The following is a 223,286-nucleotide window of genomic DNA, read 5'->3' as shown; positions in this document are numbered from 1 at the left end:
TGCAGCCCATGCGGCTGAAAAAATGGGGCGGTTATTATTCATTGTTATTTCCCTATATTAGACCCCCGGCCGTAACCGGGGGGCATACAAATTAAGCTTCGCGGTTTTCCTTGATGTTCCAACCTGCGCTGCTTTCGGCGCCTTTGCCGCCTTTGTCGCTCTGCTCCCAGTATTGCTGTTTCACTTTCGCCGCCTGGAAGGAGTATGTGACGCCCACGGTGTCTTCGCCGCCTGCGCCGGTGTACTGCACTGCAGTGACCAGCACGTCGTCCAGGGTGATTTTAACGTACTCAACCTGAGTACCGCCCGCCTTGCAGACAGACAACTCAACCTTGGTCAGGTGCTTACCGCTGGAGCAGTGCTTCAGCAGCGCCGGGGTTGACTTGTCGACCAGCGCGTTAACGTGCAGATCGTTGAAGCACACTTTGCCAGCGCCACCGCCGCCGCCAACGCCCATATTGCCCGGTTGAGAAGCGCCCCAGGAGAAAGAAGTAATGTCGGTCCAGCCTTTGTGATTCGAATCTTTAGATTCGCCGCTGGCACCTTCAACTTTCAGGAACATATCAATAGCCATAGTTTCTTCACTCTTTATTAAGGGTTAACAGTAGTATTAACGTTACGTTGAAAAACTCAGGTAATAGCAGCAGGAATTGCAAGTGTGGTAATGCATTACCAATTTATATCCTTGTGCCATGCACCTTATTAAATACCGAAAACTATCGGTACGGGTTACCGAGCCACTATTAAGTGCTAATGGCTCAATGCTTAATTATTTCGCGTTATCTTGGTCCATGTGCGTTCTGGATTGCCTGCTATGAGCAAGCATGCAGTTAAACCAAACCTCATGCTTTTACTGGTCAGCTGATGGAACACTAGCTTAATTCCCAAAACCAGACTTCTTTGCAGTTAAAATAGCAATGGGAATGGCAGGTCAATAGCGAGTTTTCTGGTTCAATAAGATCAATGTGTCCGCCATCATAGTTGGTTATTTTATTGAAGAACACGACGCCTTTTTTATTGCCGATACCCTTCTCTGCATCTGGAGCTTTAAAGAAAATTTTGGCTTTGCCAAAACTACTGGAGCGATGCAACTGATCGGCCAGCAGTTTGGCTCCAGGTTCAATAGTTTTACCCTTATAGGCGCCTTTTTTGATTGGCAGGCGGCCTTTGAAGCTGATGCCGGCTTTCAACAGCGCCAGGCTCATGCGGACGGCACAGGTATTGGCATAACCAGGGTTTTGCTTTAGAAGCGTATCAAGCTCATAACCAATCTCGGCGTAAACGGCTTCTGCTGCCAAATATCCCGGGCTAGAGTAATCAGAGGAGTAATGGCTGCTTTTTAGCTGACGATATAATGGTTTCATGCTTTGCCTCCTTTGCACGGGAAGCGAGTCGCCAGAGCCTCTTCAATCAGGGAGGCTGCCCTTTCGTGCAGGCGCGCAGCGGGAAGTTTATTAAAGAATTCGAACACAAACTCCTGCAGAGTGACGGTTTGTAGCTGGCTGTATTGGCACCAGCTTTTTCCTTCCGTCGCGTCCAGCACGCCCAGCAAATAAATCCGCGCTTTCTCTTTTTCCTGTTTATCTGCACTGCGATAGAAACGGAAAAAGTCGCTGCCTGGCAGATTGACATCATCGGACGTCAAATGCTGTCTCGTTGTCTGCTCTGCGAAAGCTGGCGGCGCGGCGGAGAGCGAGCAGACGACCGCCAACAGCGATGCCAGATAAAACCGTTTTGTCTTCATCTTTCTTTCCCTGTGATGAGGTTAATGTATCAGCCAGGCCGCACTATCGCGGCCTGACTTCAGCCCATCAGGACGCGTCGTTTTGCTTCAGCGAAGGCAGCTTCGACACCAGGCGCAGGGAGACGGTCAGGCCTTCCAGCTGGTAGTGCGGGCGCAGGAAGAACTTGGCGCTGTAATAGCCCGGGTTGTCTTCGATCTCTTCCACCTGCACTTCCGCCGCGGCCAGCGGTTTGCGCGACTTGGTTTCCTGCGAGGAGTTGGCCGGATCGCCGTCCACGTAGTTCATGATCCAGTCGTTCAGCCAGCGTTCCATGTCGTCGCGCTCGCGGAAGGAGCCAATTTTGTCGCGCACGATGCACTTCAGGTAATGCGCGAAGCGGCAGCAGGCGAACAGGTACGGCAGGCGCGCGGAAAGCTGGGCATTGGCGGAGGCGTCGGCATCGTAGTATTCCGCCGGCTTCTGCAGCGACTGCGCGCCGATAAAGGCGGCGAAGTCGGAGTTTTTGCGGTGCACCAGCGGCATAAAGCCGTTTTTGGCCAGCTCGGCTTCGCGGCGATCGCTGATGGCGATCTCAGTCGGGCACTTCATGTCCACGCCGCCGTCGTCGCTCGGGAAGGTGTGGCACGGCAGGTTTTCCACCGCGCCGCCGGATTCCACCCCGCGAATGGCGGTGCACCAGCCGAACTCTTTGAACGAACGGTTGATGTTGGCGGCCATGGCGTAGGCGGCGTTGGTCCAGGTGTAGTTGCCGTGGGTCGCGCCGTCGGTGTCTTCTTCGAAGTCAAACTCGTCCACCGGGTTGGTGCGGATGCCGTACGGCAGGCGCGCCAGGAAGCGCGGCATCACCAGACCCAGGTAGCGCGCGTCTTCCGACTCGCGCAGGCTGCGCCAGGCGGCGTACTCGGTGTTCTGGAAAATCTTGGTCAGATCGCGCGGGTTGGAGAGCTCCTGCCAGGACTCCATCTGCATCACGCTTGGCGCGGTGCCGGCGATGAACGGGCAGTGCGAGGCGGCGCCGATCTTGGCCATTTCGCCCAGCAGCTCCACGTCCTGCGGGCTGTGATCGAAGTAGTAGTCGCCCACCAGGCAGCCGAACGGTTCGCCGCCGAACTGGCCATACTCTTCTTCGTAGACTTTCTTGAAGATCGGGCTCTGGTCCCAGCCCACGCCTTTATAACGCTTCAGCGTGCGGCCCAGCTCCTGCTTGGAAATGCTCATAAAGCGGATCTTCAGCATCTCGTCGGTTTCGGAGTTGTTGACCAGATAATGCAGGCCGTGCCAGGCGCCTTCCAGCTTCTGGAAGTCGTCGTGGTGAATGATCTGGTTGATCTGCTGCGACAGCTTTTCGTCAATTTCCGCAATCAGCGCCTGGATGGTGCGGTAGGCGTCGGAAGAAACGGTGACGGTGTTTTCCAGCGCCTGCTGCGCCAGGGTTTTCACCGCGTTCTCGACCGCTTCTTTGGCCTGATCGGTCTTCGGCCGGAACTCTTTGTTCAGCAGCGCGCTGAATTCATCGCTGGAAAAAGTCTCGGTGGTCTGCAACGCATTTTGTTGCTGAGGCGAGTTGCTCATCGATTAATCCTCACGCTCGTTGTTTTCGTCGTTAACCGCCGGCTTCGGCGCGTCGGTCAGGGATTGCAGCAGCGCCGGGTTTTGCAGGATCTTGGAGATCAGCTCTTCGGCGCCGTTCTTGCCGTCCATGTAGGACAGCAGGTTGGAAAGCTGGGTGCGGGCGTCCAGCAGATTGTCCAGCGCGTCGACCTTGCGGGCGATGGCGGCGGGGGAGAAGTCTTCCATGCTTTCGAAGGTCAGATCGATGTTCAGCTTGCCTTCGCCGGTCAGGGTGTTGTCGACCTGATAAGCGACGCGCGGCTTCAGCGATTTCATGCGCTCGTCGAAGTTGTCGACGTCGATCTCCATGAACTTGCGCTCTTCCACGCTGGCTTGCGGATCGACCGCTTTCCCCACCAGATCCGCCATCACGCCCATCACGAACGGCAGCTGGATTTTGCGCTCTGCGCCATAAATTTCGACATCGTATTCAATCTGTACGCGCGGCGCGCGGTTGCGGGCGATGAATTTCTGCCCGCTGCGGGATTTCGAGTTTGACATGATTTACTCCATCTAATGGCGATTGGGAACGCGCCTCGTCCGGCTGGGAGAGTCAGGTTCTGATTCGGGTCTGCGCAGGGGCAGACGGTATCGGATGCGTCAAGAGAACAAAGGTCGGCGGCTAGCTGTTCTCCTCGTTGTCGGGGCGACCGAGAATGGTCTCCAGTTGGTTAAGCCCATCGGGCGCCAAATCGCGGACGATTTGCATAAAGTCCAGCGTAATCAACCGCTGGACCCGATCGATCATCAGCGGCGCCGGGTGGCTCGGCTCATGAAGACGAAAATAGTTTTTCACCTTGTCCAGCATCAGCTGGGCGTCGTCGCGCGACTGGATCTGCGCGCTGCGCCAGTTGAGCGGGGCGGTGGCGCTCTGCACGGCGGCGGGTGGCTGCACGGCGGCGGCTTCCGGCAAGGCGTCGGGTTCGGCGGCGGCCGGGGCCTCGCTCTGGCCGGCGAGCGCCACCAGAGAAAAGACCTTGGTCAGCGCGCTCATTTCCGGCAGCGCGCTTTCCCCCAGATGGCGGGTCACTTCGCTGCGTATGGCGGACAGGGTGTTGGCGATGCGCGCCACCAGGGCGCCTTCGGGGCGATCCTGCTGCGCCAGCTCATCCTGCAGCCGTGCGCGGCCGCCGGGAAAGTTGGGGCACTCCTGCTTGCTGCCGTCGAGCAGGGCGCCGGCATCGCGCAGCGAGATTTCACCGGCGGCGCTTTTCAGCAGCGGCGCGGCGCGCACGCTGGCGGCCAGCGCGGCCTTGTCGCCAAGGTCGGCCAGCGCGTTGATACGAAACAGTGGGTCGGCCTCGCCGTCGAACTCCAGCGGCGGCTGCAGGGCGTCCCAGTAACGGGCCATCGACTGGTGGATCAGCGTCAGCCCGTCGGCGTAGCCCGGCAACCCGCGCAGCTGGGTCCAGGCGCGGGTGAGATACAACATGACGCGCAGGTCTTTGGTGCGCGTCAGCAGCGAGGTCGCGAGGCGTTCGACCTGCACCCAATCCGGCGCTTCTTCCGGGATGATGGTGCTGCCGAACTGTTGTTCGGCCTTGCCGGTGGCGGCTTGTTCCATCGCCAGAAAGTCGGCGTCGTATTCCAGGTTGTCGCCGCAGGGATTGTCCGCGTCGACCGGGGTCAGCAGGGTATCGGTGTCGATAGCCATAAAATTTCCTTCAACGAGCGATGTTAATCAAACATTTGCGGGTACTGGCCGCCGCGGCCGGGGCGCGCCCAGCCGTTGGGCTCGAACAGCAGTGAAAACAGCTGCACGGTGAGGTTGCCGCTGTGCACGTGGGTGTAGAGCGGGTGTCCGTCGGCCTGATTGGTCCACCAGAAACTGGTGTACTGCGCCGGGTCGAAACAGTCGGCGGCCTGTTGCCAGCCGAGGCCCGGCACGTCCGGATGCTGGAAACCGATAATCGACAATATCTCGGAATCCGCTTCCGCCGGCGGGCTGGGCAGCGCCGGAATAGCCTGCAACGTACGGTCGATCTGCTCGGCGGAGAAACCGTTGCGCACGCCGTTCAGCAGGGTATAACCGAGCTGTTGGTACCAGCTCGCCGCCATGTTCAGCTGTTGCGGCCGCCAATCCTGTTGGCTGAACAGGCGCAGCGCGCAGATCGGGTAGCGTCGCCCGACGCGATCGCGCGCCGGCAACAGGCAACCCATCTGCACGTACGGGCTGCCGAGCGTGGCGGGGATCACGAAGTTCCACACCGGTGCGTTGCTGAACGGGTGGCCGTTCGGCCCCTGCGCATCGCGCTGCAAATTCACCAGCCCGTTATGGAACCAGTGGGCCCAGTTGTTGACCACCGGATCGGGCAGGCGGCGTTGCAGGAAGTCGCCGGCGGAAGGGAGTTTGCCGTACCAGCCGATGCTCGTGGGGGCGCTTGAATCAGTGCTCATGGTCATGTCCTTTCGGGGCTACGGGCACGAGAAGGCCGGCAGTTGGAACGGATTGCGAATGCTGTTGGGCGTGAACTCCAGCGTGACGCGGTGGCCGTCAAGATTGAAGGTCGCCTGGCGGCCGAGGCCGCCGGTGCCCGAAGACTGCGCCATATCCACCAGGCGGTTCAGCGCCCACGGCCCGCTGGTCACCAGGCTGGCGGTGGTGCCGTTGGCCAGCGCCAGCTGCAGATGCACCTGGTTGGTATTGCGGGTGCCCGGCCAGCTGACCACCAGCGGTACCTGCGGGCCGTGGCTGTATTTGAACAACTGCCCGTCGATATCCAGCGTCAGGTTGAGGATGTCGTTATCCATCCGCACCGGCCGCACGGTCACGCGGTACGAGGGCGTCGCGGTACCGTTGGCGAAGAAGGCGTCGCGGATGCGCTGCGCCTGCTGGAACGAACGCAGGATGCCTTCGCCGCCGGGCAGCGTCTTGCCGTCCACGCCGGGGGTAAAGCGCCAGTTGGCGCGGGTGGTGTCGACCTTGCCCTGCAGGTTGTCGCGGAAGAAGCTGTCCATCAGCCCGCTGTTCGGCGCGAACATGCGCGCCAGATCGTCCGGCGTCACTTCCTGGCGCGCCCGTGCCACCAGCGGATAACGGCCGGCGATCGCCTGGCGGCAGAAACTGCCGACCTCGAAGCTGATGCGCTTTTTCACGTTCTCCATCTCTTTGCGCTGGGTGTCGCTGCTGGCGCCGATCGCCAGCGACAGCAGCATCTGTTTGAACGGCACCGGCAAGCGGCCGGATTCGGCCTGCAGACGCGGGATGATGTCGCTCGGTGGCGCCGACATGCCGCTGTTGGCCGCGCCCTGAACCGCCGTCAGATAGCTGTACAGCTCATCGACCTGCTTGAGCACGCTGTCGAAAGGGATCGCCTTATTGCCTTCGCCCTGGCTTTGCGCCAGCTCCAGCAGCGGCGCGAAATGCGCCATCACCAGCTGTTCCGGCTGGGCGGATACGTCGCCGTCGGCGTTGGCCGGCCGGTTGGTGAACAGCGCTTCCAGCGTGCGATTGGCGTTTTGATTCAGTCTGTCTTCGGTTTTGGCCAGCAACGAGCGGGAGTCGGCGTCGCTTTTCTCGTCGCGCAGGGTGACGTTTTTGCTGACGTTGACCAGCAGGTTACGCATCGGCGACGGGTTGCCGGACAACAGGCGCGCGCTGCTGATGCGCTGGGTCAGGTTGCCGATGTTGGCCAGCTGGATATCCCCCAGCAGCTCATCCCAGGCGCTGATGAAGTCCTGCATGTACAGCTGGCGGATGGTTTTGGTCAAATCAGCGCTCTTCTGCTCCGGCGTCTGGCTGTTCAACACCCAGACGTCTTCCTTGCGCAGGGTGTCGGTCACCGGATCGATGTTGTCGTTGAACGCTTTCCAATACCCCTGCGAGGTAAACAGGCCCGGCACGCCGTCGGTCACCGGTTTGCCGCTTTTGCGGCTGAACGCCAGCTCGGTCTGCGGGCCGGCCAAATCGACCAGGCTGACCGGCTTGATGTCGGTCTGCTTCAGCAGCAGGCGCTTGAGGCGGCCGTAGACGCGCTGCGACAGCGGCGCCCGGTTGATGGCGGCCTGCGCCTGCGCCACCAGCGGGTCGTCTTTGGCGTAAGGCGAGGCCTGGATCTGCGCATCCAGCAGCTGGCCCAAATGCCATTCGATCTGCTGCAGCTGTTTCTGGGTGCTGCCCTGCGGCAGGTTGCGCTGCAGGTTGAGCATCACCCAGGCGCGCAGGAATTTGCCGTCGTACTGCTTCGGCAGATACAGCATCTGGTAGGCTTTCAGTGCTTCGTAGCTGAAGTCCGCATCGCCGTGGTTGTCGTTGCGCAGCGTGGTGGCGATCTGTTGCGCCACCTGCGGCAGCAGCAGCTCTTTCAGCGCTTTTTGGTACAGCGCATTGCCGGCGTCGCTCACCTGATCGCCGCGGAACAGCCCCATGCGGTAGGTGAACGGCGGATCGTCCAGCGAAAAGTTTTGGCTGTCCGGCAGGTGCAGCAGGCTGTTGAGGAACGGCAGCAGCGAGAACATGTCGCCGTTGCCCAACTGCGTCAGGTTTTGCCCCTGGCGCTCGACGCCGGGCACCTTGGCGGCCACTTCTGCCAGATAGGCCTTGTTGTTGCCGTAGCTGGTGAACCAGAGCATCGCCAGCACCGCCAGGATCACCGCCAGCGCGATGTAACCCGCCCAGTGCAGGGCGCGGTTGCGGTATTCCCACCAGCGGTTGCTGCCCGCCAGCCCGGATTCCTGGAAGACCACCGATTCCAGCGTCTCTTTCAGGAAGAAGCTTTGGCCCTTGGCCGCCGGGATTGGCGCTTCCTGGCCCACGCTGTCCCAGGCCGCGTTGGCCTGCGCCCCTGAGTTTGCCGTCGGCAGCTGCAGATAGCGGTTCAGCTCGCCCATCACCCGGTCGAACGGCAGGCCTTCCTGGGTGCCGCTGGTGAAATAGATGCCGCGCGGGGTAAAGCGGGTTTCAAAACTGGAGGTGGCGAACACCTGCTCCAGGTATTGGCCGAGCAGCGGGCGCAGCGCGGCGAACTCCTGCGGGAACAGGTAGCTTTCGGCGCGCTGGCGCGCGTCGTGCTCCATCAGCAGCGTATCAGGCAGCGCCGCGTCCAGCCGCTGTTGCAGCAGGGCGTATTGCTGTTCGAAAGCGGCGTTCAGGTTGAAGTCCGGCAGCCGCGAGCGCTCGTAAGGGAAGGTGAACCCCCAGATCTGGTCGCGCTGTGCTTTGTCGAAGCTGCCGAAGTAGGCCATAAAGCCGTTGAGCAGGTCGGTTTTGGTGACCAGCACATAGACCGGGAAGTGAATGCCCAGCTGTTCGTGCAGTTCGATCAGGCGTTTGCGCAGCGCGCTGGCCTGGGCGGCGCGCGCTTCGGCGCTGTCGCTCAGCAGATCGGCGACGCTGATGGTCACCATCACGCCGTTGATCGGCTGACGGGTGCGGTATTTTTTCAGCAGCGCGACGAAGCTTTGCCACTCGCCGGCGTCTTCTTCGCGCTGGCTTTCCTGCGTGGTGTAGCGGCCGGCGGTGTCGAGCAGCACGGCGTCGTTGGTAAACCACCAGTCGCAGTTGCGGGTGCCGCCCACGCCGCGCAGCGCGGATTTGCCGAAGCGATCCGCCAGCGGGAAGTGCAGGCCGGAGTTGACCAGCGCGGTGGTCTTGCCGGCGCCGGGCGCGCCGATGATCACATACCACGGCAGCTGGTACAGGTACTGGCGGCTAAAGCGGGTCATCCAGCGGTGTTTGCCGTCGCCCTGGCCCGGTGTGAAGCGCGCCTTTTTCAGCAGCTGCGCCGCTTCGTCGAAGCGCTGCGCCAACTGATCGTCTTGTTTGACCTCGGGCTTGCCGTCTTCCGCCGGCACCGCTTCGGCGGCGAGCAGGTTGCTCAGCAGGCGGCTGTTGAACCAGGCGCTGTAGAGGCGCGGGATCAGGCGGCACAGGAACCAGATCAGGTAGATAACGCCGATGGCGATCTGGCGGTTGAGTTCCGGCTCCAGCGGGCGATAGTCGCCGATGGCCACCAGCGGGCCGATCATCCAGATGATGAACGCCAGCGCGGTAATGCCGACAAAGCCCCACAGCAGGCGGCTGGTGATGATGGAGAATAACGTACTGAGCATTACTTTCCGGTTCCTTGCGGCAAGCCGTTGATTTCCGCCTGGGTATTTTCCGGGGCGACCAACAGCGTAATTTCTACCCGGCGGTTCAACGCGCGGTTCACTTTGTTATCGTTCGGCGCGACGGGGTTGCTTTCGCCGCGGCCCTCAGCCTTGACCCGCTGCGGGTTGGCGAGGTGCTTTTGCAACCGGGCGCTGACCGCTTCGGCGCGCGCCAGCGACAGCTCCCAGTTGGAGGCGAAACGGGCGCTGCGGATCGGCACGTTGTCGCTGTAGCCGGTGACCAGGATTTTGCCGCTGACGCCGTTCATGGCGGCGGCGATGCGGTCGATAACCGGAATATAGTTGGCGCGCACCGTGGTGGCGGCGGAGTCGAACAGCCCGTCGCCTTTGAGGATCACCACGCTTTGCTGCGCTTCGTCGCGCACCACCACCAGCCCTTCGGCGATCTCTTTGCGCAGGAAGCTCTTCAGGCTCAGCGTCGGCGGTGCGGCCGGCGCCGGGTTACCGATCGCCACCTGCGGCAGATTGGTTTGGTAAATCGCCGCCAGCACCGGGCTGGTGTTGTCGCCCAGCCGCCAGTTGAGGACGATGAACAGCAGCGAAGCCAGGAAGCCGGTCAGCGCCACGCAGGCCCACAGCGGCACCAGCGGGCGCCACAGTTTCTGCTGTACCGGCAGATCCAGCGCATGGGGCGACAGCGGCGGGGCATAGCCGCCGCGCACCGACCGGATCAGCTGCAGCAGGCGCTGTTTCATGGTTTCCAGCTGCGAGCGGCCGTTTTCCATCACCCGGTAGCGGCCTTCAAAGCCCAGCAGCAGGCAATAATTGATCAGCTCCAGCAGGTTGATGTGCTCGCGCGGGCTTTGCGACAGCTTGGCCAGCAGCTGGAAGAATTTCTCGCCGCCCCAGGTTTCGTTATGGAAGGTCACCAGCAGCCCGCTGCCGGACCACACGCTGTTGCTGCCCCACGGGGTCAGCGCCGCCGCTTCATCCAGCGCGGTGCACAGGCAATAACGCGCGCCGATGATCACCTCGTACGGCAGATTGGCGCGTTGGCCGCGGATCTCGAAGCGGCGCATTTCGTCGATCAGCTGTTGGCGCAGCTGCGCCGGGTTGGCGTGCGTGGCCGACTGGCGGATCTGCGAAATGGCGTTCAGCAGCGGGTTGGCGGCGTCCACCAGCGGGTTGGCCGCCGGCGCCATGCTATTTTCCTGAGTCATAGGTTACCGGTCCGTATGGCTGCGAATCGCCCAAAATTCCATGTCCAGCCCCGGGAATTCGCCCGCCAGGTGCAGAGCGAAGGCGCTGGATTTTTCCATCTGTTTCCACAGGTCGCCGCCTTTTTCCAGTTCGAAGTAGGTGTAGCCGGCGTGATAGGGGATCTGGCGCGGCGCGGCGGGCATGGTGCGCAAACCGATGCCCGGCAGCTGCAGCTGCACCAAATCGCGGATGCGCGTGACCGGGGCGATCTTCATCTGCGCCGGGAAATGGGTCAGCAACACCTCGGCGGCCACGTCGGCGCGCACCGCCAGCACGAAGCCGAAGTCGCGCATCATTTTGGCGTCCTGCACGGTGGCGACGTTCAGCCCGTGGGAGCGTTCGACCAGCGTCAGCTGAATGGCGTTGTCTTCCAGCACCACCGACAGCCCCTGGCGCAGCAACAGCATCAGCTTGCCGAAGCACAGCGCCAGGTTGTCGTGGTCATACACCGGCAGACGGCCTTCCGGGGTGCGCTGCGCCGAGAAGCTGGCGAGCTCGGTGGCGAACTGCAGCCAATCGGCGAACAGGCGCTCCGGGTGCAGATGGTCGAGGTGGTAGGCGTGGCTCACCTGGCCGAGGTGGCGGTTGATCAGCTGCAGCAGCATGAAATCGACCATTTCGGAACTGCCGCCGCGGCCCGGCTGCAGCAGGCGCTGGCTCATCTGCTGGCTGCGCTGTTGCAGCAGGCCCTGCAGATCGTTGATGAAGGTTTTCAGTACCGGGTTGCCCTGGCAGTTCAGCATCGGCGGGATCTGCGCGGTATCGAGGCGCAGGCTGTTGTCGCCGCGTTTTTCCAGCACGCGGGTCACGCCGAGCGCCGTCCATTCGGCGTTGAGCTCGCTCTCCAGCATCAGCCGCAGGCGCAGGCGGCCGAACTGCAGCGCCGCGCTGCCCACCGAGACGGCGTTGAGATCGTCGACTTCGTTCTCGTAAGCCAGATAGCGCGCCAGCGCCTCCGGGCTTTCCTGAAAGATCACGTCTTCACGCCCCGCGCGGTAGGTCGGCAGGGCCAGCACTACGTTTTCACCGGTCTTGTTTTCGGCGATGGTCAGCGGCGCGGGCGCCTGCTGGGCGCCGGCGAAGCGAAACGGCGTGCCATCCGGCATGATGCCGCTGGCGGCGTTGAGGGCAATCTTGCCCTGGCGCAGCAGCGTTTGGTCCAGATCCAGGGTGAGGAAACCCCAGAAACAGCCGCTGTGGGCCTGGCCCCAGTTGCGCATATAGCCTTCGAGATAGTTTTCCGCCTGCTGGAAATGGTGGGGGCGCAAAAACATCCCCTCAGTCCAGACAACCTTATGAGCATCTTTCATCATCACACCTATAGTTACTTCGCTTCAGCGCAGCGGTAGGTCAGTCGACCTTTTTTACGGGGCGCAGGCCACTCACGCCCGCGACGATATGCGCTTCCAGCTCATCCGGCGAGAATTGCCATACCTTGTAGAAATTGGTTTCGGTGGGTTCCGGCAGCGGCAGTGAAAGGCGCCAGGTTTTGCCGTCCAGATTTTGATATTCGGCGATCACGCCGATGTAGCGCGCATCCAACGCGCTTTGCCCACCGAGTTTTTTGCCGGTCTGGCCCGGCGTCAGGAAGAACTGATCGCTGTCCAGCAGGCTGTTGCCGAGCACGCTTTTGGCGTCGTTTTGCAGACTGAAGAAGTCGGCATCCATGAATTCCGCATCCGAACGCAGCAGCAGCACGCGAATTTTTATCGGCGCCGGTTGCGCGCCGGCGGCGGCGTTGACCTGGCGATCGGCATCGAACACCAGGCTGTAACGCGACGGCACGCTTTTGGCGGAAGACATGCAGCCGCCGAGCGCCAGTGCGCCCAGCAGTAGAAAAAGCATCCCGCACCAGCGGGAAGCGATAGGGGTCGTCATCATGGGAATCTCGTCGCCCGCAGGCGTGCTGACTACTGGAGGATCCAGGTGGCTGAGCCGGCGTTTTTACACGCCTTGCTGTCGCCGCCGACTTTGACGCAGTCCTGTTTGGCGGCGCGCGCGCGGCGCGGCAGATCTTTGCGCAGCGTCGATTTGTAGCGCGCTTCCGGTACGCCGGCGTTGGCCTGGATGTAACCCACCAGGTCGCCGCCCCGGATGGCGGAGATCGCCAGCCAGTTGTTTTCCACTTCGCCCAGCGCGTAGAACGCGGCGGCGTTGTCCAGGCTGCCGACGGCGGTGCCGGTATAATTCGGGCTGCTCATGATGCTGGCGGCGTACAGGCTGCGGTACTCCTCACCGATCGGCTTGAACTGTTTCGGCGCGCTCACCGCGGCGCGGTGCTTTAGCGTGACGCCGTTGACCTCACTGCTGACGATGGCGTCGTTATTGAGCGCCGGCGGCGGTGGCGGCGGCGTGGAACAACCGGCAAGCGTCAGGGCGGTCAGCAGCGTCAGGGTAATCCGTGTTTTCACAATGTCCTCTTCTTGTTTAATGGCTGTGTAATAGGGCGCCGTCATCAGGGCGCAAGCAGCAACACTTTTAATTGGCTCGGCACGATGCGCATGCCGAGCGCGTTGGTGGAATTTTGCAGGCTGAGGCTGGTCAGCCGGGTGGCAGGGGTGCCTTTGAGCAGCACGGTAAAGGCGCCGGTCAGGTGGCGGGACGGCCCCATCACCGTCCCGGAAGCGACGCCGGTGGCCACGCCGGGGTTGTCGCCGTTGGTCAGCGGCGTCACCGTCGCCATGTTGTGCGCCGGGGTGCCGACGAACAGAATGTTGAACGCGTTCGGAATGGCGGTCGGCGCCAGGGCGATATCCGGGTAGGGCACGGGTACCGGCGCCGGGCTTGGCGTCAGACAGACGTCGGGAAACGCCAGGTCCACGCCGATCATTTGGCTGTTGGCAAACATAAAAGGCCTCCGCAGGTTATCCGACGTGGATTTGTTCCGAATCCAGCTTGGTGATGTCTTTTGAAGTAATGAGCGTGTTGCGGGCATGAATGCGGGCGTAATCTTCCGCCTGGTAATCCAGTTGCCCGGCGCGCACGTGCTCGGTCTGGCGCACTTTGCGGAACAGCGAATGGCTGATCTGGCTGACCGAATGCCACAGCGACTCGCAGCGTTTGCCGACCAGGCGGCTGATGCTGACGAAGGCCGACAGCTCTTCGCCGCTGTATTTCATCTTGTCGACCTGGCAGTCGCCGCTGTTGGCCTGCAGCGTCATGGCGTCGCCGCTCAGTTTCAGCGCCTGCGCGCCGTGCAGCGACAGCGAGCCGCTCGGCGTTTCAATGTGCAGATCGCCTGCAACGCTCAGCCGCGCCGCGCTTTGCGGTTCCGCGCGCTCAAGGACGGCGATCGCCCACAGCTGGTGGCCGCAGCCGGCGACCAGCACGTTATCGCCGAGTGCTGGCGTCAGCAGGCAGCTCGCCGCCCGGCGGCAATGCCAGCCGCGGCCTTCGCACTCCACCACCAGACTGCCGTCCGGCAATAGGTTGACGACCTGGCCGGCGGCCTGCTGGGGCGGTGCGATGTTGACGGCGCGGGTTGTGTTGGCAACGCTCATGGTGATCCCCTCGTGAAGTGGTCAATGCATTCAGATTCGGCTCTGGCGCTGTGCGCTCCAGGTTTCGGCGGCGTACAGCTCTTCGTCGCGCTCGAGAATTCCGCTGCGATCGCCCCAGCGCGTTTGCTGCTGATGGGCGCGGTGCATGCGGGTGCGCATAAAGCGCGCACGGCGGAAATCGGCGGCGCCGATGTCGGCATAACAGAAGTCGGCGTAGGTCAGGTCGCTGTCGCTGAAATCACAGCGCGCCGCGCGGCTGTGCTGGAATACGCATTGATACAGGCGCGTCTGGCTGAAGTTGGCGGCGTCCAACGTCGCTTCGCTGAAGATCGCCTGATCGAACTGCCCGCTGCGGCACTGCGCGTGGGTCAGATTGGCCTCCAGCCACAGTGACTGCTGCGCCTGCACGCCCGCCAGGTTGGCGCGCCGCAGCGAAGCGCCCTTGAAGTTGCTTTGACGCAGCGTCGCCTGGCTGAAATCGACGTCGTCCAGTTGGTTATCGGTAAACTGGCAGGCGATCAGGCGCTGCCCGGCGTAACTTTTGCCGCGGTGGTCACATTCGAAAAACGTGACGCGGTCGAAATCTGCCCCTTCAAACCTTGTGTCACGGAGATTTAATCGGAAGAACGTGACAAGAGATAACCGCGCCTGATTCAACGCAGCGCCGTCGAGCGGGCTTTCGTAAAAGGTGGTGCGATCGTGCTGAGTGGCGGAAAAATTCGCGCCGGCCAATTGGCATGACATCCAGTGGCTTTGGTTGAGCGCCAGCCGGCTGAAGTCGCCCTGTTCAAGCCGGCAGTCGTTGAACATCGTCAGTTCGATATGGCTCTCGCTGAAGCGGCCGCCCGACATGGCGCACTGGTTGAAGGCCGTTTGCTTCAGGTTCGCCCGTGCAAATTGCGCCTGTTCGAGCCGGCAATTGCTGAAGACGCTGTCGCGCAGATCGCAATCGGAGAAGTTCACGCCGTTCAGGTTCAGTTCGTTGAACATGCCGCCGGCCAAATCCATACCGGCGAATGACAGGCCGTGCAAATCCTCACCGGCAATCAGCTCGCCGCGTTTCACGCGCTGGCGTATTTGCTCTGGCTTTGAGGTCATACTTCCTTCCCGTTGTGGCGAGGCAATGTTTTCACCCTGGCGGTATAGGCGCCCTCGAGCCGGGTCGCCTGATCCACTTGCGACTGCGACAGGTCGGCCCGGAACAGATTGGCGCCCTGCAGGTCGGCGCCTGACAGCACGCATTTTTGCAGGATCGCCGCAATGAAGTTGGCGTCGCGCAGGTTGGCGCGAGACAGATCGCTGCGAATGAACAGGCTGCCGCTGCCGTTGGCCTGACGGAAATCAGCCTCGTTCAGCCGGGTTTCCGACAGGTCGCAATTATTGAGACGCGCACGGCTGAAATTGGCCCGCTGCAACGGCATTTGGCGCAAATTGCACTGGTTTAGCGTCGCGTCGCTGAAATCTGCCTGCGGCAGCAGCGTCTTTGCCGCGAAGGCGCAGGCCGTGAGGCGTGCGGCGCGGAAACTGAGGCTTTGCGTCTCGGTATCAACCCAGGCGCAGCTTTCCAGCCGCGCCCGATCGAAGTTCACCGCCTGCAAGCGGCATTTGACGAAGCTGACTTTGTCGAGCCGGGCGTGGCTGAATGTCAGCTGCTCCAGTTGCAACTCCATCAGCGTAATGTTGGCCAGCGTGGCGCGGCTGAAATCACACTGCCCGAGCAAGGTTTCGTATCCCAGCAAATCGCGTAATGAGGCCATCGTGAAATCGCAGCGTTGAAACAACGTTTGCTGAATGTTGGTTTCGTGCAGCTGCGCGCCGCCGAAATCCGTCGCTTCGCATTTCGCCAGGGCCAAAGAGGCGTGGCTCAGATCGGCCTGCTGCAAGACGGCGCCGCTGAGATCGGCGCGCGCCAGCATCGCCTCGCGAAGGTCGCAACCCACCAGTTGGGTTTGGCGCAGATTGGCGTTTTCCAGCAAAGCGCCGCGCAAGTTAGCCTGGCAGAGATCCATGCCGGACAGATCGGCGCCGGTGAGATCAAGACCGCTGAGATCCTTATCGCGCAGCATGGCGGCGGTGACGCGTTGGCGAATGATTTGCGCCAGATCGCCGCTTAAACGCAGCGCAGGGCTTTGCGCCTGTGCCGACATTAAATACATTTGGTGCAGCGCGCGCTCGCTTTCCCCCAGCTGTTTTTCGCTGAACGCGTCGGGATGCCGGCGCGCCTCCTGGAACAGCAGATCGCGCTGCTGCTGGTAGCTTTCCGCACCGGATGGCGGCACGTGATCCCCACCGGGATTGCGCGGATCGATACCCTCGGCTTGCGCCAGCTTGAGCATGTCCTGATACTGCGCCTCGGCCTGGCTTTCCAGACGCTCGACGAATTCGGCGAGTTGGTCCAGCTTCGGCGGCGCGTCTTGCGACGGCAGCGGGAACAGTTCATCGATGTCCTGGCCTTCACGCAGCAGGCGCTGGCGGTGCTCTTCGCGCTGCCGGTGCTCGTAGGCGGCGATATTTTCCGCCATCGGGCTTTGCTGCGTCGGCGTTTCCGTATCCAGCCAGGCGCCGATGCACGCTTCCGGCAACAACTCTTGCTCACGAAACGCGTGCAGAGCCCCCCGTTCCTTATCCAGCCGCTGGGTCAACACCTGCCGATAATGCGCGGTGGAGCGGGGCTCGCCTTCGGTTTCCAAAGCCGGCATCAGCTGCATTACGTCGGCGGCATCGTCTTCATTGATGCGTGTGCTGCCCTGATAAATCAGCAGCATCTGTTCCCGATGGGGGAAGAACCAGACGGTGGTGTGGCGCATCGCGATTTCTTCGAAATGCGTTTCGTCGCCGCGCAGCCGGTTGATGAAACAGCGTGTGCGCCACGGCGGCAAATGACCTTGCTGCACCGGTTCTGAAGGGTGCATGTTCCAAATTCGATAGGCGGCGCGGGGCGGCAAGCTGTCGCGTTGAGGAAACTGCTGATCGCTTTCCGCCATGTTGAACAGGCGCCAGTCGATATCGTTGGCGAAGCCGGGAAAGCCGTTTTTCAACCAGTCGGCGTCGTAGTTTTTACCGATGCGGGAGAAGCGGCGCGGCCAGGTGATATCCAACGCGTCAAAGCTTGCCGGTTGCGCGCTTTGCCGAGGAGACGCGAGGCGCCCCTGCAGCGGTTCAACATTGGGTAGGCGATGGATGCGGCCCTGCGGAAATGTTTCTGGAGTGGCGCCGATGCCGTGCGGATTATCGGCGAACTGGGTGCCGCCGTAAGCCCGGCGCCAGTCCAGACGCATTTCTGCAAAAGGGAGGGGAGTGGAGGGACGATCGTTGATCCAATGGCGATCGCCGAAAACCACCAGCGTTTTTTCCAGCGAATCCAGCTGGATCTTTACGGCGCAAGCGGTTTTGTCTTGTTGATGGTGGGTGTAGGCGTTACCGGTGGCGAGAAACTCCGCGCAGGCTTTGGGGATAGCCAAATCGAGCACGCCGCCGCTCAGCGTGAGTTCTTCAGCGGCCAACTGCCACAGCTCCGGTTCGGGGCGCAGGCGCGGGGAAGCCCCCATATCGGCCAAGGCCAAAACGGAAACGCCCAGATGGTTTTGCCCTTGCCAAGAGAAGGGGCGATGAAGCGCGCTGAGGCGCAGAGGTTTTACGACTTTCATTGTGTGTGTAAAGCTTCCTGTGGATATCAGCTGGCAGCCAGGCTGCTGCTCAAAAACAATCCGTTTTTCGGTTTAATAGATATCAGGCTATGTCACAACAGATGAAGAAAACGATGCGGCGTTCAGCGCCGATCGTTAATGCGGGGAGGGCCCCGCTTCGAAAGGGATGATCAAGAGGACAGTGCGCCGTCCTTCCCGTTTATTCCGCGAGCCAACAGCACGGCGGCGACGGACAATGCCGCGGCGATCGCCTTGGCGATAAATTGGCCGGCGCTCTCCAGGTGATAGGGGGCAAAAAATTCGACGTCGGCGGTGCCCAGAATCAGCAGCGCGGCGAGCGCCGCAAAACAGGGCAGCTCTATCGCCAGTGCCAGTCTGCCGGTGGGCGCCGCACCCAGGTAACCCATCAAAAAACCGGGCAAAATCAGGAACCCGATCAATTCTGCGGGGGCATTCACCGCAGACATCACCTGCTGGTTGTATTTCAGCAGCGCCAGCATCAGCGCGACAAAGATCAGCAACCGCGCAGGCAACGCGGCCGCTCGGCTGGCCGACAAAAGGGTTTTGCCGATCGCGGCGAGCAAGACGCAGCCAACCAGGATGCCAAAGAAGGTAAACAGGATTTGTCCCCAGAGGCTGTCCTGCGTCGAAAAGGCAATGAACGCGCCCATCGTGACACTTCCTTATGCAAGGTGAGTTAGCGAACCGATGAACGATAAGCCGTTGGCAGAGCGTTGCAATCGGATCGCGTGATTGAAAGGAGCCTTTTCGCTCAAAGCCGGGAAAGCTCTTCGATCACCGCTTTTTTGGGGTTCTTCGGATCGTACTTGATCGCGGTGAAATGGCCCGGCTGATAACGCGGCAGATCCACGACGCTAATTGGGCCTTTCGCCACGGCCGTATGGTTTTTTCCGTCTTGGGCGATGTATTTGACTTCGACTTCGCAGACCGGCCGATTCCCGTCCCACAGGTTGGTCTGGCGAATGCTGACGATTTGCCCGGAGGCGGAAATACCGTTCTCCATCACGCTGAGGGAAGAACCGATATGTTTGAAATAACCCCAGATATCGACCGTGATGAATTTGAAAAAACCCACCAGGCTGAGGATAGGAGCCAATAAAATCAACCCGATAACGGTGAGAACATTTTTGGCCTTCGACATGGGAGTCCCTTTATAAAAAGATCGCCAGCGCCTTGGTGCTCAACCGTAAGGCGCCGTTGGTCACCAGCGCGCCAAGCTGAGTGAACGTCATGGGATCGTTACTGAGCTTGAAATTGGTTTTGCTGATCGCCAGCGGATTGTGCGAGATATCCAGCATCGTGTGTTTCAGGCTGGCTCCTGTCAACGCAAGATTGGAGCCGTAGAAGGCGAAGTTGGCTCCGGTCGCCACCCATTTCCAACCGTGGCAGTTATCTTTCCAGCTCGGTGTCTGCACCGACACGCCGTCCGCGCTGGTGATGTTGATCGTTTTCGCTTTGATGGTCAGCGTACCGGTGATCGTCGTGCTCTGATCGTTTTTGTAGGTCTCGGTGACATTCCCGGTGACGGTAGCGGTTTGGCCGCCGCCTTTAACCGTCAATTCCTGCCCGCCGGCGGTGATGGTGGTGTGCTGCCCGCCGGAGGTGATGTTGACCGTTTGCCCTTGCTTGATGGTGCTGGTTTGTTGCCCTTCGGTAATGTCGAGGGTCTGATTGCCCTTCACCGTGACGTGTTGGGCCTGCGTAATGTTTTGCGTCTGCGCGCCGTCAAGCTTAAAGGACTGATTGCCGGTGATGTCGATTTTATCGCCGCCGTCGATAATCGTCAGGTCGCGGCCGCCTTTGATGTTCACCGTCTGGTGGGCGTTCAGGTTGGCGGTTTCCAGCCCATCGACGGTGGTGGTGCGTTTCGCTTTGTACAGGAACGTGGCGTCGCCGGTGACGGTGTCGTCCTGCTTGCGGCCGATGGTGGTGGTGCGGCTGCCGTCAATATTGACGTTCTTGTCGTTTTCCACCGTCATGTTCATGTTGCGTTCGGCGTGCATGTCGAAAGATTCGTTGCCGGGCGAGTCTTCCAGGAACAGGAAGCTGGCGTTGTCGGCGCCGCCGCCTTTGCTGCGGCTCATAAAGCCCATTTTGGTGGCGTCGCCGGGCAGATCCCACGGCGGCATGCTGTCTTCGTTGTAAACGCGGCCGGTGATGATAGGGCGATCCGGATCGCCGTTGATAAAGTCGACCACCACTTCTTCGCCCACGCGCGGGATCTGGATCCCGCCGTATTTCCAGCCGGCCCAGGCGCTGGAGACGCGCACCCAGCAGGAACTGGTTTCATTGCCGCTGCCGTGGCGATCCCAACGGAATTTGAGTTTCACCCGGCCATACTTATCGGTCCAGATGCTTTCGCCTTCCGGCCCCACCACTTCGGCAGTTTGCGGGCCGTGGGTTTTCGGCCAGGGCGTGATGCGCGCCGGGCGCCAATTGATGTCCGCCGGAACGACCTGAAATTCGGTACGCTGCTCGCCGACGTCGTTATCATTGCTGGCGTAGCTGTTTTCCTGCATGAAGTAATGCGCGCTGACCACCAGGTAGGCGCGGTTGTCCTCCATACGCGGCGCCTGGATCAGTTGAAAACGGTAGCCGGGCGCAATGCCCTGCGAACTGCCTTCGCCGCTCATCTGCTCGTGCTGCGCTTCGAACTCCTGCTGGCGAACCTTGACGTAAAACTGGCCGTGGGCGTGATCGGTATAACGCCCGGGCCAGTCGAACACCTCGGCTTTGTCCTGCGCGAACGAGGCGGGATTCTGCCGCGCCTCCAGCAACCGCGCGCGCGGCTTGCGAAAATCGTAGTCATCCAGGCTATACAGGCTGGGCGTGATGGCGTCCGAAACGCTCCAGCTGTTGATGCTGTCTTTGTTTTCCACCAGGCCGCCTTCCGCGAGCTGATAGGGAATGCTGGCGTAGCCGGCGAGTTCCTGATGCGCCGACGGCGCGTCAGCCAGCACCAGCGTATGGCCGTCTTGCTGGTGCGTGAAATAGTAATAGATGCCTTCGTGCTCCATCAGGCGACTGATGAAATCGAAATCGCTCTCCTGGTACTGCACGCAGTACCCCCAGATGCGGTAGTCGTAACTCAGGCGGTTATCGATTTTCACCTGATACTGCCCCAGCACCTGAGTCAGGATGTCGGGAACGGTCTTTTCCTGGTAGATGCGAAAATCGCGGTTTTGCGTCAGATACCACAGCGTGGGGCGCAGCACGGCGCGGTAGATATAGTAACGGTTGCCGCCGGCTTCCCTTCCGGAGAGGGTCATGCGCGTGATATTGCCGTTGAGATAGCGCGGCGCCAGCGGATTGCCCCGCAGCTCCAACGTGATTTTTTGTCCCAGCAGCGCTTTCAGATCGAGCCGATTGTCGGGGCTGAGCAGCTCGACGTCGAACTCGAACAATCCGGCCAGTTTTTCCTCACCGGAAAGGCTTCTGAACAACAGCTGGTGGGAGGGCAAAGGCGTGTGCGCAATGATAAGGCGATCCATACTATTCCCCGCTTTAGGCATAGCTACCGCACGAGAATTGACGCGCGATCCCGATGGCGTATCTGTCACGAATGGAGACAGGAACTGACGAAAGATTTAACAAAGTTTACACAAAGGCACGATTTGTGCAGTCTACAATAGAGCTCTGCATTTGCAAAATAGCCTTGTGGATCAATGCTCAATTCGTTAACTTGCTCACGATCTTGGTTTTAATCATCTAAAACATATACATGCGAGCAGATCATTTTTTATCTCAAATTATTGGATAATTGGTAATACCAAAAAATAAATCTGTAACACTTAAGTCAACGTGTTTATAAAACAACTCTTTTTTTACGTAAAAAAAGTCACTGACTGTTTTTTATCCTTACCATTTGCCAGTTAAAGATGATCAAATATATAAATTTGGCGAATGTTAATTCGGATGATTCCTATTTGGCAGACCTCTCAGAGCCCACCGGCGAGCCCTGGAACATGCGTTCGAACGGTTGAAAATGCAGCGAATGTCGTCGTTAACGTAGGGAGGGGGCGAAGGAGAGTTGGACTATCAGCTCACAGAGCCAGATTAACGCCGGGTCGCGTTGCGCCTGCCTGCCGGCGATTAGCTCAATGGGGAAAGGCGCGATGGCCAACTCGTCGGGCAGCGGGAGAATGCGTACGCGTTGTGGATCGGAAAAATGCCGGGCCGCGCTGGCGGCCAGGGTGGCGATCAGATCGCTGTCGGCGACCACAGCCGGCAGAGCGGCAATATGTGAAAAGGTTACGGCGACGCGCCGTTGACCGCCGATTTCCGCCAGGCGCCGGTCGACCAATCCCCTGGCAGAGCCGTCGTCTGCCGGTGCGTACAGCCCATGCGGCAGGCTGAGGTAGCGTGCCAGATCCCAGCGGCCATCCGCCAACTGTGGGTGTGAACGGCTGGCGATACACACCAGATGTTCTTCAAACAACGTGCGCACATAGTGGCTTTCCGCTCCGGCAAGGTGCCCTCCCAGCGCGATATCCACCTCGCCGCGATCCAGTTGCTGGTAAATATTGTGGCGATCCAGGCGCGAAACGCGAATATCGATGCCGGGTGCTGTCTGACGTAACCGACTGATGATAGCGGGCAGCAGCAGGATATCGGCATAGTCGCCGGCCGCCAGCGTAAAGCGCCGTTGCCCGGCGGTGGCCGGATCGAAACGGGCAGGGGGCGCCAACGCCAGATGGATCTGTTCAAGCACCTGCTGTATCTGCGGCATAAGCTGATGGGCGCGTGGTGTAGGCGCCATGCCGCCGCCGCTGCGAACAAACAGCGGATCGTTCAGCAGCGTGCGCAGCCGTGCCAAGGCATTGCTGACGGAGGGCTGGGCGCGGTTAAGACGCCGGCCTGCGGCGGTGACATTGCGCGTCTGATATAACGCCTCGAACACCACCAGCAAGTTGAGATCGACGTTGGCCAAATTCATTTTATGAATACTCTATATACAGATAATCCATTTCCAGAATCATACTGCGTTCTCTAGGCTGGAAGTACACGAATTTAGCCTTCAATCAGGGGAAATGATGAACAAAGTCTTGATCACCGGCATTGAGCCGTTCGATGGCGATGCGGTGAATCCTTCCTGGCAGATTGCGCAGGCGTTGGCCGGTGAACATATTGCCGGCGCGGAGATCGCGGCGCTCGAGCTGCCTTGCGTGTTGGGCGAGGCTAATCAGCAATTGATCGCGGCGATTGAGGCGCTGCAGCCGCTGGCGGTGATTTGTCTGGGCCTGGCCGGCGGCCGGGCCGAGATATCGCTGGAACGGGTGGCCATCAATCTGATCGATGCCCGCATTCCCGACAATGCCGGTAAACAGCCGGTCGATATACCGGTGGTGGCCGGCGGGCCGGTGGGGTATTTCAGCACGTTGCCGGTCAAGGCCGCAGTGCAGCAGCTGCGCCGACAGGGGATCCCGGCGGCGGTCTCTTATACGGCAGGTACCTATAACTGCAACCATATTTTTTACGGTCTGCGGCACTATCTCGAGACGCAGCACGCGAGGGTCAGGGGCGGATTCGTGCATGTCCCGTACAGCCATGCACTGGCGGCGGCGCATCCGGGCAAGCCGAGTATGGCGCTGGCGACGATGGTGGAAGCGGTGCGCACTATCGTGCAGGTGACGCTGACGGTAGAGGAGGATGTGCGATTCGGCGACGGTGCCGTGCATTAAAAGCAGGGCGTGGTGTACCACGCCCTGTTACCGGTTACTCGTCGGCGACGCGGATCACCAGCTTGCCGAAGTTCTTGCCCTGCAGCAGGCCGATAAACGCCTGCGGCGCCTGCTCCAGCCCGTCGACGATGTCCTCGCGGAACTTGATTTTCCCCTCCTCGACCCAACTGCTCATTTGTTGCAAGAACTCGTCAAAGCGTGAGCCGTAGTCGTCGAAGATGATAAAGCCCTGCATACGGATGCGTTTGCGCAGGATCAGCCCCTCCAGCAGCGGCAAGCGGTCCGGCCCCGCAGGCAACCCGGTGGCATTGTAATGGGCGATGATGCCGCACACCGGAATGCGCGCTTTGGTGTTCAACAGCGGCAGTACGGCGTCGAACACCGCCCCGCCGACGTTTTCGTAATAGATGTCGATGCCTTTAGGGCAGGCGGCCGCCAGCTGTTCGGCAAAGTCAGGGGCGCGGTGATCGATGCAGGCGTCGAAACCCAACTCTTCCACCACATAGCGGCATTTTTCCGCCCCGCCGGCGACGCCGACGACGCGGCAGCCTTTCAGCTTACCGATTTGGCCGACCACCGAACCGACCGCACCGCTGGCGGCGGCCACCACCAGCGTTTCCCCCGCCTGCGGTTGGCCGATGTCGAGCAGCCCCATGTAAGCGGTAAATCCCGGCATGCCCAGCACGCCCAGCAGGCGGGAAGGATGCGGCAGGTGCGGGCCGAGGTTGCGCAGGCCGCTGCCGTCAGACAGGGCGTAATCCTGCCAGCCGTCATAACCCAACACCCAATCGCCGACGTTGAAATCGGGATGCTGTGAAGCCGCTACGCGCGATACCGTGCCGCCCACCATCACCTGACCGATCTCCACCGGCGGCGCGTAGGAGGGGGCATCGCTCATGCGCCCGCGCATATAAGGATCCAGCGACAGATAAACGGTGCGCAGCACCAGCTGTCCGGCGCCGGGCTGCGGTGCGGGGACGGTATCGAGACGGAAGTTGGCCGCCGTCGGTTCACCGTGCGGACGCGAGGCCAGCAGGAAGCGGCGGTTCTGTTGAGAAGAAGGGGACATCGAAAGCTCCTTTGCGTTGCGACAAACAAGATGCGTTAAGCCTAGTCCAGGGGCGGCAAGGCAACGTTACCGAATGTGCTTAGCCTTAGAGCGGAACGATCAGCACGTCGATATGGCTGATATTGATAAAGCGGGCGGCGGAACAGGAGACCTTATTCATCATGCCGTCGCGATGATTGCCGCAGATCAGCAGGTCGAACGGCTGACGGCGGCTGGCGTATTCCAGGCTGTCACCCAGCTCGCCGTGCACGATCAGCGCATCGGCGATCGGGTAGCCGGCGCGTTGACGCAGTTCCTCCATAAACAGCCGGGTTTCCTCCTCCATCAACGAGCGCAAATCCCCCAGCATCGGCCCGGCGAAATTATTGTACATTTCCGGGTTGGCGAGGGTGCTTAACAAGGTGATACTGCCGCCGTAAGGGCGGACGATGGAGACGGCTTTTTCCACCAGGCGGTGGCTGTCAGGGGCAACGGCGACGGTGACCAGAACGTTTTGATACCCCATATCCCACTCCTTGTTGTATCCATCGCATTTCAGGCTGCCGCATCGGCGGCCTTGGCGGAGGTACTGCGTCGGATAAAGGGTAGAGCCTGGCGGGGGGAATAAATGTGTTTCGCATCACGCGCGGCAATAAAAGCCGAATTTACCCCGGTTATATAGCAATAAAAGATAAAACCGTTGCCGCACGTAATTTCACTGAATTAAAGCACCTGCGCCCACAGCGTTTTCGGCACCTTGCCCAGATCGAACAATTTACCGGCAACCAGCTCGGCGCGACGGTGGTCGGCGGCGCGGTACATGTTGCTCATTTCTTTATCATTTTCAATGGAGTAGTTCAGTTTGTCGTACACCTTCTCCAGGCTGTCCAAAGAGGAGCATTTACGGAATGTCAGCAGATATTCGAGCGTATCGGTCATGATTAAAATATAGCCTGTTAATAGTTAAAGCCGGGTGAATAACACATCGGCGGCTCACGGCGACGCCGTCGAGGCAGCGATGTACGACCTGACAAAAATCATTTCAAGTAGATAAATTGCACCGGGTAATGATGTCACGCCGCACGTAGCGGCGCTTTGATAAATCATAATATGCCAGTGCGCCGTCAGCAATCTCATCCTGCTGATAAACGGATAAATAGGGAAAGTCTCAGGGCGGCTGACGGCCGACGCGTCGTCGTTCTTGCCGTGCACAAGCTCGCGGCGCCGCGCCAGGCCATCTTTTGCGGTGATTTTTTCACCGTCCGTGGTGCCGCTGCGGCATTGGGCGGTGTTTGTCGTCGTCGCTTGCGCTGAAAAGCCGTTTTTCTCGATGGGGAAATATGAAGAGTAAAACAAAACTGCGTTTTATTTTATGACAATGAAGTGATGAAAACGTAAGCCATGTAAATAATCTCTGGGGGAGAGAGAATTATCACGGCGACAGAAAAAGAAATAAAAGGCATTAAAGTTTTATGGATTGCTGCCGATATGTCGTTTTGGGGAACTCTAATGTAGAAAAAGCATTCTTGCATCGCGCTAATACGGAAACATATCGTTACGTCTGTTAGCTTGTTCACTACGCCTGCGAATCATTGATAAGCCATAATCACCTGATGCGGAAAATTAGAACAGCTTCAGGCTGAGGGCTTAAGTCAAATCCGATAGCTAATAACCTTATAGTTTACGCAGGTTATTTTTCAGCTTGGATATTTTTTAGTAACTCAAATGGTTATTTATACTGAGTTTGTCGCCTATATGCAGATTTTTTGTTCTGTTATTTTGGTTTGGTGATGCTTTTGTTCGAATTGATCTAAAAAAGATAATTTTTTGGCGGATAAACATTGTTTTTAAGACGTTTTTTTACCTATGGCTGTTTTGTGAACAAAATGGCGGTTAATAAGTGAGCGTATTTGGGTGTATTTGGCTTAATTATTTTTTATTTTTGTGATCTATGTCACATTGTATTTAAAATTGCCTCTCACTTACATTGTGTGTGCTAATGGTTCGGGGGTAGAGTTGCGCTGCTTTAGGAATAATCTTATTAAATTTGTAAAAATAGTTTCATGGTGACTAAACACTATCGAAGCAGAATGCTGTACATCCATACACGTTGGTTTACGCTCGTAGCAAATACTGAACAGTGTCAAATTTAGCGATTGTTGAAAATTATAGCAGTCGTTTTTGAGAGATTAATTTGCCAGCTTTGGGAAACAACCCAGGTCACGGGCGATAAAATTTATCACCCAGCGTATGTTTTTAAACATAGTCTGTCGGGATGGGGAATATGGGTACGTCTGAATTACTTAAGCATATTTATGACATCAATCTGTCATATTTACTTTTAGCACAGCGTTTGATCAACGATGAAAAAGCCTCCGCGATGTTCCGTCTTGGTATTGATGAAGCCATGGCCGATGCGCTGGCGCAGCTGACTTTGCCGCAAATGGTGAAACTGGCCGAGACCAACCAGCTGGTTTGCCACTTCCGCTTTAACGAAAGCCAGACCATCGAACGCCTGACCAAAGAGTCGCGCGTCGACGATCTGCAACAAATCCATACCGGCATTTTGCTATCAAGCCATTTACTGCAAGAGCTATCGAGTAAAGACGCTAGCCCGACGAAGAAAAGAGCCTGATGATGGTTGAGAAAAGTATCGTTCAAGAAGCCAAGGACATTCAGCTCGCCATGGAGCTGATTTCGCTGGGAGCCCGATTGCAAATGCTGGAGAGCGAAACCCAGCTTAGCCGCGGGCGCTTGATTAAACTTTACAAGGAGTTACGCGGCAGCCCGCCGCCAAAAGGAATGTTACCGTTCTCAACCGACTGGTTTATGACCTGGGAACAAAATATTCACTCGTCGATGTTTTACAACGCCTACCTGTTTCTGATGAAAAGCGGGCAGTGCAGCGGAGTGGAGGCGGTGATCAAAGCCTATCGCCTCTACCTGGAGCAGTGTCCTCAGCAGGCCGGCGAGGCGCCGTTGCTGGCGCTGACCCGTGCCTGGACGCTGGTGCGTTTCGTCGACAGCGGCATGCTGCAGCTCTCTGCCTGCAGCTGCTGCGGCGGCGCATTTATCACCCACGCGCACCAGCCGCTGAACGGTTTCATCTGCAGTTTATGCCAACCCCCATCCCGCGCCGTAAAAAGACGTAAACTTTCGCCGCAACTGGCCGATATTATTCCTCAACTGCTGGACGAGCAGGTCAAACGCGCCATTTGAGCCGCCACATTGCCGGCTCTCGGCAATGAATACCGACGTGTGATACGCAGGGGCGGCATGCCGCCCCCAGACACGCAGCCTGGTCTGTCGCGCCAGGGCGCGTTTGCCCCACCTTCCATCCACTTTGTTAATTTAAGGAATGCGTGTGCTAGTTATTTTGGGTTATCTGGTGGTATTGGGTGCGGTGTTTGGCGGCTACCTGATCGTGGGCGGCCATCTCGGTGCGTTGTATCAGCCGGCGGAGTTTCTGATTATCGGCGGGGCGGGGGTCGGCGCTTTCATCGTCGGCAACAACGGCAAGGCAATCAAAGCCACGCTGCGCGCGCTGCCGCGGCTGATGCGCCGTTCCAAATACAACAAAGATCTGTACATGGATCTGATGGCGCTGCTGTTCCGCTTGCTGGCCAAATCGCGCCAGCAGGGCATGCTGTCGCTCGAGTTCGATATCGATAATCCGCAAGAAAGTGAAATTTTTTCTAATTATCCGCGCATCCTTGCCGATAACACCCTGGTGGAGTTCATTACCGACTATTTACGGCTGATGGTGAGCGGCAATATGAATGCGTTCGAGATCGAAGCGCTGATGGACGAAGAGATCGAAACCTACGAGCAGGAAAGCGAAGTGCCCGCCGGCAGCCTGGCGATGGTGGGCGACTCCTTGCCGGCGTTCGGTATCGTCGCGGCGGTGATGGGGGTGGTGCACGCCCTGGCTTCGGCCGATCGGCCGGCCGCGGAACTGGGCGCGCTGATCGCCAACGCCATGGTCGGTACTTTCCTCGGCATTTTGCTGGCCTACGGCTTCATCTCGCCGCTGGCCACGTTGCTGCGCCAGAAGAGCGCCGAAAACGTCAAGATGATGCAGTGCATCAAGGTCACGCTGCTGTCGAGCCTGAACGGTTACGCGCCGCAGATCGCCGTCGAGTTTGGCCGCAAAACGCTGTATACCACCGAACGTCCTTCTTTCGTTGAGCTGGAAGAACACGTGCGCCGCGTGAAAGCGCCAGCGCAGCAGGTGACGGAAGAAGAAGAAGCATGAAACAGAATCATCCGGTCGTTCTGGTCAGAAAGCGCAAGTCGCATCATGCCGCCCATCACGGCGGCTCCTGGAAGATCGCCTATGCCGACTTTATGACGGCGATGATGGCGTTCTTCCTGGTGATGTGGCTGCTGGCGATCGCCAGCCCGCAGGAGCTGACGCAAATCGCCGAATATTTCCGCACGCCGCTCAAGGTGGCCCTGACCAGCGGTGACAAGAGCAGCTCCGAAAGCAGCCCGATCCCGGGCGGCGGCGACGATCCTACGCAGCAGCACGGCCTGGTGAGAAAGCAGGTCGATTCGCCGGACAAGCGCGCCGAAGAGCTGCGCCTGAACAAGCTGCGCGAAAAGCTGGATGAGTTGATTGAGTCCGATCCGCGCCTGAAGGCGCTGCGCCCGCATCTGCTGATCAACATGATGGACGAAGGGCTGCGCATCCAGATTATCGATAGCCAAAACCGGCCGATGTTCAAAACCGGCAGCGCGCAGGTCGAGAGCTACATGCGCGATATTCTGCGGGCGATAGCGCCGATCCTCAACGATTTGCCGAATAAGATCAGCCTGTCCGGCCACACCGATGATATCCCTTACGCCAGCGGCGAGCGCGGCTACAGCAACTGGGAACTGTCGGCCGATCGCGCCAACGCCTCCCGACGCGAGCTGATCGCCGGCGGCCTGGCGGAAGGCAAGGTGCTGCGGGTGGTGGGCATGGCGGCCACCATGAGCCTGAAACAGCACGGCGCCGATGACGCGATTAACCGTCGCATCACCGTGCTGGTGCTGAATAAGCAAACGCAAGAAGGCATCGAACATGAAAATGCCGAAAGCAACGCGATGGATATCGCCCAGCCGGACAGCCTGAAACAGCTGGCGCCGTCGGCAACTGCACCGGCCAGCCAAACGCCGGAGCACTCGGCGGCAGCCCCGGAGCCGGCGGCGTCAACGCCAGCGCCGAGCGTCCCAGCGCAGGCATCCCCGGCGATAGCCCCGGCCGATCAGGCGCCGGAACAACCGGCGGCCGCACCCGCACCGACTAACCGCGACTCACAGCCAGAGGTGACCCCGTGAGCATGGACATTAGCGATTTTTATCAGACCTTCTTTGATGAGGCGGACGAGTTGCTGGCCGACATGGAGCAACATCTGCTGGAGCTGGATCCGCTGGCCCCCGATATCGAGCCGTTGAACGCCATCTTCCGCGCGGCGCACTCGATCAAGGGCGGCGCGGCGACCTTTGGCTTTTCGGTGCTGCAGGAAACCACCCACCTGCTGGAGAACCTGCTGGACGGTGCAAGACGCCAGGAAATGAGCCTGAGCACCGAGATTATCAACCTGTTTCTGGAAACCAAAGACATTATGCAGGAGCAACTGGACGCCTATAAAACCTCGCAACAGCCTGACGCCGAAAGCTTTGAATACATTTGCCAGGCGCTGCGCCAGCTGGCGTTGGAAGCGCAACAGCAGCAGGCGGCGCCCGCGGCTCAACCGGCCGTTCAGCAGCCTGTCGTGAAGCCGGCGGCCGCGCCGGCGGCGATTGAAGGCGGCATGCGCATCAGCCTGAACGGGCTGAAAGCCAGTGAAATTCCCTTGATGTTGGAAGAGCTGGGCAACCTCGGCGAGGTTAAAGACCCTCATCAAACGGAACACAGTCTGGACGTGACGTTGCTCACCTCCGCCAGCGAAGACGACATCAGCGCCGTGCTGTGCTTCGTGCTGGAACCGGAACAAATCAGCTTCTCGACGCCGACGCCGAGCGAACCGGCCGCCGCAGAAGCGAACTTGCCGGCAGCGGTCGCCGTGCCGGAACCTGCGCCAGCGCCGGTCGCCAGCGCCGCGCCGCCTGCCGCCAAACCGGCCGCCGCAGCGGCGGAAGCGCCGAAAGCGCGCGCCAAGGCGAGCGAGTCCACCAGCATTCGCGTGGCGGTGGAAAAGGTGGATCAGCTGATCAACCTGGTGGGCGAGCTGGTGATCACCCAGTCGATGCTGGCGCAGCGCTCCGGCACGCTCGATCCGGTCAACCACGGCGACCTGCTGAACAGCATGAGCCAGCTGGAGCGTAACGCGCGCGATCTGCAGGAGTCGGTGATGTCGATCCGTATGATGCCGATGGAATACGTCTTCAGCCGCTACCCGCGCCTGGTGCGCGATCTGGCCGGCAAGCTGAACAAGCAGGTGGAGCTGACGCTGCAGGGCAGTTCCACCGAACTGGACAAGAGCCTGATCGAACGCATCATCGATCCGTTGACGCACCTGGTGCGCAACAGCCTCGATCACGGTATCGAAGAGCCGGCCACCCGCATCGCCGCCGGCAAGTCGGCGGTGGGCAATCTGGTGCTGTCGGCCGAACACCAGGGCGGCAACATCTGTATTGAAGTCATCGACGACGGCGCCGGCCTGAACCGCGAAAAAATTCTCGCCAAGGCCGCGTCGCAAGGGCTGGCGGTGAGCGACAGCATGAGCGACGAAGAGGTCGGCATGCTGATCTTCGCGCCGGGCTTCTCCACCGCCGAGCAGGTGACCGACGTTTCCGGCCGCGGCGTCGGCATGGACGTGGTGAAACGGAATATTCAGGAGATGGGAGGCCACGTCGAGATCCGTTCGCAGGCCGGCAAAGGCACCACCATCCGCATCCTGCTGCCGCTGACGCTGGCGATCCTCGACGGCATGTCGGTCAAGGTGAACGACGAAGTCTTCATCCTGCCGCTGAACGCGGTGATGGAATCGCTGCAGCCGCAGGCGGAAGACTTGCACCCGCTGGCCGGGGGTGAACGTGTGCTGCAGGTGCGCGGCGAATACCTGCCGCTGGTGGAACTGTATCGGGTATTTGAAGTGGACGGCGCCAAAACCGACGCCACACAGGGCATCGTCGTTATCCTGCAAAGCGCCGGCCGCCGCTATGCGTTGCTGGTGGATCAACTGATCGGCCAGCACCAGGTGGTGGTGAAGAATCTGGAAAGCAACTACCGCAAAGTGCCGGGCATCTCCGCCGCAACCATTTTGGGCGACGGCAGCGTGGCCTTGATCGTCGATGTCTCGGCGTTGCAAACCTTGAACCGTGAAAAGCGTCTGACGGACGCCGCCGCATAATAATGAGTTTATTGATTTAAAAGGTGAATGATATGGCAGGATTGGCAGCCGTCAGCAAATTGGCTGGCGAAACGGTAGGGCAAGAGTTTCTGATTTTCACCCTGGGCAATGAGGAGTACGGCATCGATATCCTCAAGGTGCAGGAAATTCGCGGCTACGATCAGGTGACCCGCATCGCCAACACGCCTGCGTTCATCAAGGGCGTCACCAACCTGCGCGGCGTGATTGTCCCGATCATCGATCTGCGGGTGAAATTCTCGCAGCAAAGCGTGTCTTACGATGAAAACACCGTGGTGATCGTGCTGAACTTTGGTCAGCGCGTGGTGGGCATCGTGGTCGACGGCGTTTCCGACGTGCTGTCGCTGACCGCCGAGCAGATCCGCCCGGCGCCGGAGTTCGCGGTGACGCTGGCGACCGAATACCTCACCGGTCTCGGTTCGCTGGGCGAGCGCATGCTGATCCTGGTGGATATCGAAAAGCTGCTGAGCAGCGAAGAGATGTCGCTGGTCGACAGCGTGGCGAAAAGCGTCTGATTCATGACGCCAGGGGGCAGGGCGCTGCCCCCTTCATCCATCACTCTTCCTGACCTGTCGCGGCGCCGCAGACCGCGCCCGGAACCCCCACTAAAAATAGTTACTTTCCCGCATAAAGTTTTGCCGCACGGCGCCGATAACTCTCACATTCAACGTCATCAGAGCCTGTCTGCGCGGGCTTCAACAAGGGAAATCATGTTAAATCGTATGAAGGTGGTCACCAGCCTGTTGCTGGTGTTGGTGCTGTTTGGCGCCTTGCAGTTGATTTCGGGCGGACTCTTTTTCTCCTCGCTGAAAAGCGATAAGGAAAACTTTACCGTCCTGCAAACTATCCGCCAGCAGCAGCTGCAGCTGAGTGAAAGCCGCGTTGACCTGCTGCAGGCGCGCAACTCCCTGAACCGTGCCGGTATTCGCTACATGATGGATACCAATAAGATCGGCAGCGGCGCCACCATTGATGAACTGCTGGCCAAGGCGAAGGAAGAGCTGGCCAGGGCGGAAAGACACTATGCCGCTTACGAAAAAATCCCTCAGGATCCGCGTCAGGATCCCCAGTCGGCAGAACGCGTTAAGCAACAGTACGACATTCTGTACGGCGCGCTCTCCGAACTGATTCAGCTGCTGGGCGAAGGCAAGATCAACGCCTTCTTCGATCAGCCTACGCAGAGCTACCAGGACAACTTTGAGCAGAGCTACAACCTGTACCTGGAGCAAAACGGCAAGCTGTACCAAATCGCGGTCGACGGCAGCAACAGCTCGTACAACTCGGCCATTTGGACGCTGATCGTGGTGCTGGTGGTAGTGCTGGCGGTCATCGTACTCGCCTGGACCGGCATCCATCATATCCTGGTGCGCCCGCTGAACCGCATGATTGACCACATCAAACAGATCGCCGCCGGCGACCTGACTCAGCAGATCGTCGTCACCAGCCGCAACGAAATGGGCGTGCTGGCGGCCAGCCTGAAACACATGCAAAGCGAACTGATCGAAACCGTCAGCGGCGTGCGTCAGGGCGCGGACGCCATCTACAGCGGCGCGTCGGAAATCGCCGCGGGCAACAACGATCTCTCCTCCCGCACCGAGCAGCAGGCCGCTTCGCTGGAAGAGACCGCCGCCAGCATGGAACAGCTGACCGCGACGGTGAAACAGAACGCCGAAAACGCCCGTCAGGCTTCACAGCTGGCGCTGAGCGCCTCCGAAACCGCGCAGAAGGGCGGCAAGGTGGTGGCCAACGTGGTGCAGACCATGCACGACATCGCCGGCAGCTCGCAGAAAATCGCCGATATCACCGGCGTGATCGACGGCATCGCCTTCCAGACCAACATCCTGGCGTTGAACGCCGCGGTGGAAGCGGCGCGCGCCGGCGAGCAGGGTCGCGGCTTCGCGGTGGTGGCCGGTGAAGTGCGCAACCTGGCGCAGCGCAGCGCACAGGCGGCCAAAGAGATCAAAGGCCTGATCGAAGACTCGGTCAGCCGCGTCGATATGGGTTCCGTGCTGGTGGAAAGCGCCGGCGAAACCATGGGTGACATCGTCAACGCCGTTACCCGCGTGACCGACATCATGGGCGAAATCGCCTCGGCTTCTGACGAGCAGAGCCGCGGGATCGATCAGGTTGGCCAGGCGGTAGCGGAAATGGACCGCGTGACCCAGCAGAACGCCTCGTTGGTGGAAGAATCCGCCTCGGCGGCGGCGGCGCTGGAAGAACAGGCCAGCATGCTGACCCAGTCGGTGGCGGTATTCCGCCTGAGGCCGGAAGGCCAGGAAGAGTTTAAAGCGCCTGCCACCAGCAAGGCGACGGTAACACCGGTAATCAATCATAAGAAAATGAACGCCAGCGATCTGCAGGATAACTGGGAAACGTTCTGACCGGTATCGGGCCTCTCTCGCAGCGGCCCTTTTCCCTACGTAGGCCGGTCGCCGGCCGGCTGCAAGGAGGTTCACAGTGTTTAACCGAATCCGTATCTCTACCAGCTTGTTCCTGTTGTTGATGACCTTCTGCGTTCTGCAGCTGGCCAGCAGCGGCCTGTCGTATTCCGCGTTTCGTTCCGATAACCACAACCTCGACATCATCACCCTCGGCAGCCAGCAGCGCGATTCGCTCAGCCTGAGCTGGGTGTCGTTGTTGCAGGCGCGCAATACGCTGAACCGCGCCGGCACCCGTGCGGCGCTGAAACTGCCGCAGGAGCAGGTGAACGAATTGATGAGCAGCGCCCGCAGTTCGCTGCAGAAGGCCGATCTCTATTTCAATCAGTTCATGGCGGTTGAGCGCAGCAGTGAGCAACAGAGTCAGCAGACGGCGACCACCAAGGCCAGCTACGAGCGGCTGCGCGGCGCGCTGCGCGAGCTGATTGGCTTCCTGGAGAAAGGGGAGCTGCAGGCGTTTATGGACCAGCCGACGCAGAAAACCCAGGACCTGTTCGAAGCCGACTTCGTGCAGTACCTGCAGTTGGTCAACGGCGACATCAGCGAAGCCAGAGACGCCAACCAGTTCTCCTTCACGCTGGCGGGCCTGATGCTGGCGGGGGCGGTCTTGATGCTGATCGTGGTGACCGGCAGCGCTATGTGGTGGTTACGCACCATGCTGGTACAGCCGCTGAACCAGATCCGCAGCCACTTTGAACGCATCGCCGCCGGCGATTTGGCGACGCCGATTCAGGTGTATGGCCGCAATGAAATCAGCATGCTGTTCGCCAGCCTGCAACGCACGCAGCAGTCGCTGATCGGCACCGTCGGCGCGGTGCGCGACGGGGCGGAGTCGATTCTGATCGGCCTGCAAGAGATCGCCGAAGGCAACAACGATCTCTCTTCCCGCACCGAGCAGCAGGCCGCGTCGCTGGAAGAAACCGCCGCCAGCATGGAACAGCTGACCGCCACGGTGAAACAGAACGCCGACAATGCGCGGCAGGCATCTCAGCTGGCGCGTGACGCCTCGGCCACTGCGGCCAAGGGCGGCGAACTGGCCGGTGACGTGGTCACCACCATGCACGATATCGCCAACAGCTCGCAGAAAATCGGCGCCATCACCAGCGTGATCGACGGCATCGCCTTCCAGACCAATATTCTGGCGCTCAATGCGGCGGTGGAAGCGGCGCGCGCCGGTGAACAGGGGCGCGGTTTTGCCGTGGTCGCCGGCGAAGTGCGCAACCTGGCGAGCCGCAGCGCGCAGGCGGCGAAAGAGATCAAGGTGCTGATCGATGAATCGGTCAGCCGCGTCAAACACGGCTCGGTGCTGGTGGAAAACTCCGGCGCCACCATGCAGGACATCGTGCGTTCGGTGACCCGCGTGACCGACATCATGGGCGAGATCGCGTCGGCTTCGGATGAACAGAGCCGCGGCATTGAGCAGGTGACGCAGGCGGTGACCCAGATGGATCAGGTCACCCAGCAGAACGCCGCGCTGGTGGAAGAGTCCGCTTCTGCCGCCACCGCGCTGGAAGAGCAGGCCATTACCCTGGCTGACGCGGTCGCGGTATTCCGTCTGGCGGACGATAACTTCGTCGCGCCAGGTAACAGCAACAACGCAGTTTCACCCGTGGTAAAGGAAGCCCAAGATTGTTAAACCGCATAAGCAGCACGTGTTTCCCCGGTGAGGTGGCATGAAACAGGCGCCGTCAACTTCTAACCGGGATACTGCGTCGATGTTGTCGCAAATGGTGCAGCGCCTGCCGCTGTCGGACGTGCATTTTCGCCGTATCAGCCAGTTGATTTATCAACGCGCCGGCATCGTGCTGGCGGAGCATAAGCGCGAGATGGTTTACAACCGTCTGGTGCGCCGGCTGCGGCTGTTGGGATTGCACGATTTCGGCGACTACCTGGCGCTGCTGGAAAGCGATCCGAACAGCGCGGAGTGGCAGGCGTTTATCAACGCGCTGACCACCAACCTGACGGCCTTTTTCCGCGAGGCGCATCACTTCCCGATCCTGGCGGAACACGCGCGCTCGCGGCCGAACGGCTACAGCGTCTGGAGCACCGCGGCCTCGACCGGCGAAGAGCCGTATTCGATCGCCATCACGCTGAGCGATGCATTGGGCCAGCGGGCCGGCAGTTGCCAGGTCTGGGCCAGCGACATCGATACGCAGGTGCTGGAAAAAGCGGAAGCGGGCGTTTACCGCCAGGAAGATCTGCGCACCCTGACGCCGACCCAAATGCAGCGCTATTTCCTGCGCGGCACCGGGCCGCATCAGGGGCTGGTGCGCGTGCGGCCGGAACTGGCGGCGCGGGTGAACTTTCAGCCGCTGAACCTGCTGGCGCCGGAGTGGGCGCTGCCGGGGCAGTTCGACGCCATTTTTTGCCGCAACGTCATGATCTATTTCGATAAGGCGACGCAGGAGCGCATCCTGCGCCGCTTCGTTCCCTTGCTTAAGCCGGGGGGGCTGATGTTCGCCGGCCACTCCGAGAATTTCAGCCAGATCAGCCGGGATTTCTACTTGCGTGGGCAGACCGTGTATGGGCTGACCAAGGAGAGGTAATGAGTAAAATCAGAGTGTTATGCGTAGACGATTCGGCACTGATGCGCCAGCTGATGACGGAAATCGTGAACGGCCACGCCGACATGGAGATGGTGGCGACCGCGCCGGATCCGCTGGTGGCGCGCGATCTGATCAAAAAATTTAATCCCCAGGTGCTGACGCTGGACGTCGAGATGCCGCGCATGGACGGGCTGGATTTCCTCGAGAAGCTGATGCGCCTGCGGCCGATGCCGGTGGTGATGGTCTCTTCGCTGACCGGCAAAGGCTCGGAAATCACGCTGCGCGCGCTGGAGCTGGGCGCGGTGGACTTCGTGACCAAACCGCAGCTCGGCATTCGCGAAGGCATGTTGGCTTACAGCGAGCTGATTGCCGAGAAGATCCGCACCGCCGCCAGGGCGCGCCTGCCGCAGCGTTCCAACAGCCCGGCGCCGGCGATCCTCAGCCACGCGCCGCTGCTGAGCAGTGAAAAACTGATCGCCATCGGCGCTTCCACCGGCGGCACCGAAGCGATCCGCCAGGTGCTGCAGCCGCTGCCTGCCACCAGTCCGGCGCTGCTGATCACCCAGCACATGCCGCCCGGTTTCACCCGTTCGTTCGCCGAGCGGCTGAACAAGCTGTGCCAGATCACGGTGAAAGAAGCGGAGGACGGCGAGCGCGTGCTGCCGGGCCATGCCTACATCGCGCCGGGGGATCGCCACCTGGAGCTGGCGCGCAGCGGCGCCAACTATCAGGTGAAGCTGCATGACGGCCCGGCGGTTAACCGCCATCGTCCGTCTGTCGACGTGCTGTTCCGCTCGGTGGCGCAATATGCCGGCCGCAATGCGGTGGGCGTGATCCTCACCGGCATGGGCAACGACGGGGCGGCGGGGATGCTGGAGATGCACCGCGCCGGGGCCTATACCCTGGCGCAAAACGAGGCGAGCTGTGTGGTGTTCGGCATGCCGCGCGAGGCGATCGCCGGCGGCGGCGTCAGCGAAGTGGTCGAGCTGGACAGGATGAGCCAGCGCATGTTGGCGCAGATCGCCGGCGGCCAGGCATTGCGCATTTGATTTTAGTCCGCAGGGTCTACTCGGCGGCGATATGACCCAGGTTCGCCGCGCGGCGGCCTGCGGTTTTGCATCATTAAACGGTTAACTATTTCAGGAGTAACAATGGCAGACAAGAACCTCAGATTTCTGGTTGTGGACGACTTCTCCACCATGCGTCGCATCGTCAGAAATCTGCTCAAAGAGCTGGGCTTCAACAACGTCGAAGAAGCTGAAGACGGCGCGGATGCGCTGAACAAGCTGCGCGCCGGCGGCTTCGACTTCGTGGTGTCCGACTGGAACATGCCGAACATGGACGGGCTGGAGCTGCTGCAAACCATCCGCGCCGATAGCGCGCTGGCCGCGATGCCGGTATTGATGGTGACGGCGGAAGCCAAGAAAGAAAATATCATCGCGGCGGCGCAGGCCGGCGCCAGCGGTTATGTAGTGAAACCATTTACGGCGGCGACGCTGGAAGAAAAGCTCAACAAGATATTTGAAAAATTGGGCATGTAAGGAGAGGGCGATGAGAGACATTCCAATGCCTGCCAGCGATGCAGCGACCGCGGGAGAGATCATCTCCCGCATCGGCCAACTGACCCGAATGCTGCGCGACAGCATGCGCGAATTGGGGCTCGATCAGGCGATCGCCCAGGCGGCAGAGGCGATCCCGGATGCGCGCGACCGTCTTGACTATGTCGTAACCATGACGGCGCAGGCGGCGGAACGGGCGTTGAACTGCGTGGAGGCGGCGCAACCGCGCCAGGCGGAGCTGGAATCCGGCGCGAACGCGTTGAAGGGGCGCTGGGACGAGTGGTTCGCCAATCCTATCGAACTGGACGACGCGCGTTCTCTGGTCAACGACACGCGCCAGTATCTGGATCAGGTGCCGGGCCATACGGCCTTCACCAACGCCCAGCTGCTGGAGATCATGATGGCGCAGGACTTCCAGGATCTGACCGGTCAGGTGATCAAGCGCATGATGGACGTGGTGCAGGAGATCGAAAAGCAGCTGCTGATGGTGCTGATGGAAAACATGCCGGAGCAGCCGGTGAAGGAAAAACGGCCGAACGACAGCCTGCTGAACGGCCCACAGCTCGATCAGAACGGCGTCGGCGTGATCGCCAACCAGGCGCAGGTCGACGATCTGCTCGACAGCCTCGGTTTCTGAGGCTTATCGGGGCGCGCAGCGGCGCGCCCCGACAACATTCCGCGCAGTTTTCGTCTCATCCCCTAAATAACCCGCCTTTTCCCCCGTTGTTCCGTCAATGACATCGCCAATTTTTTGGCATGCTGACCGCCATTCTTTACCCTCCCGACACAGGAACGGCGTTTCGTGGCTGAAGACAGCGATCTGGAAAAAAGCGAGGCCCCCACGCCCCACAGGCTGGAGAAGGCGCGTGAAGACGGCCAGATCCCGCGTTCCCGCGAACTGACCTCGGTACTGATGCTGCTCTCGGGCCTGGCGATCATCCTGATGTCCGGCAGCAACATGGCGCAACAGCTGGCGGCGATGCTCACGCAGGGCTTGAACTTCGACCACGGCATGGTCAGCAACGATAAACAGATGCTGCGCCAGCTGGGCATGTTGCTGCGCCAGGCGGTGCTGGCGCTGTTGCCGATCATGGCGGGGCTGGTGCTGGTGGCGCTCGCCGCGCCGATGCTGTTGGGGGGTATCCTGTTCAGCGGCAAGTCGATCAAATTCGACTTGAAACGGCTGAACCCGTTGTCCGGGTTGAAGCGCATTTTTTCCAGCCAGGTGCTGGCCGAGCTGCTGAAAGGGATCCTGAAAGCGACGCTGGTCGGCTGGGTGACCGGCCTCTATCTGTGGCACAACTGGGCGGCGATGCTGCATCTGATGACCCAGCAGCCGCTCGACGCGTTGGGCAATGCGCTGCAGATGATTCTGTTCTGCGGTTTTCTGGTGGTGCTGGGATTGACGCCGATGGTGGCGTTCGACGTGTTCTACCAGCTGTGGAGCCACTTCAAAAAGCTGAAGATGACCAAGCAGGATATTCGCGACGAATTCAAGGATCAGGAGGGGGACCCGCACGTCAAGGGGCGCATTCGTCAGCAGCAGCGGGCGATCGCCCGGCGCCGCATGATGGCCGATGTGCCCAAGGCGGACGTGATCGTCACCAACCCGACGCACTACGCCGTCGCGTTGCAGTACAACGATAAAAAAATGAGTGCGCCGAAAGTGCTGGCCAAGGGCGCCGGTGAAATCGCCTTGCGCATCCGCGAGCTCGGCGCGGAACACCGCATCCCGATGCTGGAAGCGCCGCCGCTGGCGCGTGCGCTGTATCGACACAGCGAGATTGGGCAACATATTCCGGCCACCCTGTATGCTGCGGTCGCCGAAGTGCTGGCCTGGGTGTACCAGCTGCGCCGCTGGCGGCGCGAGGGCGGCCTGATCCCGAAAAAACCTGAACGTTTACCGGTGCCGGAAGCACTGGATTTTGCAAAAGAGAGTGACTCTGATGGCTAATTTGGCCTCCCTGCTTCGTTTGCCGGGCAATTTTAAAGATACGCAGTGGCAGGTGTTGGCCGGCCCGGTGTTGATCCTGCTGATCCTGTCGATGATGGTGCTGCCGTTGCCGGCGTTTATCCTCGACCTGCTGTTTACCTTCAACATCGCGCTGTCGATCATGGTGCTGCTGGTGGCGATGTTCACCCAGCGCACGCTCGAATTCGCCGCCTTCCCGACCATTCTGCTGTTCTCCACGCTGCTGCGTTTGTCGCTCAACGTCGCGTCGACGCGCATCATCCTGCTGGAAGGGCACACCGGTTCCGCCGCCGCCGGCCGCGTGGTGGAGGCCTTCGGCCACTTCCTGGTGGGCGGCAACTTCGCCATCGGTATCGTGGTGTTCATCATCCTGGTGTTGATCAACTTCATGGTGATCACCAAGGGGGCGGGGCGTATCGCCGAAGTGGGCGCGCGCTTCGTGCTGGACGGCATGCCGGGTAAGCAGATGGCGATCGACGCAGACCTGAACGCCGGGTTGATCGGCGAGGACGAAGCGAAGAAACGCCGCGCCGAAGTCACCCAGGAGGCCGATTTCTACGGCTCAATGGACGGCGCCAGTAAATTCGTGCGCGGCGACGCCATCGCCGGCCTGATGATCATGGTGCTGAACGTGGTCGGCGGCCTGTTGGTCGGCGTGGTGCAACACGGCATGGAGCTGGGGGCGGCGGCGGAAAGCTATACGCTGCTGACCATCGGCGACGGCCTGGTGGCGCAGATCCCGGCGCTGGTGATCTCCACCGCCGCCGGCGTTATCGTCACCCGCGTCGCGACCGATCAGGACGTCGGCGAGCAGATGGTGGGCCAGCTGTTCAACAATCCGCGCGTGATGCTGCTGAGCGCCGGGGTGCTCGGGCTGTTGGGCCTGGTGCCGGGCATGCCGAACCTGGTGTTCCTGCTGTTTACCGCCGCTTTGCTGGGCCTGGCCTGGTGGCTGCGCGGCCGTGAACAACAGGCGCCGAGAGCGGTTGAAGAGCCAGTGATGCCGGACAACCCGCAGGCCGCCGAAGCCAGCTGGGCCGACGTGCAGTTGGAAGATCCGCTGGGGATGGAGGTGGGCTACCGGCTGATTCCGATGGTCGATTTTCAACAAAACGGCGAGCTGCTGGGGCGTATCCGCGGGATCCGCAAGAAATTCGCGCAGGACATGGGCTATCTGCCGCCGGTGGTACACATTCGCGACAACCTGGAACTGCCGCCTGCCAGCTACCGTATCCTGATGAAAGGCGTCGAAATCGGCAGCGGTGAAGCGCAGCCGGGCCGCTGGCTGGCGATCAACCCCGGCAATGCCGTGGGCGAGCTGGCGGGAGACAAAACCGTCGATCCGGCCTTTGGGCTCGAGGCGGTGTGGATCGACAGCGCACTGCGTGAGCAGGCGCAGATCCAGGGCTTTACCGTGGTGGAAGCCAGCACCGTGGTGGCGACACACCTCAATCACCTGATCGGCCAGTTCGCCAGTGAGCTGTTTGGCCGCCAGGAAACCCAACAGTTGCTGGATCGCGTGTCGCAGGAGATGCCGAAGCTGACCGAAGACTTCGTGCCGGGCGTGGTATCACTGACCACGCTGCACAAGGTGCTGCAAAACCTGCTGGCCGAGCGCGTCTCCATCCGCGATATGCGCACCATCGTCGAAACGTTGGCGGAGCACGCTCCGGCGCAGAGCGATCCTTATGAACTGACCACCGTGGTGCGGGTGGCGCTGGGCCGGGCGATCACGCAGCAGTGGTTCCCGGGCAACGGCGAGATTCAGGTCATCGGTCTGGATACCCAACTGGAGCGTCTGTTGCTGCAGGCGTTGCAGGGCGGCGGTGGTCTGGAGCCGGGGCTGGCCGATCGCCTGCTGGAACAGGCGCGCCAGGCGCTGCAGCGGCAAGAGATGCTCAGCGCGCCGCCGGTGCTGTTGGTTAACCATGCGCTGCGGCCTTTACTGGCGCGCTTCCTGCGTCGCAGCCTGCCGCAGCTCGTGGTGCTGTCCAACCTCGAGATCAACGACGATCGCCAGATTCGCATGACCTCGACTATCGGAGCCGCCTGATGAAACGCTGTCTGTTCGTGCTGTGTTTGCTGGCCCCGTTGACTGCCGGCGCGGTGTCCGGCTCTTGGGTGGCCGAAGGGGCGGGCGTGACGTTGGAACAGGGCGGCATGCGCGATGAGTCCGCCGGTTTGCGGCCGCCGAACGCGCTGCCGGACGCCAATGCGCGCATCACCCGCGTCAGCTGGCGCTACCGTTTGCTGGGGCCGGAGCCGGCCGGGCTGCAGGCCCAGCTCTGCACGGTAAACCGCTGCATTCCGCTCGGCGGCGGCAGCGGCAGCAGCAACGGTCTGCAGGGCGAACCGGCCAATGCGGAATTGCGCTTTGTCTATTACGTGCAGTCGCAAGGCGGGTTGAATCCGCCGCTGCGGGTGATTGGCAATCAGGTGATCGTCAATTATCAGTAGGATCAGGCCAGAATTTGCAGGCCGTTGCGTTCCACCAGCGTCAACAGCTTCATCGCGGCGGAGTTCGGTTGCGCTTCGCCGCGCTCCCATTTCTGCACCGCCTTTTTGCTGACGTTGAGATACAGTGCAAACACCGGCTGACTGACGTTTTCGCGTTCGCGCAGCGCGCGGATTTCGGCCGGACCGAACTGTTTCACCGGCCGCAGGCATAGCATGTCGAAGGTGCGCATGGTCACGTCGTCGACGAAACCGGCGCGGTGCAGGCCCTGAACTTCCTGGTGGATCGATTTCAGCATCTTGCTCATAGTTGTAACCTTATTAATTCCCCGCAGTTGACCAGCTGATACAGTCTGAATGGTGAATAATCCAGATACAGCGCCGCCAAATGCCGCCAGGAAATTAACTCATCCTGATTGATGTTGTCTCTTTCGTTTTTGGCAAAGCCATACATGAAAAAGATCCTGCCTTCATCTGCCGTTGCGATTAAGACCCGATACCCGCGCCGTTTTCCACTCCCCATCCGGGCGATGCGTTTTTTGTAAACGCAACCACCGAGATTGGCGTCGTACAACTGATTTTGCATCTCTCGCGCCGCTTTCACTATCGTGGCGTCACTGATGCGTTCGTCGCCGGCAAATGTCTGGAAGGCTTTTGTGAGATAAATGTCGGTCATTCACTCTCCGTATGAAAATATACCCTTGATGGGTACAGATCAAGATGTTTAACGACCGAGCTAAGATGACGAAATAGGGAGTGATGGGGAACAGGAAAATATCCGTTCTGCGCAGCCTGGCGCATAGCGTTAAGGGAATTCAGAAAGCGGTAAGAAGAAATTGCGAGAGGTTGCGCATAACCGGGGAACCCGCGCCCGGCGGTGTGTTCACCGGGCGAAATGAGTCAGGTCAGACGCCGATTTTTCTGCCGAGCAGGCTGCCGGCGTGCGACTGGCCGTCCGGGCCATACAGCGATTTATTGTTCTTGCTGAGGATCGCCAGCGCCTGAGCGTTATGGTCGATCTGCTGATTGAGCAGCAGGCCATTGTGCTGATTCTTTTCGCGCAGCGTTTGGCTCAGCAGTTGAACGCGTTGCCAGCGATCGGCCAGGGGCGCATGGCTGGCGTAGGGCGCGCGTTGCCCGCAGGCTTTTTCCTGCCCCAGGCGCTGTTGCTCGAGGTAGGCGACCGTCGCCAGCAGCTGGCTTTTGGCATCGGTGACGCGCTGCAGCGCCACGCCGGGCAACTGGCCGGAACACAGCAAGTCGTGCTCTTCTTCCAGCACGCCATTGAGCGCCTGCAGCGTTTCCAACAGTTTATCCAGCAGTTGTGCCAGGTTTTCCATAGTGATGACTTATCCTTTACCGCTACTCGCCGCCGCGCCGTCAGTCGCGCCCGGCGATCCATTGAATGTCGCTCTGCGCGTCTTGCAGCAGCGCGTCGGCGATTTTGCCGGCGTCCATCTTCAGTTCGCCGCTGCGGATCGCCTGCTTGATGGCCTCGACACGGCCCATATCGATATCCTGGGTGCCCGGCTGCATCAGGCGCGCCTGCGCCTCGCTCAGCTTGACCTGCGTGCCGCTGACGGCCGTTTCGGCCACGGCGGCCTTACGCGGTTGGAGCGGGTTGTCGGCCGGGGTTTCACGCGGTTGCACAGTGGAAACCGGCTGTAACCGCTGGGTGCGATCGATACTCATGGTCCATCTCCGTTTACGCCGTGACCGCTCTCGGGCAACGACGCTGCAATGAAAGTGTTGCGGCCCTGCTGGCCGATAAAATGCTGCTTGATTTGTCTTATCGGCAAGGTTTGCGGAACCTTTACTTTTTTATAACGTAATGCGGATCGCGCCGTCGTCCCCGACCACGCCGCTGACGATCTGCCCGGACGCCATGCGCACCCGCACGCTGTCTTCGGCGGCGGCGTTGTTCATCGCCTTGCCCGAACCGCTGATGTTGAATCCTTCGCCCTGCGCGTTGACCTGTACCGATTGCCCGGCCTTGATAATCCAGGCGCGGCGCAGCATGGCGAGGGTCAGCGGTTGGCCGGGGCTGATGTTGCGCAGGCTGACGGCGCCCAACGCTTTGCCCGCTTCGGTCAGCGCGCGCGGCGGCAGGGTATCGAGCCGGCCTTCTTTCAACGTCAGATCCGCCGCGGTCAACCGGCTGCCGGCGCTGATACCGCGCGCCGAAACCAGATAGCGGCCGAACACCTGCACCTGCGTCTGGATAAAACGCCGCTCCTGGCCACAGCGCGCTGAAATGCTGACGTTGCCGCCGATCCGCGCGTTGGGCGGCAGCGACAGCTGCGGCAGTTCGCAGGCGGGCCATTGGGCCGGCGGCGTGCGCACCCGCACTTTCACCTGCACCGGTTCGCCGCTGAACTTGCCCTGGATGAAGCTTTCGATTTGCGTCGCCAGATCGTCGGCGCGCGCGTTCAGACTGCACAGCAGGCCGATAAGCAGCAGCATTTTACCTTTCATCGTCATCTTCTCAAGCCTCATCGGGATACGCGTAAGTGTACCCGCAGCGCGCGCAGGCTAAGCAGATAAATAGCGCCCCATTTTGCGTTTATTCCCGCGATAGGGTGGCACAGCGGACGTTTATGCTGTCGACTCCAAATTCTAACCTCGCGGAGGGAGCATGCTCGACAAACTGGACGCGGCTCTGCGCTTTGGCCAAGAGGCGCTGAACTTGCGCGCCCAGCGGCAGGAAATTCTGGCCGCCAACATCGCCAACGCAGACACGCCGGGTTATCAGGCGCGGGATATCGATTTCGCCAGCCAATTGAACAAAGTGCTGGAACAAGGGCGCGTCAACGGCAACGGCATGTCGCTGAACCTGACGGCGGCGCGCCACATCCCGGCGCAGACCCTGCAGCCGCCGCAGCTCGATCTGTTGTACCGGGTGCCGGACCAGCCATCGATGGACGGCAACACGGTGGACATGGATCGCGAACGCACCAACTTTGCCGATAACAGCCTGAAATATCAGACCGACCTGACGCTGCTCAACGGGCAGATCAAAGGGATGATGTCCGTGCTGCAACAAGGATAAGGCGCATGTCTTTACTGAACATTTTTGATATCTCCGGCTCGGCGCTATCGGCGCAATCCCAGCGCATGAACGTCAGCGCCAGCAACATGGCCAACGCCGATAGCGTGACCGGCCCGGACGGCGAGCCTTACCGCGCCAAGCAGGTGGTGTTCCAGGTCGCGGCGGCGCCCGGGCAGCCGACCGGCGGCGTGCGCGTCGCCCAGGTGGTGGACGATCCGGCGCCCGAACGTCTGGTGTATCAGCCGGGCAACCCGCTGGCGGACGCCAAGGGCTACGTGCGCATGCCGAACGTCGACGTGGTGGGGGAAATGGTCAACACCATCTCCGCTTCCCGCAGCTACCAGGCCAACGTCGAGGTGCTCAACACCACCAAGTCGATGATGATGAAAACCCTGACGCTGGGTCAGTAACCGGAGGTTCCCATGGCTATCGCCGCAACCACCAACGAGTCGTTGGACAACACCGTCATCGGTAACAACAGCAAAAATACCAACAGCCAGGATCTGCACAACAGCTTCCTGACGCTGCTGGTGGCGCAGTTGAAAAACCAGGATCCGACCAATCCGATGCAGAACAACGAACTGACTTCGCAGCTGGCGCAGATCAACACCGTTCAGGGCATCGAAAAGCTCAACACCACGCTGGGGTCGATCTCCGGCCAGATCAACAGCAATCAGTCACTGCAGGCGACTGCGCTGATCGGTCACGGCGTAATGGTGCCGGGCAACAACATTCTGGTCGGCAGCAAGGACGGCAAGGTCAGCACCACGCCGTTCGGCGTGGAACTGGAGCGCGCCGCCGATCAGGTGACCGCCACCATCACCAACGCCAGCGGGCAGGTGGTGCGCACCATCGAAATCGGCGGCCTGACCGCCGGCGTACACGCCTTCACCTGGGACGGTTCGCTGGATGACGGCACCACCGCGCCTGACGGCGCCTACAAAGTGGCGGTTAACGCCAAAGGCAACGGCGAGCAGCTGGTGGCGCGCAGCCTGCACTTCGGGCTGGTCAACGGCGTGATCCGCGACGGCAACGGCGCCAAATTGGATCTCGGCCTGGCGGGCAACGCCACCCTGGAAGACGTGCGACAGATCTTATAACCCTAAGCATCAGGCTCAATCGGACGATAGCCTGACCACTATTCGGAGAATAACATGGCCTTTTCTCAGGCAGTCAGCGGCTTGAACGCGGCAGCAACCAATCTGGACGTGATCGGTAACAACATCGCCAACTCCGCGACCGCGGGCTTCAAATCCGGCAGCGTCTCCTTCGCCGACATGTTCGCCGGTTCGCAGGTTGGGCTGGGCGTAAAGGTGTCCGGCATCACCCAGAACTTCAAGGGCGGCACCACCACCGGCACCAGCCGTGCGCTGGATATCGCCATCAACGGCAACGGCTTCTTCCGCATGCAGGATAAAGACGGCGGCATCTTCTATACCCGCAACGGCCAGTTCAAGCTGGACGAGAACCGTAACCTGACCAACATGCAGGGCCTGCAGCTGACCGGTTATCCGGCGGCCGGTTCCCCGCCGACCATCCAGCAGGGCGCCAACCCGGTGCCGCTGAGCATTCCTGAAGGCATGATGAACGCCAAGGCGTCCACTTCCGGCGAGATGGTGACCAACCTGAAGTCCACCCATAAGGTACCGGAGAACAAGACCTTCGATCCGACCAAACAGGACAGCTACAACTACGTTAACACCATCACCGCTTACGACTCGCTGGGCAACGCGCACAACATCAACGCCTACTTCGTCAAGACCGACGACAACAAGTGGCAGGTCTATACCCAGGACGGCAGCGCCGCGCCAGTGAACGCCGGCACCATGGAGTTCAGCACCAGCGGCAACCTGGTGAAAACCACCAGTACCAACGGCGCGCCGGGCGAGTTCAGCATGGTGATCCCGATGACTGCCAAAGACGGCGCACCGGCGCAAAACTTCACCCTGAGCTTCGCCGGCAGCATGCAGCAGAACGTGGGCAGCGACTCGGTGAGCAAAGTGGCGCAGGACGGCTATGCCGCCGGTGAATACACCAACTTCCAAATCAACAACGACGGCACCGTCGTGGGCATCTACTCCAACCAGCAGACCCAGGTGCTGGGCCAGATCGTCATGGCCAACTTCTCCAACCCGGAAGGGCTGGCGTCGCAGGGCGATAACGTTTGGCAGGAAACCGGCGCGTCCGGTCAGCCGCGCGTCGGTCTGTCGGGCGGTGGCGGCTTCGGTAAGCTGACCAGCGGCGCGCTGGAATCTTCCAACGTCGATCTGAGCCAGGAACTGGTGAATATGATCGTCGCGCAGCGTAACTACCAGTCCAACGCCCAGACCATCAAGACGCAGGACTCCATCCTGCAGACGCTGGTTAGCCTGCGCTAATAGGGCCGAGTTATGGATCACGCGATTTATACCGCGATGGGCGCAGCGCGCCAAACGCTGGAGCAGCAGTCCATCACCGCCAACAACCTGGCCAACGCGTCGACGCCGGGCTTTCGCGCCCAGCTCGCCGCATTGCGCGCGGTGCCGGTCGACGGGCCGAGCCTGGCGACGCGCACCTTGGTGACCGCGTCGACGCCGGGCGCCGACATGAGCCAGGGGGCGCTGAACTACACCGCGCGTCCGCTGGACGTGGCGCTGCAGCAGGACGGTTTCCTGGCGGTGAGCCTGCCGGGCGGCGGTGAGGCCTATACCCGCAACGGCAACATTCAGATCTCCTCCACCGGGCAGTTGACGGTGCAGGGGCTGCCGGTGATGGGCGACGGCGGCCCGATCGAGGTGCCGCCGTCGGCGGAGATCACCATCGCGGCCGACGGCACCATTTCGGCGCTGAACGCCGGCGATCCGCCGAACACCATCGCGCAGATCGGCCGCCTGAAGCTGGTGAAGGCTGATGCGCGCGAAGTGATGCGCGGTGACGACGGGCTGTTCCGCCTGACGCCGGAAACCCAACAGCAGCGCGGCAATCAGTTGCAAAACGATCCGCAGGTGCGGGTGATGCCGGGCGTGCTGGAGGGCAGCAACGTCAAGCCGATGGAGACTATGGTCGACATGATAGCCAACGCCCGCCGTTTTGAAATGCAAATGAAGGTCATCCACAGCGTGGATGAAAACGAACAGCGTGCCAACTCACTGCTCTCGGTGAGTTAAGCAGCAAGGAAATAACCGATGATTCCATCCTTATGGATTGCCAAAACCGGTCTGGACGCGCAGCAGACCAACATGGACGTGATCGCCAACAACCTGGCGAACGTCAGCACCAACGGCTTCAAACGCCAGCGTGCGGTATTTGAAGATCTGCTGTACCAGACCATGCGTCAGCCGGGGGCGCAGTCCTCCGAGCAGACCACGCTGCCTTCCGGCCTGCAGATCGGCACCGGCGTGCGCCCGGTGGCGACCGAGCGTTTGCACAGCCAGGGCAACCTGTCGCAGACCAACAACAGTAAAGACGTCGCCATCAAGGGGCAGGGTTTCTTCCAGGTGATGCTGCCGGACGGCACCCAGGCCTATACCCGCGACGGGTCGTTCCAGATCGATCAGAACGGCCAACTGGTGACCTCCAGCGGTTTCCAGGTGCAGCCGGCGATCACCATTCCGGCTAACGCGCTGTCCATCACCGTCGGCCGCGACGGCATCGTCAGCGTCACCCAGCAGGGGCAAACCGCCGCCCAGCAGGTGGGCCAACTGACGCTGACCACGTTCGTCAACGACAGCGGTCTGGAGAGCGTGGGCGAGAACCTGTACCAGGAAACCGAAAGCTCGGGTGCGCCGAACGAGAGCACCCCGGGGCTGAACGGCGCCGGTTTGCTGTATCAGGGTTACGTGGAAACCTCCAACGTCAACGTGGCGGAAGAGCTGGTCAACATGATCCAGACTCAGCGCGCTTACGAGATCAACAGCAAAGCGGTATCGACCTCCGATCAGATGCTGCAAAAGCTGACGCAACTGTAATCTGTCATTGACGGGCCCGGCTTGCCGCGCCCGTCATTCTCTTTCGTGAAACAAAGGCGATACCCGTGGTAACCACATATTCGATGGCAATCCTGCCGCGGCAGGGACAACGCTGGCTGGCGGGCATGGTGATGCTGACGCTGAGCGGCTGCGCCTATATCCCGCACAAACCGCTGGTGGACGGCGCGACCACGGCGCAACCGGCGCCGGCCAGCGCGCCGATGCCGAACGGCTCGATCTTCCAGACGGTGCAGCCGATGAACTACGGCTACCAGCCGCTGTTCGAAGACCGCCGTCCGCGCAACGTCGGCGACACCCTGACCATCGTGCTGCAGGAAAACGTCAGCGCCAGCAAAAGCTCCTCCGCCAACGCCAGCCGCAACGGCGCCAGCAAGTTCGGCGTCGCCACCTCGCCGCGTTACCTCGACGGCCTGTTGGGCAATGCGCGCGCCGATATGGACATTTCCGGCGACAGCACCTTCGGCGGCAAGGGCGGTGCCAACGCCAACAACACCTTCAACGGCACCATTACGGTGACGGTCAACCAGGTGCTGGCCAACGGCAACCTGCACGTGGTGGGGGAAAAGCAGATCGCCATCAACCAGGGCACCGAATTCATCCGCTTCTCCGGCGTCGTCAATCCGCGCACCATCAGCGGCAACAACTCGGTGACCTCGACGCAGGTGGCGGACGCGCGTATCGAATACGTCGGCAATGGCTATATCAACGAAGCGCAGACCATGGGCTGGCTGCAGCGCTTCTTCTTAAATGTTTCACCGTTCTAAGGATTGACTGATGCTGAAAAAATGGTTTATCGCGCTGTGCGTCGGGCTGGTGTGCTTGCCGGCGGCGGCGGAGCGCATCCGCGATCTGGTGACGGTGCAGGGCGTGCGAGACAACGCCCTGATCGGCTACGGCCTGGTGGTGGGGCTGGACGGCTCCGGCGACCAGACCATGCAGACGCCGTTCACCACCCAAAGCCTGAGCAACATGCTGTCGCAGCTGGGCATCACCGTGCCGCCGGGCACCAACATGCAGCTGAAAAACGTGGCGGCGGTGATGGTGACCGCCAAACTGCCGCCGTTCTCGCGCGCCGGGCAGAACATCGACGTGGTGGTTTCTTCGATGGGCAACGCCAAGAGCCTGCGTGGCGGCACCCTGCTGATGACGCCGCTCAAAGGCGTAGATAACCAGGTTTATGCGCTGGCGCAGGGCAACGTGCTGGTCGGCGGCGCGGGCGCGGCGGCCGGCGGCAGTAGCGTGCAGGTCAACCAGCTGGCGGGCGGGCGCATCAGCAACGGCGCCACCATCGAGCGTGAGCTGCCGACCACTTTCGGCAGCGGAGGCGTTCTCAACCTGCAGCTGAACGACGAGGATTTCACGTTGGCGCAGCAGATCAGCGACGCCATCAACCGCCAACGCGGCGGCGGCACCGCGACGCCGCTCGACGCCCGCACGATCCAGGTGCTGGTGCCGCAGGGCAACAGCTCTCAGGTGCGCTTCCTGGCGGAGATTCAAAACATTACCGTCAACGTCGGCGCGATGGACGCCAAAGTGATCATCAACTCGCGCACCGGTTCGGTGGTGATGAACCGCGATGTGATCCTCGACTCTTGCGCCGTCGCTCAGGGTAATCTGTCGGTGGTGGTCGATCGGCAGAACACCGTCAGCCAGCCGACGACGCCGTTCGGCGGCGGCCAGACGGTGGTGACGCCAAACACCCAGATCTCGGTGCAACAGCAGGGCGGATCGCTGCAGAAAGTGAACGCCAGCGCGAACCTGAACAACGTGATCCGCGCGCTGAACGCGCTGGGCGCCACGCCGATCGACCTGATGTCGATCCTGCAGGCGATGCAGAGCGCCGGCTGCCTGCGCGCCAAGCTGGAAATCATCTGATGGCCGGCGATCTGATGGCGATGTCGGGCGCGGCCTATGACGCCCAGGCGCTGAACGGCCTCAAGCGCGACGCGGCGGCCGACCCGCAGGGCAACCTCAAGCAGGTGGCGCAGCAGGTGGAAGGCATGTTCGTGCAGATGATGCTGAAAAGCATGCGTTCCGCCTTGCCGCAGGACGGGGTATTGAGCAGCGATCAAACGCGGCTCTATACCTCGATGTACGACCAGCAAATCGCCCAGCAGATGTCGCAAAAAGGGCTGGGGCTGGCGGACATGATGGTCAAGCAGATGAGCAACGCCAACACGGTGCCGAGCGAAACGGCGGGCTTATCGCCGATGGCGCTGGACAACGAGGTGCTGCAAACGCTGCCGAACCAGGCGCTGGAGCAGATGGTGCGCCGCGCGATGCCGAAAGCCCCGCCGGCCGCCGCGCCGCTGTCGCTCAACAACGGCAACTTCGTCGCTCGCCTGTCGATACCAGCGAAGGTGGCCAGCCAGCAGAGCGGCATTCCGCATCAGCTGATCGTCGCGCAGGCGGCGCTGGAGTCCGGCTGGGGGCAGCGCGAGATCCCGACCTCAGACGGCACGCCGAGCTACAACCTGTTCGGCATCAAGGCCGGCGGCAGCTGGAACGGGCCGGTGACGGAGATCACCACCACCGAGTTCGAACAGGGCGCGGCGAAGAAGGTGAAGGCGAAGTTCCGCGTTTACGGTTCGTATGTCGAAGCGATCGCCGATTACGTCAAACTGCTGACCAACAACCCGCGCTACGCCGACGTGGCCGCCGCGCGCAGCCCGGAGCAGGCGGCGCATGCGTTGCAGCGCGCCGGATACGCCACCGACCCGCAGTACGCCAGCAAACTGGTCAGCGTGATCCAGCAGATGAAGAGCGCGGGGGAACAGGCGGTCAAAGCCTATACCCACGATCTGAAAGAGTTGTTCTAAATCCCCGTCATGCTTGTCGCCTTGCTGCGGCGCCAATTATTGAGGGGATAGGCGGTAATGAAGGCTGGCCGGAGGCTGACCGCATTGCCGCTTTTTTTCCTCAAGTTCTTCTCATTTTTGCCGATAACCGAGACAGGCTGAGCGAACAGGCTCAGCAGCTCAATTTGAACCCTGTGGGCCACCGGCGCCGCAGCATAAGGAATTCCGATGTCCAATAGCTTAATCAATACCGCGATGAGCGGGCTGAATGCGGCTCAGGTGGCGCTCAGTACCGTCAGCAACAACATCTCCAACTACAACGTGGCGGGCTATAACCGCCAGACCGCGATCCTGGCGCAGAACGGCGGCATGGCCACCATGAGCGGCTTTATCGGCAACGGCGTCACCGTCACCAGCGTCAACCGCGAGTACAACCAGTTCATCACCAACCAGCTGCGCGGCGCACAGAGTTCGTTCGGGGCGCAAAACGCCTATTACGAGAAGATTTCGCAGATCGACAACCTGCTGGCGAGCAAAACCAACCCGCTGTCGACCAACATGCAGGATTTCTTCACCAACCTGCAGAACCTGGTGAGCAACGCCGGTGACGACGCCGCACGCCAGACGGTGCTGGGCAAGGCCAACGGCCTGGTGAACCAGTTCAACAATACCGACAAATTCCTGCGCGACATGGACAGCGGCGTCAATCAGCAGATCAGCGATACGGCGCAGCAGATCAACAGCTACAGCCAACAGATCGCCAAGCTGAACGACGAGATCACCCGTTTGCGTGGCAGCGCCGGCGGCGAGCCGAATGCGTTGCTGGATCAGCGCGATCAGCTGGTTACCGAGTTGAACCAGCTGGTGGGCGTACAGGTCACGCAGCAGGACGGCGACGCCTATACCGTCTCCTTCGCTAACGGTTTGACCCTGGTACAGGGCAGCAACACCTATCAGGTGGAAGCCGTGCCCTCCAGCAGCGATCCTTCCCGTCTGACCATCGGCTATAACCGCGGCAACGGCGCCAGCGAAGTGCCGGAAGGCCAGATCACCAGCGGCACGCTGAGCGGCGTGCTGAAATTCCGCAGCGAGACGCTGGACGGCGTGCGCAATCAGCTGGGCCAGTTGGCGTTGGCGATGGCGGACAGCTTCAACCAGCAGCATCGCGCCGGTTTCGACCTGAACGGCGACGCGGGCGGCGACTTCTTCAGCTTCAGCGGCGGCCGGGTGGTGGATAACACCCGCAACACCGGCGATGCGTCGCTGTCGGTCGCTTACACCGACACCGGCAAGGTGAAGGCCAACGATTATCGCGTCGAGTTCGACGGCAGCAACTGGCAGGTCAGCCGCCTGCCGGACAACGTGAAAGTCAACGCCACGCCGGGCACCAGCGCCGACGGCAAACCGACGCTGAACTTCGACGGGCTGGAAGTGAGCATTGACGGCAATGCGCAGGCCAAAGACAGCTTCACCGTGAAGCCGGTCAGCGACGTGGCGGGCAATCTGAAAGTGGCCATCACCGATTCATCCAAGATCGCCGCCGCCGGTAAAGACGACAGCGGCCGCGGCGATAACGAAAACGCCAAGAAGCTGCTGGATCTGCAAACCAAAAACCTGGTGGACGGCAAGGCGACCCTGAGCGGCGCTTACGCCGGCATCGTCAGCGGCGTCGGCAACCAGACCGCTGCGGCCAAGGCCATCGCCACGTCGCAGGCCAAGATCGTGACGCAGCTGGGCGCGCAACAGCAGTCGATGTCTGGCGTCAACCTCGACGAAGAGTACGGTGAGCTGCTGCGTTTCCAGCAGTACTACATGGCCAACGCGCAGGTGATCCAGACCGCCAGCTCGCTGTTCGATGCGCTGCTGAATATTCGTTGATTTTATTGTTAATCGGCGCCGATTACGGCGCCGACGCTCAGAGTAAGGAACCCACAGCATGCGCATGAGCACCAGCATGATGTACCAACAGAACATGAACGGCATCACGGGCAACCAGTCGCTGTTCATGAAGGCCGCCGAGCAGCTTTCCTCGGGCAAGCGGGTGATCAACCCGTCCGACGATCCGCTGGCGGCGTCGCGCGCGGTGATGTTGTCGCAGTCGCAGGCGGAAAACAGCCAATACACGCTGGCGCGCACTTTCGCTCGCCAAAGCGTGTCGATGGAAGAAACTGTCTTGGCCGGCGCAACGTCCACCATCGCGGGCATGAAGGCGCTGATCGTCAGCGCCGGCGGCACCGAAAGCGATAACGACCGTCAGTCGCTGGCCACCCAGCTGCAGGGGCTGAAAGATCAACTGCTGAACCAGGCCAACAGCACCGACGGCAACGGCCGCTATATGTTCGGCGGATATGTGAACGACAAGGCGCCGTTCGTCGATAACGGCGGCACCGTCAGCTATCAGGGCGGCGACAAGACGGTTCAGCAGAAAGTGGACGCCAACCGCACCATGACCATCGGCCATACCGGCAACGCGGTGTTCATGTCGTTGACCAGCAATCCCAAGCCCGAGCCTGACGGCAGCGCGCCGGTCAGCAATGTGTTCGAGAGTATCGATATCGCGCTGAACGCGTTGAAAACCCCGCTGCAGGGCGCCGATGAGGCCACCAGGCAGCAGGTGAACGATGCGCTGGCGAAAGCCAACCGCGGCCTGGACAACTCTTACAACAACGTGCTGAGTGTGCGCGCCGAGCTGGGTAGCCAGCTGCAGGAAATGGATCAGCTGGACAGCATCGGCAAAGAGCGCGACATGACCAACCAGGTCCAGATGAGCGCGTTGACGGATGCCGATCTGGCCGAGTCTATTTCGTCTTACTTTATGCAGCAGGCGGCGCTGCAGGCGTCGTATAAAACCTTCAGCGATATGCAGGGCATGTCGCTGTTCCAGATGAATCGTTAAGAGCAATACCCCGTTGCCTGACCGCGACGGGTTTCCCTTTAGTGCGCTTAGAAAATACCCTCTCCGCCCCGCGGGGAGGGAGGCTTCTTGAAACCGGGCGCACTCGTTTGGCGCGTCGCTTGTTCTCCCACTACTGACTGAGCGACGCGCCTTTTTTTGTCTGCGTGTTCCCATTCACCTTAAGCGTCAGCGGAAAGGCACGCCGCGATCGTTGCCGGATCCTTTAGTGCATTGACTGCCTATGTTGACAAAGGCTGAGGCCGCCGCAGTGCCAATCGCACTGCCGTTACGGCTGGTCAGTGCGCCAGCCATGGCAATGGCACCGGTAACCACAGCGCCGGTACAAGGATCCTGAAATAGCCCATAGCCTTTCGCCGCCCAATTAGGCTGGAAGCCGTTCGCCTGCGCGCCGTAGGAGCTTCGGCTATAGTCGCGATCTCGGTCGCCGCCGTTATTGCCGTCGCCGGCGCCGCTCATCCGTTGCATTTCTTCTCTGGTCAGTTCTCTCAACATAGGTCGATCTCCTGTTAACGCGACTTCGCGTTATTTTTAGGGTTGTTGTTTTTGATTTGAGGCTTGCGGCTTGCATTGAGCAGCCGCCGTATGGGTTTGCAGATATACTCGGCCAGTTTTAATGACCCGAACAAAGTAAACAGGATGATGACAAACCTATCGACGCCAGGCGGCAGAACAAACAAACCCCATGAAAAGCCCAACGTGTTTAAAATGGTGCTCATGATCAAGAGGGCAATGCCGGAGATAAATAAATCACTCAGCTGAAATTGTATCTTCATATTTACGCCGATTATATTTTGGTGAGATTTGCAGCGTGCTGTCTGCAAGGTCGTTCTCAATATAACGCTGGGGGAATAAGGGGCAAAATCGATTTTTCTTGTCAGCGGATAAATAAGAGGTGTGAGTAAATCAAATTATTAATGCATTATCTCTAAATTTAGCGTGGCAGCGAGGGCGACGTGCTGCATTATTTCATTCCTGACAATGAAATGCACAGGATGTCGACATGGCTTGCCGACGGGTGATCAATGCCTGTTACGGCAGGAGCCGGGTTGCCGTCCCGGTGCAGCGTCGAATGGCGTAGCAGAGGCCGGATACGGGCGCAACCCGGAGTGTTTTGCTAAAAACCGTACGGTATTATTTCTTTTTCTTCACCACTTTCCATTTTCCGCCGTCGGCCGTCTCGGTAAAAGAAACTCTAAACTTGTTGCTTTTCCAGTGGGTCAAACCGAATAACCGGCGTGCCTTGCGGTTGCTTTTCGCCTTAATCATGATCTCGCTCCTGTGGTTAGCAAAGGTCGATGCTGCGCCCTGCAGCCGGCAGGCGCCGGACGCATTTATTCAGGGTGTCAGTTATCTGCCGCGCATTTAACAATGCGTGACTGAGTTGTTTTTATTTTTTACTCGAGATAAACGTATTTTATCGCCGCGGAAAATCAAGGAGGTGCAAGGCGATATTTTTTTGTTACCGGGTCTATTCTAGGTCGGGGTTTTATTTATTCAAGCCGCCGGAGACATTTGAACCTTAATCCGGATAAAAGACGTTTCTCAGGCTTTTGTTCCAGGAAAGCGTTTTTATTGCCATTTTGTCTCAGAGGGAAGCGGGAGGGAAAGAAGGGGCGGAGCAGGGATTCAGAAGGTCATGCCGCCGATCACCGCCGCCAGCCGATCGAAGATTTCACCGAACAGATGTTCGCAGAACGGCGCCAGCATCGGCATCATCATGCCCAGCGTCATGATGCCGAAGGTCATGGTGACCGGGAAACCGATCACGAAGACCGACAGCTGCGGCGTCATGCGGTTGAGCAAGCCGAGCGCCATGTTCAGCGTCAACAGCAGGCAGATCAGCGGCAGCGCCAGCATCATGCCGTTGATGAAGATTAGCGAGCCGACCTGGGTCAGTACCAGGAAGCCGTTGCCGTTCAGCGGCTGCGTTTGGACAGGCAGGGTGTGGAAGCTGTCTGCCAGCAGCGAAATCAGCCACAGATGGCCGTCGAAGCTGAGGAACAGCAGCATCGCCAGCAGGTTGAGCAGGCGCGCCAGCACCGGCATGTTCGGGCCGCCGCTGGGATCGAAGAAGGTGGCGAACGACAGGCCCATCTGCATGCCGATCACTTCGCCCGCCAGGCGCACCGCCGCGAAGGCGAACTGCATGGTCAATCCCAGCGCCACGCCGATCAGAATCTGTTGAATCGCCAGCCACAGGCCGGCGGCGGAGAAGATCGGGATATTGCTGGCGGGCAGCGTCGGCGCGATCAGGATGACGATCAGCCCGCCAAGGCCGATTTTGACCTTTTTGCTGATTTGCTTTTCGCTGAATACCGGCGCGGTGCTTATCAGCGCCAGAATGCGCAGCAGCGGCCAAAAATAGTGGCTGAGCCAAACGGTGAGCTGCGCGCTGTCGAAGGTGAGCACGGTTAGCCGATCAGGGTGGGCAGGTTGCTGAACAGGGTGCGCATGTAGTCCAGCAGCAGGTTCAACATCCAAGGGCCGGCGATGATGATGGTGGCCACCACCGCCAGAATTTTGGGGATGAACGACAGCGTCATTTCGTTGATTTGGGTGGCGGCCTGCAGCAGGCTGACCACCAGGCCGCTGATCAGCGCCGCCAGCAGCAGCGGGGCGGCCAGCGCCAGCGCCACTTTCATCGCTTCGGTGCCGAGCGCCATAACCGATTCAGGTGTCATCTCGCGTTCTCCGGTCGGGGGTTACGAATAGAAACTCTGCGCCAGCGAGCCGAGCAGCAGCTGCCAGCCATCGACCAGCACGAACAGCATCAGCTTGAACGGCAGCGAGATGGTGGCCGGCGGCACCATCATCATCCCCAGCGCCATCAGCACGCTGGCGACCACCAGGTCGATAATCAGGAACGGAATGAACACCGTAAAGCCGATCTGGAAGGCGGTTTTCAGTTCGCTGGTGACGTAGGCGGGCAGCAGGATGCGCATCGGCACCGCCTCCGGGCCGGCCAGCGGTGGCTGATTGGCCAGCCTGGCGTACAGCGCCAGATCGGTTTCGCGCGTTTGGCGCAGCATGAATTCGCGCAGCGGCTGCGCGCCTTTATCCAGCGCGACCTCCAACCCGATCTTGTCCTGGCTGAACGGCAGGTAGGCATCCTGATAGACCTTGTCGAACACCGGCGACATGATGAAGAAAGTCAGGAACAGCGCCAGCCCCAGCATCACCTGGTTCGGCGGCGCCGACGGGGTGCCCAGCGCGTTGCGCAGCAGCCCGAGCACGATGATGATGCGGGTGAAGCTGGTCATCATCAGCAGCATGGCGGGCAGGAAGGTCAGCGAGGTCAACAGCACCAGCGTCTGCACCGGCAGCGACCAGCTTTGGCCGCCGTTGGCCAGCGGCTGGCTGATCAGCCCCGGCAGTTGCGCCAAAGCCGCCGGGCTGATGAACAGCAGGGCGGCAGGGAGCCAAACCGCCGGACGGCGGACGAGGGTATGAAGAGTTGAGGTCATGCCGATTTTTCCGGGCGTTTCAGAACTTTTTGCATCAGTTGGCGGAAGTCCGCCGGCGTCGCCGCGTCGGCCGCGCCCTCGTCTTTCGGCGGGGCAGGCAGGGTGTGCAGCGGGGTGATCTGCTGGGCGGTGACGCCCAATACCAGCAAGGTGTCGTCGACTTCCACCACCACCACGCGCTCGCGCTGCCCGACCTGGCAACTGGCGCGCAGGTTGAGTAGCTTGTTGTTGCGCGCCTGCGGGGCGAAGCCCAGCCGGCGGAACAGCCAACCGGCCAGCAGGATCAGCAGCAGAATGCCGCCGAGCGCGCTGCTGACCTGCATCAACACCGAACCGGCCGGCAAGGCCGGCGCGGCGGGTGGTTGGCTGCTTTGGACGGTAACGGGCGCCGCGACGGTCATCAGCGGCTCAGTCGACGCATGCGTTCGGACGGGGTGATGATGTCGGTGATGCGCACGCCGAACTTGTCGGCCACCACCACCACTTCACCTTGTGCGATCAGGTAACCGTTGATCAGGATGTCCAGCGGCTCGCCGGCCAGGCCGTCCAGCGCTACCACCGAGCCTTGCGACAGGCGCAGCAGCTCTTTGATGGTCATCTTGGTGCGCCCCAGTTCCACGGTCAGCTTGACCGGAATATCCAGAATCAGGTCGATATCCTGCAGGCTGCCGAGCGCATCCTGAGCTTCCAGCGACTTGAACACCCCTTCGGTGCTCGCGCCGGACTTCTCTGAGGACTGCTGCTCGTTAAACGCATCAGCCCACAGATCGTCTACGGATTCCTTTCCTTCGCCAGACGGTTGCTTAGGATCACTCATTGGGCTGTTCCTCACTCAGAGCATTCAAAATAGGGTTAATCAAATGTTCAACACGCAGGGCATATTGCCCGTTCAACGTGCCGTATTGGCTGGTCAGTACCGGCACGCCGTCCACATGGGCAATCAGGCGTTCCGGCTTGTCTATCGGTAATACATCGCCCGGCTGCAGCTTCAGGACTTTGGACAGCCGCATCGGGATATCGACGAAGTTGGCGATAAGCTCCAGTTCGGAGTGCTGCACCTGCTTCACCAGCGTTTCGCGCCAATGGCTGTCTTCCTGCCGCGAGTTTTCCAACGGCGGGTTGGTCAACAGCTCGCGCAGCGGCTCAATCATGGCGAACGGAATGCAGATGTTGAACTCGCCGGTCAGCGCGCCGATCTCCACCTGGAACGGCGTGGTGACCACGATATCGTTCGGCGAAGTGGTGATGTTGGTGAACTTCACCTGCATTTCGGCGCGTACGTACTCCACGTCGATCTTGTAGATGGCGCTCCAGGCGTCGCCGTAGGCGTCCAGCGCCAGGCGCAGCATGCGCTTGATCACCCGCTGTTCGGTCGGGGTGAACTCGCGGCCTTCGACCTTGGTCGGGAAGCGGCCGTCGCCGCCGAACAGGTTATCGACGGCGATGAACACCAGGCTCGGCGCGAACACGAACAGGGCGGTGCCGCGCAGCGGGTTCAGATGCACCAGGTTCAGGTTGGTCGGCACCGGCAGGTTGCGGGCGAACTCGTGATACGGCTGGATTTTGATCGGGCCGACGGTAATGTCCGGGCTGCGGCGCAGCAGGTTGAACAACCCCATGCGGAACTGCCGGGCAAAACGTTCGTTGATGATTTCCAGCGCGTGCAGACGCTCGCGCACCACGCGGCGCTGGGTGGTCGGATCGTAAGGCTTGACCTCGCTCTCTTTGCCGACTATCGCTTCGGGTTCATCACCCGCGCTGTCGCCGTTGAGCAAGGCGTCGATCTCTGCCTGTGAAAGAATGCTGTCGCCCATAGTGATTACCGCAGTATGAAGGCGGTGAACAGCACATCGCTGACCACCTGCTTCGGTTGTCCCTTAACCAGCGGCGGGCTGAGCACGTCCTTAATCTGCGCCACCAACCGTTGCTTCCCTTGTTCATTGGCCAGCTGGCTCGCTTCCTGACGGGAGAGCAGCATCAGCAGACGGCTGCGCACTTCCGGCAGAAAATCGTTCAGCTGACGGCGGGTACTTTCGTCCGGCAGACGCAGCGTGAGGCCGATGTACAGCACGCGATCCGGGTTGTTGTCCGGCGTCACCAGGTTGACGGTAAAGGTGTCGAGCGGCATGAACACCGGCGCGGCCGGCGGTTGCTGTTTGGCGGCGGCCGGTTCGGCGCCGTTTTTATGCTGTTGCAGCAGCCACCAGCTGTAGCCCGCGGCGCCACAGGCGACGACGCTGATCAACACCAGCAGGATGACCAGAAGGGAGCGTTTCGGTGCTGCGGGAAGGGTGTTCTGAGACATAGCCAAATCTAATTCCTGTTGTTCCACCCGCGGCCGGCGAGGCGGCGGGCATAGCGCGCGGCAAAGCCGCACGCATGACATGTAAAGGTATTATCGCGTCTATTGCGGCGTGCAATAGCCTGAATAGACGCGGAAATGGGTGCCAGCTTGGGCGTTTGCGGCGGCTCAGGCGAAAATATCGACGCCGTTGACCGCACTGGCCATGCGCTGCAGCGCCACCGGTGCGCTGATGCCCTCGGCGGCCGCAGCGTCACCGCCATGATGTTCCGCATAGCTGGCACGCCCCTGGCCGTTGGAAGCCTGCTGCTGTGCCTGTTGCTGCCATTGCGGCGTGGACTCGCCGCCCACGCTGCTTTGCCCCAGGTTGATGCCGCTCTCCGCCAGCGCGTGACGCAGCTGCGGCATCGCCGCTTCCACCGCCGCACGCACCTGGCCGTGAGCGGAGGCGATGTGCAGCTGCGCCTGCTGATCGTCCAGCTTTAGCGTGATCTGCAGGGCGCCCAGTTCCTGCGGGTGCAGGCGCAGCTCGGCGCTCTGCTGGCCGTTGCGGTGGAACATCAGCACCTGTTGGCTCAACGCCTGCTGCCACTCCGGGCTGCCCAGCTGCGCGTTGAGCTGCGGCACAGGCGGCGCGGTCACCAGTGCGCTGGCCGGGGCGGCGGTTTGCGTCGGGCTGGCGGCGGCCAGGGCGACGGCGTGATTGAGCGGCGGCTGCTGTGGCGTATCGCCCGCCTGTAGCGGTTGTGCGGTGCTTGCGCGTTCGCCGTTGGTCGGTTGCGGGAGCGCCGCCGAGGCATTGTCGCCGTCGGCGGCAGGCGTTTTCGCGCCCGTCGGCGACGGAGCAGGGGATGCCGATGAATGTGTGGCGGTTTTATCACCGGCCGCCGCGATGTTCAGCAGGCCGTTGCCGGGCTGCAGCGCAGTCGCCTCGTCAGCGCTTTCCACCGGCAGCGAGCGTTGGCCTTCGGCTGGCTGAGTCTGGGCGACGATCGCGGCCGGCAGCATGGCGTACAGCGCCTGCAGCGTAGCGGCATCCAGCTCTTTGGCGGCGGCGATCGGCGGCTGCGCCGGTTTGTCGCCGGCGGCGGGCGCTTCGCCCTCGGCGCCCTCAGGCGAAAGCGCGTCGGCTGAGGGCGTCTGGCCCGGCAGCAGGCCGCCGCGCTCGCCGAAGGTGGCCAGCAGTTGATTGAGCTGGTTGCGGCTCAGGGCCGGGGCGCGTTCTTCGTCCGCGCTCAACGCGACCGGCGGTTGTTTGCCGTCGGCGGCGGGCGCGAAACGGGCGCCGAGCAACTGGGCGAAAGCGGACGACAGCTGGCTTTCATCCAGCGCCGAGGTCAGTTCGGCCAGGCCGCCGGCGTCGCCGGGTAAGGCCAGGCCGGGCAGGGCGTTCAGATTCATGGGTTGATATTCCTTTGTGCACTGCGTTGAGCGAACTCATCCATCAGTTTTTGATCCCGTTTGTTCTCCTGCTGCTGCTCCGCCGTCAGAGCGCGGGTATGCAGGGTCTCGAAAGCGTTCAGCCGCTGTTGTTTGTCTTGCCATTGCTTCACCGCATGATCCACTTTCTGCCCCCACTGCAGCAGCTGCTGGCGGTGCTGGTCGATGGCCTGTTCCAGCGTGCCGATAAACTGCTGGTAGTTTTGCCAGCGTGAGCTGTCCATGCCGTCGCAGAGCGTATGATTCAGCTTCTGGCGGTATTCGTCCTGATAGTTGAGCAGCATCGACAGCTGTTGCTCCGCCGCCTGCTGCGCCTGCCGTACCTGGCCCAGCTGTTGCGCGGCCTGTTCCACCGCATCCTGCGCCAGATCGCGCAGGGTAATCAGGGGTGACTGTGATTTCATCGCTGTGCGCCTCTGGTGACGTTAAACAATCAACTGCTGCAGCTGTTGACAGGCTTCATCGTAGCCGCTGCGTTCAAAGATGCCCTGTTGCAGGTAGGCTTCCATCTGCGGATACAGCGTCATCGCTTTGTCCAGCAACGGATCGCTGCCCGCCGCGTAGGCGCCGACGCTGATCAGGTCGCGGTTGCGCTGATAGCTGGCCAGCATCTGTTTGAAGGTGCGCACCCGGCGGTAATGCTCTTCGTCGATCAGCGACGTCATGGCGCGGCTGATTGACGCTTCGATGTCGATCGCCGGGTAGTGACCGGCTTCCGCCAGGCGCCGGGACAGCACCACGTGGCCATCGAGGATGGCGCGCGCCGAGTCAGCTATCGGGTCTTGCTGATCGTCCCCTTCGGTCAACACGGTGTAGAAGGCGGTGATGGAACCGCCGCCGCTGATGCCGTTGCCCGCGCGTTCCACCAGCGCAGGCAGCTTGGCGAAGACCGACGGCGGATAGCCTTTGGTCGCCGGCGGCTCGCCGATGGCCAGGGCGATCTCACGCTGCGCCATGGCGTAGCGGGTGAGGGAGTCCATGATCAGCAACACATGCTGCCCGCGATCGCGGAAATCCTCGGCGATGCGGGTGGCGTAGGCCGCCCCCTGCATGCGCAGCAGCGGCGAGACGTCCGCCGGCGCGGCGATCACCACCGATCGCGCCCGGCCTTCGGCGCCGAGAATGTTCTCGATAAAGTCTTTGACCTCGCGGCCACGTTCGCCGATCAGGCCAACGACGATCACATCCGCCTGGGTATAACGGGCCATCATGCCGAGCAGCACGCTCTTGCCGACGCCGGAGCCGGCGAACAGGCCCATGCGCTGGCCGCGGCCGACGGTCAGCAGGCCGTTGATGGTGCGCACCCCCACGTCCAGCACCTGCTCGATCGGCGTGCGCTGCAAGGGGTTGAACGGCGCGGTGATCAGCGGCGCGCGGTAACCGGTTTCCGGTGAAGGCAGGCCGTCGAGCGGTTTGGCGCTGCCGTCCAGCACCCGCCCCAACAGGGCCGGGCCGAGCGGCAGCTGTTTGCCGGCGCTTTGGCCTTCCGGCGCGATGCGGGCGTAAACCCGCGCGCCCGGCACGATGCCTTCCACCTCTTCCAGCGGCATCAGGAACAGCCGCTGGCCGTTGAAGCCGACCACTTCGCTTTCCACTTCCTGCACCTCACCGGCGTCGTGCCGTTCGATGAGGCAGGTCGCGCCGAGCGGCAGCTGCAGGCCGGTGGCTTCCAACACCAATCCGGTGGCGCGGGTCAGGCGGCCGTAGCGGCGCACCATCGGCGCGCGCGCGATGCGTTTTTCCAGCGTATCCAGAGAGCTCAGCCAGCGGCCGAGACGCGCGGTCATCAGACTTCTCCCGGTGCCGCCAGGCGGCACAATTCATGCCAGCGCGTCGCCAGGCTGGCGTCGAGATCGCCTTCCTCGGCGCTGACCTTGCAGCCGCCCGGATGCAGTTCGCCGTCCGCCAGCAGGCGCCAGCCGTGCAGGCTGAGGGTGACCCCCAGCTGCTGCTCGACGCGCGAGTAGTCGTCCGGGTGTACCCGCAGCTGCGGCTTGCCGTTGAACATCGGTTCCTGCTGAATCAGCTGTTGGATCTGCGCCAGCAGGGCGGTGCCGTCGCATACCGGCGGCTGGCCCAGCACCTGCTTGGCGGCGGTCAGCGCCAGCTGCATCAGCCGCGAAGCGATCACGCTGTCGAGCGCGTCCAGCGTGTGCTGGAATTCGGTGACCAGCTGCTGCCAGTGGGCGGTCAGCGGCTGTTGCTGCTGTTGCGCTTCCAGCAGCCCTTGCTGGCGGCCTTCCTCCAGTCCGGACTGAAAACCGGCCTCATAGCCTTTTTGCTGGCCGTCGGTATAGCCCAACTGTTGGCCCTGTTGCTCCGCCTGCAGGCGCAGCGTCGCCAACTGCTGTTGCAATTCGGCCTGTGCGTCCGGCGACGGATCGTCAAGTTCGAGATCCGGCAACTGCGGCAGTTCGATCGCCGGTTTCTGTTCGCCCAGATCGTTGAGCGACCAGGGCTGCCAGGGCAGGGTGTTAATGCGATCAGACATAGGTGTCCTCGCCGCCGCCGATGATCATTTCGCCGCTTTCCGCCAGGCGTCTCACCACCAGCAGGATGGCTTTCTGCTCGTTCTCCACCTGCGACATGCGCACCGGCCCACGGTTGGCCAGATCGTCGCGCAGGATGTCGGCGGCGCGTTGCGACATGTTCTTGAGGAACTTCTCGCGCAGCGGCTGCTCGGCGCCTTTCAAGGCGATCAGCAGCGACTCGCCTTCCACTTCCTGCAGCAGGCGTTGGATACTGCGATCGTCGACTTCCACCAGGTTTTCGAACAGGAACATCTCGTCGATGATCTTCTGCGCCAGCTCGCCGTCGTATTCGCGCATCGCGTCGATGACCGCTTCTTCCTGCTGGGTTTTCATCAGGTTGATGATCTCGGCGGCGGTGCGCACCCCGCCCATTTTGCTGCGTTTGAGGTTCTGGCCGTCGAGCAGGTTGTTCAGCACTTCGGTCAGCTCCGCCAGCGCCGCCGGCTGCACGCCGCCGAAGGTGGCGATACGCAGCATCACGTCGTTGCGCAGGCGTTCGTCGAACAGGGCCAGGATATCCGCCGCCTGGCCGCGTTTGAGGTGCACCAGGATAGTGGCGATGATCTGCGGGTGTTCGTCGCGGATCAGATCGGCGGCGCTCTGCGGCTCCATAAAGTTGAGCGTTTCCATGCCGGTGGTGGTCTCGCGCGATTCGAGAATGTCTTCCAGCAGGCTGGCGGCGCGCTCTTCGCCCAGCGCCTTGACCAGCACCGAACGCAGGTAGTCGCTGGCGTTGACGCTCAGCGCCGCGTATTGCTCGGCGTCGTCTTCGAACTCGGTCAGTATTTCGCCGAGCTGTTTGTGTGAAACCTGGCTCATGCCGGCCATGGTGCCGCTCAGCAGCTGTACTTCCCGCGAGGAGAGGTGTTTGAACACCTCCGCCGCGCGATCTTCACCCAGCGTCATCAGCAGGATGGCGCTTTTGTCGGTTCCGGTCAGGCTCATATCTCGTTACTCATCCATTGGCGGATTACCAGAGCGACCACGCGTGGGTCTTTGTCAGCCAGATCGCGGATCCGCTGGCTCTGGACTTCTGCGCTGACGCGCTGCTGCGATTTACGACGCTGCGCCAGCTCCTCGTTGCTCGGTTTGCTGCTGTCGACCGCTTTGGCGGCAGGGGCGTTGGCGGCGGCGACGGCGGCCTGTTGCGCCGCCTGGCGCTGTTGCAGCTGCGGCCGCACCAGTTTGCGCCACAGCAGCCAGGCCACCAGCAGCACCAGCAGATAGCGGCCCGCGTCGATCAGGCGATCGATAAACGACTGGCTTTGCCAGAACGGCAGTTCGCCACCGGTCACCTGAGTGTCGGTAAACGGCGTGTTGACCACGTTCAGGGTGTCGCCACGGCTGCTGGAGTAGCCCATCGCTTCACGCACCAGCGCTTCGATCTGCGCCAGCTGCTCTTTGCTCATCGGCTGCGGTTTGCCGTCTTTATCGGTGCCCAGATAGTTGACCACCACGGCGACCGACAGACGCTGCACGGTGCCGGCTTTTTGCTGGGTGTGACGAATGGTGCGGTCGAGCTCGTAGTTGGTGGTCGCGTCGCGACGGGTATTTTGCGGCACGCCGTTGGCCGCCGCGCTGCGGGTGGTCGCGGCGTTTTGCGCGGTCGCGTTGGCATTGTTGCCTGCGGCGGTGGCCGGCTTGGCGGTCTCAATCGGCGCGGTGGCCGGCGCGCTCGGCTGATTGGACAGCGCGCCCGGCACGCCGCCCACCTGTGGCCCGCCGATCTGCTCGCTCAGGCTGGTTTGCTGAGAGCGGATAGCGGCTTTGTCCGGCTGCTGGTTCGGCTGGTACTGTTCATCGGTTTGTTCGCGAGTGGCGAAGTCGATCTGTGCCGTGACCTGCGCACGCACGTTGGCGCTGCCGACCACCGGGGCAAGGATCGCTTCAATGCGGCGCTGGAAGCCGTTTTCGACTTCGTTGGCGTATTTCAGCTGCGAGGCGTTGAGATCGCGCCCGGTGCCGTCGGACTGCGTCAGCAGGCGCCCGGCCTGATCGACCACGGTCACGTTGCCCGGCGGCAGGCCGGCGACGCTGCTCGACACCATATAAACGATGGCGTTGATCTGGCCGTCGTCCAGCGCACGGCCGGGTTGCAGGGTCAGCGTCACCGACGCGGAAGGGGATTTCTGTTCGCGCACGAACAGCGAAGGTTTAGGCAGCGCCAGGTGAACGCGGGCGTTTTGCACCGGCCCCAGCGATTCGATAGTGCGCGACAGCTCGCCCTCAAGGGCGCGCTGATAGTTGATCTGTTCGCTGAATTGGCTGATGCCGAATTTTTCCTGATCCAGCAGTTCGAAGCCGACGGCGCCGCCCTTCGGCAGCCCTTGCTGCGCGAGGCGCAGGCGGGTTTCATGCACCTTTTCCGCCGGGATCAGCAGCGCCGCGCCATTCTCGGCGAAGCGGTAAGGGATATTCATCTGCGTCAGCTGGGTGACGATGGCGCCACCGTCGCGGTCGTTCAGATTGCTGTACAGCACGCGGTAGTCAGGGCTTTTCACCCACAACAGCAGCGCGACAACGATGGCGATCGCGGCGGAGGCGGCGACCAGCAACGGAATTTTCGGGTTGGCGCGCAGACGATTCCAGATGGCCTGCAGGCCGTTGTCGCGGCTTTCGCCGGCGGTTATCGAAGCACTCATTTTAGGTCTCGTCCTTCAATGGCGCTCACGATCCCGTATGGGCCGCTGAGCAGCTCCCTGCCAGGCTGATGAACGGTATGGTTAGCGTTGTGTGACAAAACAGACTCCCTGATACACATATCTTCTAAATAGCGGCGCTCCCATTTCTGGGCAGGCCATTATTCGCCTTATCAGACGATTCCGATTGCCCGATAAGCCGGGTTTTTTGCAGTTAATTAGCCGCTTTAGGTCTGAAAACGCTGTGCTAGGGTGTGCATCATTGGAGAAGTGCAGGGTGAAACGTCACCCGGCGTGACGAGATGATTGAGGACCAGATGGCGATTCAGGGCATTGAAGGGGTGCTGCAGCAGATGCAGACCATGGCGGTTCAGGCCGGCAAGATGGGGCAGAATACGGCGCCGCAGGGCGTCAGCTTCGCCAGCGAACTGACTGCGGCGCTCGGCAAGATCAGCGAGACCCAGCAAACGGCGCGCAAGCAGGCGCAGGATTTCGAACTGGGCGTGCCGGGCATCAGCCTGAACGATGTGATGGTCGATCTGCAGAAATCATCGGTCTCGCTGCAGCTGGGCGTGCAGGTGCGCAACAAGCTGGTCGCGGCCTACCAGGACATCATGAATATGCCGGTGTGATGAACGTGCCGGTCATTTTGCAGTGACATTGGGGTCGGCGCTGTTACCCTATAGCGACGGTTAATTATCAGGATAGGATGATGTGCAAATCGCTGTATCTTGCTGTGGGCATTATGGCGCTGTCCGGATGCGCCGGGCAAAACGATGACTATTCATCGGCCCAAAAAAACGCGGCTCATCAGGAAGCCGGCAAGGAATGGAAAGCGTTTGTTGCGCCGCTGTCCGTCAAAACGCAGTCGCCCGGCGAGCGAGAAATGAAACGCGCTGCCCGCCACGATTGAACCCGCGGCTCCGGTAGCATTTCATTATCGCAGGCAAAAAAAACCAGCTATCGGAATAGCTGGCTCAAAGTGCGATAAAACTTTATGTGATGTAGGAGCGTCGACACCTCATCGAGGTGGCGTCGACGTGGTCATCATATTTGTTATGTTATAACAAATCAATGCTACCGTGCGTTTGCTTCAGCCCACCAAGGCCACGATCCGCTGGTGGGCATTCGCCAGCCCCTGAGTGAGGCCGTGCGGTTTCATATCCAGCCCTTCGGCATAGATAAACTGCACCTCGCCGATCCCCATCAGCCCCAGTACCGAGCGCAGGTAGGGCGTCACGGCGTCGGTCGGCTGGCCGGCGTGTACGCCGCCGCGTGAACTGAACACCACTGCATTGACGCCTTCCACCAGCCCGACCGGGTAGGTGGCGGTATAGTTGAACGTCAGCCGGGCGCGGGCCACCAGATCGAACCAGTTTTTCAGCTGGGTCGGGACGTTGAGGTTGTACATCGGCGCGCCGATCAGCAGCTGATCGCTCCCTTTCAGTTCGGCGATCAACCGATCGGAAAGCGCCACCGCCGCTTTGGCGCGTGGGCTGATGTCATCTGCGCCGCGCAGCGCACTGAACAGCTCGCCGTCCAATACCGGCAGATCCAACGCCGTCAGATCGTGTTCGACGATCTGATCTTCATATCCTTTGGCCCGACGTTCCGCCAGATAGCGGTCAATCAGGTTGTTGGTCTGCGAGTCGTTTCCCATAATGCTGGATTTGAGCACCAGTATTTTTTTCATGCTGTTGTCCTCAGACGGTAATTGGCGGTTTCACCGGGCATTCCGGAATGACTGCAGGTTATCATTGCTCGATATTCACCAGTGGTGATAGGTTTTCACTTCATTGATTCCAATTTGGAAGCATTAAGATGAAAAGCGATCTCAGCGCGCTGCCGGCCTTTGTCGCCGTGGCGGAAGGCGGCAGCTTTGCCGCCGCCGCAGAAAAACTGCATCTGACGCGCTCCGCGGTCAGCAAAATCGTGTCGCGGCTCGAGGCGCGGCTTGGCGTGATGTTGTTTATGCGCACCACCCGCAGCCTGAGCCTGACGGATGAAGGGGCGCTGTACTATGAGCACAGTCGGCAGGCGTTGGCGAACGTTCAGGCGGCGGAAAACCAGCTGGACAGCGGCAAGATGCAGGTCAGCGGCCGGCTCAGGATCTCGATGCCGGTGTTGTTCGGCCATCTGTGTATTGCGCCCTTGATGACGGCGCTGGCGAATGAGCATCCGTTACTGTCATTGGAAATTTCGTTCAGTGACCGCAGGATCGATCTGATCGACGAGGGGTTCGATCTGGCGGTTCGCATCGGCGAACTGGCGGACAGCGGCAGTCTGGTTGCCCGACGCCTGGGTGAACACGGCATGCTGCTGTGCGCTTCGCCCGACTACGTGCAGCGCTGCGGCGCACCGACTTCGGTGGAGGCATTAAGCCGGCATCAGGCGGTGGGGTATCTGCACGCCGGCGCCGTGTTGCCCTGGCAACTTCGCGGTGAAAACGGCGAGCTGCGGCCGTTCAGGCCACCGGCCAAGATGATGATGGATGACATGCAGGGGATCGTCGATGCCGTTTCCGCCGGCGCCGGTATTGCCTGGCTGCCGGAGTGGCTGGTACGCGATCGGCTGATGGCCGGGACGCTGGTGGAGATCATGCGCGGTGAGTCCAGCCTCAGTTTTCCGGTGAATGCAGTGTGGCCCTATATGCCTTACCAACCGCTCAAAGTGCGGCTGGCGGTGGACAAACTGGTGGCGGAGCTGCCGGGAAAATTGGCGCTTGCTGCGCCGCTCCGGTAATGGCCGGCGCGACAGCCGACAGGAAATGGGCGTTAATGTACCGAATAGAGGGACGAAAACGGCGCTGTCAGGCTTATTGGGTGCGCAGGCAGCCGTTTATTATGGCCTGATTAGTAGGGTTATTATTCGAGGCAGGTCAATGAGCACTAAAAGCGAATCCAGATGGCGTCTGATCAGTATTTTATTGCTGACGGTACTCGTCGTGTTAATTGGCGTTCTGGTTAAACTGGACTGAAGTCTGGCCAGGCGATAAAAAGCCTGGCCGTTTTATTGTGCGGTAAGCAAACGCACCCTCTCTTCTTCATACGGCAATACCAACAGCCACAGCACCAACTAACGTGATTGGCAGAGAAAAAATAATCGCTTTTCATTACGCATCATTTAATTCGCTCTTCGGCGGATCGACGTTGCGTTGCATGTCGCAGCATTGTGACAATCGTTAGGGACCTGTGCCAAATAAAACCATTTTGTTACGCGTCTATTTAGGTTTCTCCGGTGGCCATCGTTTCGACTCCCTGGGAGGTTGGCTCCATAATCCTTTGGTGACCGCGAATGGCGGTCGGGGCGAAACCGAAGCGTTTGCGAAAACGTTCGGCGAAACGTGACGCGCTTTCATAGCCGACATGTTGCGCGATGGCGGAAATCGGCCAGTCGGTCGACTGCAGCAGGGCCAGTGCGCTACTCATGCGCACGTCGATCATCAGGTTGCGCAACGCGGTATTTTCCATCGACAGTTTGCGGCGCAACATCACTTCGCTCATCGACAGGCTTTCCGCCACTTTGGCCGCCGTCCAAATGCTGTGCGGATCGGTTGCCAGGCAGCGACGCACACGTTGGGTGAGGTCTTTGGCTTCGTTGTGGATGAAGCGAATGCCGAACTGGGCCAGCCACAGCAGAATTTCCAGCATTTTGTGCCGCACGATGATGGTGGGAAACCGCTGCCGGAGCGCCAGCGCCAGGCTGGTGGTCTCAAAACTGTGCTTCAGGGCGCAGGGCAGGCTGCGCAGCGCCAGGACGGCATCAAACGGCATCGGCGCCGGCGCGTCCTCGGCCGGAGGCTGAACGGTGAGCAGCAGTGGGTCGCAGGTCAGCAACTGGCAACTGAAAACGCCTTCTTCGGATGGGCCGTTAATAATATCCACCGTTTGCCCCCCGTCGATTATCAACAGCTCGCCGGCATGAGCCACCACCTCGCGTTGTTGCCAGCGTACGCGCTTATGGCCCTGTTGTATCAGATACAGATGTGGTTGCTCAAAATAGACTGAAGGGAATAATAATTCAGTATGCTGAATGATGTGCGCTGAGGCGCCAATTCCTGGACAGAGATTAATTGTACGTTCCATCGATATTCATTTCGCAGCCATTATCTGAGAATATCTTTACGCTTTGATCCGCGTTGGAGCAACATTTTTCCATGGGCCGTGAAACACAGCGGCGTGTTTTATCTATCAAAAATCAATTTCCTGCTGAACAGAAAACGTCCGTGTCGGGATAATGTTTATCCATTAAAGTGAGAGCCAGGCTCGAAGCGCGCATTTTACCAATTACCCATAAACTGAATAATTCAAATGCCATAGATTAATATCCTAACGTAACCCGAGAGTAATAGCGCATAGTGCTATTTAATCCATTTTCGTCAGTATTGTCGATCTTATCGGACCTGTGGCTCCCCCAGCAACAGCGCACGGTCATGAAACTGGCCGTAGGTATTGTTGACCACGTTCTGGCGCGTGGACTGTTCGATCAGCATTTTCAGCTCATCCATGCGCTGCTGTAACAGACGTTTGAGCTCGGTTTCGTTGTCGAGGATCTGTTGCAGCTTATTGCGCAGCATCTCCTGCAACGCCATTGACGGGCCGGCTTGCCCGGTAAAGGCGGCGGTTTTTTCCACCGCCGTTACGTAAGCGAATTCGAGCTCGACGAGCTCCTCCCAGCGCCCGGTTTGCGCCAGCGCGATCATCTGGCTGCTCAGGCTGTAAATTTGTTGATAAGCGGCTAACAGCTGCTGTTGACGTTCCATTACACGGCGTCCTGCGAAGGTTGGTAGTTGGGGCCAATCTGGCGCCAGGCATCGGCGATGTTTTCCAGCAGTTTGACCACTTCGGCGATCGCCGCTTCGTCGTTGTTCAGGTTGGCCTGCATCAGACGCCGCTTCATATAGTCGTACAACGCCGCCAGGTTTTCGGCGATTTCGCCGCCCTGTTGAGGGTCCAGGCCGCCTTTCAGGCCGTTGTCGATGATGTTGATGGCTTTGGACAGCGCCATACCTTTGCCGGCGATATCGCCCTGGTTCATCAGGATGCGTGCGCGAAGCAGGGCGCTGAGCGCCCCGTCGAACAACATCACGATTAACTGGTGCGGGCTGGCGCTCATGGCGCCGCTTTCCAGACTGACCTGTGCATAGGCCTGAGTGCCGCTTCTGTTATACATGTTGTTTCTTTTACCTTGTTAAAGGGTTACTTGAACTGTTGAGCCAAATAGTTACTGGTGCCGTTCATTTTCGACATCATGGTATCCAGCTGAACGAACTGTTGTTTATAACGATCGATGGTGTTCTGAATGCTGGCGGTGACCGTGGTGATCTGGCTGTTCAGGCGATCGAGGTTGGTGTTGATGCTTTTGGTCGAGTTCTCGATGATGCCGCCGGATTTGATGTAGTTCTGGATCTCGTTGTGGATCTCGGTGGCCATGCCGGTGTCTTTGCCGTTACCGACGAAGAAGTTGCTGACTTGATCCGGCTTCTCATCCATCGCTTTCTTCAGCTTGGCGCTGTCGATTTCCAGCTTGCCGGTTTTGGTGTTGGTGGAAATGCCGAGGTTGCCCAGGCCTTTTAACTCCGGGTTGTCCTGGGCTGCGCTCAGGGCGCTTTTGATCGACGACTGAACGCCGCGCAGGGTGTTGTCGCCCAGCAGCGGGCCGTTGGTTGGGTTTGGCGCTTCGCCGGTTTTCACCGGGGTGAACTTGGACAGCGAGTTGAAGGTGTCCAGCAGCGAGTTATAGCTGTCGACCCACTCTTTGATCTTGTCGGTGGTGCCGGCGGTGTTGGTGCTGATCACCAGGTGTTGCGGTTCATCGGTTTTGGTTTTGGTTTTCAGATCGATGGTGACGCCCTGCAGGGCATCGCTAATCGAGTTGGTGCTGCGTTTGATGGCCGTGCCGTTCACCATCAGCTCCGCGTCCTGTGGTGCGACCGTCTGCTTCATGGCGGTGGTGGTGCCGCGGGTGGCGTTGTAGTTCAGGATATCGCCCAGTTTGTCGTCATTGTCGACCTGGAGGGAGATCTTGTTGTTTTCGCCGGTGGTGGAAGAGCTGATCGCCAGCTGGTAGTCGTTGTCGCCGACGCGCATGATGCTGGCGGTGACGCCGGCCTTGGCGCCGTTGATGGCGTCGCGCATCTCAACCAGCGAGGTTTGATCGTCGCTCAGCGGGATTTTGGTGGCTTTCGGCGGGTTGCCGGCGGTGATGGTCAGGGAACGGTCGGTGGCGCCTTCGGTGCCTAACTTGGCGCCCTGGTCGCTGACTTTCGCCTGCGTGGTCAGGGTTTGCGCCTGCGCCAGGTTCTTCACTTCCACCACATAGTTGCCCGGCACCGCCTTGGCGTTGGTGGTGATCTTGAAGGCGTCATGTTCGGTAGCGGTGGTGGCCTTGAAGAAGTCCTCTTTCGCCATCTCTTTGCTGAGGTTGTCGAACTTTTCCAACGCGCCCTTCAGCGTGCCGTAACCGGTCAACTGGGCTTTATAGCTGGATTGTTTGGTGGTGTAAGGGGTCAGGCGCTGTTGTTCCGCTTTGGTCAGCTTGTCCAGCAGGCCATTGAGGTCGAGTCCTGAGCCGAGACCTAATGAACTGATCGTTGCCATGGGTAATTCTCCTTGATTATGACTTTATTCGCTTTACGCGTTATCGGCCCAGTGATGAAAAAGTTTACCGAAAAAAACAAAAAACCGATGGCGCAATAGAAGAGGGAAAAACCGCGTTATTTCCGCCATTGCGGAGGACGCAAAAAAAATTAAAAAAATTCTAAAGGTTGTTAGGGGAGGGCCGATACCTGAGGGGACGGTGGTTGACGCCGTGGGCAAACAAGCCCGAACCTTTTAACCGTGTTGCGAAGAACGCAACTGACTCGTAAGGAAAGCAAACAATGGCACAAGTAATCAACACTAACAGCCTGTCGCTGATGGCGCAGAACAACCTGAACAAATCTCAGTCTTCTCTGGGCACTGCGATTGAGCGTCTGTCTTCCGGTCTGCGTATCAACAGCGCGAAAGACGATGCTGCGGGTCAGGCTATCTCCAACCGTTTCACTGCAAACATCAAAGGCCTGACTCAGGCTTCCCGTAACGCCAACGACGGTATCTCTCTGGCGCAGACCACTGAAGGCGCACTGAACGAAGTTAACGACAACCTGCAGAACATCCGTCGTCTGACCGTACAGGCGCAGAACGGTTCTAACTCCACCAGCGACCTGAAATCCATCCAGGACGAAATCACTCAGCGTCTGTCTGAAATCAACCGTATCTCCGAGCAGACTGACTTCAACGGCGTGAAAGTGCTGAGCAGCGATCAGAAACTGACCATCCAGGTTGGCGCTAACGACGGTGAAACCATCGATATCGACCTGAAAAAAATCGACGCTAAGCAACTGGGTCTGGATACCTTCAACGTGACCGACAAAGGTCCATCTGTTGGTGCAGCCGTGGCTAACGGTACCGTAATTAAAGCTGACAGCGGCGCGGACGTGACTTATGACTCTGCTAAATCCACTCTGGCTGCAGGCAAAGAACTGGTTGCTGGCAAAGACAAAGATGGCAACGCGGTTAACTACGTTCAGACTACTGATAAAGACGGCGTAAAAACCTACAAAGAAGCAAAAATCACTGATGCTGGCGTTGTAACCGAAGGCGCTGACGTTACCATCAAAAACCCACTGGATACCCTGGACAAAGCGCTGGCACAGGTTGACGGCCTGCGTTCTTCCCTGGGTGCGGTACAGAACCGTTTCGATTCTGTTATCAACAACCTGAACAGCACCGTAAACAACCTGGCCGCTTCTCAGTCCCGTATCCAGGATGCTGACTACGCGACCGAAGTGTCCAACATGAGCCGTGCCAACATCCTGCAACAGGCTGGCACCTCTGTTCTGGCACAGGCTAACCAGTCTACTCAGAACGTTCTGTCCCTGCTGCGTTAATCGTCTCTCCCGATTAACTGTCGCAAAGAAACCCCGCTTCGGCGGGGTTTTTTTATGCTCGCGCACCGCGCGGTTATTACATGGCGCAAATAAAGCCCGTTTTGTGCGACTGTTCAGCCGATTGGCATTCTGCCCCCTACGCATAATAGCGCTGACTCTCTTATCCGCAGGTTTAAGACATAGTGAGCGATCTGTATACCGCCGAAGGCGTGATGGACAAAAATTCTCTCTGGCTGCGCTACGTGCCGTTAGTGCGCCACGAGGCGTTGCGCCTGCAGGTCAGGCTGCCCGCCAGCGTGGAGCTTGACGACCTGTTGCAGGCCGGGGGAATCGGGCTACTGAACGCCGTTGAGCGTTATGACGCCCTACAGGGAACCGCCTTTACCACCTATGCGGTGCAGCGCATTCGCGGCGCGATGCTCGACGAGCTGCGCAGCCGCGACTGGGTGCCGCGCAGCGTGCGGCGCCATGCGCGCGAGGTCGCGCAGGTGATGCGGCAGCTGGAACAGCGTTACGGCCGCCCGGCGAGCGAGACGGAAGTGGCGCAGACGCTGAATATCTCGCTGGATGAGTACCGTCAAATTCTGTTGGACACCAATAACAGCCAGCTTTTCTCCTACGACGAATGGCGCGAGGAGCATGGCGAGAACGCGGAACCGATGCTGGAAGGGCATGAAGAGGCCAACCCGCTGCATCACCTGTTGGAAGGCAGCCTGCGCCAGCGAGTGATCGACGCCATCGAGGCGTTGCCGGAGCGCGAAAAAATGGTGCTGACGCTGTATTACCAGGAAGAGTTGAATCTCAAGGAGATCGGCGCCGTGCTGGACGTCGGGGAATCCCGCGTCAGCCAACTGCACAGTCAGGCGATCAAGCGCCTGCGCGCGCGGCTGGCGAACGATACCTGACGGCGGCCCGCCGCCTCTCAACTCGATGACTCATGCGACAATCGGACTGCCCCTTATGCCAGGAATACTGTTGAAGAAACGGCCGCTTAGCCGTTACCTGAAAGATTACAAACACAGCCAGACGCATTGCTCCCAGTGCGGTAAGCTGTTGGACCGCATGGCGCTGGTGTTTCGCGGCAAAATCATCAATAAAGAAGCCATCGCGCGCATGGATCAGCCGATCGACGATGCGGTCTGGCAAAACGTGCAGCATGAGCTGACCGCACTGTGCCGCTTTTGCAGCGAGATTTCCTGCAACAGCCACCCGAGCTATTTCGACATCATGGCGTTCAAGCAATATTTGTTCGAACAGACCGAGATGAGCCACAGCACCATTCGCGAGTACGTGGTGCGGCTGCGCCGGCTGGATGAAATGCTGGTGGCGCGCAATTACCCGGCGGACAAATTCGCCAACTGCGCCAGCCATCAGCGCATCATTGACGATCTGCCTAGCGCGGCGCACAACAACTACCGCATTGCGCTGCGCAAATACGATCAGTATCTCGCCTGGCAGCGCAGCTACTGAGACTTTCCCCGGCCGCTGGCCGGGATCTGCGGCTCCCCCCGTGATAAAGGATGATTATTCAGTTCACATCTGCTAAATCTATCGGTTATTAGATGTCGATATTCGATTCCCTGGGGGGAAGTAGTGAACCTGCAACAACAACTGGCGCAATTTCCGCGTCTGGATCTGGTTGGCGCCGCCACACCGCTCGAAAAACTGTCCCGTCTCTCCGATTACCTCGGCCGTGAAATTTACCTCAAACGTGACGATGTCACCCCTATGGCGATGGGCGGCAACAAGCTGAGAAAGCTGGAGTTTTTGGCCGCAGATGCGCTGCGTCAAGGCGCCGATACGCTGGTCACCGCCGGCGCTATTCAATCCAACCATGTGCGCCAGACGGCGGCGGTGGCGGCGAAACTGGGCCTGCACTGCGTCGCGCTGCTGGAAAATCCCATCGATACCCGTGCGGAAAACTACCTGACCAACGGCAACCGCCTGTTGCTCGGCCTGTTCAACGCCGAGGTGGTGATGTGCGAAGCACTGCACGATCCGCAGCAGCAGTTGGCGGAACTGGCGACGCGCCTCGAGGCGCAGGGCTTCCGGCCTTACGTGGTGCCGGTGGGCGGCTCCAATGCCCTGGGCGCGTTGGGATACGTGCAGTGCGCATTGGAAATCGCCGAACAGAGCCAACGCAGCAACGTGGCGTTCAGTTCGGTGGTGGTGGCGTCCGGCAGCGCCGGCACCCATGCCGGGCTGGCGGTGGGGCTGCAACAGCTGCTGCCCGAAACCGAGTTGATCGGCGTGACGGTCTCGCGCACCGTGATCGATCAGCTGCCGAAGGTGGAGCAGATCCAGAAAGCCCTGGCCTGTTCGCTGAATATCGACGAACTGGCGCCGATCGCGCTGTGGGACGATTACTTCGCGCCGCAGTACGGCATGCCGAACGAAGAGGGCATGGCGGCGGTGCAGCTGCTGGCGCAGCAAGAAGGCGTGTTGCTGGATCCGGTATACACCGGCAAAGCGATGGCCGGTTTGATCGACGGCATCGCCCAGCGGCGTTTCCGCGACGAAGGGCCTATCCTGTTCGTTCACACCGGCGGTGCGCCGGCGCTGTTCGCCTACCATCCGCAGGTGTAAATACCGCTTGTTATTCCATTTTGAACTATATTTATAAGGTTATATTCCTTTATGCGGGCGGTCGCACTGTTAAAGTGCTGATATCAAAAAAGATAAATAACACACAGGGGTGTTTATGATGTTTGCGAAAGTTCGTCGTCAATGGCTGTTGGGCGTGGTGAGCGTCGCGTTGGCCGCCGGTTTGGCAACTCAAGCCTACGCCGCCGACAATCTGCTGCAGCAGGTGAAACAGCGCGGCACGCTGATCGTCGGTCTGGAAGGCACCTATCCGCCGTTCAGCTTCCAGGGTGAAGACGGCAAATTGACCGGTTTCGAAGTGGATTTCGCCAACGCGCTGGCGGAACATTTGGGCGTGAAGGCCAAGCTGAACCCGACCAAGTGGGACGGCATGCTGGCTTCGCTGGAATCAAAACGCATCGATGTGGTGATCAACCAGGTGACCATCTCTGATGAGCGCAAGAAGAAATATGATTTCTCCACCCCTTACACCGTTTCCGGTATTCAGGCGCTGGTGAAAAAAGGCAACGAAGGCACCATCACCAAGCCGGAAGACCTGAAGGGCAAGAAGGTCGGCGTTGGCCTGGGCACCAACTATGAGCAATGGCTGCGCGCGAACGTGCAGGGTGTGGACGTGCGTACCTACGACGACGACCCGACCAAGTATCAGGATTTGCGCGTCGGCCGCATCAACGCCATTCTGGTGGATCGCCTGGCGGCGCTGGATCTGGTGAAGAAAACCGGCGATACGCTGGCGGTAGCCGGCCCGGCGTTCTCCCGCCAGGAGTCCGGCGTGGCGCTGCGCAAGAACAACCCGGAGCTGCTGGCCGCGATTGACCAGGCGATCGCCGAGATGCAAAAAGATGGCACGCTGGCGAAGATCTCCGAGAAATGGTTTGGCGCGGACGTAACTAAATAATGCACGAAAGTATTCAACTGGCGCTGGATTCAGCGCCATTTTTATTGAAGGGCGCAATACTGACGCTTCAGCTTAGCCTGGGCGGTATGGCGTTCGGCCTGTTGCTTGGTTTTCTGCTGGCGCTGATGCGCCTTTCGCCGCTTTGGCCGCTGGCGTGGCTGTCGCGCATTTACGTATCGCTGTTCCGCGGCACGCCGTTGATCGCCCAGCTGTTTATGATCTATTACGGTCTGCCGCAGTTCGGCATCGAGTTCGATCCTTTCCCGGCGGCGCTGATTGGCCTGTCGCTCAATACCGCCGCCTACACCTCGGAAACGCTGCGCGCGGCGATTTCGTCGATCGACAAAGGGCAGTGGGAAGCCGCCGCCAGCATCGGCATGACCCGTTGGCAAACCCTGCGCCGGGTGATCCTGCCGCAGGCGGCGCGCACCGCCTTGCCGCCGTTGGGCAACAGCTTCATCGGCCTGGTGAAAGACACCTCGCTGGCCGCCACCATTCAGGTGCCGGAGCTGTTCCGCCAGGCGCAGTTGATCACCTCGCGCACGCTGGAAGTGTTCACCATGTACCTGGCGGCATCGCTGATTTACTGGGTGATGGCGACCCTGCTTTCCGCACTGCAAAACCGTCTGGAAGCCCACGTCAATCGCCAGGATCAGGAGTAGCGCATGAGTGCCATTGAAGTTAAGCAATTGACCAAGCAGTTCAAGGGTCAGACGGTGCTGCATGGGATCGATCTGGCGGTGGACGCCGGCGAAGTGGTGGCGATCATCGGCCCAAGCGGTTCGGGGAAAACCACCTTGTTGCGCTGCATCAACCTGCTGGAGGAGCCGGATTCAGGCACCATTCGCGTCGGCGACATCCTGATCGACGGCAGCAAGCCGCTGAGCAAGCAGAAAAATCAGGTGCGCGCGCTGCGTCAGCAGGTCGGTTTCGTGTTCCAGAGCTTCAACCTGTTCCCGCATCGTTCGGTGCTGGAAAACATCATCGAAGGGCCGGTGGTCGTCAAGGGCGAGGCGAAAGCCAGCGCGGAACAGCGCGCCCGCGCGTTGCTGGCCAAGGTGGGGCTGAGCGGCAAGGAGCAGGCTTATCCGCGGCGGCTGTCCGGCGGCCAACAGCAGCGAGTGGCTATTGCGCGCGCGCTGGCGATGCAGCCGGAGGTGATTTTGTTCGATGAGCCGACGTCGGCGCTCGATCCCGAGCTGGTGGGGGAAGTGCTCAATACCATGCGCTCACTGGCGGAAGAGAAACGCACCATGGTGATAGTCACCCATGAGATGAGTTTCGCCCGCGACGTGGCCGACCGGGTTATCTTTATGGATCACGGCCGCATCGTCGAACAGGGCCCGGCCAAAGCGCTGTTCGCCAACCCGCAGCACCAGCGCACTCAGCAATTCCTCGACAAGTTCCGGAATCAGTAAGGCGGCGGGGGGAGCTTCCCCCGCCCGCATTTACTCCGCTTTCAACAATTCGTTTCGCGCTGCGGCGGCGAGAAACCTGCTGCGGCTGCCGTATCCCGGATGTTGCCGAACCCGAGAGTCAATGCGAATCGTAGCGGTCTGCTGCGGCTTTCAAGCAAACTAATTCGTTCTAAGCTCACCCTATTGTTATCGCCCATGAGGCGACACATCCTCATGCAAGGATAACAAGACGCTAACGGCTGACCGGGCTGCGGGCAATAAAAAACCCTGCACGAGTGCAGGGTTTGTGTAGCGGTGAGCCAATCAGGCGGCAATGTATGGCCGCCTTGACGATGCGTTAACCGATGGTCATCAGGCTGGCGTTACCGCCGGCGGCGGCAGTGTTGACGCTCAACGAACGTTCGATCAGCAGGCGCTCCAACAGGATGTTGGTTTCACCGTGGGCGAAGCCTTGCACCGAGACGATGGCGCCGCCGCGCTGCGCGATCTGCTCGCACAGGGTGCGCAGCTGGTCGGCATCACCGTGGTAGATGGCGGCGTCGAACTCGACCTTGTCCTGCTGCCAGTCTTTGCTGAAGGCGATGCGCGCCTGCACATCGTTCGGCAAGCGGCGGAACAGATTGCGCTGCAGTTCCGCTTCCGGCCACAGCGCGCTGCTGCCGACCGCCAGCACGGCGGCCAACTGGATCAGTGCGTCGGCTTCGTTATCCGCCAGGCACAGCACGCGTTCACGCGGCAGCAGGGCATAGGTATTGCGCTCGCCGGTCGGGCCCGGCAGCGGGCGTACGGTGCCGCCCTGGCCTAGCCCCGCATAGCGCTGCGCCAGTGCCGCCAGTTCGCCTTGTTGGCTGGTGACCGCCCATTTCTCCAGCGATTGCAGCGCGCCCAGCAGCTGCGGCCGCGCGGTGGCTTCCATCGGGCGCTCTTCGTCCTGACGGTGCAGCGTACGTTGCAGCGCGTCGTCCGGGCGGTTGGCCAGCAGACGGTACAGGTACAGCGGGCCGCCGGCTTTCGGGCCGGTGCCAGACAGACCTTCGCCGCCGAACGGCTGCACCCCGACCACCGCGCCAACCATGTTACGGTTGACGTACAGGTTGCCGACCTTGGCGCGTTCGGTCACCCGGGCGATGGTTTCATCGATACGGGTGTGAATGCCCAGCGTCAGGCCATAACCGGCGGCGTTGATCTGATCGACCAGCGCGTCCAGATTGTTGCGCTGGAAGCGCACCACGTGCAGCACCGGGCCGAAGATCTCTTTTTGCAGTTCGTCGAAGCTGTCGAGTTCGATCAGCGTCGGCTTGATGAAGGTGCCGCGCGCCCACTCTTTCTCATCCTGCGCGCTGCCTTTGGCGGCCTGGTACACCTTGCGGCCTTTGGCGCGCATCGCCTGGATGTGGCGTTCGATGCCGGTTTTGGCGTCGGCGTCGATCACCGGGCCCACGTCGGTAGACAGGCGCTCCGGGTTGCCCATGCGGCATTCGGCCATCGCGCCGCGCAGCATTTGCAGCGTGTGCTCGGCCACGTCTTCCTGAATGCACAGGATACGCAGCGCGGAGCAGCGCTGGCCGGCGCTGTCGAAGGCGGAGGCCACCACGTCGGTCACCACCTGTTCGGTCAGGGCGGAAGAGTCGACGATCATGGCGTTCAGGCCACCGGTTTCGGCGATCAGCGGCGTCGGGCGGCCCTGCGGATCCAGACGACCGGCGATGCTGCGCTGCAGAATACCGGCGACGTCGGTGGAGCCGGTAAACATCACGCCGCGTACGCGGGCGTCGTTGACCAGCGTTGAGCCGACGGTTTCACCCTGGCCCGGCAGCAGCTGCAGCACGCCTTGCGGAATGCCGGCTTCCAGCAGAATACGCACCGCCTGCGCGGCCACCAGCGGCGTTTGCTCGGCCGGTTTGGCCAGCACGCTGTTGCCGGCCGCCAGCGCGGCGGCGATTTGGCCGGTGAAGATCGCCAGCGGGAAGTTCCACGGGCTGATGCAGACCACCGGGCCCAGCGGGCGGTGGCTGTCGTTGGCGAAATCGTCGCGCACCTGGCCGGCGTAGTAGTGCAGGAAGTCGACCGCTTCGCGCACTTCGGCGATGGCGTTGTTGAAGGTTTTACCGGCTTCGCGCACCAGAATGCCCAGCAGGCTTTGCAGCTGGCTTTCCATCAGCTCGGCGGCGCGTTCGAGGATCGCGGCGCGCTCCGTCGGCGGCGTAGCGAACCAGATTGGGCCGGCGGCCGCGGCGGCGTCGAGCGCACGGCTGACTTCGCTTTCGGTGGCTTCACGCACGTAGCCGACCACATCGCCCGGCTCGGCCGGGTTGATCACCGGCTGTTCCACGCCCTGATCCAATTCGGCGTCGATGATAGGCTCCGCGCGCCACGGATGGCTGGCGCTGGTGAGCAGGGCGCTGGAGAGCGAAGCCAGACGCTGTTCGTTGGACAGATCCAGGCCGCTGGAGTTGGTGCGCTTCTCGCCGTACAGCTCGCGCGGCAGCGGAATGCGCGGATGCGGCAGGCCAATCTGGCCTTCGCTGGCCGCCAGTGCTTCCACGGCGCTGACCGGATCGGCCACCAGTTCGTCGAGCGGCAGGGTGGCGTCGGCGATGCGGTTGACGAACGAGGTGTTGGCGCCGTTTTCCAGCAGGCGGCGCACCAGGTAAGCCAGTAGCGTTTCATGGGTGCCGACCGGCGCATAGATGCGGCAAGGGCGGTTCAGTTTGCCGTCGGCCACTTTACCCACCACCTGTTCGTACAGCGGTTCACCCATGCCGTGCAGGCACTGGAACTCATACTGGCCAGGGTAGTAGTTGTTGCCGGCCAGGTGATAGATGGCGCTCAGGGTATGGGCGTTGTGGGTGGCGAACTGCGGATAGATCAGGTTCGGCACCGACAGCAGCTTGCGGGCGCAGGCCAGGTAGGAAACGTCGGTATAGACCTTGCGGGTGTAGACCGGGTAGCCTTCCAGGCCGTCCATCTGGGCGCGTTTGATTTCGCTGTCCCAGTAGGCGCCCTTCACCAGACGGATCATCAGGCGACGGCGGCTGCGTTGCGCCATGTCGATCACCGCGTCGATGGCGAACGGACAACGTTTTTGGTAGGCCTGAATCACGAAGCCGATGCCGTTCCAGCCGGCCAGCTGCGGTTCGAAGCACAGCTTCTCCAGCAGATCGAGCGAGATCTCCAGGCGGTCGGCCTCTTCGGCGTCGATGTTGATGCCGATATCGTACTGGCGTGCCTGCAGGGTCAGCGACAGCAGGCGCGGGTAGAGTTCTTCCATGACGCGTTCGTACTGCGCGCGGCTGTAGCGCGGGTGCAGGGCGGACAGCTTGATGGAGATGCCGGGGCCTTCATAGATGCCGCGGCCGTTGGAGGCTTTGCCGATGGCGTGGATCGCCTGCTGGTAGGAAACCAGGTAGGCCTGGGCGTCGGCCTCGGTCAGGGCGGCTTCGCCCAGCATGTCGTAGGAGTAGCGGAAGCCTTTATCTTCGAGCTTGCGCGCGTTGGCCAGCGCTTCGGCGATGGTTTCGCCGGTCACGAACTGTTCGCCCATCAGGCGCATCGCCATGTCCACGCCTTTGCGGATCAGCGGTTCGCCGCTCTTGCCGATAATGCGGTTCAGCGAACGGGACAGATTGGCTTCGTTATGCGTGGACACCAGTTTGCCGGTGAACAGCAGGCCCCAGGTAGCGGCGTTGACGAACAGCGACGGGCTGCGCCCAAGGTGCGAGTGCCAGTTGCCGTTGCTGATCTTGTCGCGGATCAGGGCATCGCGGGTCGGTTTGTCCGGAATGCGCAGCAGCGCTTCCGCCAGGCACATCAGCGCCACGCCTTCCTGCGAGGAGAGGGAGAACTCTTGCAGCAGGCCTTGCACCATGCCGGCGCGGCCGTTTGCACTTTTTTGGTTACGCAACTTCTCGGCGATGCCATAGGCCATTTTGTGAGTGGCCTGTGCAAGATCGGCGGGTAATCGCGCCTGTTCGAGCAACATCGGCACCGCTTCGGTCTCCGGGCGACGATAGGCGGCGGTGATGGCGGCGCGGGTGACCGACTGCGGCAGAATTTGTTCGGCGAAATCGAGGAATGGCTGGTGTGACTCTTCCTGCGCTTGCGGCATAATGTCGTCCGCTTCAGGCTGGCCCGCAGCGGCCAGCGCTGGAATTTCAGGAATATCGGAACCGCTCTCGAGACGCTCGAGGTAATTAAAGATGGCCTGCTTGATGAGCCAGTGCGGCGTGCGATCGATACGCTGTGCGGCGCTCTTGATCCGGTCGCGTGTTGCCTCGTCGAGTTTCACGCCCATTGTGGTAGTGCCCATGCCAATCCAACTCCTGTGTTTAGAACCTATCCCATCAGGCTAGACAAACAGCAGGCCGGAAAGCCTGTTGGGATAGGTTCGTGAGATGTGTGGGGTTAAGAATGCAGACAATATCCTGCATGTTGCAACTTTGTGCAACCTTGTTAAATCAGGCTGATGAGCGAAGTGTGAGTTTCATCGATTTTTTAACATCGGCAGTTGGCATGAATGTTGCGTTATTGAGCGAACGCGGCGGGGTTTATGCGGCCGCAGGCGTTTTACCGTGCGGTATATAAGGGTAATGACCGGGTGCAACTCATTTTGCTTGTCGTGAGTGCAACCTTCGGGCCCGGTAAATGTGACGCAGGGTAAACTTTGTGTAACTTTGTTGTTAAATATCTTGTTGGTTGATGAAAGGCTCATCTAGGATAACCGACGGTCAACAATTACGGGCAGAAACTATTTTACCTGCACTCGCTCGCAGGCTGCGCCACGTTCCGGCGCGGCGGCCAGTGAAATGCATTGCGCGTGGGTTTACCGGCGCCGGCGTGGCCGGAGCGAAACGCGAATAATAATGAAAGTGGAGAATTAAATGACAATGAGCACACCTATGCTGGTGACCTTCCTGGTGTACATTTTCGGGATGGTGCTGATCGGCCTGCTTGCCTACCGGGCAACCAACAACTTTGATGACTATATTCTCGGCGGCCGCAGTTTGGGCAGCGTGGTGACCGCGCTGTCCGCCGGCGCTTCCGACATGAGCGGCTGGCTGCTGATGGGCCTGCCGGGCGCCATCTTCCTCTCCGGCATCTCCGAAAGCTGGATCGCCATCGGCCTGACCATCGGCGCTTACCTGAACTGGAAGCTGGTGGCAGGAAGGCTGCGCGTGCATACCGAAGCCAACAACAACGCCCTGACGCTGCCGGACTATTTCACCAGCCGCTTTGAAGACAACAGCAAGCTGCTGCGGGTGATCTCGGCCATCGTCATCCTGGTGTTCTTCACCATTTACTGCGCCTCCGGCATCGTGGCCGGCGCGCGCCTGTTCGAAAGCACCTTCGGCATGAGCTACGAAACCGCCCTGTGGGCCGGCGCCGCAGCGACCATCCTCTATACCTTTATCGGCGGTTTCCTGGCGGTGAGCTGGACCGACACCGTGCAGGCCAGCCTGATGATTTTCGCGCTGATCCTGACGCCGGTGATCGTGATCTTCGCCGTCGGCGGCATCGATACTTCGATGCTGGTGATACAGGCGCAGAACCCGGCCAACCTCGACATGCTGAAGGGGCTGAACTTCGTCGCCATCCTGTCGCTGCTGGGTTGGGGCCTGGGCTACTTCGGCCAGCCGCACATCCTGGCGCGTTTCATGGCGGCGGATTCTCACCGCACCATCCGCAGCGCGCGCCGCATCAGCATGACCTGGATGATCCTGTGCCTGGCCGGCACCATCGCCGTCGGTTTCTTCGGCATCGCTTACTTCGCCAATAACCCGGATCAAGCCGGCAACGTGTCGCAGAACGGCGAACGCGTGTTCATCGAGCTGGCGATGCTGCTGTTCAACCCATGGGTGGCGGGCGTGCTGCTGTCGGCAATTCTGGCGGCGGTCATGAGTACCCTGAGCTGCCAGCTGCTGGTGTGTTCCAGCGCGATCACCGAAGACCTGTACAAGGCGTTCCTGCGCAAAGGCGCCAGCCAGCGTGAGCTGGTGTGGGTCGGCCGCGTGATGGTGCTGGTGGTGGCGTTGATCGCCATCGCGCTGGCGGCCAACCCGGAGAACCGCGTGCTGGGCCTGGTGAGCTATGCCTGGGCCGGTTTCGGCGCCGCCTTCGGCCCGGTGGTGCTGATCTCGGTGATGTGGTCGCGCATGACCCGCAACGGCGCGCTGGCCGGCATGCTGGTCGGCGCGGTGACGGTGATCGTCTGGAAACAGTACGAATGGCTGGGCCTGTATGAAATCATTCCGGGCTTTATTCTGGGCTGCCTCGCCATCGTGGTAGTGAGCCTGATGGGCCGCCGGCCATCCGCCACCATGACCGAGCGTTTCGATCAGGCGGAAGCCGAGTATAAAACGGTATAACGCCGTTCGATGTCAGTCAGCAAGGGGCGCGTAACGCGCCCTTTTTTTCGCCTGCCGATCGCCGTCATCCAACACCTGGTGACATTTGATTAGAAAAAATCACGCTGGCGCCTCTTGTATTTCTTCTTGGCAGAATGATAATCACTCTCGTTGCATTTTACGTTTCTTTACAGAGTTGCGCAGCGCATGTCGAGCCAGCTTTCTCTGCCGCCGCGGTCTTTTCAGGGGTGATTATTTATGTTTGTTCCCTTTCTTATCATGTTCCGTGAAGGGCTGGAGGCCGCGCTGATCGTCAGCCTGATCGCCAGCTACCTGAAACGCACGCAGCGCAGCCAATGGCTGGGCGCGGTGTGGATCGGCGTGATTGTCGCCGCGGCGCTGTGTCTGGCGCTCGGCATCTTCATCAATGAAACCACCGGCGAGTTCCCGCAGAAGCAACAGGAGCTGTTCGAAGGCATCGTCGCGGTGGTGGCGGTGGTGATCCTCACCTATATGGTGTTCTGGATGCGCAAAGTGTCCAAGTCGGTCAAGGTGCATCTGGAAGGGGCGATCGATCAGGCGCTCAGCGCCGGCAAAGGGCAGGGGTGGGCGCTGGTGGCGATGGTGTTCTTCGCCGTGGCGCGCGAAGGGCTGGAGTCGGTGTTCTTCCTGCTGGCGGCTTTCCAGCAAGACGTGGGCGCCGCGGCGCCGATCGGCGCGGTGCTCGGCCTGGCGGCCGCCATCGTGCTGGGCATGATGATTTACTGGGGCGGGGTGAAGCTGCACCTGGCCAAATTCTTCAAATGGACCAGCCTGTTCATTCTGTTCGTCGCCGCCGGCCTGGCCGCGGGGGCGATCCGCGCCTTCCATGAGGCTGGTTTGTGGAACCACTTCCAGGACATCGCCTTCGATTTCAGCAGCACCCTGTCGACCCATTCGCTGTTCGGCACCCTGCTGGAAGGCATTCTCGGTTATCAGGAAGCGCCGACGGTCAGCGAAGTGGCCGTCTATTTCCTGTATCTGATCCCGGCGCTGATTTTCTTTTTCCTGCCGCAGCGCGCGGAGCCGGCAGCGGCCCCGGCGCAACGTAAAATCAATCATTAATGTGTAATAGGGAATCTCGTATGTCTACTCCGTTATTTCGCCGCAAGGCGTTGCACGCAGCATTACTGGCTATCCCGGCGTTTGCGCTGAGCATCGATGCGCTGGCGGCGGACGTGCCGCAGGTCAAGGTCACGGTCAACGACAAGCAGTGCGAACCGATGCAGCTGACCGTGTCGGCTGGCAAGACGCAGTTTGTGGTGCACAACACCAGCCAGAAAAACGTCGAATGGGAAATCCTGAAAGGGGTGATGGTGGTGGAAGAGCGCGAGAACATCGCGCCGGGCTTCACCCAGAAAATGACCGCCACGCTGGAAGCGGGCGAATATGATATGACCTGCGGGCTGCTGAGCAATCCAAAAGGCAAACTGACCGTCACTGCGGCGGCCAACGGCGCCACCGACGGCAAGCCGAGCGCGCTGGATCTGGTTGGCCCGATCGCCGAATACAAAGTCTACGTCACCAAAGAAGTCGATGGGCTGGTGAAACAGACCAAGCTGTTCACCGACGCGGTGAAGGCCGGCAACGTGGAGCAAGCGCGCAAGCTGTATGCGCCGACCCGTCAGCACTATGAGCGCATCGAGCCGATCGCCGAGCTGTTCTCCGATCTGGACGGCAGCATCGACGCCCGTGAAGACGACTACGAGAAGAAATCGGCGGACCCTAACTTCACCGGTTTCCACCGTCTGGAGAAGGCGCTGTTTGCCGACAACTCGACCAAAGACATGGATAAATACGCCGATCGGCTGTATCAGGACACCGTTGAGCTGCAAAAACGCGTGGGTGAACTGACCTTCCCGCCGAGCAAGGTGGTGGGCGGCGCAGCCGGGCTGATCGAAGAAGTGGCGGCCAGCAAGATCAGCGGTGAAGAAGACCGCTATAGCCGCACCGACCTGTGGGATTTCCAGGCCAACGTCGACGGCGCGCAGAAGATCGTTAACCTGCTGCGTCCGCTGCTGGTCAAGGCCAACAAGCCGCTGCTGGACAAGATTGACGCCAACTTCAAAACCGTGGACACCATTTTGGCGAAGTACAAAACCAAAGAGGGCTATGAGTCCTACGAGAAGCTGAGCGAAGCCGATCGCAACGCGTTGAAAGGGCCGATCACCACGCTGGCGGAAGACCTTTCCCAACTGCGCGGCGTGTTGGGCCTGGACTGAGGCATACGGTTATGAGCAACAAGGCAGGCCCGAATAACGGGCCTCATCTGCAATCGCAAGGGGCGGCATCGCCTTCGCGGCGCCGTTTGCTGCAAGGGCTGGGGCTGGGCGCACTGGCGCTGGGCGGCAGCCGCCTGGCGCAGGCGGCGGGCAACGCGGCGGAGCCGTTGGCGACGCCGCAGGATGAGCGTTGGCAGAAACAGCCGTTTTATGGTCGCCATCAGGCCGGGGTGCTGACGCCGCAACAGGCGGCGATGATGCTGGTGGCGTTCGACGTGCTGGCGACCAGCAAAGCGGATCTGGAGCGTCTGTTCCGGCTGCTGACCGATCGCATCGCGTTCCTGACCCACGGCGGCAAGGCGCCGGAAGTGGATGCCAAGCTGCCGCCGCTCGATTCGGGCATCATGGGGCCGGAGATTTACCCGGACAACCTGACCATCACCGTTTCGGTCGGCGCATCGCTGTTTGACGAACGCTTTGGCCTGCAGGCGCAAAAACCGCTGCGGTTGCAGAAGATGACGCGCTTCCCCAACGATGCGCTGGACGCCGCGCTGTGCCACGGCGACCTGTTGCTGCAGATTTGCGCCAACACCAATGAAACCGCTCTCCACGCGCTGCGGGATATCATCAAGCATTCGCCGGATCTGCTCAGCGTGCGCTGGAAGCGGGAAGGGTTCATCTCGGCGCATGCGGCGCGCAGCAAAGGCAAAGAAACGCCGATTAACCTGCTGGGCTTCAAAGACGGCACCGCCAACCCGAAAACCGACGACACACCGCTGATGGATAAAGTGGTGTGGGTCGGCGACGGCGCCGGCGAGCCGGCGTGGACGGCGGGCGGCAGCTACCAGGCGGCGCGCATTATTCGCTTCCGCGTCGAGTTTTGGGATCGCACGCCGTTGCAGGAGCAGGAAACCATCTTTGGCCGCGAAAAGCACAGCGGCGCGCCGCTCGGTATGAAGCATGAACATGACGAGCCGAACTACGCGAACGATCCCGACGGCAAGGTGATACCGATGGACGCGCACATCCGGTTGGCTAACCCCCGCACGCCGGAAAGCCAAAGCAACCTGATGCTGCGGCGTGGCTACAGCTATTCCCTTGGCGTCTCCAATGCCGGGCAGCTGGAAATGGGGCTGCTGTTCGTCTGCTATCAGGCCGATCTGGAAAAAGGATTTCTGACGGTGCAAAAAAGGCTCAACGGCGAAGCGCTGGAGGAATACATCAAGCCGATCGGCGGCGGGTATTTCTTTGTATTGCCGGGTGTGAAAGAGGGCGGCGACTATCTGGCCAGCGGCTTGCTCAAGGCCTGAGTGCGCAATGACGAGGCGCGATCTTCCGCCTCGTTTTACTTTGTATTGCCTATTGCGCGGGACATTGCGCGACGAAGTTCAATTCGATGCTTTGCCTGCGGATTAAAAAAATCTGCACGGCTCACCGGCTTTGTATTGCGCAAAATTTAATCGATAAACCAAAGTGTCATTTGCGGTTTTTAATTGCAATTTATTGATATTTTTGGGGTAAAAATTTTTCTGGAATGACGTGTCGAGCGTGATATAGTGTTTTAGCGCTAACTGAAAACAAAAGACATTAAATTTTTTTACATTTTAGTAACGCGACGAGATTGAATGTCATTATACTGTAATCATCTGGCGGTAGTTTTCACACGGTGCACAGCTTGAAGCTGTAAATATCACTGCGGGGATCGCTAATGGTAAAGTCCTTGGTTGGGCTGGAAAGAAAAAATAACACATCTCCCCTGATTTCTCGTTGTAACGAGGGTTATCCCTCCGACTCTCTTTTACCGGCAACTCCGCACTCTTATCGCTACCGAATCTCATCACTTTTTACTCCACGTTTACAGATGCAGTCCGCGTTGTCCCGTGAAGACACGGCGCTTAAGCGTTGCCGTCAATTCACCTTGTCCCTTGGCTCTTATTGGCTCGGAGGAGGCCAAAACCTAATACGTGTGTGAAACATAATCGCGCGGCCAGGCCGTTGCGGTAGGTGAAACAAACTGTAAGGTGCCACTATGGGTAGACAGAAAGCAGTGATCAAAGCACGTCGTGAAGCGAAACGCGTTATTCGTCGTGACGCTCGTAGTCATCGCCAGCTGGAAGAAGAGTCTGTGACCTCGCTGGTGCAAATGGGGGGAGTCGAGTCTATCGGCATGGCGCGAGACAAGCGCGATAGCTCACCCATCGAGGCTAGAACCGAAGCTCAGGGTCATTACTTATCAGCCATAGAGAATAAGCAGCTGATCTTCGCCACCGGCGAAGCCGGCTGTGGCAAAACATTCATCAGCGCCGCCAAGGCGGCGGAGGCGCTGATTCATAAAGAGGTGGATCGGATTATCGTTACCCGTCCTGTTTTGCAGGCGGATGAAGACCTCGGTTTCTTACCGGGGGATATCTCCGAGAAGTTCGCGCCTTATTTCCGCCCGGTGTATGACATTCTGGTACGTCGTTTAGGATCTTCCTTTATGCAGTACTGCCTGCGCCCGGAAATCGGCAAGGTAGAGATTGCGCCGTTCGCTTATATGCGCGGGCGCACCTTCGAAAATGCGGTCGTTATCCTGGATGAAGCCCAGAATGTGACCGCCAGCCAAATGAAAATGTTCCTGACCCGCCTGGGAGAAAACGTGACGGTTATCGTTAACGGCGACGTGACCCAGTGCGACTTGCCGCGCGGCGTGAAATCCGGCCTCAGCGATGCATTGGAGCGCTTCGAAGAGGACGAGATGATCGGCGTTATCCGCTTTGAAAAACAGGACTGCGTGCGTTCCGCTTTGTGCCAGCGCACGCTCAACGCTTACAGTTAACCTATCCGCTACTGGAAAGGCCGCTTCGGCGGCCTTTTTTATCGCCCCTCATTTATCATTTCGTTTAACCTTTGTGTAAATTATTGTGGTTTTTTGTATAGATTTTCGTTGAGTTAGCGTTAATGATTAATGGGTTCCAGATTGGCGCGCAATTTGCCTGTGCCGCCAAAAGGACATTATCTGGGGTGTGCGCCGCGCGGCGCATAGCGTGTAGGTTCCTTGATGCGATTCAAACATGAAATACATCGTTCTGATTTTGCTTATTTTATGCGTCGTCTATGTGCATTACCGCGGACGGGTGCGCTACAACGTGTGGCGGCAGCTGTCTGACCATTCCACCTTTACCGCACCATTGAACGTCTTCATGTATCTGTTTTCCCGCGTGCCGACCACGCCGTACCTGAAGCCGGAACAGTTTCCTGAGCTGGCGGTGTTGAGAGATAACTGGGAAACCATCCGCGACGAAGGACAGAAGCTGATGGAGATCCAGCAGATCAAGGCGTCCGATCAATTCAACGACGCCGGTTTCAACTCTTTTTTCAAGACCGGTTGGAAGCGCTTTTATCTGAAATGGTATGAAGACAGCCATCCCTCCGCTATGACCCTGTGCCCGCAGACCACGGAATTGCTGCGCAGCCTGCCTTCCGTCAAGGCGGCGATGTTCGCCGAACTGCCGGACGGCAGCCGTTTGCCGCGCCACCGCGACCCTTACGCCGGTTCGCTGCGTTATCACCTGGGGCTGATTACCCCCAATGATGACCGCTGCTTCATTGAGGTGGACGGCGAGCGCTACAGCTGGCGCGACGGGGAAGGCGTGATGTTCGATGAAACCTATCTGCACTACGCGGAAAACCAGAGCGGGCAGAACCGTCTGATCCTGTTCTGCGACATCGAACGGCCGATGCGCTACCGCTGGGCGCAGGCGGTGAACCACTGGCTGGGGCGCAATCTGATGAGCGCCGCCACCGCGCCGAATGAAGAGGGCGATCGCACCGGCGGCGTCAACAAGATGTTCAAATACATCTATGCGATACGCCGGGTGGGGAAACGCCTAAAGGCCTGGAATCGCACCGGTTACTACATCATCAAGTGGATTTTGTTCGGGGGGATCGCCGCGGCGATATTCTTCTCGGTATAAACGAAGGCGGGGGCGCACGGTGTGCGCCCCTTTTTGATCAGGCGAAGATAGTCATCATGTAGGCGGCGAACAGCGCCAGGTGGGCGGTGCCGTTCAGCACGTTGGTGCGGCCGGTCGAGAACGACAGCTGGCACAGCAGCAACACCGTCAGCATCACCACGATATGCGGCGTTTGCAGGCCGAAGATCAGCGTCTGCCCGGTCAGGGTGGCGATGATGGTGACCGCCGGCACGGTCAGGGATATGGTCGCCAGCACCGAGCCGAAGAACAGGTTCATGGCGCGTTGCACCTGATTGTTCAACACGGCGCGCAGCGCACCCAGCCCTTCAGGCGACAGGATCAGCAGCGCCACCAGGAAACCGGTGAACTGCGCCGGCGCGTTCATTTTGGTCAACAGACCTTCCAGCGGATTGGCGTTGAACTTGGTGACGGCGATAACCGCGATCAGGTGCACGATGAGCCAGGCGGCATGCCAGGCGCTGCTGTGGGAAGAAGGCTTGCCGTGATGCGGGTCGCCGTCGTCGTCTTCATGCTCGTACACGAACAGGCTCTGGTGGGTTTTGGTCTGGATCACCAGGAACACGCCATACATGGCGGCGGAGATCAGCGCCACCAACAGCGCTTGCCCGGTGCTGAAGTTGCCGCCCGGCAGCGCGCTCGGGAATACCAGCACGATCACCGCCAGCGGGAAAATCGCCATCAGGTACTGTTTGATGCCGCCCAGATTGACGTACTGGGTGGCGAATTTGCGCCCGCCGAGCAGCAGCGCGAAGCCGACCAGGCCGGCGGAAACGATCATGATGATGGAGTACAGCGTGTCGCGCATCAGCGCCGGCGCGGCGTCGCCGGTGGCCATCAGCGCCGAGATCAGGCTGACCTCGAGGATCACCACCGAAAGGCTGAGGATCAGCGAGCCGTAGGGTTCGCCCAACCGGTGAGCCAGCACGTCGGCGTGGCGCACCACGCTGAAGGCGCTGCTGAGGATCCCCACCAGCGCGAGAATATTGATGCCGACGATCAGCGGAAAGTTAGCGGTGCTGCTCCACAGATTCAACACCACCAGCGCGGCGATGGGAAAGATCAGCGAGTATTCGGTGTGGCGAGATTTGGTGGATCGGCCAGGATCGTGTTGCGACTTCATGAGGGTGGCACTCCTTCTCAAACAGCGTAGCCCGTCGGCGCCGGTCGCCGTGGCACGGCAACTCTGCGTTTCCAGTAGGTATTTTATATTAGGATACACCCGCGGCGCCGGTGTGATGTTGTTTTTATCTGAGAAAGCAATTGCTTGCTTTATGTGATCAGGGTAGCAAAAAAACCGCACGGGGTGCGGTTTTATTTACTTACTTTTACGCAGTAACGCCAATTTTTAACGTTAGATTTGAGAAAAGTTGTGTTTACTCATTTACCGCTTGGTTAATCAAGGAAAATGAGACCGTCAGTCATCAATATTATCCATGATTTCATGCCGTTTATTGTGGTAACCCTCTTCATTTAGCCCCTCACGCCAGTAAGGTACGGCATAAAGACGATTGCGATCGCATTGGCGTTCACGGCGCAGGTAGCGGCGCAACCCCACCACCAGGCGATCTTCACCGGCGAGCCAGAAGTGCGCTTCGCCCTGCGGCAGGGACTGTGCGCGGAACTGAGCGATCAGTTCGTCGGTTTTCTCCGTGCCGCCGACGATCCAATTCACTTCAACATCAGCGGGTTTTTTCAGGTCAATTATGTCAGCGGTGCTGTCGACGCGGACGAAAGCGCGCCCGGCGCTGTGCTGCGGCAGGTTTTCCAGCAGCGCGGCCAGCGCAGGCAGCGAGGAAGGATCGCCCGCCAGGCAGTAGAAATCGGCCGCCGGCAGCATCGGTTTGGGGCCGCCCGGGTTGCTGATGCCGATTTTATCGCCGATTTTCGCCTGGCGCGCAAAGTCGACCGCTGGGCCTCGGTGATCGTGAATCGCAAATTCGATGTCCACTTCCGCCTGTTCCGGGCGCACGGCGCGAATGGAATAGGTGCGCACGATCGGGCGCACGGCGTCCGCGGCCCAGCGCGGGCCGTTTTCGGTCAGCGTCGGCAGATCCGGCTGAGTTTGGTCGGCGAGCGGCAAAAAGACTTTGATGTGCGCAGCGGCGGCGTTGGCCGGGTAGTAGCGCAAATCGGGCGCGGTAAAGGTGATGCGGCGCAGGTGCGGCGTAATGTCCTGTACGGCGCTGACGGCGATCAGGTAGGGGGCGCGTGAGCGAGGGGCTTCGGTAGTCACGGGGATCTCCTTATAGTTCGTTTGGCGGTGAGTATACCATGCCGTTTGATAATGAGAATTGTTTGCTCATTGAGGCGCAATCGCCTGTGAGCTAGGCTTAAGGTTCACGCAATACGCACGGGAGGACGTGATGCCATACCAAGACACGAACGACTTGCCGGACAATGTGAAGCATGTGCTGCCGGCCCATGCGCAGGCGATTTATAAAGAAGCGTTCAACAGCGCCTGGCAACAATATCGGGATCCTGAAGATCGACGCGGTGACGCCGGCCGGGAAGAGACGGCGCACAAGGTGGCCTGGGCAGCGGTCAAACAAAGCTATCGCAAGGGCGACGATGAGCGCTGGCACAAAAAGTAACGCCTTTCATGCCCGGTAAAAATCGCGCAGACGTTATGCTGACCTCGGCAATTAATATTATTGCTGCTCAGTACAAATACTTTTCCACGTTAACGCCGCTTTGCAACTTGATTGCGCGGTGGGAAAAGAATATGGTCATTATTAATCGGCGCGGTTATTGAATTAATAAAATTCCGCACCAAAAAATAAAATTGCAAAGGTTCAGTAGTGGCGAGGGAGGACGAGAAATCGTATTCCCGGGAGGTTGTAACAGTGTTAACGCGAGATTTTCTGCAAAAAGCGGATTGCAAAACCGCCTTTGGCGCTATTGAGGAATCGCTGTTGCTGACGCCTGAGCAGCGCGCAGCCTCGTTGGCGTGCACATTATCGCGCCGGCCGAATCACAGCCCGGTATGGGTATTCGGTTACGGTTCGCTGATGTGGAATCCGGTTTTCGAATCGGAAGAAGTGCGGCCTGCCATGCTGCAGGGTTGGCATCGGGCGTTCTGCATGCGTTTGACCGCCGGGCGCGGCACGCTGCATCAGCCGGGGCGCATGCTGGCGCTGAAAGAGGGCGGCCAGACCACCGGATTGGCATTTCGTCTGCCGGAAGGCAAGCTGCGCGAAGAGCTGGAACTGCTCTGGAAGCGCGAGATGATCACCGATTGCTATGTGCCGACCTGGTGCGAACTGCAGTTGGATGGCGGAGAGACCGTTACGGCGCTGGTGTTCGTGATGAACGCGCAGCATCCGCTGTTTGAAGCAGACACCAGCCACCAGGTGATCGCGCCATTGATCGCCAGCGCCAGCGGCCCGCTGGGCACCAACGCGCAATACCTGTTTGCGCTGGATAACGAGCTGAAGCACCACGGCATGCAGGATGATTGCATCGGCGATCTGGTGCGTTACGTGCAGCAATGGTTGCAGCAGAACCGGCCCGGCGCTTTCGGGGCCGAGGCCACGGCCTGAGGCGTTGGCAGGGCGGCAAACAGTGAAGGGCTCAGCATGCTGAGCCCTTTTTCATATATCTAATACCTCTATTTAATAACTTTATTCTGCATGATTATTTAAGGCTTCTTTTTTGTGTGGTTATTTATCTCGTTATTTTTAAAGCCATTCATCATTTTCCTCCGTCTTCACACCCCGAGAGTCACGATAAATAATTCACTTAGTATTAAATTGCATAACTAAAGGCTATTTCTTATTTGTTCAGCCACGCAGGACTCCGTATCAATATGGCAGACGCTACCGCAAGAAACAGGGAGACGGGGATGAACTTTCAACAATTAAAAATTATTCGCGAATCGGCGCGCTGCAACTACAACCTGACCGAGGTCGCCAATACCTTATTTACTTCGCAGTCCGGCGTCAGCCGGCATATTCGCGAGCTGGAAGAAGAGCTGGGCATCGAAATATTCATTCGCCGCGGCAAACGGCTGCTGGGCATGACCGAGCCCGGCAAAGAGCTGCTGGTGGTGGCGGAACGCATTCTCAACGACGCCAACAACATCCGTCGCCTGGCGGACGTCTTCAGCAGCAACGATTCGGGGCAGCTGCATATCGCGACGACGCACACCCAGGCGCGCTACAGCCTGCCGGGGGTGATCAAAGAGTTTCGCGCGCTTTATCCACGGGTGCGGGTGGTGCTCAATCAGGGCAGCCCCGAAGAGATCGTCTCGATGCTGGCCGCCGGCGAAGCCGATATCGGCATCGCCAGCGAGCGGCTGATGAGCGACGAGTCGCTGGCGGCATTCCCGTACTACCGCTGGCATCACACCATTTTGGTGCCGGAAGGGCACGAGTTGACGCGCCAGCCGCAGGTGACGCTGGAGATGCTCAGCACCTTGCCGCTGATCACTTACCGCCAGGGCATTACCGGGCGCGCGAAGCTGGATGCGGCGTTCAAAGCGGCGGGCCTGACGCCGGACATCGCGCTCAGCGCGCAGGATTCCGACGTAATTAAAACCTACGTCGAATTGGGATTGGGCGTGGGCGTGCTGGCGGACATGTCGTATGAAAAAGAGCGCGATCGCGGGTTGGTGAGCCTCAACGCAGAGCACCTGTTTGAACCCAATACGGTATGGCTGGGCCTCAAGCGCAGCCAGCTGCAGCGCAACTATGCCTGGCGCTTTATCCAACTGTGCAACCCGACGCTGTCGCTGACCGAAATCAAGGACAAGGTCTTCTCGTCGCAGCTGGATGCGGTGATTGACTACCAGATTTAGTCGGACAGCTGGGCCCCGCCGGATTGCCACGGGGAAGGGGGATTAGTCGTCGGTACGTTCGATCAGGTGACGTTTACTTTTTCTGAACGGGCCGATGGCTTCCCATTCCGGGAGTTCTTCAGGTGGACGCGGGTTGGCCATCTCCCAGCGATGGTGTTGGCGCAAAATCTCGATGGCGATGCGTTTTTGCTCTTGAATGGAGAGCGTAGGGTCGGTCAGATCCTTATTTTCCATTTTGGCTTCCTTTCTGCACGTTATTTATACGCACCTTATCACATTTGGCCCCGTACTTTTCCAGCGATTGTATGTACTTTTTCAGTGCGTTGAAGCTGGTTTTACATGTCATGGTTCCGGGTATCACCTCAAAGGCGGCCTGACGAGTATACAGCGCCAACACGCGGTGATTGATTGCGTGGCTGATAAGTATGTCCGGCGGAGGCACCGGCGTCAGCCTCTGCTCTTGCAGGTTCAGGCCATACAGATACAGTACCTGCAAGCAGTTGCGCAGCATATTGCCTTTCAGTGGATGTTGCGCTTCACGCAGGGAGAAATTCTCCAACGCGACAAGTTCGATAACGTTCTCTGCCTGGAGATAACGGCACAGGCAAAATCCGGCGCGGCTCAGCGGGCTGGCCATTTGCCGATAGACGAAAGCGAAACTCATCGGCGTTTGGGCATGATATTTAAAAAGAGAGCGCCAATTTAACGTATGCCCGTTTTTTCTGCCTTTTTGCCAGCGCCGGTCTTGTACCGTCAGACGAGTCATAAACAGATCCGACTCAAGCAGGACGCTGTTCATGTCTGCCAGCGTTTGCTCTATCGCTCTCTCATGCCGGTGTGAGACGCCATTTTCCGATGGATGGTTTTCCATTTTCCCGTCCCTTGGGTGACCGAACTGACGTTAATCACCCAATGAAACAGACTCAAACCCCGCGTTTCACCGCTGCGAACTGCGCCGCAAAGACAGTTATCCATTGCGGCCAGCTGCCGTGAGCGTGCGATCTGGCGTGCAATACTCTCTCTAATAATCAAAATCCCATCTATATACATAAAAAGAATATCTATAGTGATTTAAGTACCTTCAGCTGCCGATCGTGCTCGCATACACTCGCGAAATTATTATAAATTCCATCCGCTTGGAGAGTTTCAGATGAAAGCGCTCGTTCCTTCTTTGCTGTTTTTAGCCGTGGTGGCCAGCGTTAACGCGCAGGCGGCGACGCCGGCCAACACGCTGGTGATCGCGCAGTCTATCGATGACGTGGTCAGCTTTGACCCGGCCCAGGGATTTGAGTTAACCACGGTGCAGTCGTTCAACAGCCTGTATCAACGTCTGATCCAGTCCGATCCGCACAACCCTATCGATCTCAAGCCAACCCTGGCCAGCAGCTGGCAGGCCGGCGCCGACAATCGCAGCCTGACTTTCAGTCTGCGCCCGGACGCCAGGTTCGCCAGCGGCAATCCGCTGCGGCCGGAAGACGTGATCTTCTCGCTTTCACGGGTGGTAAAACTGAATCTGGAGCCGTCGTTTATCCTGACGCAGCTGGGTTGGAACGCGAAGAACGTGGAGCAACACCTGAGCAAGGTGGATGACCACCAGGTAAAAATCAGCTGGAGTGAAAACGTCAGCCCGGCCTTCGTGCTCAGCCTGCTGTCGGCGCCGGTATCGTCGATCGTCGACGCCAAAGAGGCGCTGGCGCACCAGCAGGGCGACGATCTGGGGCACCAATGGTTGAACAGCCACTCCGCCGGCAGCGGCCCTTACAAAATCCGCACCTATGTGCCACACGAGGTGGTGGTGCTGGACGCCAACCCAGGCTCGCCGGAAGGGGCGCCGACGCTGAAAACCATCCTGATCAAAAACGTGCCCGATCCGGCCGCGCGCCGTTTGCTGATCGAGCAGGGCGATGCCGATATCGCGCGCAACCTGGGGGCAGACCAGATGGCGGCCCTGAAGGGTAAGCCGGGCGTCAAACCGTTGGCCATTCCTTACGCCTCACTTTATTTCCTGCAGTTCAACGCCAAGGCGTCGCCGGCGCTCGGCAATCCGGCGTTCTGGGAGGCGGCGCGCTGGCTGTTCGATTACCAAGGCATCGCCGACGATCTGCTGAAAGGGCAGTTCCAGAGCCATCAGGCATTCCTGCCGGACGGTTATCTGGGTGCGCTCAAGGATCAGCCGTACAGCTTCAATCCACAGAAAGCCAAAGAAATACTGGCCAAAGCGGGGCTCAGCAACGTCAGTTTCCGTCTGGACGTCAACAACCAGCCGCCGTACCTGGATATCGCCCAGGCGTTGCAGGCCAGTTTTGCCCAGGGCGGCGTGAAGGTGGAACTGGTGCCGGGCATCAGCTCGCAGGTCTCCACCAAGGTGAAAACGCTTAACTACGATGCGACGCTGACTTCCTGGGGGCCGGATTATTTCGACCCTAACACCAACGCCGCAGCCTTCGCCTACAACCCGGAAGACGGCAGCAAGACGCTGGCCTGGCGCGCCAACTGGCAGATCCCGGCGCTGAGCAAGCTGACGCTGGCCGCCACCGCGGAAAACGACACCGCCAAACGGGTGGCCGACTACCAGCAACTGCAAAAACAGGTGCAGCAAAGCTCGCCGTTCGTCATCGGCCTGCAGGCGCGCAGCCTGATTGCGGTGCGCGACAACCTCAAGGGCTATGTGCAGGGCATCAACCCTGACATGGTGTTCTACAGCAAGGTCAGCAAGTAATGGCCGCTGAACTGTCCGCCTCCGCCGGGGCGGCCCGGCGGTATTGGCGCTGGGGCGGGCGGCTGCTCGGCGGCGCGCTGTCGCTGGCGTTGACGTTGCTTGGCCTGCTGCTGTTCACCTTCATGCTGTCGCATCTGGCGCCGATCGATCCGGCGCTGCAGGTGGCGGGCGATCATGCCAGCGAAGCCACCTACGCACAGGTGCGGCATGAGTTGGGGTTGGATCAGCCGTTGCCGGTGCAGTTTTGGCGTTATCTGGTGCACCTGGCGCACGGCGATTTGGGTATTTCGCGCATAACCGCCCAGCCGGTGTTGAGCGATTTGCTGCGTACCTTCCCGGCGACGGTGGAGCTGGCCACCTGCGCCATTATCCTCGGCGCCCTCGGCGGCATTACGCTGGCGTTTCTGGCGGTGCTCAAACCGGGCAGCTGGCTGGATAACGCGGCGCGTTTGCTGTCGCTGATCGGTTATTCGGTGCCGATTTTCTGGCTGAGCCTGCTTGGGCTGCTGCTGTTCTACGCCACGCTGCACTGGTCGGCGGGGCCGGGGCGGCTGGACGACATCTACCTGTACAGCATGGAGCCGCGCAGCGGTTTCGTGTTGATCGACAGCTGGCTGTCCGGCGATCGCGACATGTTCTACAACGCCATCGGCCACCTGTGGTTGCCGGTAGTGGCGTTGGCGCTGTTGTCGATGGCGGGCATTACTCGGTTGCTGCGGGCGGCGATGCTGGAAGAGTGCAACAAGGAATACGTGACGCTGGCGCGTTCCAAGGGGGCCGGGCGCCTGCGCATTCTGCTGCGCCATGTGTTTCCCAACGTGCTGGGCACGCTGATCACCGTACTGTCTCTCTCCTACGCCAGCCTGCTGGAGGGGGCGGTATTGACCGAAACGGTGTTCGCCTGGCCCGGCGTCGGGCGTTACCTGACCTCGGCGCTGTTTGCCGCCGATACGCCGGCGATCCTTGGCGCCACGCTGCTGATCGGCACCTGTTTCGTGCTGTTGAATGCGCTGGCCGACGCCTTGACCTATTTAGTGGATCCGCGAACCCGATGAGCCAATATCTCTCTGAACACGAACCGCAAAGCGAGCCAGCCGTCGGTTACCGCCGTGGCCGGCGCCTGACCACGCTGACGCTGGGCGCGGCGCTGGTGGCGATTCTGATCGTCACCGCGCTGCTGGCCCCGTGGCTGGCGCCTTTCGATCCCAATCTGCAGCATATCGAGCTGCGGTTACTGCCGCCTTCCGCCGCACATTGGCTGGGCACCGACGGTTTTGGCCGCGACTTGCTCTCCCGCGTGATTTACGGCGCGCGGCCGACGCTGATTCTGGTGTCGCTGATTCTGGTGTTGACCATTCCCATCGGCCTGCTGGTCGGCATTGGCGCCGGTTACCTCGGCGGCTGGGTAGAGCGCATTTTGATGCGCCTGACCGACATTTTTCTGTCGCTGCCGAGCCTGGTGATCGCGCTGGCGTTTGTGGCGGTCATGGGGCCGGGGCTGATGAACGGCGCGCTGGCGCTGGCATTGACCAGCTGGCCGGCCTTTGCCCGCCAGGCGCGGGCCGAAACCCTGGCGCTGCGCCGCAGCGACTATCTGGCGGCGGCGCGCATGCAGGGCATCAACGGGCTGCGGCTGATGGTCGGCCACATTTTGCCTTTATGCCTGCCGAGCGCGGTGGTGCGCGCGGCGCTCAGCCTGGGCGGCATCATCCTGTCCGCTGCCGGTCTGGGGTTCCTCGGCATGGGCGTCGCGCCGCCGACCGCCGAATGGGGCTCGATGGTGGCCGAAGGCAGTAAAGTGATTTTCGACCAATGGTGGGTCGCCGCCGCGCCGGGCGGGGCGATCCTGTTCGCCAGCCTGGCGTTTAACCTGCTGGGCGATGGCCTGCGCGACAAAATGGATCCTCGTCATGGGCACTGATAACACCTTATTGACCGTCGAACGGTTGGCGATCGGCGTGCCGGGGCCACAGCCGGTGGCGCTGGTGAAGCATATTTCATTCAGCATGGGGCGGGAGCGGCTGGCGCTGGTCGGTGAGTCCGGCTCCGGCAAATCGTTGACCGCGCGTGCGCTGATGGGGCTATTGCCGCCGCCGTTGCAGCTGCAGGCGCAGCGCCTGACGCTGGGCGATGAAGACTTGACGCGCCTGAGCGAGCGCCAGTGGAGCAGGCTGCGCGGCGACCGAGTGGCGATGGTGATGCAAGATCCCAAGCATGCGCTGAATCCCAATCAGCCGATCGGCCGTCAGGTGGAGGAGCCGCTGGTGCTGCATGCGAAGCTGAGCCGCGCCGAGCGGCGTGAAAAAGTGTTGGAGATGCTGGCTGCGGTGGGCTTGCCCGATCCGGCTGCGCTGTGCCGCCGCTATCCGCATCAGCTCTCCGGCGGCATGGGGCAGCGGGTGATGCTGGCCATTGCGTTGATCAACGATCCGCAGCTGTTGATTGCCGACGAACCGACTTCGGCGCTGGATCACCAGATGCGCGATCAGGTGCTGCAGCTGATAGAAAACCTGGTGGCGCAACGCAATATGGGGCTGATCCTGATCAGCCACGATTTGCAGCAGGTGGCGCACCACTGCGAGCGGGTGCTGGTGATGTACAAAGGCGAGCTGTTGGATCAGCTGCCGGCAGCAGAGCTGGCGCAGGCCTCGCATCCTTATACCCGCACGCTGTGGGCGTGCCGGCCGAGCCGCGAGACGCGCGGCAAACCGCTGCCGGTGCTGGATCGCGCGCTGTTGGAGACGTTGAAATGAGCGTGATTGCACTGGAGAACCTGAGCGTCAGTCATCGCCAGGGCTACGAACTGCGCACCGTGGTGCATGAGGTTAACCTGCGCATCGAACCGGGCGAGTGTTTCGGGCTGGTGGGGCCTTCCGGCTGCGGCAAGTCCTCGTTGCTGTGGGTGCTGGCCGGGCTGAATGGCAGCTGGCAGGGCGGCTTTGAGTTGCTGGGGCGGCGCCTGCAGCCGGGCCAGGCGTTTACCGGCGAACTGCGGCGCGAGGTGCAGATGGTGTTTCAGGATCCCTATGCTTCGCTACACCCCAAGCACCGGCTTTTGCGTACGCTGTCGGAGCCGCTCAAACTGCTGCAGGAAAGCGACATCGAACGTAAAATCAGCGCGGGCTTTCGCCAGGTGGGGTTGGATCCGCGCCTGCTGGAGCGCTACCCGCATCAGCTGTCGGGCGGCCAGCGTCAGCGTGTGGCGATCGTGCGCGCATTGTTGCTGCGGCCGAAGCTGCTGTTGCTGGATGAACCGACCTCGGCGTTGGACATGTCGGTGCAGGCGGAGATCCTCAACCTGCTCAACGAGCTGAAACAGGCGGGCGATCTGACGATGGTGCTGGTCAGCCACGATGCGGACGTGATTGACCACATGTGCGATCGTTCGGTGGCGATGGCGCACGGCCGCATCATCGTTTGACCCTATGCCCGCCAACGCGGCGGGCATATCCATCCTGGTAATAAATAAAGCAATTTATCGTCGTTCTTCCGTTAATTCTTACCCCCTACACTCGAAAAACAGCGCAACCGCGTGATAGTGGAGAGTGTATCGATGAAACGGTTAATCCCAACCTTATTGTATGGCGCGCTGGCGGCCGCGTTCGGTGCGCAGGCCGCCACCCCGCAGGACACCTTGGTGGTGGTCAGTTCGCTGGAGGGCATTATCAGCCTCGATCCGGCGGAGAGTTTTGAAACCGTCAGCTCGGCCAATCTGGTCAACCTCTATCAGCGCCTGGTGGCGCCGGATCGCGGTGCGCCGCAAACGCTGGCGCCGGACGCCGCCGCCAGTTGGCAAGCGGGCGCCGATAGCCACAGCCTGATCTTTACCCTGAAACCGCAGCAGCGCTTCGCTTCCGGCAATCCCCTGCGGCCCGAAGACGTGATTTTCTCGCTGGTTCGCGCGGTGAAGCTGAACAAGGCGCCATCGTTTATTCTCGGTGAGTTTGGCTGGACGCCGGATAACGTTGAGCAGCAGCTGAAGAAGGTGGGGGATAACCAGGTGCAACTCAGTTGGCCCGCCAACATCGGCAGCGAGCTGGCGTTGCGGCTGCTGACGGCGAATGTGGCCTCGATCGTGGATGAAAAGCTGCTGAACGAGCACGCGCAGCAGGGGGATTACGGCAATGCCTGGCTGCGCGGCCATTCCGCCGGCGGCGGTCCGTATCGGGTGAACAACTATGTGCCGCACGAAGCGCTGCTGTTTGGCCGCAACGACTATGCGCCGTCGCCGGCCCGGCTGAAAACGGTGTTGTTCAAGAACGTCAGCGACGCCGGCACCCGCCGTTTGCTGTTGCTGAAAGGAGATGCCGACGTGGCCTACGATCTGGGCGCCGACCAGTTCGACTCGCTGCGCAACGCGTCTGGCGTGCGCATTGAGCAGGCCGATGCGCCCCGGGTCTATTACCTCGGTTTCAACACCGGCAGCAAAGACAACCCGGCGCTGGGCAATCCGGCGCTGTGGCGGGCGGCGCGCTGGCTGGTGGATTATCAAAGCATCGCCGAGCAACTGCTGAAAGGGCAATATCGCGTGCATCAGGCCTTCTTGCCGCAGGGATTGGACGGGGCGCTCGACGATCGGCCGTTTACGCTCGACGTGGGCAAAGCCAAACAGATCCTGCGCGATGCCGGTATTGCCGAAGGCACGCGCCTCGATCTTATCGTCATCAATCAGCCGCCGTACACTGACATCGCGCAGGCGCTGCAGGCCAGCTTCGCGCAGGCCGGGCTGCGGCTGGATATCCATCCGGTGGTGGAGAGCGACCTGTGGGGCAAGATGCGCGGCCGCGATTTTCAGGCGATCTTCACCTACTGGGGCGCCGACTACCTGGATCCGAACACCAACGCCAGCGCCTTTGCCTACAACGTGCCCGGTGGGCCGAAAACCCTGGCCTGGCGCACCCAGTGGGGCATTCCCGCCATTAGCGCGGAAACGCGCGCCGCGGCCGCAGAGGGCAACAGCGCCGCGCGCCGCGCACGTTATGCCGCGCTGCAACGGGAACTGCAGGCCAGCTCGCCCTATGTAGTGGCGCTGCAGGGGCAAACGCTGGTGGCATTGCGCGACAACGTCAAAGGTGCCCGGTTGGATATCGCCAACAGCATGCTGTATCTGGATCGGGTCAGCAAGTAGCGCCAACGCCGCGCGCCTGGCCGAGCTTTCTATCGCGCCAAAGGCCACCCGTGCGTGAAATCGCTTGCTGCTGCAACCTGGAATCGTGAGAGGTTTTGTCAGGGTGAAATAAAATGAAATTTCATAACGTGATCATATGGCGCTGATAAATTGGCGCTGAAAGGCGGCGTTGTTTACGTCTTTCACCGCGGTTGTCCGCAATGAGGCGGACACATCACCTCAGGAGATATTATGGACAATAACGGAAACGCTTCAGTGGAGCGCGCGGCAACCTGGCTCGCCGCCGGTGAGGTTGTGACGCCGGAACAGTTTTTATGTTTTCCAGCCACTGGCCAATCCGGCAACTGCCAGCACGGCAGAAGTGGCCGGATTGCTCAATCGGCTGATCGAGACGCTGAAGAACTCACCGAACAACGCCGGCGCGTTCTGGCCGGCGTTCATCAAGAGCAACAGCCAGCCGGCGGCCGCCAAGGCGATGCCGAAAGGTTGCGGCGTTCGCCAGGCGCGACGGTTGCGCAGGCCGCGCGCCAAGGCCATGCCTAATCCGAACATTGCCGCCAGGCAGACCAGCAGCGGCAGCATCGTCCAACCGAGCCAGGCGCCCAGCGCCGCCAGCAGTTTGAAGTCGCCCTGGCCGATGCCGTTACGCCGCCGCAGCTGTCGATAAAGCGCGTTGAGCAGCCACAACGCCCCGTAGCCGGCGGCGGCGCCGATAACCGCATCGTCCAGCGGCGCCCAGCGAGCGTCGAGATTGCACAGCAGCCCGCCCCACAGCAGCGGCTGGGTCAGCCGGTCCGGCAGCCAGCGGTGGCGCCAGTCCAGCCAGGCCAGGGCGATCAGCAGCGCCGCGGCCGGCGGTAACCACAGCCGGTGTGCTGCCGGCGGGTCGAAAGGCAGCGTCGCCAACGCCACACCCAAGGCCGTCAGCAGCAGGCTGCGGCGGCGCAATCTCGGCGGGCTGGCGCGCACGGCCGCCGTTCGCTCCAGCCGGGTGATGAGCGCGAAGGCGACCATTCCTGCCGACAGCAGCGCGGTAAAAAACAGTGCGTGCCACAGTGAGAAAAGAAACATCAAGGCTCCGTCAGTCGTGAAACAGATGTTTAAAATAACGGCAAAATGCGTATTTCATCGGAGTGAAATGCGGTGGATTGTGAGAAATGCGCAGTCGTGCGCATTGCCACTTTAGGTATTGCAGAGTGATACAATGCCATGCGCGGTGGCGCGCAGCAGTGGGTTGCTGCGCTTTTTATCGGCAAAATCGGCGCTAAAAGGGTGTGAATTCACCTGGCGGCCGGAATGGAGCGGCCAATGGCGTAAGTGACGGCGTCACTGAGAGGTGATTGGGGTTTATCCTATTGTTTCTGCTCGTCAAGCCGTTAGGCTTTAAGGGAGAGGCGCCCCGACAGGCCGGGACGTAAGGTTTTTCAGATCTGCCGCGGGAAAGGCGGCAGCAAAGCAGTGGGTTGGCATGCTCCAGGAGGGAGGGAGGCCAACGGTGTCATGAAAGACGAAATTCAGGCAGGACTCATCAAAATCAAAAAACGACTCTGGCGCCGCCGCCGGGCGGCCTGGCTGGCCGGGCCGCTGGTGTGGCTGGCCGGCGCGGCGCCCGTGTGCGCTGAATCCCCGCCGGCGCCGGACGCCGTTATTTCTTCCGAACGGCAAGCCGCGGATCCGGCCGAGAGTTTGCCGGAGCTGGGCGGTGCGCCCGACGATGCCGCGCGCGAGAAGCAGTGGGCCGAGATGGCCAAGCAGTTTGGCGAAAAAGATCTGAATAACGTTTCCCGTCAGCAGATGCGCAGCCGCGCCGAGGATTACCTGCTCGGCCAGGCGGCCGACACGCTGCAGCAACAGGCGCAGGAGCTGTTGTCGCCGCTGGGCACCGCCCGGCTATCGCTGAAGATGACCGGTGAGGGGGACTTTACCGGCAGCAACGGGCAGTTATTCAGCCCGCTGTACGACGTCGACGGATTGCTGACCTACAGCCAGATCGGCTGGCTGCAGCAAAGCGCCGGGGCGCTCGGCAATTTTGCGCTGGGGCAGCGCTGGATCGTCGGCGACTGGCTGCTGGGTTACAACACGGCGCTCGACAGCGATTTCGCCCGGCAGCGCAATCGCGGCAGCGTCGGCGCGGAAGCCTGGGGAGACTACCTGCGTTTCTCCACCAACTATTACTACCCGCTGTCGGCGCTGGCGCAACAGCCCGGCGATGGCGTGTTTTTCAGCCGTCCGGCGCGCGGTTACGACATCACGACGCAAGGCTATCTGCCGTTTTATCGCCAGATCGGCGGTTCGCTCAGCTATGAGCAGTATCTGGGCGATAATGTCGATCTGTTTGGCAGCGGCAAAAAACAAAACGATCCGCGCGCGATGCAGCTGGGGCTCAATTACACGCCGGTACCGCTGGTGACGATGAAGGCGCTGCATAAGATTGGCGCGGGCGGGCAGAGCCAGGATCAGGTCGAACTGGCGCTGAGTTATCGGCTCGGGGTGCCGCTGGCGAAGCAGATTTCGCCGGAGTATGTGGCGCAGGCCAAGTCGCTGCGCGGCAGCCGCTACGATCCAATCGAACGCAAGAACGTGCCGGTGCTGGAATTCCGCCAGCGCAAAACGCTGCAGGTGTTCCTGGCCACGCCGCCGTGGAGCCTGCAGGCAGGGGAAACCGTGCCGCTGGTGCTGGAAATCAAGGCGTTGAACGGCATCGCTCACGTCAGTTGGCAGGGGGATACGCAGGCGCTGAGCCTGACGCCGCCGCATAACGCCAACGATCCGCAGGGCTGGACGGCGATCGTGCCGCCGTGGGACGACGCGCCGGGCGCTGCCAACAGCTACCGGCTGTCGGTCACGCTGGAGGACGAAAAGCAGCAGCGCGTGACCTCCAACTGGATAGAGCTGAAAGTGGCGCCGCCGCTGACGGCGACCGCCGGTGATGATGCGAGCCTGCTGCCGATCAAAACCCTGACGCCGCCGCCGATCCCGGCGCAAACCGGGCCGCTGTACGGCGGCGATTAACCGTTTTTACCCTGCAGCACCCACACCGCGGCCTCGACGCGGGATTTTAGCTTCATCTTTTTCAGCAGGTGTTTGACGTGCACCTTGACGGTGCTCTCGGTGATGGTCAGGCGGCGGGCGATCAGCTTGTTCGGCAGCCCCTGGGCGATCAGCTTCAGGATATCCCGCTCGCGCGGCGTCAATTGCTGAATATCGCGATCGGCGCTGGGGCGGTTTTCCCGCAGGCTGGCGGCGAGGATCGGCGTCAGCGTTTCGCTCAGCACCATCTGCCCGGCCGCCGCCTGATGCAGCGCCTTCAGCAGATCCTCCGGCTCCATGTCTTTCAACAGATAGCCGTCGGCGCCGCGTTTGAGCGCGCTGACGACGTCGTCTTCATGGTTGGACACGCTGAACACCACGACGCGCCCCGAGAGGTCGGTCTGGCGCAGGCGATCCAGCGTTTCAAGTCCGTTGATGCCGGGCATGTTCAGGTCGAGCAGGATCAGATCCGGATCGTGCTGCTCCGCCAGCGTGACCCCTTGTTCACCGTTGCTGGCTTCGGCGATGACCTGCAGGCGGGCGTCCATGCCAATCAGCTGTTTTACGCCGTTGCGCAGCATCGGGTGGTCGTCTATCAGTAAGATTGTGGCGGCGGTTTCTGTCGTCATGGTGTCTCCGTTAGTCGATGGCGTGGTTATCCGGCGTGAAGCTGACCCGCACCTCGGTGCCGCCGCCGCTGCGCGGTAAAATATCGCAGCGGCCATGCAGGCTCTTGGCGCGATCGCGCATGATGATCAAGCCGTAATGGTCGGGGCGAGACGTCTCGGCCGGCAGGCCGCGTCCGTTGTCGCATACGCTCAGGGTCACTTCGCCCCGCTTGTTGATGACCTGAATGCTCACCTCGCTGGCGGCGGCATGCTTAAGGATGTTGCTGAGCGCCTCGCGGGCGATCTGCAGCAGGTGAATGGCCTGGTAAGCCGGCACCGTGCGTGGCCCCAGTTGGTAATCGAGGCTGATGGTCAGGCCCAGTTTGGGATTGAACTCCGCCACCGTCGATTGCAGCGCCGCCAGCAGGCCCGGTTCGGTCAATTGCAGGCGGAAGGTGGTCAGCAGCTCGCGCAGCTGGCGATAGGCGCCGTTCAGCTCTTCGCGCATCTGCTGCACCAGCGCCTGGCTGGCCGACGAGAGCGTTTCGCCCTGCATCTGCAGGCAGGCGATTTGCATTTTCAGGCAGGAAAGCGATTGGGCGATGGAATCGTGCAGCTCGCGGGCGATCGCCGCCCGTTCTTCCATCAGCATCAGTTGCTGCTGATGGTCGACCTGACGCTCGATGGCCAGCACGCTGGTCAGCTGCTCCACCAGGGTGTTGATCAGCTGGCGGTGCTCATCGTTCAGCGGCTGTTGCGGCGCATGCTGTGCCACGATCACGCCGTAGTCGCCGAGCTTGTCGCTCAGGCTCCAGCTGAGCGATGGATTGTCGGGATGCTGGCGGTCGCTGTCGTTCAGGCAGGCGCTGCACACCGGGTTATGGCAATGCTCCGGCCGCAGCGGCTGGTTGCCGCTCAGCTGCAGCAGCGGTTCCCGGCTGTCGTTTTCATACAGTCGCACCTGAATGGCGCGCAGCGGCGTCAGGGTTTGCAGCTGGTTGAGCAGCGGCGTCAGGCGGCTGCACAGCGGCTCGCTGGCGTGCAGCAGGCGGCTGGCGCGATAAAGGAAGCTCAGCACCTGATTCTTTTGCTGCAGGTCCGCGGTCTTCTCGGCCACGCGCTGCTCCAGCCCGCTGTAGGTGGCCGACAGTTCGTCAGACATGGTGTTCAACGCGCCGCCGAGCGACGCCATTTCATCCTGGTGCCCGCGCTGCGCGAAGCGGCGGCTAAAGTCGCCGCGGCCCACCGCCAACGCCATCTCCACCAGCTGTCGCCACGGATGCAGCAACCGGCGGCGCAGGTAGCAGGTGGTGCCGATCAGCAGCAGCAGGGTCAGCGCGATAAAGCCGGCCTGCACCAGCGTCACCATCAGCAGGCGGCGCTCGGTTTGCCTGTCGATATCCGACACCAGCTTATCCAGCAGCTGCACGAAGTGCGCCACCTGCGGCGCGGCGTCGGCCGGGCGCTGCGCGCTGCGCAGGCGCGGTTGCAGGGTCTGTTGCCAGTAGTCGCGCAAGGCGTCGAAAGGTTGCGTCAACCCTTCCTGCTCCACCGAGCGCTGCAGGTCGGGGCTGTTTTCGTCGCGCTCCAGTTCGCGAATCAACGCTTCATGCCGTTCATCCAGCGGCACCTGCGCCAGCAGACGGTAGCTTTGCATACGCAGCGAGCCGGCCTTGTTGATGGCGTGCGCATTGCCCTGAATGCTTTGCGACATCCAGGCGGAAATCCCCATGCCGGCCACGCCCAGAATGCCCGACAGCAACATCAGCAGGGCGACCTGATTCACGATCGAAAGCGGGGCCAACAGGCGTTTCATAAGCGCGGGTTCCTGGCATTTGGCGCCGCTGAAACTCAGGGGGAGAGGCGGCGACGGGATAAACAAGTAACGATTCAGCCGTATTTTTGATTATCCCTGAGCATAACCCCATACCTCGAATGAAGTACCCATTAGTTTCCGGCGGGACGGCGCAGCGGTGAGAGTAGCGGCGTGATGTTTTCTAATGCGTTGATTTAATTTGATTTAATTTTTATTCGGGGCGTACCCCTAAGGGGATGAAGGCGCTATTTGCGCCGCCAACTACTTGCATTCGGGTTGATATACATCAACTTTGCCGCCGGGGCCGCCCCCTAGGGTGTGCAGAATGATCCCCCGTGTCTGAGGTTTTTATGTCGCAACTTGCAACGCCTTCATCAAAGAAAACCGGTGCGCTGATTCAGGACTGGCGTCCTGAAGACAGCGCCTTTTGGCAGCAGCGTGGCCATCGCATCGCCACCCGCAACCTGTGGATTTCCATTCCCTGCCTGCTGTTGGCCTTCTGCGTCTGGATGCTGTTCAGCGCCGTCGCGGTCAACCTGAACAAGGTGGGCTTCAACTTCACCACCGACCAGCTGTTCCTCCTGACGGCGCTGCCGTCGGTGTCGGGCGCTATTTTACGCGTGCCGTATTCATTCGTGATCCCGCTGTTTGGCGGCCGTCGCTGGACCGCCATCAGCACCTGCTTCTTGCTGGTGCCGTGCTTGTGGCTGGGGTTCGCGGTGCAAGACAGCAGCACGCCGTACAGCGTGTTCGTCATCATTTCCCTGCTGTGCGGCTTCGCCGGCGCCAACTTTGCCTCCAGCATGGCCAACATCAGCTTCTTCTTCCCGAAAGCGCGTCAGGGCGGCGCGTTAGGGCTCAACGGCGGGTTGGGAAATCTGGGCGTCAGCGTCATGCAGCTGGTCGCGCCGCTGGCGATTTCTTTCAGCCTGTTCGGCCTGTTTGGCGGCACGGCGCAAAATCAGGCGGAGGGGGGGCAGCTGTGGCTGGAAAACGCCGCCTGGGTCTGGGTGCCTTTCCTGCTGGTCGCCACCCTGGCGGCTTGGTTCGGCATGAACGATCTGGCGGCGGCCAAGGCCTCGCTGCGCCAGCAACTGCCAGTGCTCAAGCGTGGGCATTTGTGGATGCTGAGTTTGCTGTATCTCGCGACCTTCGGTTCTTTCATCGGTTTCTCCGCCGGTTTTGCCATGCTGTCGAAGACACAATTCCCGGACATCGTGATCCTGCATTACGCATTCTTCGGGCCGTTCCTCGGTGCGCTGGCGCGGCCGGTCGGCGGCGCGCTGTCTGACCGTTTCGGCGGCGTGCGGGTGACGCTGATCAACTTTGTGGTGATGGCCGTATTCGCCGCGCTGCTGTTCCTGACCTTGCCGACGGCGGGTGAGGGCGGTTCGTTCATCGCCTTCTACGGCATCTTTATGGTGCTGTTCCTCACTGCGGGGCTGGGCAGCGGGTCGACTTTCCAAATGATCGCCGTCATTTTCCGTAAAATCACTGTCGATCGCGTGAAAGCGGCCGGCGGCAGCGACGAGAGCGCGCAGCGTGAAGCGGTGACGGACTCCGCCGCCGCATTGGGCTTTATCTCGGCGATCGGGGCCGCCGGCGGCTTCTTCATTCCCCAGGCATTCGGCACCTCGCTGGCGTTGACCGGTTCGCCGGCGGGGGCTATGAAAGTATTCCTGGTGTTCTATATCTTGTGCGTGGTGATCACCTGGGCGGTGTATGGCCGCAAGAAAAAAGCCTGAGTATCAAACGTCTTTCTCAATCCCTCCCGGCAGGGGAGGGATATTTCGCTCATTCCGAGTCATCTCTCCTCACCTCCTCAGTGAAATTTTCTGTCTTTAGGTAAAATTCTCATCTCCGCTTGCCGTTTTTTTCTTTTTTTATAGCACTATCTCTCAACGTGGGAATATTTTCGCCAAAACGGATTATATTATTTGTACGTTTTTTCCGTTTTATTGAGAGTATTCTTACATTAAGGCGTTAATATCTTTCCGCAGATTAAATGAAATTTTCGGGACGGTAAGGCATAATTAGTGCGATTGTTATAAAATCAGTAATAGGGTTTTGTCATAGATGCTGCACGCACTGAGTGGAATGTGTAACGGGGTTAAATCAGATAACTCTCATTCTGTTTTTTCCGGCTTTTTGTAGTCTATCTGACAATCAGATTAGGTGGAAAAACACAATGAATTCACGGATAAGAATGAAATTTCACAATTTTATTCGATTAACAATCTAACAATGCCGCTAGTTTTTCCTTTTTAAATCAATGAGGTGACCATTTGAATTTTACGGTAGCCATGAAAGAAATCCATGTTGCCAGCAGGGAAAAAGAGTCATTTGGGTAAACGGAACATCCTTAATAAGGCCTAATGTAAAAAATGAAATCAGAAAATTTTTATAAAGGCCAATATCCGATGAATGCAACCTGTTGAGTTTACATTTAATTTCTTGAACATTTTTTGATATTTCTATACAAAGTGTGCAGGACAGGCACGCTAAGGAAATTAAAAGTGAATCTTGATAAAAGAATAAAGATTAGGAATCTCGATGTTCTGACTCCTGCCGGGGAGAAATTTCGTCTGCGTTGGAAGGAGTATCAAATTCTTTCGCTGCTTGTCGCCAGATCGCCAGAGCTGGTTACCCGAACGGAAATTATAGAAAATATCTGGAAAGGAACTTACTGCTCAGATTCAACGATAAATCAAACAATTAAATCTATTCGCCAAAAAATTAGCGACACGGAACATACGCTTATCAGAACCATTCCCCGTTTGGGTTACAAGGTGGAAAATCAAGCGGCTTTTCACTTTATATCCGAGGATGAGGGCTACGCTGATGATGATATATTAAATGGCGATGAAAATATTGGCGTTGATATTCAAGCGGAACTTTCTGAAAATGAAAGTGAGTCGTCTGAAATAAACGATGAAAAAATAGATAAGCCGCGTAAATCGACGCTGGTTGCTGCGCCTGTTGCAACGGTAGAGTCAGCCCACGAACCCACGCGTGAAAAAAAGTCGACGACGGTGCGGCGCTTTTTCAGCATGCCCGCCAGCCGCGTAGTGAAATACCTGACGGTATTCGCTTCGTTGCTGGTTATTTCACATTTTTCATATGTGCTCGGCAACCAAACTCGTCCACCGGTGATCAATGATATTCAGAACAACACGCGCGTGGTGTTGACGCTGACGCTGAATAATCCCCATACCAACAGCCCGCAAACCCTGCTCTGCCTGTACCAGGGCGAGAGCATGGAGCAGGCGACCATCGAATGTGTCGACCCCAAGCAAGGGCAGCTTAAGTTGCCGGTAAAATATGAGACTTCTTCTACGCCGGGTAAAGGTCGGATTAATCTCATATTGCCGAACAAAACCTTGCAATATCAAGTTGCTTACGATGTTAAAAATTAGCGCTGAATGAGGTTTTATCTTTAGCGATAATTTTACATTTGATGAAATCTTTTATTTCATTATTTGTTATTTGAAAGCCAGGTTCGATTTGTCCAGTCTGGAACTCATTACCTAACGCATATTAGCGTCCTGTTTCCATCGAGGTGACAGGAATAATGAGAACCTGCTGAGTGACAAATTATGGATAAGCGTAAAGTAGCTATTATCGGGGGTTCCGGTTTTATCGGAACACGCCTGGCAAAACGTCTCAGTGCGCGCGATGATCTGACGTTGGTCATCGTTGACAAGCAACCCAGCGCGCATTTTCCGGCGCTCTATCAATATGGCGACGTGACACAGCCCCAGACCCTGCAAGAACCGCTGGCGGGCTGTGACGCCATCATTAATCTGGCGGCGGAGCATCAGGACAACGTCGATCCTATTTCGCTCTATTATCAGGTCAATGTCGAAGGCGCACGCCATGTCTGCATGACCGCCTCCGCCTTGAATATCCGCCAAATCATTTTCACTTCCTCGGTGGCCGTTTACGGGTTCGTCGAGCAGGAAACCGATGAAGGGGGACGTTTCGATCCCTTCAACCATTACGGCAAGTCCAAGCTCGAAGCGGAATACGTTTATGAAGCGTGGCGCAAGGCGGATAGCGCAAACAAATTGACCATCATCCGCCCGACGGTGGTATTCGGTGAAGGCAATCGCGGCAATGTGTATAACCTGTTCCGCCAGATCGCCAGCGGCCGATTCGTGATGATTGGCAGCGGCAATAATATGAAGTCGATGGCTTACGTTGAGAATATTGCCGCGCGGCTGGAACATGCGTTGGACCAGCAATCAAGTTATCAGGTCAGCAACTACGTCGATAAACCGGACTTTACGATGAATCAATTGGTCGACGTTATTTCCTCCTCGCTGGGCAGAGAAAATAAGACGATTCGCATTCCTTATGTGGTGGGCATATGCGGGGCGACCGCATTGGATGTCGTGAGTAAAATAAGTCGTAAAAAATTCCCAATCAGCCGCGTCAGAGTGCAGAAATTCTGCGCCAGAACGCAATTTAAAAGTAATGTGCAAAATAATTTCGTGGCGCCGGTTGAACTTGATTCGGCAATCGAAAGAACCATTAAACATGAGTTTTCTGATAGATAACTTAACCGCACGCTGACGTTATTTACGTATTTCCGCCGACAAGCGGATAAATCTGTATTTTTCAGGATTAACTCATGCTGACTTATATCCTGGCCGGATCAATTTTGTTTTTGTTAATAGCGCATTGGGAGCTGTAACTCAAGGGCGGTAGCGTGCTTATTCGCTGGAGGAACGATGTTATATCAACTGAGCGTGATATTTGTGCTGGCGGTCGCCTGGGTGCTTATTGCCCGCCGGGCCGCCTTGACGGTGGGATTGGTGGATAAGCCCAATGCGCGCAAGCAACATCTGGGACATATTCCGCTGGTCGGCGGCATCGCCGTATACCTGACGCTGATGCTGATGACGCTGTGGCAACCCGCCTGGCTGCCCGACAGCACCGTCTATCTGCTGTGCATTACGGCGCTGGTGGTATTGGGCGTGCTGGATGACCGCTTTGATCTGCCCGTGGCGCCGCGCGTCATGGTGCAGGGAGGGATCGCGCTGGCGATGATGCTGGCGGCAGGGATGCAGCTTTCCTCATTGGGCTATGTCTGGGGGCATCAGGAAGTGATGCTCGGCTATGGCGCGTTGCTGCTCACGCCGCTGGCGGTATGGGGAGCGATCAACGCCTACAACATGGTGGATGGCATCGACGGGCAACTGGGCGCCTTGTCCTGCGTTACCTTCGTTGCATTGGCCATCGTGTTCGGATTGGGCGGCCGGGAAGATCTGGCGCTGTGGTGCCTGGGCCTGATCGCCGCGCTGGCGGCTTATCTGCTGTTCAACCTGAGCCTGTTCGGCGCGCGCAACAAGATCTTTATGGGGGACGCCGGCAGCATGGTGATCGGCTTCAGCGTGCTGTGGCTGGTGTTGCTGGCGACTCAGGGGCCGCAGGCGGTAATGCGCCCGGTCACCGCGCTGTGGCTGATCGCCATTCCGCTGATGGACATGGTGACCGTGATGGTGCGCCGCCTGTTGCGCCGCCAAAGCCCCTTCAAAGCGGGCCGCGATCATTTGCACCACATTCTGATGCGTCGCGGGCTCAATGCGCGCCAGGCGCTGGCGATGAGCACCATGCTGGCGGTGACGCTGGCCTGCGTCGGCATTTGCAGCGAAGTGCTGCAGCTGCAGGAAAGCCTGATGCTGGTGGCGTTTCTGTTTTGTTTCTGCGGTTATTTCGCCATGTTGCGCGAACCGCGTCAGGCGACGGTGTTCAGCGATAATCCGACCGTCGGCCGTTAATCCCCTCACGGGCTGCGGCAGCAGCCCGCTTATCACGGTACTTCCATGAATTTTCATTTGCCTCTTTTGATGCCGTTGGCCTTCACCTCCGCGTTGTTGAGCGGGTGTACGGTGGTCCCCGGCTCACATTTACCGACCAGCGGAAAAGCCATCGTCGTGCAGCAGGATGACGATTTCGATTTGAATGACCAGGTGCAGGTTTACCGCATGTCGCCGATGCTGCTGCAGAAAATGCGGCGCGTAGAACCGGTCGCCCGGCCGAATCCGGCGCTGGATCAGCGGTTGCAGAACTATCAATACCGCATCGGCGTCGGCGACGTGTTGAACGTCACCGTCTGGGATCACCCCGAGTTGACCACGCCGGCCGGGCAGTACCGCAGCGCCAGCGATACCGGCAACTGGGTGCATGCAGATGGCACGATCTTTTATCCCTATATCGGGCGAGTGGCGGTGGTGGGCAAGACCGTCACCGAAGTGCGCAGCCTGATCGCCGGCCGTCTGGCGCAGTACGTGGAAAGCCCGCAGGTGGACGTCAGCATCGCCGCTTTTCGTTCGCAGAAGGCCTACGTGACCGGCGAAGTGAAAACCTCCGGCCAACAGGCGATCACCAACGTGCCGTTGACCATTCTGGACGCGATCAACGCCGCCGGCGGCCTGACGGACAACGCCGACTGGCGCAACGTGGTGCTGACCCATCAGGGCAAAGAGCGGGCTATTTCGCTGCAGGCGCTGATGCAGCGTGGCGACATCAGCCAGAACGCGCTGCTGCAGCCGGGCGACATCCTCTACATCCCGCGCAATGACGAATTGAAAGTGTTCGTGATGGGCGAGGTGGGCAAGCAAGCGACGCTGAAGATGGATCGCAGCGGCATGACCCTGACCGAAGCCCTCGGATCTTCCGAAGGGATCAGCCAGACGGTGGCGGATGCGACCGGGGTGTTCGTGATCCGGCCGAACGGCGGTAAAACGCCGCAGCGGCTGGCGACGCTGTATCAGTTCGATCTCTCCGACGCCAGCGCGCTGGCGATGGGCGCTGAATTTCAGCTGCAACCTTACGACGTCGTGTACGTCACTGCGGCGCCGATCGCGCGCTGGAACCGTTTGATCAGCCAGCTGGTGCCGACCATCAGCAGCTTTAACGATCTCAGCGAGGCTACCTTGCGCGTGCGCAACTGGTAACTCCGCAGGGTGAATAAGGAACAGAAGATGAAAAACAATGCGCTGTCCGTGATGGTGGCCGAACAAGATGAAAAGCTGGAGTGGGAGCGGCTGATCGGGCCGCTGTGGGATAACCGTTGGCGGATCGCCGTCGTGACCGGTTTGGCCGGCGTGCTGGGCGTCGCCTACGCCCTGTTGGCCACCCCGGTGTATCAGGCCACGGCGGTGGTGCAGGTGGAGAAGCAGCTGTCCGGCGATTCGCTGCTGCGTGAAACGCTGGACAGCACGATGGGGCAAAGCTCGGCGACGCAGGATGAGGTGACGCTGGCCAAGTCACGCTACGTGCTCGGCAAAACGGTGGACGCCCTCGGCCTGACGGTGCGCGTCAGCCCGGACTATTTCCCGGTGTTCGGCAAAGGCCTTGCCCGGTTGAGCGGTGAAAAGCCGCCGGTGCTGAACATCACCACGCTGACGACGCCGGCGGACATGCAGGGCGAAGCGCTGACGCTGACGGTGCGCGACGGGCAGCATTACGAATTGAGCCATGACGGCGACAAACTATTCAGCGGCGTGGTCGGGCAGCCGGTGGCGCAGGGCGGTTGGAACATGACCGTCTCGGCGCTGGACGCGGCGCCGGGCGCCAGCTTTACCGTGGTCAAAGTCGCGCGTCAAGAAGCGGTGGACGATCTGCGCAAATACCTGGACGTGGTACCGGGCGGCAAGGACAGCGGCATCATGGCCTTTACGCTGCCGAGCGAAGATCCGCAGAGCGCCGAGGCGATGCTGAAGAACATCACCGACAACTACCTGCAACAGAACGTGGACCGCAAAACGGAAGAGGCGCAGCGCATGCTGGCGTTCCTGCAAGAGCAATTGCCGCAAACGCAAACCTCGCTGAACAATGCCGAAACCCAGCTCAATCAGTTCCGCCAGCAAAACGACTCGGTGGATCTGTCGCTGGAAGCCAAATCGGTGCTGGATACTCAGGTGCAGCTCGAAGCCCAGCTCAATGAGCTGACCTTCAAGGAAGCGGAGATCTCCAAGCTCTATACCCGCGCGCACCCGGCTTACCGGGCGCTGCTGGAAAAGCGCGCCACGCTGGAGGCGGAAAAGGCGCGGCTGGGTAAACAGGTGCAGACGCTGCCGAAAATGCAGCAGGAGATCCTGCGCCTCACCCGCGACGTGCAGGTGGATCAGCAGGTTTACATGCAGCTGATGAACAAGCAGCAGGAGCTGAGCATCAGCAAGGCCGGCACGGTGGGCAACGTTCGCATCATCGACGAAGCGGAAACCGCTATCCGGCCGATTAAGCCGCAAAAGATGCTGATCGTCTTGTTGGCGCTGCTGCTGGGGGCGGGAGGCGCCGCCTCGGTGGTGCTGCTGCGCGCGGCTTTCCATCGCGGCATCAATGATATCGATACCCTGGAGAAGCGGGGCATCAACGTCTACGCCACGGTGCCGCTGTCGCCGTGGCAGGTCAAGCGCAACCGCGAGCAGCGTCATTTGCTGCCCAAATCCGGCGGCCGGCGCTTGCCGATCCTGGCGGTGGCCGAACCGACGGATCTGTCGGTGGAAGCGATCCGCAGCCTGCGCACCAGCCTGCATTTCGCCATGATGGAGGCCAAAAACAACATTCTGATGGTCTCCGGCGCCAGCCCGGAAAGCGGCAAGAGCTTTACCAGCACCAACCTGGCGGTGGTGGTGGCGCAGGCCGGGCAGCGGGTGCTGTTGATCGACGCCGATATGCGCAAAGGCTTCCTGCACCGCTGGTTGGCGGATGATGGGCATCAGGGCCTGTCCGACATGCTGGTGGGCAACGTGACGGCGGAACAGGCGGTGCGGAAAACCGCCATCGCCAACCTGGACTTCGTGCCGCGCGGCCAGGTGCCGCCGAACCCGTCCGAACTGCTGATGCACCGTCGTTTCGCCGATTTTCTGCGCTGGGCCGGGCAAAACTACGATCTGGTGCTGATCGACACGCCGCCGATTCTGGCGGTGACGGACGCGGCGATCGTCGGCAATCACGCGGGCACCTCGCTGCTGGTGGTGCGCTTTGAGGTGAATACCGTCAAGCAGATCGAAACCAGCATGCGCCGCTTCGAACAGAATGGGGTGACGATCAAGGGCGTGATCCTCAACGGCATGGTGAAGAAGGCGGCAACCGACATGAGCTATTACAACTTCGCCTACCCAAGCCATCGGGAAGAACGCCCGCAGGCAGGGGAGTAAGCGGGTGAAGGCAATTATCACCAATGCCCTGTGGCTGATGCTCGAACGCGTTTCGCTCAGCCTGTCCGGCATCTTCGTCTCCATTTACGTTGCGCGCTATCTGGGGCCCGCGCAGTTTGGCGCGCTCAACTATCTGTTGGCGACGATCGCCATCGTGGTGCCACTGGTGCAGTTGGGCGCCGACAGCATCATTTTCAACCGCGTCGCCCGCCGACAGCCGAGCGGCATTCGCCTGATGCTGGCGTCAATACGCCTGCGCCGCCGGCTGTTCCTGGTGGTGGCGCTGCCGATACTGATATGGAGCTATTTCAGCCAAACGCCCGCCAGCCAACTGATGACGCTGTTGCTGCTTGTCAGCGCCTATTTCTCGATTCAGGACGTGTACAAGATTTATTACGATGCCCGCCTGCAGTCGAAACGCAATACGCTGATCAACAACCTGGCGCTGCTGCTGTCGATCGGGCTGCGGCTGGCGCTGGTGAGCGCCGCGCTGCCGCTGGTGTGGTTCGCGGTACCCTACATCCTCAGCAGCGCCGTGCCTTACCTGGTGCGCCTCTGGTTATTCCGTGGGGAAGCTGCGGCCTCGCCGCGGGTTACGCCGCGCCAGGCCAGGCGCTACGGCCGTTACTTGCTAAAGGTGGGGCTGCCGTTGGCCATCTCCAGCCTGTCGATAGTGATCTATACCCGCATCGATCAAATCATGCTGGGCAATCTGGTCGGCGAACAGGCGGTAGGCTGGTTCAGCGCCGCCACCACCCTCAGCCAAGGCTGGGTTTTCGTGCCGATGGCGCTGATCACCTCGTTGATGCCGGGCATTGCCAGCTGCCGCGATCCGTTGGAGCAGGAGTACCGTATCCGGGTGCTTTATCTGGTGGTCCTGGGCCTGTCGTTGCCGGTGTTGCTGGGCCTGTGGTGGTTCGCCCACCCGGCCATTGCGCTGCTGTACGGCGCCGCTTTCCAACCGGCCGCCAACATCCTGGCTATTTGTACGCTGACCTCGCTGTTTTCGGTCATGGGGACGGTTTCGTACCGCAGCATCGTGCTGTTCGCCGGCTATCGCTTTATCGCCATCAAGATGCCGTTGGTGGCTGTGGCGAACGTGGTGATGAATCTGCTGCTGATCCCGCGCTATGGCCTGATCGGCGCGGCGGTGTCTACGCTGCTGGCGGAATTCATTTCGTTCTTTGTGCTGAACAGTTTATTCCGTGGCGGAAAAATTACCCGACTGCAGCTGACCTGTTTTTACTGCCTGCCGCGTCTTGTCAGCAAATTAAGGAGAGAGCATGTTAAACATCCTGGTTAAAAACATTTCCAAGCGCCTGCCCGATGCCTGGCACCATCAGGTTAAATACGCGCTCTATTTCAAGAAGCTGCCGCACCTGTCAAAACCGACCGGCTTCAGCGAAAAGATCATGCGCCGCAAAATTTATCCGCGCAGCATCTACACCACCTTGTCGGACAAGTTCAAGGTACGTGAATTTATCGCCGGTCTGTGGGGCGAGGAGTACCTGGTGGAGCTGTATGCGCATGGCACTGAACTCAGCTACGAGATGTTCAGGCAATTGCCCAACGCCTTTGTGCTGAAGGCCAACCACGGCAGCGGTTATAACCGGTTGGTGTTCGACAAGCGGCAGGTTAGCTACGCGGAGTTGTACGATCTCAGCAACGCGTGGATGCGCAGCAACTTTTATGAGCAGAGTCGCGAAAAGCATTATCTGGATATCGAACCCTGCATCATGGTGGAGCGCATGTTGCTGGATGGCGAACAGGTGCCGAACGATATCAAGTTTCATTGTTTCAACGACAATCATGAAATTCGCATGTTCATCCAGGTGGATTATCAGCGCTTCGGCACCCATCGGCGCGATATTTTTGATGTCGACTGGAACCGCACCGAAATCCGCATCAGCTTGCCCAATGCCGACGAACCGATGCCGCGCCCTACGCGGCTGGATGAAATGATACGTTTGGCTCGCCAGACGGCGCAGCAGTTCTCTTATGTGCGCGTGGATTTCTACCAGGTCGGCGAGAAGGTGTATTTCGGTGAGTTGACGTTTACGCCTGGCGCGGGGCTAAGCAAGCTGATGCCGAAAAACATTGAGCAGGAATGGGGCAGTTATTTTACTGAGTAAACGCTTATGCAAAGAGTCGCCTCCAATTTTCAAATGCATGCCAATGCCGGTTATAATCAGTCGCGGGATTTGATCAATCAATCCATCGTATTGACCTTCCTGCTGATGTTTTTCGTGAAAACCTTCCTGACCTCGGGATCGTTCAACAGCGAGCTGATTAATAAAGCCGTGCTGGGGCTGAATGGCCTGATGTTGCTCTATGTCGGCTATGCATTTTTTATCGCTACGCTGGCGGAAAAGGCGGTTGCGGGTTTTTTGGTTCTGCTGTTTCTTATGAATATTGCCACCGGGCATGGTGATTATCTGTTTGGTGCGGTATTCAGCACGGCGGTGATAATTTTATTTCGTCGTATCGAAATGGGGCGTGGCGCTGAAATGTTTGCCATCACCTTTGTGGTGGCAGGGTTGCTGGTGGTTATTCCCTATACCTTTTACACTGATGGGTTTGTTTACCTTGATGAACGTTATGGCAACAGATTAACGCTGGGGTTCGATAACCCGAATACCCTGGCGTATTATTCTTTTGCCTTGTTCGCCACACTGCTGTGCCTGATCGACCATGCGAAATTAACGCGTGGAATGAAAAATATCGCTTCGTTGGCGGTATCGGCGTTAATTCTCCCGGTGCTGATGTATTCCTATTCTCGCACCTGTTTTATGCTGGCGTTGTTGATGCTGCTGCTGTTTTGGCTGGCGCCGCTGCTGCGTGTCGCCCCCAACAGAAAAGTCTGCATCGCACTGACGTTGGTCATTGTAGGCTTTCAATTCGCCAGCGTTATACGCTGGGGGAACAATCCGGCATTGGACGTGCTCTTGAACCAGGCGCTGACCGGCCGGATCTGGTTCTCCTGGCAGATGTTTCAGGCGGTGGGGCTACCCAATCCGCTGTTCGGCATGAATATAGAGCCGTATAAGCCAGTCGATTTCTTCTTCATCGCCATGTTTTATTCGGCCGGTGGCATCGCCTCTGTCGTCATGCTTTTTTGTTATTTTCACTTGTTGGGCAATATGCGCAGGCTGAGTCGATTCATGCGCTGGGTGGTGGTGGTTTTCCTGTTAACAACCTTGACGGAAACCTATTTTTTGGTCCCGGTATTTAACGTGTCGTTATTGTTGCTTTGCCGTGGAAAAGAAATAATAAATTCTAAGCTGGAGGGTTAAGAAATGGATTTCTCTATCGTGATCCCTATTTATAATAGTTCGCGCTACCTGCCTAAAACGCTGAAGCGAATTTTCAACGCTTGCCAAGGGTTCGACTATCAGGTGATTTTGGTTGATGATTGCTCTGACGAGGATGACATCAAATCTATCCGCCAGATAGCGGCGACCAATAGCAATGTGATGCTGCATGAGAAAAAACAGAAGAGCAATGCGGCGGTATCGCGCAACTTAGGCACCAAGTTAGCGCAATCGGAGATCGTGTTTTTCCTCGACTCCGATGATTACTTCACAACCAACTATATTATTCGCCGCATGAAGAAGCATGAAGATCGCCAGATTGATATTATCTTCGGCAACTATGCGGAGGTGAGCGGCGATTCGGTACGCGACTTCAACTTCCACTACAAATCCGGTTCTTCCGGCGAAGATTTTCTTTTTCTGGAAATGGGCGATATTCGGTCATCCACCATCAGCATGCGTAAAAAAAGCGATCGCCGCTTTTTATTTCCCGAGTTTCTCAACAAGCATCAGGATTGGGGTTTTCTGGTCAACGCCACCAATTTGGGCGCGCAAGTGGCGCATGACGCCGGCGGCGGGGTGTTTCTCGACGTGGGGCGCTACGGGCGCATGACGGCGAAGCTTAATCTGGAGGCCAGCGACCGCTTTATCAATACCTTCCTCAGCCCCAGCGATCGCCATATCAGCGGATTCGCCTGTAAGCATCTGCTGGCCTCGCTGTATTCGGAAAACGCCCAGGCGTTCAATTATTACTCGTCGCGCATCGTGCGGCATAGCCTGAGCGGCAAGTTCAAGATGATCAAATGGTATGGCGATTGTCTGGCGCGGTTGGGGTTGTTCTCGGTTGGCGGCCGGCTGCTGCGCAACGTGCGCCAGGGATTCAGGAGATGACATGCAACCACGCAAGATAATCATCGTTATCGAAAATATGGCGGGCAAGGGCGGTACTGAGAGGGTCGCCAGCGGTTTGGCCAATGCGCTGGCGCGTTTGCCGGGTTACGAGGTCGCGGTGTTTTCGCTGTTTGGCGAGCGGAGCTTCTTTCCGCTGGCGAGCGACGTCCGGTTGCGCTGCGGCGGTGGCGATTCGCTGTTCTGGCCGTGGCGGCTGGCGTTCGCGCTGCGGCGTGAACGCGCGGACGTGATCATTACCGTTTCCATGGGGAAACTGTCGGTGGTGATGACGCCTTTCCTGCGTTTGTTCTGTGCCCGCAGCCGGCTGCTGTTGAGTGAGCACGTCAGCTTTCACCAGTATCCGCGCGTATTTAAGTGGCTGAAGTTGCTGGTTTACCGGCTGAGCGATCGCGTGATTTTCCTGACGCGGCAAGATAGCGACGCCATCGCGCGCTGGGTGGGGGCCGGGAAATGTAGGGTGATCGAGAACGTTTCGCCGTTCCGCGCACAGGCGCCGACGCCGGCGCTGCAGCAAAAGGTGGCGCTGGCGGTGGGGCGCTTGAGCAATCAGAAGGGCTTCGATCGTCTGATCGCGCTGTGGCGAGGGGTGGCGGCGCAGGTGCCGGATTGGCGGCTGCTGATTATTGGCGACGGCCCGGAGCGCGATGCGCTGCGGCGGCAGATTGAAGACGCCGGGCTGGCGCGGCAGGTGAGTCTGCTGCCGGCCACCGCCGACGTGGCGGACTATTATCGCCAGGCCAGCCTGTATTTGATGACCTCTCGCTATGAGGGATTGCCGATGGTGTTGATCGAAGCCATGAGTTTCGGCCTGCCGTTGGTGGCCTACGACTGCAAGACCGGCCCGGCCGAGTTGATAGACGACGGCGTCAACGGCTATCTGGTGCCCGATGACGACGCCGCCGCCTTCAGCGAAGGGGTGATCAAACTGATGCTCGATCCGGGTTTGCGCGAGCACTTTTCTGTCGCCGCGTTAGAGAAGTCTCGCCGTTTTTCTCCCGAACGTATTTATCCCCAGTGGCAACAGCTCACCGAGTGAGGACAAAATGGAAAAGATATCCGTAATCATGCCGGCCTACAATGCCGCGAACTCTATCAAAGAGTCGATTCTAGGCGTGCTGAACCAGCGATTTACCGATTATCACCTGTATGTGATCGATGATGCGTCCACCGACGATACTGCCGAGGTGGTGCGGCCGTTTATCCACGATCGCCTCACCTATATACGCAATGAGCATAATCAGGGCGTGGCGGAAACGCGCAACATCGGCATTGAGGCGGCGAACGGCGACTATATCGCCTTCTGCGACAGCGATGACGTATGGCTCCCCAACAAGCTGTCGCGCCAGGCGAGCATTTTGCAAACCCGCCGCTACGACGTGGTGTGTTCCCATTACTACACCTTCGAAGACGACCTGAAATTGATCAAAAACACCCGTGGCGCGGAAGAGCTTATCGGCTATCAGGACATGTTGAAAAGCAACTGGATCGGTAATCTCACCGGCATCTACAACCAAAAGCGCATCGGCAAGGTGTATCAGCAAAAAGTGGGCCATGAGGACTATTTGATGTGGCTGGCGGTGCTGCAGAAGGCGCGTAACGGCCTGGCCTACTGCATTCCTGAACCGCTGGCCTGTTACCGATTGTCTACCCATTCGCTGTCGGGCAACAAAATCCGCGCCGCTGACTGGCAATGGCGGATTTACCGTCAGCATTTGGGGCTGTCTTACCAGAAATCCTGCTATCTGTTCGCCACCTATCTGTTCAATGCCGTGGTGAAAAGGAAATGACCATGAGGGGGATGTATCAGAGGGTGGTTCTGGGCTGTTGCGCCTTGTGGGGCGCTTCGGCTCTGGCGCAGAGCTGCCAACCCAATCTGTTGGCCAACCCCGGCTTTGAGCAGGGGCTCGGCGGCTGGCGAGCGCAGGGCGCGCAGGCCGACGGCGATACGCACAGCGGCAATGGCAGTTTGCGCTATGACAATGCAGATGCCGCGCAGTACCGCACCTTCAACCAGGCGCTGCAGGTTGCGCCCGGACAGACGATCGATTTTGGCGTCTGGCTCAAAACCCGCGGCGTACGCGGGCAAAGCCGCGACGGCGGCGCCGGGGTTTATCTGCAGAGCTTTGATGCGCAGGGGCGCTTTCTGGAGGGCAGCTATCCGGCTGGGGTGACCGGCGACAGCGGCTGGCGGCAGGTGAACGCCAGCTATACCGTGCCGCCGCAGGCGGCGCGAATCACGTTTGGCGTTTATCTGCGCAAGGGGAGCACCGGTACCGCCTGGTTTGACGACGCCTATGCGTGTGCTCGAGCGCCTACGCCCGCGTTGTATCAGCTCGGCGCGTCGGCACAGGGGAAGGTCGACACGCTGGTCGTCACTTCGCAGCCGCAGCGTTTGCAAGTCGACAGCGAATTGCTCAATGCCGAGGGGCAGGTTGTTCACCGTAGCCGCGACCGTTATCAGGTTGAAGGGCAGCGCCGTATCGAATACCAACCGCCGACCGGCCTGGCCCAGGGCGAATACCGCCTGCGTCAGCAGGTCACCGGGCAGCAATCCCGGCCGGCACCGGACAGCGAGCTGTCTTTTCGCGTCGGGCAGCCTGCGGCCAAAGTGGCGATCGACAGCGAAGGCTTTACCCTGCGCGACGGTCAACGGCTTTTCCCGTTGGGCATTTACGCCAACGTGGCGACCGATGAGCATTTGGCGCGCATCGCATCGGCGGGATTCAACACGGTGCTGAATTATGATTATGGGGAGAAGAAAGACCCTTACGCCTTTTTCCGCAACGCACGCCAGCGCGGGCTGCTGGTCATTTACTCCGTCAAAGATCAGTACCGCGGCAGCCGTTTCGCTCCGGCCGTGCGCGGCGGTGATTATGCGGCGCTGACGGCCTGGTACGTGCAGCGCTTGCGCTCTCAGCCCAACCTGCTCGCCTGGTACATCAACGATGAGCTGGGGCCGGAATATCTCGATAAGATCGAGGAAAAAAACCTGCAAATAAAGCGGCTTGACGGCGATCATCCTACCTTCCAGGTGTTGAACAAAACCGGGGAGTTGGACGCTCACTTCAACAGCAGCGACATTTTGGCGACCGACCCTTACCCGGTGGGGAACGATCGCGATCTGACGCGCACCACGCGTTATACCGAACTGACGGTGCAGGCCGCCCGCCAGGCGCGCGGGGCCTGGGTGGTGATGCAAATCATGGATCATGCCGCTTATGACGCCCGCCGCAAGCCACATCCGCCGTCAGAGGCGGAAATCCGCAATCAGGCCTGGCAGGCGCTGATCGGCGGCGCCAAGGGGCTGTTGTTTTATTCTTATACCGATCTGTTTTACAAGCGCAAAACCGGCCGCTTCGACCAACGGGAGTTTGACGCCACCTGGCGCGGTGTGGCCGCCGTGTCGCAGCAAATCGCCGCCTTCACCCCTTATCTGCTGACGGGAAAATCGACGCCGCTGGCGGGAAGCAACCCTCAAATGCCGGCGCGGATGTTTGTTCTGGGCGATCGCGCCTTGCTGCTGGTAGCCAACCCTTACTATCGAGAGGGAAGCACCCGATTGCGCCTTCCGGCGGGCTGGCGGCAGCAGGAAGGGGGGGCGGAGATCCAGCTGGCGTTGCCCGCCGTGGGCACCGCGACGCTGTGGCTCCAACGCTGAATGCGTCGAGTTAGCGTTACGCGGGAGGTTTCTCCCGCGTCCTACCCCCAAATACCCCGTCTTGCCTCCCGCCCGTCAGTCTCCGTCTTCCACTCCTGATTTATTCATTTAAATTCAACATATTAATCTCGTTTATCGCACCTATACTTTGGTGGTATTTCTCACCCGGCGCGTGTATCGCCTCCCGCTTTCTCTTGATCGCAATCAATTTGCCGCCGGTTGGCCGTCAGTAGGCTGGCGGCAGATTGAGCATGTCTTCTTATAACGACAAGAGCCTTCAGGAGCATTCCGGATGAGCAAATTTTTAGACCGTTTCCGCTATTTCAAGCAGTTGGCGGAGCCTTTTTCTGGCGATCACGGCCAGACCTTGAACACCAACCGCGACTGGGAAGACGGCTACCGCAGCCGTTGGCAGCACGACAAAGTGGTGCGTTCCACCCACGGCGTGAACTGCACCGGTTCCTGCAGTTGGAAGATCTACGTGAAGAATGGCCTGGTGACCTGGGAAACCCAGCAAACCGACTACCCGCGCACCCGTCCCGATCTGCCCAACCATGAACCGCGCGGCTGCCCGCGCGGCGCCAGTTACTCCTGGTACCTGTACAGCGCCAACCGGCTGAAATACCCGCTGATGCGCAAGCGTCTGCTCAAGCTGTGGCGCGAGGCGAAAGCGCAGCACAGCGATCCGGTCGCGGCCTGGGGCTCTATCGTCGGCGATGCGGAAAAAGCCAAAAGCTACAAGGTGGCGCGCGGCCGCGGCGGTTTCGTCCGCTCCAGCTGGCAGGAGGTCAATGAACTGATCGCCGCAGCCAACGTCTATACCGCCAAAACCTTCGGCCCGGACCGTATCATCGGCTTCTCGCCGATCCCGGCGATGTCGATGGTGTCCTACGCCGCCGGCGCCCGCTACCTGTCGCTGATCGGCGGCGCCTGCCTGAGCTTCTACGACTGGTATTGCGATCTGCCGCCGGCCTCGCCGATGACCTGGGGCGAGCAGACCGACGTGCCGGAATCCGCCGACTGGTACAACTCCTCCTACATTATCGCCTGGGGCTCCAACGTGCCGCAGACGCGCACCCCGGACGCCCACTTCTTTACCGAAGTGCGTTACAAGGGCACCAAAACCGTGGCGGTGACGCCGGACTATGCCGAAGTCGCCAAGCTGTGCGACCACTGGCTGAATCCGAAGCAGGGCACCGACAGCGCGATGGCGCTGGCGATGGGCCACGTAATGCTGAAAGAGTTCCATCTCGATCGCGAAGTCGGCTACTTCCGCGACTACGTGCGCCGCTATACCGACATGCCGATGCTGGTGCTGCTGGAAGCGCGTGAAGGCGGCCATTACGCCGCCGGCCGCCTGCTGCGTGCCGCCGATTTGGTGGACGGGCTGGGCCAGGAAAACAACCCCGAGTGGAAAACCGTCGCTATCGACAGCCGCAGCGGCGATCTGGTGGCGCCGCAGGGCTCCATCGGCTTCCGCTGGGGCGAGAAGGGCAAGTGGAACCTGGAACAGCGCGAGGGCAAGTCGCAACAGGAAGTCGAGCTGCAGCTCAGCCTGTTGGGCATGCATGACGACGTTGCCGAGGTGGGCTTCCCGTACTTTGGCGGCGCCGACAGCGAGCATTTCAACAGCGTGGCGCTGGACGAGATCCTGCTGCACAAACTGCCGGTGAAACGCCTGCAGCTGGCGGACGGCAGCGAAGCGCTGGTGACCAGCGTGTACGACCTGACGCTTGCCAACTACGGCCTCGAGCGCGGGCTGGGCGACGCCAACTGCTCCGCCGACTATGACGAAGTCAAGGCCTACAGCCCGGCCTGGGCCGAACAGATCACCGGCGTGTCGCGCCACAACATCATCCGCATTGCCCGCGAGTTCGCGGAAAACGCCGAAAAGACCCACGGCCGTTCGATGATCATCGTCGGCGCCGGCGTCAACCACTGGTATCACATGGACATGACCTACCGCGGCCTGATCAATATGCTGATCTTCTGCGGTTGCGTCGGCCAGAGCGGCGGCGGCTGGGCGCACTACGTCGGCCAGGAAAAACTGCGGCCGCAAACCGGCTGGCTGCCGCTGGCGTTCGGCCTCGACTGGCAGCGCCCGCCGCGCCACATGAACAGCACCTCGTTCTTCTACAACCATTCCAGCCAATGGCGCTATGAAACCGTTGGCACCGACGAGCTGCTGTCGCCGCTGGCGGACAAATCGCGCTTCGGCGGCAGCCTGATCGACTTCAACGTGCGCGCTGAGCGCATGGGCTGGCTGCCGTCGGCGCCGCAGCTGGGCACCAACCCGCTGCGCCTGGCGGAGCAGGCCCGCGCGGCCGGTCAGTCGCCGGTCGAGTTCACCGTCGACAGCCTGAAAAATGGCTCGCTGGGCTTCGCCGCCGAGCAGCCGGACAATCCGCAGAACTTCCCGCGCAACCTGTTCGTCTGGCGCTCCAACCTGCTGGGCTCCTCCGGCAAGGGCCATGAGTACATGCTCAAATACCTGTTGGGCACCGAAAACGGCATTCAGGGGAAAGATCTCGGCCAGCAGGGCGGCGTGAAGCCGCAGGAAGTGGAATGGCGCGAGCAGGGCGGCGAAGGCAAGCTGGATTTGGTGGTGACGCTCGATTTCCGCATGTCGAGCACCTGCCTGTACTCCGACGTGGTGCTGCCGACCGCCACCTGGTATGAAAAAGACGACATGAACACCTCCGACATGCACCCGTTCATCCATCCGCTGTCGGCGGCGGTCGATCCGGCCTGGGATTCGAAGAGCGACTGGGAGATCTACAAGGGCATCGCCAAGGCCTTCTCCGAGGTGTGCGTTGGCCATCTGGGCCAGGAAACCGACGTGGTGACCCTGCCTATCCAGCACGATTCCGCCGCCGAACTGGCGCAACCTTACGGCGTGCAGGACTGGAAGAAAGGCGAATGCGATCTGATCCCGGGCAAAACCGCGCCGCACATCATCGCGGTGGAGCGCGATTACCCGGCCACCTACGAGCGCTTCACCTCGCTGGGGCCGCTGCTGGACAAATTGGGCAACGGCGGCAAGGGCATCAGCTGGAACACCCAAACCGAGGTCGACTTCCTCAAGCAGCTTAACTACGTCAAGGCCGACGGCCCGGCGGCGGGGCGGCCGAAGATCGAGAGCGCGATAGACGCGGCGGAAGTGATCCTGTCGCTGGCGCCGGAAACCAACGGCCAGGTGGCGGTAAAAGCCTGGGAGGCCCTGAGCAACGTCACCGGCCGCGATCACCGCCATCTGGCGCTGAACAAGGAAGACGAGAAAATTCGCTTCCGCGACATTCAGGCGCAGCCGCGCAAAATCATCTCCAGCCCGACCTGGTCCGGTCTGGAGGACGAACACGTATCCTACAACGCCTGCTACACCAACGTGCACGAGCTGATCCCGTGGCGCACCCTCAGCGGCCGTCAACAGCTGTATCAGGATCACGAGTGGATGCGCGCCTTCGGTGAAAGCCTGCTGGTATATCGGCCGCCGATCGACACCCGCGCCGCGCAGCCGTTGCTCAACAGCAAACCGAACGGCAACAAGGAGAAGGCGCTGAACTTCCTGACGCCGCACCAGAAGTGGGGCATTCACTCCACCTACAGCGACAACCTGTTGATGCTGACGCTGTCGCGCGGCGGCCCGATCGTCTGGCTGAGCGAAGACGACGCCAAAGATCTGGGCATCGCGGACAATGACTGGATCGAGGCCTTCAACGCCAACGGCGCGCTGACGGCGCGCGCGGTGGTCAGCCAGCGTATCCCGGCCGGCATGACCATGATGTACCACGCGCAGGAGCGCATCGTGAACCTGCCGGGCTCGGAGATCACCAGCCAGCGCGGCGGCATCCACAACTCGGTGACCCGCGCCTGTCCGAAGCCGACCCACATGATCGGCGGCTATGCGCAGCTGGCCTACGGCTTCAACTACTACGGCACCGTCGGCTCCAACCGCGACGAGTTCGTGGTGGTGCGCAAGATGAACCGCATTGATTGGTTGGACGACGAAGGCAACGACTACGCGCAGGGCAGTCAGCAGGAGAACAGCAAATGAAAATTCGTTCGCAAGTCGGCATGGTGCTGAATCTGGACAAGTGCATCGGTTGCCACACCTGTTCGGTCACCTGCAAGAACGTCTGGACCAGCCGTGAAGGTATGGAATACGCCTGGTTCAATAACGTGGAAAGCAAGCCCGGCGTCGGGTATCCGCACGCCTGGGAAGATCAGGAAAAATGGAAGGGCGGCTGGATCCGTAAAATCAACGGCAAGCTGGAGCCGCGCATGGGCAACCGCGTCGGCGTGCTGGCGAAAATCTTCGCCAACCCGGACGTGCCGGCGCTGGACGACTACTACGAGCCGTTCGATTACGACTACCAGCATCTGCACACCGCCAAACAGGGCAAGCACCAGCCGGTGGCCCGCCCGCGCTCGCTGATCACCGGCCAGCGCATGAACAAGATCGAAAGCGGCCCGAACTGGGAGGAGATCCTCGGCGGGGAATTCGAAAAACGCTCGCAGGACAAGAATTTCGACAACCTGCAGAAGGCGATGTACGGCCAGTTCGAAAACACCTTCATGATGTACCTGCCGCGCCTGTGCGAGCACTGCCTCAACCCGGCCTGCGTCGCCACCTGCCCGAGCGGGGCGATCTACAAGCGCGGCGAAGACGGTATTGTGCTGATCGACCAGGACAAGTGCCGCGGCTGGCGCATGTGCCTGACCGGCTGTCCGTACAAGAAAATCTACTTCAACTGGAAGAGCGGCAAGTCCGAGAAGTGCATCTTCTGCTACCCGCGCATCGAAGCCGGGCAGCCGACGGTCTGTTCGGAGACCTGCGTGGGCCGCATTCGCTACCTCGGCGTGCTGCTGTACGATGCCGACCGCATCGAGCAGGCGGCGGCGGTGGAGAACGACAAGGATCTGTATCAGAGCCAGCTCGACATCTTCCTCGATCCGCATGACCCGAAGGTGATTGCTCAGGCGCTGGCGGACGGCGTGCCGCAGGGGGTCATTGAAGCCGCCCAGCAGTCGCCGGTGTACAAAATGGCGATGGACTGGAAGCTGGCGCTGCCGCTGCACCCGGAATACCGCACGCTGCCGATGGTCTGGTACGTGCCGCCGTTGTCGCCGATTCAGTCCGCCGCCGACGCCGGCGAGCTGGCGCACAGCGGCGTGCTGCCGGACGTCGAGAGCCTGCGCATTCCGGTGCAGTATCTGGCGAACCTGCTGACCGCCGGCGATACCGAACCGGTGCTGCTGGCGCTGAAGCGCATGCTGGCGATGCGCCACTACAAGCGGGCGGAAACCGTCGACGGCGTGGTGGACACCAGCGCGCTGGAGCAGGTCGGGTTGAGCGAAGCGCAGGCGCGGGAGATGTATCGCTACCTGGCGATCGCCAACTATGAAGATCGCTTCGTGGTGCCGTCGAGCCACCGCGAGCTGGCGCGCGAAGCCTTCCCTGAAAGCAAAGGCTGCGGTTTCAGCTTCGGCGACGGCTGCCACGGCAGCGATGGCAAGTTCAACCTGTTCAACAGCCGCCGCATCGACGCCATCGACGTGACCGCGAAAACCGCGCGGCCGGAGGATGCCTCATGATCAGCCTGAAAGTGATCGCCCGCCTGCTGGATTACCCGGAACAGGTACTGTTTGACCATCAGCAGGCGCTGATCGAGGCGCTGGAGCCGGCCAGCGAGCTGGATCTGCACCACAGCGCGCAGCTGATTCTGTTTATCCGCCGCCTGTGCGCCCGCCCGCTGCTGGACGCGCAGGCCGACTATTGCGAGCTGTTCGATCGCGGCCGCGCCACCTCGCTGCTGCTGTTTGAGCACGTGCACGGCGAGTCGCGCGATCGCGGCCAGGCGATGGTCGATCTGATGGCGCAGTACCGCGCCGCCGGGCTGGAGATCGACAGCCGCGAGCTGCCGGATTTCCTGCCGCTGTATCTGGAGTATCTGGCCAGCCGCAGCGCAGCGCAGGCGCGGGAAGGGCTGCAGGACATCGCGCCGATCCTGGCGCTGCTGGGCGCGCGCCTGCAACAGCGCGAAAGCCCGTATGCGGTGCTGTTCGATCTGCTGCTATTGCTGTCCGGCAGCGAGGTGCAGGCCCAGACGCTGGAAACCCAGGTGGCGCAAGAGGCGCGCGACGATACGCCGCAGGCGCTGGATGCGGTGTGGGAAGAGGAGCAGGTCAAGTTTCTCGGCGAACAGGGCTGCGCCTCCGCCCAGCAGACGGCGCACCAGCGGCGCTTCGCCGGCGCGGTGGCGCCACAGTATCTGGACCTGACGGATGCGTTAACCGGAACCAAAGGACGCTAATCATGCAATTTTTGAATCAGTTCTTCTTCGATATTTACCCTTATCTGGCTGGCGCGGTATTCCTGATTGGCAGCTGGTTGCGTTACGACTACGGGCAGTACAGCTGGCGCGCCGGCTCCAGCCAGATGCTGGATAAAAAGGGCATGCGGCTGGCGTCCAACCTGTTTCACATCGGCATTATCGGCATCTTCGCGGGCCACTTCCTCGGCATGCTGACGCCGCACTGGATGTATGAGGCCTTCCTGCCGATCGACGTGAAGCAGAAGCTGGCGATGATCGCCGGCGGCGCCTGCGGCCTGATGACGCTGATCGGCGGTGCGCTGTTGCTGAAGCGCCGGTTGACCAATCCGCGGGTGCGCGCCACCAGCAGCTTCGCCGACATCATGATCCTGACGTTGCTGGTGGTGCAGGTGTGCCTCGGCCTGCTGACCATTCCGTTCTCCGCCCAGCATATGGACGGCAGCGAAATGATGAAGCTGGTGGCCTGGGCACAGGCGGTGGTGACGTTCCACGCCGGCGCCTCTGCGCACCTGGAAGGGGTGGCGATTATCTTCAAACTGCACATGGTGCTGGGCATGACGCTGTTCGTGCTGTTCCCGTTCTGCCGCCTGGTGCATATCTGGAGTGCGCCGGTAGAGTATCTGACCCGCCGTTACCAGCTGGTGCGCAACCGCCGCTGAGCCTGACCCCGCCGCCGCCGCCGATCGCCAGCGGCGGCGCTATTCCGATAATTCCCCTGCCGTCTGCCCATTCTCGCCGCCTTGTCGTAAACTAACTATCTCAGTCATGTTACGCTTATGCTTGCGCCGACGGAGGTCGGCCCGTGGTAGCCGATAACAAGAGATAGCGCCTTGATGAAAGGCCTTTTGGGACATAAAAACCGGGGATGATCCGCATGGCCTTCGCGCCGCGCGGGAGAATCGCTTTATGGATAGTCAGGTTAATCAATAACAATAATGACCACACAATGTCGCTCACCCGAGCTATTGCCTCTGAAAATCATCGCCACCGGGGCCGCGTTGCCGCCCAACCGCGTGGCCTCCTCTACGCTCGATGCCCGCCTGGGGAAACCGGCCGGCTACGTTGAAAAGCGCTCGGGCATCGTTTACCGCTATCACGCCGACGACGACGCCAGCCAGGCCGAGCTCGCCGCCGCCGCACTGCAAGACGCGCTGGCCCGCAGCACTATTCCGGCCGCTTCGATTGACCTGCTGATCTCCGCCTCGGCGATAGCGGTACAGGCGCTGCCGTGCTCTGCCGCGCATATTCTCAAGATCGCCGGATTGGCGCCGGGTACGCCGGGCTTCGACATCAACAGCAGCTGCGTCAGCTTTATCTCTGCACTGCAGGTGGCGGCGGGGCTGTTGAACGCCGGGACGTATCGGCGTATCGCCATCGTCTCGGCGGATCTCGCTTCGCGCGGCATCGACTGGCAGCACGAAGAGTCGTCGCTGATTTTCGGCGACGGCGCCGCCTGCGCCATCGTGGAGCGCGGCGACGGCACCGGCGGCATCCTCGCCAGCCTGGTGGAAACCTATCCCGCCGGCAGCGAACTGTGCGAGATCCGCGCCGGCGGCACGCGCCGCAACCCGCGCGCCGGCATGTGCGAGCAAGACTTCCTGTTTCATATGCAGGGCAAACCGCTGTTCCGTCAGGCGTCGGCGCTGATTGAGGACTACCTCGACCGGCTGCTGAGCGCCAGCGGCTTGACCCTGGCGCAGATCGCCACCGTGGTGCCGCACCAGGCCAGCCATTTGTCGCTCGAACATATGCGCAAACGGCTGCACGTCTCCAGCGAGGCGCTGGTGGACATCTACCGCCATCACGGCAACCAGGTGGCGGCCTCTATCCCGACCGCGCTGCATGCCGCCGTGACCAGCGGGCGCTTCAACCCCGGCCAGCCGGTGATGCTGATCGGCACCGCCGCCGGGCTGGCGCTGGCCGGCATGGTGTTGCTGCCATGAGGGTGCTGGTGACCGGGGCGACCAGCGGGCTGGGGCGCAACGCGGCGCAGTGGTTGCTGGAGGCCGGGCATCAGGTGCGCGCCACCGGCCGCGATGAGCGGGCCGGCGAAGCGTTGCGGCAGATGGGCGCTGAATTTTACTCGCGCGATCTGGCGCAGGCCACGCCGCAGCAGTGCCGGGAGCTGGTGACCGACTGCGAGTGGGTGTGGCACTGTGCGGCCAAGTCTTCCCCCTGGGGCGGCAAAGCGGAATTTCACCGCATCAACGTCGCGGCGACGGAGAAACTGGCGGAGGCGGCCGGGCGCTGCGGCGTGCGGCGCTTCGTGCATATCTCCACGCCGGCAATCTACTTCGATTTTCAGCCGCATTACGATCTTGATGAGGGTTATCGCGCCCGGCGCTTCGCCAATCACTATGCCGCCAGCAAGCACGCCGCCGAGCAGCGGCTGTTGGCGCAGGCGAAGATCTACCCGCAAACCACCTATATTATGCTGCGGCCGCGCGGCCTGTTTGGCCCGCACGATCGGGTGATCGTGCCGCGGCTGTTGCAGCAGCTCGAACGCGATCGCGGCGTGCTGCGGCTGCCCGGCGGCGGGCAAGCGCTGCTGGATCTGACCTTTGCTCCCAACGTGGTGCACGCCATGGAGCTGGCCAGCCGGCAGCGCGGATTGCCGTCCGGCGCCGTGTATAACATCACCAACCATCAACCACAGCGGCTGGCGGAGATGCTGGATGCACTGCTACGCCAGGAGCTGGGGCTGCGTTACCAGCTGCAGGCCGTGCCGTATCCGCTGCTGCAGGCGCTGGCCGGCGGCATGGAGCTGTGGGCAAGCCTGAGCGGCAAGGAACCGCTGCTGACGCGCTACAGCGTGGCGGCGGTGCATTTTGACATGACCCTGAGCCAGACCCGCGCGATCGAAGAGCTGGGCTATCGGCCGCGTTACTCGATGGAAGAGGGGATCCGCCTGACCGGCGAGTGGCTGCGGCAGCAAGGAGGCATACAGCATGGCTAAGGTCACCGTTTTTGAAGTGGGCTATTGCACGCATATCGGCTGTATGGCGCTGCGCGGCGCCGGGTTCCGGGTGTGCAAATTTCCGGCACGCGCCTATCTGCTGGAGGTGGGAGAGCGTCGCTGGCTGTGGGATACCGGCTATGCGCATTATTTTCAGCAGCACACGCAGTCGGGGGTGTTCAGCCTTTACCGCCGCATGACGCCGGTCTACTTCGACCCCGCCGAGTCGTTGGCGCATCAGCTGCGCGAAGCCGGTTACGCCGAAGGCGACATCCAGGCGCTGATCGTCTCGCACTTTCACGCGGATCACATCGCCGGGCTGCAGGATTTCAGCCGCCTCGATTTTATTTGCTGCGGCGAAGGCTGGCAGCAAACCCGTGGGCTGCGCGGTTTCGCGGCGCTGAAACGCGCCTTTATTCCTGGCCTGATCCCGGCGGATTTCGAGAGCCGCCTGCAGTTTATGGAAGCTTTTCCCTCGGTGGCGTTGCCCGCGCTGCTGGCGCCGTTCGATCGCGGTTACGCGCTGCCGGGCAGCGAAGGGCAGATCGTGCTGGTGCCGCTGCCGGGGCATGCGGCCGGCCATATCGGCGCCTTTATTCTCACCGACGCCGGCTGGACGCTGTTGGCCAGCGACGCCGCCTGGTCGCCGCAGAGCTACCAGACGCTGCGCGGGCCTTCGCGCCTGGCCAATCTGGTGATGGACGACGCGGTGGCGTACACCCGCACGCTGGAACGGCTTAACCAACTGTGGGCGGGCGGCCAGGTCAACATTTTGCTGTGCCACGAGGGGGACCTGTGATCCCTTTCATGACCCTGTGGCACTACTTCCGCGCCCGGCGCCTGCGCTTTGGCGATCGTGCGGCGCTGGAGGCGCATCAGGCTCGGCAGCTCGCGGGCTTTGCCCGCCGGGTGCTGAGCAAGAGCCCCTATTTTCAGCGCTTCAGCCGCCGGCCGTTCGCCGAATGGCCGCAGATGGACAAGGCGCTGATGATGGCGCAGTTCGACCGGATGAATACCGCCGGGCTGAGCCGGGAGGCGGTGCTGGCCTGCGCGCAGCGCAGCGAGGCGGATCGCGATTTCACGCCAAAGATCGGCCGCTACAGCGTCGGATTGTCGTCCGGCACCTCCGGGCAGCGCGGCGTGTTTGTCGTCAGCCCGCGCGAACAGCAGGTGTGGGCCGGCGGCATGCTGGCGAAGATGCTGCCGGACGGGCTGCTGGCCGGCGAGCGCGTCGCGCTGTTTCTGCGGGCGGACAATAATCTCTATCACAGCGTAAACAACCGTTGGCTGAGCCTGGCGTTTTACGATTTGCTGGCGCCGTTCAGCGAGCATCTGCCCGCGCTGGAACGGCAGGTGCCCAGCATCATCGTGGCGCCGGCGCAGGTGCTGCGCGCCCTGGCGCTGGCGGTGCTGGCCGGGCAGGTGAAGCTGCCGGTCAAAAAAGTGATTTCGGTCGCCGAGGTATTGGAAGAACAGGATCGCCGCCTGCTGATGCAGGTGTTTCCGGCGGTTGGCGAAGTGTATCAGGCTACCGAGGGGTTCCTGGCCGCGACCTGCGCGCACGGCACCCTGCATCTGAACGAAGAGTTTTTGCATATCGAACCGCAGTGGATCGACGAACTGCGTTTCACGCCGCTGATCACTGATTTCACCCGCGGCACGCAGCCGATCGTGCGTTATCGGCTGGACGATGTGCTGGTACTGCGCAAGGAACCCTGCCCGTGCGGGCAGCCGACGCGCGCGATCGCGCGTATCGAAGGGCGGCGCGACGATCAGCTGATGCTGCCCGATGCGCAGCGGCAACCGCAGGCGGTGTTCGCCGATGCCTGCAGCCGGACGATCGCCAATGCGCTGCCGCTGACCAGCGATTACCGCCTGATCCAGCGCGGCGAGCAGCGGCTGGAGTTGATCGCCGATTGCAGCCCGGCGGCGTTGGCGCACTGCCAGGCGCAGCTGATCGCGCTGTTCGCTCGCCAGGGCATCGCCACCGATCGGCTCGAATGGCGGTTGACGGCGCAGGCGGTGTTGCCGCAGTTCGATCGCAAGCGGCGGCGCATCGTGCGCCAGGCGGAGGAAGCATGAAAAATACGCTGTTCAGGCTAGGGCACATGTTGCTCGGCTGGGGGACGGTCGGGGTGGTGTATAGCCTGACCGATCGCCTGCAGGGGACGGGAACTTTGTTGCCGCCGTCGGCGCTTGATCGGGCGATCCCGTTCAGCCCGGCGGCCATTTGGCTTTACCTGTCGTTCTTCCTCATCGTCCCGGCGGGCTATTTGCTGGCGCCGCTGCAGCGAATCAAATGGCTGACGCTGGCGATGCAGCTGACGGCGCTGGGCGCCGGGGCAGTTTACCTACTGTGGCCGACCACCATGGCCTATCCGCGGAACGATGGCGTTGGGATCAGCGCGCAGCTGCTGGCGGCGTTAACCCAGGTGGATTCGCCGCAGAACTGCCTGCCTTCGTTGCATATGGCGCTGACGGTGCTGGCGGTGTGGGCGTTGAGCGACGGCGAGCGCAAAGTGCGGACGGCGCTGTGGATGCTGTGGGGCGTGGCGATCGCGTTCTCCATTCTGCAACTGCGCCGCCATTTGTTTGTCGATCTGGCCGGCGGCGCGCTGCTGGCGCTGTGCGCCGGGTGGTTGGCCCTGCGCATCAAGACCCTGCGCCGGCGGGTGGTTAAAGGAGAAATGGGATGAGCGATCTGGCGTTGCCGATAGTGTTCATGCTGTTCATCGTGGTGGCCGAGGCGGTGGCGCTGCAGTGGGGGCGCCGTGAGCCGGTCAACTGGCACGATCTGGTGTTTAACCTGAACTCCGGCCATATCATGCTGTGGCTGTTCCGCGGGCTGGAGATCACCTGCTACGGCTACGTGGCCGCGCATTTCAGCCTGGGGCTGCTGGACGCCTGGCCGCCGCTGCTGATGTGGCTGTTCGCCCTGCTGGCGTGGGACTTCGGTTTCTACTGGCTGCATCGCCTGCACCACCGCTTCCGCGTGCTGTGGGCGGTACACGTGGTGCACCACCAGGGGGAGCACTTCAACCTGTCGCTGGGGGTGCGCAACTCCTGGTATTCGTCGTTGACGTCGATCCCGTTCTTTTTGCTGCTGGCGCTGGCGGGCGTGCCGTTGTCGGTGTTCGTCACGGTGTCGATTTTTCACTACAGCATTCAGCTGTTTAACCACAATGCGCTGACGCCGAAGCTGGGCGTGCTGGAAAAAATCCTGGTCACGCCGGCGCACCACCGGGTGCACCACGTCAAGGACATGGCGTATTCCAATAAGAACTTCGGCGGCAGCTTTATCTTCTGGGACAAGCTGTTCGGCACGTTCTGCCCGGCGTTGCCGACCACACCGTTCAGCTACGGCGTCAGCGGCGATCGGCCGTCCGCCAACCCGTTCTGGGCGAGCAATCTGCCGTTTCTGCGCTATTTCCGTCTGGCATGGTGCCCGGCGCCGGGCCGGCCGCGCGACCGCCGTTCGGCGCTCAGCGTCTTCAGCGGCGCCATGCTGCTGTTCTCGCTGGTGGTCGGTTACGTCTACCAATACGGTTACGGTTACGGCGACATCAGCTGGCCGCAAATGGCGCTGCTGGTGCTGTTGGCGTTGGGTTCGGTGGCGCTGGGCGGCATGACGGAAGGGCGGCCGTGGGCGAGCGCCGTCTGGCTGCTGATCGCGCTGGGCATGCCGCTGCTGTTTATCGGCTATCTCGGCTGGCCGCAGCGCTATTGGCATATCGGCATGGCCGCCGTGGCGCTGCATGCCCTGTGCGTGGCGCTGGGCTGGGGGCGAGTGGCCGCACCGGCCGCCGTGGAGGAACCGCATGGCTGACTTATTGCCACCGCTGCGTTTCCCTGCCGATGGCGAGCAGGCGTTTCACCGCGATCTCAAGCGCGCGGCGCATGCCTGCCTGGCGGGCGATCATCGCTATGCCGATGCCGCGCGATTGGCCAAGGCCGCGCTGTTGCTGGCGCTGTGCGTCGGGTTTTATGCCCTGAGCCTGCTGCAGCATCAGCCCTGGGCGTTTTTCCTCTGCTATTTCCTGTTCGTGGCCATGGGCATGCTGCTCAACGTCAACGTCAACCACGATGCTTCGCATAACGCCTTCTTGCGCGCGCCCTGGGCCAATCGCCTGGTGGGGCGGCTGGTGACGCTGCCGCTGGGTGTCGATCCGGACTACTGGCGCACGCGCCACGTGGATTACCACCACGTTTACGCCAACGTCGAACACTACGATCTGGACACCGAAGAGAACGGCTTTTTCCGCCAGACGCCGTTCCAGCGCTGGCGGCCGCATATGCGCTATCAGCATCTGTACTGGCCGCTGATCGCCGCGCTCTCGCTGCCCTACATCGCGTGGATTTTCGATTGGTCCGATCGGCTCGATAAAACGCCGCTGCGGGAAAAACGCGTGCTGGCGGGGCGGGGCGGTTGGACGCTGTTCGTGCTGTGCAAATTGCTTCATGTGGCGCTGGTACTGGTGGTGCCGCTGATCCTGTGCCAGCTGCACGGCATCGGTTGGGGCTGGGTGCTGTTGGCTTACGCGCTCAGCCAGATGTTTGCCTCGCTGCTGGTGGTGTTCCTGCTGCTGGGCACCCACTGGGCGCAGGCCGAGTTTTACCCGGCGCCGGCGGGCGACAGCATGCCGCACGGTTGGTACCGGCACAATTTCGCCACCGCCTGCGATTGGCAGCCCGAGCCGCGCTGGCTGGAGCACCTGACCGGCGGGCTGAACTATCACCTGACCCACCACCTGTTTCCCGGCTGGAATCACCGCCACTATCCGGCGCTGGCCGCCGCGCTGGCGGAAGTGGCGCAGCGGCACGGCATGGCGTATCGCTGCATCGGCTATCGCGAACTGCTGGCGCAGCAACAGCGCTTCTTGCGCCTTATGGGGCAGCCGTGAAACCGCTGCGTCCGTTAGCCTATCGGCGCGACGACGGCGGGTTGCATCGCGCGCTGATGCAGGCCGCCCAGCATTATCTGGCGGCCAACGGCGATCACCGCTTCGCCGACGGCGGCATGCTGGCGAAGGTGGCGCTGCTGCTGGCGCTGTGCGGCCTGTGTTACGGGCTGAGCCTGCAGCAGCAAAACGGCTGGGCGTTTTTTGCTTGCTACTTCGGTTTTATCTTTATCGGCATGTTCCTGACGGTGAACGTGGTGCACGATGCCTCGCATAACGCGTTTTTCCGTCGGCCCTGGGCCAACCGCGGGCTGAACGCCCTGGTGAGCGTTCCGCTGGGGCTGGATCCCGACTGCTGGCGCGTGCGCCACGTGTTGTTTCACCATGCCCATAACAATATCGAACATTACGACCCCGACATCGACGCCAATGGCGTGCTGCGGCAAACGCCGTTCCAGCGCTGGCGACCCTTTATGCGCGCCCAGCGTTACTATTGGCCGCTGGTGGCGGCGCTGACGTTCCCGTACTACATCTGGCTGTTCGACTGGCTGGACCGGGCGGGACGCACCCGTGTGGCGGCACGCATGGCGCAGCAGGGCGTGCGCGGCTGGTGCGGATTTCTGGCGGGCAAGGCGGCGCACCTGCTGCTGGCGCTGGCGATCCCGTGCTGGCTGCTGCCGCCGGCCATCGGCATCGGGCAAATTCTGCTGGTCTATTTGCTGAGCCAGATGCTTTCTTCATTGCTGTTCGTGATGTTGATCATCGGCACCCACTGGGCCAAGGCCAATTTTTATCAGGCGCCGGCGCAGGGCGCGATGCCGCACGGCTGGTATCACCATGTGTTCGCCACCACCTTCGACTGGCTGACCCGGCCGCGTTGGCTGGGTTACTGGCTCGGCGGGGCGAACCTGCATTTGACGCATCATCTGTTCCCGCACTGGAGCCACCGCCATTACCCGGCGCTGAGCCGCATCATCGGCGAGGTAGCGCCGCGTTTCGGCATCGACTACCGCCTGCTGGAGTTGGAGGAGCTGTTGCGCCTGCAGCAGCGCTTCCTCAGCGCGATGGGGCGCAAACCGCATTAGCGTTGCATGCGGATTGTGCGAGGCGTTACGCAGTTCACTAATTGAACGATAGTTGCCCTTCCAGTAGACTTTCCTCCTGTGAATCAACGGCCACAGGAGGTGGACTATGCGCAGCTTGCCGATTCGGTTATCGAACAAAATTGATGATGATCTGAACGATATTGCCCGGCGTCATGGGATGGAAAAAACCGAGGTAATCAAAATGGCGTTTGCACTGATTACCCTTGCCGATAAGTACTGGATGAAACAGGATGGTACTTCTCTTGGCATTGTACGGGAGAAGGGTGAACAGCTTGAAGCGGTGGGGCGGGTCGTGGAGATCTTCCCATGAACATCGAAAGCCGTAATCTGCGCGATGAGGCCAGCCAGGTTTATCTGGAGCAGGTGTTGGTCTTCGACGAAATGGAGCGTCTGCGCTTGGCGCGCCAGGTATTGTGCGGGATATTCGCGGTCAGCGTGGGCGTATTCGCCGCCCACGCGTATTGGGACAAAAATGAAGCGCTCGGACAAACGTTCGAACTGGTGAAGATCGGCGCCTTGCCGCTGGTCACGCTGGTGGTTTCCTTCTACTTTCCCACCAGCGCGGCCAGATAAGGCGCCGCGTCAATGCGACTTCATGCCCGCCGCGGTCATCAGCAGGCGGAACAGCGAGGCGACCACGAACAGCCCCAGCACGCTGGCGCTCCAGATGATCACCAGCCAACCGATGCGTTTCCACCAGGGCGCCGGCGCGGCGGTTGCCGTTTTATCTTGCATAGCGTCCTCCCTTCTCAGTGATAGCCGTGTTCATGGCTGATCTTGCCGCGGAACACGTAGTAGCTCCAGAAGGTGTAGACCAGAATGATCGGGATGATGAACAGCGCGCCCACCAGCATAAAGCCGAGGCTCTGCGGCGGGGCGGCGGCGTCCCAAAGGCTGATGGCCGGTGGGATCAGGTGCGGCCAGATGCTGATGCCAAGCCCGCTCAGGCCGAGGAACACCAGCAGCAGCGTCAGCATGAACGGCGAGTAGTGCGCGCCGCGTTTCACCCCGCGCTGAATTCCCCAGGCACTGAGCAGCACCAGCACCGGCACCGGCAGCAGCCAGAACAGATTCGGCAGCGTAAACCAGCGGGCGGCGATTTCAGGATGCGCGATCGGCGTCCAGATACTGACCGCGGCCAGCACCAGCAACAGGATCGCCAGCAGCGGCGTCGCCAGATGATACATGCGCGCCTGCAGATCACCGGCGGTTTTCATCACCAGCCAGGTGCAGCCTAGCAGGGCGTAGGTCACCACCAGCCCCAGCCCGCAGAACAACGCGAACGGCGTCAGCCAGTCCAGTGCGCCGCCGGCGTAGGTGCGGCCTTCGACCGGGAAGCCGTTGATCACGGCGCCCACCACCACACCCTGGCTGAAGGTGGCGAAGATTGAGCCCCAGATGAATGCCTTGTCCCAGATATGGCGTTTCTCCGGCGTCGCCTTGAAGCGAAACTCGAAGGCCACGCCGCGGAAAATCAGCCCGATCAGCATCAGCGTCAGCGGGATCGCCAGCGCGTCGAGGATCACCGAGTAGGCCAGCGGGAAGGCGCCGAACAGCGCGGCGCCGCCCAGCACCAGCCAGGTCTCATTGCCGTCCCACACTGGGGCGACGGTGTTCATCATCAGATCGCGGTCGCCGCTCTCTTTCACCCACGGAAACAGGATGCCGATGCCCAAGTCGAAACCGTCCATCACCACGTACATCATGGTGCTGAACACGATGATCACAAACCAAATCAGCGGAAGATCGATGCCCATGTTCAGCTCCTGTCGTCCAGAGTGTCGTTGACCGCGGACAGCGGACGCGCCGGCCGGCCCTCGGTATTGTCTTCTTGGTGTTCATGCGGCTGCGGCCCTTTGCGGATCAGGCGCATCATGTAGGAATAGCCCACGCCGAACACCGAGCAGTAGACGATGATGAACGCCAGCAGGCTGATGCTCATGTGCAGATCGCCGTGCGCGGAGACCGCGTCCTTGGTGCGCAGCAGGCCGTACACCACCCACGGCTGGCGGCCGATCTCGGTGGTGAACCAGCCCGCCAGCAGCGCCAGCAGCCCGGAAGGGCCCATCCACAGGATGAAGTACAGGAACGGGCGCGACTGATACAGCCCACCGCGCCAGCGCAGCCACAGGCTCCACACCCCGGCCAGGATCATCAGCATGCCCAGCCCGACCATGATGCGGAACGACCAGAACACCACGGTGGAGTTGGGGCGATCTTCCGGCGGGAAGGATTTGAGCGCCGGTACCTGTTCGGTCAGGCTGTGGGTCAGGATCAGGCTGCCGAGGTACGGTACTTCCAGCTTGAAGCGGGTCTCTTCGCGCTCCATGTCCGGCCAGCCGACCAGGATCAGCGGCGTGGCTTCGCCCGGCGGGTTTTCCCAGTGGCCTTCGATGGCGGCGATCTTCGCCGGCTGGTGTTTCAGCGTATTCAGGCCATGCGCATCGCCGATCAGCGCCTGCACCGGCGCGACGATCAGCGCCATCCACATCGCCATCGACAGCATTTTGCGCATCGCCGGGGTATCGCGGCCGCGCAGCAGGTGCCAGGCGGCGGAGGCGCCGACGAAGAACGCCGAGGAGAGGAAGGCGGCGGTGGACATGTGCAGCAGGCGGTACGGGAAGGACGGGTTGAAGATCACCTTCAGCCAGTCGACCGGTACCACCTGGCCGTTGATGATTTCATGCCCCTGTGGCGTCTGCATCCAGCTGTTGGAAGCCAGGATCCAGAAGGTGGAGATCAGCGTGCCGAGCGCCACCATGCAGGTGGCGAAGAAGTGCAGGCCGGGGCCGACGCGGTTCCAGCCGAACAGCATTACGCCGAGGAAACCGGCTTCGAGGAAGAAGGCGGTCAGCACTTCATAGGTCAGCAGCGGCCCGGTAATGCTGCCGGCGAACTCGGAGAAGAAGCTCCAGTTGGTGCCGAACTGATAGGCCATCACCAGCCCGGACACCACGCCCATGCCGAAGTTGACGGCGAAAATCTTTGACCAGAAGTGGTAAAGCTCACGGTAGGCTTCATTGTGCGTTTTCAACCATAACCCTTCCAGCACCGCCAGATAGCTGGCTAAACCGATGGTGATGGCGGGGAAGATGATATGGAAAGACACGGTGAAGGCGAACTGTATTCTGGCGAGTTCCAGTGCATCAAGACCCAGCATGGCGCCTCCTAGGGTTGAACATAAATTAACCTCTTGAGTATAGCTGTCATTTTTATGTGAAATACTTGGCGTTAAGTTAAGCACGGAGTACAGTGACTATAATAGTGACAGTTATTTTACTTTTTCATATAACAGTTAATGGTTATGACCCGATACGAGCAGCTTGCGCAGCAGATTAGAGAACAGATCCAGAACCGGGTGTGGCGGGCGGGCGACAAACTGCCTTCGCTGCGCGAGAGCGGCAAACGCGCCGGATTGAGCCTGATGACGGTAGTGCAGTCTTACCAACTGCTGGAGAGCCAGGGGTGGATCGTCGCCCGGCCGCAGTCGGGCTACTACGTGGCGGCGCGCCCGCAGCCGCTGCCCCAGCCTTCGCGCGGCGAGAAGCTGTTGCTGAGCGAGCAGGTGGACATCAACGCCTTTATTTTCGACGTGCTGCAGGCCTGCAAGGATCCGGATATCGTGCCTTTCGGTTCGGCCTTTCCCGACGCCACGCTGTTCGCCCAGCCGAAGCTGGCGCGCGCGCTGAGCAGCGTGGCGCGCAAGTTCACGCCGCACAGTTCGCTGGCCAACCTGCCGCCGGGCAACGACGCGCTGCGGCGGCACATCGCCCAACGCTATGCGCTGAGCGGCATGCAGGTCGCGCCGGACGAAATCGTCATCACCGCCGGGGCGATGGAGTCGCTCAGCCTCGGCCTGCAGGCGGTGACCCAGCCGGGCGACTATGTGGCGATCGAATCGCCGGCGTTTTACGGCGCGCTGCAGGCGCTGGAACGGCTGCGGTTAAAGGCGGTGGCGATCGCCACCCATCCGCAGGACGGCATCGATCTGGACGCGCTGCAGCAGGCGGTGGACCAGTATCCGATCAAAGCCTGCTGGTTGATGACCCATTTCCAGAACCCGCAGGGCGCCACCCTGCCGGAGGCCAACAAGCAGCGTCTGGTGACGCTGCTGCGCGAACGGCAGATCTCGCTGATTGAAGACGACGTCTACGGCGAACTGTACTTCAGCGCGGAACGGCCGCTGCCGGCCAAGGCGCTCGACAGCGGCGGCCAGATCCTGCACTGCTCGTCGTTTTCCAAATGCCTGGCGCCGGGCTTTCGCGTCGGCTGGGTGGCGGCGGGGCGTTATGCGCAGCAGATCCAGCGTTTGCAGCTGATGAGCACCGTTTCCACCAGCGTGCCGACCCAGATGGCGCTGGCGGATTATCTGCTGCACGGCGGCTACGATACCCATCTGCGGCGGTTGCGGCGCCTGCTGGCCCAGCGGCAAAGCGCGATGCGTCAGGCGATCGCCCACCATTTCCCGCCGACGGTGAAGGTCAGCCAGCCCGACGGCGGCTACTTCCTGTGGCTGGAGCTGGATCCGGCGCTGTCGTCGATGGAACTGTACCGGCGCGCGCTTTCCCGGGGCATCAGCATCGCGCCGGGGCGCATGTTTACCACCGGCGACCATTTCAACCACTGCTTCCGTCTCAACGCCTCTTTTGAATGGAACGACCGCTTTGAAGAGGCGATCAAAACCTTAGCCAAGCTTATCCGGGGGCTGGCGGCGGCAGGTTGAACGGCACACCTGGCGTCAGGACAGATAGTGCTTCAACGCGCGCCCGGCCTGGTGGATCGCCGAATGCACCGCCGGGACGTGGGCGAGCGGATTCAACAGACCGTAGTCGTGGATCAGCCCGTTATAGCGGGTGGAGGTGACCTCGACGCCGGCGGCATCGAGCAGACGCGCGTAGGCTTCGCCCTCATCGCGCAGCACGTCCAGCTCGGCGGTTTGCACCAGCGCCGGCGGCAACCCCCGTAGCTGGTCCGGCGTGGCGTTGAGCGGCGAGGCGTAGATATCTTTGCGCTGCGCCTTATCGGGCGCGTAACTGTCCCAAAACCACTTCATCATGTTGCGGGTCAGGAAATGGCCTTCGGCAAACTGATGATAGGAATCGGTATCAAACTGGGCGCGGGTGACGGGCCACAGCAGGATCTGGCAGCGCAGCGCCGGTATGCCTTTCTGTTTGGCCATCAGGCTGACCACCGCCGCCATATTGCCGCCAGCGCTGTTGCCAACCACCGCCAGCCGCGAGCCGTCGACGTTGATCTTCTCGCCGTACTCGGCCACCCATTCGGTGGCGGCGTAAGCCAGGTTGATCGCCTCAGGGTAGCGCACCTCCGGTGAGCGGGGATAATTGACGAACACCGCCGCCGCACCTGAGCTGTGCACCAGATCGCGCACCAACCGTTCATGGGTGGGAAAATCGCCCAGCACCCAGCCACCGCCGTGGAAGAACATGAATACCGGCAGCGCCTCTTTGACCCTGGCCGGCCGCACCAGCTGCAGCAGAATATCCTGACCTTCTACGTGAATGGTTTTCTCGCTGATCTCGACCTCGCGCAGCGGCACCTCGACGCTGCGTTGCGCGTCCTCCAACACCCTGCGCGCCTCTTTGGGCTTCATCTGTTCCATAGGTTTACCGCCGCCGGCATTCAGCGCGTCGAGAAACGCGCGGATGTCGTGTTGGGCGTGCGGCTGGCTGAGATCGACGGTTTTCTTGGGCATGGGGACTCCTTGTGCGCAAAAGAGAAGGGGCGGTCAGGATCACAGTGTAGTCGCTGGCGCACAAAGCAGGAGCCGCGGCCAGCGTGGCCCCTTTTGGCCGGTGGGGTCTCGCGTCGCTGCCGCGATGCACCATTCTGGCGCACCGCTGCACCCGCTGGGGGCAAAAAGTGTGATAGCGAGCAAATCGGGCGAAATTATTTTTGCGAGCCCGATCAGAAATCCTGAAGTTTTTCGCAATTGAATAGGATTTCGCGCGCAATGATGATTTTAGGCCTTATTTTTTAATTTATGCATTACCAATGCATAGAAAATGAATAACTATGCAATATAAGCCGTTGTTTTAACGCCAGAAATAGCAAAATCCGGTAAAAATCCCGTTTTGGCACGATAGCTGCTCTACACTCTTTATCAAACGACATGTATTTTAACTGCTCGTTAACATTTACTCCCCGCTCAGGGACCGGATATACGCCATAAATAGTGAAAAACCGATTTTATGTAACAGATTTGTTTCTAAATCAGCGGTGAGGGGCAGCATTTTCTCCGCCGTGAAAGTCGGTTTTGAACAACGGTTTTTTTGCAATGTGGCGGCCTAGCCGGGCCTGAGCGGCCCTTACAGTCAAAATTCAGCCTTTGCTGAGATTATGAGGTCACTATGGAACAGCCAATCGCAGTTACCCGCCAGTCTTTCGATGACTGGATGGTCCCGGTTTATGCCCCTGCCGATTTTATTCTGGTGCGGGGAGAAGGCTCGCAGGTGTGGGATCAGCAGGGTAAGTCTTACATCGACTTCGCCGGCGGCATCGCGGTTAACGCGTTGGGGCATGCGCACCCGGCGGTCAAGGCGGCGCTGGTGGAGCAGGCGGGCAAACTGTGGCATCTGGGCAATGGCTATACCAACGAACCGGTGCTGCGCCTGGCCAAAAAATTGATCGACGCCACCTTCGCCGACAAGGTGTTCTTCTGCAACTCGGGCGCTGAAGCCAACGAAGCGGCGCTGAAACTGGCGCGCAAGCATGCGCACGACCAGCACGGCGCCGGTAAAGATCAGATTGTGGCGTTCAACAACGCGTTCCACGGCCGCACGCTGTTTACCGTGTCCGCCGGCGGCCAGCCAAAATACTCGCAGGACTTTGCGCCGCTGCCGGGCGGCATCACCCATACGCCGTACAACGATCTGGCCGCGGCGGCCGAGCTTATCAACGATCGCACCTGCGCGGTGATCGTCGAGCCGATCCAGGGCGAGGGCGGCGTGCTGCCGGCGGAAGCCAGTTTCCTGCAGGGGCTGCGTGAGCTGTGCGATCGCCATAATGCGCTGTTGATCTTCGACGAAGTGCAGACCGGCGTCGGCCGCACCGGCCATCTGTATGCCTACATGCAGTACGGCGTGGTGCCGGACGTGCTGACCACCGCCAAAGCGCTGGGCGGCGGCTTCCCTATCGGTGCCATGCTGACCACCGATGCGCTGGCGAAAACGCTGGGCGTCGGCACCCACGGCACCACCTACGGCGGCAACCCGCTGGCGACGGCGGTGGCGGGGACGGTGTTCTCCATCATCAACACCCCGGAAGTGCTGGAGGGCGTCAAACAGCGTCACCAGTGGTTTATCGACGGGTTGAACGACATCAACCGTCAGTACCCGATCTTCGCCGACATTCGCGGCGGCGGTTTGCTGATCGGCTGCCAATTGACGAAAGACTATGCCGGCAAAGCGAAGCAGATCACCCAACTGGCCAACGAAGAAGGCGTTATCGCGCTGATCGCCGGCCCGGACGTGGTGCGTTTCACGCCGTCGCTGATCATCCCTGAGCAGGATGTGAAAGAGGGGCTGGCGCGATTCGCGCGCGCCGTGGCGCGCATTTGCAGCTAATCAGCGGGCTGCGCCTTCACCGGCGCAGCCTGATTCAGAAGAGGTTCGCATTATGATGATTATTCGCCCTATAGAGCGTCGCGATTTGGCGGATTTATTGACGCTGGCCGGTAAATCCGGCATCGGTCTCACTTCACTGCCGCAAAATGAAGATACCCTGTCGGCACGCATTGAGCGGGCGTTAAAAACCTGGCAAGGCGAACTTCCGCAAAGTGACCAGTGTTATCTGTTCGTGTTGGAAGACAGCGAGCGCCGTCAGGTGGTCGGGGTCTGCGCGATCGAAGTGGCCGTCGGCCTGGCGGAACCCTGGTACAGCTTCCGCGTCGGCACGCAGGTGCACGCTTCCAAACAGCTGAACGTCTATAAATCGGTGCCGACGCTGTTCCTCAGCAACGACCATACCGGCCATTCGGAGCTGTGCACGCTGTTCCTCGATCCGGATTATCGTCACGGCGAGAACGGCAAGCTGCTGTCGAAGGTGCGTTTCCTGTTTATTGCCGCGTTCCGCGAACGTTTCTCCCGGCGCCTGATCGCCGAGATGCGCGGTTTCTCCGATGAAAACGGCCGTTCGCCGTTCTGGGAGAGCGTCGGGCGCCATTTCTTCTCCATCGAGTTCGCCAAGGCGGACTACCTGAGCGGCACCGGGCAAAAGGCGTTTATCGCCGAACTGATGCCGAAACACCCGTTGTATGTCGATTTCCTGGCCGAAGACGCGCAGAAAGTGATCGGCGAAGTGCATCCGCAAACCCTGCCGGCGCGCCGGTTGCTGGAGGCGGAAGGCCTGAGCTATCAGGGCTACGTCGATATCTTCGACGGCGGCCCGACGCTGGAAGCCGAGATCGACCACATCCGCGCGGTGAAGCAGAGCCGCCTGGTGAAAGTGGTGCTGGATGACACGCCGATGCGCGCCGATGCGCCGGTGCATCTGGTGGCCAACGACAACTATCAGCACTACCGCGCACTGTTGGTCAATGCCGATCTGTATGACGACCGCCTGCATATCAACGCCGCCACCGCCGCGGCGCTGGGCGTCGAACAGGGCAGCCCGGTGCGGGTGCTCCCCCTTATTGCACAGGAGAAAGCATGATGTCTCATCCTGCACTGTTGATTAACGGCGTCTGGCGGCAGGGCCGCGGCGCCGAGTTCGGCAAGGCCGATCCGGTCGGCAACCAGCCGCTGTGGCGCGCCAACGCCGCCGATACCGACGACGTCGCCGCCGCCTGCGAGGCCGCGCGCGCCGCGTTCCCGGCCTGGGCGCGTACGCCGTTCGAGCAGCGCGAACAGCTGGTAAGACGCTTCGCCGCCTTGCTGGAAGAACACAAGCAGTCGCTGGCGGAAACCATCAGCCGCGAGACCGGCAAACCGCGCTGGGAAACGCTGACCGAAATTCAGGCGATGATCGGCAAGGTGGGCATTTCGCTGCAGGCCTATCAGACGCGCACCGGCTTTAGCCAGACGGCGATGGCCGACGGCGCTTCGGTGCTGCGCCATCGTCCGCACGGCGTGCTGGCGGTGTTCGGGCCTTACAACTTCCCCGGCCATCTGCCGAACGGCCATATCGTGCCGGCGCTGTTGGCCGGCAACTGCGTGGTATTCAAACCGAGCGAGCTGACGCCGCTGACCGCCGAGGAGACCCTGAAGCTGTGGCTGCAGGCCGGCCTGCCGAACGGGGTGATCAACCTGGTGCAAGGCGGCCGCGAGACCGGCGAAGCGCTGGCGTCCAGTGCGGATATCGACGGCCTGCTGTTCACCGGCAGCGCCGGCACCGGCTATCACCTGCATCGCCAATTGGCGGGGCAGCCGGAGAAGATCCTGGCGTTGGAGATGGGCGGCAACAACGCGCTGATCGTCGACGGTTTTGACGATCGCGATGCGGCGGTCAACCTGGCTATCCAATCGGCGTTTATCTCCGCCGGCCAACGCTGCACCTGTTCACGCCGTATTCTGGTGAAGCAGGGGGCGGAAGGAGACGCCTTTATCGAACGTTTGGTCCAGGTGGCGGGTGAACTGCGCGTCGGCCGCTGGGATGCCGAACCGCAGCCGTTCATGGGCGGGGTGGTGTCGGCAGCCGCGGCGGAAAACATGCTGAACGCGCAGCAGCGCTTGCTGGCGCTGGGCGGCAAATCGCTGCTGAGCATGCGCCTGCTGGAACCGGGCAGTTCGCTGCTCAGCCCGGGCATCGTCGATCTGACCGGCGTGGCCGGCGTACCGGACGAAGAGTATTTCGGCCCCTTGACCACCATCGTGCGTTACCGCGATTTCGACGAAGCGCTACAGCTGGCCAACCGGACGCGCTACGGCCTGTCGGTGGGGCTGGTATCGCCGCAGCGCGAGTTGTTCGAGCGGCTGCTGCTGGAAGCGCGCGCCGGCATCGTCAACTGGAACAAGCCGCTGACCGGGGCGTCCAGCGCGGCGCCGTTCGGTGGCGTGGGGGCCTCCGGCAACCATCGCCCAAGCGCCTTCTATGCGGCGGACTATTGCGCCTGGCCGATGGCGTCGCTGGAAAGCGAAAGCCTGTCGCTGCCGGCGACGCTCTCGCCGGGCTTGTCGTTCCGTTAATCGTCTGCGGCGGCGCGATGGCGCCGCCGCAGGCCATCCCCAGGGGATAGCCATGTCAGGATATGAAGTCAATTTCGACGGTTTGGTGGGGCCGACGCACCACTATGCCGGGCTGTCGTTCGGCAATGAGGCCTCGACGCAGCACCAAAACAGCGTATCGAACCCGAAGCTGGCGGCGAAACAAGGTTTGCTGAAAATGAAGGCGCTGGCCGATCTCGGTTTCCAGCAAGGGGTATTGCCGCCGCAGGAGCGGCCGCACTTGCCGATGCTGCGGCGCCTGGGTTTCAGCGGCAGCGATGAGGCGGTGCTGGCGCAGGCGATGCGTCAGTCGCCGCGCCTGCTGTCGGCGCTCAGCTCGGCATCTTGCATGTGGACCGCCAATGCGGCCACCGTGTCGCCTTCGGCGGACAGCGCCGACGGCAAGGTGCATTTCACCGCCGCCAACCTGAACAACAAATTCCACCGCGCCATCGAAGCGGAAACCACCACCGCCGTATTGCGGGCGATGTTCAGCGACGATCGGCATTTCGCCCACCATGAGGCGTTGCCGCAGGTGGCGTTGTTCGGCGACGAAGGGGCCGCCAACCACAACCGTTTGGGCGGCGACTACGCCAGGCGCAGCGTGCAGGTGTTCGTCTACGGTCGGCAGGAGTTCGGCGGCGAAACGGCGCCGGCGCGTTATCCGGCGCGCCAGACGCGCGAAGCCGGCGAGGCGATCGCTCGCCTGCACCAGTTGGACGAGCAGCATACGGTCTTTGTGCAGCAAAACCCGGCGGTGATCGATCAGGGCGTGTTCCATAACGACGTGATTGCGGTCAGCAACCAAAATGTACTGTTCCACCACCAGCAGGCGTTTCACCGCCAGCAGCAGGCGCTGGATGAAGTGCGCCGCAAGATGGCGTCGCTGGACAGCGAGCTGGTGGCGATCGAGGTGCCGACCGAGCGCGTTTCGGTGGCGGACGCGGTGGCGACCTACCTGTTCAATAGCCAAATTCTTACCAAACCGAACGGCAGGATGATGATCGTGGTGCCGGAAGAGTCGCGTCAGCACGCCGGCGTGTGGCGTTATCTGAACGACATGGTCGGCAGCGGCGGCCCGATCGATGAAATCCGCGTGTTCGACCTGCGCGAAAGCATGCGCAACGGCGGCGGCCCGGCCTGCCTGCGGCTGCGGGTGGCGCTCAACGAACAAGAGTTGAGAGCGGTCAATCCGCGCGTGATGATGAACGAGCGGCTGTTTGCGACGCTGAACGAATGGGTGGATCGTCATTACCGCGATCGCCTGACGCAGGATGACCTGGCCGATCCGCTGCTGCTGCGCGAAGGGCGCGAGGCGCTGGATGCGCTGACGTCGATCCTCGGCCTCGGTTCCATCTATCCATTCCAACGCTAACGGAGGCGGCATGATCGATCTACTGCCCCTGACGCTGGAAGGGAACGAACCCGTCGAATGGCAGGGTGAAACACCACAGCTGCGCTGGCGCTGGCAGGGGGAAGGGGTGCTGGAGCTCACGCCGCGGCAGCCTTACCGCCAGGCGATGGTGATGTCGGCGGGCGTGCACGGCAACGAAACCGCGCCGATTGAACTGCTCAATCAGCTGGTCGGCGATCTGCTGGCCGGCCGGTTGCCGCTGAAGGTGCGGCTGTTGGTGGTGCTGGGTAACCCGGCGGCGATGCGGGCCGGCAAGCGTTATCTGCACAGCGATATGAACCGCATGTTCGGCGGCCGCTACCGCAACTTCGCCGCCAGCGGCGAAACCGTGCGCGCGCAGCAGTTGGAGCGTGCGCTCGCCGCCTTTTTCGATGGCGAGCAGGCGGCGCGTTTCCACTACGATTTGCACACCGCCATCCGTGAATCGCGTTTGCCGCGCTTCGGCATTCTGCCCTTCCAGAAACGCCCGTACAGCGAGCCGATGTTGCAGCTGCTGGATGCCGCCGATCTGGATGCGCTGGTGGTGCACAGCGCGCCGGGCGGTACCTTTAGCCACTACTCCAGCGAACATCTCAATGCGGCGAGCTGTACGCTCGAGTTGGGCAAGGCGCGGCCGTTCGGCAGTAACGATCTGCAGCAATTCGCCGCCATCGATCGCGCGCTGCGGGCGGCGGTCAGCGAAGGGCCGCCGCCGGTGCGTGCGGGCGCCGAGATTCGGGTTTTCCGTGTGATGCACTCGTTGATCAAGCACAGCGAAGATTTCAAGCTGCACCTGGACGATGACACGGCCAACTTCACCGAGCTGAAACCGGGGATGTTGCTGTGCGAGCAGCCGCAGGAGGAGTATCGCGTGGGCCAGGAGGGGGCGTGGATACTGTTCCCTAACCCCGGTGTGGCGTTGGGCCTGCGTGCCGGTATGTTGTTGAGCGAAGTTTCCCGTTCTACGCTGTATTGATTTATCCACGGCGGCGCCCTCAGCGCGCCGCCGTTATTCCCTTCATTATTTTAGTCTGCTATTTCCCGCTATTTTAATTGCCGTAAGGCGAATTTTATTCGTTCCGAAGAGATTCCCTTATGTGAATGAATAAAAGGCGGTGTCAGATGATTAGCTGAAAGTCTTAATTGCCTGGTGAATATGTTAAGACAAAAATGTGAAATAAGTAACGTTTTTAATAACCATGCTAATTTTGTTGTTACATTTGAATCGCGCAGAAAGCACGCAAAACGAAACCTAAATGCACCATATTGGTGCGTTGCACCATTTTGGTTATAACTTATGTGGCAAAATATTCATATATTCAATGGGTTGTGTGAGGCTTTCTTTGTAATGTTTAGTTACAAATAAACATGCTTTCTCCTCGTTGTTTCATGAACTTTTTGATTTTAAGTTTTGATTCATGATGCTAATGTCACATCACCCCCGTATTAGGGGTGCTCATAAAATACCAAAAGATAAAATCACAGCCCAAATTATAAATGGGCGTGACGGGCAGGGTTCTAATTATAATATCTAGGAAAATAAATGATGAAACGCAGTGTATTAGCCTTAGCTGTCGCCCTCGGGGCGATCACCTCCTTCGCCAACGCGGCTGAAATCTACAATAAGGATGGCAATAAACTCGACCTGTACGGCCGTGTTAACGCCAAGCATTATTTCAGCGACAGTAAATCCAACGACGGTGATATGACCTATGTTCGCCTGGGCTTCAAAGGCGAAACGCAAATCAATGATCAGTTGACCGGGTACGGCCAGTGGGAATACAACGTCCAGGCCAATCACGACGAAGCGCAGGGCACTACCGGCACCAAAACGCGTCTGGGCTTCGCGGGGCTGAAATTCGGCAACTACGGTTCTTTCGACTACGGCCGTAACTATGGTGTGGTCTATGACGCCGAGGCTTACACCGACATGCTGCCGGAGTTCGGCGGCGACTCCTACAGCTATACCGATAACTTTATGACCGCCCGTTCCAACGGTTTGGCCACCTACCGCAACCGTGATTTCTTCGGTTTGGTGGACGGCCTGAATCTGGCGGTGCAGTACCAGGGTAAAAACGATGGCGACGGCCGCAGCGTGACCAAGCAAAACGGCGACGGTTACGGCCTGTCTCTGGACTATCAGGACATCGGCGGTTCCGGCATCGGCGTAGCGGCGGCGTTCTCCGACTCCAACCGCACCAGCGCTCAAAAAGCGCTGCAGTACGGTAAAGGCGACAGCGCCACCGCATGGACCACCGCGGTGAAATACGATGCCAACCAGGTTTACCTGGCTGCGATGTATGCCGAAACCCGCAACATGACGCCGATCAGCGTCAACGGCACTTCCGGTTTCGCCAATAAAACGCAAAACTTCGAAGTTGTGGCCCAGTATCAATTCGAGAACGGTCTGCGTCCTTCCGTGGCTTACGTGCAGTCCAAAGGCAAGGATATCGAAGGGATCGGTGATGCCGACCTGGTGAAATACGTGGAAGTGGGGGCGACTTACTACTTCAACAAAAATATGTACACCTACGTTGATTACCAAATCAACCAGCTGAGCGACGATAACAAACTGAAATTGGCCAACGATGATATTGTTGCCGTCAGCCTGACGTATCGCTTCTAATCTGCAATTCCCTTACCTTCATCCTGTGTCGGGATTGGTAATCAGGCGGGGCGCAAGCCCCGCCTTAGCTCGTTGACAAAGGCGGAAAAAGCGTGGTTTTTCCTTCTTTGTGGTGAGCAACCGAAAATCAATGAATTGATTTCCCTTATTTTAAATGCTGTTTTCGGTAAACCTGGCAATGTCATCAGGCTTGTCATTCACCTCAGGCGGGGCGCAAGCCCGGCCTTCGTTTTATCGGGATCTCAGCCTTTGGGCGCCAGCCCGACCAGCTCAATGGCGGAACGCAGCGCGGCGAAACGTTGCTGATCCTGCTCACGCTCTATTTCGTTCACCAGCTGTGAAAGAATATTGCCGCCGGAGACCTTTTTATGGTTTTGGATTAACTGCAACACTGCGTCGCCTAACGCCAGGCTGACGTCGTGCAGCAGAGTTTCATATTGCTCGTTGGAGTGAGCCGATGCTGGCATGACCTTTCTCTGTCTCTTTCTTCTTCGGGAGCCGCAATTTAGCAAAACAGCGGCCTTATGCCTCGGAGGAAGACGCAGTTTCCGATGAAATCAGAAATTCCTCAGCGTCGCGCGGGAGGGCGTTAAAAATCCGAATATTCGCTGGCTGGCAACCAGAAGCCGTCGATAAACTCTTCCATGGGATAACAGCCGGCGTGTCGCAAGTTCTGTTCCTTCATTGCGACCAGGCATTGCGGCTCGTCGCGCAATATGTCGACCACCATTTCACTGCAGCCACCATCCAGATAACAGACAAACATCACCAATGCGTACATCGTTGCACGCCTCCTTCGTCGAGTTGCTCTGTCTGCAACAGTGTAGGTAAAAAAGCGCGATTTTTCAGCATCATTGCGCGATTAATCGCCACCGAAACGCCGCTGACGACACTTTCGGAATACTCTAACCGTTTCTGACGCCGTGAGCGGATGGCATATCCTTTTGTCGATGCTAAGCTTAACTAGCCTTACTTAAACGCATTAGTGAAACCATCAAAAGGAGTGAATATGGGCTTGTTTAACTTCGTCAAAGAAGCGGGCGAAAAACTGTGGGACACAGTCACCGGCAATGCCTCCGCCGAAGATCAAGGCGCCAAACTCAAGGAGCATCTAGATAAGAGCGGCTTGCCGGGCACCGACAAAGTCAATGTGCAGGTGATCGATGGTAAAGCCGTAGTGACCGGCGACGCCGTCAGCCAGGAGTTAAAAGAGAAGATCCTGGTGGCTGTCGGCAACGTGGCGGGCATCAGCGGCGTGGAGGATAAGGTGGCGGTGACGCAACCCGACGCCGAGAGCCGCTTCTATACCGTGAAGAAGGGCGATACGCTGAGCGCCATCTCTAAAGAGATGTACGGCAACGCCAATCAGTACAACAAGATTTTCGAAGCCAACAAGCCGATGCTGTCGAGCCCGGACAAGATTTATCCTGGGCAGGTGTTGCGTATCCCGCAATAACGCGTCGGTCTGCCATAGCCCGGTTGCGTACCGGGCTTTTTTTTGTCCTCTGCAATAGGTGTCTCTTATTTCCCTGCGATCTTGATGCCGGTTACATTTCCCCTGTGTACCCGCTCGCTTGCCGGCAGGCGCGGTGTTGACCCTGATGGGGAAAATTGATAGCGTCATCCCCCGGTTGAGCCGGAACGACCAAGGCGGCAACGTTGGCGCCTTATTCTGAGGGGATGTTTTGCCCCGTCAAACAGCAATGCAGCAGTTGAACGAGTGAAACCGATTTAGTGAAACAACAGCGTAACGCCTCAACGGATAAAAACTATCGAGAAACCTTGGGTGATGCGCAATTTGCGATCGTCGTGTTGGCGGTGGCGTCCTGCTCACTGATTATCTTTACGCTGGCGGTCACGCTGTGGGTGACCTGACGCGATTAACTAGGGGAGATAAAATGGAGCCTAATCTCCATGATGAGACCAAACTGCTGGCGATTATCGGCCTGTTGGTGTCCGTGCTGCTGGTGGTATCAATTCTCTTTGGCGTGACCTATTTCTCCGATCTCAGGCACGCGCAGGACGATATAGACATCATGAGCTGCTATATCAAAGCGTCCTGACCGCGCAACTGCGCCTGAGCGTCGCCGCTCTGTGGGGAAGCTGTCCTGTGTTAAGCTTGGGCGGTTACCCTTGGCGAATCGGCGCCATTCAGGAGGTCTTTGCGATGAGTCAGTCACGTCCTACGCTCTCTTCACCTGCACGCGAATGCCCTGTCGTTGACGGCGTGCGCCAGATACAACGTATTGCCGTGCGTAACGCAGAAGTGGGGGGCATCCCGATCAACCGTGCGTTACCAACCCGGGAGCGGCGCACCGTCGGCGCCTGGTGTTTTCTCGATCACGCCGGGCCGACGGTATTCAACGGCACCTCGCCCGGCATGGATGTGGGGCCGCATCCGCACATCGGGCTGCAAACGTTCACCTGGATGATAGAGGGGGAGGTGCTGCACCGAGACAGCCTCGGCAGTGAGCAGGTGATTCGCCCGGGCCAGGTTAATCTGATGACCGCAGGGCGCGGCATTGCGCATACCGAACAGTCGGTGGGTGAGCAACGGCGATTGCATGCCGCACAATTATGGATCGCGCTGCCGGCCGAACATGCCGACATGGCGCCACGCTTCGATCATTATCCTGACTTGCCGCAATGGCAGAATAACGGCGTGAATCACCGTTTGCTGGTGGGGGAATTTGGCGCTTATCGTTCACCGGTGTTTACGCTTTCGCCATTAATCGCCATTGATCTGGAATGGCAGGAAGCGGCGAGGATCGAATTGCCGCTGCGCGATGATTATGAAATCGGCTTTTTGCCCCTTATTGGTGCATTTGAACTTAATGGTGAAACTTTTTCACCTGATGAGTTCGCCTATTTGGGCATGAAGAATAACTCTATTGGGTTAAATGCGCAAAAGGGCTGCCGGGGATTATTAATCGGTGGGGCGCCATTAAACGAAGAGGTCCTTATCTGGTGGAATTTCGTTGGCCATAGCAAGGCTGAAATTACTCGGGCTCAGCATGATTGGGAACAAGGGGCGCCGCGCTTCCCGGCGGTTAGCGGTTATTCTGGTGAGCGCATGACCGCGCCACGCCTGCCCTGGAGCGATGTTTGATAGCGTTAGGATATAATCGCCGCGATTATTCGGCTTATTTCGCTCTAATAAGGCGCAATTAATGTGATCGCGGCTCCAGCTTTACGACAATATAAGGTTTATCGGCGGAAAAGTGATCTGGCGCATATAATGACAGCGAGAAGAAGTTTAGGATAATCCTCAGGAAGTAAGGTTGTCTCCCGTTAGTCAGATGTCAGTGAGGTCATTATGAGCCAGGTACTCTATCGTGCAAGACTGTCCCATGTCGTGGTTGCCACGGCGCTGTTTTGGGCCTCTGTCGCGGCATTGTTGGTCGCCGTATTAAACTAACCTCAAAAAATGACTCCTGCATAAACCCGCCTCGGCGGGTTTTTTTATCTCCGCCGGTGGGAAGATGAGAGGCGGAGTTTATAATTGATGGCATCTTCAATAAACGACCGGGATCCTCATGAAGTTCTTTGCCGATATTTTGCTGCTGCTCATCGCAGCGCTCCATCTTTATATCCTGGTGCTGGAAATGTTCCTGTGGCGTACGCCACTCGGCAGGCGCGCATTCGGCACGACGGCGGAGTTCGCCGCCGCCACCCGGGTGTTGGCCGCCAATCAGGGGTTGTACAACGGCTTTCTGGCGGTGGGGTTGGCATGGAGCTACTGGCGTGGGGATATGGCGCTGCAGCTGTTCTTTCTCGGGTGCGTGTTAGCGGCCGGCGTGTTCGGCGGGCTGACCGCCAGCCGCAAAATTCTGTGGGTGCAGGCGCTGCCGGCCGCGATCGCGATACTGGCGGCATGGGCGGCGCGTTAACCCGCCGGTTTGCGGCGGGCTTCAGGCGGATTTTTGGTGAATGACGTGCAGCGGCGGATCGATATGCAGATCGACGCTCAAATCCTGGCGGAAATCATAGGGCGTGATATTAAAACGCTTTCTGAACATGTACGTGAAGTGAGACTGTGAACCGAAGCCAAAGTCCAGGGCAATATCGAAGATCGACGCTTCACTGCTGCGCAGTTGGTAGACCGCGCCGGCCAGACGGCGTTCGCGAATGTATTTGCCGAGCGAAATCCCCGTCGCTTCTTTGAACAGCTTCTGCATGTGCCACAGCGAGTAGCCGGAGTACTCGGCCAGCTCTTCGAGATGGATCACTCGTCCGAGGTGAGTTTCGACCCATTTGCTGAGGGCGCAGACCAATGAGAGGTGGTGTTCTTGTATCATCAGTGCGTCAGTGTGAGACCTACATAGCGGTGAAGTATACACAACTTGCCGCCGTGGACAAAAACGCCGCCGGCGTCGGGCGGCAATTATTCGGAAAAACCGCTTAACCGCCGCTTGTCAGCCGAAAGGAAAAACGGCTAATCTGAGACGGTCACCGCCTCGGTGGGGGACGCAAAGAAGGCCGCAGCAAGTAACCGCCAAAACAGAGTCAGCCGTAACAACTCAACGTTGATGGGGTGATCGCATGTTAATGACAGTGATTATTACTCTGGTTGTAATCGTGGGCGTCGGCGCTTTTATGGCGATGCCGGTGATGAGCATGAAAAACGCGGAAGGTGTGGGAGGTGAAGAACCGTGAGAGCAAGAGATATTGCACGCCGCTGAGCGGGGCGAACGCCAATCGGGAAAGCCTGGGTCAGAAACCCGGGCTTTTTGTTGCGCAGGCGCTCAAACGTTTTTCCGCTCGACGGTTTCCTCTCCCCAATAAAGCTGGTCGGCGGTGGTTTTGGCAAAGGCTTTCTCCAGCGCTTCGTCGCTGCCTTCTTCCCAGATTTTCTGCGCCAACACTTCGTCGTTCCCTGCCAGTTCAAAAATGGCTTCGGCGATCTCCACCGAAGTTTCACGCACTGTCGCCCAGGATTTCACATTGTGATTCGCCATAACTTTCTCCTGTTGGTTGTGGCTTGGGGGTGGTTTTTGCCACCGTCATGCTGCAAGTATAGGCTAATCCGCCGCGGGCTTTTGCCCGGCGGTGCGCAGAAGGGGGAAAAAGACGGGGAGAGCGGGCAATGGCGCGGACGCCATGCTATTCTGTGCGGCGTTTGAATCAAGAAGGAAAGTTATTATGTCTGACATGCTGAGCAACGAGCAGGAATTGGCTTCCGATCTGGTCGCTTGCCAACTGGTCATCAAACAGATTCTGGACGTTATCGACGTGATTGCGCCGACCGAAGTGCGCGACAAGATGGCGGGTCAGCTCAAAAGCATCGATTTCTCCACGCACCCTGCTGGCGCCGATCCGGTGACCCGCCGAGCGATTGACAAGGCGATTGCGCTGATCGAGATGAAGTTTACCCGCAACTGAGGCGGGGCCGCCGCAGAGCGGCGGCGTCGGGCGGTGGCGGTTAATCCACCACCGTTTCGATTTTCTTGAACAGCGGGCAGTCGGCTACGCCGATGAAACCGTTGTCGCCATTCACGTACTGGGCGATCGCCACGTTACGCGCCGTCAGGTATTTGCACTGCAATCCCAACCCGCCAACGTTTTTGTTGCTGCCGATCAGCACGCCGTAGCCCGAGATCAAAAAGCCGCCGTAAATGACCGCCAACACCAGTACCCACTTAATCAATTTACTCATCGCATTTCCTCGTTGTCCCTGAGGGAGCATCTAGCCACGGCGCGCATGCGAGGGCAAGGGTAACAGTCTGAAAACCGGGCGATAGCCAGAAATCTAAACGAAAAGTTAAACTTCGTTTAACTTCGCTGTGATAACATGCGCGATAGATTACCCAGATAACAATGAGGCTGCTAAATTTGTTGCGAAAAAAAATCCTCGTGATAATGACGGCCGTCGCTGCCTGCCTGTTTTTCTACCTGCTGGCGCTGGACAGCTATTGCGACGATGGTGGAAATTTTGCGTTGGGCATCTGTTCGGTGACCCGCTTCGTGCCCTGGTAAGCAATTTTCGGCAGGGATGTTCGCACGGCCGCCGCGAGTGTTAAGATGGCGGCCTGAATGTCGCAGTAGATAGGGTTTTTCATGTACGATTTAGGTTTTGGCCAGAACGGCCTGTTGTCGCTGGCCCTCGCCGCCGTGGCGTTGCTGGCCGGGCTGTGGGTTTGGTTCCTGGTGAACCGCGCCAGCGTGCGCGCCAACGAGCAGATTCGCCTGCTGCAAGAGATTGCCGAGCAACAGCGTCAGCAAACGGCGCTGTTGAAGCGTATGGCGCACCGCGCTGGCACTGACGGCGCTGCTGCTGACGACGACGATCTCAGCCCCGCGCTGGATTTCAAAGGTTTTATCCCCGAACGTTGAGCATGATGCTCCGGCTGGCGCTGCCGCCGGGGCGCCTCAGTAAAACACCATGCCCTGATAAGGTTTTTCCCGGCATGCCGCCAGGCGGCTGGCCAAATCGCCGGCATGGATCTCCAATTGATGCCCATCAGGATCGAGAAAATAAAGTGATTCGCCTTCGCTGCGATTGCTTTTCCACTCTTCGACGCCGGCCTGGCGCAACCGCTGGCTGGCCTGTTCAATGTGTTCCGGCGCTACGCTGAAGGCGTAATGGGTGTAATCGCGCTCGCGTTGTTGCGTGCGCCTTTCATCCAGCGACAGGCATAGCCACAACGGCCCCAACGAAAGATAGGCGCCGCCTTGCCAGCGGGCGTGCGGGGTAAAACCCAACAGATGACGATAAAAATCGAAGCTGCGATCGAGATCGCTGACGGCAAGCGTCAGATGGTTGAGGCCGGTCAACATGCATGCGTTTCCTGGGCGCAGAACAGAGAGAAAAGTGTACGCAGGCGCTCAGGAAAGATAAAGGGGGCAAAGCATTAGTAGAGATAATGTGAAAACCGGCGGCGCTGTCATAAAACTGTCGTACAGACATCGTAATGTAGCGCGAACCTTACGAAAGATGGATGAAGCCGATGATTAAATGGTACGAAGAAAGCGATGCCGAAGTGAACCGCAGCATCGCGCTGCTGACCGGAGAGAACCCGGACAAGTGGTATCCCTACGGTGGTGTGAAAGGTAAAGATTACTGCAAGAATCCCTCCGATGCCTGGCCGATCATTTGCGCCAACAAAATCAGTCTGAACCCCGATAACCAAAGCGACAGCCCGCAATGGCAGGCGCGCATGAGCACCCAGGGCGGTGAATGGCAGGCGGACAGCGCCAGCCCGCTGCGCGCGGCGATGATCTGCTTCCTGATGAGCCGACAGGCTAACTGAGTCGAACAATACCGGTGATTGGTAAGAGTTTCTCCTTTTTCTAATAACAGAGCTGTCGTTGGCGGAGGCTGTTTATGAAGCGCATTATCAAAGGTGATAAAAACTTGTCTCATCTGGTGATTGCCCATGCGGCGATCGATCGTCATGCCGAAAGCTTCGGCCAGCGCCGTCAGGGCTGGCCCTCGACCTACCTGATAAAATATCAAAACGATCGCGTGGCGGTGGAAGTGGTCACGCGTAGCCAATCCTATGTCGCCACGCTGATGATCGGCGCGCGCAACCTGACCAAACTGTGCGGAATGCCGGGCTAAACGCCGCTCTTATCCGCTTTCTCACGGTAAAAAAATCGCGCTCCGGCCTGCCGTCTCGGGGCGCTTCTCCTTGATGCTCACGGGGTTAAGTGTTAAAAAGCCGCCCGCAGATACATTTATTGATTGGTGAAATCTTGGCCGATAGCGGCAAGGGTGTACGCCATATGAGGATAAGATGGGCGGTCAGCATCAGGATACTCCGCTAAAACGCGGCTTAAAAAACAGACATATACAGCTTATTGCCCTCGGGGGCGCCATCGGTACCGGTTTATTTCTCGGCATTGCGCAAACCATTAAAATGGCCGGCCCCGCCGTGCTGTTGGGTTACGCCATCGGTGGTTTTATCGCGTTTTTAATCATGCGCCAGCTGGGCGAAATGGTGGTGGAGGAGCCGGTCGCCGGATCGTTCAGCCACTTTGCCTATAAATATTGGGGCGACTTCGCCGGCTTTCTTTCCGGCTGGAACTATTGGGCGATGTTCATTCTGGTCGGCATGGCGGAACTGACCGCTGTCGGCATCTACATTCAGTACTGGTGGCCGGAGATCCCCACCTGGGCCTCCGCCGCGCTGTTTTTCGTGCTGATCAACCTGATTAACCTGGTGAACGTGCGCCTGTACGGCGAAACCGAATTCTGGTTCGCCATCATCAAAGTGGTGGCGATTGTCGGCATGATCGTGTTCGGCGCCTGGCTGTTGGTCAGCGGCAACGGCGGCCCGCAGGCCAGCATCACCAACCTGTGGCAGCAGGGCGGCTTTATGCCGCACGGCTTCTCCGGGCTGGTGATGGCGATGGCGGTGATCATGTTCTCGTTCGGCGGCCTGGAAATGGTCGGCATCACCGCGGCGGAAGCCGCCGATCCGCGCCGCAGCATTCCCAAAGCCACCAATCAGGTGGTGTACCGCATTCTGATCTTCTATATCGGCTCGCTGACCGTGCTGCTGTCGCTCTATCCGTGGGGGCAAGTGGTGGAAGGCGGCAGCCCGTTCGTGCTGATTTTCCATGCGTTGAACAGCAATCTGGTGGCGACCGTGCTCAACGTGGTGGTGCTGACCGCCGCGCTGTCGGTCTACAACAGCGGCGTTTATGCCAACAGCCGCATGTTGTTCGGGCTGGCCAGCCAGGGCAATGCGCCGCAGGCGCTGACGCGGGTTAACAAGCGCGGCGTGCCGGTGCTGTCCATTGCGCTATCAGCGTTGATTACCTCGATTGGCGTGCTGATTAACTACCTGATGCCCGGCAAGGCGTTTGAGCTGCTGATGGCGCTGGTGGTTTCAACGTTGGTGATCAACTGGGTGATGATCTGCCTGGCGCACCTGAAATTCCGCGCCGCCAAGAACCGCCAGGGCGTCATTCCCAGCTTTAAGGCGCTGTGGTACCCGTTCGGCAACTACCTGTGCCTGGCGTTCCTCAGCCTGATTCTGGTGATTATGTATTTCAGCGAAGGGATCCGCATTTCGGTGTTGCTGATGCCGGTGTGGATTGCGGTGCTGTGGTGCGGGTTTATGCTGACGCGCCGTAAAGGCACCAAGCGTTAATCGGTATGCTGCGGAGGCGTATTGCGCGCCTCCGCTTCTCTTCTCGTTAGCCGCGCGGCATAAAGGCGCGCCCCTCACTATGCCCCCGCCCCAGCAGTTTCCGACACAGTAGCAGCAGGGTGCTGATCACGTCGATGGCGACCACGCTGAGCATCAGCAGGGCCAGCATGAAGAATCCGAGCAGCGAACCGCCCAGCACCACCAGCGGGGCAGGTACGCGCAGACGGCGCAGCTTCATGGCGAAATACATTTTCCAGTATTGCTTCTGTGCCAGCAGCGCGCTGCGAATACGGCGCCCCAGGCCGATGCCTGATTTGCGGGATGTAGAACGACTCATAACTTCTCCTTTTCTGTATGCCCTACAAGTCAATCACAAAGATCTTAAGAGAGTCTTAACGGGCTCTTGGCGGCCCTGGCTGTCTCACCGGAGTGAGACAACAGCATACGGCAAAAGGTCCCGAGATGCAGCGCACGGCTGACAAAGTGCGAGCTTCATCGGGTTTGTTACACTGAAAGTCATGCCCGTGCAGGGCGCAGTGGTCGGGAGAAAAGGCAGGATGAAGAGAATCAACCGTTATTACGACGCGGCCAAGGCGCATCACACGCCGGAGGGATTTCGCAACCCGGAACCCTCGCAGCGCCAGGAGGGCGACCTGCAGCGTTGGCAGGATGAACGCAAGCGGCAGGGGCTGCCCAGGCCGCCGCAGCAGGGCTACGCGCAATTTACCGAGCGTTGGTGGCAACCCGCAGATCTCAGCGGCGGCGATGACAGCATTTGGTGGCTTGGGCATGCGTCAATGCTGCTGCGGCTGGGCGGGCGCTATATCCTGATCGACCCGGTGTTGTCCGAACGCGCATCGCCGCTGAGCTTCTACGGCCCGAAGCGCAGAACGCCGACGCCGCTGACGGTGGAGCAACTGCCGGCGGTGGATGCGGTGCTGATCTCCCATAATCATTATGATCATCTCGACAGGCGCACGGTGCGGCAGCTGGCGCGGCGCTTTCCACAGGCCGAGTTTATCGTGCCGCTCGGATTGAAGCGCTGGTTTCGCCGCTATCGGCTGAAGGTGCATGAACTGGACTGGTGGCAGAGCCTGTCGCTGGGCGAACTGACGGTCTACGCCACGCCGGCGCGGCATTGGAGCATGCGCACGCTGTGGGATCGCAATCGCTCGTTGTGGTGCGGCTGGGTGATCCACCATCCGGCGCTGCGGTTTTATTTTTCCGGCGACAGCGGCTATTCGGAACGGCTGGCGGAGATCGGTCAACGGCTGGGGCCGTTCGACGTGGCGGCGCTGCCGATTGGCGCCTATGCGCCGCGCTGGTTCATGCAGGAGCAGCATATGGATCCGCAGCAGTCGGTGACGTTGTATCGCGAGCTGAATCAGCCGCGCGCCATTCCCATCCATTGGGGGGTATTCGAATTGGCGGATGAATCGCTCGACGAGCCGCCGCAGCAGTTGAACCTGGCGCTGAGCGAGGCGGGGCTGGATCAGCATCAATTCCACCCGTTGAAGATTGGCGAGCGCATCGCGTTGCAGGACTCGCAGCAAGCGTTCTCTCTTCGCCCTGCGGTACCGGGGAAAGAATAAGATCAACGGTTTGAAAGCGTGGCGGTAATTAGCAGAATCGATAAGCACGGGTGGTGATTCAAATAACCACCCGATCTTCAAGATTTAATTCCATGCCACACTTTCGCTATTCATAAGATTATTCCGGTTATTCAGACTCGTGGCTTTCGGATTATTTAGGATGAAACAACTGGCCAGCGGGAGAGGCGTCTGGAGGTTGCATGCTTATGCAACCGTTGCCCGTGGTACCCGCTTCACTTGCGCCTTCCGACGCTATGGGGTTCTCACCCTGTGGCGGCAGGGTTGAAGACCGACGATGAATGCGCTTTCCGGCGCTAAAGGGTCGGAGGAGCATTGAATAAATTGGCCCCCGTTCATCGATATTCAAATGTTGCATATGACATTCCATAAAGATTCAAATTTTTTAACGCTATAAGCGGCAAAAAAGCGAAAGTGCCGAGAAGGAGAGGCGTCAAAACGATGAAAGTTTTGTTAAAACGCTATCAGAATGCGGGGTCTGGCGCAGTGATTTTGGCAAGCAGAAAATAGCCGATGCTTCAACATCTTTTGGGCTATTTAAGCAAATGCGGCGCTCGACCGTTTCAAATATGTGCGACATGTCGTTCAGTGATTAAAAATGGCTTGCCATCGCATACAGAGTATGTGATAACGCATCTGGGTAAAACGAGGTACAGTTCTGTATATGTGTGGCATTTTCAGTAAAGAAGTTCTGAGTAAAGACGTTAGCGTTGAATACCGCTTCTCTGCCGATCCTTATCTTAGTGCCTCAAGCAGTAACGACTCTAGTTTGTCTATGTAACGCCCACGGGCGGTTTAAACAATCCAAAGGAAATACTCAAGATGGCAAAGATCAAAGGTCAAGTTAAGTGGTTCAACGAGTCTAAAGGTTTCGGTTTCATCACCCCGGCTGACGGCAGCAAAGACGTGTTCGTACACTTCTCTGCAATCCAGGGTAACGGCTTCAAAACCCTGGCTGAAGGCCAGAACGTTGAGTTCGAAATCCAAGATGGCCAGAAAGGCCCATCTGCAGTAAACGTTACTGCTATCTAATCAGCGTCAGCTGTACAAAAAGCCCGCCTCCGCGCGGGCTTTTTCGTTTCCGTCATCCGGCGGCGATGATGATGCCGGCATACTGGTTGCGGCCTTTGATCCCCGGATGCGTCGGATCCTGCGCGCGCCGGTGGCTGTTGCGGCGATAGCTGGTGTACTTGAAGCGCTGCGGCCGCTGCGGGTCGACGTCGGGCGTGCAGATGGTGCAACTGCCGGCGCGGTCAACGGCGGCGAAGCCCAGCGCCGCCAGCTTGTGTTCGGCAATCGCGGCCAAATCCAGATGCCGGTAATGCGGGCTGATCAGCGTGGCGGGCAGCGGCAGGCGCTGTTTAAAATTCTCCACCAGCGCTTCGTCGACTTCGTAGCAGCACGCGCCGGCGGCTGGGCCGATAGATACCACCCAGTCGGCGGTGTCGCCGTCCTGGCGAATGCGCGCTGCCATCTGTTCCAGAATGCCGTCCAGCAACCCGCGCCAGCCGGCATGAACCGCGGCGATGGCGCCGCCGTCGCGGCGGCTGAACAGCACCGGCAGACAGTCCGCCGTCAGCACGCCGAGCAGAATGCCGGGCTGGCGGGTGTAGAAGCCGTCGGCTTCACCGCACGCCTGCGCCGGTTGCAGCACCTCGACGATACGGGTGCCGTGCACCTGCTTCTTTTCCGGCAGCGTGGCGCTGTAGGGCAGCAGATGCCCCGGCAGCAGCGCGAGTTTGCTGCCGAAGCCGTGCTGAATGTGGGGCACCGCATCGAGCAGCGCGGAACGATCGCTCATAAGTTATTTTCACCTGCGTGAGAAAACAGACTCACAGTGTAGCCAGCTTTTTCCCCGCTTGACCAGGCGTTGTTGGCGGCGAAAGCGAGCGGGGATGCGCCTTGCATCGAGCCGACGCCTTCTTTAGACTAGCCGCGCCCTGTCTTTCTGGAAGCCCATTCATGTCTTATCAATGCCCCCTGTGTCATCAACCGCTGCATTTCTCATCGCAACACTGGCGTTGCGACGGCAATCATCAGTTCGATCAAGCCAAAGAAGGCTACGTCAATCTGCTGCCGGTACAGCACAAGCGATCGAAGCAGCCGGGAGACAGCGCGGAAATGATGCAGGCGCGGCGCGCGTTTCTCGACGGCGGTTTTTATCAGCCGCTGCAACAGCAGGTGGCAGAGTGGCTGGATTTGGCGCTGGCGGCCGATGCAGGCGCGTTATTGGATATAGGCTGTGGGGAAGGGTATTACACCGCCGCCGTGGCCGCACGGCTGGCGCAGCAGCGCAATATGGCGGTTTATGGGCTGGACGTCGCCAAGGTGGCGATCCGCTACGCTGCCAAGCGTTATCCCGCGGTCTCGTTCTGCGTCGCCTCCAGCCACCGCCTGCCGTTCGCCGACGGGGCGCTGGATGCGGTGTTGCGCATCTATGCGCCCTGCAAGGCGGCGGAGCTGGCGCGAGTGGTGAAGCCGGGCGGCGTGGTGGTGACGGTTTCGCCGGGCCCGCGTCATCTGTACCAACTGAAAGAGCAGGTGTACCAGCAGGCGCAGCTGCATGCCGAACAGGACGAACAGTTCGACGGATTCGAGTGCGAGCGTAAAGAGGCATTGGCCTATACGATGACCTTGCCGGGCGCACAGGCCGCCAACCTGCTGCAGATGACGCCGTTCGCCTGGCGCGCTACGCCGGAGGTGCAGCAGAGGCTGGCGCACGGCGGCGAGTTTGAGTGCGAAACGGATTTCGTGCTGGCGTTGTACCGGCGCCGTGCTTAACAGGCGCAGTGAGCCCAGAAACAAAAAAACCTGCCGCGGCAGGTTTTTTTGTAGCGCGAGCGCCTCAGGCCAGGTAGCCGAGATGCTCCAGCAGAATGTTGACGCCGATACCGATCAGCACCACGCCGCCGAGGATCTCGGCGCGTTTTCCCAGCAGCGGGCCGATAAAGCGGCCGATCATCATGCCCAGCGTCGCCATGATCATGGTGGCGCAACCGATGGCCATGGCGGTGTGCACGATATTGACCTGCAGGAAGGCCAGGCCGACGCCGATAGCCATGGCGTCGAGGCTGGTGGCGATAGCGGTAGCCACCAAGATCCAGAAGCCGTGGCGTTTGACCTTCTCTTCTTCATCGGGCTTGTTGCGCACCCCTTCGACAATCATGCGCATGCCGAGAATGAACAGCAGCGAGAAGGCGACCCAGTGATCCCATTCCATGATGTATTGGCTGGCGAACAGGCCGATGGCCCAACCGATGAGCGGGGTGATCGCTTCGACCACGCCGAAGATCAGGCCGGTGCGGATAGCTTCGCGGAAACGGGGTTGATGCAGGCTGGCGCCTTTGCCGATCGAAGCGGCGAAAGCATCCATGGACATGCCGAAAGCGAGAATGAGTGTTGCTGAAAGGTTCATGTGAAATAGCCTCGGCCGGGTGGCTCCATATACACGTAACCCACCCCCAACCAAACGACGGAGTTACGTGTCTATGGTCTCGCCAACCTTACCTGGCTGCCCGCACCACGTTTCATACGGCGAAACGAGTATGTTGATACGGGCGTTTCTGGCGTTTTATTCTCCAGAAACCGGCTACTCCCCAATGACGGCGCAACCATACCATATTATTTCCGCCACCGACAACTTTATTCTGGCGTGATGTTCGCGCTTAATTGAGACTCGTTTTCATTAATCTAATTTCATGTGGGAATATAATGTAGACGTGGGTAACAATGTTGCGGAAATAATAGTCAGAGTGAAAGTGACGCAGCCCATTAATTACCCACAGGCCGCGCAAGGTTTGAGCGGTAACAAGGCGGTAATTTATTTATCTATTGATTATCAACGAAAAACTGATAAATCTTCTCCAGGTCGTCCAGGTGTGTCACCTGAACCAACAGCCGGCGCTGTTCCAGGTCGATGGCCAGAATACCGTCCTCCGATAAATTCATGGCTTTAATGCGGTTATATTCAACAAACACATTGGCGAAGAAAAAACCCTGCGCTTTAAACACCATCTTGGGAGCGCGAATATAAGAAACATAGATAGCGAGCAGCGCCAAGGAAATAAGCAGGTAGGTGGTTAATACCGCACCATTGTCGGTGACATTGCGGTAAATCAGAATGGCGATCAGGCCGACGAAAATCAGGCTGTCGAGGCGGTGGCGGCGTTTGAGCAGCACCTTGAGGCGCGTTTTGCCTTTCAGCAGATCCATGCCGAATTCGTCATACAGCGAGTACAGCAACAGCAGGGTGATAAACAGCATCAGTACGGCGTCGGTCAGTGACATCTCTTGCTCCACACATAAAAAAGCCGGGGGTTGCCCCCCGGCCGTTTCGAACGATTATAGGCCCAGCAGGCCAATCCAATAGCCAAAGATACCGATGACGAAGAAGCCGATGATGATCCACAGCGCGTTGACTTTCTTGCGCAGCAGCCACATACAGGCGAAGGTCAGCAGCAACGGCACCAGGCCCGGCATCAATTGGTCGAGGATGGTCTGCACCGTGGTCACGTTGGTATGCCCGGTCTGGTCAGTGATCTTGGACACCACCAGCGGGATATTCACGTGCGTCCACTTGTTGACCAGCGCCCCCATGACAAACAGGCCGAGAATGGACGCCCCTTCCGTCAGTTTCTGCAGGAAGCCGCCGCCCATGTCGTTGACGATATCCACCCCTTTACGGTAACCGTAGGCCACGCCGTAGTAGCGGGTCAGCAGGCGCACCAGGTTGAACAGCACGAAGAACAGGATTGGCCCGAGCAGGCTGCCGCTCATAGCGATGCCCGCGCCGAGCGCGGCGAACACCGGCCGCACGGTGCCCCAGAAAATCGGGTCACCGACGCCCGCCAATGGCCCCATCAGACCGACCTTGATGCCGTTGATCGCGCCGTCGTCGATCGGCGCGCCGTTCGCGCGTTGCTCTTCCATCGCCATGGTTACGCCGAGCACCGGCGCCGCCACGTAAGGGTGGGTGTTGAAGAACTCGAGGTGGCGCTTGATCGCCTGTTTGCGATCGTCATTGTTTTCCGGATACAGGCGACGGATCACCGGCACCATCGAGAAGCAAAAACCCAGCGCCTGCATGCGTTCGAAGTTCCACGAACCCTGGAACAGGTTCGAGCGCAGGAATACGCCGCGAATATCGGCCGGCGTGAGTTTCTTTTGAGCAGTTGTATCAACCATTTCTCTCACCTATTCCTAGTCGAGTTCGTTATCGAGATCGTTCGCGTTAGCCGGGCCGGCCTGGACAACCTGAGACTTGTTGTATTTCGGGCTGAGCTGGATATACAGCACGGCCATCACCACGCCGATGACGCCGAGCGCCACCAGGTTGAAGTTGGTGAAGGCGGCGGTCACGAAACCCAGGTAGAAGAACGGCATCAGGTAGCCGGCGCGCATCATGTTAATCACCATCGCGTAACCGACCACCACGATCATGCCGCCGGCGATGTTCAGGCCGCTGGTGACCACTTCCGGGATCGAGTTGAGCAGGGCGTGTACCCCGGCGGTGCCGACCGAGATGGCGACGATGACCGCCGGGATGGCGATACGCATCGCCTGCAGCAGCAGGGCGCCGATGTGGATCCAGGTGATGGCCCGCAGGCTGCCGCGCTCCGCCGCGCTGTCCGCCGCGTGCTGGAAGGCCACGGTGAGGGTGCGCACGATGATGGTCAACACCTGGCCAGCCGCCGCCAGCGGAATGGCCAGGGCGATACCGGCGCCGACGCTTTGCCCGCCGGCGATGACCAGAATGGTCGAGATGATGGACGCCAGGGCGGCATCCGGCGCGACCGCCGCGCCGATGTTCATCCAGCCCAGGGCGATCATTTCCAGCGTACCGCCGATAATGATGCCGGTTTTCATATCGCCGAGAATGAAGCCGATCAGGGTACAGGCGACCAGCGGACGGTGGAACTGAAACTCGTCGAGGACGGAACCCATCCCGGCGATACAGGCAACGATAAATATCAGCACAATCTGAAGAGTGGTGATCTCCATTGCACTTCTCCTATGACCAAAAAAGCTCTGAGTAAAATAATCAGCGGCTGGCGCCACTAATTGAGTTTGTTAATCAGGTCCATCATTTTTAGCCGGCTGTCGGACGAGACCTTGCGCACCTCCAGCTCGATACCGCGATCGTTCAGTTTCTTAAACGCTTCGATATCTTTTTCATCGACGGAAACGGCGTTGTTCACCTGGGTTTTCCCCTGACGGAACGCCATGCCGCCGATATTGACAGATTGAATATCCACGCCGCCCTCCACCAGACGCAAGACGTCGGTCGGGTTGGTAAACAACAGCATCACGCGGTCGTTGGCGTATTTCGGGTTGTTCCAGACGCGGATGGCCTTCGCCACGTCCACCACGTGGGCGGTGACGCCCGGCGGGGCGACCTGGGTCAGCAGGGTTTTGCGCACATGGTCGGCGGCGACTTCATCGCTGACGACGATAATGCGGCTGACGTTGGTCTCTTTGGTCCAGCGGGTAGCGACCTGGCCGTGAATCAAGCGGTCATCGATGCGCGCCAGGCCGATTTTCATGTGGTCATTCGGCCCCAGCGGCGCCTGAGGGGCAGCGGCTTTGGCGACGGGTGCTGCGGGTTTTACGGGTTCTTCCTGCGGTTTTTTCAGCGCTTTCACGCCTTCGCGGCCGGTTTCCAACGCCAGCGCCACCAGTTCATCGAAGGCGGGGTTGTCGTCCCGCGCCATGAAGGTTTCCACCAGCATCGGAATGTTGACCCCGGTGACGACCTCATAGTTTTCCTTGTCGACCGCAATGCGGCTGGCGGCGTTGAACGGGCTGCCGCCCCAGGTATCCACCAGGAACAGCACGCCGCCGCTGGTATCCAACCCACTGATTTTCTCGTTGTACTTGACGATTAACGTCTCGGCATTCTCACCGGGAACGAAGTCTATAAAGGCGACGTTGTCCTGCTCGCCCAATAGCATCTCCGCCGTTTTCAGCAGTTGTTCCGCTGCAGCCCCGTGTGTGCCGATGATAATAGCTATTGCCACTCGCTACCTCCTCGTTGAACTCCAGGCGCGGTTTGTGTCGTTTCTCCGCGCCGTCTTGGCAGTCACTTCCGCGGTTCAGATACATTATGGTAGAAAAAAAGAAACGCACGCCTAACATTTCTCACGCAGTTTCAAATGCCTGTGCGCAATACTTCACGAACGCGACATTTATTTTAGTGAGTGAAAAAATATTTTTTGTGACGCTGCTCCGCTATTGAATGCTCGGAGAAATCTTAGCTGTCGCAGATGACATGGCGGGGGCGTCACCCTAAACCGCCGTTGAAAAAGCCGCTTTGTCCCCCAGAAAAATCCTGATACAGTAATTCCTTCTTTCATTACTAAGGAGTGAAGGGCCTCAGCCCTCCCTATGGACTGTCACCGAAGTTACTGTTTTTCCAGGTTTCACCCGCCACCCGCTGGCGTTGCATATGCTGTTCGGCCCTTCGGCCATCTCCCGGCAATCCCATCCCGTCACCTTGCTATTGTCGACTGCACCCATGCAGCGGCGGCATCGTCACGTCTGAGCGGCGTGCGCTCATTCCCACTTTTCTCTGGAGTCTGATATGGAATTTTTAATGGACCCCTCTATTTGGGCGGGGTTGCTGACGCTGGTGGTGCTGGAAATCGTGCTGGGCATCGACAACCTGGTGTTCATCGCCATTTTGGCCGACAAGCTGCCGCCGAAGCAGCGCGATAAGGCGCGCATTATCGGCCTGTCGCTGGCATTGCTGATGCGTTTGGGCCTGCTGTCGGTGATCTCCTGGATGGTAACCCTGACCACGCCGCTGTTCAGCGTCGGCGATTTCAGCTTCTCCGGCCGCGATTTGATCCTGCTGTTCGGCGGGGTATTCCTGCTGTTCAAGGCCACCATGGAGCTGCATGAACGGCTGGAAGGGCAGACGCATCAAGACGGCGCTAACCGCGGTTACGCCAAGTTCTGGGCGGTGGTGGTGCAAATCGTGATCCTCGACGCGGTATTTTCGCTCGATGCGGTGATTACCGCCGTGGGCATGGTGAACGATCTGCCGGTGATGATGGCGGCGGTGGTGATCGCGATGGCGGTGATGCTGTTGGCGTCGAAGCCGTTGACCAACTTCGTCAACGCGCACCCGACCATCGTGGTGCTGTGCCTGAGCTTCCTGTTGATGATCGGCCTGAGCCTGATCGCCGAAGGCTTCGGTTTGCACATTCCTAAAGGCTACCTGTATGCCGCTATCGGCTTCTCGATTCTGATTGAATTGTTCAACCAGATCGCGCGTCGCAACTTTATCAAGCATCAAGCGCGTCGTCCGATGCGCGAGCGCACCGCGGAAGCGATCATGCGCCTGATGGGGCAGCAGCGTGCGCAGCAGACGGACGATGCGGTCGCCTTGCCGCGGGATGAAACCTTTGCGGCGGAAGAGCGCTATATGATCAGCGGCGTGTTGACGCTGGCCTCGCGTTCATTGCGCAGCGTGATGACGCCGCGCACCGACATTTCCTGGGTCGACTGCGAGCGCTCCCGCGAGGAGGTGCGCGCACAGCTGCTGGATACGCCGCACAGCCTGTTCCCGGTGTGCCGCGACTCGGTGGATGAAATCGTCGGCGTGGTACGTGCCAAGGATCTGCTGGTGGCGCTGGAGCAAGGGGAAGATATCGCCGAGTTCGCCGCCCGCACGCCGCCGATCGTGGTGCCGGAAACCATGGACGTCATCAAGCTGCTGGCGGTGCTGCGCCGCGCCAAAGGGCGTCTGGTGGTGGTCACCAATGAGTTCGGCGTGGTGCAGGGGCTGGTAACGCCGCTGGACGTGCTGGAAGCGATTGCCGGTGAATTCCCGGACGAGGACGAAACGCCGGACATCGTGGCGGAAGGTGACGGCTGGCTGGTGAAGGGCGGAACCGATCTGCACTCGCTGGAACAGGCGCTGGCCTGCGATGACCTGGTCAGCCCCACCGCCGACTACGCCACCCTGGCGGGGCTGCTGTTGGCCCACTACGGGCAGATGCCGGTGGCGGGAGATAGCATTGAGCTGAACCACCTGCGGTTCGATATCGTTGAGGTGTCCGAATACCGTATCGAACTGGTGCGCGTTACCCGCGTCGTCCTGGACGAGACGGCGCACGCGTAACCCTCCCACCGGGGGCTCAGGCCTCCGGCGGATCCTCTTCCGCTTTCCTGACGCGCGATTCGTACTGTTGCAACCACAGTGGGAAAACGTGGATCGGCATCGGCTTGGCGAAATAATATCCCTGCAGGGCATTGACCTCGCGTGAGCGCAGATAGTCGGCCTGTTCCTCCGTTTCCACCCCCTCTGCCACCAGTTTCAGCTTCAGGCGCTGCGCCAGCGTAATGATGGTGTCGGTCACCGTGGCGTTGACCGCGTCGGTGCCGATGGCGGCGGTAAACCCGCGATCGATCTTCAAGACGTCCGGGCTGAGGTTCTTCAGGTAGCTCAGCGAGCTGTGGCCGGTGCCGAAATCGTCGATGGCCAGCATGATCCCCATGTCTTTCAGCGTGCGGATCTGGTCATACTGAATTGCCGACAGCGCGGTGCGTTCGGTCAGCTCCAGCATCAATGAGGGCATCGGGTGCGCCGGCAGCCAAATCTGGCGAATATCGTCGATGATATTGAGCGTTTTAAAATGCTCGGCGGCGACGTTGATGCTGATGTAGAACGACGGCCGGGGCGGGAACAGCTGCAGATTTTCCGTCACGGTGCTCATCAGGTAGCGGGTGAGCGGAATGATCAGCTCATGCTGCTCGGCCAGCGGAATAAACACGTCGGGCGAGATCCACCCTTGCCGTTTCTTTTTCCAACGCAGCAGCATCTCGACGCCGGCGCAGCGCCCGGTATCGCTGTGGATGATCGGCTGGCAGTAGACGCGGAACTCGCGATGGGTGATGGCATGGCCGATGTGATAAGACAGGCTCATGCGGTTGGCGGTGAGCAGATAGACCACATAGGCGGCCAACAGGCTGATCAGCAGCGCCAGCGGAATATGGCGCGGCAGGGCGGAAAGCGCCAGCATGCCGATCTGCGGGCCGAACAGCGAAATCGAGAACGGATACAGCGCGGAGCCAGCGGTGTAGCGCAGATCGTTGGTCAGGGTATCGCGACTCAGGATTTCGCGGCGGCCGTATTCCAGGCTGCTGTCGGCCACGTTCAGCACCACGCGCTGAACGTAAGGCTCCTGCGGCTCGAGTAAAAAGTTGGACAGCAGTTCGATATTAAACACGTGCAGCACGCCGCTGGTTTTATCGCGGGGAGATGGCGTCCACAGCACCAGCGTAGGCAGACCTTTGCTCACCGCCAGCGAGGGGCGCAGCGCCAGCCTGGCGTCGCTGTTGACGAAGGAGGGCATCACCGCGGCCAGCTGATAATGACGGGCGCCAAACAGGCTGGAGCAATAAATAATGCCGTTCTTCACCAGCAACATGGCGCGCAGCGCCTGATTTTGCGCGGCGCGAAAGCGCAGGGTAGATGACACGTTCTCGCAGGACTGGTTCAGCATGTCCATGCTGCGTTCCGCCTGCAGCTGCGCCGGCGTCAGCAACTGGTTGAGCTTGCCGACGGTGCGGGTGGCCAACGTGTGTTGGCTCAACTCGATGCTTTTGACCTCTTGATAGTAACGGGTATACAGCGATACCAACAGAATAGCCGCGCCCACCGCTCCGGCCAGCAGCCAACGGTAGTAACGATATCGGGACGCGGCGAGGTGGGTCATCAACATCCGGTAAATCCTTGTTCGGTAATCCAGCTCCGAGTCACAGTCAGGCCATTGATCCTTAAGTTGCGCTCGGCTAATTCTAGCCTGAGGTTATACAAGATTGATGGTAACTCAGTAAATTATTTCAGTTTGGTAAAACAGAAGGCCAATTTGCAGGCTAACCGCCGGATCGATGAGAAAAATGCAGGATTTTTTCTGGTGACATTGTCACTAAAACGTTCAATGAATTGATTACCCATAAAAAACCCCGCCGGGCGGCGGGGTTATCTGTCAGTCGCATTGCACCTTGATTGCCAGGCCGCCGCGTGACGTTTCGCGGTACTTGGCGTTCATGTCTTTGCCGGTTTCGTACATGGTCTCGATCACCTTATCCAGCGAAACGCGCGGCTCGCTGGTGCGGCGCAGGGCCATGCGGGCGGCGTTGATCGCCTTGACCGAGGCGATGGCGTTGCGCTCGATGCACGGCACCTGCACCTGGCCGGCGACCGGGTCACAGGTCAGACCCAGGTTGTGTTCCATGCCGATCTCCGCCGCCACGCACACCTGCTCAGGGCTGCCGCCCAGCAGTTCGGCCAGGCCGGCCGCCGCCATGGAGCAGGCTACGCCGACTTCACCCTGGCAGCCGACTTCGGCGCCGGAAATGGAGGCGTTCATCTTGTACAACGCGCCGATGGCGCCCGCCGCCATAAAGTAGCGGATGTAGATGTCCGGGCTGACGGACTCGATGAAGTGATCGTAGTAAGCCAGTACCGCAGGCACGATGCCGCAGGCGCCGTTGGTCGGCGCGGTAACCACGCGGCCGCCGGCGGCGTTTTCTTCGTTAACCGCCAGCGCGAACATGTTGACCCAGTCGATCACGTTCATCGGATCGCTGGACAGTTTGTCCGACGCCACCAGCATGCGGCGCAGCGCGGAGGCACGGCGCGGCACGCGCAGCGGCCCCGGCAGCACGCCTTCGGTGTTCAGACCGCGATCGATACAGGCGCGCATGGTTTGCCAGACGTTGCCGAAGTAGGTCTCGATCTCTTGCTTGCTGTGCAGCGCCAGTTCGTTTTGCATCACCATGCCGGACAGCGACAGGCCGGTCTCGCGGCAGTGATCGAGCATTTCGCGCGCGGAGTTGAACGGATAGGGCATTTGCAGCTCTTGCTCGGCGTCCTTACCGAAGTTCTCCTCGTCGACGATGAAACCGCCGCCGATAGAGTAATAGGTCTTGCTGTACACTTCTTTATCGCCGGCGAAGGCGTGGATCTGCATGCCGTTTTCATGCAGCGGCAGGTTGTCGCTGCGGAAGACCATGCCGCCGTCGCGCGGGAAATCGACTTCATGCAGGCCGTTGGCCAGCATCAGGCGTTGACGTTGTTCTACATCGCGAATAAAACCCGGAATGCTATCGATATCGACGGTGTCCGGCATGTTGCCGGCCAGGCCGAGAATGATGGCGATATCGGTATGGTGACCTTTTCCGGTCAATGAGAGTGAGCCGTAAACGTCTACGGCAACACGCGTGATAGAAGGCATCAGGCCTTTATTTACCAGATCGTCGACAAACTGTTTGCCGGCTTTCATCGGTCCAACCGTATGAGAGCTGGACGGGCCGATGCCGATCTTAAACATGTCGAAAACGCTAATCACGCTAAAACTCCTTAAAGAGACGTATTGTTATGGCTGCGGCGGTTAAAAACCGCGCAGGGAACAGCGATATTGTAAAAGGGCCGTGCGGGTTCGGCTGCCTTTTTCGCATGAAATTAAATAATCCGTGGTGTCGCTTTTTTTCCTGATTACCCGGGGCGAACCCTTAAGCGGGGTATCCGCTTTCGCCCAAGCTCCATTAGCGGTAATCGCGCCAGCCTTCCGTGCTGAACGCCGCCGGCTTAATCCCTGTTTCTACAGTGGTTTATCTCGGACGGTGGTATTTTACAGGTATTTCGTAAGGTTTAAGAGAGGGTTTACAGTTTTTTTAAAACCATTCAACCGGAACGGTAGTTGAAAAAGCGATCAAATGAAGTGATTTCGATCGCTTTACCTGCAGCTGACGCCGACGGCCATGCCAGATTGCGAGTCAGATCACGCAATGCGGGCTAAATACTGACCTGCTGCGCCAGGCGGCGAATGATGGCGGCGGTCAGCCCCCAGATAAACTGGCTGTGATACCAGGAGAGATAAATGCGGTGCGTGCGGCCGGCGCGGTGAATATCCAGCGGGTAGTAACGCGACAGGGTCAATGCTTCCCGCAGGGGCATCTCGAACACGTCCGCCACTTCGCCCTCGTTGGCGCGGAACTGCACGTCCGGCGGGATCAGGCCGACGATAGGCGTGACCTGAAATCCGGTGCTGCTGTCGAGCGGCGCCATTTGGCCGAGGACGGTCACCGCGTGCGGCGGTATCGCCACTTCTTCCTGCGCTTCCCGCAGCGCCGTGACGATCGCCGATCCATCTTCGGCGTCGGTCTTGCCTCCGGGGAAGGCCACCTGGCCGGCATGTTTGCGCAGCGAGTCAGCGCGGCGGGTCAACAGCAGCGTCGGCTCGGCGCGGCAGACGATCGGGATAAGCACCGCCGCCGGGCGCACATTGTGCGAGATCTGCGCCGCCTGCGGCAGCTGCAATTGAAAACGGCTGATAAAGGCGTGCAGCGAGGCCGGTGAGTTCGATGGGATCACGACGGGGCATACTCCCCAAGCTGCGGCAGAATACGGCCAACCTTGTCGAAGGTCTCCTGGTATTCCGCCTGCTCCTGGCTGTCCGCCACGATGCCGCCGCCGGCGGAGCAGTGGATGCGGCCGTTTTCGGTGACGAGCGTGCGGATGGTGATGTTGGTATCCATGGTGCCGCAGGCGCTCAGGTAACCGATGCTGCCGCAATAGGCGTTGCGCCGCTGCGGCTCCAGCTCTTCGATGATTTCCATCGCGCGCACCTTGGGCGCGCCGGTGATCGAACCGCCGGGGAAGCAGGCGCGCAGCAGCTCGGTGGCCGAGGCCTGCTCCGGCAGGGTGGCGGTAATGGTGCTCACCAGGTGGTGCACGGCGGGGAACGGCTCCACGACGAACAGTTCCGGCACCCGTACGCTGCCGGGCTGGGCGACGCGGCCGATATCGTTGCGCAGCAGATCGACGATCATCAGATTTTCAGCGCGATCCTTGGGCGAATCGGCCAAGCGGCGCGCCTGTGCGGCGTCCTGTTCCGCGTCCGCCAGCCGCGGCAGCGTGCCCTTGATCGGGCGGGTTTGGATGCGCTGCTGCGCCAGCCACAGGAAGCGCTCGGGAGAGACGCTCAGCACGCTGTTGTGCGGCAGCCGCAGGAAAGCGGAGAACGGCGCGCGGTTGCAGGCGCTCAGTCGGCAAAACGCCTGCCATTCATCCCCCTGATAGTCGGCGGAGAACCGCTGCGCCAGATTAATCTGGTAACAGTCGCCGCTGCGCAGGTAGTGCTGAATACGTTGGAACTTCTCGCCGTATTGCCGGCGGCTCATATTGGCACGCCAGCCGCTTAGCAGCGTGAAGGGGCGCTCCGTCGGCGCGGTTTGGCTAGTAAGCCAGCGCCAGCGCTGCTCCACATCGCCATAGCTGAGCAGCGTCAGGGTTTGCAATTGGTGGTCGGCGATCAATGCCCAGTCATAAATGCCCACCGCCATGTCCGGCAGAGCGAGGTCGGCTTCAGCCAACTGCGGCAAGGTTTCCACCCGGCGCCCGAGATCGTAGCCGAACAGCCCCAGGGCGCCGCCCTGAAACGGCAGATCCGGGTTAAACGCCGGCTGCCAGCCTTGCGCCGCCAGCTGCTGCTGTAGCAGGGAGAACGGATCTTCCTGAGACTCAATGGTGACGCCGTCACTTTCGATTGTCGTGCCGGCGCCCTGGGTGGTGAGCGTAACGCGCGGCTGTGCGACCAGGATATCGAAGCGGTTATGCGAATGGTCGGCGAAGCCAGAATGCAGCAGCATCGCCCAGGGCTGTGCTGAAAGCGGGGCGAAAAGCGTCATCAGGGCACTGCGGCTGTAGGGCAACGATTTTATGTTTGGGGCGGTTACGCTCATGAACGTCAATAAACCTGGCTGTGAGGGCGGCGATATCTGGCGGCTAGTGTGCCATAGACGGTCATGTCATGCATGTTTTGCCATGCGCGGCATGCAGCACAGTTCACATAAACGGCAGTTCAATAAACCTGAAATAAGGCATTTTTTGCGCCATTGATTATACTTCGATATGTTAAAAATTTAACGTCAAATGCACTGGAAGCCTATTTATCGCGGGCGCAAGGCTCGAAAAATATAAAAAAAGATTCGTTAATTTCATAAATTTATTATTTCTGCTTGTTATTAGATGCGGAGCGGCGTGGTTTTGCCTGATTTTAGCCAGCGTCGCCGCCCTTTGGAATTAATGGGTTAATTACTCAGCGCTTTCTGGCGCTGGTTTGAATAAAGAAAAGCAGGTTCGGTTCCATTAGCCGCTGCGGGAATTTGCAGGCGTCACGCTATTTCAGCGTGCGCTGAACCCTATGCGTCTTTTAGAAAAGTAAAATTATTATTTTGTTACATTATCATTAAAGAGCTGCCTATGTCGTTAATGCTGAGCGTGATCGTCCCGATGCACAATGCGGGGGAATTATTGGAGCCTTTCCTGGCCTCGCTGCTGGCCCAGCGTGAGCAGCGGTTGGAGGTGATCATCGTTAACGATGGTTCCACCGACGGTTCGGGGGAGATCGCACACCGTTACGCGGCGGCGCATCCGCATATTCGTGTGATCGATCAAGCCAATGCCGGTGTTTCTAACGCGCGCAATGCCGGGCTCGCCGTTGCCCGAGGCAAATATGTGGCGTTTCCCGATGCCGACGATGTGCTGGCGCCGGACATGTATTCCACGCTGCTGGAACAGGCGGAACAACACCAATTAGACGTGATGCAATGCAATGGCGAACGCTATTTCACCAGCCAGGATGAATTGCAGCCGATTTTTCCCGAGGCGCGTTTGCGCACCACCGACGTTATCACCGGCGTACAGTGGTTTGAACGTGCGCTGAAATCGCGAAAGTTTATTCACGTTGTATGGCTGGCAATATATCGCCTCGACTTTATTCGCCAGCATCGGCTTTATTTCGAGCCGGGATTGCATCACCAGGATATTCCCTGGACAACGGAAGTCATGTTTAATGCCAAACGGGTCAAATATTTAAGCACGCCGCTGTACCGTCAACGGGTGCACGACAAATCGATCAGCAACCGCCGTCGCACCGGTCAGGCGAACGTGGATTATCAACGCCACTATATGAAAATCGTCGAGATGCTGGAGCGGCTCAACCGGCGCTATGCCGGCACTGTCGCCATTCGTCCGGCTTTCCATTGGCAAATCACCCGCGAAGCGCTGGGCATTTGCCACAGCATTCGTCGTGAACCGGATCCGGCAGCCCAGAGTCAGATCACCGAAGAGTTCTATCAGCGCGGCATCGACAGAGCGATGTTCGCCAATGCGCGCGGCTTGAAACAGGGGTGGCATGTCATGCTGTGGCGGCATCGGCTGAAGCAGTGGCGCAGCGATAACGGCTGCTCGCAACCGGCCTGAGCCACAAGACGTTGGGATCCGCCGCGTTAGCGCGTATACTCCTTCTCCCTTTTGCCGGAGAAAACGACACATGCATGCAGGTATGCCATTACTGAGTCACGCGGAGCAGCAGGAAGCGGCGGATCGCATCCATCAACTGATGGAGCAGGGCATGAGCAGCGGTGAAGCCATTGCTCGCGTTGCGCAGGAAATTCGCGAGAAGCATCAGGGCGCTCAGGTTGCGGTACTGTTCGATGACGATGATGAAGACGAGCAGCATGAGGCCGCCCCGGAGGCGTCGCGGAATGACGATGCTGAAGAAGACGAAGACTATTGACGTTATCGGGGCCGCGCAAGCGGCCCCGTGAGTATCAGCCGTTGACCGCCACGGCGGCAGCGGCTTGTTTCGCTTGCTCCACCGCCTGTTCCGTCGTGTCCGCCGTCGCCAGCGCCACGCCCAGGCGACGCTGCCCGGCGATCTCCGGTTTGCCGAACAGGCGCAGCTGGCTGTGCCCGCGCAGCGCGTGTCCCAGGCCGCTGAAGCGCACATCGCTGCTGGTCAGCTGGGGCAGGATCACCGCCGAAGCGGAAGGGCCGAACTGGCGGATGGCGCCAATCGGCAATCCGAGAAACGCGCGAACGTGCAGGGCGAACTCTGACAGATCCTGTGAGATCAACGTGACCATGCCGGTATCGTGCGGCCGCGGAGACACCTCGCTGAAGATCACGTCGTCACCACAGACGAACAGCTCCACGCCGAACAGGCCGAAACCGCCCAGGGCCTTCACCACCTTCTCCGCGATAGCCTGAGCACGGCTCAACGCCGTGGTTGACATGCGCTGCGGCTGCCAGGATTCGCGATAGTCCCCATCCTCCTGACGATGGCCGATCGGCGCGCAGAAATGTACGCCGTCCACGGCGCTGATGGTCAACAACGTAATTTCAAAATCAAATCTTACCAGCCCTTCGACGATCACCCGGCCGCCGCCGGCGCGGCCGCCCTGTTGGGCGTAATCCCAGGCGCTTTGCAGCTGTTCAGGCGTGCGGATCAGGCTTTGTCCTTTGCCGGAAGAACTCATCACCGGTTTGACGATGCACGGGTAGCCGATGTGCTCGACCGCCTGCCGGAAAGTCGCCTCGCTGTCGGCAAAGCGGTAGCTGGAGGTGGGCAGGCCAAGCTCTTCCGCCGCCAGACGGCGGATGCCTTCACGGTTCATGGTCAGGCGCGTGGCTTCGGCGCAGGGCACCACGCGGTGGCCCTGGCGTTCAAGCTCGACCAGCATGGCGGTGGCGATCGCTTCGATTTCGGGAACGATATAGTCCGGCCGCTCTTGTTCGATAACGGCTTTCAGCGCGTCACCGTCCAGCATATTGATGACGTGACTGCGGTGCGCCACGTGCATGGCGGGGGCGTCGGGATAGCGATCGACGGCGATCACTTCCAGGCCGAGGCGCTGGCATTCAATGGCGACTTCTTTGCCCAGCTCCCCGGAGCCGAGCAACATAACGCGGGTGGCGGAAGGGCGCAGGGCGGTTCCAATCGTTAACATAGTTTCGTACCTGGATCGGTGAAAGTAAGCGGATTGATGATCGGCGGGCAGTATATACGAAAACGATTGCGTGCGCAGCCGCTGCGCCAAGTTTGTTGCTAACTTGCTGTTTTTATAACAAGCAGAAATATTTGCCCTGCATGGGCGATTATGCGTTAATAACCGACGACGAAAGAAGACCCACATATCGCATGGTTTTCGCGTCTCGTGCCGTCAAGGCAGGTTTATCAAGTAAAGGAAACACAAATGAGCAAGATCACTGGTCACGTTAAATGGTTCAACGAAAGCAAAGGTTTCGGCTTCATCACGCCTGCCGACGGTTCTAAAGACGTTTTCGTTCATTTTTCCGCTATCGTTAGCGATGGTTTCAAGACCCTGGCTGAAGGCCAGCAGGTTGAGTTCTCCATCCAGGACAGCCAACGTGGCCCTGCCGCAGCCAACGTCGTCGCCATTTAACGACGGAGCCGTCAAGAAACCCGCCGCCGGCGGGTTTTTTTATGCCCGCTGCCCGTAACGCCGCCCATCTCTGTTATCATTTGCCGCTGATTCGGCGCCAACCTGCGGGCGCGCCGCCATTCCATTCGTCATATAAGAGTTATCGCCGTGAGCACAGTTTCTTTTTCTTCCCTGCCGCTGCCAGCCGAACAGTTGGCCAACCTCAACGAACTGGGGTACGCCAAAATGACGCCGGTGCAGGCCGCCGCGTTGCCCGCCATTCTGCAAGGGCGGGACGTGCGCGCCAAGGCGAAAACCGGCAGCGGCAAAACGGCGGCGTTCGGCATTGGTCTGCTGAATAATATCGTCGTCGCTCAGGTCGCCACGCAGGCGCTGGTGCTCTGCCCCACCCGCGAATTGGCCGATCAGGTGAGCAAAGAGTTGCGTCGCCTGGCGCGTTTCACGCAAAACATCAAAATCCTGACGCTGTGCGGTGGCCAACCGATGGGGCCGCAGCTCGATTCGCTGGTGCACGCGCCGCACATCGTGGTGGGGACGCCGGGGCGCATTCAGGAGCATCTGCGCAAGAAAACGCTGCTGCTGGACGAACTGAAGGTGCTGGTGCTGGATGAGGCCGACCGCATGCTGGACATGGGCTTCGCCGACGATATCGACGATGTGATCAGCTACACGCCGCAGCAGCGTCAGACGCTGCTGTTTTCCGCCACCTATCCGGCGGGTATCGAACGCATCAGCGAACGCGTTCAGCGCCAGCCGCTGAGCGTCGAAGTGGGCGATGACGAAGCGCAGACCGCCATCGAACAACGCTTCTATGAGACCACGCGCGATCAGCGCCCGGCGCTGCTGGTGTCGGCCATTCGTTATCATCAACCTGCGTCCTGCGTGGTGTTCTGCAATACCAAACGCGATTGTCAGACGGTGCTTGAGGCCCTGGAGGCCCGCGGCATCAGCGCATTGGCGCTGCATGGCGATCTGGAGCAGCGCGATCGCGACCAGGTGTTGGTGCGCTTCGCCAACCGCAGTTGCCGGGTGCTGGTGGCGACCGACGTTGCCGCTCGCGGGCTGGACATCAAAGAGCTGGAGCTGGTGGTTAACTACGAACTGGCGTTCGATCCCGAAGTGCACGTGCACCGTATTGGCCGTACCGGCCGCGCCGGCATGAGCGGGCTGGCGATCAGCCTGTGCACGCCGCAGGAGATGGCGCGGGCGCATGCGATTGAAGACTACCTGCAGATGGCCGTCGATTGGGCGCCGGTGTCCGAGCTGAGCGGGGCGGCTAACGGCTCGCTGGAGGCGGAGATGGTAACGCTGTGCATCGACGGCGGCCGCAAGGCGAAGATCCGCCCCGGCGATATCCTCGGCGCGCTGACCGGCGATGCCGGGCTGACGGCGGCGGAAGTGGGCAAGATCGACATGTTCCCGGTGCACGCCTACGTCGCGATCCGTAAAGCCAGCGCGCGCAAGGCGCTGCAACAGTTGCAACAGGGCAAAATCAAAGGCAAGAGCTGCAAGGTGCGGCTGCTGAAATAAGCCGAAGGCGGGCGGCGGTTTGCCTTCCTGCCGTTATCTATTTATACTGTATATAACTACAGTTATTTGAGTATTTGAGGACGCACGCATGGCGGTTGAAGTTAAATATGTGGTGGTGAGAAACGGTGAGGAAAAAATGACTTTCGCGAGCAAGAAAGAAGCCGACGCCTACGACAAAATGCTGGATTTGGCGGATAACCTCGGAGAGTGGTTGCAACAGGCGCCGCTGAACCTGGATGACGAACAGCGCGAAGGGCTGAGCTTCTTCCTGGCGGAGAATAAGGATGCGCTGGGGCTGATCCTGCGCGGCGCATCACCGGCGGAAACCGGCAAGAAACCGACGGAAGCGAAAGCGAAAAAAGCGGTCTCTAACTCAAAAGAGGGATCTGCGTCAGAAAAGCAAGCGGCATAATGGCTTATGTTGCGGTGTTGTGATGAAAAAGGATCTAAAATGAGCCGTGAAATAACTTTCTTCAGCCGCTTTGAGCAAGACATTCTGGCGGGGCGCAAAACCATCACCATTCGGGATGCCAGTGAGTCGCACTTCGAACCGGGCGAGGTATTGCGCGTAAGCCGCAATGAAGACGGCGTATTTTTCTGCTTTATCGAAGTGCTGTCGGTAACGCCGGTGCGCCTGGATGCGCTGACCGAACGCCATGCACAGCAGGAGAACATGTCGCTCGGCGAACTGAAGCAGGTGATCAAGGAAATCTATCCGGGTCTGGATGCGCTGTTTGTCATCGAGTTCGTCAAACGGTAACCCTTTACCGAAACCCTGTTGTGAGCCAGGGATGGGCGCCCGGATAGCGCTAATCACAACGGGAGGAGACATGAAAAAAACGGCTTTGGCTATCGCCTTGTTGGCCATGATGGGAGCATCGACTGCGGTGTGGGCGCAGGTTCAAGAGCAACGCAGCGCCAAGGTGGGGCAGTGTGCGGGGCTGCAGCCGGCGGATATCGCCGCCCAGGTCAAGCGCGACTTCTTGCAGAACCGCATCACGCGCTGGGAGGCGGACAAAAAACTGCTGGGCACCGCAACGCCGATCGCCTGGGTCAGCCCGGATGCCATCACCGGCAAGGATCAGGTGTGGCAGGTGCCGCTGACGGTGCGCGGCACCAAGGCGGATAAAACCTACAACGTGACGCTCAACTGCAACACCGGCGAGATCGCCTACAGCGCGCCGCAGTAATCGTTTTCCGCAATAAAAAGCCCGCCTGGCGGCGGGCTTGATGCATCAAGAGGCGGTCAGTCGCTAAACGGGATCACCAACTCACCCGGCTTCACTTCCAATCCCTTCGCCAGTTTTTTCGCCAGCGCTTCGGTTTTGCTGTTGTCAGGATTCAGCACATAAGCCGGCTTTTGGTCGAAGTAAGACTTCAGCGACTGATTCAGATATGGCGTCAGCGCTTTCATCACCGTCTGCATTTTTTCCGGCTGCACGCTGTAATCGGTCAGTTCCATGTCTTTCAGGTAAATGGCGCCCTGTGCACGGTCGTAAACCGGCTGCGCTTTCAGCGTCAGCTTCAGATCCGCCGCCTGCGGGCCGAGAATCGACGTGATATTGACCTTGGCATCGCCGGAAAGGGTGACCTTGCCCGGCTCGCTGCGGCCAATCTGGCTTTGCAACTGCGTCAGTACGATGTTGGCGTCCACCAGGCCGGGCACGCCGATCTGCTTCTGATAGTCGTTGTGTTTCTGCAGGTAATCATTCACTTCCTGCTCGCTCAGGGTGTACTGGGTCAGTTGATTGCAACCGGCCAATACGCCGGCGAACAGCAGGGCGGCTGCGCCCATCAGGATCTTCTTCATTAATGCCTCATTGCGACTGCTGGCGAAAAGTGCTGCAGATAATTGATTAATCATTATAAACGTTCCGCCTGCGCCTGAAAACGGCAGGCGGCGATGTGCAGGGGATAGTGCGCGCAAAAGTGGGCGACACCTATCGGATAACGCCGAAAGCGTCAACGCCGCAATCGCAGCGCCAAGAGCGCCACGCCGGCCAGGCAGGCCGCGCCCCCCAACAGCGGGAACAGCGGAATGCCCCACAGCCGCAGCGAAGAATGCATCAGATAAGGCGCCAGGCCCAGGGCAAAAGCGGCGGTGACGATAGCGATGGCCAGGGTGACGGCGGCGCGCTCCAGCGCTTTGCTCAACTGACCGAGGTTCCTGACGTTGATATCGGCATTGAGCTGCCCGCGTTTCAGACGGCGAACCAATAGCCGCAGGGTTTGCGGCAGTTCTTCTCCAGCGTCGAGCGCTTCCCCGCCCAGAGCCAACAGCCGCTGGCGCACGGCGTCCGGGGCATAGCGTTGCAGCACCGTTTGTTGCAGCATCGGTTTGAGCGTGGCGACGATGTCGAAGGCCGGATCCAATCGGTGCAGCACGCCGTCGGCGGTGATTAACGCCTTGAACAGCAGCACCAGATCGGGCGGCAGCGCCAGTTGGTGCTCACGCGCCATCACCAGCAGGTCGGTCAGGGCCTTGCCCAAGGTCAGAGTGGTGGCGGCCTGTTTGTCGAGAAAGTTTTGCGCCGCCAGCTCCAGATCCATCAAATCCAGCGGTTCGCTGTCCGACCAGGCGATCAGCGTGTTGACGATGCCTTCGGACTGACGATCGGCGATGGCCTGCAGCAGCAGGAGCAACTGGTTGCGCCGCCGCTCGGACAGCTGGCCCACCATGCCGAAGTCGATAAAGCCGACGCGGTCACCGCTCAGCGCCATGACGTTGCCGGGGTGAGGGTCGGCGTGATACAGCCGATGCTCCAGTACCATGCTCATAAAGGCGCGGGCGCCGCGTTGCGCCAGCAGCGGGCCGTCAAAGCCCGCCGCCGCCAGCTGCTGAGGGTTTTCCGGCGCGGTGCCGGGCAGGTATTCCTGCACTAACAGGCGCGGGGAAGACCATTGCCAATAGATTTTGGGAACGACGACGTCAGGTTGATGGGCGAACATCCCGGCGACGCGGTCGCAGTTATGCCCTTCGTGGGTCAAATCCAGTTCATGATTGAGCGCCGTCGCCAGCGCTCGGACCATCTGCCGCGGCCGATAGCGCGCCAGCGCGGGGCTCTGCTGCTCTACGGTTTCCGCCAGCGAGGCCAGCAGCCGCAAATCGGCGTGGATGGTTTTCGCCAGACCGGGCCGCAGCACTTTCACCACCACCTGTTCGCCGCTGTGCAGGCGTGCGCGGTAGATTTGCGCCATCGACGCCGCCGCCAGCGGCGTGCGATCGAATTCGGCGAACAGCCGCTCGGGTTCGCCGCCCAGGTCGGCAACGATCTGTGGCGCCAGCGTTTCCCATGGCAACACCGCCGCCCGGCTGTGCAGGCGATCCAGTTCGTCGGTCCAGGCCGGATCCAGCAGGTCGGAACGCGTGGCCAGGATCTGGCCGAATTTGACAAAGGTAGGCCCCAGCGCCTCGAGCGCTTCGCGCAGCCGCTCAGGCAGGGTTTGGGCGTCCTGTTGAGCGGATCCAGCGCGGGCGCCGTGCAACAAGGCTCCCAGGCCCAGCAGACGCAGAACGTCTTGCAGACCGTAACGAATCAGAACGGAGGTTATTTCCTTCAGCCGCGCCCGATCGCGAGCGGTGGCGAGCACCATTTTCAGCATCAGTACGCCATATCCTTTTGGTTGCTCAAACGTTATTGTTCCATATCCAGCAGCAACGGCACCTCGCTGCGCTGCGCCATGCGGTTGCGGTAGGCTTCCACGTTATCCGGCAGCGCAACCCCGGCGACGATCGACAATGAGCGCAGCAGCGGGAACAGGTGAATATCGTCCTCGGACAGTTCGCCGTTCACCGCGTCGGCGGAGACGATCAGCGGCGACAGCGCTTGCAGATCGGCTTCCAACTGGGCGATCAGATCGGCGCTATTGGCGAGATGCTCGGCGAAATCCCCGATTGACGCCTGCTTTTTATCGATAAAGTAACGGCGGGCGCTGTCGGTGGCAAACTCTTCGAAATCGGCATGCGCAATTCGCGGCAACAACAATTTCGCGCTGTAACCGCCGACCTGCTGCAGCCACTCGGCGATGGCCGGGTTGGTGCGGCCGGTCAGTACCGGCTTGCCGTCCAGAGCATCGACATAGCGCACGATATCCAGGCTTTCCGGCATCGCTTCACCGTTGTCTTTGACCAAGATAGGCACCATTTTTTGGCCGATCAGGTTAAACGGAGTCGTTTCATCGTCGTTGAGCAACGTGACCAGGCGAATCGGCAGACGTTTCAGGCCGAAAATCATGCGGGCTTTCACGCAGAATGGGCAATGATCGTAAATAAACAGTTTCATGCTTGCTCCGGGTTGTCAGGTTTTAACAGCAATAGTTACCACAGCTTATCGAGGCTGTCTTGACGTGCGTGTGTTGGATGGTGCGTTATTGCGAAATTGCCCGCGCATCGGCGCGGGCCAGGGGGCGTTATTTCTTGGCCGGTACTGAGTTGAGCACATCGATCAGGTGAATGCGAGCTTCATCCAGATCGATTCGGTCACGTTCGTTGGCGGCGGTGACGACCTGCAGCTGTTTGATAATATCGTTTTTCAGGCCGGCGTCGCTGGCGAGGATATGGGCCAGCGCCTTCTCCACCAGGGTGGCGCGCGCATAAATCATGCGCAAGTTCAGTATCATATGTTCGAGTAGTTGCGGTAATTTTGCTTCTTCACTCATGCCGACGGGCTCCTGTGGGTGTTTTTACTAACAGGATAGCAGCTGTTGCCGATTCGGCCGGATTTCTATGGCGTCAACCGCGGCGCAGCATCATCGACGCGCTGCGCCGCGGGCTGAACTGCCAGTACAGCGCCAGCAGCGTAGCGAAGCCTACTGCACCAAGCAGCAACCAGGGCAGCTCCGGCATGTTCATCGTCCGGCCGGTATCGTACATCCAGCCGCCGCCGGTATAACCCAACGCGCCGCCCAGCGCCAGGCCGAGGCGGCTGAAGCCCATATAGCTGCCGCGCGCACGCGGATCGGCCAGCGAAGCGCTCAGCGTTTCGCGCGCCGGTTCGGCGATGATCGATCCCAGATAGAAGCAGCAGATCAGCGTGAATACACCCTGCAAGCTGGTGGCGAGACCGATCGGCAGCAGGCTGAGTGTCATCAGCAACAGGCCCGCCATCAGGCGCTGCTCTAGCCGGAAGTGTTTTTCTCCCCAACGCGCCAGCGGATAGAGCAGCGATAGCGACAGCGCCGCTTCAATCGCATACATCCATTTCACCGCCGCCGGTGAACCGGCGATTTCGTTGACCACGATCGGCATCATCAGCATCACCTGCACCGCCAACATGTAATAACCGGTCAGCGTCAGGACATAGGTGAGGAAGCGGCGATCGCGCAGGACCCGCAACATGCCTTCCTTCATCGGTATGCGCACGGTAGAGATGCGATAAGCCGGCAGTAGCCAGGCGTTCCAGCCGGCGGCCAGCACGAAGATCGCCGCCCCAACCCAGCAGACAAAGTGAAAGTCGTACTGCAGCAGCCAACTGCCGATCAGCGCGCCGACCACCGCTCCGGCGCTGTCCTGCATCATCAGCAGCGAGAAAAAACGGCCGCGTTCGTGTGGGTGGGTCAGCTTGATCACCAAAGCGGTGCGCGGCGGATCGAATAACGTGCCGCCGAGGGCGGAAAGCGCACAGGAGAACCACAGGATCCAGGGGGCATCGGCCATCGCCATGGTGGCGAAACCGGCGGCGCGCAGCAACATGCCGGTGACGATCATCGGCTTGGCGCCGAAGCGATCGGCGATGGCGCCGCCAAAGATGCCGAGCCCTTGTTGCAACAGCTGCCGCAAACCCAGCGCGATGCCGACGATCAGCGCCGCCCATCCTAATTGATCGACAAAGCGGATCGAAATAAGCGGAAAAACGACAAAGAAGCCTAAAACCACCAGCAGATTATCGAGCAACAGAAAATATTTACCCAAGCTGCGTGCTTGCGACACCAGAGACATGCTTCACCATGAGCAATTAAAGAAAGAGGGGGAACAACGCTTCCATTCTCTACCCAATTCCCCTACGGCGACAGGGGGCGTGTAGATAATATTTTTTTATCGTCAAGGTGTTACCTGTGCTGCAAAATGGGCGGAAAAACGCCGTAAAACGCGTATTCGGCGATTTACTGAGCGACCGGGATTTTACCTCGGGGGCGGGCTACGGTTATATTGAATGCGGGGAAGTGCGGTTCTGAGGCGCTATTGGCAAAATAAAGTCATGGCATCAGGTCGGCGCCGGATAATTATCCACGCGGCTTCCCAATAAATACTTCTTATCGAACCGTTTTGACTGCGGGGGAAATGATGTTCGGCTATCGCTCTGCATCGCCAAAAGTACGTCTTACAACCGACCGGATGGTGGTCCGTTTAGTGAATGAACGGGATGCCTACCGTCTGGCGGATTATTATGCCGAGAACCGAGCCTTTCTCAAACCCTGGGAGCCGGTGCGCGACGAAAGCCACTGTTATCCTTCCGGCTGGCAGGCGCGTCTGGGCATGATCACCGAAATGCAAAAGCAGGGCAGCGCCTACTATTTTATCCTGCTCGATCCAGAAGAGCAGGAAGTGCGCGGCGTGGCGAACTTCAGCAACGTGCTGCGCGGCTCGTTTCATGCCTGTTTCCTCGGCTATTCGCTGGGGGAAAAGTGGCAGGGGCAAGGGCTGATGTTCGAAGCCTTGCAGTCCGCCATCCGCTATATGCTGCGCCAACAGCGCATGCACCGCATCATGGCCAACTATATGCCACACAACCAGCGCAGCGGCGCATTGCTGACGCGTCTGGGATTCGAACGCGAAGGTTACGCCAAGGATTACCTGCTGATCGACGGCCAGTGGCAAGACCACGTTTTGACGGCATACACCAATAAAGAGTGGCTACCCCCACGTTGAGGCCAAACGATGAAATATGAATTGAACGCCAGAGAGGCCCGGGTTATCGGCTGTCTGTTGGAAAAACAGGTCACGACACCGGATCAATACCCGCTTTCGCTGAATGCCATTACGCTGGCATGCAACCAAAAAACCAACCGCGAACCGGTGATGGACCTGAGCGAAAGCGAAGTGCAGCAACTGCTCGATCTGTTGCTGCGCAAACATTTCCTGCGCACCCTCAGCGGGTTCGGCAATCGGGTGGTGAAGTACGAACAGCGGTTTTGCAACTCCGAGTTCGGCCAGCTGAAACTCTCGCCTGCCGAACTGGCGGTGATCGCCACCTTGCTGTTGCGCGGCGCGCAAACGCCGGGCGAGTTGCGCACCCGCACCAATCGGATGCACGAGTTCAGCGATGTCAGCGAGGTCGAACAGGTGCTGCAGCAACTGGCCACGCGCGAAGATGGCCCGTTCGTGGTGCGCCTGGCGCGTGAGCCGGGCAAGCGCGAAAGCCGGTTCATGCATCTGTTCAGCGGCCAGATTGATGAAGCGCCGCCGGCGGCGTTCGACGCTGAGGACGACGGCGAACTGAGCGCCAGAGTCAGCGCATTGGAAAGCGAAGTGGCGGAGCTGAAACGGCAGTTGCAACAGCTGTTGGCGAGGGATGCGAATGACTAAATTGCGTGTAGGCGTGGTGGGGTTGGGCAGTATCGCACAGAAGGCGTATCTGCCAATCCTCGGCCAGGCGGCGGATTGGACGCTGGTGGGCGGTTTTTCGCCCAATCAGCAAAAAGCGCAGCCGCTGTGCGACAGCTACCGCATGGCCTGTTTCTCCCGTCTGGACAGCCTGACCGAACAGTGCGACGCGGTCTTTGTTCACAGCAGCACCGCCAGCCATTTTTCGGTGATAGGCGAGCTGCTGAACCGCGGCGTGCACGTTTACGTCGATAAACCGCTGGCGGAGACGCTGGAGCAGGGCGAGCAGCTGCTTGAGCAGGCCGAGCGGCGAGGCAAAACGCTGATGGTGGGGTTCAACCGCCGTTTCGCGCCGCTTTACCGGCAGCTCAAACAGCGAATGAACCAGCCTGCCTCCATTCGCATGGATAAACATCGGGCGGACAGCGTCGGCCCGCACGATCTGCGTTTTACCCTGTTGGATGATTACCTGCACGTGGTGGACACTGCGCTGTGGCTGGCGGGCGGACGGGAGCAACTGCTGAGCGGCAGCCTGCGCGCCAACGCCGCCGGTGAAATGCTGTACGCCGAGCATCACTTCGCCTGCGGCGACACCCAGGTGACGACCAGTATGCATCGCCGCGGCGGCAGCCAGCGCGAAAGCGTGCAGGCGGTGACCGACGGCGCGCTGTATCAGTTGACCGATATGCGCCACTGGCTGCGTGAAGATGCGCAGGGCGAGTTGGAGCAGCCGGTGCCGGGCTGGCAAAGCACGCTGGTGCAACGCGGCTTCGACGGTGCGGTGCGGCATTTCCTTGATGCCGTCGCCAATCAGAGCGCGCCGGAAACCGGCGGCGAACAGGCGCTGGCCGCCCAGCGGGTGGTCGAGCGTTTGCTGCGGGATAACTCTATGTAACATATGGCGGTAGCTATTCTTTTCCGGATGCGTAAACTGAGCCGATTGTTTCACTGACGCCTGCTGTTGCAGGCGTTGATATTTACGGTACCTATCAGACAACCACATGAACCTACTCAAAGCCTTGGCTGCCGTCAGCTCGATGACGATGTTTTCGCGGGTGTTGGGCTTTGCCCGCGATGCGATCGTCGCGCGCGTGTTCGGGGCCGGCATGGCAACGGACGCCTTTTTCGTGGCGTTCAAACTCCCGAATCTGTTACGCCGTATCTTTGCCGAAGGGGCGTTTTCTCAGGCCTTCGTGCCGATCCTGGCCGAATACAAGAGCCAGCAGGGTGAAGAGGCGACGCGCACTTTTATTGCCTACGTCTCCGGGCTGCTGACGCTGGTGCTGGCGGTGGTGACGGTGCTGGGGATGCTGGCCGCGCCCTGGGTTATTTACATTACTGCGCCGGGCTTTACCGATACGCCCGACAAGTTTGCCCTGACGTCGACGCTGCTGCGCATCACCTTCCCCTATATTCTGTTGATCTCACTGGCGTCGCTGGTGGGGGCGATCCTCAATACCTGGAACCGCTTCTCGATCCCGGCTTTTGCGCCAACGCTGCTTAACGTCAGCATGATCGGTTTCGCGCTGTTCGCCGCTCCGTATTTCAACCCGCCGGTGCTGGCGCTGGCCTGGGCGGTGGTGGTGGGCGGCGTGCTGCAGCTGGGTTATCAGCTGCCGCATCTGCGCAAGATAGGCATGCTGGTGCTGCCGCGCCTCAAGCTGGGCGATGCCGGCGTCTGGCGGGTGATGCGCCAGATGGGGCCGGCGATCCTCGGGGTGTCGGTCAGCCAAATCTCGCTGATCATCAACACCATTTTCGCTTCGTTCCTGGTGTCCGGCTCGGTGTCCTGGATGTACTACGCCGACCGCCTGATGGAGTTTCCTTCCGGCGTGCTGGGCGTGGCCTTGGGCACCATCCTGCTGCCGTCGCTGGCCAAAAGCTTCTCGAGCGGCAACCACGACGAGTATTCGCGCCTGATGGATTGGGGGCTGCGCCTGTGCTTCCTGCTGGCGTTGCCGAGCGCCATCGCGCTCGGCATTTTGGCCAAGCCATTGACCGTTTCGCTGTTCCAGTACGGCAAGTTCAGCGCCTTTGACGCGGCGATGACGCAACGCGCGCTGGTGGCTTACTCGGTTGGGCTGATGGGGCTGATCGTGGTTAAAGTGCTGGCGCCGGGCTTCTATTCGCGGCAGGACATTAAAACGCCGGTCAAGATCGCCATCATCACGCTGATCATGACGCAGGTGATGAACCTGGCATTTATTGGCCCGTTGAAGCATGCCGGCCTGGCGCTGTCGATCGGTTTGGCGGCCTGTCTGAACGCCTCGTTGCTGTATTGGCAACTGCGCAAACAGAAGATCTTTCAGCCGCAGCCGGGGTGGGCGCTGTTCCTCACCAAGCTGGTGATCGCCGTGCTGGTGATGTCGGCGGTGTTGATTGGCGCGATGTGGCTGATGCCGGCCTGGGATCAGGGCAATATGCTGGAGCGTTTGCTGCGCTTGGCGGCGGTGGTGGTGGCCGGTGTGGTGGCGTACTTTGGCGTGCTGGCCGGGTTGGGCTTCCGCCCGCGCGATTTTGCGCGCCGCGTCGCCTGAGCCGAAGGCAAGAACAAAAAAAGGTCGCCTGGGCGACCTTTTTGCTTTCTGAGCGGCGCGGTTTACATGCGTTCGACGGTTTCGATGCCCAGCGTATCCAGACCGGTTTTCAGCGTTTTCGAGGTCAGCAGCGCCAGCTTCAGGCGGCTCTGACGCGCTTCTTCGCTGTCGGCGTTCAGGATCTGGCAGTGCTCGTAGAAACCGGAGAACAGGCCGGCCAGATCGTACAGGTAGCTGCACATGACGTGAGGCGTGCCTTCACGCGCGACGGTGGTGAGCACCTCTTCGAACTGCAGCAGGCGGGTGGCCAGCGCAATTTCACGCTCTTCGGTCAGCGTCAGCGGCAGCGTCAGGCTGCTTTCGTCGATCCCGGCGCGTTTGAATACCGATGCCACACGGGTATAGGCGTATTGCATGTAAGGCGCGGTATTGCCTTCGAAGGCCAGCATGTTATCCCAGTCGAAAACATAGTCGGTGGTGCGGCTTTTCGACAGATCGGCGTATTTGACCGCGCCGATGCCGACCACGCGGGCCACGGTTTTCATTTCGTCTTCCGGCATATCCGGGTTTTTGCCGGCGATCAGCTGTTCGGCGCGTTCGATGGCCTCATCCAGCAGATCGGAGAGCTTCACCGTACCGCCCGAGCGGGTTTTGAACGGCTTGCCGTCTTTGCCCAGCATCATGCCGAACATGTGGTGTTCCAGCGAGACGGACTCCGGCACGTAACCGGCCTTGCGCACGATGGTCCAGGCCTGCATCAGGTGCTGATGCTGACGGGAGTCGATGTAATACAGCACGCGATTGGCGCCCAGGGTTTCGTAGCGGTACTTGGCGCAGGCGATATCGGTGGTGGTGTAGAGATAGCCGCCATCCTTTTTCTGGATGATGACGCCCATCGGGTCGCCATCCTTGTTCTGGTATTCGTCGAGGAACACCACGGTGGCGCCTTCGCTTTCCACCGCCAGCCCTTTGGCTTTCAGATCGGCGACGATGCCCGGCAGCATCGCGTTATACAGGCTTTCGCCCATCACGTCGTCTTCGGTCAGCGTGACGTTCAGGCGGTTATAGGTCAGCTGGTTTTGCGCCATGGTGATGTCGACCAGCTTGCGCCACATTTTCAGGCAGTACTGATCGCCGCCCTGCAGCTTGACGACGTAAGCGCGCGCGCGCTCGGCGAACTCGGCGTCTTCGTCGTAATGCTTCTTGGCTTCGCGATAGAACTGTTCCAAATCGGACAGGCCCATGTCGCTGGCGTTTTCGTTCTGCATTTTTTCCAGGTAGGCAATCAGCATGCCGAACTGGGTGCCCCAGTCGCCGACGTGGTTGGCGCGGATCACTTTATGGCCCAGAAACTCCTGGGTACGCGCCGCGGCGTCGCCGATGATGGTGGAGCGCAGATGGCCGACGTGCATCTCTTTCGCCACGTTCGGCGCGGAGTAGTCGATAACGATGGTTTGCGGCTCAACCGGCGCAATGCCCAGTTTCGGTGCGTTCAGCACCTGGTCGGCCTGGCGGGCGACCCAGTCGCTGTTCAGGAAAATGTTGATAAAGCCGGGACCGGCGATTTCCACTTTACCGGCGACGTCGCCGAGATCCAGCAGTTGCACCACTTTTTCCGCCAGCTGCCGGGGCGGCATGCCCAGCTTTTTGGCGACGGACATCACGCCGTTGGCCTGGTAATCACCAAACTGCGCCTTGGCGGAAGGGCGGACCTGCGCTTCGCAATCGGCTGGCGCGCCAGCGGCGATCAGCGCCTGGCTGACTTTATCTGAAAGAAGAACCTGAATATTCACCGGGTTACCTTAATGACGAACGAGGGGCTGAAGCCAGCCCCTGTGGGATTCAACGGTGGCGGGCGCGATGGGCGACCGCCACAAAACAGCCTGCAATTGTAACCGATCTGACGGAGTCCGTCAGCAGTTGGCGCGGCCGCTGCGATGAAACAGTTGTCGGGTGCGGCGCGTTGATTGCCGGAAGGTGAAAAGCGGAATGAGCTGAACAGAATGTACGGAGGGGAGAGTTGCGAAGCTAGCGCTTTTTATTGCGGCGACCGGCATCCAGCGTGTTGACGCTGCGTGATTTGAAATGACGGTAGATGGCGTATACGGCGATAATTATCAACACCAAGGATATCGTCAGCAATAACATAATGATCATCTCGAATTTAAATTTCCTCCAAAGTAGCCGAGTTGTCTTGGTGAATCAATTGTCTGGAGTTAAATTAAGATAATCCTTAGCTTTTAATCAATTAATGCGTTTTATTTTCTTCTTTTACAACGGGTTGTGATTGCGGATTTGTGCGACATTGATAAGTGAGTCGTTTTGATTAAACCCAGCGATTCAATCGGCTTGACCAATGGCCTGCAGAGGATTTTGTGCAAAATAACTTAAATCATAGCGTCATAAAGAAAAGGTATAATGTCTTGCGAAAAATCTTATTTTTTATTTTTCCGTTGATTTAATAAGCTGTCACCTTAATAAAAATCCGGCTTTTATTCTCCCTGTCCGCAACCAAAAATCATGCTGAACTGCCGCCGAAAAACCTCGCAACGCTGGCGAGCGCTGTCGCCAGCGTGTAAATTACGGCGTTTAACTTTGCGCCCCGTTGTTTTGAGGTTCCTATGACCACTCCCTTGCAGGCCATTGCCGAGCTTGACGATCTGAAGCACGACCTGCCGCGTTTCGAACAGGCGTTGCATCAATTTGCCGCCAAATTGCGGCTTGATCTGTCCGCGTTTACCGCCGATCACATCTCACTGCGCTGTCACCAGAACGCCACCGCCGAGCGCTGGCGCCAAGGGCTGATGCAGTGCGGGACACTGCTGTCCGAATCGATGATCAACGGGCGGCCTATCTGTCTGTTCGACTTGTCTCAGCCGCTGGCCGTTGGGCCATGGCGGATAGACTGCATCGAACTGCCGTATCCGGGGGAGAAACGCTATCCGCACGAAGGCTGGGAACACGTCGAATTAGTGCTCAGTGGCGATCCGCAGACGCTGTACGCCCGGGCGTTGAGCCACCTGGCCGATGAAGCGTTGCTGGCGCCGGGGATCAAGCTGAAGCAAAGCTCGCCAAAAGGCGAGGGCGAACGGCTGCCGAACCCGACGCTGGCCATCACCGACGGAACGGTCACGATCAAGTTTCATCCTTATTCCATTCGAGACATCGTCGCCAGCGAACAAGGTTAGCCAGGCAGTGCCGCACAGGCTCGCGCCATGCGATCGAGCGCTTCATCGAGCAGTGCCCATCGGCAACCAAAGTTAAGCCGTACAAAGCGCCGATCGCCAAAGTCCAAACCGGCGCTTAGCCCAACGCCCGCACGTTCGAAGAACTGATGCGGGTTATCCACCGGCAACGCGCTGCAGTCTATCCAGGCCAGGTAGGTGGCCTCGACAGGCAGCAACGTCAATCCCGGCATGGCGTTGATACGCTTTATCAGCCGATCGCGATTGGCGCGCAGATAAATCAACTGCTCATCCAGCCAGGGTTGCCCGTATTGATAAGCCGCCTGCGCCGCCACCAGCGCCAACAGATTGACCTCCGGCACGATACCGCTGCGCGCGCGTTTCAGCTTTTGTCGCAGCGCTTCGTTGGGAACGATCGCCAGTGAAGCGCCCAGTCCGGCGAGATTAAACGTTTTTGACGGCGACATCAGCGTCACGCTGCGTTGGGCCGCATCGTCATTCAGGGTGGCGAAAGGGGTATGCCGCACGCCGGGCTCAAGCAGCAGTTCGCAGTGGATCTCATCGGAACAGACGATTAAATCGTGTTCGCGAGCGAACTGATGGTGCTGCAACAGCTCCTCTCGGCGATAAACGGTGCCACCGGGGTTCTGTGGGTTGCACAGAAACAGGAGTTTCTCGTTGCCACTCAGCCGATCATGCAGCGAGGAAAAATCCAGCACCCAGCGTTGGCCGGTCGCCTTCAGCGGCACCGCGAGGTGCTCGCGCCCGGCGAACTTGGCCGCTTTGCGAAACGGCGGATAAATGGGAGAGGGGGCCAGCGTACTCTGGTGTTCTTCGGTGCAGGCGCGCACGCACAAATTCAGGCCGCACACCAGCCCAGGAAGGAAAATGATCCATTCCGGCTTGATGTGCCAGCCGTAGCGCTCTACCATGCGGCGGGTAAAAACCTCAATAAGATCAGGGGATGGGTGAGTGTAGCCGAATACGCCGTGCGCCACGCGCCGCTGCAGGGCTTCGATCACCGCCGGCGGTGAGGTGAAATCGCTGTCGGCGACCCAAAGCGGGATGATGTCGCTGCCGCGATATTTATCCCACTTAACGCTGTCACTGTGACTGCGGTCTACCCATTGATCAAAATTGAATGCCATAGTTACAACCCTGAGCCGGTTTATGCCTATGCATGAGCCTACGTGAGAAATGAAGAAATGAACAATTGCCGCCGTATGTTGGCCGTTATCTGGGGGTGACAATGATAAAACTGGAAGTTTGTTGCTTTAGCGTCGACTGCGCGCTGACGGCCGAACGGGCGGGCGCCGATCGCATTGAGTTGTGCGCCAGCCAGAGCGAGGGGGGATTGACGCCGAGCTATGGCACGCTGCGTCTGGCGCGCGAGCGGGTTTCGATCCCGGTGCATCCGATCGTTCGCCCTCGCGGTGGCGATTTCTGCTACGGCGCGGTGGATTTCGAGGTGATCAAACAGGATCTTCGCCAGATCCGCGAGATGGGGTTCCCCGGCGTAGTGGTTGGCATGCTGGACGAAGAAGGGCACATCGATCTGCCGCGCATGCGCGAAGTGATGAGGCTGTGCGAGGGCATGGCGGTGACGTTCCATCGCGCGTTCGACATGTGCCAGAACCCGATGGTGGCGTTGGAGCAACTGAGCGAGCTGGGCGTGGCGCGCATTCTGACCTCCGGCCAGCAGCAGAGCGCCGAACTGGGCCTGCCGTTGCTGCGCGATTTGCGCCAGGCCAGTCAGGGCCCGGTAATCATGGCGGGTGCCGGCGTGCGCCTCAGCAATCTGCACAAGTTTGTCGATATTGGCCTGCATGAACTGCATAGCTCTTCCGGTCACCTGGTGCCGTCGACCATGCGTTACCGCAAGGCGGGCGTCACCATGTGTTCCGATAACGAGTTTGACGAATTTAGCCATTATTGCGTGGATGGCGAAATGGTGGAGGCGATGAAAAACGCGCTGGCCTTGGTTGATCCCCTGGCGCAAAGCGCATAAACACGCAGCTAACCGCGTTTGACAACCGGTTTCCGGGCCGTAAGACCCCTTTGCGTGTCACTGAGCCCTCGGCGATCACGCAAGTACCAGGCCCCGGCGTTTTGCCGGGGCTTTTTTTATGTCTTGCGAAGACGCGGTGCCCGTTTCACGCTGTTTCTCTGTCGCACTGCCCCCCATCTCTTCTTGCGCTCATCATGCCCTGCTGATAAGTTTGTGAGTTAAAATCCTTTAAATATCATAATATTAAATGATTTTTTGGTATGCATTTTCGTGGTGAATGATTTGCGCTCTGCCGCTCATCGCCACGTCTGCATTTTCATACCCGTTCATCGCCGGCCTATGACCGGAACATCACAGCATTAATGAGGAGAGCCGTCGATGCAGCCGCGGAGCGCGTTGGCGGCGGACTTAACAAGGAGATAACGATAATGACCCGAACGGCACACTGTTTGACCGCTGCGCTTTTGCTGACCTTGGCCCTGAGCGGCTGCCAGACCGCCAAGCGGCCTGTTTCTGCATTAAGTAAGCCGCCCAGCGCAGAAGACATTGCGGAACAAGACAAGCGGCAGCGTGAAGCCGAGCGTATACAGCAGTGCCAGCGCGAGTTGGATGCCATGCGCGGCATGGATAACGAAAAATACCAAAAATTCAAACGCGAATTCGATACCTTGATGGGGGGGGCGGCGCAGTATGCCGGGGTGCGCCAGCGGGTCAACACGGGCACGCAGGAAACCGTCGATGCCCTGTATCGTTATCGCACCAGCCGTCTGTGCGCGGACATCAGTTCTGCCATGATGACCGGCCTGGCTGAGCGCGGAGAGCGCGCCCAATGACCCCTCGTGCGAGAAAGGCATTACTGAGCCTGATGATACCGCTGGCGTTTGCGCCAGCGATGGCCGCAGCGGATGACGATGTGCCGGCATTACTGCAGTTCGCCGAACGCTACCAGCGGCAGGACGCACCGGCAGCTGACGCCGCGGTTACTCCCTCCCGGGAAACCCAAAAGCCGGCGCCCCGGCCGGTTCAACCGCGTGAAACGAGCTCGCAGAGAAAGCAACTGGCGCAGTTGCAAAAGACGCTGCGCGAGAAAGAGGCTCGATTGGAGCAACAGCAAACCGCTATTCAATCACTGCAGCAGGAGCTGACCGCGTTGCGGGTTGCGTCGTCCCTGACGACTGCCGATAAACCGACAGCTGCTCCCGATCTGAGCGCGTTGAGCGACTTCGCCAGCGGCGTGCGACGGGCGCTGAACCTGACGCCGCAGGAGCGCAAGGCTCAGGCGCAGATCGCCGAGGCGCAGGCAGCGTTAGCGCAGGAAAAACAACAAACCGAGGAGCGCGATCGGCGTATCGCCTTGCTGGAACAACGGCTGGCGGCGTTGCCTGAACAGGCGGATAGCGCCTGGCAGGAGAAACTGACGGCGGCGCAGACCGCCAACGATAAAGCGCGCCAGCGTTATGAGCAGGACAAACAAGCGGCCGCCGCTGAGCTGGCGCAACAGAAGGCGGAAGCCGTCAAGGCGACGGGCGAACTTCAGCAGCAGCTGGCACTGCGGCAGAAAGAGCTGGATGAACAACGCCAACAGGCCGAGCGGCAAGAGAAAAGCCTGAAAACGGCGCTGGAACAGCAAAAGGCCGAAGCCGCCAAGGCGACGGGCGAACTTCAGCAACAGCTGGCGCAGCTACAGGAAAAAAACAAGACGCAAACCGAGCAGGCGAAGGCATTGGCGCAGCGGCTGGCAACGGCGGTGGCGGAAAGCGAAAAATCAACGCTGCAACTGGCGAAAACGACGGAGCAGGCGAAAAAAAACGCATTGGCGCTAGCAGACGCCAACCAAACGCAGCAGGCATTGCGTGAGGAGCTGGATGGGCTGCGCTCTCGCGCCAAATGGCTGCCGGATGCGCAGGCGCTCGAGAAAAAGCCGGCGCAACAGAGCTATGCTGCCGGTGTCGCTTTGGGGCGCGATATTCAAACGATGCTGGCGGAGCGTAAAAATTGGGGTATCAATCCCGATAAAACCGTGCTGCTGGCGGGCGTGATCGATACCTTCAACGGCCATTACCAGCTAAGCGATGCGCAGTTGACCCGCGCGCTGGTGGAGTCGGAAAAAGCGGTGAACGACGCCCGGAACCAGGCAGCGAAGATGCAAACCAGCAAGGGCGAGGCGTTCGTCACCGAGTTTAAAAAGAAAAAGGGCACGCAGAAGTCGCCTTCCGGTTTCTGGTATCGCATCGATTATGCGGGTGATGAAGCCATTAAGGAAAACGCGCGGGTGGACATCGTGGTGAAGGAAAGTTTAACCGACGGCAGCGTGATTCAGGATATGGATCGCAGTGGGAAGGTGATGTCACAGCCGCTCTCTGCCTATCCGCCGTTGTTCCGCGAGGCGATCGGCCATCTGAAAAATCATGGTTCGCTGACGATGGTGGTGCCGCCGGCGTTGGCGTACGGTGAAACGGGCTATGCGCCGCAGATCCCGCCGAACGCGACCATGGTGTATGAGCTGCGGATTGTCGATGTCAACAACGGGTAACGTCGGGCCGGCCCAGGCCGGCCCGATTAGCGAGCGCTAGGGCTTTTTGGCGGTCAGCACGGCGCGCAGGGGCGCCGGATAGCCTTCGATCGTTTTGCTGCGATCGTTCGGATCGAGGAATTCGGCCAGTGATTCGCTGGTCATCCAGCCGGTGCGGCGCTGTTCTTCGAGGCTGGTGACGCACATATCGGCGATCTTCACGTCGACGAAGCCGCACTTCTCCAACCAGCATTTCAGCGCCTCGGCGGAAGGGATGAAATACACGTTGCGCATCTGCGCATAACGATCGCCCGGCACCAGCACCTGGTGGCGATCGCCTTCCACCACCAGCGTTTCCAGCACCAGTTCACCTTCAGCCACCAGCTGGTTTTTCAGCTGATACAGATGATCGAGCGGCGAGCGGCGGTGATACAGCACCCCCATCGAGAACACGGTGTCGAACGCCGCCAATTCCGGCAATTGCTCGATGCCGAGCGGCAGCAGGTGGGCGCGCTGATCGCCGCCTAATAGCTTGCGCACCGCTTCGAACTGACACAGGAACAGCTGCATCGGATCGATGCCGACGGCGAGGTGTGCGCCGGCGCCAATCATGCGCCACAGGTGGTAACCGCTGCCGCAGCCGACGTCGAGAATGGTGCGGCCGGCCAGTGGAGAAATGTGCGGCAGCACGCGATCCCACTTCCAGTCGGAATGCCATTCGGTATCGATATCGATGCCATACAGCGAGAAGGGCCCTTTACGCCATGGCATCAGGGTGCGCAGCATTTTCTCGATGCCTTCAAGCTGGCCCGGCGACAGGCCCGGCTCCATCTCGGTGCGCACGCCGTGCAGCAGATCGAGGCGGGTGGGGGTCAGCGTCGGCAAATGCTCGACCGAGTTGAACCACTGTTTGAATTTGCCGTGCAGCGATTCGCGTTGCCAGGCGCTCAGCTGCGCAGGCAGCGTGTCCAACCAATGGCTGAGGGGGCTTTTGGCGATGCGTTGATAGAAATCACCGAACTCGATCATTGCGCATCCCCCTCTTTCAGGGCGATCAGCGAACCGAAGTTGAAGCATTGGAACCACACTTCGGCATGCTCGAATCCGGCCTGTTGCAGGCGCGCCTTGTGCGCTTCCACTGAGTCGGTGAGCATCACGTTTTCAAGCATGCTGCGTTTTTGGCTGATCTCCAGCTCGCTGTACCCGTTGGCGCGTTTGAAATCGTGGTGCATGTTGAACAGCAGTTCGCCGACTTCAGCGTCCTCAAAGCTGAACTTCTCCGACAGCACCAGTGCGCCGCCCGGGCGCAGGCCACGATAGATTTTCTCCAGCAGACGCAGGCGATCGGCCGGTTCGAGGAACTGCAGCGTAAAGTTCAGTACCACCATCGAGGCGTTCTCGATCTCGATGTCGCGAATGTCGGCTTCGATGACATCGACCGGCGTGTCGGCGCGGAAGGCGTCGATATGGCGGCGGCAACGTTCCACCATCGCCGGCGAATTGTCGACGGCGACGATATTGCAGCCGGGCACCTTGATATTCCGCCGCATCGACAGCGTCGCCGCACCCAGCGAGCAGCCCAGGTCATACACCCGGCTGTCGGGTTGCACAAAGCGCTCGGCCAGCATGCCGATCATCGAGATGATGTTGGAATAGCCGGGAACGGAGCGTTGGATCATGTCGGGGAACACTTCGGCGACGCGTTCGTCAAAGGTCCAGTCGCCCAGTTTGGCGATGGGGGCGGAAAAAAGGGTATCGCGGTTTGGCATAGCGGCAAATCAGTTCAGAATTCGAAGCTGCGTAGTCTAACAGAAAAGCGCAAAAAAGCGGAGCGGAAGCAGGCGGCGCGGCCGCCTGATGATAAAACGAGATCAGTGCAGGCTGAAAATCAGATCCCAGGGCAGATAGAAGATATTTGCCAGAACCATCAACAACAAAGAGATATAGGTCGCGGCCATGCCCGAACGGCGCCAGCGAACCTCGCGGTTGCGCAAACCGTAGTAATGCACCAGTCGCCCGGCCATCAGCATCAGGCCGCAAAGGTGAATCATCCAGATTTCCGCGCCGTTCATTTCCATAATCACCAGCAAGACGGCAGCAATCGGAATGTATTCAACGGCGTTGCCATGCACGCGGATGGCGGTCTGCAATTCGTAGAAACCGCCGTCGCCATAGGCTACTCGGTACTGCATCCTTAATCTGACTACGTCATAAGAGAGTTTGATCAACAACAATGCGCCGAGCACCACATAAAGCGCGCTTACCATTTTTAACTCCGTTCCCTAACCAAAACTGGCAGCCAGCATCATAGCCGTCATTGTATTCACTGTCGCGGGGAAATATTTGATGTTATTGGTCAGATTAATAGGTCAAAACAGTGCATCTTGTTCTGGCCAGTCCGGCGGCGCAGGCAAATCGGGGATCGCCAGCCGTAGCTGCTGCCAAATTTTTTGCGCCTGCTGGGGCGAATCGCCGTTGTCCGGCGTATGAATAAACAGATAGGGCTGATGCTGTTGCTGCCACAGCGGCAGTTTTTGCTGCCAGGCGTCGAACCAGCGCAGGTTGTCGGCCAATTGGTCACCGCCGATAAAGCGCACCAGCGGTTGGTCGGCGGTGACCAGAGCGTGCACCGGCAGCTTCGGCTTTTTCTGCTGGGCATCGCGCACGGCGGCGGTGTTGGGGGCGGCGTGATGCACCGGGCGGCTGTCGAGGATCACCCGATTGATGCCGCGCTGGTGCAATCCCTGATTCAGCGCACGCTCTTCCTCGCCCTTGGCGAAAAACGCCGGATGACGCACTTCTACGCCGTAGGTGAATTCCTTCGGCAGGCTTGCGAAGAACTGCCACATGCGCGGCAGCTCATCGGGGCCGAAGGCGGCGGGCAACTGCAGCCACAGTTGGCCGATGCGTTGATGCACCGGGCTCAGGCAGTGGTAAAACGCCTGCAGCTCGGCGGCGCAGTTGCGCAGGGCGGCCTTGTGGCTGATGTCCGACGGGAATTTGAAGCAGAAGCGAAAATCGTCACCGGTCATGTCGCGCCAGCGCTGCACGATTTCCAGCTTCGGCAGCGCGTAGAAGGTGGTATTGCCTTCCACGCAGTTGAAATAGCGGCTGTAATCCGCCAAATCACGCAGCCCGATGCGATTCCAGGCTGCATGTTGCCATTGCGGCAGTCCGATGTAGATCACGGCGTCGTCTTCCTTTACTTGTCCTTGGCTTATCAGGCTACAACTTAACGTTACCGCTCGAGCGCGGCAAGAATTTCGCCGGTGTCGCGCACCCGCGCCAAACGCGGGAAGATGTGTTCGAACGCGAAACGGTGCATTTCCGCGTTCTGCGCGCTGCAGACATCTTCGGCGATCACCAGCTCATAGCCGTGCTCCCAGGCGGCGCGGGCGGTGGATTCCACGCCGATATTGGTGGATATGCCGCCCAATACCACGGATTTGATGCCGCGACGGCGCAGCTGCAAATCCAGATCGGTGCCATAGAAGGCGCCCCATTGGCGCTTGATGACCAGAATATCGCTGTCGCAGACCGCCAGCGGCGCGGGGAACTCCCACCAACTGGCCGGCAAGCCGCCGGCGGGCGCGGGAGCCGGCTTGTCCACCGGCTGTTTCAGCGCTTCGGCGAAGGAGTCTGACCAGCCGACGCGCACCAGCAGCACCGGCGCGCCCAGCAGACGAAAACGGGCGGCCAGCAGGGCGGCGTTCGCCACCACCTGGTCGGCGCTGTGCGGGCCGCCGGCGTAGGGCAGAATGCCGTTTTGCAAATCGATCAGCACCAGAGCGGTGGTTTGGGCGTCAAGTTTCAGCATGGATTTCATCTCGTTGCGAAGTGGATAAAAACTGTTCGGCGCGCCGGGCGAGCTGCGTTCGGCGCAAAACCGGGGGAGAATCAGGCTACGTGAAAAAACTGTCGCAGGTTAATGGGAAATTTGTTAACCGATGTGTTGATTCGAGCAAAAACGCGCCATTTAGTGCAGTAACAATGCTGTGTTCGCACTTATCGGGCGGATGAATTTCCTTTATAATGACTCCCTTTTTTCAACACTCTTTAATCCAACGACCTATGCCGATTTATGAATATGCATGTGGTGCTTGCAACCATCGGTTAGAGAAATTGCAAAAATTTTCCGATGCGCCGCTGGCAGACTGCCCGGCGTGTGGGCAGCCCGCGTTGACCAAGTTGATTTCATCCTCCGGTTTCCAGCTTAAGGGCACCGGCTGGTATGCGACGGATTTTAAACCGGGTAACAAGTAGAATTTATCAGATAACAGCCGCGCGACAGGGGCGCAGTAGCCCGGCGCGGCATCGGCTGTGTAAAAGGATAGCGTATGCGTACTGAATATTGCGGGCAGTTGAATCTGTCCCACGTGGGCCAGGAAGTCACTCTGTGTGGTTGGGTCAATCGTCGTCGCGATCTCGGCGGCCTGATCTTTATTGATATGCGCGACCGCGAAGGCATCGTGCAGGTGTTCTTCGATCCGGACCAGAAAGTGGCGTTCGATAAGGCCTACGACCTGCGCAATGAGTTCTGCATCCAGATCGTCGGCACCGTGCGTGCGCGTCCGGACAGCCAGATCAATAAAGATATGGCCACCGGCGAAGTGGAAGTGTTCGCCCACGCGCTGGAGATCATCAACCGCTCCGAGCCGCTGCCGCTGGACTCCAATCAGGTCAACAGCGAAGAAGCGCGCCTGAAATACCGCTACCTGGATCTGCGCCGCCCGGAAATGGCCGAGCGTCTGAAGACCCGCGCCAAAATCACCAGCTTCGTGCGCCGCTTCATGGACAGCCACGGCTTCCTCGATATCGAAACGCCGATGCTGACCAAGGCGACGCCGGAAGGCGCCCGCGATTACCTGGTGCCGAGCCGCGTACACAAGGGCAAATTCTACGCGCTGCCGCAGTCCCCGCAGCTGTTCAAACAGCTGCTGATGATGTCCGGCTTCGATCGTTACTACCAGATCGTCAAATGCTTCCGCGACGAAGATCTGCGTGCGGACCGTCAGCCTGAATTCACCCAGATCGACGTCGAAACCTCCTTCATGACCGCCGATCAGGTGCGTGAAGTGATGGAGAAGCTGGCGCGCGAGCTGTGGCTGGACGTGAAGGGCGTGGATCTGGGCGATTTCCCGGTCATGACCTTCGCCGAAGCGATGCGTCGCTTTGGCTCCGACAAGCCGGACCTGCGTAACCCGCTGGAGCTGGTGGACGTGGCTGACCTGGTCAAGGACGTCGAGTTTAAAGTGTTCTCCGGCCCGGCCAACGACGCCAAAGGCCGCGTGGCGGCGATCCGCGTACCGGGCGGCGCACAGCTGACCCGCAAGCAGATCGACGAGTACGGCGCTTTCGTCAACATTTACGGCGCCAAAGGCCTGGCGTGGCTGAAGGTCAACGACCGCGCCGCCGGCATGGAAGGCGTGCAGAGCCCGATCGCCAAATTCCTCAGCGCGGACGTACTGGAAAGCATCCTGGCGCGCACCGATGCGCAGACCGGCGATATCCTGTTCTTCGGCGCCGACAGCGTCAAGATTGTCACCGATGCGATGGGCGCGCTGCGCCTGAAGCTGGGGCGCGATCTGGCGCTGACCCAACTCGACAGCTGGGCACCGCTGTGGGTGGTTGACTTCCCGATGTTCGAAGAAGACGACGAGGGTGGCCTGGCGGCCATGCACCACCCGTTCACCTCGCCACGCGACATGAGCCCGGAAGAGCTGGCGGCAGCGCCGGTCAACGCCATCGCCAACGCCTATGACATGGTGATCAACGGTTACGAAGTGGGCGGCGGTTCGGTGCGTATCCACCGTAGCGAAATGCAGCAGACGGTGTTCAGTATTCTGGGCATTAACGAACACGAACAGCGCGAGAAGTTCGGCTTCCTGCTGGACGCGCTGAAGTACGGTACGCCGCCGCACGCCGGCCTGGCCTTCGGCCTGGATCGTCTGGTGATGCTGTTGACCGGCACCGACAACATCCGCGACGTCATCGCCTTCCCGAAAACCACCGCGGCGGCCTGTCTGATGACCGACGCGCCGAGCTTCGCTAACCCGGCTGCGCTGCAGGAGCTGGCGATCAGCGTGGTAAAGAAAGCCGGTGCGGAACAAGAGAGCGAGTGATGAGTTACAAGCGCCCTGAATCTATCCTGGTAGTGATTTACGCGAAATCCAGTGGTCGGGTGCTGATGTTACAGCGGCGCGACGATACCGAGTTCTGGCAGTCGGTCACCGGCAGCCTGGAACAGGATGAGTCGCCGCCGCATGCCGCGCGGCGTGAAGTCATGGAAGAAGTCGGCATCGATATCGAAGCAGAGCACCTGCCGTTGTTCGATTGCCAGCGCTGCGTGGAGTTTGAACTCTTTGTCCATTTGCGACATCGCTATGCGCCGGGAACCACGCGCAATAAAGAGCACTGGTTCTGTCTGGCGTTGCCCGAAGAGCGCGATCCGGTGATTACCGAGCATCACGCTTACCAATGGCTTGAGGCGGCCGAGGCCGTGAAGTTGACCAAGTCGTGGAGCAATCAGCAGGCGATTGAAGAGTTCGTGATCAATTCAGTCCAGTAGTTTTTTTCGGAGATTTTTTTATGGCAGGTCATAGTAAGTGGGCCAACACAAAGCACCGTAAAGCGGCGCAGGACGCCAAGCGCGGTAAAATTTTCACCAAGATTATTCGTGAGCTGGTCACGGCCGCCAAGCTGGGCGGCGGCGATCCGGATTCCAACCCGCGTCTGCGCGCGGCGATGGACAAGGCGCTGTCGAATAACATGACGCGCGACACCATGAACCGTGCAGTCGCGCGCGGCGTGGGCGGCGATGATGATACCAATATGGAAACCATCATCTATGAAGGTTACGGCCCTGGCGGCACCGCCGTGATGATCGAATGCCTGAGCGACAACCGCAATCGCACCGTGGCGGAAGTGCGCCACGCCTTCACCAAATGCGGCGGCAACCTCGGCACCGACGGTTCCGTGGCCTACTTGTTCACCAAGAAGGGCGTGATCACCTACGCACCGGGCCTGGATGAAGACACCGTGATGGAAGCGGCGCTGGAGGCCGGTGCGGAAGACATCGTGACCTATGACGATGGCGCCATCGATGTGTTCACCGCCTGGGAAAGCCTGGGCGCGGTGAAAGACGCGCTGACCGCGGCGGGCTTCGAAGCCGAAGCGGCGGAAGTGTCGATGATCCCATCGACCAAGGCCGACATGGACGCGGAAACCGCGCCTAAGCTGCTGCGCCTGATCGATATGCTGGAAGACTGCGACGACGTGCAGGAAGTTTACCATAACGGTGAAATCTCCGACGAAGTGGCGGCGACGCTGTAATCCGGTAAAACGGGCGCCGCCGTTCGGCGGCGCCGTGCATGCAAGGTGGATGTAGATATGGCGATCATACTCGGTATCGATCCCGGCTCACGCGTCACCGGCTATGGCCTTATCCGCCAGCAGGGGCGTCAGTTGAGCTATATTGCCAGCGGCTGCATCCGCACGGTGGTGGACGACATGCCGACGCGGCTGAAGCTGATTTATGCCGGCGTCAGCGAGATCATCACCCAGTTTCAGCCCGACTTCTTCGCCGTCGAACAGGTGTTTATGGCCAAGAACCCGGACTCGGCGCTCAAGCTCGGCCAGGCGCGCGGCGTCGCGATCGTCGCGGCGGTGAATCAGAATCTGGAAGTGTTCGAGTATGCGGCGCGGCAGGTCAAACAGACCGTGGTCGGCACCGGCGCGGCCGAAAAGGCGCAGGTACAGCACATGGTGCGCTCGCTGCTCAAACTCTCGGCCAACCCGCAGGCGGACGCCGCCGATGCCCTGGCCATCGCCATTACCCACTGCCACCTCAGCCAGAACGTGCTGCGGATGAGCGAAGGGCGGTTGAACCTGGCGCGCGGGCGTTTGCGCTGACGCAAAGCGATGATTGCTCAGGCTGGATATTCATCCAGCCTTTTTTATGTTATAAGCTTTACCAGCAACGGCATGGCAGGGCGCCATGCCCGGTCATTCTGCAGGAGGGTAAATGATAGGTCGTCTCAGAGGAAATATTCTGGAAAAGCAGCCGCCGCTGGTGTTACTGGAGGCGAACGGCGTGGGCTATGAGGTACACATGCCGATGACCTGTTTTTACGAGCTGCCGGAACTGGGGCAAGAGGCCATCGTGTTTACCCACTTCGTGGTGCGTGAAGACGCGCAGCTGCTGTACGGTTTCAACGACAAGCAGGAACGCGCGCTGTTCCGCGAGCTGATCAAGGTCAACGGCGTCGGGCCGAAGCTGGCGTTGGCGATCCTGTCAGGCATGTCTGCGCAGCAGTTCGTCAGCGCGGTGGAGCGCGAAGAGATCACCGCGCTGGTCAAGCTGCCGGGCGTAGGCAAGAAAACCGCCGAGCGCCTGGTGGTAGAGATGAAAGACCGCTTCAAAGGGCTGAACGGCGATCTGTTCAACAGCAGCAGCGAGATCAGCCTGCCGTCTGCCGCCGCCAACGCGCCGGAAGCGGACGCAGAAGCCGAAGCTGTCTCGGCGTTGGTGGCACTGGGCTATAAGCCGCAGGAAGCCAGCCGCATGATCAGCAAAATTGCCAAACCGGGCGCCGACTGCGAGACCCTGATCCGCGACGCGCTGCGCGCGGCTTTGTAAGGCCGCTAAGAGGTAGATAATGATTGAAGCCGATCGCCTGATCTCCGCCGAACCGATCAACGAGGAAGAAGTCCTCGATCGCGCCATTCGTCCCAAGCTGTTGAGCGAATACGTTGGCCAGCCGCACGTGCGCGAGCAGATGGAGATTTTCATCCAGGCGGCCAAGCAGCGCGGCGACGCGCTCGACCATCTGCTGATCTTCGGCCCGCCGGGTCTGGGGAAAACCACCCTGGCCAACATCGTGGCCAACGAAATGGGCGTGAATCTGCGCACCACCTCCGGCCCGGTGCTGGAGAAGGCGGGCGATTTGGCGGCGATGCTGACCAACCTCGAACCGCACGACGTGTTGTTCATCGACGAAATCCACCGTTTATCTCCGGTGGTGGAAGAGGTGCTGTATCCGGCGATGGAAGACTATCAGCTGGATATCATGATCGGCGAAGGGCCGGCGGCGCGTTCGATTAAGCTCGATCTGCCGCCGTTTACCTTGGTGGGCGCTACCACCCGCGCCGGCTCGCTGACCTCGCCGCTGCGCGATCGCTTCGGCATTGTCCAGCGGCTGGAGTTTTATCAGGTGGCGGATCTGCAGCACATCGTCTCGCGCAGCGCCGGCTGCCTGGGGCTGGAGCTGTCCGACGAGGGTGCCCATGAAGTGGCCCGCCGTGCGCGCGGTACGCCGCGTATCGCCAACCGCCTGCTGCGCCGGGTGCGCGACTTTGCCGAGGTGCGCGCCAACGGCGTGATCAGCGGCGCGGTGGCGGCGCAGGCGCTCGATATGCTCAACGTTGACGCCGAAGGCTTCGACTATATGGATCGCAAGCTGCTGTTGGCGATTATCGACAAGTTTACCGGCGGCCCGGTCGGGCTGGACAACCTGGCGGCGGCGATCGGCGAAGAGCGCGAAACCATCGAAGACGTGATTGAACCGTTCCTGATCCAGCAGGGCTTTATCCAGCGCACGCCGCGCGGCCGTTTGGCGACCCAGCATGCCTACCGGCATTTCGGGCTGGAACGCGAAGCATAAGTTTGCCATCCTCCATACAAAAGGGCCGCATCTGCGGCCCTCGTCATATTTTGGTTCTGGCTTCAATCAAGCCTGCTGTTTTTTGAACAGGCTCAGCGTGAACAGCACGGCGGCGCAGAGCACTACCGAAGGGCCGGCCGGCGTATCGTAACACGCCGAGAAAGTCAGGCCGCCGGTGACGGCCACCATGCCGAGCAGCACCGCGACGCCGGCCATTTGTTCCGGCGTGCGCGCGAAGCGGCGAGCGGTGGCTGCGGGAATGATCAGCAGCGAAGTGATGATCAGCGCGCCGACGAATTTCATCGCCAGGCCGATGGTCAACGCGGTCACCAGCATCAGCACGGTGCGCGCCCGCGCCAGATTGACGCCGTCGACGTGCGCCAGCTCCGGGCTGATGGTCATCGACAGCAGATCGCGCCACTGCCACCACAGCACCAACAGCACCACGGCGACGCCGCCGGCGATCATCAGGATATCGCTCAGCGTAACCGACAGCAGATCGCCGAACAGATAGGCCATCAGATCGACCCGTACGTTGGACATCAGCGCCACCACCACCAGCCCCAGCGACAGGGCGCTGTGGGCCAGAATGCCGAGCAGGGTATCCACCGAAAGCTGCGGGCGGCGTTCCAGCCACACCAGGGCCAGAGCCAGGAGCAGCGTAATGGCGATCACCGCATAGAAGGGATTGATGTCCAGCAGCAGGCCAAAGGCGACGCCGAGCAACGAGGCGTGCGCCAGGGTATCGCCAAAGTAGGACATGCGGCGCCAGACCACGAAAGAACCCAGCGGCCCGGCGGCGCCGGCCAACAACACGCCGGCCAGCCAGCCGGGAAGTAACAGTTCAATCATGCTTCGCGGCTCCCGGTTTTCTTCAAAACAATTCTTCCCTGCAGGTCGTGGCGGTGGTTGTGATGGTGACGATATACCGCCAGTTGCTCTGCGCCGCGGTTGCCGAACATGGCGATGAATTCGGGATGCATCGACACCACCTCCGGCGCGCCGGAGCAGCAGATATGCTGATTGAGGCACAAGACCTCGTCGGTTTTCGCCATCACCAGATGCAGATCGTGCGACACCATCAGCACGGCGCAGCCCAGCTCTTTACGCAGTTGATCGATCAGATCGTACAGCGCCAGTTGGCCGTTGACGTCCACCCCTTGCGTGGGTTCGTCCAGCACCAGCAACTGCGGTTTGTTCAACAGCGCTCGCGCCAGCAGCACGCGTTGGTTTTCACCGCCGGAGAGCTTTTGCATCGGCTGGTCGAGCAGGTGGGCGGCGTGCACGCGCTTGAGCGCCGGCAGAATGTCGGCTTTCTTGACGCCGGGCTTGAGGCGCATAAAGCGGCTGACGGTCAGCGGCAGGGTGGCGTCGAGGTGCAACTTTTGCGGCACGTAGCCGATGCGCAGATCGGGCTCACGCTCCAACGTGCCGGCGGTCGGTTTGACCAATCCCAGCACCACGCGCACCAACGTAGACTTGCCCGCGCCGTTCGGGCCCAGCAGCGTGAGAATACGGCCGGGTTGCAGGCTGAGGGAAATGTTCGACAGCACCTTGCGGCTGCCGAAGGCGACGGAGATATTTTTTAGCGTTATCAGTGTAGACATCTCGAGATTACAGGTTGCAGAACGAAGCGAATGTTATAATATCACGCCTTGTTGATGAAAACGATGGGATTACTGATGATGGCAAAGAAAAATAAATGGCTGCAGCGCACGCTGTTGGCCAGCGCACTGTTGATGGCCGGCCCGCTGAGCAGCGCTTCCGCTGCGGTGGTGACCTCGATTCGTCCGTTAGGCTTTATCGCATCGGCCATCGCCGACGGCGTGACGCCGACCGAGGTGTTGCTGCCGGACGGCGCTTCGCCGCACGATTTTGCGCTGCGTCCTTCCGATATCCAGCGTTTGCGCTCTGCGGACCTGGTGCTGTGGGTCGGGCCGGACATGGAGGCGTTCCTGAACAAGGCGCTGGTGCCTATCTCGGCAACCCGAAAGTTGGCTATCAGCGAACTGCCGGCGGTGAAGCCGTTGCTGATGAAAGGCGAAGATGACGACGATCATGATCATGCAGGCGAAGCGCATAATCATGCCGATGACGATCATGGGCATCATCACGGCGAGTACAATATGCACGTTTGGCTGTCGCCGGAGATAGCAAAAGTGACCGCGATCGCGATTCACGACAGATTGTTGGAACTTATGCCGCAAAATAAGGACAAATTAGACGCAAACCTGCGCCAGTTCGAGAATCTACTGACGCAAACTGACAAAAATGTTGGTAACATGCTTACGCCTGTGCAAGGTAAGGGTTATTTTGTTTTTCATGATGCTTACGGCTACTTTGAGAAACACTACGGTTTGAGTCCGCTGGGCCATTTCACCGTCAATCCCGAAATTCAGCCTGGAGCACAGCGCCTACACCAAATTCGAACACAGTTGGTTGAGCAGAAAGCGGTATGCGTTTTTGCTGAGCCACAATTCAGGCCGGCCGTAATCAATGCCGTTGCCAAGGGTACCAAAGTGCGTTCCGGAACGCTGGACCCGCTGGGCATCGGCATCGCGCTGGGGAAGGACAGCTACGGGAAATTCCTGACTCAGCTGTCAAACCAGTACGTGAGCTGCCTGAAGTAAAGCTTATGAGGATAATATCGAGTGCAGCAGATAGTCCGAACTATCGCTCTGGCGTATAACAACCTGCCACGGCCCCACCGCGTCATGCTGGGGTCGCTGACAGTCGTCACATTGGCCGTCGCTGTTTGGCGGCCTTTTGTTTACCACCCAGAACACAATCCCATCGCCAAGAGCGTCGAGTTAGAATCCAGCCAGATGCGGTCATTGCTCCCCGAAGCCAGTGAACCGATTGATGCCGACCAACCCACCCCCGATGACGAAATCCCGCAGGATGAGCTGGATCAGAAAGATGCCGGCGACGATGGCGTGCATGAATATGTGGTTTCCACCGGCGACACCCTCGGCAGCATTCTGACGCAGTACGGCATCGATATGTCGGATGTCACCTTGCTGGCTTCGCAAAACCGCGATCTGCGTAATCTGAAGATCGGCCAACAGCTGTCGTGGACCGTGAACGATGCGGGCGATCTGCAGCAGTTGACCTGGGAAGTTTCCCGCCGCGAAACCCGCACCTATGACCGCGTCGGCAATAGCTTCAAAGAGTCGAAAGAGGCGCAGCAGGGCGAATGGCGCAACAACGTGATCAGCGGCCGGGTCAACGGCAGCTTTGTCAGCAGCGCCGGCGACGCCGGGCTGAGCCGTAACGAAATCAACTCGGTGATTAAGGCGCTGCAGTGGCAGCTCGATTTCCGCAAGCTGCGCAAAGGCGACCAGTTCTCCGTGCTGATGTCGCGCGAACATTTCGACGGCAAGAAGTCGCAAAGCCAGCTGTTGGGCGTGCGTCTGCGCACCGGCGGCAAGGATTACTACGCGATCCGCGCCGAAGACGGCAAATTCTACGATCGCCAGGGCTCAGGCCTGGCGCGCGGCTTCATGCGTTTCCCGACCATGAAACAGTTCCGCATCTCCTCCAACTTCAACCCGCGCCGCGTGAACCCGGTGACCGGCCGCGTGGCGCCGCACAAAGGCGTCGATTTCGCCATGCCGGTCGGCACGCCGGTGCTGGCGGTCGGCGACGGTGAAGTGGTGATCGCCAAACGCAGTGGCGCAGCGGGCAACTATGTGGCGATCCGTCATGGTCGCCAGTACACCACGCGTTATATGCACCTGAAAAAACTGCTGGTGAAACCGGGCCAGAAGGTGAAACGCGGCGATCGCATTGCGCTCTCCGGCAACACCGGCCGCTCCACCGGGCCGCACCTGCACTTTGAACTGTGGACCGGCCAACAGGCGGTGAACCCGCTGACGGCCAAGCTGCCGCGTTCAGAAGGGCTGAGCGGCAAAGATCGCAGCGATTATCTGGCGCAGGTGAAGGAAGTGGTTCCTCAACTGCAGTTGGATTAACGCCCGCCCTTTTTCCGGCGCTTCGGCGCCGCTAATTTCATCGGCCTGATTGCGGGCCGATGCTGTTTTATCTGGGCGGTTCGCGGTTGTTAATTGCAAAATCGGTGATGGCAATTATGATTAGCCGAATCGCTAAGCTAAGAGCATGTGCATGCAAAACGAGAAGAAATCGAACGTAGAGTTCATCCCGCAGTTTCAAAAAGCCTTTTTATATCCGCGCTACTGGGGCGTGTGGTTGGGAACCGGCCTGATGGCCGGCATTTCGCTGGTGCCCGCGCGCCTGCGCGATCCGGTGCTGGGTGCGGTCGGCAAACTGGCCGGCAAGCTGGCGAAGGGCGCGCGCCGTCGTGCCCGCATCAACCTGCTGTATTGCTTTCCGGGGCTGCCGGAAAGCGACCGCGAGCACATTATCGACCAGATGTTCGCCTGTGCGCCGCAGTCGATGGTGCTGATGGCGGAGCTGGCCTGCACCAAGCCCGAGAAAGTGCTCAAGCGCGTGCGTTGGCACGGTGAAGAGGTGTTGGACAAGATCCGGGCGGAAGGGCGCAACGTGATTTTCCTGGTGCCTCACGGCTGGGCGGTGGATGTGCCGGCGATGCTGATGGCCGCGCGCGGCCAACCGATGGCGGCGATGTTCCACAACCAGCGCAATCAGCTGATCGACTACCTGTGGAACGCCGTGCGGCGTAAATTCGGCGGCCGCATGCACGCGCGCAACGACGGCATCAAACCGTTTATCAGTTCGGTGCGGCAGGGGTATTGGGGTTACTATCTGCCCGATCAGGATCACGGCGCCGAGCACAGCGAGTTCGTCGATTTCTTCGCCACCTATAAGGCGACGCTGCCGGCGGTGGGGCGGCTGATGAAGGTGTGTCGTGCGGCGATCGTGCCTTTGTTCCCGGTGTACGACGGCAAAACCAGTATGCTGGATATTTATATTCGCGAGCCGATGGACGATCTGGCCGAAGCCGACGATCCGCACATTGCCCGCCGCATGAATGAAGAAGTGGAAAATCTGGTGGGCCCGAACCCGGAGCAGTACACCTGGATCCTCAAACTGCTGAAGACGCGCAAGGAAGGGGAGATTGAACCTTACTCGCGCGACGATCTGTATCGTTAATCCTTTCTGCCGCTAACGCCGGCCGGGCCACAACCCGGCCGGCGTCTCTTCAGATGTGCACCCTACAGCCGCGAGCCCGCAGGATGTCGACGACTTTAGGCGTGCGGGTGAAATCATTCCAGCGCAGATCCAGTTTGCGCAGGCGGCTCAGTTCGCCAAGGCTTTCCGGCAGGTCGCTCAGGCGGTTGGCGCGCAGATCCAGACTTCTCAGCGCCGTCAGCTCGCCGATATTTTCCGGCAGGCGCGTCAGCTGATTGAAACGCAGGTTCAGCTCGCTCAGCCGCGGCAACCGACAGAAGGCCTGCGGCAGCTCGGCGATGGCATTGTTAGCCGCGTCGAGTATCTCCAGCTCACCGAGCTGAGCCATTTCCGCCGGCAGCGAGGTCAGGGCATTTTTCATGATATGCAGTTCGCGCAGCGCGTGCAGTTGCCCGATTTCGGCGGGCAGGTTGCCGATGCGGTTGTTGTATAAACGCAGCTCCTGCAATGCCGCCAGCCTCGGTATCGCCTGTGGCAAAACGGTTAAATGGTTGTCGGTCGCGTTGAGGTAAACCAGTTGCTGCAGCTGCGCCAGCGAGCGCGGCAGATCGCTAAAGCCGTTATCGCTCAGATAGAGGTATTTCAACCGATGCAGCTGCCCCAGTTCTTCGGGGAGTTCGTTTGCGCGATTGTGGCCAAAGTCGAACATCTCGAGCTGTTGCAACTGGCCAATCTCCGGCGGCAGGCGGTCGAGCTGATTGCAGGAGATATTCAGCACCCGCAGATTTCGGTGCCTGAAGAGGGCGACAGGGAGGGCCGTCAACTGATTGTCGTACAGGCTAATCTTGCATAGCGCGCGGCCGGCTAACGGCGATTCGTCGAGCTGCGTCAGGCGGTGGCCGTCGAGATCGAGCTCATCACCGCTCGCTGCGGGAGTGTGTTGGTGGAGCATGGTGTTCTCCGTCGTTCATGGCGGTGCAGGGGCAAAAAAAATGCCGGCCAACGTGAGCCGGCCAGCATTTCGTCTGCGGCGTGGATTACTCGACGCGCAGGATACGGCTGGTATTGGTGGTGCCGACGGTTTCCATTACGTCGCCTTGGGTGACGATCACCAGATCGCCGGAGACCAGGAAGCCCTTGTCGCGCAGGCGATTGACGGCTTCATTGGCGGCGATCACGCCGTCTTTGTGGCTGTCGAAATACACCGGCGTCACGCCGCGATACAGCGCGGTCAGGTTCAGCGTATGCTCATGACGCGACATGGCGAAGATCGGCAGGCCCGAGCTGATGCGCGACATCATCAGCGCGGTGCGGCCGGACTCGGTCATGGCGATCAGCGCGGTAACGCCTTTCAGGTGGTTGGCGGCATACATCGAAGACATGGCAATCGCTTCTTCGATGTTGTCGAACTGCACGTCCAGGCGGTGTTTGGACACGTTGATGCTCGGGATCTTCTCGGCGCCCAGACAAACGCGCGCCATCGCCGCCACGGTTTCCGCCGGGTATTGGCCGGCGGCGGTTTCCGCCGACAGCATAACGGCGTCGGTGCCGTCCAGCACGGCGTTGGCCACGTCCATGACTTCGGCGCGGGTCGGCATCGGGTTGGTGATCATCGACTCCATCATCTGAGTTGCGGTGATCACCGCGCGGTTCAGGGTACGGGCGCGGCGGATCAGTTTCTTCTGAATGCCGACCAGTTCCGGATCGCCGATTTCGACGCCGAGGTCGCCACGCGCAACCATCACCACGTCGGAGGCCAGAATAATGTCGTCCATCGCTTCGTCGCTGCAGACCGCTTCGGCGCGCTCAACCTTGGACACGATCTTGGCGTTGCAGCCGGCGTCGCGCGCCAGGCGGCGGGCATAGTTCAGGTCTTCACCGGTGCGCGGGAAGGAAACCGCCAGATAGTCGACGCCAATCTTGGCGGCGGTCACGATGTCCGCCTTGTCTTTTTCGGTCAGCGCTTCGGCCGACAGGCCACCGCCGAGCTTGTTGATGCCCTTGTTGTTGGACAGCGGGCCGCCGACCGTCACTTCGGTAAACACTTTCATGCCCTGAACTTCGAGCACTTTCAACTGAACGCGGCCGTCGTCGAGCAGCAGGACATCGCCCGGCACCACGTCGGCAGGCAGGCCTTTATAGTCGATACCGACTTTTTCTTTATCGCCTTCGCCTTTTGACAGGTTGGCGTCCAGCAGGAATTTATCGCCCACGT

226 protein-coding genes, 1 pseudogene and 1 riboswitch (2 of these 228 cut by a window edge) are annotated in these 223,286 nt (G+C 59.9%); of the genes and pseudogenes, 128 read left to right on the top strand and 99 right to left on the bottom strand.

Going from position 1 to position 223,286, the window contains the following annotated elements:
• The 21 genes from ACK3CV_RS15625 to ACK3CV_RS15525 all read right to left on the bottom strand — a co-directional run.
• Positions 1–42, bottom strand: partial view of a type VI secretion system amidase effector protein Tae4 gene (locus tag ACK3CV_RS15625; protein WP_075205976.1) — the beginning only. 462 nt of this gene lie to the left of the window's left edge; the window shows 42 of its 504 coding nt (coding positions 1–42); the start codon lies at positions 40–42; its stop codon lies off the left edge, out of view.
• A 49-nt stretch (positions 43–91) separates the two neighbouring features.
• Positions 92–574 carry an Hcp family type VI secretion system effector gene (locus tag ACK3CV_RS15620; RefSeq protein ID WP_004961372.1) on the bottom strand — a complete coding sequence of 161 codons (483 nt, stop codon included), beginning with the start codon at positions 572–574 and terminating at the stop codon, positions 92–94.
• A 298-nt stretch (positions 575–872) separates the two neighbouring features.
• A complete protein-coding gene (locus ACK3CV_RS15615; protein WP_049194640.1) occupies positions 873–1,364 on the bottom strand; it encodes a T6SS effector amidase Tae4 family protein in 492 nt (163 codons plus the stop codon).
• Positions 1,361–1,744: a Rap1a/Tai family immunity protein gene (locus tag ACK3CV_RS15610; RefSeq protein ID WP_049194641.1), complete on the bottom strand. Its 384-nt coding sequence runs from the start codon at positions 1,742–1,744 to the stop codon at positions 1,361–1,363. Before ACK3CV_RS15610 ends, ACK3CV_RS15615 begins: the two co-directional genes overlap by 4 nt.
• Before the next feature lie 67 nt (positions 1,745–1,811).
• Positions 1,812–3,317, bottom strand: coding sequence for a type VI secretion system contractile sheath large subunit (tssC, locus tag ACK3CV_RS15605; RefSeq protein ID WP_016927259.1), 1,506 nt, complete (start codon positions 3,315–3,317; stop codon positions 1,812–1,814).
• Positions 3,318–3,320: 3 nt separating this feature from the next.
• A complete protein-coding gene (gene tssB / locus ACK3CV_RS15600; RefSeq protein WP_033635026.1) occupies positions 3,321–3,857 on the bottom strand; it encodes a type VI secretion system contractile sheath small subunit in 537 nt (178 codons plus the stop codon).
• A gap of 121 nt (positions 3,858–3,978) precedes the next feature.
• Positions 3,979–5,010, bottom strand: a complete 1,032-nt coding sequence (tssA, locus tag ACK3CV_RS15595; RefSeq protein ID WP_049194643.1) for a type VI secretion system protein TssA — start codon at positions 5,008–5,010, stop codon at positions 3,979–3,981.
• 23 nt (positions 5,011–5,033) lie between these two features.
• On the bottom strand, positions 5,034–5,753 hold the full coding sequence (gene tagF, locus ACK3CV_RS15590; protein ID WP_033647808.1) for a type VI secretion system-associated protein TagF: 720 nt from the start codon (positions 5,751–5,753) through the stop codon (positions 5,034–5,036).
• An 18-nt stretch (positions 5,754–5,771) separates the two neighbouring features.
• Positions 5,772–9,407, bottom strand: a complete 3,636-nt coding sequence (gene tssM, locus ACK3CV_RS15585) for a type VI secretion system membrane subunit TssM (protein WP_489009870.1) — start codon at positions 9,405–9,407, stop codon at positions 5,772–5,774.
• Positions 9,407–10,609: a DotU family type VI secretion system protein gene (locus ACK3CV_RS15580; RefSeq protein WP_080353479.1), complete on the bottom strand. Its 1,203-nt coding sequence runs from the start codon at positions 10,607–10,609 to the stop codon at positions 9,407–9,409. The genes tssM and ACK3CV_RS15580 overlap by 1 nt, the downstream gene beginning before the upstream one ends.
• 21 nt (positions 10,610–10,630) lie before the next feature.
• A complete protein-coding gene (tssK, locus tag ACK3CV_RS15575) occupies positions 10,631–11,977 on the bottom strand; it encodes a type VI secretion system baseplate subunit TssK (protein WP_033638522.1) in 1,347 nt (448 codons plus the stop codon).
• A gap of 40 nt (positions 11,978–12,017) precedes the next feature.
• A complete protein-coding gene (gene tssJ / locus ACK3CV_RS15570) occupies positions 12,018–12,548 on the bottom strand; it encodes a type VI secretion system lipoprotein TssJ (RefSeq protein ID WP_048321733.1) in 531 nt (176 codons plus the stop codon).
• Positions 12,549–12,577: 29 nt separating this feature from the next.
• Positions 12,578–13,078, bottom strand: a complete 501-nt coding sequence (tagV, locus tag ACK3CV_RS15565) for a type VI secretion system accessory protein TagV (RefSeq protein ID WP_033648134.1) — start codon at positions 13,076–13,078, stop codon at positions 12,578–12,580.
• Between the two features lie 44 nt (positions 13,079–13,122).
• On the bottom strand, positions 13,123–13,515 hold the full coding sequence (locus ACK3CV_RS15560; RefSeq protein WP_004934933.1) for a DUF4150 domain-containing protein: 393 nt from the start codon (positions 13,513–13,515) through the stop codon (positions 13,123–13,125).
• A 16-nt stretch (positions 13,516–13,531) separates the two neighbouring features.
• Positions 13,532–14,167, bottom strand: coding sequence for a DUF3540 domain-containing protein (locus tag ACK3CV_RS15555; RefSeq protein ID WP_033653621.1), 636 nt, complete (start codon positions 14,165–14,167; stop codon positions 13,532–13,534).
• A gap of 30 nt (positions 14,168–14,197) precedes the next feature.
• Positions 14,198–15,265 (bottom strand): pentapeptide repeat-containing protein, encoded by a 1,068-nt coding sequence (locus tag ACK3CV_RS15550; RefSeq protein WP_164037595.1) that lies wholly within the window; start codon positions 15,263–15,265, stop codon positions 14,198–14,200.
• The gene (locus ACK3CV_RS15545; RefSeq protein ID WP_164037592.1) at positions 15,262–17,814 is read right to left on the bottom strand and encodes a DUF2169 family type VI secretion system accessory protein; all 2,553 of its coding nucleotides are present in this window, start codon (positions 17,812–17,814) and stop codon (positions 15,262–15,264) included. Before ACK3CV_RS15545 ends, ACK3CV_RS15550 begins: the two co-directional genes overlap by 4 nt.
• A 170-nt stretch (positions 17,815–17,984) precedes the next feature.
• Positions 17,985–18,485, bottom strand: coding sequence for a hypothetical protein (locus ACK3CV_RS15540; RefSeq protein ID WP_049234712.1), 501 nt, complete (start codon positions 18,483–18,485; stop codon positions 17,985–17,987).
• Between the two features lie 101 nt (positions 18,486–18,586).
• On the bottom strand, positions 18,587–18,976 hold the full coding sequence (locus ACK3CV_RS15535; protein WP_033647801.1) for a DUF3592 domain-containing protein: 390 nt from the start codon (positions 18,974–18,976) through the stop codon (positions 18,587–18,589).
• Positions 18,977–18,986: 10 nt separating this feature from the next.
• Entirely contained in the window at positions 18,987–21,326 is a 2,340-nt protein-coding gene (locus ACK3CV_RS15530) for a type VI secretion system Vgr family protein (RefSeq protein WP_041035644.1), read from the bottom strand.
• A 512-nt stretch (positions 21,327–21,838) separates the two neighbouring features.
• Entirely contained in the window at positions 21,839–22,771 is a 933-nt protein-coding gene (locus ACK3CV_RS15525; RefSeq protein WP_164037589.1) for a LysR family transcriptional regulator, read from the bottom strand.
• A gap of 97 nt (positions 22,772–22,868) precedes the next feature.
• Here ACK3CV_RS15525 and pcp point away from each other — a divergent pair, with 97 nt between their 5' ends.
• Complete coding sequence (pcp, locus tag ACK3CV_RS15520) at positions 22,869–23,516, top strand: pyroglutamyl-peptidase I (protein ID WP_033638517.1); 648 nt, start codon at positions 22,869–22,871, stop codon at positions 23,514–23,516.
• Positions 23,517–23,550: 34 nt separating this feature from the next.
• On the opposite strand, the gene ACK3CV_RS15515 is transcribed toward pcp, so the two are convergent.
• The 4 genes from ACK3CV_RS15515 to ACK3CV_RS15500 all read right to left on the bottom strand — a co-directional run bounded on the left by ACK3CV_RS15515 (position 23,551) and on the right by ACK3CV_RS15500 (position 25,920).
• Entirely contained in the window at positions 23,551–24,585 is a 1,035-nt protein-coding gene (locus tag ACK3CV_RS15515) for an NADP-dependent oxidoreductase (RefSeq protein WP_033635012.1), read from the bottom strand.
• Between the two features lie 85 nt (positions 24,586–24,670).
• Positions 24,671–25,090: a universal stress protein UspC gene (gene uspC / locus ACK3CV_RS15510; protein ID WP_033635011.1), complete on the bottom strand. Its 420-nt coding sequence runs from the start codon at positions 25,088–25,090 to the stop codon at positions 24,671–24,673.
• A gap of 197 nt (positions 25,091–25,287) precedes the next feature.
• Positions 25,288–25,503 (bottom strand): transcription modulator YdgT, encoded by a 216-nt coding sequence (gene ydgT, locus ACK3CV_RS15505; protein WP_033635010.1) that lies wholly within the window; start codon positions 25,501–25,503, stop codon positions 25,288–25,290.
• Between the two features lie 54 nt (positions 25,504–25,557).
• Positions 25,558–25,920 carry a hypothetical protein gene (locus tag ACK3CV_RS15500; protein ID WP_047571540.1) on the bottom strand — a complete coding sequence of 121 codons (363 nt, stop codon included), beginning with the start codon at positions 25,918–25,920 and terminating at the stop codon, positions 25,558–25,560.
• Between the two features lie 928 nt (positions 25,921–26,848).
• Between ACK3CV_RS15500 and flhD the strand changes: the two genes are divergently transcribed.
• The 15 genes from flhD to ACK3CV_RS15425 all read left to right on the top strand — a co-directional run bounded on the left by flhD (position 26,849) and on the right by ACK3CV_RS15425 (position 42,894).
• Entirely contained in the window at positions 26,849–27,199 is a 351-nt protein-coding gene (flhD, locus tag ACK3CV_RS15495) for a flagellar transcriptional regulator FlhD (RefSeq protein WP_033647796.1), read from the top strand.
• Positions 27,199–27,783: a flagellar transcriptional regulator FlhC gene (gene flhC, locus ACK3CV_RS15490; protein WP_016927281.1), complete on the top strand. Its 585-nt coding sequence runs from the start codon at positions 27,199–27,201 to the stop codon at positions 27,781–27,783. The genes flhD and flhC overlap by 1 nt, the downstream gene beginning before the upstream one ends.
• Positions 27,784–27,928: 145 nt before the next feature.
• Entirely contained in the window at positions 27,929–28,819 is an 891-nt protein-coding gene (gene motA / locus ACK3CV_RS15485) for a flagellar motor stator protein MotA (RefSeq protein ID WP_047025446.1), read from the top strand.
• The gene (gene motB, locus ACK3CV_RS15480) at positions 28,816–29,886 is read left to right on the top strand and encodes a flagellar motor protein MotB (RefSeq protein ID WP_047571541.1); all 1,071 of its coding nucleotides are present in this window, start codon (positions 28,816–28,818) and stop codon (positions 29,884–29,886) included. Before motA ends, motB begins: the two co-directional genes overlap by 4 nt.
• Positions 29,883–31,904 (top strand): chemotaxis protein CheA, encoded by a 2,022-nt coding sequence (cheA, locus tag ACK3CV_RS15475; RefSeq protein WP_033635006.1) that lies wholly within the window; start codon positions 29,883–29,885, stop codon positions 31,902–31,904. Before motB ends, cheA begins: the two co-directional genes overlap by 4 nt.
• Positions 31,905–31,936: 32 nt before the next feature.
• Positions 31,937–32,437, top strand: a complete 501-nt coding sequence (cheW, locus tag ACK3CV_RS15470; RefSeq protein WP_025303271.1) for a chemotaxis protein CheW — start codon at positions 31,937–31,939, stop codon at positions 32,435–32,437.
• A 195-nt stretch (positions 32,438–32,632) separates the two neighbouring features.
• Positions 32,633–34,303 (top strand): methyl-accepting chemotaxis protein, encoded by a 1,671-nt coding sequence (locus ACK3CV_RS15465; protein ID WP_164037586.1) that lies wholly within the window; start codon positions 32,633–32,635, stop codon positions 34,301–34,303.
• A 76-nt stretch (positions 34,304–34,379) separates the two neighbouring features.
• Positions 34,380–35,996: a methyl-accepting chemotaxis protein gene (locus ACK3CV_RS15460; protein ID WP_033653630.1), complete on the top strand. Its 1,617-nt coding sequence runs from the start codon at positions 34,380–34,382 to the stop codon at positions 35,994–35,996.
• Between the two features lie 37 nt (positions 35,997–36,033).
• Positions 36,034–36,906 (top strand): protein-glutamate O-methyltransferase CheR, encoded by an 873-nt coding sequence (gene cheR, locus ACK3CV_RS15455; RefSeq protein ID WP_164037583.1) that lies wholly within the window; start codon positions 36,034–36,036, stop codon positions 36,904–36,906.
• Positions 36,906–37,955 carry a protein-glutamate methylesterase/protein-glutamine glutaminase gene (locus ACK3CV_RS15450; RefSeq protein WP_033635003.1) on the top strand — a complete coding sequence of 350 codons (1,050 nt, stop codon included), beginning with the start codon at positions 36,906–36,908 and terminating at the stop codon, positions 37,953–37,955. Before cheR ends, ACK3CV_RS15450 begins: the two co-directional genes overlap by 1 nt.
• Positions 37,956–38,057: 102 nt before the next feature.
• A complete protein-coding gene (gene cheY / locus ACK3CV_RS15445) occupies positions 38,058–38,447 on the top strand; it encodes a chemotaxis response regulator CheY (RefSeq protein WP_004934862.1) in 390 nt (129 codons plus the stop codon).
• A gap of 10 nt (positions 38,448–38,457) precedes the next feature.
• Complete coding sequence (gene cheZ, locus ACK3CV_RS15440; protein ID WP_004934858.1) at positions 38,458–39,102, top strand: protein phosphatase CheZ; 645 nt, start codon at positions 38,458–38,460, stop codon at positions 39,100–39,102.
• A gap of 165 nt (positions 39,103–39,267) precedes the next feature.
• Positions 39,268–40,419 (top strand): flagellar biosynthesis protein FlhB, encoded by a 1,152-nt coding sequence (gene flhB, locus ACK3CV_RS15435; protein WP_015378261.1) that lies wholly within the window; start codon positions 39,268–39,270, stop codon positions 40,417–40,419.
• Positions 40,412–42,490: a flagellar biosynthesis protein FlhA gene (gene flhA / locus ACK3CV_RS15430; RefSeq protein WP_033635001.1), complete on the top strand. Its 2,079-nt coding sequence runs from the start codon at positions 40,412–40,414 to the stop codon at positions 42,488–42,490. Before flhB ends, flhA begins: the two co-directional genes overlap by 8 nt.
• The gene (locus ACK3CV_RS15425; protein ID WP_033635000.1) at positions 42,490–42,894 is read left to right on the top strand and encodes a flagellar protein FlhE; all 405 of its coding nucleotides are present in this window, start codon (positions 42,490–42,492) and stop codon (positions 42,892–42,894) included. Before flhA ends, ACK3CV_RS15425 begins: the two co-directional genes overlap by 1 nt.
• Before the next feature lie 2 nt (positions 42,895–42,896).
• Here the strand turns inward: ACK3CV_RS15425 and ACK3CV_RS15420 are convergent, their stop codons facing one another.
• The 5 genes from ACK3CV_RS15420 to flgA all read right to left on the bottom strand — a co-directional run bounded on the left by ACK3CV_RS15420 (position 42,897) and on the right by flgA (position 45,366).
• Complete coding sequence (locus ACK3CV_RS15420) at positions 42,897–43,199, bottom strand: helix-turn-helix domain-containing protein (RefSeq protein WP_033632742.1); 303 nt, start codon at positions 43,197–43,199, stop codon at positions 42,897–42,899.
• The gene (locus tag ACK3CV_RS15415) at positions 43,196–43,567 is read right to left on the bottom strand and encodes a type II toxin-antitoxin system RelE/ParE family toxin (RefSeq protein WP_033647787.1); all 372 of its coding nucleotides are present in this window, start codon (positions 43,565–43,567) and stop codon (positions 43,196–43,198) included. Before ACK3CV_RS15415 ends, ACK3CV_RS15420 begins: the two co-directional genes overlap by 4 nt.
• A gap of 229 nt (positions 43,568–43,796) precedes the next feature.
• Positions 43,797–44,231, bottom strand: a complete 435-nt coding sequence (locus tag ACK3CV_RS15410; RefSeq protein WP_033634998.1) for a flagella synthesis protein FlgN — start codon at positions 44,229–44,231, stop codon at positions 43,797–43,799.
• Positions 44,232–44,271: 40 nt separating this feature from the next.
• Positions 44,272–44,583, bottom strand: coding sequence for a flagellar biosynthesis anti-sigma factor FlgM (gene flgM / locus ACK3CV_RS15405; protein WP_033653635.1), 312 nt, complete (start codon positions 44,581–44,583; stop codon positions 44,272–44,274).
• Positions 44,584–44,712: 129 nt separating this feature from the next.
• A complete protein-coding gene (gene flgA / locus ACK3CV_RS15400; RefSeq protein WP_033634996.1) occupies positions 44,713–45,366 on the bottom strand; it encodes a flagellar basal body P-ring formation chaperone FlgA in 654 nt (217 codons plus the stop codon).
• Positions 45,367–45,526: 160 nt separating this feature from the next.
• Between flgA and flgB the strand changes: the two genes are divergently transcribed.
• From flgB to flgJ, 9 genes are all read left to right on the top strand, one after another.
• A complete protein-coding gene (gene flgB, locus ACK3CV_RS15395; protein ID WP_033634995.1) occupies positions 45,527–45,940 on the top strand; it encodes a flagellar basal body rod protein FlgB in 414 nt (137 codons plus the stop codon).
• Positions 45,941–45,945: 5 nt separating this feature from the next.
• On the top strand, positions 45,946–46,350 hold the full coding sequence (gene flgC / locus ACK3CV_RS15390) for a flagellar basal body rod protein FlgC (protein WP_004934826.1): 405 nt from the start codon (positions 45,946–45,948) through the stop codon (positions 46,348–46,350).
• A gap of 12 nt (positions 46,351–46,362) precedes the next feature.
• On the top strand, positions 46,363–47,040 hold the full coding sequence (gene flgD, locus ACK3CV_RS15385) for a flagellar hook assembly protein FlgD (RefSeq protein ID WP_033634994.1): 678 nt from the start codon (positions 46,363–46,365) through the stop codon (positions 47,038–47,040).
• Positions 47,041–47,094: 54 nt separating this feature from the next.
• Positions 47,095–48,318: a flagellar hook protein FlgE gene (flgE, locus tag ACK3CV_RS15380; RefSeq protein ID WP_033634993.1), complete on the top strand. Its 1,224-nt coding sequence runs from the start codon at positions 47,095–47,097 to the stop codon at positions 48,316–48,318.
• Positions 48,319–48,330: 12 nt separating this feature from the next.
• A complete protein-coding gene (locus tag ACK3CV_RS15375) occupies positions 48,331–49,086 on the top strand; it encodes a flagellar basal body rod protein FlgF (RefSeq protein ID WP_060421516.1) in 756 nt (251 codons plus the stop codon).
• Positions 49,087–49,104: 18 nt separating this feature from the next.
• Positions 49,105–49,887, top strand: a complete 783-nt coding sequence (gene flgG / locus ACK3CV_RS15370; protein ID WP_004934819.1) for a flagellar basal-body rod protein FlgG — start codon at positions 49,105–49,107, stop codon at positions 49,885–49,887.
• An 83-nt stretch (positions 49,888–49,970) separates the two neighbouring features.
• The gene (gene flgH / locus ACK3CV_RS15365) at positions 49,971–50,672 is read left to right on the top strand and encodes a flagellar basal body L-ring protein FlgH (protein WP_004934817.1); all 702 of its coding nucleotides are present in this window, start codon (positions 49,971–49,973) and stop codon (positions 50,670–50,672) included.
• A gap of 10 nt (positions 50,673–50,682) precedes the next feature.
• Positions 50,683–51,783 (top strand): flagellar basal body P-ring protein FlgI, encoded by a 1,101-nt coding sequence (locus ACK3CV_RS15360; protein ID WP_004934816.1) that lies wholly within the window; start codon positions 50,683–50,685, stop codon positions 51,781–51,783.
• Entirely contained in the window at positions 51,783–52,727 is a 945-nt protein-coding gene (gene flgJ, locus ACK3CV_RS15355) for a flagellar assembly peptidoglycan hydrolase FlgJ (protein ID WP_060438546.1), read from the top strand. Before ACK3CV_RS15360 ends, flgJ begins: the two co-directional genes overlap by 1 nt.
• Here flgJ and ACK3CV_RS15350 read toward each other — a convergent pair.
• Positions 52,724–52,942, bottom strand: coding sequence for a hypothetical protein (locus tag ACK3CV_RS15350; RefSeq protein WP_033653639.1), 219 nt, complete (start codon positions 52,940–52,942; stop codon positions 52,724–52,726). The two genes, flgJ and ACK3CV_RS15350, sit on opposite strands and share 4 nt — an antisense overlap.
• Between ACK3CV_RS15350 and flgK the strand changes: the two genes are divergently transcribed.
• A complete protein-coding gene (gene flgK / locus ACK3CV_RS15345; protein WP_033634988.1) occupies positions 52,935–54,584 on the top strand; it encodes a flagellar hook-associated protein FlgK in 1,650 nt (549 codons plus the stop codon). The two genes, ACK3CV_RS15350 and flgK, sit on opposite strands and share 8 nt — an antisense overlap.
• Before the next feature lie 58 nt (positions 54,585–54,642).
• On the top strand, positions 54,643–55,602 hold the full coding sequence (gene flgL, locus ACK3CV_RS15340; RefSeq protein WP_164140871.1) for a flagellar hook-associated protein FlgL: 960 nt from the start codon (positions 54,643–54,645) through the stop codon (positions 55,600–55,602).
• 186 nt (positions 55,603–55,788) lie between these two features.
• On the opposite strand, the gene ACK3CV_RS15335 is transcribed toward flgL, so the two are convergent.
• From ACK3CV_RS15335 to fliF, 16 genes are all read right to left on the bottom strand, one after another.
• Positions 55,789–56,115: a hypothetical protein gene (locus ACK3CV_RS15335; RefSeq protein WP_164037580.1), complete on the bottom strand. Its 327-nt coding sequence runs from the start codon at positions 56,113–56,115 to the stop codon at positions 55,789–55,791.
• 14 nt (positions 56,116–56,129) lie between these two features.
• Positions 56,130–56,396, bottom strand: coding sequence for a hypothetical protein (locus ACK3CV_RS15330; protein WP_164037575.1), 267 nt, complete (start codon positions 56,394–56,396; stop codon positions 56,130–56,132).
• A 358-nt stretch (positions 56,397–56,754) separates the two neighbouring features.
• A complete protein-coding gene (gene sra, locus ACK3CV_RS15325; protein WP_086556932.1) occupies positions 56,755–56,889 on the bottom strand; it encodes a stationary-phase-induced ribosome-associated protein in 135 nt (44 codons plus the stop codon).
• Between the two features lie 360 nt (positions 56,890–57,249).
• A complete protein-coding gene (fliR, locus tag ACK3CV_RS15320) occupies positions 57,250–58,032 on the bottom strand; it encodes a flagellar biosynthetic protein FliR (RefSeq protein WP_033647774.1) in 783 nt (260 codons plus the stop codon).
• Between the two features lie 2 nt (positions 58,033–58,034).
• Positions 58,035–58,304: a flagellar biosynthesis protein FliQ gene (gene fliQ / locus ACK3CV_RS15315; RefSeq protein WP_004934803.1), complete on the bottom strand. Its 270-nt coding sequence runs from the start codon at positions 58,302–58,304 to the stop codon at positions 58,035–58,037.
• 21 nt (positions 58,305–58,325) lie between these two features.
• Entirely contained in the window at positions 58,326–59,087 is a 762-nt protein-coding gene (fliP, locus tag ACK3CV_RS15310) for a flagellar type III secretion system pore protein FliP (protein WP_025303257.1), read from the bottom strand.
• Entirely contained in the window at positions 59,084–59,488 is a 405-nt protein-coding gene (gene fliO / locus ACK3CV_RS15305) for a flagellar biosynthetic protein FliO (protein WP_033647771.1), read from the bottom strand. The genes fliP and fliO overlap by 4 nt, the downstream gene beginning before the upstream one ends.
• Positions 59,488–59,904 carry a flagellar motor switch protein FliN gene (fliN, locus tag ACK3CV_RS15300; RefSeq protein WP_004934799.1) on the bottom strand — a complete coding sequence of 139 codons (417 nt, stop codon included), beginning with the start codon at positions 59,902–59,904 and terminating at the stop codon, positions 59,488–59,490. Before fliN ends, fliO begins: the two co-directional genes overlap by 1 nt.
• Positions 59,897–60,901, bottom strand: coding sequence for a flagellar motor switch protein FliM (gene fliM, locus ACK3CV_RS15295; RefSeq protein WP_033634981.1), 1,005 nt, complete (start codon positions 60,899–60,901; stop codon positions 59,897–59,899). Before fliM ends, fliN begins: the two co-directional genes overlap by 8 nt.
• 5 nt (positions 60,902–60,906) lie before the next feature.
• Positions 60,907–61,392 carry a flagellar basal body-associated protein FliL gene (fliL, locus tag ACK3CV_RS15290; protein ID WP_033634980.1) on the bottom strand — a complete coding sequence of 162 codons (486 nt, stop codon included), beginning with the start codon at positions 61,390–61,392 and terminating at the stop codon, positions 60,907–60,909.
• A 165-nt stretch (positions 61,393–61,557) separates the two neighbouring features.
• On the bottom strand, positions 61,558–62,790 hold the full coding sequence (locus ACK3CV_RS15285; protein WP_164140869.1) for a flagellar hook-length control protein FliK: 1,233 nt from the start codon (positions 62,788–62,790) through the stop codon (positions 61,558–61,560).
• The gene (fliJ, locus tag ACK3CV_RS15280; RefSeq protein WP_033647768.1) at positions 62,787–63,233 is read right to left on the bottom strand and encodes a flagellar export protein FliJ; all 447 of its coding nucleotides are present in this window, start codon (positions 63,231–63,233) and stop codon (positions 62,787–62,789) included. Before fliJ ends, ACK3CV_RS15285 begins: the two co-directional genes overlap by 4 nt.
• Positions 63,234–63,254: 21 nt before the next feature.
• Complete coding sequence (gene fliI / locus ACK3CV_RS15275) at positions 63,255–64,616, bottom strand: flagellar protein export ATPase FliI (RefSeq protein ID WP_033634977.1); 1,362 nt, start codon at positions 64,614–64,616, stop codon at positions 63,255–63,257.
• The gene (gene fliH, locus ACK3CV_RS15270; RefSeq protein ID WP_033653642.1) at positions 64,616–65,320 is read right to left on the bottom strand and encodes a flagellar assembly protein FliH; all 705 of its coding nucleotides are present in this window, start codon (positions 65,318–65,320) and stop codon (positions 64,616–64,618) included. Before fliH ends, fliI begins: the two co-directional genes overlap by 1 nt.
• Complete coding sequence (fliG, locus tag ACK3CV_RS15265) at positions 65,313–66,305, bottom strand: flagellar motor switch protein FliG (protein ID WP_033634975.1); 993 nt, start codon at positions 66,303–66,305, stop codon at positions 65,313–65,315. Before fliG ends, fliH begins: the two co-directional genes overlap by 8 nt.
• Positions 66,302–68,002 carry a flagellar basal-body MS-ring/collar protein FliF gene (gene fliF / locus ACK3CV_RS15260; RefSeq protein WP_033653643.1) on the bottom strand — a complete coding sequence of 567 codons (1,701 nt, stop codon included), beginning with the start codon at positions 68,000–68,002 and terminating at the stop codon, positions 66,302–66,304. Before fliF ends, fliG begins: the two co-directional genes overlap by 4 nt.
• Before the next feature lie 314 nt (positions 68,003–68,316).
• Here fliF and fliE point away from each other — a divergent pair, with 314 nt between their 5' ends.
• Together fliE and ACK3CV_RS15250 are read left to right on the top strand one after the other, a co-directional pair.
• Positions 68,317–68,631 carry a flagellar hook-basal body complex protein FliE gene (fliE, locus tag ACK3CV_RS15255; protein ID WP_033638515.1) on the top strand — a complete coding sequence of 105 codons (315 nt, stop codon included), beginning with the start codon at positions 68,317–68,319 and terminating at the stop codon, positions 68,629–68,631.
• Positions 68,632–68,711: 80 nt separating this feature from the next.
• Entirely contained in the window at positions 68,712–68,912 is a 201-nt protein-coding gene (locus ACK3CV_RS15250) for a hypothetical protein (protein ID WP_039565525.1), read from the top strand.
• A 180-nt stretch (positions 68,913–69,092) separates the two neighbouring features.
• On the opposite strand, the gene ACK3CV_RS15245 is transcribed toward ACK3CV_RS15250, so the two are convergent.
• The gene (locus ACK3CV_RS15245; protein ID WP_164140867.1) at positions 69,093–69,692 is read right to left on the bottom strand and encodes an FMN-dependent NADH-azoreductase; all 600 of its coding nucleotides are present in this window, start codon (positions 69,690–69,692) and stop codon (positions 69,093–69,095) included.
• Positions 69,693–69,820: 128 nt separating this feature from the next.
• On the opposite strand from ACK3CV_RS15245, the gene ACK3CV_RS15240 reads away from it, so the two are divergent.
• Entirely contained in the window at positions 69,821–70,741 is a 921-nt protein-coding gene (locus tag ACK3CV_RS15240; RefSeq protein WP_164134347.1) for a LysR family transcriptional regulator, read from the top strand.
• Between the two features lie 482 nt (positions 70,742–71,223).
• Here the strand turns inward: ACK3CV_RS15240 and ACK3CV_RS15235 are convergent, their stop codons facing one another.
• The 4 genes from ACK3CV_RS15235 to fliD all read right to left on the bottom strand — a co-directional run bounded on the left by ACK3CV_RS15235 (position 71,224) and on the right by fliD (position 74,598).
• The gene (locus ACK3CV_RS15235) at positions 71,224–72,084 is read right to left on the bottom strand and encodes a helix-turn-helix transcriptional regulator (RefSeq protein WP_033653647.1); all 861 of its coding nucleotides are present in this window, start codon (positions 72,082–72,084) and stop codon (positions 71,224–71,226) included.
• 308 nt (positions 72,085–72,392) lie between these two features.
• Positions 72,393–72,761 carry a flagella biosynthesis regulatory protein FliT gene (gene fliT, locus ACK3CV_RS15230; RefSeq protein WP_004934765.1) on the bottom strand — a complete coding sequence of 123 codons (369 nt, stop codon included), beginning with the start codon at positions 72,759–72,761 and terminating at the stop codon, positions 72,393–72,395.
• The gene (fliS, locus tag ACK3CV_RS15225; protein WP_033634970.1) at positions 72,761–73,171 is read right to left on the bottom strand and encodes a flagellar export chaperone FliS; all 411 of its coding nucleotides are present in this window, start codon (positions 73,169–73,171) and stop codon (positions 72,761–72,763) included. Before fliS ends, fliT begins: the two co-directional genes overlap by 1 nt.
• A 26-nt stretch (positions 73,172–73,197) precedes the next feature.
• The gene (fliD, locus tag ACK3CV_RS15220; RefSeq protein WP_164037559.1) at positions 73,198–74,598 is read right to left on the bottom strand and encodes a flagellar filament capping protein FliD; all 1,401 of its coding nucleotides are present in this window, start codon (positions 74,596–74,598) and stop codon (positions 73,198–73,200) included.
• A gap of 281 nt (positions 74,599–74,879) precedes the next feature.
• On the opposite strand from fliD, the gene ACK3CV_RS15215 reads away from it, so the two are divergent.
• The 7 genes from ACK3CV_RS15215 to tcyN all read left to right on the top strand — a co-directional run bounded on the left by ACK3CV_RS15215 (position 74,880) and on the right by tcyN (position 80,849).
• Complete coding sequence (locus ACK3CV_RS15215) at positions 74,880–75,929, top strand: flagellin N-terminal helical domain-containing protein (protein WP_164037557.1); 1,050 nt, start codon at positions 74,880–74,882, stop codon at positions 75,927–75,929.
• Between the two features lie 182 nt (positions 75,930–76,111).
• Positions 76,112–76,834, top strand: coding sequence for an RNA polymerase sigma factor FliA (locus ACK3CV_RS15210; protein ID WP_004934752.1), 723 nt, complete (start codon positions 76,112–76,114; stop codon positions 76,832–76,834).
• Positions 76,835–76,889: 55 nt separating this feature from the next.
• Positions 76,890–77,399, top strand: a complete 510-nt coding sequence (gene fliZ, locus ACK3CV_RS15205; RefSeq protein ID WP_033647756.1) for a flagella biosynthesis regulatory protein FliZ — start codon at positions 76,890–76,892, stop codon at positions 77,397–77,399.
• A gap of 123 nt (positions 77,400–77,522) precedes the next feature.
• Entirely contained in the window at positions 77,523–78,515 is a 993-nt protein-coding gene (locus ACK3CV_RS15200) for a D-cysteine desulfhydrase (RefSeq protein WP_033634966.1), read from the top strand.
• A gap of 115 nt (positions 78,516–78,630) precedes the next feature.
• Complete coding sequence (tcyJ, locus tag ACK3CV_RS15195; protein WP_033634965.1) at positions 78,631–79,431, top strand: cystine ABC transporter substrate-binding protein; 801 nt, start codon at positions 78,631–78,633, stop codon at positions 79,429–79,431.
• Complete coding sequence (gene tcyL / locus ACK3CV_RS15190; protein WP_033634963.1) at positions 79,431–80,093, top strand: cystine ABC transporter permease; 663 nt, start codon at positions 79,431–79,433, stop codon at positions 80,091–80,093. Before tcyJ ends, tcyL begins: the two co-directional genes overlap by 1 nt.
• Before the next feature lie 3 nt (positions 80,094–80,096).
• The gene (gene tcyN / locus ACK3CV_RS15185) at positions 80,097–80,849 is read left to right on the top strand and encodes an L-cystine ABC transporter ATP-binding protein TcyN (RefSeq protein WP_033647754.1); all 753 of its coding nucleotides are present in this window, start codon (positions 80,097–80,099) and stop codon (positions 80,847–80,849) included.
• 30 nt (positions 80,850–80,879) lie between these two features.
• Here tcyN and ACK3CV_RS15180 read toward each other — a convergent pair.
• Positions 80,880–80,975, bottom strand: a pseudogene (locus ACK3CV_RS15180) (type II toxin-antitoxin system HicB family antitoxin); the annotation flags it as partial.
• A 211-nt stretch (positions 80,976–81,186) separates the two neighbouring features.
• On the bottom strand, positions 81,187–85,158 hold the full coding sequence (putA, locus tag ACK3CV_RS15175) for a trifunctional transcriptional regulator/proline dehydrogenase/L-glutamate gamma-semialdehyde dehydrogenase (protein WP_164037554.1): 3,972 nt from the start codon (positions 85,156–85,158) through the stop codon (positions 81,187–81,189).
• A gap of 571 nt (positions 85,159–85,729) precedes the next feature.
• Here putA and putP point away from each other — a divergent pair.
• The 6 genes from putP to lpxO all read left to right on the top strand — a co-directional run bounded on the left by putP (position 85,730) and on the right by lpxO (position 93,410).
• Positions 85,730–87,214: a sodium/proline symporter PutP gene (gene putP, locus ACK3CV_RS15170; protein ID WP_060425873.1), complete on the top strand. Its 1,485-nt coding sequence runs from the start codon at positions 85,730–85,732 to the stop codon at positions 87,212–87,214.
• Positions 87,215–87,451: 237 nt separating this feature from the next.
• Positions 87,452–88,297: an iron uptake transporter permease EfeU gene (gene efeU, locus ACK3CV_RS15165; protein ID WP_033634959.1), complete on the top strand. Its 846-nt coding sequence runs from the start codon at positions 87,452–87,454 to the stop codon at positions 88,295–88,297.
• A 20-nt stretch (positions 88,298–88,317) separates the two neighbouring features.
• Positions 88,318–89,454, top strand: coding sequence for an iron uptake system protein EfeO (efeO, locus tag ACK3CV_RS15160; RefSeq protein WP_041035588.1), 1,137 nt, complete (start codon positions 88,318–88,320; stop codon positions 89,452–89,454).
• Positions 89,455–89,465: 11 nt separating this feature from the next.
• Positions 89,466–90,764 (top strand): iron uptake transporter deferrochelatase/peroxidase subunit, encoded by a 1,299-nt coding sequence (gene efeB / locus ACK3CV_RS15155; RefSeq protein ID WP_164037552.1) that lies wholly within the window; start codon positions 89,466–89,468, stop codon positions 90,762–90,764.
• Between the two features lie 719 nt (positions 90,765–91,483).
• On the top strand, positions 91,484–92,272 hold the full coding sequence (gene phoH, locus ACK3CV_RS15150; protein ID WP_015378226.1) for a phosphate starvation-inducible protein PhoH: 789 nt from the start codon (positions 91,484–91,486) through the stop codon (positions 92,270–92,272).
• Between the two features lie 235 nt (positions 92,273–92,507).
• On the top strand, positions 92,508–93,410 hold the full coding sequence (lpxO, locus tag ACK3CV_RS15145; RefSeq protein WP_033634956.1) for a lipid A hydroxylase LpxO: 903 nt from the start codon (positions 92,508–92,510) through the stop codon (positions 93,408–93,410).
• A gap of 37 nt (positions 93,411–93,447) precedes the next feature.
• Here the strand turns inward: lpxO and chaA are convergent, their stop codons facing one another.
• Positions 93,448–94,551: a sodium-potassium/proton antiporter ChaA gene (chaA, locus tag ACK3CV_RS15140; RefSeq protein ID WP_033647747.1), complete on the bottom strand. Its 1,104-nt coding sequence runs from the start codon at positions 94,549–94,551 to the stop codon at positions 93,448–93,450.
• 294 nt (positions 94,552–94,845) lie between these two features.
• On the bottom strand, positions 94,846–95,664 hold the full coding sequence (locus ACK3CV_RS15135; protein WP_033653656.1) for a siderophore-interacting protein: 819 nt from the start codon (positions 95,662–95,664) through the stop codon (positions 94,846–94,848).
• A 130-nt stretch (positions 95,665–95,794) separates the two neighbouring features.
• On the opposite strand from ACK3CV_RS15135, the gene chaB reads away from it, so the two are divergent.
• The 3 genes from chaB to cbl all read left to right on the top strand — a co-directional run bounded on the left by chaB (position 95,795) and on the right by cbl (position 98,226).
• Entirely contained in the window at positions 95,795–96,022 is a 228-nt protein-coding gene (gene chaB / locus ACK3CV_RS15130; RefSeq protein ID WP_033647745.1) for a putative cation transport regulator ChaB, read from the top strand.
• A 252-nt stretch (positions 96,023–96,274) separates the two neighbouring features.
• Entirely contained in the window at positions 96,275–96,970 is a 696-nt protein-coding gene (locus ACK3CV_RS15125) for a gamma-glutamylcyclotransferase (protein WP_074026781.1), read from the top strand.
• A gap of 302 nt (positions 96,971–97,272) precedes the next feature.
• The gene (cbl, locus tag ACK3CV_RS15120; RefSeq protein WP_033634950.1) at positions 97,273–98,226 is read left to right on the top strand and encodes an HTH-type transcriptional regulator Cbl; all 954 of its coding nucleotides are present in this window, start codon (positions 97,273–97,275) and stop codon (positions 98,224–98,226) included.
• Between the two features lie 42 nt (positions 98,227–98,268).
• On the opposite strand, the gene ACK3CV_RS15115 is transcribed toward cbl, so the two are convergent.
• Both ACK3CV_RS15115 and ACK3CV_RS15110 read right to left on the bottom strand, forming a co-directional pair.
• Entirely contained in the window at positions 98,269–98,460 is a 192-nt protein-coding gene (locus tag ACK3CV_RS15115) for a hypothetical protein (RefSeq protein ID WP_033634949.1), read from the bottom strand.
• A complete protein-coding gene (locus tag ACK3CV_RS15110) occupies positions 98,450–99,097 on the bottom strand; it encodes a hypothetical protein (RefSeq protein WP_074026780.1) in 648 nt (215 codons plus the stop codon). The genes ACK3CV_RS15115 and ACK3CV_RS15110 overlap by 11 nt, the downstream gene beginning before the upstream one ends.
• Before the next feature lie 279 nt (positions 99,098–99,376).
• On the opposite strand from ACK3CV_RS15110, the gene ACK3CV_RS15105 reads away from it, so the two are divergent.
• The 6 genes from ACK3CV_RS15105 to ACK3CV_RS15080 all read left to right on the top strand — a co-directional run bounded on the left by ACK3CV_RS15105 (position 99,377) and on the right by ACK3CV_RS15080 (position 106,073).
• A complete protein-coding gene (locus ACK3CV_RS15105; RefSeq protein ID WP_074026779.1) occupies positions 99,377–100,945 on the top strand; it encodes an ABC transporter substrate-binding protein in 1,569 nt (522 codons plus the stop codon).
• A complete protein-coding gene (locus tag ACK3CV_RS15100) occupies positions 100,945–102,000 on the top strand; it encodes an ABC transporter permease (protein WP_033647742.1) in 1,056 nt (351 codons plus the stop codon). Before ACK3CV_RS15105 ends, ACK3CV_RS15100 begins: the two co-directional genes overlap by 1 nt.
• Positions 101,997–102,866 (top strand): ABC transporter permease, encoded by an 870-nt coding sequence (locus tag ACK3CV_RS15095; RefSeq protein ID WP_033647740.1) that lies wholly within the window; start codon positions 101,997–101,999, stop codon positions 102,864–102,866. Before ACK3CV_RS15100 ends, ACK3CV_RS15095 begins: the two co-directional genes overlap by 4 nt.
• On the top strand, positions 102,856–103,698 hold the full coding sequence (locus ACK3CV_RS15090) for an ABC transporter ATP-binding protein (protein ID WP_164140866.1): 843 nt from the start codon (positions 102,856–102,858) through the stop codon (positions 103,696–103,698). The genes ACK3CV_RS15095 and ACK3CV_RS15090 overlap by 11 nt, the downstream gene beginning before the upstream one ends.
• On the top strand, positions 103,695–104,366 hold the full coding sequence (locus tag ACK3CV_RS15085) for an ABC transporter ATP-binding protein (RefSeq protein WP_033634942.1): 672 nt from the start codon (positions 103,695–103,697) through the stop codon (positions 104,364–104,366). The genes ACK3CV_RS15090 and ACK3CV_RS15085 overlap by 4 nt, the downstream gene beginning before the upstream one ends.
• A 132-nt stretch (positions 104,367–104,498) precedes the next feature.
• Entirely contained in the window at positions 104,499–106,073 is a 1,575-nt protein-coding gene (locus ACK3CV_RS15080) for an ABC transporter substrate-binding protein (protein WP_164140863.1), read from the top strand.
• A 312-nt stretch (positions 106,074–106,385) separates the two neighbouring features.
• Here the strand turns inward: ACK3CV_RS15080 and ACK3CV_RS15075 are convergent, their stop codons facing one another.
• A complete protein-coding gene (locus ACK3CV_RS15075; RefSeq protein ID WP_223479922.1) occupies positions 106,386–107,144 on the bottom strand; it encodes a prepilin peptidase in 759 nt (252 codons plus the stop codon).
• Positions 107,145–107,573: 429 nt separating this feature from the next.
• On the opposite strand from ACK3CV_RS15075, the gene ACK3CV_RS15070 reads away from it, so the two are divergent.
• On the top strand, positions 107,574–109,085 hold the full coding sequence (locus ACK3CV_RS15070; protein WP_033653663.1) for a YchO/YchP family invasin: 1,512 nt from the start codon (positions 107,574–107,576) through the stop codon (positions 109,083–109,085).
• Here the strand turns inward: ACK3CV_RS15070 and narL are convergent.
• Together narL and narX are read right to left on the bottom strand one after the other, a co-directional pair.
• Positions 109,082–109,732 (bottom strand): two-component system response regulator NarL, encoded by a 651-nt coding sequence (gene narL, locus ACK3CV_RS15065; protein WP_016927346.1) that lies wholly within the window; start codon positions 109,730–109,732, stop codon positions 109,082–109,084. The genes ACK3CV_RS15070 and narL overlap by 4 nt on opposite strands.
• A 10-nt stretch (positions 109,733–109,742) precedes the next feature.
• Positions 109,743–111,527, bottom strand: a complete 1,785-nt coding sequence (gene narX, locus ACK3CV_RS15060) for a nitrate/nitrite two-component system sensor histidine kinase NarX (RefSeq protein WP_033647735.1) — start codon at positions 111,525–111,527, stop codon at positions 109,743–109,745.
• A gap of 350 nt (positions 111,528–111,877) precedes the next feature.
• On the opposite strand from narX, the gene ACK3CV_RS15055 reads away from it, so the two are divergent.
• The 27 genes from ACK3CV_RS15055 to ACK3CV_RS14925 all read left to right on the top strand — a co-directional run bounded on the left by ACK3CV_RS15055 (position 111,878) and on the right by ACK3CV_RS14925 (position 144,446).
• Positions 111,878–113,272 (top strand): NarK family nitrate/nitrite MFS transporter, encoded by a 1,395-nt coding sequence (locus ACK3CV_RS15055; RefSeq protein WP_033647734.1) that lies wholly within the window; start codon positions 111,878–111,880, stop codon positions 113,270–113,272.
• 771 nt (positions 113,273–114,043) lie between these two features.
• On the top strand, positions 114,044–114,943 hold the full coding sequence (locus ACK3CV_RS15050; RefSeq protein WP_039565575.1) for a winged helix-turn-helix domain-containing protein: 900 nt from the start codon (positions 114,044–114,046) through the stop codon (positions 114,941–114,943).
• A 180-nt stretch (positions 114,944–115,123) separates the two neighbouring features.
• Positions 115,124–116,086 (top strand): NAD-dependent epimerase/dehydratase family protein, encoded by a 963-nt coding sequence (locus tag ACK3CV_RS15045; RefSeq protein WP_033634936.1) that lies wholly within the window; start codon positions 115,124–115,126, stop codon positions 116,084–116,086.
• A 174-nt stretch (positions 116,087–116,260) separates the two neighbouring features.
• Positions 116,261–117,310: a UDP-N-acetylglucosamine--undecaprenyl-phosphate N-acetylglucosaminephosphotransferase gene (gene wecA, locus ACK3CV_RS15040; protein ID WP_033647732.1), complete on the top strand. Its 1,050-nt coding sequence runs from the start codon at positions 116,261–116,263 to the stop codon at positions 117,308–117,310.
• Positions 117,311–117,355: 45 nt separating this feature from the next.
• Positions 117,356–118,489, top strand: coding sequence for a polysaccharide export protein (locus ACK3CV_RS15035; RefSeq protein WP_164134354.1), 1,134 nt, complete (start codon positions 117,356–117,358; stop codon positions 118,487–118,489).
• A 27-nt stretch (positions 118,490–118,516) separates the two neighbouring features.
• Positions 118,517–120,697: a polysaccharide biosynthesis tyrosine autokinase gene (locus ACK3CV_RS15030; protein ID WP_033647729.1), complete on the top strand. Its 2,181-nt coding sequence runs from the start codon at positions 118,517–118,519 to the stop codon at positions 120,695–120,697.
• A gap of 4 nt (positions 120,698–120,701) precedes the next feature.
• Positions 120,702–122,000: a flippase gene (locus ACK3CV_RS15025; RefSeq protein WP_033634932.1), complete on the top strand. Its 1,299-nt coding sequence runs from the start codon at positions 120,702–120,704 to the stop codon at positions 121,998–122,000.
• Positions 121,981–122,829, top strand: coding sequence for an ATP-grasp fold amidoligase family protein (locus ACK3CV_RS15020; RefSeq protein WP_048321684.1), 849 nt, complete (start codon positions 121,981–121,983; stop codon positions 122,827–122,829). The genes ACK3CV_RS15025 and ACK3CV_RS15020 overlap by 20 nt, the downstream gene beginning before the upstream one ends.
• 6 nt (positions 122,830–122,835) lie before the next feature.
• Entirely contained in the window at positions 122,836–123,990 is a 1,155-nt protein-coding gene (locus tag ACK3CV_RS15015; RefSeq protein ID WP_033647724.1) for a hypothetical protein, read from the top strand.
• A 3-nt stretch (positions 123,991–123,993) separates the two neighbouring features.
• A complete protein-coding gene (locus ACK3CV_RS15010; RefSeq protein WP_033647723.1) occupies positions 123,994–124,899 on the top strand; it encodes a glycosyltransferase family 2 protein in 906 nt (301 codons plus the stop codon).
• Between the two features lies 1 nt (position 124,900).
• The gene (locus ACK3CV_RS15005) at positions 124,901–125,956 is read left to right on the top strand and encodes a glycosyltransferase family 4 protein (protein ID WP_033653670.1); all 1,056 of its coding nucleotides are present in this window, start codon (positions 124,901–124,903) and stop codon (positions 125,954–125,956) included.
• Positions 125,957–125,963: 7 nt separating this feature from the next.
• Positions 125,964–126,707, top strand: coding sequence for a glycosyltransferase family 2 protein (locus ACK3CV_RS15000; protein WP_033634927.1), 744 nt, complete (start codon positions 125,964–125,966; stop codon positions 126,705–126,707).
• A gap of 11 nt (positions 126,708–126,718) precedes the next feature.
• Positions 126,719–128,578: a carbohydrate binding domain-containing protein gene (locus ACK3CV_RS14995; protein WP_164140955.1), complete on the top strand. Its 1,860-nt coding sequence runs from the start codon at positions 126,719–126,721 to the stop codon at positions 128,576–128,578.
• A 292-nt stretch (positions 128,579–128,870) separates the two neighbouring features.
• Positions 128,871–132,632, top strand: a complete 3,762-nt coding sequence (locus tag ACK3CV_RS14990; RefSeq protein ID WP_079656568.1) for a nitrate reductase subunit alpha — start codon at positions 128,871–128,873, stop codon at positions 132,630–132,632.
• Positions 132,629–134,173 carry a nitrate reductase subunit beta gene (gene narH, locus ACK3CV_RS14985; protein ID WP_049234802.1) on the top strand — a complete coding sequence of 515 codons (1,545 nt, stop codon included), beginning with the start codon at positions 132,629–132,631 and terminating at the stop codon, positions 134,171–134,173. The genes ACK3CV_RS14990 and narH overlap by 4 nt, the downstream gene beginning before the upstream one ends.
• A complete protein-coding gene (narJ, locus tag ACK3CV_RS14980) occupies positions 134,170–134,892 on the top strand; it encodes a nitrate reductase molybdenum cofactor assembly chaperone (protein ID WP_033647718.1) in 723 nt (240 codons plus the stop codon). Before narH ends, narJ begins: the two co-directional genes overlap by 4 nt.
• Positions 134,893–134,894: 2 nt before the next feature.
• Positions 134,895–135,572, top strand: coding sequence for a respiratory nitrate reductase subunit gamma (gene narI / locus ACK3CV_RS14975; RefSeq protein WP_025303199.1), 678 nt, complete (start codon positions 134,895–134,897; stop codon positions 135,570–135,572).
• A 276-nt stretch (positions 135,573–135,848) separates the two neighbouring features.
• Complete coding sequence (locus tag ACK3CV_RS14970; protein ID WP_041035554.1) at positions 135,849–136,856, top strand: 3-oxoacyl-[acyl-carrier-protein] synthase III C-terminal domain-containing protein; 1,008 nt, start codon at positions 135,849–135,851, stop codon at positions 136,854–136,856.
• Positions 136,853–137,869, top strand: a complete 1,017-nt coding sequence (locus tag ACK3CV_RS14965) for an NAD-dependent epimerase/dehydratase family protein (protein ID WP_033653676.1) — start codon at positions 136,853–136,855, stop codon at positions 137,867–137,869. Before ACK3CV_RS14970 ends, ACK3CV_RS14965 begins: the two co-directional genes overlap by 4 nt.
• Positions 137,862–138,668, top strand: coding sequence for an MBL fold metallo-hydrolase (locus tag ACK3CV_RS14960; protein WP_033653677.1), 807 nt, complete (start codon positions 137,862–137,864; stop codon positions 138,666–138,668). The genes ACK3CV_RS14965 and ACK3CV_RS14960 overlap by 8 nt, the downstream gene beginning before the upstream one ends.
• Positions 138,665–139,951, top strand: a complete 1,287-nt coding sequence (locus tag ACK3CV_RS14955; protein WP_041035549.1) for a F390 synthetase-related protein — start codon at positions 138,665–138,667, stop codon at positions 139,949–139,951. The genes ACK3CV_RS14960 and ACK3CV_RS14955 overlap by 4 nt, the downstream gene beginning before the upstream one ends.
• A complete protein-coding gene (locus ACK3CV_RS14950; RefSeq protein WP_033647711.1) occupies positions 139,948–140,565 on the top strand; it encodes a phosphatase PAP2 family protein in 618 nt (205 codons plus the stop codon). The genes ACK3CV_RS14955 and ACK3CV_RS14950 overlap by 4 nt, the downstream gene beginning before the upstream one ends.
• The gene (locus ACK3CV_RS14945) at positions 140,562–141,695 is read left to right on the top strand and encodes a sterol desaturase family protein (protein ID WP_164140859.1); all 1,134 of its coding nucleotides are present in this window, start codon (positions 140,562–140,564) and stop codon (positions 141,693–141,695) included. Before ACK3CV_RS14950 ends, ACK3CV_RS14945 begins: the two co-directional genes overlap by 4 nt.
• Positions 141,688–142,770, top strand: coding sequence for a fatty acid desaturase family protein (locus ACK3CV_RS14940; protein WP_164140856.1), 1,083 nt, complete (start codon positions 141,688–141,690; stop codon positions 142,768–142,770). The genes ACK3CV_RS14945 and ACK3CV_RS14940 overlap by 8 nt, the downstream gene beginning before the upstream one ends.
• Positions 142,767–143,852: an acyl-CoA desaturase gene (locus ACK3CV_RS14935; protein ID WP_164039020.1), complete on the top strand. Its 1,086-nt coding sequence runs from the start codon at positions 142,767–142,769 to the stop codon at positions 143,850–143,852. Before ACK3CV_RS14940 ends, ACK3CV_RS14935 begins: the two co-directional genes overlap by 4 nt.
• A 106-nt stretch (positions 143,853–143,958) precedes the next feature.
• Positions 143,959–144,183, top strand: a complete 225-nt coding sequence (locus ACK3CV_RS14930) for a hypothetical protein (protein ID WP_025303190.1) — start codon at positions 143,959–143,961, stop codon at positions 144,181–144,183.
• Entirely contained in the window at positions 144,180–144,446 is a 267-nt protein-coding gene (locus ACK3CV_RS14925; protein ID WP_033634914.1) for a hypothetical protein, read from the top strand. Before ACK3CV_RS14930 ends, ACK3CV_RS14925 begins: the two co-directional genes overlap by 4 nt.
• A gap of 9 nt (positions 144,447–144,455) precedes the next feature.
• On the opposite strand, the gene ACK3CV_RS14920 is transcribed toward ACK3CV_RS14925, so the two are convergent.
• Genes ACK3CV_RS14920 through ACK3CV_RS14910 form a run of 3 tightly spaced genes read right to left on the bottom strand, consistent with a single transcriptional unit; the run spans position 144,456 to position 147,033 of the window.
• Positions 144,456–144,608: a DUF2474 domain-containing protein gene (locus tag ACK3CV_RS14920; RefSeq protein ID WP_071605360.1), complete on the bottom strand. Its 153-nt coding sequence runs from the start codon at positions 144,606–144,608 to the stop codon at positions 144,456–144,458.
• 14 nt (positions 144,609–144,622) lie between these two features.
• A complete protein-coding gene (cydB, locus tag ACK3CV_RS14915) occupies positions 144,623–145,630 on the bottom strand; it encodes a cytochrome d ubiquinol oxidase subunit II (protein WP_033634913.1) in 1,008 nt (335 codons plus the stop codon).
• A 2-nt stretch (positions 145,631–145,632) separates the two neighbouring features.
• Entirely contained in the window at positions 145,633–147,033 is a 1,401-nt protein-coding gene (locus ACK3CV_RS14910) for a cytochrome ubiquinol oxidase subunit I (protein WP_033647706.1), read from the bottom strand.
• 144 nt (positions 147,034–147,177) lie between these two features.
• Here ACK3CV_RS14910 and ACK3CV_RS14905 point away from each other — a divergent pair, with 144 nt between their 5' ends.
• A complete protein-coding gene (locus ACK3CV_RS14905; RefSeq protein WP_060423485.1) occupies positions 147,178–148,596 on the top strand; it encodes an aminotransferase-like domain-containing protein in 1,419 nt (472 codons plus the stop codon).
• A gap of 15 nt (positions 148,597–148,611) precedes the next feature.
• Here ACK3CV_RS14905 and ACK3CV_RS14900 read toward each other — a convergent pair whose 3' ends face one another.
• The gene (locus ACK3CV_RS14900) at positions 148,612–149,586 is read right to left on the bottom strand and encodes an alpha/beta hydrolase (RefSeq protein WP_043147591.1); all 975 of its coding nucleotides are present in this window, start codon (positions 149,584–149,586) and stop codon (positions 148,612–148,614) included.
• A 655-nt stretch (positions 149,587–150,241) separates the two neighbouring features.
• On the opposite strand from ACK3CV_RS14900, the gene ACK3CV_RS14895 reads away from it, so the two are divergent.
• The 6 genes from ACK3CV_RS14895 (at position 150,242) to ompC (ending at position 158,052) form a co-directional block, all read left to right on the top strand.
• Positions 150,242–151,456, top strand: a complete 1,215-nt coding sequence (locus ACK3CV_RS14895; RefSeq protein ID WP_033647702.1) for an aspartate aminotransferase family protein — start codon at positions 150,242–150,244, stop codon at positions 151,454–151,456.
• A 52-nt stretch (positions 151,457–151,508) separates the two neighbouring features.
• Positions 151,509–152,543: an arginine N-succinyltransferase gene (astA, locus tag ACK3CV_RS14890; protein WP_033647701.1), complete on the top strand. Its 1,035-nt coding sequence runs from the start codon at positions 151,509–151,511 to the stop codon at positions 152,541–152,543.
• Complete coding sequence (gene astD, locus ACK3CV_RS14885) at positions 152,543–154,015, top strand: succinylglutamate-semialdehyde dehydrogenase (RefSeq protein ID WP_103798923.1); 1,473 nt, start codon at positions 152,543–152,545, stop codon at positions 154,013–154,015. The genes astA and astD overlap by 1 nt, the downstream gene beginning before the upstream one ends.
• 52 nt (positions 154,016–154,067) lie before the next feature.
• Positions 154,068–155,408, top strand: a complete 1,341-nt coding sequence (astB, locus tag ACK3CV_RS14880; protein WP_164104826.1) for an N-succinylarginine dihydrolase — start codon at positions 154,068–154,070, stop codon at positions 155,406–155,408.
• A 10-nt stretch (positions 155,409–155,418) separates the two neighbouring features.
• The gene (astE, locus tag ACK3CV_RS14875; protein WP_033654434.1) at positions 155,419–156,402 is read left to right on the top strand and encodes a succinylglutamate desuccinylase; all 984 of its coding nucleotides are present in this window, start codon (positions 155,419–155,421) and stop codon (positions 156,400–156,402) included.
• Positions 156,403–156,969: 567 nt separating this feature from the next.
• Positions 156,970–158,052, top strand: coding sequence for a porin OmpC (ompC, locus tag ACK3CV_RS14870; RefSeq protein ID WP_033634904.1), 1,083 nt, complete (start codon positions 156,970–156,972; stop codon positions 158,050–158,052).
• 242 nt (positions 158,053–158,294) lie between these two features.
• Here the strand turns inward: ompC and ACK3CV_RS14865 are convergent, their stop codons facing one another.
• Positions 158,295–158,519, bottom strand: a complete 225-nt coding sequence (locus ACK3CV_RS14865) for a biofilm development regulator YmgB/AriR family protein (protein WP_033634903.1) — start codon at positions 158,517–158,519, stop codon at positions 158,295–158,297.
• A gap of 122 nt (positions 158,520–158,641) precedes the next feature.
• Positions 158,642–158,833 carry a YdfD/YebW family protein gene (locus tag ACK3CV_RS14860; RefSeq protein WP_004934567.1) on the bottom strand — a complete coding sequence of 64 codons (192 nt, stop codon included), beginning with the start codon at positions 158,831–158,833 and terminating at the stop codon, positions 158,642–158,644.
• Between the two features lie 228 nt (positions 158,834–159,061).
• Here ACK3CV_RS14860 and lysM point away from each other — a divergent pair, with 228 nt between their 5' ends.
• From lysM to ACK3CV_RS14835, 5 genes are all read left to right on the top strand, one after another.
• Positions 159,062–159,508 (top strand): peptidoglycan-binding protein LysM, encoded by a 447-nt coding sequence (gene lysM, locus ACK3CV_RS14855; RefSeq protein WP_033634902.1) that lies wholly within the window; start codon positions 159,062–159,064, stop codon positions 159,506–159,508.
• A 278-nt stretch (positions 159,509–159,786) separates the two neighbouring features.
• Positions 159,787–159,927, top strand: coding sequence for a hypothetical protein (locus ACK3CV_RS14850; protein ID WP_162846225.1), 141 nt, complete (start codon positions 159,787–159,789; stop codon positions 159,925–159,927).
• Between the two features lie 23 nt (positions 159,928–159,950).
• Entirely contained in the window at positions 159,951–160,115 is a 165-nt protein-coding gene (locus tag ACK3CV_RS14845; RefSeq protein ID WP_162846224.1) for a hypothetical protein, read from the top strand.
• Between the two features lie 104 nt (positions 160,116–160,219).
• Entirely contained in the window at positions 160,220–161,161 is a 942-nt protein-coding gene (locus ACK3CV_RS14840; protein ID WP_079656565.1) for a pirin family protein, read from the top strand.
• Between the two features lie 427 nt (positions 161,162–161,588).
• Positions 161,589–161,942, top strand: coding sequence for a DUF1304 domain-containing protein (locus ACK3CV_RS14835; RefSeq protein WP_033634900.1), 354 nt, complete (start codon positions 161,589–161,591; stop codon positions 161,940–161,942).
• 21 nt (positions 161,943–161,963) lie between these two features.
• On the opposite strand, the gene ACK3CV_RS14830 is transcribed toward ACK3CV_RS14835, so the two are convergent.
• Both ACK3CV_RS14830 and ACK3CV_RS14825 read right to left on the bottom strand, forming a co-directional pair.
• Positions 161,964–162,350 carry a helix-turn-helix domain-containing protein gene (locus tag ACK3CV_RS14830; protein WP_004927697.1) on the bottom strand — a complete coding sequence of 129 codons (387 nt, stop codon included), beginning with the start codon at positions 162,348–162,350 and terminating at the stop codon, positions 161,964–161,966.
• Between the two features lie 447 nt (positions 162,351–162,797).
• Positions 162,798–163,010 carry a YccJ family protein gene (locus ACK3CV_RS14825; protein WP_004927694.1) on the bottom strand — a complete coding sequence of 71 codons (213 nt, stop codon included), beginning with the start codon at positions 163,008–163,010 and terminating at the stop codon, positions 162,798–162,800.
• 184 nt (positions 163,011–163,194) lie between these two features.
• Between ACK3CV_RS14825 and ACK3CV_RS14820 the strand changes: the two genes are divergently transcribed.
• Positions 163,195–163,434, top strand: coding sequence for a DUF2766 family protein (locus ACK3CV_RS14820; RefSeq protein ID WP_004927692.1), 240 nt, complete (start codon positions 163,195–163,197; stop codon positions 163,432–163,434).
• Between the two features lie 40 nt (positions 163,435–163,474).
• Here the strand turns inward: ACK3CV_RS14820 and ACK3CV_RS14815 are convergent, their stop codons facing one another.
• Positions 163,475–163,708 carry a YobH family protein gene (locus tag ACK3CV_RS14815; RefSeq protein WP_004927690.1) on the bottom strand — a complete coding sequence of 78 codons (234 nt, stop codon included), beginning with the start codon at positions 163,706–163,708 and terminating at the stop codon, positions 163,475–163,477.
• A gap of 176 nt (positions 163,709–163,884) precedes the next feature.
• Here ACK3CV_RS14815 and mgrB point away from each other — a divergent pair, with 176 nt between their 5' ends.
• Positions 163,885–164,028 (top strand): PhoP/PhoQ regulatory lipoprotein MgrB, encoded by a 144-nt coding sequence (gene mgrB, locus ACK3CV_RS14810; protein WP_016927395.1) that lies wholly within the window; start codon positions 163,885–163,887, stop codon positions 164,026–164,028.
• Between the two features lie 81 nt (positions 164,029–164,109).
• Positions 164,110–164,385: a YebO family protein gene (locus ACK3CV_RS14805; RefSeq protein ID WP_033647694.1), complete on the top strand. Its 276-nt coding sequence runs from the start codon at positions 164,110–164,112 to the stop codon at positions 164,383–164,385.
• Between the two features lie 36 nt (positions 164,386–164,421).
• On the opposite strand, the gene fos is transcribed toward ACK3CV_RS14805, so the two are convergent.
• The gene (gene fos / locus ACK3CV_RS14800) at positions 164,422–164,829 is read right to left on the bottom strand and encodes a fosfomycin resistance glutathione transferase (RefSeq protein ID WP_060426065.1); all 408 of its coding nucleotides are present in this window, start codon (positions 164,827–164,829) and stop codon (positions 164,422–164,424) included.
• 170 nt (positions 164,830–164,999) lie between these two features.
• On the opposite strand from fos, the gene ACK3CV_RS14795 reads away from it, so the two are divergent.
• The 3 genes from ACK3CV_RS14795 (at position 165,000) to ACK3CV_RS14785 (ending at position 167,150) form a co-directional block, all read left to right on the top strand.
• On the top strand, positions 165,000–165,302 hold the full coding sequence (locus ACK3CV_RS14795) for a phage protein NinX family protein (RefSeq protein ID WP_004927682.1): 303 nt from the start codon (positions 165,000–165,002) through the stop codon (positions 165,300–165,302).
• A 74-nt stretch (positions 165,303–165,376) separates the two neighbouring features.
• Positions 165,377–165,613: a DUF4060 family protein gene (locus ACK3CV_RS14790; protein WP_004927680.1), complete on the top strand. Its 237-nt coding sequence runs from the start codon at positions 165,377–165,379 to the stop codon at positions 165,611–165,613.
• A 175-nt stretch (positions 165,614–165,788) separates the two neighbouring features.
• The gene (locus tag ACK3CV_RS14785; protein ID WP_060421412.1) at positions 165,789–167,150 is read left to right on the top strand and encodes an amino acid permease; all 1,362 of its coding nucleotides are present in this window, start codon (positions 165,789–165,791) and stop codon (positions 167,148–167,150) included.
• A gap of 46 nt (positions 167,151–167,196) precedes the next feature.
• On the opposite strand, the gene ACK3CV_RS14780 is transcribed toward ACK3CV_RS14785, so the two are convergent.
• Complete coding sequence (locus ACK3CV_RS14780) at positions 167,197–167,487, bottom strand: hypothetical protein (RefSeq protein ID WP_033654429.1); 291 nt, start codon at positions 167,485–167,487, stop codon at positions 167,197–167,199.
• Positions 167,488–167,707: 220 nt separating this feature from the next.
• Here ACK3CV_RS14780 and ACK3CV_RS14775 point away from each other — a divergent pair, with 220 nt between their 5' ends.
• The 3 genes from ACK3CV_RS14775 (at position 167,708) to cspE (ACK3CV_RS14765) (ending at position 169,792) form a co-directional block, all read left to right on the top strand.
• Positions 167,708–168,742, top strand: coding sequence for an MBL fold metallo-hydrolase (locus ACK3CV_RS14775; RefSeq protein WP_060421409.1), 1,035 nt, complete (start codon positions 167,708–167,710; stop codon positions 168,740–168,742).
• Positions 168,743–169,424: 682 nt separating this feature from the next.
• On the top strand, positions 169,425–169,541 hold the full coding sequence (locus tag ACK3CV_RS14770) for a DUF2627 domain-containing protein (protein ID WP_002211058.1): 117 nt from the start codon (positions 169,425–169,427) through the stop codon (positions 169,539–169,541).
• A gap of 41 nt (positions 169,542–169,582) precedes the next feature.
• Positions 169,583–169,792 (top strand): transcription antiterminator/RNA stability regulator CspE, encoded by a 210-nt coding sequence (gene cspE, locus ACK3CV_RS14765; RefSeq protein WP_002221949.1) that lies wholly within the window; start codon positions 169,583–169,585, stop codon positions 169,790–169,792.
• Positions 169,793–169,844: 52 nt separating this feature from the next.
• Here cspE (ACK3CV_RS14765) and pgeF read toward each other — a convergent pair whose 3' ends face one another.
• Positions 169,845–170,561: a peptidoglycan editing factor PgeF gene (pgeF, locus tag ACK3CV_RS14760; protein WP_033634893.1), complete on the bottom strand. Its 717-nt coding sequence runs from the start codon at positions 170,559–170,561 to the stop codon at positions 169,845–169,847.
• Between the two features lie 161 nt (positions 170,562–170,722).
• On the opposite strand from pgeF, the gene rlmA reads away from it, so the two are divergent.
• Entirely contained in the window at positions 170,723–171,541 is an 819-nt protein-coding gene (rlmA, locus tag ACK3CV_RS14755; protein WP_041035504.1) for a 23S rRNA (guanine(745)-N(1))-methyltransferase, read from the top strand.
• Between the two features lie 64 nt (positions 171,542–171,605).
• Here rlmA and mntP read toward each other — a convergent pair whose 3' ends face one another.
• The 5 genes from mntP to manX form a co-directional block, all read right to left on the bottom strand.
• On the bottom strand, positions 171,606–172,175 hold the full coding sequence (gene mntP / locus ACK3CV_RS14750; protein WP_033647683.1) for a manganese efflux pump MntP: 570 nt from the start codon (positions 172,173–172,175) through the stop codon (positions 171,606–171,608).
• An 11-nt stretch (positions 172,176–172,186) separates the two neighbouring features.
• A riboswitch (yybP-ykoY riboswitch) is annotated at positions 172,187–172,370 on the bottom strand.
• Between the two features lie 218 nt (positions 172,371–172,588).
• Positions 172,589–173,047 (bottom strand): DUF986 family protein, encoded by a 459-nt coding sequence (locus tag ACK3CV_RS14745; protein ID WP_033647681.1) that lies wholly within the window; start codon positions 173,045–173,047, stop codon positions 172,589–172,591.
• 54 nt (positions 173,048–173,101) lie between these two features.
• Positions 173,102–173,944, bottom strand: coding sequence for a PTS mannose transporter subunit IID (locus tag ACK3CV_RS14740; RefSeq protein ID WP_033634889.1), 843 nt, complete (start codon positions 173,942–173,944; stop codon positions 173,102–173,104).
• Positions 173,945–173,959: 15 nt separating this feature from the next.
• Entirely contained in the window at positions 173,960–174,760 is an 801-nt protein-coding gene (locus ACK3CV_RS14735) for a PTS mannose/fructose/sorbose transporter subunit IIC (protein WP_033634888.1), read from the bottom strand.
• 56 nt (positions 174,761–174,816) lie between these two features.
• The gene (manX, locus tag ACK3CV_RS14730; protein WP_101427026.1) at positions 174,817–175,776 is read right to left on the bottom strand and encodes a PTS mannose transporter subunit IIAB; all 960 of its coding nucleotides are present in this window, start codon (positions 175,774–175,776) and stop codon (positions 174,817–174,819) included.
• 563 nt (positions 175,777–176,339) lie between these two features.
• On the opposite strand from manX, the gene ACK3CV_RS14725 reads away from it, so the two are divergent.
• Positions 176,340–177,884, top strand: coding sequence for a TerC family protein (locus tag ACK3CV_RS14725; RefSeq protein ID WP_033634886.1), 1,545 nt, complete (start codon positions 176,340–176,342; stop codon positions 177,882–177,884).
• Between the two features lie 16 nt (positions 177,885–177,900).
• Here the strand turns inward: ACK3CV_RS14725 and ACK3CV_RS14720 are convergent, their stop codons facing one another.
• The 4 genes from ACK3CV_RS14720 to pabB form a co-directional block, all read right to left on the bottom strand.
• Positions 177,901–179,487: an EAL domain-containing protein gene (locus tag ACK3CV_RS14720; RefSeq protein WP_039565702.1), complete on the bottom strand. Its 1,587-nt coding sequence runs from the start codon at positions 179,485–179,487 to the stop codon at positions 177,901–177,903.
• A 267-nt stretch (positions 179,488–179,754) separates the two neighbouring features.
• The gene (gene sdaA, locus ACK3CV_RS14715) at positions 179,755–181,119 is read right to left on the bottom strand and encodes an L-serine ammonia-lyase (protein ID WP_033634884.1); all 1,365 of its coding nucleotides are present in this window, start codon (positions 181,117–181,119) and stop codon (positions 179,755–179,757) included.
• A 446-nt stretch (positions 181,120–181,565) separates the two neighbouring features.
• Entirely contained in the window at positions 181,566–182,144 is a 579-nt protein-coding gene (locus tag ACK3CV_RS14710; protein WP_033654422.1) for a CoA pyrophosphatase, read from the bottom strand.
• A complete protein-coding gene (gene pabB / locus ACK3CV_RS14705) occupies positions 182,141–183,514 on the bottom strand; it encodes an aminodeoxychorismate synthase component 1 (protein WP_043147905.1) in 1,374 nt (457 codons plus the stop codon). Before pabB ends, ACK3CV_RS14710 begins: the two co-directional genes overlap by 4 nt.
• A gap of 520 nt (positions 183,515–184,034) precedes the next feature.
• On the opposite strand from pabB, the gene ACK3CV_RS14700 reads away from it, so the two are divergent.
• Together ACK3CV_RS14700 and ACK3CV_RS14695 are read left to right on the top strand one after the other, a co-directional pair.
• Positions 184,035–185,036 (top strand): glycosyltransferase, encoded by a 1,002-nt coding sequence (locus ACK3CV_RS14700; protein WP_033634882.1) that lies wholly within the window; start codon positions 184,035–184,037, stop codon positions 185,034–185,036.
• A gap of 70 nt (positions 185,037–185,106) precedes the next feature.
• Positions 185,107–185,352 carry a YoaH family protein gene (locus tag ACK3CV_RS14695; protein ID WP_033634881.1) on the top strand — a complete coding sequence of 82 codons (246 nt, stop codon included), beginning with the start codon at positions 185,107–185,109 and terminating at the stop codon, positions 185,350–185,352.
• Between the two features lie 34 nt (positions 185,353–185,386).
• Here ACK3CV_RS14695 and purT read toward each other — a convergent pair whose 3' ends face one another.
• Positions 185,387–186,565, bottom strand: a complete 1,179-nt coding sequence (gene purT / locus ACK3CV_RS14690) for a formate-dependent phosphoribosylglycinamide formyltransferase (protein ID WP_164140849.1) — start codon at positions 186,563–186,565, stop codon at positions 185,387–185,389.
• Positions 186,566–186,811: 246 nt separating this feature from the next.
• Here purT and cspE (ACK3CV_RS14685) point away from each other — a divergent pair, with 246 nt between their 5' ends.
• The 5 genes from cspE (ACK3CV_RS14685) to yebF all read left to right on the top strand — a co-directional run bounded on the left by cspE (ACK3CV_RS14685) (position 186,812) and on the right by yebF (position 189,741).
• A complete protein-coding gene (gene cspE, locus ACK3CV_RS14685; RefSeq protein WP_004927572.1) occupies positions 186,812–187,021 on the top strand; it encodes a transcription antiterminator/RNA stability regulator CspE in 210 nt (69 codons plus the stop codon).
• A 147-nt stretch (positions 187,022–187,168) separates the two neighbouring features.
• The gene (dbpA, locus tag ACK3CV_RS14680) at positions 187,169–188,551 is read left to right on the top strand and encodes an ATP-dependent RNA helicase DbpA (protein ID WP_164140847.1); all 1,383 of its coding nucleotides are present in this window, start codon (positions 187,169–187,171) and stop codon (positions 188,549–188,551) included.
• 88 nt (positions 188,552–188,639) lie between these two features.
• Entirely contained in the window at positions 188,640–188,963 is a 324-nt protein-coding gene (locus tag ACK3CV_RS14675) for a YebG family protein (RefSeq protein ID WP_048234311.1), read from the top strand.
• 39 nt (positions 188,964–189,002) lie between these two features.
• A complete protein-coding gene (gene yqfB / locus ACK3CV_RS14670; protein WP_004927562.1) occupies positions 189,003–189,311 on the top strand; it encodes a N(4)-acetylcytidine aminohydrolase in 309 nt (102 codons plus the stop codon).
• Between the two features lie 70 nt (positions 189,312–189,381).
• Positions 189,382–189,741 carry a protein YebF gene (gene yebF, locus ACK3CV_RS14665; RefSeq protein ID WP_033634875.1) on the top strand — a complete coding sequence of 120 codons (360 nt, stop codon included), beginning with the start codon at positions 189,382–189,384 and terminating at the stop codon, positions 189,739–189,741.
• Positions 189,742–189,797: 56 nt separating this feature from the next.
• Here the strand turns inward: yebF and ACK3CV_RS14660 are convergent, their stop codons facing one another.
• From ACK3CV_RS14660 to mdtH, 5 genes are all read right to left on the bottom strand, one after another.
• Complete coding sequence (locus ACK3CV_RS14660; protein WP_004927555.1) at positions 189,798–190,361, bottom strand: lipoprotein; 564 nt, start codon at positions 190,359–190,361, stop codon at positions 189,798–189,800.
• A 152-nt stretch (positions 190,362–190,513) separates the two neighbouring features.
• Entirely contained in the window at positions 190,514–192,154 is a 1,641-nt protein-coding gene (locus ACK3CV_RS14655; RefSeq protein ID WP_033634873.1) for an ABC1 kinase family protein, read from the bottom strand.
• A gap of 32 nt (positions 192,155–192,186) precedes the next feature.
• The gene (grxB, locus tag ACK3CV_RS14650) at positions 192,187–192,834 is read right to left on the bottom strand and encodes a glutaredoxin 2 (RefSeq protein ID WP_164097255.1); all 648 of its coding nucleotides are present in this window, start codon (positions 192,832–192,834) and stop codon (positions 192,187–192,189) included.
• Between the two features lie 127 nt (positions 192,835–192,961).
• Positions 192,962–193,210, bottom strand: a complete 249-nt coding sequence (locus tag ACK3CV_RS14645) for a hypothetical protein (RefSeq protein ID WP_033634870.1) — start codon at positions 193,208–193,210, stop codon at positions 192,962–192,964.
• 73 nt (positions 193,211–193,283) lie between these two features.
• Positions 193,284–194,489, bottom strand: coding sequence for a multidrug efflux MFS transporter MdtH (gene mdtH, locus ACK3CV_RS14640; RefSeq protein ID WP_164140845.1), 1,206 nt, complete (start codon positions 194,487–194,489; stop codon positions 193,284–193,286).
• A gap of 345 nt (positions 194,490–194,834) precedes the next feature.
• On the opposite strand from mdtH, the gene rimJ reads away from it, so the two are divergent.
• The 4 genes from rimJ to murJ all read left to right on the top strand — a co-directional run bounded on the left by rimJ (position 194,835) and on the right by murJ (position 198,631).
• Positions 194,835–195,419: a ribosomal protein S5-alanine N-acetyltransferase gene (gene rimJ, locus ACK3CV_RS14635; RefSeq protein WP_033638511.1), complete on the top strand. Its 585-nt coding sequence runs from the start codon at positions 194,835–194,837 to the stop codon at positions 195,417–195,419.
• Between the two features lie 9 nt (positions 195,420–195,428).
• Entirely contained in the window at positions 195,429–196,076 is a 648-nt protein-coding gene (locus tag ACK3CV_RS14630) for a YceH family protein (RefSeq protein ID WP_033647660.1), read from the top strand.
• Positions 196,069–196,989, top strand: a complete 921-nt coding sequence (locus tag ACK3CV_RS14625) for a Gfo/Idh/MocA family protein (protein WP_164038964.1) — start codon at positions 196,069–196,071, stop codon at positions 196,987–196,989. The genes ACK3CV_RS14630 and ACK3CV_RS14625 overlap by 8 nt, the downstream gene beginning before the upstream one ends.
• A 106-nt stretch (positions 196,990–197,095) precedes the next feature.
• Entirely contained in the window at positions 197,096–198,631 is a 1,536-nt protein-coding gene (gene murJ / locus ACK3CV_RS14620; protein ID WP_489009869.1) for a murein biosynthesis integral membrane protein MurJ, read from the top strand.
• Positions 198,632–198,693: 62 nt separating this feature from the next.
• Here murJ and argS read toward each other — a convergent pair whose 3' ends face one another.
• The gene (gene argS, locus ACK3CV_RS14615) at positions 198,694–200,424 is read right to left on the bottom strand and encodes an arginine--tRNA ligase (protein WP_164038959.1); all 1,731 of its coding nucleotides are present in this window, start codon (positions 200,422–200,424) and stop codon (positions 198,694–198,696) included.
• Positions 200,425–201,252: 828 nt separating this feature from the next.
• Here argS and ACK3CV_RS14610 point away from each other — a divergent pair.
• A complete protein-coding gene (locus tag ACK3CV_RS14610; protein WP_033634863.1) occupies positions 201,253–201,819 on the top strand; it encodes a VOC family protein in 567 nt (188 codons plus the stop codon).
• On the opposite strand, the gene ACK3CV_RS14605 is transcribed toward ACK3CV_RS14610, so the two are convergent.
• Positions 201,816–202,964, bottom strand: a complete 1,149-nt coding sequence (locus tag ACK3CV_RS14605; RefSeq protein WP_164038956.1) for a MalY/PatB family protein — start codon at positions 202,962–202,964, stop codon at positions 201,816–201,818. The genes ACK3CV_RS14610 and ACK3CV_RS14605 overlap by 4 nt on opposite strands.
• 101 nt (positions 202,965–203,065) lie before the next feature.
• On the opposite strand from ACK3CV_RS14605, the gene cutC reads away from it, so the two are divergent.
• The 3 genes from cutC (at position 203,066) to ACK3CV_RS14590 (ending at position 206,357) form a co-directional block, all read left to right on the top strand.
• Entirely contained in the window at positions 203,066–203,824 is a 759-nt protein-coding gene (cutC, locus tag ACK3CV_RS14600; RefSeq protein WP_033634860.1) for a copper homeostasis protein CutC, read from the top strand.
• Positions 203,825–204,252: 428 nt separating this feature from the next.
• Entirely contained in the window at positions 204,253–204,657 is a 405-nt protein-coding gene (locus ACK3CV_RS14595; RefSeq protein ID WP_164038954.1) for a hypothetical protein, read from the top strand.
• Positions 204,654–206,357, top strand: a complete 1,704-nt coding sequence (locus ACK3CV_RS14590; RefSeq protein WP_164038952.1) for an FKBP-type peptidyl-prolyl cis-trans isomerase N-terminal domain-containing protein — start codon at positions 204,654–204,656, stop codon at positions 206,355–206,357. Before ACK3CV_RS14595 ends, ACK3CV_RS14590 begins: the two co-directional genes overlap by 4 nt.
• Before the next feature lie 36 nt (positions 206,358–206,393).
• Here ACK3CV_RS14590 and cmoB read toward each other — a convergent pair whose 3' ends face one another.
• The 5 genes from cmoB to ACK3CV_RS14565 form a co-directional block, all read right to left on the bottom strand.
• Complete coding sequence (gene cmoB / locus ACK3CV_RS14585) at positions 206,394–207,365, bottom strand: tRNA 5-methoxyuridine(34)/uridine 5-oxyacetic acid(34) synthase CmoB (protein ID WP_164038950.1); 972 nt, start codon at positions 207,363–207,365, stop codon at positions 206,394–206,396.
• Positions 207,362–208,105, bottom strand: coding sequence for a carboxy-S-adenosyl-L-methionine synthase CmoA (cmoA, locus tag ACK3CV_RS14580; protein WP_164038948.1), 744 nt, complete (start codon positions 208,103–208,105; stop codon positions 207,362–207,364). Before cmoA ends, cmoB begins: the two co-directional genes overlap by 4 nt.
• 102 nt (positions 208,106–208,207) lie before the next feature.
• Positions 208,208–208,603 (bottom strand): MAPEG family protein, encoded by a 396-nt coding sequence (locus tag ACK3CV_RS14575; protein ID WP_004932387.1) that lies wholly within the window; start codon positions 208,601–208,603, stop codon positions 208,208–208,210.
• Between the two features lie 102 nt (positions 208,604–208,705).
• Positions 208,706–209,521, bottom strand: a complete 816-nt coding sequence (locus ACK3CV_RS14570) for a DUF72 domain-containing protein (protein WP_139286539.1) — start codon at positions 209,519–209,521, stop codon at positions 208,706–208,708.
• 53 nt (positions 209,522–209,574) lie between these two features.
• On the bottom strand, positions 209,575–210,153 hold the full coding sequence (locus ACK3CV_RS14565) for a hydrolase (RefSeq protein WP_033638510.1): 579 nt from the start codon (positions 210,151–210,153) through the stop codon (positions 209,575–209,577).
• Positions 210,154–210,368: 215 nt separating this feature from the next.
• On the opposite strand from ACK3CV_RS14565, the gene ACK3CV_RS14560 reads away from it, so the two are divergent.
• From ACK3CV_RS14560 to ruvB, 7 genes are all read left to right on the top strand, one after another.
• A complete protein-coding gene (locus ACK3CV_RS14560; RefSeq protein ID WP_320204121.1) occupies positions 210,369–210,599 on the top strand; it encodes an FmdB family zinc ribbon protein in 231 nt (76 codons plus the stop codon).
• 74 nt (positions 210,600–210,673) lie between these two features.
• Entirely contained in the window at positions 210,674–212,458 is a 1,785-nt protein-coding gene (gene aspS, locus ACK3CV_RS14555) for an aspartate--tRNA ligase (RefSeq protein ID WP_164038945.1), read from the top strand.
• Positions 212,458–212,904: a dihydroneopterin triphosphate diphosphatase gene (gene nudB, locus ACK3CV_RS14550; protein ID WP_004932373.1), complete on the top strand. Its 447-nt coding sequence runs from the start codon at positions 212,458–212,460 to the stop codon at positions 212,902–212,904. The genes aspS and nudB overlap by 1 nt, the downstream gene beginning before the upstream one ends.
• Positions 212,905–212,924: 20 nt before the next feature.
• Complete coding sequence (locus ACK3CV_RS14545; RefSeq protein ID WP_164038942.1) at positions 212,925–213,668, top strand: YebC/PmpR family DNA-binding transcriptional regulator; 744 nt, start codon at positions 212,925–212,927, stop codon at positions 213,666–213,668.
• Between the two features lie 57 nt (positions 213,669–213,725).
• A complete protein-coding gene (gene ruvC / locus ACK3CV_RS14540) occupies positions 213,726–214,247 on the top strand; it encodes a crossover junction endodeoxyribonuclease RuvC (RefSeq protein WP_033634853.1) in 522 nt (173 codons plus the stop codon).
• A 112-nt stretch (positions 214,248–214,359) separates the two neighbouring features.
• Positions 214,360–214,974, top strand: coding sequence for a Holliday junction branch migration protein RuvA (gene ruvA / locus ACK3CV_RS14535; protein WP_033634852.1), 615 nt, complete (start codon positions 214,360–214,362; stop codon positions 214,972–214,974).
• A gap of 19 nt (positions 214,975–214,993) precedes the next feature.
• Positions 214,994–215,998, top strand: a complete 1,005-nt coding sequence (gene ruvB, locus ACK3CV_RS14530; RefSeq protein ID WP_033634851.1) for a Holliday junction branch migration DNA helicase RuvB — start codon at positions 214,994–214,996, stop codon at positions 215,996–215,998.
• A gap of 66 nt (positions 215,999–216,064) precedes the next feature.
• On the opposite strand, the gene znuB is transcribed toward ruvB, so the two are convergent.
• Together znuB and znuC are read right to left on the bottom strand one after the other, a co-directional pair.
• The gene (gene znuB / locus ACK3CV_RS14525) at positions 216,065–216,850 is read right to left on the bottom strand and encodes a zinc ABC transporter permease subunit ZnuB (RefSeq protein WP_033634849.1); all 786 of its coding nucleotides are present in this window, start codon (positions 216,848–216,850) and stop codon (positions 216,065–216,067) included.
• Positions 216,847–217,605, bottom strand: coding sequence for a zinc ABC transporter ATP-binding protein ZnuC (gene znuC / locus ACK3CV_RS14520; protein WP_004932357.1), 759 nt, complete (start codon positions 217,603–217,605; stop codon positions 216,847–216,849). The genes znuB and znuC overlap by 4 nt, the downstream gene beginning before the upstream one ends.
• A 78-nt stretch (positions 217,606–217,683) precedes the next feature.
• Here znuC and znuA point away from each other — a divergent pair, with 78 nt between their 5' ends.
• From znuA to lpxM, 3 genes are all read left to right on the top strand, one after another.
• Positions 217,684–218,628 (top strand): zinc ABC transporter substrate-binding protein ZnuA, encoded by a 945-nt coding sequence (znuA, locus tag ACK3CV_RS14515; protein WP_060424108.1) that lies wholly within the window; start codon positions 217,684–217,686, stop codon positions 218,626–218,628.
• Between the two features lie 21 nt (positions 218,629–218,649).
• Positions 218,650–219,972: a murein DD-endopeptidase MepM gene (mepM, locus tag ACK3CV_RS14510; protein ID WP_033634847.1), complete on the top strand. Its 1,323-nt coding sequence runs from the start codon at positions 218,650–218,652 to the stop codon at positions 219,970–219,972.
• 151 nt (positions 219,973–220,123) lie between these two features.
• Positions 220,124–221,092, top strand: a complete 969-nt coding sequence (gene lpxM, locus ACK3CV_RS14505; protein WP_164038939.1) for a lauroyl-Kdo(2)-lipid IV(A) myristoyltransferase — start codon at positions 220,124–220,126, stop codon at positions 221,090–221,092.
• Between the two features lie 49 nt (positions 221,093–221,141).
• On the opposite strand, the gene ACK3CV_RS14500 is transcribed toward lpxM, so the two are convergent.
• Positions 221,142–222,023 (bottom strand): leucine-rich repeat domain-containing protein, encoded by an 882-nt coding sequence (locus ACK3CV_RS14500; protein WP_164038936.1) that lies wholly within the window; start codon positions 222,021–222,023, stop codon positions 221,142–221,144.
• 85 nt (positions 222,024–222,108) lie between these two features.
• Positions 222,109–223,286, bottom strand: the 3' portion of a protein-coding gene (gene pyk, locus ACK3CV_RS14495; protein ID WP_019452801.1) for a pyruvate kinase. Its footprint extends 265 nt past the window's final position; only the last 1,178 of its 1,443 coding nucleotides appear in the window; its start codon lies off the right edge, out of view — the gene reads right to left on this strand; its stop codon occupies positions 222,109–222,111.

This window comes from Serratia sp. TSO36, assembly GCF_057808395.1.
Note: the sequence above shows the minus strand (reverse complement) of the source record. Positions and strands in the feature narration are given on the sequence as shown.

Bases quoted from the DNA above. Each gene is read 5' to 3' on its own strand.
- ACK3CV_RS15535 (WP_033647801.1), bottom strand. From the start codon at position 18,976: ATGTCGAAGGCCAAAAATGTTCTCACCGTTATCGGGTTGATTTTATTG.
- yqfB (WP_004927562.1), top strand. From the start codon at position 189,003: ATGAGCCGTGAAATAACTTTCTTCAGCCGCTTTGAGCAAGACATTCTG.
- flgB (WP_033634995.1), top strand. From the start codon at position 45,527: ATGCTCGACAAACTGGACGCGGCTCTGCGCTTTGGCCAAGAGGCGCTG.
- ACK3CV_RS14725 (WP_033634886.1), top strand. From the start codon at position 176,340: ATGGAATTTTTAATGGACCCCTCTATTTGGGCGGGGTTGCTGACGCTG.
- cheW (WP_025303271.1), top strand. From the start codon at position 31,937: ATGGCAGGATTGGCAGCCGTCAGCAAATTGGCTGGCGAAACGGTAGGG.
- ACK3CV_RS15555 (WP_033653621.1), bottom strand. From the start codon at position 14,167: ATGAGCGTTGCCAACACAACCCGCGCCGTCAACATCGCACCGCCCCAG.
- fliS (WP_033634970.1), bottom strand. From the start codon at position 73,171: ATGTATAACAGAAGCGGCACTCAGGCCTATGCACAGGTCAGTCTGGAA.
- cydB (WP_033634913.1), bottom strand. From the start codon at position 145,630: ATGGGCATCGATCTTCCGCTGATTTGGTTTGTGATCATCGTGTTCAGC.
- ACK3CV_RS14700 (WP_033634882.1), top strand. From the start codon at position 184,035: ATGTCGTTAATGCTGAGCGTGATCGTCCCGATGCACAATGCGGGGGAA.
- mntP (WP_033647683.1), bottom strand. From the start codon at position 172,175: ATGAACCTTTCAGCAACACTCATTCTCGCTTTCGGCATGTCCATGGAT.
- ACK3CV_RS15215 (WP_164037557.1), top strand. From the start codon at position 74,880: ATGGCACAAGTAATCAACACTAACAGCCTGTCGCTGATGGCGCAGAAC.
- fliT (WP_004934765.1), bottom strand. From the start codon at position 72,761: ATGGAACGTCAACAGCAGCTGTTAGCCGCTTATCAACAAATTTACAGC.
- chaA (WP_033647747.1), bottom strand. From the start codon at position 94,551: ATGAAGTCGCAACACGATCCTGGCCGATCCACCAAATCTCGCCACACC.
- flgD (WP_033634994.1), top strand. From the start codon at position 46,363: ATGGCTATCGCCGCAACCACCAACGAGTCGTTGGACAACACCGTCATC.
- sra (WP_086556932.1), bottom strand. From the start codon at position 56,889: ATGATTAAGGCGAAAAGCAACCGCAAGGCACGCCGGTTATTCGGTTTG.
- fliD (WP_164037559.1), bottom strand. From the start codon at position 74,598: ATGGCAACGATCAGTTCATTAGGTCTCGGCTCAGGACTCGACCTCAAT.
- lpxO (WP_033634956.1), top strand. From the start codon at position 92,508: ATGAAATACATCGTTCTGATTTTGCTTATTTTATGCGTCGTCTATGTG.
- ACK3CV_RS15080 (WP_164140863.1), top strand. From the start codon at position 104,499: ATGAAACGGTTAATCCCAACCTTATTGTATGGCGCGCTGGCGGCCGCG.
- ACK3CV_RS15540 (WP_049234712.1), bottom strand. From the start codon at position 18,485: ATGGGCGCGTTCATTGCCTTTTCGACGCAGGACAGCCTCTGGGGACAA.
- aspS (WP_164038945.1), top strand. From the start codon at position 210,674: ATGCGTACTGAATATTGCGGGCAGTTGAATCTGTCCCACGTGGGCCAG.
- fliJ (WP_033647768.1), bottom strand. From the start codon at position 63,233: ATGAAATCACAGTCACCCCTGATTACCCTGCGCGATCTGGCGCAGGAT.
- ACK3CV_RS15410 (WP_033634998.1), bottom strand. From the start codon at position 44,231: ATGGAAAACCTGGCACAACTGCTGGATAAACTGTTGGAAACGCTGCAG.
- ACK3CV_RS14565 (WP_033638510.1), bottom strand. From the start codon at position 210,153: ATGCTGAAACTTGACGCCCAAACCACCGCTCTGGTGCTGATCGATTTG.
- ACK3CV_RS15035 (WP_164134354.1), top strand. From the start codon at position 117,356: ATGAATTTTCATTTGCCTCTTTTGATGCCGTTGGCCTTCACCTCCGCG.
- ompC (WP_033634904.1), top strand. From the start codon at position 156,970: ATGATGAAACGCAGTGTATTAGCCTTAGCTGTCGCCCTCGGGGCGATC.
- ACK3CV_RS14740 (WP_033634889.1), bottom strand. From the start codon at position 173,944: ATGGTTGATACAACTGCTCAAAAGAAACTCACGCCGGCCGATATTCGC.
- flgH (WP_004934817.1), top strand. From the start codon at position 49,971: ATGGCAATCCTGCCGCGGCAGGGACAACGCTGGCTGGCGGGCATGGTG.
- pabB (WP_043147905.1), bottom strand. From the start codon at position 183,514: ATGAGCGTAACCGCCCCAAACATAAAATCGTTGCCCTACAGCCGCAGT.
- ACK3CV_RS14865 (WP_033634903.1), bottom strand. From the start codon at position 158,519: ATGCCAGCATCGGCTCACTCCAACGAGCAATATGAAACTCTGCTGCAC.
- grxB (WP_164097255.1), bottom strand. From the start codon at position 192,834: ATGAAACTGTTTATTTACGATCATTGCCCATTCTGCGTGAAAGCCCGC.
- ACK3CV_RS14860 (WP_004934567.1), bottom strand. From the start codon at position 158,833: ATGTACGCATTGGTGATGTTTGTCTGTTATCTGGATGGTGGCTGCAGT.
- flgL (WP_164140871.1), top strand. From the start codon at position 54,643: ATGCGCATGAGCACCAGCATGATGTACCAACAGAACATGAACGGCATC.
- ACK3CV_RS15095 (WP_033647740.1), top strand. From the start codon at position 101,997: ATGAGCCAATATCTCTCTGAACACGAACCGCAAAGCGAGCCAGCCGTC.
- cmoB (WP_164038950.1), bottom strand. From the start codon at position 207,365: ATGATCGAGTTCGGTGATTTCTATCAACGCATCGCCAAAAGCCCCCTC.
- ACK3CV_RS15515 (WP_033635012.1), bottom strand. From the start codon at position 24,585: ATGTCCCCTTCTTCTCAACAGAACCGCCGCTTCCTGCTGGCCTCGCGT.
- ACK3CV_RS14795 (WP_004927682.1), top strand. From the start codon at position 165,000: ATGATTAAATGGTACGAAGAAAGCGATGCCGAAGTGAACCGCAGCATC.
- fliQ (WP_004934803.1), bottom strand. From the start codon at position 58,304: ATGACACCTGAATCGGTTATGGCGCTCGGCACCGAAGCGATGAAAGTG.
- ACK3CV_RS14995 (WP_164140955.1), top strand. From the start codon at position 126,719: ATGTATCAGAGGGTGGTTCTGGGCTGTTGCGCCTTGTGGGGCGCTTCG.
- ACK3CV_RS14610 (WP_033634863.1), top strand. From the start codon at position 201,253: ATGACCACTCCCTTGCAGGCCATTGCCGAGCTTGACGATCTGAAGCAC.
- ACK3CV_RS15030 (WP_033647729.1), top strand. From the start codon at position 118,517: ATGAAAAACAATGCGCTGTCCGTGATGGTGGCCGAACAAGATGAAAAG.
- ACK3CV_RS15115 (WP_033634949.1), bottom strand. From the start codon at position 98,460: ATGGAAAATAAGGATCTGACCGACCCTACGCTCTCCATTCAAGAGCAA.
- ACK3CV_RS15450 (WP_033635003.1), top strand. From the start codon at position 36,906: ATGAGTAAAATCAGAGTGTTATGCGTAGACGATTCGGCACTGATGCGC.
- tssK (WP_033638522.1), bottom strand. From the start codon at position 11,977: ATGAAAGATGCTCATAAGGTTGTCTGGACTGAGGGGATGTTTTTGCGC.
- mdtH (WP_164140845.1), bottom strand. From the start codon at position 194,489: ATGTCTCTGGTGTCGCAAGCACGCAGCTTGGGTAAATATTTTCTGTTG.
- putP (WP_060425873.1), top strand. From the start codon at position 85,730: ATGACAATGAGCACACCTATGCTGGTGACCTTCCTGGTGTACATTTTC.
- ruvA (WP_033634852.1), top strand. From the start codon at position 214,360: ATGATAGGTCGTCTCAGAGGAAATATTCTGGAAAAGCAGCCGCCGCTG.
- astA (WP_033647701.1), top strand. From the start codon at position 151,509: ATGATGATTATTCGCCCTATAGAGCGTCGCGATTTGGCGGATTTATTG.
- fliO (WP_033647771.1), bottom strand. From the start codon at position 59,488: ATGACCGTCGCGGCGCCCGTTACCGTCCAAAGCAGCCAACCACCCGCC.
- fliN (WP_004934799.1), bottom strand. From the start codon at position 59,904: ATGAGTGATCCTAAGCAACCGTCTGGCGAAGGAAAGGAATCCGTAGAC.
- motB (WP_047571541.1), top strand. From the start codon at position 28,816: ATGAAACAGAATCATCCGGTCGTTCTGGTCAGAAAGCGCAAGTCGCAT.
- ACK3CV_RS14835 (WP_033634900.1), top strand. From the start codon at position 161,589: ATGAAGTTCTTTGCCGATATTTTGCTGCTGCTCATCGCAGCGCTCCAT.
- cbl (WP_033634950.1), top strand. From the start codon at position 97,273: ATGAACTTTCAACAATTAAAAATTATTCGCGAATCGGCGCGCTGCAAC.
- ACK3CV_RS14900 (WP_043147591.1), bottom strand. From the start codon at position 149,586: ATGCCCAAGAAAACCGTCGATCTCAGCCAGCCGCACGCCCAACACGAC.
- efeU (WP_033634959.1), top strand. From the start codon at position 87,452: ATGTTTGTTCCCTTTCTTATCATGTTCCGTGAAGGGCTGGAGGCCGCG.
- ACK3CV_RS14790 (WP_004927680.1), top strand. From the start codon at position 165,377: ATGAAGCGCATTATCAAAGGTGATAAAAACTTGTCTCATCTGGTGATT.
- ACK3CV_RS14605 (WP_164038956.1), bottom strand. From the start codon at position 202,964: ATGGCATTCAATTTTGATCAATGGGTAGACCGCAGTCACAGTGACAGC.
- cmoA (WP_164038948.1), bottom strand. From the start codon at position 208,105: ATGCCAAACCGCGATACCCTTTTTTCCGCCCCCATCGCCAAACTGGGC.
- murJ (WP_489009869.1), top strand. From the start codon at position 197,096: ATGAACCTACTCAAAGCCTTGGCTGCCGTCAGCTCGATGACGATGTTT.
- ACK3CV_RS15610 (WP_049194641.1), bottom strand. From the start codon at position 1,744: ATGAAGACAAAACGGTTTTATCTGGCATCGCTGTTGGCGGTCGTCTGC.
- tssJ (WP_048321733.1), bottom strand. From the start codon at position 12,548: ATGATGACGACCCCTATCGCTTCCCGCTGGTGCGGGATGCTTTTTCTA.
- flhA (WP_033635001.1), top strand. From the start codon at position 40,412: ATGGCTAATTTGGCCTCCCTGCTTCGTTTGCCGGGCAATTTTAAAGAT.
- astE (WP_033654434.1), top strand. From the start codon at position 155,419: ATGATCGATCTACTGCCCCTGACGCTGGAAGGGAACGAACCCGTCGAA.
- flgJ (WP_060438546.1), top strand. From the start codon at position 51,783: ATGGCCGGCGATCTGATGGCGATGTCGGGCGCGGCCTATGACGCCCAG.
- ACK3CV_RS15285 (WP_164140869.1), bottom strand. From the start codon at position 62,790: ATGAATCTGAACGCCCTGCCCGGCCTGGCCTTACCCGGCGACGCCGGC.
- ACK3CV_RS15075 (WP_223479922.1), bottom strand. From the start codon at position 107,144: ATGTTTCTTTTCTCACTGTGGCACGCACTGTTTTTTACCGCGCTGCTG.
- ACK3CV_RS14905 (WP_060423485.1), top strand. From the start codon at position 147,178: ATGACCCGATACGAGCAGCTTGCGCAGCAGATTAGAGAACAGATCCAG.
- pgeF (WP_033634893.1), bottom strand. From the start codon at position 170,561: ATGAGCGATCGTTCCGCGCTGCTCGATGCGGTGCCCCACATTCAGCAC.
- ACK3CV_RS14845 (WP_162846224.1), top strand. From the start codon at position 159,951: ATGGAGCCTAATCTCCATGATGAGACCAAACTGCTGGCGATTATCGGC.
- ACK3CV_RS14595 (WP_164038954.1), top strand. From the start codon at position 204,253: ATGACCCGAACGGCACACTGTTTGACCGCTGCGCTTTTGCTGACCTTG.
- pcp (WP_033638517.1), top strand. From the start codon at position 22,869: ATGAACAAAGTCTTGATCACCGGCATTGAGCCGTTCGATGGCGATGCG.
- ACK3CV_RS15615 (WP_049194640.1), bottom strand. From the start codon at position 1,364: ATGAAACCATTATATCGTCAGCTAAAAAGCAGCCATTACTCCTCTGAT.
- cheR (WP_164037583.1), top strand. From the start codon at position 36,034: ATGAAACAGGCGCCGTCAACTTCTAACCGGGATACTGCGTCGATGTTG.
- ruvB (WP_033634851.1), top strand. From the start codon at position 214,994: ATGATTGAAGCCGATCGCCTGATCTCCGCCGAACCGATCAACGAGGAA.
- ACK3CV_RS14950 (WP_033647711.1), top strand. From the start codon at position 139,948: ATGAAAAATACGCTGTTCAGGCTAGGGCACATGTTGCTCGGCTGGGGG.
- ACK3CV_RS14930 (WP_025303190.1), top strand. From the start codon at position 143,959: ATGCGCAGCTTGCCGATTCGGTTATCGAACAAAATTGATGATGATCTG.
- ACK3CV_RS15100 (WP_033647742.1), top strand. From the start codon at position 100,945: ATGGCCGCTGAACTGTCCGCCTCCGCCGGGGCGGCCCGGCGGTATTGG.
- ACK3CV_RS14625 (WP_164038964.1), top strand. From the start codon at position 196,069: ATGACTAAATTGCGTGTAGGCGTGGTGGGGTTGGGCAGTATCGCACAG.
- tssC (WP_016927259.1), bottom strand. From the start codon at position 3,317: ATGAGCAACTCGCCTCAGCAACAAAATGCGTTGCAGACCACCGAGACT.
- ACK3CV_RS15375 (WP_060421516.1), top strand. From the start codon at position 48,331: ATGGATCACGCGATTTATACCGCGATGGGCGCAGCGCGCCAAACGCTG.
- ACK3CV_RS15250 (WP_039565525.1), top strand. From the start codon at position 68,712: ATGTGCAAATCGCTGTATCTTGCTGTGGGCATTATGGCGCTGTCCGGA.
- lysM (WP_033634902.1), top strand. From the start codon at position 159,062: ATGGGCTTGTTTAACTTCGTCAAAGAAGCGGGCGAAAAACTGTGGGAC.
- ACK3CV_RS15525 (WP_164037589.1), bottom strand. From the start codon at position 22,771: ATGAATTTGGCCAACGTCGATCTCAACTTGCTGGTGGTGTTCGAGGCG.
- ACK3CV_RS15335 (WP_164037580.1), bottom strand. From the start codon at position 56,115: ATGTTGAGAGAACTGACCAGAGAAGAAATGCAACGGATGAGCGGCGCC.
- ACK3CV_RS14545 (WP_164038942.1), top strand. From the start codon at position 212,925: ATGGCAGGTCATAGTAAGTGGGCCAACACAAAGCACCGTAAAGCGGCG.
- ACK3CV_RS14960 (WP_033653677.1), top strand. From the start codon at position 137,862: ATGGCTAAGGTCACCGTTTTTGAAGTGGGCTATTGCACGCATATCGGC.
- ACK3CV_RS15545 (WP_164037592.1), bottom strand. From the start codon at position 17,814: ATGAAAGTCGTAAAACCTCTGCGCCTCAGCGCGCTTCATCGCCCCTTC.
- ACK3CV_RS15415 (WP_033647787.1), bottom strand. From the start codon at position 43,567: ATGACCGACATTTATCTCACAAAAGCCTTCCAGACATTTGCCGGCGAC.
- fliM (WP_033634981.1), bottom strand. From the start codon at position 60,901: ATGGGCGACAGCATTCTTTCACAGGCAGAGATCGACGCCTTGCTCAAC.
- ACK3CV_RS14660 (WP_004927555.1), bottom strand. From the start codon at position 190,361: ATGAAGAAGATCCTGATGGGCGCAGCCGCCCTGCTGTTCGCCGGCGTA.
- ACK3CV_RS15000 (WP_033634927.1), top strand. From the start codon at position 125,964: ATGGAAAAGATATCCGTAATCATGCCGGCCTACAATGCCGCGAACTCT.
- fliG (WP_033634975.1), bottom strand. From the start codon at position 66,305: ATGAGCCTGACCGGAACCGACAAAAGCGCCATCCTGCTGATGACGCTG.
- ACK3CV_RS15620 (WP_004961372.1), bottom strand. From the start codon at position 574: ATGGCTATTGATATGTTCCTGAAAGTTGAAGGTGCCAGCGGCGAATCT.
- rlmA (WP_041035504.1), top strand. From the start codon at position 170,723: ATGTCTTATCAATGCCCCCTGTGTCATCAACCGCTGCATTTCTCATCG.
- ACK3CV_RS14695 (WP_033634881.1), top strand. From the start codon at position 185,107: ATGCATGCAGGTATGCCATTACTGAGTCACGCGGAGCAGCAGGAAGCG.
- ACK3CV_RS15465 (WP_164037586.1), top strand. From the start codon at position 32,633: ATGTTAAATCGTATGAAGGTGGTCACCAGCCTGTTGCTGGTGTTGGTG.
- ACK3CV_RS14500 (WP_164038936.1), bottom strand. From the start codon at position 222,023: ATGCTCCACCAACACACTCCCGCAGCGAGCGGTGATGAGCTCGATCTC.
- ACK3CV_RS14775 (WP_060421409.1), top strand. From the start codon at position 167,708: ATGAAGAGAATCAACCGTTATTACGACGCGGCCAAGGCGCATCACACG.
- ACK3CV_RS14840 (WP_079656565.1), top strand. From the start codon at position 160,220: ATGAGTCAGTCACGTCCTACGCTCTCTTCACCTGCACGCGAATGCCCT.
- ACK3CV_RS15580 (WP_080353479.1), bottom strand. From the start codon at position 10,609: ATGGCGCCGGCGGCCAACCCGCTGGTGGACGCCGCCAACCCGCTGCTG.
- ACK3CV_RS15235 (WP_033653647.1), bottom strand. From the start codon at position 72,084: ATGGAACGTACAATTAATCTCTGTCCAGGAATTGGCGCCTCAGCGCAC.
- lpxM (WP_164038939.1), top strand. From the start codon at position 220,124: ATGCAAAACGAGAAGAAATCGAACGTAGAGTTCATCCCGCAGTTTCAA.
- flhC (WP_016927281.1), top strand. From the start codon at position 27,199: ATGATGGTTGAGAAAAGTATCGTTCAAGAAGCCAAGGACATTCAGCTC.
- cheZ (WP_004934858.1), top strand. From the start codon at position 38,458: ATGAGAGACATTCCAATGCCTGCCAGCGATGCAGCGACCGCGGGAGAG.
- ACK3CV_RS14990 (WP_079656568.1), top strand. From the start codon at position 128,871: ATGAGCAAATTTTTAGACCGTTTCCGCTATTTCAAGCAGTTGGCGGAG.
- wecA (WP_033647732.1), top strand. From the start codon at position 116,261: ATGTTATATCAACTGAGCGTGATATTTGTGCTGGCGGTCGCCTGGGTG.
- ACK3CV_RS14590 (WP_164038952.1), top strand. From the start codon at position 204,654: ATGACCCCTCGTGCGAGAAAGGCATTACTGAGCCTGATGATACCGCTG.
- ydgT (WP_033635010.1), bottom strand. From the start codon at position 25,503: ATGACCGATACGCTCGAATATCTGCTGACATTCCGTAAATGCTCCTCT.
- fliF (WP_033653643.1), bottom strand. From the start codon at position 68,002: ATGAGTGCTTCGATAACCGCCGGCGAAAGCCGCGACAACGGCCTGCAG.
- narX (WP_033647735.1), bottom strand. From the start codon at position 111,527: ATGAAACGCCTGTTGGCCCCGCTTTCGATCGTGAATCAGGTCGCCCTG.
- ACK3CV_RS14965 (WP_033653676.1), top strand. From the start codon at position 136,853: ATGAGGGTGCTGGTGACCGGGGCGACCAGCGGGCTGGGGCGCAACGCG.
- yebF (WP_033634875.1), top strand. From the start codon at position 189,382: ATGAAAAAAACGGCTTTGGCTATCGCCTTGTTGGCCATGATGGGAGCA.
- tssA (WP_049194643.1), bottom strand. From the start codon at position 5,010: ATGGCTATCGACACCGATACCCTGCTGACCCCGGTCGACGCGGACAAT.
- ACK3CV_RS15010 (WP_033647723.1), top strand. From the start codon at position 123,994: ATGGATTTCTCTATCGTGATCCCTATTTATAATAGTTCGCGCTACCTG.
- astD (WP_103798923.1), top strand. From the start codon at position 152,543: ATGTCTCATCCTGCACTGTTGATTAACGGCGTCTGGCGGCAGGGCCGC.
- ACK3CV_RS14895 (WP_033647702.1), top strand. From the start codon at position 150,242: ATGGAACAGCCAATCGCAGTTACCCGCCAGTCTTTCGATGACTGGATG.
- ruvC (WP_033634853.1), top strand. From the start codon at position 213,726: ATGGCGATCATACTCGGTATCGATCCCGGCTCACGCGTCACCGGCTAT.
- ACK3CV_RS15245 (WP_164140867.1), bottom strand. From the start codon at position 69,692: ATGAAAAAAATACTGGTGCTCAAATCCAGCATTATGGGAAACGACTCG.
- cspE (WP_002221949.1), top strand. From the start codon at position 169,583: ATGGCAAAGATCAAAGGTCAAGTTAAGTGGTTCAACGAGTCTAAAGGT.
- fliI (WP_033634977.1), bottom strand. From the start codon at position 64,616: ATGACCGCGCGTCTCGGCCGCTGGCTGAGCTCTCTGGATACGCTGGAA.
- ACK3CV_RS14770 (WP_002211058.1), top strand. From the start codon at position 169,425: ATGTGTGGCATTTTCAGTAAAGAAGTTCTGAGTAAAGACGTTAGCGTT.
- tcyN (WP_033647754.1), top strand. From the start codon at position 80,097: ATGAGTGCCATTGAAGTTAAGCAATTGACCAAGCAGTTCAAGGGTCAG.
- ACK3CV_RS14735 (WP_033634888.1), bottom strand. From the start codon at position 174,760: ATGGAGATCACCACTCTTCAGATTGTGCTGATATTTATCGTTGCCTGT.
- ACK3CV_RS15425 (WP_033635000.1), top strand. From the start codon at position 42,490: ATGAAACGCTGTCTGTTCGTGCTGTGTTTGCTGGCCCCGTTGACTGCC.
- ACK3CV_RS14925 (WP_033634914.1), top strand. From the start codon at position 144,180: ATGAACATCGAAAGCCGTAATCTGCGCGATGAGGCCAGCCAGGTTTAT.
- ACK3CV_RS15045 (WP_033634936.1), top strand. From the start codon at position 115,124: ATGGATAAGCGTAAAGTAGCTATTATCGGGGGTTCCGGTTTTATCGGA.
- ACK3CV_RS14630 (WP_033647660.1), top strand. From the start codon at position 195,429: ATGAAATATGAATTGAACGCCAGAGAGGCCCGGGTTATCGGCTGTCTG.
- phoH (WP_015378226.1), top strand. From the start codon at position 91,484: ATGGGTAGACAGAAAGCAGTGATCAAAGCACGTCGTGAAGCGAAACGC.
- uspC (WP_033635011.1), bottom strand. From the start codon at position 25,090: ATGGGGTATCAAAACGTTCTGGTCACCGTCGCCGTTGCCCCTGACAGC.
- ACK3CV_RS15055 (WP_033647734.1), top strand. From the start codon at position 111,878: ATGTCGCAACTTGCAACGCCTTCATCAAAGAAAACCGGTGCGCTGATT.
- ACK3CV_RS14745 (WP_033647681.1), bottom strand. From the start codon at position 173,047: ATGTCACTGACCGACGCCGTACTGATGCTGTTTATCACCCTGCTGTTG.
- flgA (WP_033634996.1), bottom strand. From the start codon at position 45,366: ATGAAAGGTAAAATGCTGCTGCTTATCGGCCTGCTGTGCAGTCTGAAC.
- cspE (WP_004927572.1), top strand. From the start codon at position 186,812: ATGAGCAAGATCACTGGTCACGTTAAATGGTTCAACGAAAGCAAAGGT.
- ACK3CV_RS15105 (WP_074026779.1), top strand. From the start codon at position 99,377: ATGAAAGCGCTCGTTCCTTCTTTGCTGTTTTTAGCCGTGGTGGCCAGC.
- narH (WP_049234802.1), top strand. From the start codon at position 132,629: ATGAAAATTCGTTCGCAAGTCGGCATGGTGCTGAATCTGGACAAGTGC.
- tssB (WP_033635026.1), bottom strand. From the start codon at position 3,857: ATGTCAAACTCGAAATCCCGCAGCGGGCAGAAATTCATCGCCCGCAAC.
- ACK3CV_RS14970 (WP_041035554.1), top strand. From the start codon at position 135,849: ATGACCACACAATGTCGCTCACCCGAGCTATTGCCTCTGAAAATCATC.
- ACK3CV_RS15240 (WP_164134347.1), top strand. From the start codon at position 69,821: ATGAAAAGCGATCTCAGCGCGCTGCCGGCCTTTGTCGCCGTGGCGGAA.
- ACK3CV_RS14910 (WP_033647706.1), bottom strand. From the start codon at position 147,033: ATGCTGGGTCTTGATGCACTGGAACTCGCCAGAATACAGTTCGCCTTC.
- tagF (WP_033647808.1), bottom strand. From the start codon at position 5,753: ATGAGCACTGATTCAAGCGCCCCCACGAGCATCGGCTGGTACGGCAAA.
- cheY (WP_004934862.1), top strand. From the start codon at position 38,058: ATGGCAGACAAGAACCTCAGATTTCTGGTTGTGGACGACTTCTCCACC.
- ACK3CV_RS14920 (WP_071605360.1), bottom strand. From the start codon at position 144,608: ATGCAAGATAAAACGGCAACCGCCGCGCCGGCGCCCTGGTGGAAACGC.
- ACK3CV_RS15070 (WP_033653663.1), top strand. From the start codon at position 107,574: ATGAAAGACGAAATTCAGGCAGGACTCATCAAAATCAAAAAACGACTC.
- flgK (WP_033634988.1), top strand. From the start codon at position 52,935: ATGTCCAATAGCTTAATCAATACCGCGATGAGCGGGCTGAATGCGGCT.
- ACK3CV_RS15420 (WP_033632742.1), bottom strand. From the start codon at position 43,199: ATGAGCAAGATGCTGAAATCGATCCACCAGGAAGTTCAGGGCCTGCAC.
- nudB (WP_004932373.1), top strand. From the start codon at position 212,458: ATGAGTTACAAGCGCCCTGAATCTATCCTGGTAGTGATTTACGCGAAA.
- ACK3CV_RS14780 (WP_033654429.1), bottom strand. From the start codon at position 167,487: ATGAGTCGTTCTACATCCCGCAAATCAGGCATCGGCCTGGGGCGCCGT.
- astB (WP_164104826.1), top strand. From the start codon at position 154,068: ATGTCAGGATATGAAGTCAATTTCGACGGTTTGGTGGGGCCGACGCAC.
- ACK3CV_RS14575 (WP_004932387.1), bottom strand. From the start codon at position 208,603: ATGGTAAGCGCGCTTTATGTGGTGCTCGGCGCATTGTTGTTGATCAAA.
- ACK3CV_RS14675 (WP_048234311.1), top strand. From the start codon at position 188,640: ATGGCGGTTGAAGTTAAATATGTGGTGGTGAGAAACGGTGAGGAAAAA.
- ACK3CV_RS15110 (WP_074026780.1), bottom strand. From the start codon at position 99,097: ATGGAAAACCATCCATCGGAAAATGGCGTCTCACACCGGCATGAGAGA.
- ACK3CV_RS14805 (WP_033647694.1), top strand. From the start codon at position 164,110: ATGTACGATTTAGGTTTTGGCCAGAACGGCCTGTTGTCGCTGGCCCTC.
- efeO (WP_041035588.1), top strand. From the start codon at position 88,318: ATGTCTACTCCGTTATTTCGCCGCAAGGCGTTGCACGCAGCATTACTG.
- ACK3CV_RS15085 (WP_033634942.1), top strand. From the start codon at position 103,695: ATGAGCGTGATTGCACTGGAGAACCTGAGCGTCAGTCATCGCCAGGGC.
- ACK3CV_RS14945 (WP_164140859.1), top strand. From the start codon at position 140,562: ATGAGCGATCTGGCGTTGCCGATAGTGTTCATGCTGTTCATCGTGGTG.
- fliH (WP_033653642.1), bottom strand. From the start codon at position 65,320: ATGTCTGATCGCATTAACACCCTGCCCTGGCAGCCCTGGTCGCTCAAC.
- fliZ (WP_033647756.1), top strand. From the start codon at position 76,890: ATGCCAGGAATACTGTTGAAGAAACGGCCGCTTAGCCGTTACCTGAAA.
- ACK3CV_RS14940 (WP_164140856.1), top strand. From the start codon at position 141,688: ATGGCTGACTTATTGCCACCGCTGCGTTTCCCTGCCGATGGCGAGCAG.
- ACK3CV_RS14655 (WP_033634873.1), bottom strand. From the start codon at position 192,154: ATGCTGAAAATGGTGCTCGCCACCGCTCGCGATCGGGCGCGGCTGAAG.
- ACK3CV_RS15360 (WP_004934816.1), top strand. From the start codon at position 50,683: ATGCTGAAAAAATGGTTTATCGCGCTGTGCGTCGGGCTGGTGTGCTTG.
- tcyL (WP_033634963.1), top strand. From the start codon at position 79,431: ATGCACGAAAGTATTCAACTGGCGCTGGATTCAGCGCCATTTTTATTG.
- flhD (WP_033647796.1), top strand. From the start codon at position 26,849: ATGGGTACGTCTGAATTACTTAAGCATATTTATGACATCAATCTGTCA.
- flgG (WP_004934819.1), top strand. From the start codon at position 49,105: ATGATTCCATCCTTATGGATTGCCAAAACCGGTCTGGACGCGCAGCAG.
- ACK3CV_RS14560 (WP_320204121.1), top strand. From the start codon at position 210,369: ATGACTCCCTTTTTTCAACACTCTTTAATCCAACGACCTATGCCGATT.
- fliL (WP_033634980.1), bottom strand. From the start codon at position 61,392: ATGTCTCAGAACACCCTTCCCGCAGCACCGAAACGCTCCCTTCTGGTC.
- ACK3CV_RS15530 (WP_041035644.1), bottom strand. From the start codon at position 21,326: ATGGATCGCCTTATCATTGCGCACACGCCTTTGCCCTCCCACCAGCTG.
- znuA (WP_060424108.1), top strand. From the start codon at position 217,684: ATGGCAAAGAAAAATAAATGGCTGCAGCGCACGCTGTTGGCCAGCGCA.
- narI (WP_025303199.1), top strand. From the start codon at position 134,895: ATGCAATTTTTGAATCAGTTCTTCTTCGATATTTACCCTTATCTGGCT.
- fliP (WP_025303257.1), bottom strand. From the start codon at position 59,087: ATGACCTCAACTCTTCATACCCTCGTCCGCCGTCCGGCGGTTTGGCTC.
- ACK3CV_RS14645 (WP_033634870.1), bottom strand. From the start codon at position 193,210: ATGAGTGAAGAAGCAAAATTACCGCAACTACTCGAACATATGATACTG.
- ACK3CV_RS15560 (WP_004934933.1), bottom strand. From the start codon at position 13,515: ATGTTTGCCAACAGCCAAATGATCGGCGTGGACCTGGCGTTTCCCGAC.
- narL (WP_016927346.1), bottom strand. From the start codon at position 109,732: ATGACGACAGAAACCGCCGCCACAATCTTACTGATAGACGACCACCCG.
- znuC (WP_004932357.1), bottom strand. From the start codon at position 217,605: ATGTCTACACTGATAACGCTAAAAAATATCTCCGTCGCCTTCGGCAGC.
- chaB (WP_033647745.1), top strand. From the start codon at position 95,795: ATGCCATACCAAGACACGAACGACTTGCCGGACAATGTGAAGCATGTG.
- flgM (WP_033653635.1), bottom strand. From the start codon at position 44,583: ATGAGTATCGATCGCACCCAGCGGTTACAGCCGGTTTCCACTGTGCAA.
- ACK3CV_RS14820 (WP_004927692.1), top strand. From the start codon at position 163,195: ATGTCTGACATGCTGAGCAACGAGCAGGAATTGGCTTCCGATCTGGTC.
- ACK3CV_RS14830 (WP_004927697.1), bottom strand. From the start codon at position 162,350: ATGATACAAGAACACCACCTCTCATTGGTCTGCGCCCTCAGCAAATGG.
- flgC (WP_004934826.1), top strand. From the start codon at position 45,946: ATGTCTTTACTGAACATTTTTGATATCTCCGGCTCGGCGCTATCGGCG.
- ACK3CV_RS14825 (WP_004927694.1), bottom strand. From the start codon at position 163,010: ATGGCGAATCACAATGTGAAATCCTGGGCGACAGTGCGTGAAACTTCG.
- purT (WP_164140849.1), bottom strand. From the start codon at position 186,565: ATGTTAACGATTGGAACCGCCCTGCGCCCTTCCGCCACCCGCGTTATG.
- ACK3CV_RS15005 (WP_033653670.1), top strand. From the start codon at position 124,901: ATGCAACCACGCAAGATAATCATCGTTATCGAAAATATGGCGGGCAAG.
- ACK3CV_RS15020 (WP_048321684.1), top strand. From the start codon at position 121,981: ATGTTAAACATCCTGGTTAAAAACATTTCCAAGCGCCTGCCCGATGCC.
- znuB (WP_033634849.1), bottom strand. From the start codon at position 216,850: ATGATTGAACTGTTACTTCCCGGCTGGCTGGCCGGCGTGTTGTTGGCC.
- flgE (WP_033634993.1), top strand. From the start codon at position 47,095: ATGGCCTTTTCTCAGGCAGTCAGCGGCTTGAACGCGGCAGCAACCAAT.
- fliE (WP_033638515.1), top strand. From the start codon at position 68,317: ATGGCGATTCAGGGCATTGAAGGGGTGCTGCAGCAGATGCAGACCATG.
- ACK3CV_RS14785 (WP_060421412.1), top strand. From the start codon at position 165,789: ATGGGCGGTCAGCATCAGGATACTCCGCTAAAACGCGGCTTAAAAAAC.
- ACK3CV_RS14720 (WP_039565702.1), bottom strand. From the start codon at position 179,487: ATGTTGATGACCCACCTCGCCGCGTCCCGATATCGTTACTACCGTTGG.
- putA (WP_164037554.1), bottom strand. From the start codon at position 85,158: ATGGGCACTACCACAATGGGCGTGAAACTCGACGAGGCAACACGCGAC.
- narJ (WP_033647718.1), top strand. From the start codon at position 134,170: ATGATCAGCCTGAAAGTGATCGCCCGCCTGCTGGATTACCCGGAACAG.
- rimJ (WP_033638511.1), top strand. From the start codon at position 194,835: ATGTTCGGCTATCGCTCTGCATCGCCAAAAGTACGTCTTACAACCGAC.
- tssM (WP_489009870.1), bottom strand. From the start codon at position 9,407: ATGCTCAGTACGTTATTCTCCATCATCACCAGCCGCCTGCTGTGGGGC.
- ACK3CV_RS15330 (WP_164037575.1), bottom strand. From the start codon at position 56,396: ATGAAGATACAATTTCAGCTGAGTGATTTATTTATCTCCGGCATTGCC.
- ACK3CV_RS15550 (WP_164037595.1), bottom strand. From the start codon at position 15,265: ATGACCTCAAAGCCAGAGCAAATACGCCAGCGCGTGAAACGCGGCGAG.
- fos (WP_060426065.1), bottom strand. From the start codon at position 164,829: ATGTTGACCGGCCTCAACCATCTGACGCTTGCCGTCAGCGATCTCGAT.
- cutC (WP_033634860.1), top strand. From the start codon at position 203,066: ATGATAAAACTGGAAGTTTGTTGCTTTAGCGTCGACTGCGCGCTGACG.
- efeB (WP_164037552.1), top strand. From the start codon at position 89,466: ATGAGCAACAAGGCAGGCCCGAATAACGGGCCTCATCTGCAATCGCAA.
- ACK3CV_RS15090 (WP_164140866.1), top strand. From the start codon at position 102,856: ATGGGCACTGATAACACCTTATTGACCGTCGAACGGTTGGCGATCGGC.
- ACK3CV_RS15015 (WP_033647724.1), top strand. From the start codon at position 122,836: ATGCAAAGAGTCGCCTCCAATTTTCAAATGCATGCCAATGCCGGTTAT.
- tcyJ (WP_033634965.1), top strand. From the start codon at position 78,631: ATGATGTTTGCGAAAGTTCGTCGTCAATGGCTGTTGGGCGTGGTGAGC.
- ACK3CV_RS14815 (WP_004927690.1), bottom strand. From the start codon at position 163,708: ATGAGTAAATTGATTAAGTGGGTACTGGTGTTGGCGGTCATTTACGGC.